The 230,686-nt window shown below is 38.0% G+C and carries 183 protein-coding genes, 1 tRNA gene and 1 pseudogene (1 of these 185 cut by a window edge); 50 read left to right on the forward strand and 135 right to left on the reverse strand.

Annotation, left to right across the window (positions count from 1 at the left end):
* Nucleotides 1–423 precede the first annotated feature (423 nt).
* The 4 genes from thrS (at nucleotide 424) to rplT (ending at nucleotide 3,719) form a co-directional block, all read left to right on the forward strand.
* Nucleotides 424–2,364 carry a threonine--tRNA ligase gene (thrS, locus tag HPE56_RS07925; RefSeq protein ID WP_188243243.1) on the forward strand — a complete coding sequence of 647 codons (1,941 nt, stop codon included), beginning with the start codon at nucleotides 424–426 and terminating at the stop codon, nucleotides 2,362–2,364.
* Nucleotides 2,365–2,394: 30 nt separating this feature from the next.
* Entirely contained in the window at nucleotides 2,395–2,949 is a 555-nt protein-coding gene (gene infC, locus HPE56_RS07930; RefSeq protein WP_188243480.1) for a translation initiation factor IF-3, read from the forward strand.
* A gap of 104 nt (nucleotides 2,950–3,053) precedes the next feature.
* Nucleotides 3,054–3,251 carry a 50S ribosomal protein L35 gene (rpmI, locus tag HPE56_RS07935; protein ID WP_109649079.1) on the forward strand — a complete coding sequence of 66 codons (198 nt, stop codon included), beginning with the start codon at nucleotides 3,054–3,056 and terminating at the stop codon, nucleotides 3,249–3,251.
* 123 nt (nucleotides 3,252–3,374) lie between these two features.
* Nucleotides 3,375–3,719: a 50S ribosomal protein L20 gene (rplT, locus tag HPE56_RS07940; protein ID WP_013304702.1), complete on the forward strand. Its 345-nt coding sequence runs from the start codon at nucleotides 3,375–3,377 to the stop codon at nucleotides 3,717–3,719.
* 1,450 nt (nucleotides 3,720–5,169) lie between these two features.
* On the opposite strand, the gene HPE56_RS07945 is transcribed toward rplT, so the two are convergent.
* A complete protein-coding gene (locus HPE56_RS07945) occupies nucleotides 5,170–5,592 on the reverse strand; it encodes a secondary thiamine-phosphate synthase enzyme YjbQ (protein ID WP_188243244.1) in 423 nt (140 codons plus the stop codon).
* 99 nt (nucleotides 5,593–5,691) lie between these two features.
* On the opposite strand from HPE56_RS07945, the gene HPE56_RS07950 reads away from it, so the two are divergent.
* Nucleotides 5,692–6,489, forward strand: coding sequence for an HAD family hydrolase (locus tag HPE56_RS07950; RefSeq protein ID WP_188243245.1), 798 nt, complete (start codon nucleotides 5,692–5,694; stop codon nucleotides 6,487–6,489).
* Between the two features lie 4 nt (nucleotides 6,490–6,493).
* On the opposite strand, the gene HPE56_RS07955 is transcribed toward HPE56_RS07950, so the two are convergent.
* The 6 genes from HPE56_RS07955 to tgt all read right to left on the reverse strand — a co-directional run bounded on the left by HPE56_RS07955 (nucleotide 6,494) and on the right by tgt (nucleotide 13,721).
* Nucleotides 6,494–7,756, reverse strand: coding sequence for an asparagine synthetase B (locus tag HPE56_RS07955; protein WP_188243246.1), 1,263 nt, complete (start codon nucleotides 7,754–7,756; stop codon nucleotides 6,494–6,496).
* Between the two features lie 145 nt (nucleotides 7,757–7,901).
* Nucleotides 7,902–9,449, reverse strand: a complete 1,548-nt coding sequence (gene dnaB, locus HPE56_RS07960) for a replicative DNA helicase (protein WP_188243247.1) — start codon at nucleotides 9,447–9,449, stop codon at nucleotides 7,902–7,904.
* Between the two features lie 168 nt (nucleotides 9,450–9,617).
* Nucleotides 9,618–10,571, reverse strand: coding sequence for an acetyl-CoA carboxylase carboxyltransferase subunit alpha (locus tag HPE56_RS07965; RefSeq protein ID WP_188243248.1), 954 nt, complete (start codon nucleotides 10,569–10,571; stop codon nucleotides 9,618–9,620).
* A 63-nt stretch (nucleotides 10,572–10,634) separates the two neighbouring features.
* Nucleotides 10,635–11,522, reverse strand: a complete 888-nt coding sequence (locus tag HPE56_RS07970) for a DMT family transporter (protein ID WP_188243249.1) — start codon at nucleotides 11,520–11,522, stop codon at nucleotides 10,635–10,637.
* Nucleotides 11,509–12,588 carry an LptF/LptG family permease gene (locus HPE56_RS07975; RefSeq protein ID WP_188243250.1) on the reverse strand — a complete coding sequence of 360 codons (1,080 nt, stop codon included), beginning with the start codon at nucleotides 12,586–12,588 and terminating at the stop codon, nucleotides 11,509–11,511. Before HPE56_RS07975 ends, HPE56_RS07970 begins: the two co-directional genes overlap by 14 nt.
* 2 nt (nucleotides 12,589–12,590) lie before the next feature.
* Nucleotides 12,591–13,721 (reverse strand): tRNA guanosine(34) transglycosylase Tgt, encoded by a 1,131-nt coding sequence (gene tgt / locus HPE56_RS07980; RefSeq protein ID WP_188243251.1) that lies wholly within the window; start codon nucleotides 13,719–13,721, stop codon nucleotides 12,591–12,593.
* A gap of 291 nt (nucleotides 13,722–14,012) precedes the next feature.
* On the opposite strand from tgt, the gene HPE56_RS07985 reads away from it, so the two are divergent.
* The gene (locus HPE56_RS07985; RefSeq protein WP_188243252.1) at nucleotides 14,013–14,624 is read left to right on the forward strand and encodes a porin family protein; all 612 of its coding nucleotides are present in this window, start codon (nucleotides 14,013–14,015) and stop codon (nucleotides 14,622–14,624) included.
* A gap of 77 nt (nucleotides 14,625–14,701) precedes the next feature.
* Here the strand turns inward: HPE56_RS07985 and HPE56_RS07990 are convergent, their stop codons facing one another.
* The gene (locus tag HPE56_RS07990) at nucleotides 14,702–15,625 is read right to left on the reverse strand and encodes an FKBP-type peptidyl-prolyl cis-trans isomerase (protein WP_188243253.1); all 924 of its coding nucleotides are present in this window, start codon (nucleotides 15,623–15,625) and stop codon (nucleotides 14,702–14,704) included.
* An 83-nt stretch (nucleotides 15,626–15,708) separates the two neighbouring features.
* Here HPE56_RS07990 and HPE56_RS07995 point away from each other — a divergent pair, with 83 nt between their 5' ends.
* From HPE56_RS07995 to HPE56_RS08005, 3 genes are read left to right on the forward strand one after another with little or no spacing between them, the layout of a single operon-like run.
* Nucleotides 15,709–16,083 (forward strand): RNA-binding S4 domain-containing protein, encoded by a 375-nt coding sequence (locus tag HPE56_RS07995; RefSeq protein WP_109649088.1) that lies wholly within the window; start codon nucleotides 15,709–15,711, stop codon nucleotides 16,081–16,083.
* Nucleotides 16,067–16,651 (forward strand): methyltransferase, encoded by a 585-nt coding sequence (locus tag HPE56_RS08000; protein ID WP_317173189.1) that lies wholly within the window; start codon nucleotides 16,067–16,069, stop codon nucleotides 16,649–16,651. The genes HPE56_RS07995 and HPE56_RS08000 overlap by 17 nt, the downstream gene beginning before the upstream one ends.
* Before the next feature lie 10 nt (nucleotides 16,652–16,661).
* Nucleotides 16,662–17,159 (forward strand): phosphoribosyltransferase family protein, encoded by a 498-nt coding sequence (locus HPE56_RS08005; protein WP_188243254.1) that lies wholly within the window; start codon nucleotides 16,662–16,664, stop codon nucleotides 17,157–17,159.
* On the opposite strand, the gene HPE56_RS08010 is transcribed toward HPE56_RS08005, so the two are convergent.
* A complete protein-coding gene (locus HPE56_RS08010; protein WP_317173190.1) occupies nucleotides 17,151–17,666 on the reverse strand; it encodes a shikimate kinase in 516 nt (171 codons plus the stop codon). The genes HPE56_RS08005 and HPE56_RS08010 overlap by 9 nt on opposite strands.
* 146 nt (nucleotides 17,667–17,812) lie before the next feature.
* On the opposite strand from HPE56_RS08010, the gene HPE56_RS08015 reads away from it, so the two are divergent.
* From HPE56_RS08015 to HPE56_RS08055, 9 genes are all read left to right on the forward strand, one after another.
* Nucleotides 17,813–17,885: transfer RNA gene (locus HPE56_RS08015), tRNA-Lys, on the forward strand.
* A gap of 294 nt (nucleotides 17,886–18,179) precedes the next feature.
* A complete protein-coding gene (locus HPE56_RS08020; protein WP_317173191.1) occupies nucleotides 18,180–19,358 on the forward strand; it encodes a site-specific integrase in 1,179 nt (392 codons plus the stop codon).
* 142 nt (nucleotides 19,359–19,500) lie between these two features.
* The gene (locus HPE56_RS08025) at nucleotides 19,501–19,989 is read left to right on the forward strand and encodes an asparaginase domain-containing protein (RefSeq protein ID WP_188243256.1); all 489 of its coding nucleotides are present in this window, start codon (nucleotides 19,501–19,503) and stop codon (nucleotides 19,987–19,989) included.
* A 521-nt stretch (nucleotides 19,990–20,510) separates the two neighbouring features.
* Nucleotides 20,511–20,915 carry a helix-turn-helix domain-containing protein gene (locus tag HPE56_RS20285; protein WP_223170241.1) on the forward strand — a complete coding sequence of 135 codons (405 nt, stop codon included), beginning with the start codon at nucleotides 20,511–20,513 and terminating at the stop codon, nucleotides 20,913–20,915.
* 207 nt (nucleotides 20,916–21,122) lie between these two features.
* Complete coding sequence (locus HPE56_RS08035; protein ID WP_188243258.1) at nucleotides 21,123–21,959, forward strand: RteC domain-containing protein; 837 nt, start codon at nucleotides 21,123–21,125, stop codon at nucleotides 21,957–21,959.
* Between the two features lie 309 nt (nucleotides 21,960–22,268).
* Entirely contained in the window at nucleotides 22,269–22,550 is a 282-nt protein-coding gene (locus HPE56_RS08040; protein WP_188243259.1) for a helix-turn-helix domain-containing protein, read from the forward strand.
* A gap of 6 nt (nucleotides 22,551–22,556) precedes the next feature.
* Complete coding sequence (locus HPE56_RS08045) at nucleotides 22,557–23,204, forward strand: hypothetical protein (RefSeq protein ID WP_188243260.1); 648 nt, start codon at nucleotides 22,557–22,559, stop codon at nucleotides 23,202–23,204.
* Nucleotides 23,188–23,844, forward strand: coding sequence for a P-loop NTPase family protein (locus HPE56_RS08050; protein ID WP_188243261.1), 657 nt, complete (start codon nucleotides 23,188–23,190; stop codon nucleotides 23,842–23,844). Before HPE56_RS08045 ends, HPE56_RS08050 begins: the two co-directional genes overlap by 17 nt.
* Before the next feature lie 28 nt (nucleotides 23,845–23,872).
* The gene (locus HPE56_RS08055; RefSeq protein ID WP_188243262.1) at nucleotides 23,873–24,985 is read left to right on the forward strand and encodes an exonuclease/endonuclease/phosphatase family protein; all 1,113 of its coding nucleotides are present in this window, start codon (nucleotides 23,873–23,875) and stop codon (nucleotides 24,983–24,985) included.
* Between the two features lie 178 nt (nucleotides 24,986–25,163).
* On the opposite strand, the gene HPE56_RS08060 is transcribed toward HPE56_RS08055, so the two are convergent.
* Nucleotides 25,164–25,799, reverse strand: a complete 636-nt coding sequence (locus HPE56_RS08060) for an N-acetylmuramoyl-L-alanine amidase family protein (protein WP_188243263.1) — start codon at nucleotides 25,797–25,799, stop codon at nucleotides 25,164–25,166.
* Nucleotides 25,800–26,020: 221 nt separating this feature from the next.
* On the opposite strand from HPE56_RS08060, the gene HPE56_RS08065 reads away from it, so the two are divergent.
* The 9 genes from HPE56_RS08065 to HPE56_RS08105 are packed head-to-tail and all read left to right on the forward strand — an operon-like array spanning nucleotide 26,021 to nucleotide 33,301.
* Nucleotides 26,021–26,290 carry a hypothetical protein gene (locus tag HPE56_RS08065; RefSeq protein ID WP_394355041.1) on the forward strand — a complete coding sequence of 90 codons (270 nt, stop codon included), beginning with the start codon at nucleotides 26,021–26,023 and terminating at the stop codon, nucleotides 26,288–26,290.
* Nucleotides 26,291–26,324: 34 nt separating this feature from the next.
* Complete coding sequence (locus HPE56_RS08070) at nucleotides 26,325–26,609, forward strand: hypothetical protein (RefSeq protein ID WP_188243264.1); 285 nt, start codon at nucleotides 26,325–26,327, stop codon at nucleotides 26,607–26,609.
* Entirely contained in the window at nucleotides 26,596–28,998 is a 2,403-nt protein-coding gene (locus tag HPE56_RS08075) for a TraG family conjugative transposon ATPase (RefSeq protein ID WP_188243265.1), read from the forward strand. Before HPE56_RS08070 ends, HPE56_RS08075 begins: the two co-directional genes overlap by 14 nt.
* 46 nt (nucleotides 28,999–29,044) lie before the next feature.
* Entirely contained in the window at nucleotides 29,045–29,617 is a 573-nt protein-coding gene (locus HPE56_RS08080) for a conjugal transfer protein (protein WP_449405377.1), read from the forward strand.
* Nucleotides 29,618–29,619: 2 nt separating this feature from the next.
* Nucleotides 29,620–30,462: a hypothetical protein gene (locus tag HPE56_RS08085; RefSeq protein WP_188243267.1), complete on the forward strand. Its 843-nt coding sequence runs from the start codon at nucleotides 29,620–29,622 to the stop codon at nucleotides 30,460–30,462.
* Between the two features lie 10 nt (nucleotides 30,463–30,472).
* Nucleotides 30,473–31,090, forward strand: coding sequence for a conjugal transfer protein TraK (locus HPE56_RS08090; protein WP_188243268.1), 618 nt, complete (start codon nucleotides 30,473–30,475; stop codon nucleotides 31,088–31,090).
* 21 nt (nucleotides 31,091–31,111) lie between these two features.
* Nucleotides 31,112–32,041, forward strand: coding sequence for a conjugative transposon protein TraM (gene traM, locus HPE56_RS08095; protein WP_188243269.1), 930 nt, complete (start codon nucleotides 31,112–31,114; stop codon nucleotides 32,039–32,041).
* 30 nt (nucleotides 32,042–32,071) lie between these two features.
* Nucleotides 32,072–32,929, forward strand: coding sequence for a DUF4138 domain-containing protein (locus HPE56_RS08100; protein ID WP_188243270.1), 858 nt, complete (start codon nucleotides 32,072–32,074; stop codon nucleotides 32,927–32,929).
* Between the two features lie 6 nt (nucleotides 32,930–32,935).
* Nucleotides 32,936–33,301, forward strand: coding sequence for a hypothetical protein (locus HPE56_RS08105; RefSeq protein ID WP_188243271.1), 366 nt, complete (start codon nucleotides 32,936–32,938; stop codon nucleotides 33,299–33,301).
* Nucleotides 33,302–33,352: 51 nt separating this feature from the next.
* Here HPE56_RS08105 and HPE56_RS08110 read toward each other — a convergent pair whose 3' ends face one another.
* The gene (locus HPE56_RS08110; protein ID WP_188243272.1) at nucleotides 33,353–33,772 is read right to left on the reverse strand and encodes a selenium binding protein; all 420 of its coding nucleotides are present in this window, start codon (nucleotides 33,770–33,772) and stop codon (nucleotides 33,353–33,355) included.
* Between the two features lie 197 nt (nucleotides 33,773–33,969).
* Nucleotides 33,970–34,680 carry an endonuclease domain-containing protein gene (locus HPE56_RS08115; protein ID WP_188243273.1) on the reverse strand — a complete coding sequence of 237 codons (711 nt, stop codon included), beginning with the start codon at nucleotides 34,678–34,680 and terminating at the stop codon, nucleotides 33,970–33,972.
* Nucleotides 34,681–35,066: 386 nt separating this feature from the next.
* On the opposite strand from HPE56_RS08115, the gene HPE56_RS08120 reads away from it, so the two are divergent.
* A complete protein-coding gene (locus HPE56_RS08120) occupies nucleotides 35,067–35,243 on the forward strand; it encodes a DUF6747 family protein (RefSeq protein ID WP_188243274.1) in 177 nt (58 codons plus the stop codon).
* 512 nt (nucleotides 35,244–35,755) lie between these two features.
* Here the strand turns inward: HPE56_RS08120 and HPE56_RS08125 are convergent.
* The 16 genes and pseudogenes from HPE56_RS08125 to HPE56_RS20660 all read right to left on the reverse strand — a co-directional run.
* Nucleotides 35,756–36,862 (reverse strand): RelA/SpoT domain-containing protein, encoded by a 1,107-nt coding sequence (locus tag HPE56_RS08125; RefSeq protein ID WP_188243275.1) that lies wholly within the window; start codon nucleotides 36,860–36,862, stop codon nucleotides 35,756–35,758.
* A gap of 366 nt (nucleotides 36,863–37,228) precedes the next feature.
* Nucleotides 37,229–39,046 (reverse strand): ATP-binding protein, encoded by a 1,818-nt coding sequence (locus HPE56_RS08130; RefSeq protein ID WP_188243276.1) that lies wholly within the window; start codon nucleotides 39,044–39,046, stop codon nucleotides 37,229–37,231.
* A gap of 2 nt (nucleotides 39,047–39,048) precedes the next feature.
* On the reverse strand, nucleotides 39,049–40,218 hold the full coding sequence (locus tag HPE56_RS08135) for an SIR2 family protein (protein ID WP_188243277.1): 1,170 nt from the start codon (nucleotides 40,216–40,218) through the stop codon (nucleotides 39,049–39,051).
* Nucleotides 40,219–40,317: 99 nt separating this feature from the next.
* Nucleotides 40,318–40,665 (reverse strand): hypothetical protein, encoded by a 348-nt coding sequence (locus HPE56_RS08140; RefSeq protein ID WP_188243278.1) that lies wholly within the window; start codon nucleotides 40,663–40,665, stop codon nucleotides 40,318–40,320.
* Nucleotides 40,666–40,735: 70 nt separating this feature from the next.
* Complete coding sequence (locus tag HPE56_RS08145) at nucleotides 40,736–41,044, reverse strand: hypothetical protein (RefSeq protein ID WP_188243279.1); 309 nt, start codon at nucleotides 41,042–41,044, stop codon at nucleotides 40,736–40,738.
* A gap of 73 nt (nucleotides 41,045–41,117) precedes the next feature.
* Nucleotides 41,118–42,908, reverse strand: coding sequence for a GmrSD restriction endonuclease domain-containing protein (locus tag HPE56_RS08150; protein ID WP_188243280.1), 1,791 nt, complete (start codon nucleotides 42,906–42,908; stop codon nucleotides 41,118–41,120).
* Between the two features lie 14 nt (nucleotides 42,909–42,922).
* Entirely contained in the window at nucleotides 42,923–44,677 is a 1,755-nt protein-coding gene (locus HPE56_RS08155; RefSeq protein ID WP_188243281.1) for a hypothetical protein, read from the reverse strand.
* Nucleotides 44,670–49,547, reverse strand: a complete 4,878-nt coding sequence (locus HPE56_RS08160) for a DEAD/DEAH box helicase (protein WP_188243282.1) — start codon at nucleotides 49,545–49,547, stop codon at nucleotides 44,670–44,672. Before HPE56_RS08160 ends, HPE56_RS08155 begins: the two co-directional genes overlap by 8 nt.
* A 661-nt stretch (nucleotides 49,548–50,208) precedes the next feature.
* Complete coding sequence (locus HPE56_RS08165; protein ID WP_188243283.1) at nucleotides 50,209–50,820, reverse strand: recombinase family protein; 612 nt, start codon at nucleotides 50,818–50,820, stop codon at nucleotides 50,209–50,211.
* Nucleotides 50,821–51,027: 207 nt separating this feature from the next.
* Nucleotides 51,028–52,608 carry a hypothetical protein gene (locus HPE56_RS08170; RefSeq protein WP_188243284.1) on the reverse strand — a complete coding sequence of 527 codons (1,581 nt, stop codon included), beginning with the start codon at nucleotides 52,606–52,608 and terminating at the stop codon, nucleotides 51,028–51,030.
* 443 nt (nucleotides 52,609–53,051) lie between these two features.
* Complete coding sequence (locus tag HPE56_RS08175; protein ID WP_394355042.1) at nucleotides 53,052–54,506, reverse strand: type IV secretory system conjugative DNA transfer family protein; 1,455 nt, start codon at nucleotides 54,504–54,506, stop codon at nucleotides 53,052–53,054.
* 142 nt (nucleotides 54,507–54,648) lie between these two features.
* Complete coding sequence (gene mobB / locus HPE56_RS08180) at nucleotides 54,649–55,677, reverse strand: MobB family relaxase (protein ID WP_188243286.1); 1,029 nt, start codon at nucleotides 55,675–55,677, stop codon at nucleotides 54,649–54,651.
* A gap of 11 nt (nucleotides 55,678–55,688) precedes the next feature.
* Nucleotides 55,689–56,087, reverse strand: a complete 399-nt coding sequence (locus HPE56_RS08185; protein WP_188243287.1) for a BfmA/BtgA family mobilization protein — start codon at nucleotides 56,085–56,087, stop codon at nucleotides 55,689–55,691.
* 397 nt (nucleotides 56,088–56,484) lie between these two features.
* Nucleotides 56,485–56,934: a JAB domain-containing protein gene (locus tag HPE56_RS08190; RefSeq protein ID WP_188243288.1), complete on the reverse strand. Its 450-nt coding sequence runs from the start codon at nucleotides 56,932–56,934 to the stop codon at nucleotides 56,485–56,487.
* Nucleotides 56,935–57,011: 77 nt separating this feature from the next.
* A complete protein-coding gene (locus HPE56_RS08195; RefSeq protein WP_188243289.1) occupies nucleotides 57,012–57,353 on the reverse strand; it encodes a single-stranded DNA-binding protein in 342 nt (113 codons plus the stop codon).
* Nucleotides 57,354–58,102: 749 nt separating this feature from the next.
* Nucleotides 58,103–58,291 (reverse strand): annotated as a pseudogene (locus HPE56_RS20660) (integrase core domain-containing protein); the annotation flags it as partial.
* A gap of 220 nt (nucleotides 58,292–58,511) precedes the next feature.
* On the opposite strand from HPE56_RS20660, the gene HPE56_RS08205 reads away from it, so the two are divergent.
* Nucleotides 58,512–59,759 (forward strand): DUF6807 domain-containing protein, encoded by a 1,248-nt coding sequence (locus HPE56_RS08205; RefSeq protein WP_188243290.1) that lies wholly within the window; start codon nucleotides 58,512–58,514, stop codon nucleotides 59,757–59,759.
* Nucleotides 59,760–59,775: 16 nt separating this feature from the next.
* Here HPE56_RS08205 and HPE56_RS08210 read toward each other — a convergent pair whose 3' ends face one another.
* The 19 genes from HPE56_RS08210 to HPE56_RS08300 all read right to left on the reverse strand — a co-directional run bounded on the left by HPE56_RS08210 (nucleotide 59,776) and on the right by HPE56_RS08300 (nucleotide 88,519).
* Nucleotides 59,776–60,645, reverse strand: coding sequence for a DUF4861 family protein (locus tag HPE56_RS08210; protein ID WP_188243291.1), 870 nt, complete (start codon nucleotides 60,643–60,645; stop codon nucleotides 59,776–59,778).
* 75 nt (nucleotides 60,646–60,720) lie between these two features.
* A complete protein-coding gene (locus HPE56_RS08215; RefSeq protein WP_188243292.1) occupies nucleotides 60,721–62,214 on the reverse strand; it encodes a glycoside hydrolase family 88 protein in 1,494 nt (497 codons plus the stop codon).
* 75 nt (nucleotides 62,215–62,289) lie between these two features.
* On the reverse strand, nucleotides 62,290–63,090 hold the full coding sequence (locus HPE56_RS08220; RefSeq protein ID WP_188243293.1) for a DUF4886 domain-containing protein: 801 nt from the start codon (nucleotides 63,088–63,090) through the stop codon (nucleotides 62,290–62,292).
* A gap of 103 nt (nucleotides 63,091–63,193) precedes the next feature.
* A complete protein-coding gene (locus HPE56_RS08225) occupies nucleotides 63,194–63,511 on the reverse strand; it encodes a family 78 glycoside hydrolase catalytic domain (RefSeq protein ID WP_188243294.1) in 318 nt (105 codons plus the stop codon).
* Nucleotides 63,512–63,515: 4 nt separating this feature from the next.
* A complete protein-coding gene (locus HPE56_RS08230) occupies nucleotides 63,516–64,709 on the reverse strand; it encodes a Gfo/Idh/MocA family protein (protein ID WP_188243295.1) in 1,194 nt (397 codons plus the stop codon).
* Nucleotides 64,710–64,761: 52 nt separating this feature from the next.
* Nucleotides 64,762–66,111, reverse strand: a complete 1,350-nt coding sequence (locus tag HPE56_RS08235) for a Gfo/Idh/MocA family protein (protein ID WP_188243296.1) — start codon at nucleotides 66,109–66,111, stop codon at nucleotides 64,762–64,764.
* Between the two features lie 18 nt (nucleotides 66,112–66,129).
* Entirely contained in the window at nucleotides 66,130–67,506 is a 1,377-nt protein-coding gene (locus HPE56_RS08240) for a 3-keto-disaccharide hydrolase (RefSeq protein WP_188243297.1), read from the reverse strand.
* A gap of 93 nt (nucleotides 67,507–67,599) precedes the next feature.
* Nucleotides 67,600–68,997, reverse strand: coding sequence for an MGH1-like glycoside hydrolase domain-containing protein (locus tag HPE56_RS08245; RefSeq protein ID WP_188243298.1), 1,398 nt, complete (start codon nucleotides 68,995–68,997; stop codon nucleotides 67,600–67,602).
* An 89-nt stretch (nucleotides 68,998–69,086) separates the two neighbouring features.
* Nucleotides 69,087–69,917 carry an alpha/beta hydrolase gene (locus tag HPE56_RS08250; protein WP_188243299.1) on the reverse strand — a complete coding sequence of 277 codons (831 nt, stop codon included), beginning with the start codon at nucleotides 69,915–69,917 and terminating at the stop codon, nucleotides 69,087–69,089.
* Between the two features lie 31 nt (nucleotides 69,918–69,948).
* Complete coding sequence (locus tag HPE56_RS08255) at nucleotides 69,949–71,076, reverse strand: glycoside hydrolase family 88/105 protein (RefSeq protein ID WP_188243300.1); 1,128 nt, start codon at nucleotides 71,074–71,076, stop codon at nucleotides 69,949–69,951.
* A gap of 25 nt (nucleotides 71,077–71,101) precedes the next feature.
* Complete coding sequence (locus tag HPE56_RS08260; protein WP_188243301.1) at nucleotides 71,102–72,385, reverse strand: alpha/beta hydrolase family protein; 1,284 nt, start codon at nucleotides 72,383–72,385, stop codon at nucleotides 71,102–71,104.
* A gap of 61 nt (nucleotides 72,386–72,446) precedes the next feature.
* Nucleotides 72,447–74,558, reverse strand: coding sequence for a right-handed parallel beta-helix repeat-containing protein (locus HPE56_RS08265; RefSeq protein ID WP_188243302.1), 2,112 nt, complete (start codon nucleotides 74,556–74,558; stop codon nucleotides 72,447–72,449).
* Between the two features lie 197 nt (nucleotides 74,559–74,755).
* Entirely contained in the window at nucleotides 74,756–76,678 is a 1,923-nt protein-coding gene (locus HPE56_RS08270; protein WP_188243303.1) for a sialate O-acetylesterase, read from the reverse strand.
* Nucleotides 76,679–76,701: 23 nt separating this feature from the next.
* Entirely contained in the window at nucleotides 76,702–78,663 is a 1,962-nt protein-coding gene (locus tag HPE56_RS08275; protein ID WP_188243304.1) for a hypothetical protein, read from the reverse strand.
* Between the two features lie 140 nt (nucleotides 78,664–78,803).
* Nucleotides 78,804–79,748 carry a DUF5017 domain-containing protein gene (locus HPE56_RS08280; protein ID WP_188243305.1) on the reverse strand — a complete coding sequence of 315 codons (945 nt, stop codon included), beginning with the start codon at nucleotides 79,746–79,748 and terminating at the stop codon, nucleotides 78,804–78,806.
* A 24-nt stretch (nucleotides 79,749–79,772) separates the two neighbouring features.
* Nucleotides 79,773–81,374: a RagB/SusD family nutrient uptake outer membrane protein gene (locus HPE56_RS08285; RefSeq protein ID WP_188243306.1), complete on the reverse strand. Its 1,602-nt coding sequence runs from the start codon at nucleotides 81,372–81,374 to the stop codon at nucleotides 79,773–79,775.
* Between the two features lie 25 nt (nucleotides 81,375–81,399).
* Nucleotides 81,400–84,867 carry a SusC/RagA family TonB-linked outer membrane protein gene (locus HPE56_RS08290; protein WP_223170242.1) on the reverse strand — a complete coding sequence of 1,156 codons (3,468 nt, stop codon included), beginning with the start codon at nucleotides 84,865–84,867 and terminating at the stop codon, nucleotides 81,400–81,402.
* An 89-nt stretch (nucleotides 84,868–84,956) separates the two neighbouring features.
* The gene (locus HPE56_RS08295) at nucleotides 84,957–86,120 is read right to left on the reverse strand and encodes a FecR family protein (RefSeq protein WP_188243307.1); all 1,164 of its coding nucleotides are present in this window, start codon (nucleotides 86,118–86,120) and stop codon (nucleotides 84,957–84,959) included.
* Between the two features lie 1,016 nt (nucleotides 86,121–87,136).
* Complete coding sequence (locus HPE56_RS08300) at nucleotides 87,137–88,519, reverse strand: alpha-L-fucosidase (RefSeq protein WP_188243308.1); 1,383 nt, start codon at nucleotides 88,517–88,519, stop codon at nucleotides 87,137–87,139.
* Between the two features lie 301 nt (nucleotides 88,520–88,820).
* On the opposite strand from HPE56_RS08300, the gene HPE56_RS08305 reads away from it, so the two are divergent.
* Nucleotides 88,821–89,435 (forward strand): RNA polymerase sigma factor, encoded by a 615-nt coding sequence (locus HPE56_RS08305; protein ID WP_188243309.1) that lies wholly within the window; start codon nucleotides 88,821–88,823, stop codon nucleotides 89,433–89,435.
* A 435-nt stretch (nucleotides 89,436–89,870) separates the two neighbouring features.
* Here the strand turns inward: HPE56_RS08305 and HPE56_RS08310 are convergent, their stop codons facing one another.
* The 21 genes from HPE56_RS08310 to HPE56_RS08410 form a co-directional block, all read right to left on the reverse strand.
* Entirely contained in the window at nucleotides 89,871–90,197 is a 327-nt protein-coding gene (locus tag HPE56_RS08310; RefSeq protein WP_188243310.1) for a hypothetical protein, read from the reverse strand.
* A 767-nt stretch (nucleotides 90,198–90,964) separates the two neighbouring features.
* Nucleotides 90,965–92,314, reverse strand: a complete 1,350-nt coding sequence (locus HPE56_RS08315) for a Gfo/Idh/MocA family protein (protein ID WP_188243311.1) — start codon at nucleotides 92,312–92,314, stop codon at nucleotides 90,965–90,967.
* Between the two features lie 18 nt (nucleotides 92,315–92,332).
* Nucleotides 92,333–93,709: a 3-keto-disaccharide hydrolase gene (locus HPE56_RS08320; RefSeq protein WP_188243312.1), complete on the reverse strand. Its 1,377-nt coding sequence runs from the start codon at nucleotides 93,707–93,709 to the stop codon at nucleotides 92,333–92,335.
* 311 nt (nucleotides 93,710–94,020) lie between these two features.
* Complete coding sequence (locus tag HPE56_RS08325) at nucleotides 94,021–95,523, reverse strand: glycoside hydrolase family 88 protein (protein WP_188243313.1); 1,503 nt, start codon at nucleotides 95,521–95,523, stop codon at nucleotides 94,021–94,023.
* Nucleotides 95,524–95,606: 83 nt separating this feature from the next.
* Nucleotides 95,607–96,404 (reverse strand): DUF4886 domain-containing protein, encoded by a 798-nt coding sequence (locus HPE56_RS08330; RefSeq protein WP_188243314.1) that lies wholly within the window; start codon nucleotides 96,402–96,404, stop codon nucleotides 95,607–95,609.
* 224 nt (nucleotides 96,405–96,628) lie between these two features.
* Nucleotides 96,629–98,113 (reverse strand): glycoside hydrolase family protein, encoded by a 1,485-nt coding sequence (locus HPE56_RS08335; protein WP_188243315.1) that lies wholly within the window; start codon nucleotides 98,111–98,113, stop codon nucleotides 96,629–96,631.
* A gap of 18 nt (nucleotides 98,114–98,131) precedes the next feature.
* The gene (locus HPE56_RS08340) at nucleotides 98,132–101,257 is read right to left on the reverse strand and encodes an alpha-L-fucosidase (RefSeq protein WP_188243316.1); all 3,126 of its coding nucleotides are present in this window, start codon (nucleotides 101,255–101,257) and stop codon (nucleotides 98,132–98,134) included.
* 86 nt (nucleotides 101,258–101,343) lie between these two features.
* Entirely contained in the window at nucleotides 101,344–102,873 is a 1,530-nt protein-coding gene (locus HPE56_RS08345) for a GDSL-type esterase/lipase family protein (RefSeq protein WP_223170243.1), read from the reverse strand.
* A 56-nt stretch (nucleotides 102,874–102,929) separates the two neighbouring features.
* Nucleotides 102,930–103,619, reverse strand: coding sequence for a GDSL-type esterase/lipase family protein (locus HPE56_RS08350; RefSeq protein WP_188243317.1), 690 nt, complete (start codon nucleotides 103,617–103,619; stop codon nucleotides 102,930–102,932).
* Nucleotides 103,620–103,729: 110 nt separating this feature from the next.
* On the reverse strand, nucleotides 103,730–105,103 hold the full coding sequence (locus HPE56_RS08355) for a hypothetical protein (protein WP_188243318.1): 1,374 nt from the start codon (nucleotides 105,101–105,103) through the stop codon (nucleotides 103,730–103,732).
* Nucleotides 105,104–105,168: 65 nt separating this feature from the next.
* Nucleotides 105,169–106,512, reverse strand: coding sequence for an alpha-L-fucosidase (locus HPE56_RS08360; RefSeq protein ID WP_188243319.1), 1,344 nt, complete (start codon nucleotides 106,510–106,512; stop codon nucleotides 105,169–105,171).
* A gap of 257 nt (nucleotides 106,513–106,769) precedes the next feature.
* Nucleotides 106,770–107,654: a family 16 glycosylhydrolase gene (locus HPE56_RS08365; RefSeq protein ID WP_188243320.1), complete on the reverse strand. Its 885-nt coding sequence runs from the start codon at nucleotides 107,652–107,654 to the stop codon at nucleotides 106,770–106,772.
* 32 nt (nucleotides 107,655–107,686) lie between these two features.
* Complete coding sequence (locus HPE56_RS08370) at nucleotides 107,687–109,135, reverse strand: alpha-L-fucosidase (RefSeq protein WP_223170244.1); 1,449 nt, start codon at nucleotides 109,133–109,135, stop codon at nucleotides 107,687–107,689.
* Between the two features lie 10 nt (nucleotides 109,136–109,145).
* Nucleotides 109,146–110,003 carry a glycoside hydrolase family 16 protein gene (locus tag HPE56_RS08375; RefSeq protein WP_188243322.1) on the reverse strand — a complete coding sequence of 286 codons (858 nt, stop codon included), beginning with the start codon at nucleotides 110,001–110,003 and terminating at the stop codon, nucleotides 109,146–109,148.
* Nucleotides 110,004–110,192: 189 nt separating this feature from the next.
* Complete coding sequence (gene dgoD, locus HPE56_RS08380) at nucleotides 110,193–111,362, reverse strand: galactonate dehydratase (RefSeq protein WP_188243323.1); 1,170 nt, start codon at nucleotides 111,360–111,362, stop codon at nucleotides 110,193–110,195.
* Nucleotides 111,363–111,374: 12 nt separating this feature from the next.
* Nucleotides 111,375–112,100: an MBL fold metallo-hydrolase gene (locus HPE56_RS08385; RefSeq protein ID WP_188243324.1), complete on the reverse strand. Its 726-nt coding sequence runs from the start codon at nucleotides 112,098–112,100 to the stop codon at nucleotides 111,375–111,377.
* A gap of 10 nt (nucleotides 112,101–112,110) precedes the next feature.
* A complete protein-coding gene (locus HPE56_RS08390) occupies nucleotides 112,111–112,887 on the reverse strand; it encodes an SDR family NAD(P)-dependent oxidoreductase (protein ID WP_188243325.1) in 777 nt (258 codons plus the stop codon).
* Between the two features lie 78 nt (nucleotides 112,888–112,965).
* Complete coding sequence (locus HPE56_RS08395; protein WP_188243326.1) at nucleotides 112,966–114,207, reverse strand: MFS transporter; 1,242 nt, start codon at nucleotides 114,205–114,207, stop codon at nucleotides 112,966–112,968.
* Nucleotides 114,208–114,542: 335 nt separating this feature from the next.
* The gene (locus HPE56_RS08400; RefSeq protein ID WP_188243327.1) at nucleotides 114,543–115,973 is read right to left on the reverse strand and encodes a GH39 family glycosyl hydrolase; all 1,431 of its coding nucleotides are present in this window, start codon (nucleotides 115,971–115,973) and stop codon (nucleotides 114,543–114,545) included.
* 118 nt (nucleotides 115,974–116,091) lie between these two features.
* A complete protein-coding gene (locus HPE56_RS08405) occupies nucleotides 116,092–117,528 on the reverse strand; it encodes a RagB/SusD family nutrient uptake outer membrane protein (RefSeq protein WP_188243328.1) in 1,437 nt (478 codons plus the stop codon).
* Between the two features lie 20 nt (nucleotides 117,529–117,548).
* Entirely contained in the window at nucleotides 117,549–120,584 is a 3,036-nt protein-coding gene (locus tag HPE56_RS08410) for a SusC/RagA family TonB-linked outer membrane protein (RefSeq protein ID WP_188243329.1), read from the reverse strand.
* Between the two features lie 702 nt (nucleotides 120,585–121,286).
* On the opposite strand from HPE56_RS08410, the gene HPE56_RS08415 reads away from it, so the two are divergent.
* Nucleotides 121,287–122,318 carry a GntR family transcriptional regulator gene (locus tag HPE56_RS08415; RefSeq protein ID WP_188243330.1) on the forward strand — a complete coding sequence of 344 codons (1,032 nt, stop codon included), beginning with the start codon at nucleotides 121,287–121,289 and terminating at the stop codon, nucleotides 122,316–122,318.
* 21 nt (nucleotides 122,319–122,339) lie between these two features.
* Nucleotides 122,340–123,026, forward strand: a complete 687-nt coding sequence (locus tag HPE56_RS08420; protein ID WP_188243331.1) for an HAD family hydrolase — start codon at nucleotides 122,340–122,342, stop codon at nucleotides 123,024–123,026.
* A 629-nt stretch (nucleotides 123,027–123,655) separates the two neighbouring features.
* Here HPE56_RS08420 and HPE56_RS08425 read toward each other — a convergent pair.
* Genes HPE56_RS08425 through HPE56_RS08440 form a run of 4 tightly spaced genes read right to left on the reverse strand, consistent with a single transcriptional unit; the run spans nucleotide 123,656 to nucleotide 131,347 of the window.
* Nucleotides 123,656–125,563 carry a glycoside hydrolase family 97 protein gene (locus HPE56_RS08425; protein ID WP_188243332.1) on the reverse strand — a complete coding sequence of 636 codons (1,908 nt, stop codon included), beginning with the start codon at nucleotides 125,561–125,563 and terminating at the stop codon, nucleotides 123,656–123,658.
* A gap of 9 nt (nucleotides 125,564–125,572) precedes the next feature.
* A complete protein-coding gene (locus HPE56_RS08430; RefSeq protein WP_188243333.1) occupies nucleotides 125,573–128,716 on the reverse strand; it encodes a glycoside hydrolase family 2 protein in 3,144 nt (1,047 codons plus the stop codon).
* Nucleotides 128,717–128,734: 18 nt separating this feature from the next.
* Nucleotides 128,735–130,903: a right-handed parallel beta-helix repeat-containing protein gene (locus tag HPE56_RS08435; RefSeq protein WP_223170245.1), complete on the reverse strand. Its 2,169-nt coding sequence runs from the start codon at nucleotides 130,901–130,903 to the stop codon at nucleotides 128,735–128,737.
* A gap of 42 nt (nucleotides 130,904–130,945) precedes the next feature.
* The gene (locus HPE56_RS08440; RefSeq protein ID WP_188243334.1) at nucleotides 130,946–131,347 is read right to left on the reverse strand and encodes a carboxypeptidase-like regulatory domain-containing protein; all 402 of its coding nucleotides are present in this window, start codon (nucleotides 131,345–131,347) and stop codon (nucleotides 130,946–130,948) included.
* A gap of 603 nt (nucleotides 131,348–131,950) precedes the next feature.
* Between HPE56_RS08440 and HPE56_RS08445 the strand changes: the two genes are divergently transcribed.
* The 4 genes from HPE56_RS08445 to HPE56_RS08460 all read left to right on the forward strand — a co-directional run bounded on the left by HPE56_RS08445 (nucleotide 131,951) and on the right by HPE56_RS08460 (nucleotide 134,734).
* Nucleotides 131,951–132,982 carry a GntR family transcriptional regulator gene (locus HPE56_RS08445; RefSeq protein ID WP_188243335.1) on the forward strand — a complete coding sequence of 344 codons (1,032 nt, stop codon included), beginning with the start codon at nucleotides 131,951–131,953 and terminating at the stop codon, nucleotides 132,980–132,982.
* 25 nt (nucleotides 132,983–133,007) lie between these two features.
* A complete protein-coding gene (locus HPE56_RS08450; RefSeq protein ID WP_188243336.1) occupies nucleotides 133,008–133,694 on the forward strand; it encodes an HAD family hydrolase in 687 nt (228 codons plus the stop codon).
* 166 nt (nucleotides 133,695–133,860) lie between these two features.
* Entirely contained in the window at nucleotides 133,861–134,031 is a 171-nt protein-coding gene (locus HPE56_RS08455) for a hypothetical protein (RefSeq protein WP_188243337.1), read from the forward strand.
* A gap of 295 nt (nucleotides 134,032–134,326) precedes the next feature.
* Nucleotides 134,327–134,734 (forward strand): hypothetical protein, encoded by a 408-nt coding sequence (locus HPE56_RS08460; RefSeq protein ID WP_223170246.1) that lies wholly within the window; start codon nucleotides 134,327–134,329, stop codon nucleotides 134,732–134,734.
* Between the two features lie 521 nt (nucleotides 134,735–135,255).
* Here HPE56_RS08460 and HPE56_RS08465 read toward each other — a convergent pair.
* The 26 genes from HPE56_RS08465 to HPE56_RS08585 form a co-directional block, all read right to left on the reverse strand.
* Nucleotides 135,256–137,193, reverse strand: coding sequence for an FAD-dependent oxidoreductase (locus tag HPE56_RS08465; RefSeq protein ID WP_188243338.1), 1,938 nt, complete (start codon nucleotides 137,191–137,193; stop codon nucleotides 135,256–135,258).
* Between the two features lie 317 nt (nucleotides 137,194–137,510).
* Nucleotides 137,511–138,917 carry a Gfo/Idh/MocA family protein gene (locus HPE56_RS08470; RefSeq protein ID WP_188243339.1) on the reverse strand — a complete coding sequence of 469 codons (1,407 nt, stop codon included), beginning with the start codon at nucleotides 138,915–138,917 and terminating at the stop codon, nucleotides 137,511–137,513.
* Between the two features lie 227 nt (nucleotides 138,918–139,144).
* Nucleotides 139,145–140,086, reverse strand: a complete 942-nt coding sequence (locus HPE56_RS08475; RefSeq protein ID WP_188243340.1) for an alpha/beta hydrolase — start codon at nucleotides 140,084–140,086, stop codon at nucleotides 139,145–139,147.
* A gap of 13 nt (nucleotides 140,087–140,099) precedes the next feature.
* Complete coding sequence (locus HPE56_RS08480; protein WP_188243341.1) at nucleotides 140,100–140,843, reverse strand: rhamnogalacturonan acetylesterase; 744 nt, start codon at nucleotides 140,841–140,843, stop codon at nucleotides 140,100–140,102.
* Nucleotides 140,844–141,049: 206 nt separating this feature from the next.
* Nucleotides 141,050–141,316: a hypothetical protein gene (locus tag HPE56_RS08485; protein ID WP_188243342.1), complete on the reverse strand. Its 267-nt coding sequence runs from the start codon at nucleotides 141,314–141,316 to the stop codon at nucleotides 141,050–141,052.
* Entirely contained in the window at nucleotides 141,316–142,500 is a 1,185-nt protein-coding gene (locus HPE56_RS08490) for a M14 family zinc carboxypeptidase (protein ID WP_188243343.1), read from the reverse strand. Before HPE56_RS08490 ends, HPE56_RS08485 begins: the two co-directional genes overlap by 1 nt.
* Before the next feature lie 28 nt (nucleotides 142,501–142,528).
* The gene (locus HPE56_RS08495) at nucleotides 142,529–145,084 is read right to left on the reverse strand and encodes a hypothetical protein (RefSeq protein WP_223170247.1); all 2,556 of its coding nucleotides are present in this window, start codon (nucleotides 145,082–145,084) and stop codon (nucleotides 142,529–142,531) included.
* Nucleotides 145,065–145,901 (reverse strand): glycoside hydrolase family 16 protein, encoded by an 837-nt coding sequence (locus HPE56_RS08500; RefSeq protein ID WP_188243344.1) that lies wholly within the window; start codon nucleotides 145,899–145,901, stop codon nucleotides 145,065–145,067. The genes HPE56_RS08495 and HPE56_RS08500 overlap by 20 nt, the downstream gene beginning before the upstream one ends.
* A 174-nt stretch (nucleotides 145,902–146,075) precedes the next feature.
* A complete protein-coding gene (locus tag HPE56_RS08505; protein WP_188243345.1) occupies nucleotides 146,076–147,698 on the reverse strand; it encodes a glycoside hydrolase family 28 protein in 1,623 nt (540 codons plus the stop codon).
* Nucleotides 147,699–147,760: 62 nt separating this feature from the next.
* Entirely contained in the window at nucleotides 147,761–149,356 is a 1,596-nt protein-coding gene (locus HPE56_RS08510; RefSeq protein ID WP_188243346.1) for a glycoside hydrolase family 27 protein, read from the reverse strand.
* 151 nt (nucleotides 149,357–149,507) lie between these two features.
* Nucleotides 149,508–151,106, reverse strand: coding sequence for a glycoside hydrolase family 28 protein (locus HPE56_RS08515; protein ID WP_188243347.1), 1,599 nt, complete (start codon nucleotides 151,104–151,106; stop codon nucleotides 149,508–149,510).
* 29 nt (nucleotides 151,107–151,135) lie between these two features.
* Nucleotides 151,136–151,822, reverse strand: coding sequence for an SGNH/GDSL hydrolase family protein (locus tag HPE56_RS08520; RefSeq protein ID WP_188243348.1), 687 nt, complete (start codon nucleotides 151,820–151,822; stop codon nucleotides 151,136–151,138).
* A gap of 5 nt (nucleotides 151,823–151,827) precedes the next feature.
* A complete protein-coding gene (locus HPE56_RS08525) occupies nucleotides 151,828–153,399 on the reverse strand; it encodes a glycoside hydrolase family 28 protein (RefSeq protein ID WP_188243349.1) in 1,572 nt (523 codons plus the stop codon).
* A 129-nt stretch (nucleotides 153,400–153,528) separates the two neighbouring features.
* On the reverse strand, nucleotides 153,529–154,806 hold the full coding sequence (locus HPE56_RS08530; RefSeq protein ID WP_188243350.1) for an acetylxylan esterase: 1,278 nt from the start codon (nucleotides 154,804–154,806) through the stop codon (nucleotides 153,529–153,531).
* Between the two features lie 285 nt (nucleotides 154,807–155,091).
* Nucleotides 155,092–156,654, reverse strand: a complete 1,563-nt coding sequence (locus HPE56_RS08535) for an endo-1,4-beta-xylanase (protein WP_188243351.1) — start codon at nucleotides 156,652–156,654, stop codon at nucleotides 155,092–155,094.
* 37 nt (nucleotides 156,655–156,691) lie between these two features.
* Entirely contained in the window at nucleotides 156,692–158,245 is a 1,554-nt protein-coding gene (locus HPE56_RS08540; RefSeq protein ID WP_188243352.1) for an endo-1,4-beta-xylanase, read from the reverse strand.
* Between the two features lie 82 nt (nucleotides 158,246–158,327).
* Nucleotides 158,328–159,323 (reverse strand): nucleoside hydrolase, encoded by a 996-nt coding sequence (locus tag HPE56_RS08545; RefSeq protein WP_188243353.1) that lies wholly within the window; start codon nucleotides 159,321–159,323, stop codon nucleotides 158,328–158,330.
* A gap of 270 nt (nucleotides 159,324–159,593) precedes the next feature.
* On the reverse strand, nucleotides 159,594–160,493 hold the full coding sequence (locus HPE56_RS08550; RefSeq protein WP_188243354.1) for an alpha/beta hydrolase: 900 nt from the start codon (nucleotides 160,491–160,493) through the stop codon (nucleotides 159,594–159,596).
* A 176-nt stretch (nucleotides 160,494–160,669) separates the two neighbouring features.
* Entirely contained in the window at nucleotides 160,670–162,160 is a 1,491-nt protein-coding gene (locus HPE56_RS08555) for an arylsulfatase (protein ID WP_188243355.1), read from the reverse strand.
* Between the two features lie 14 nt (nucleotides 162,161–162,174).
* Nucleotides 162,175–164,058, reverse strand: coding sequence for a hypothetical protein (locus HPE56_RS08560; RefSeq protein WP_188243356.1), 1,884 nt, complete (start codon nucleotides 164,056–164,058; stop codon nucleotides 162,175–162,177).
* 127 nt (nucleotides 164,059–164,185) lie between these two features.
* Nucleotides 164,186–165,766, reverse strand: a complete 1,581-nt coding sequence (locus tag HPE56_RS08565; RefSeq protein ID WP_188243357.1) for a RagB/SusD family nutrient uptake outer membrane protein — start codon at nucleotides 165,764–165,766, stop codon at nucleotides 164,186–164,188.
* 25 nt (nucleotides 165,767–165,791) lie between these two features.
* The gene (locus tag HPE56_RS08570) at nucleotides 165,792–168,923 is read right to left on the reverse strand and encodes a SusC/RagA family TonB-linked outer membrane protein (protein WP_188243358.1); all 3,132 of its coding nucleotides are present in this window, start codon (nucleotides 168,921–168,923) and stop codon (nucleotides 165,792–165,794) included.
* A 1,101-nt stretch (nucleotides 168,924–170,024) separates the two neighbouring features.
* Nucleotides 170,025–171,848, reverse strand: a complete 1,824-nt coding sequence (locus HPE56_RS08575) for a carbamoyltransferase family protein (protein WP_188243359.1) — start codon at nucleotides 171,846–171,848, stop codon at nucleotides 170,025–170,027.
* A 45-nt stretch (nucleotides 171,849–171,893) separates the two neighbouring features.
* A complete protein-coding gene (locus HPE56_RS20290; protein WP_223170249.1) occupies nucleotides 171,894–172,043 on the reverse strand; it encodes a DUF5989 family protein in 150 nt (49 codons plus the stop codon).
* A gap of 198 nt (nucleotides 172,044–172,241) precedes the next feature.
* Entirely contained in the window at nucleotides 172,242–172,643 is a 402-nt protein-coding gene (locus HPE56_RS08580; RefSeq protein WP_188243360.1) for an SxtJ family membrane protein, read from the reverse strand.
* A 190-nt stretch (nucleotides 172,644–172,833) separates the two neighbouring features.
* Nucleotides 172,834–173,847, reverse strand: a complete 1,014-nt coding sequence (locus tag HPE56_RS08585; RefSeq protein ID WP_188243361.1) for a LacI family DNA-binding transcriptional regulator — start codon at nucleotides 173,845–173,847, stop codon at nucleotides 172,834–172,836.
* A 666-nt stretch (nucleotides 173,848–174,513) separates the two neighbouring features.
* On the opposite strand from HPE56_RS08585, the gene rbsK reads away from it, so the two are divergent.
* The 7 genes from rbsK (at nucleotide 174,514) to HPE56_RS08620 (ending at nucleotide 182,074) form a co-directional block, all read left to right on the forward strand.
* Nucleotides 174,514–175,440, forward strand: coding sequence for a ribokinase (rbsK, locus tag HPE56_RS08590; protein ID WP_188243362.1), 927 nt, complete (start codon nucleotides 174,514–174,516; stop codon nucleotides 175,438–175,440).
* A 100-nt stretch (nucleotides 175,441–175,540) separates the two neighbouring features.
* Nucleotides 175,541–175,804 carry a PfkB family carbohydrate kinase gene (locus HPE56_RS08595; protein ID WP_188243363.1) on the forward strand — a complete coding sequence of 88 codons (264 nt, stop codon included), beginning with the start codon at nucleotides 175,541–175,543 and terminating at the stop codon, nucleotides 175,802–175,804.
* A 35-nt stretch (nucleotides 175,805–175,839) separates the two neighbouring features.
* Nucleotides 175,840–176,844 carry a nucleoside hydrolase gene (locus HPE56_RS08600; protein WP_188243364.1) on the forward strand — a complete coding sequence of 335 codons (1,005 nt, stop codon included), beginning with the start codon at nucleotides 175,840–175,842 and terminating at the stop codon, nucleotides 176,842–176,844.
* 36 nt (nucleotides 176,845–176,880) lie between these two features.
* Entirely contained in the window at nucleotides 176,881–177,876 is a 996-nt protein-coding gene (locus HPE56_RS08605) for a GRP family sugar transporter (RefSeq protein WP_188243365.1), read from the forward strand.
* 292 nt (nucleotides 177,877–178,168) lie between these two features.
* Nucleotides 178,169–179,302: a regulator of G-protein signaling domain-containing protein gene (locus HPE56_RS08610; protein WP_188243366.1), complete on the forward strand. Its 1,134-nt coding sequence runs from the start codon at nucleotides 178,169–178,171 to the stop codon at nucleotides 179,300–179,302.
* A 109-nt stretch (nucleotides 179,303–179,411) separates the two neighbouring features.
* Nucleotides 179,412–180,788: an FAD-dependent oxidoreductase gene (locus tag HPE56_RS08615; RefSeq protein ID WP_188243367.1), complete on the forward strand. Its 1,377-nt coding sequence runs from the start codon at nucleotides 179,412–179,414 to the stop codon at nucleotides 180,786–180,788.
* A gap of 878 nt (nucleotides 180,789–181,666) precedes the next feature.
* The gene (locus HPE56_RS08620; protein WP_223170250.1) at nucleotides 181,667–182,074 is read left to right on the forward strand and encodes a hypothetical protein; all 408 of its coding nucleotides are present in this window, start codon (nucleotides 181,667–181,669) and stop codon (nucleotides 182,072–182,074) included.
* Nucleotides 182,075–182,397: 323 nt separating this feature from the next.
* Here HPE56_RS08620 and HPE56_RS08625 read toward each other — a convergent pair whose 3' ends face one another.
* The 6 genes from HPE56_RS08625 to HPE56_RS08650 all read right to left on the reverse strand — a co-directional run bounded on the left by HPE56_RS08625 (nucleotide 182,398) and on the right by HPE56_RS08650 (nucleotide 186,568).
* On the reverse strand, nucleotides 182,398–183,333 hold the full coding sequence (locus HPE56_RS08625) for a GDSL-type esterase/lipase family protein (protein ID WP_188243368.1): 936 nt from the start codon (nucleotides 183,331–183,333) through the stop codon (nucleotides 182,398–182,400).
* A gap of 97 nt (nucleotides 183,334–183,430) precedes the next feature.
* The gene (locus tag HPE56_RS08630; RefSeq protein ID WP_188243369.1) at nucleotides 183,431–183,733 is read right to left on the reverse strand and encodes a type II toxin-antitoxin system RelE/ParE family toxin; all 303 of its coding nucleotides are present in this window, start codon (nucleotides 183,731–183,733) and stop codon (nucleotides 183,431–183,433) included.
* Entirely contained in the window at nucleotides 183,720–183,971 is a 252-nt protein-coding gene (locus tag HPE56_RS08635) for a type II toxin-antitoxin system ParD family antitoxin (RefSeq protein WP_188243370.1), read from the reverse strand. The genes HPE56_RS08630 and HPE56_RS08635 overlap by 14 nt, the downstream gene beginning before the upstream one ends.
* Before the next feature lie 75 nt (nucleotides 183,972–184,046).
* On the reverse strand, nucleotides 184,047–184,358 hold the full coding sequence (locus tag HPE56_RS08640; protein WP_188243371.1) for a hypothetical protein: 312 nt from the start codon (nucleotides 184,356–184,358) through the stop codon (nucleotides 184,047–184,049).
* 288 nt (nucleotides 184,359–184,646) lie between these two features.
* Nucleotides 184,647–185,555 carry a VOC family protein gene (locus tag HPE56_RS08645; protein WP_188243372.1) on the reverse strand — a complete coding sequence of 303 codons (909 nt, stop codon included), beginning with the start codon at nucleotides 185,553–185,555 and terminating at the stop codon, nucleotides 184,647–184,649.
* A 146-nt stretch (nucleotides 185,556–185,701) separates the two neighbouring features.
* Nucleotides 185,702–186,568, reverse strand: coding sequence for a pepsin/retropepsin-like aspartic protease family protein (locus tag HPE56_RS08650; RefSeq protein ID WP_188243373.1), 867 nt, complete (start codon nucleotides 186,566–186,568; stop codon nucleotides 185,702–185,704).
* Between the two features lie 487 nt (nucleotides 186,569–187,055).
* On the opposite strand from HPE56_RS08650, the gene HPE56_RS08655 reads away from it, so the two are divergent.
* The 6 genes from HPE56_RS08655 to HPE56_RS08680 all read left to right on the forward strand — a co-directional run bounded on the left by HPE56_RS08655 (nucleotide 187,056) and on the right by HPE56_RS08680 (nucleotide 195,169).
* Complete coding sequence (locus tag HPE56_RS08655; RefSeq protein ID WP_188243374.1) at nucleotides 187,056–188,639, forward strand: SGNH/GDSL hydrolase family protein; 1,584 nt, start codon at nucleotides 187,056–187,058, stop codon at nucleotides 188,637–188,639.
* A 418-nt stretch (nucleotides 188,640–189,057) separates the two neighbouring features.
* Complete coding sequence (locus HPE56_RS08660; protein ID WP_188243375.1) at nucleotides 189,058–190,080, forward strand: glycoside hydrolase family 43 protein; 1,023 nt, start codon at nucleotides 189,058–189,060, stop codon at nucleotides 190,078–190,080.
* Nucleotides 190,081–191,066: 986 nt separating this feature from the next.
* Complete coding sequence (locus HPE56_RS08665) at nucleotides 191,067–192,938, forward strand: PAS domain-containing protein (RefSeq protein ID WP_188243376.1); 1,872 nt, start codon at nucleotides 191,067–191,069, stop codon at nucleotides 192,936–192,938.
* A 437-nt stretch (nucleotides 192,939–193,375) separates the two neighbouring features.
* Nucleotides 193,376–193,711, forward strand: a complete 336-nt coding sequence (locus tag HPE56_RS08670) for an ArsR/SmtB family transcription factor (protein ID WP_188243377.1) — start codon at nucleotides 193,376–193,378, stop codon at nucleotides 193,709–193,711.
* Between the two features lie 109 nt (nucleotides 193,712–193,820).
* The gene (locus HPE56_RS08675) at nucleotides 193,821–194,828 is read left to right on the forward strand and encodes a permease (protein WP_188243378.1); all 1,008 of its coding nucleotides are present in this window, start codon (nucleotides 193,821–193,823) and stop codon (nucleotides 194,826–194,828) included.
* Between the two features lie 11 nt (nucleotides 194,829–194,839).
* Complete coding sequence (locus HPE56_RS08680) at nucleotides 194,840–195,169, forward strand: hypothetical protein (protein WP_188243379.1); 330 nt, start codon at nucleotides 194,840–194,842, stop codon at nucleotides 195,167–195,169.
* 29 nt (nucleotides 195,170–195,198) lie between these two features.
* Here HPE56_RS08680 and HPE56_RS08685 read toward each other — a convergent pair whose 3' ends face one another.
* The 11 genes from HPE56_RS08685 to HPE56_RS08735 form a co-directional block, all read right to left on the reverse strand.
* Nucleotides 195,199–196,164, reverse strand: a complete 966-nt coding sequence (locus HPE56_RS08685) for an L-lactate dehydrogenase (RefSeq protein ID WP_188243380.1) — start codon at nucleotides 196,162–196,164, stop codon at nucleotides 195,199–195,201.
* Between the two features lie 277 nt (nucleotides 196,165–196,441).
* Nucleotides 196,442–197,311 (reverse strand): cation diffusion facilitator family transporter, encoded by an 870-nt coding sequence (locus HPE56_RS08690; protein WP_188243381.1) that lies wholly within the window; start codon nucleotides 197,309–197,311, stop codon nucleotides 196,442–196,444.
* Nucleotides 197,312–197,500: 189 nt separating this feature from the next.
* Nucleotides 197,501–198,307: a sterol desaturase family protein gene (locus HPE56_RS08695; protein WP_188243382.1), complete on the reverse strand. Its 807-nt coding sequence runs from the start codon at nucleotides 198,305–198,307 to the stop codon at nucleotides 197,501–197,503.
* A 358-nt stretch (nucleotides 198,308–198,665) separates the two neighbouring features.
* Nucleotides 198,666–198,962 carry a nuclear transport factor 2 family protein gene (locus HPE56_RS08700; RefSeq protein ID WP_188243383.1) on the reverse strand — a complete coding sequence of 99 codons (297 nt, stop codon included), beginning with the start codon at nucleotides 198,960–198,962 and terminating at the stop codon, nucleotides 198,666–198,668.
* Nucleotides 198,963–199,003: 41 nt separating this feature from the next.
* Nucleotides 199,004–200,164, reverse strand: coding sequence for a pyridoxal-phosphate-dependent aminotransferase family protein (locus tag HPE56_RS08705; protein WP_188243384.1), 1,161 nt, complete (start codon nucleotides 200,162–200,164; stop codon nucleotides 199,004–199,006).
* A gap of 285 nt (nucleotides 200,165–200,449) precedes the next feature.
* Nucleotides 200,450–201,892, reverse strand: a complete 1,443-nt coding sequence (locus HPE56_RS08710) for a S41 family peptidase (RefSeq protein ID WP_188243385.1) — start codon at nucleotides 201,890–201,892, stop codon at nucleotides 200,450–200,452.
* A gap of 496 nt (nucleotides 201,893–202,388) precedes the next feature.
* Nucleotides 202,389–203,039: a peroxiredoxin-like family protein gene (locus HPE56_RS08715; protein WP_188243386.1), complete on the reverse strand. Its 651-nt coding sequence runs from the start codon at nucleotides 203,037–203,039 to the stop codon at nucleotides 202,389–202,391.
* A gap of 490 nt (nucleotides 203,040–203,529) precedes the next feature.
* Nucleotides 203,530–204,942 (reverse strand): efflux transporter outer membrane subunit, encoded by a 1,413-nt coding sequence (locus HPE56_RS08720; protein ID WP_188243387.1) that lies wholly within the window; start codon nucleotides 204,940–204,942, stop codon nucleotides 203,530–203,532.
* Between the two features lie 28 nt (nucleotides 204,943–204,970).
* Nucleotides 204,971–208,108 (reverse strand): efflux RND transporter permease subunit, encoded by a 3,138-nt coding sequence (locus HPE56_RS08725; RefSeq protein WP_188243388.1) that lies wholly within the window; start codon nucleotides 208,106–208,108, stop codon nucleotides 204,971–204,973.
* A 2-nt stretch (nucleotides 208,109–208,110) separates the two neighbouring features.
* Nucleotides 208,111–209,289 (reverse strand): efflux RND transporter periplasmic adaptor subunit, encoded by a 1,179-nt coding sequence (locus tag HPE56_RS08730; RefSeq protein WP_188243389.1) that lies wholly within the window; start codon nucleotides 209,287–209,289, stop codon nucleotides 208,111–208,113.
* A gap of 52 nt (nucleotides 209,290–209,341) precedes the next feature.
* The gene (locus HPE56_RS08735) at nucleotides 209,342–210,793 is read right to left on the reverse strand and encodes an MATE family efflux transporter (RefSeq protein WP_188243390.1); all 1,452 of its coding nucleotides are present in this window, start codon (nucleotides 210,791–210,793) and stop codon (nucleotides 209,342–209,344) included.
* A gap of 218 nt (nucleotides 210,794–211,011) precedes the next feature.
* On the opposite strand from HPE56_RS08735, the gene HPE56_RS08740 reads away from it, so the two are divergent.
* Nucleotides 211,012–211,821 (forward strand): AraC family transcriptional regulator, encoded by an 810-nt coding sequence (locus HPE56_RS08740; RefSeq protein WP_188243391.1) that lies wholly within the window; start codon nucleotides 211,012–211,014, stop codon nucleotides 211,819–211,821.
* Between the two features lie 55 nt (nucleotides 211,822–211,876).
* Here HPE56_RS08740 and HPE56_RS08745 read toward each other — a convergent pair whose 3' ends face one another.
* The 20 genes from HPE56_RS08745 to HPE56_RS08840 all read right to left on the reverse strand — a co-directional run.
* Nucleotides 211,877–212,272, reverse strand: a complete 396-nt coding sequence (locus HPE56_RS08745; protein ID WP_188243392.1) for a DoxX family membrane protein — start codon at nucleotides 212,270–212,272, stop codon at nucleotides 211,877–211,879.
* A 124-nt stretch (nucleotides 212,273–212,396) separates the two neighbouring features.
* The gene (locus HPE56_RS08750; RefSeq protein ID WP_188243393.1) at nucleotides 212,397–213,065 is read right to left on the reverse strand and encodes a peroxiredoxin-like family protein; all 669 of its coding nucleotides are present in this window, start codon (nucleotides 213,063–213,065) and stop codon (nucleotides 212,397–212,399) included.
* Between the two features lies 1 nt (nucleotide 213,066).
* Nucleotides 213,067–213,900, reverse strand: a complete 834-nt coding sequence (locus HPE56_RS08755) for a DUF6503 family protein (protein WP_188243394.1) — start codon at nucleotides 213,898–213,900, stop codon at nucleotides 213,067–213,069.
* Between the two features lie 49 nt (nucleotides 213,901–213,949).
* Entirely contained in the window at nucleotides 213,950–214,684 is a 735-nt protein-coding gene (locus HPE56_RS08760) for an SDR family oxidoreductase (RefSeq protein WP_188243395.1), read from the reverse strand.
* 19 nt (nucleotides 214,685–214,703) lie between these two features.
* Nucleotides 214,704–215,078 (reverse strand): hypothetical protein, encoded by a 375-nt coding sequence (locus HPE56_RS08765; RefSeq protein WP_188243396.1) that lies wholly within the window; start codon nucleotides 215,076–215,078, stop codon nucleotides 214,704–214,706.
* A 154-nt stretch (nucleotides 215,079–215,232) separates the two neighbouring features.
* Nucleotides 215,233–215,835, reverse strand: coding sequence for a TetR/AcrR family transcriptional regulator (locus HPE56_RS08770; RefSeq protein WP_188243397.1), 603 nt, complete (start codon nucleotides 215,833–215,835; stop codon nucleotides 215,233–215,235).
* A gap of 193 nt (nucleotides 215,836–216,028) precedes the next feature.
* Nucleotides 216,029–216,748 (reverse strand): LytR/AlgR family response regulator transcription factor, encoded by a 720-nt coding sequence (locus HPE56_RS08775; RefSeq protein ID WP_188243398.1) that lies wholly within the window; start codon nucleotides 216,746–216,748, stop codon nucleotides 216,029–216,031.
* Nucleotides 216,745–217,869, reverse strand: a complete 1,125-nt coding sequence (locus HPE56_RS08780; protein WP_188243399.1) for a sensor histidine kinase — start codon at nucleotides 217,867–217,869, stop codon at nucleotides 216,745–216,747. The genes HPE56_RS08775 and HPE56_RS08780 overlap by 4 nt, the downstream gene beginning before the upstream one ends.
* A gap of 148 nt (nucleotides 217,870–218,017) precedes the next feature.
* Entirely contained in the window at nucleotides 218,018–219,814 is a 1,797-nt protein-coding gene (locus HPE56_RS08785; protein WP_188243400.1) for an FAD-dependent oxidoreductase, read from the reverse strand.
* On the reverse strand, nucleotides 219,807–220,454 hold the full coding sequence (locus HPE56_RS08790) for a ferric reductase-like transmembrane domain-containing protein (protein ID WP_188243401.1): 648 nt from the start codon (nucleotides 220,452–220,454) through the stop codon (nucleotides 219,807–219,809). The genes HPE56_RS08785 and HPE56_RS08790 overlap by 8 nt, the downstream gene beginning before the upstream one ends.
* A gap of 2 nt (nucleotides 220,455–220,456) precedes the next feature.
* Complete coding sequence (locus tag HPE56_RS08795) at nucleotides 220,457–220,672, reverse strand: 4Fe-4S dicluster domain-containing protein (protein WP_109649127.1); 216 nt, start codon at nucleotides 220,670–220,672, stop codon at nucleotides 220,457–220,459.
* A gap of 192 nt (nucleotides 220,673–220,864) precedes the next feature.
* Nucleotides 220,865–221,572 (reverse strand): hypothetical protein, encoded by a 708-nt coding sequence (locus HPE56_RS08800; protein WP_188243402.1) that lies wholly within the window; start codon nucleotides 221,570–221,572, stop codon nucleotides 220,865–220,867.
* A gap of 45 nt (nucleotides 221,573–221,617) precedes the next feature.
* Nucleotides 221,618–222,139, reverse strand: a complete 522-nt coding sequence (locus tag HPE56_RS08805) for a PepSY domain-containing protein (protein WP_317173192.1) — start codon at nucleotides 222,137–222,139, stop codon at nucleotides 221,618–221,620.
* Nucleotides 222,140–222,246: 107 nt separating this feature from the next.
* Nucleotides 222,247–223,710: a CotH kinase family protein gene (locus HPE56_RS08810; RefSeq protein WP_188243403.1), complete on the reverse strand. Its 1,464-nt coding sequence runs from the start codon at nucleotides 223,708–223,710 to the stop codon at nucleotides 222,247–222,249.
* A 437-nt stretch (nucleotides 223,711–224,147) separates the two neighbouring features.
* Nucleotides 224,148–224,915 (reverse strand): hypothetical protein, encoded by a 768-nt coding sequence (locus tag HPE56_RS08815; protein ID WP_188243404.1) that lies wholly within the window; start codon nucleotides 224,913–224,915, stop codon nucleotides 224,148–224,150.
* A gap of 147 nt (nucleotides 224,916–225,062) precedes the next feature.
* Nucleotides 225,063–226,298, reverse strand: coding sequence for an Lcl C-terminal domain-containing protein (locus HPE56_RS08820; RefSeq protein ID WP_223170251.1), 1,236 nt, complete (start codon nucleotides 226,296–226,298; stop codon nucleotides 225,063–225,065).
* Between the two features lie 27 nt (nucleotides 226,299–226,325).
* The gene (locus HPE56_RS08825; protein WP_188243405.1) at nucleotides 226,326–227,969 is read right to left on the reverse strand and encodes a carbohydrate-binding domain-containing protein; all 1,644 of its coding nucleotides are present in this window, start codon (nucleotides 227,967–227,969) and stop codon (nucleotides 226,326–226,328) included.
* 44 nt (nucleotides 227,970–228,013) lie between these two features.
* Nucleotides 228,014–228,400 (reverse strand): hypothetical protein, encoded by a 387-nt coding sequence (locus HPE56_RS08830; protein ID WP_188243406.1) that lies wholly within the window; start codon nucleotides 228,398–228,400, stop codon nucleotides 228,014–228,016.
* Nucleotides 228,401–228,483: 83 nt separating this feature from the next.
* Nucleotides 228,484–228,735 (reverse strand): hypothetical protein, encoded by a 252-nt coding sequence (locus HPE56_RS08835; protein WP_188243407.1) that lies wholly within the window; start codon nucleotides 228,733–228,735, stop codon nucleotides 228,484–228,486.
* 681 nt (nucleotides 228,736–229,416) lie between these two features.
* Nucleotides 229,417–230,686, reverse strand: the 3' portion of a protein-coding gene (locus tag HPE56_RS08840) for an Lcl C-terminal domain-containing protein (RefSeq protein ID WP_223170252.1). Its footprint extends 50 nt past the window's final position; 1,270 of the gene's 1,320 nt are visible here — the last part of the coding sequence; its start codon lies off the right edge, out of view — the gene reads right to left on this strand; its stop codon occupies nucleotides 229,417–229,419.

A 230,686-nucleotide genomic window follows, 5' to 3' on the forward strand; every position in this document is an offset into this window, starting at 1 on the left:
CCCTTAAAAGTATCTCAATGAACGTGGCCCGAAGACCTTTCTTTCCCAACGACCTTAATCGTTTCGGGCTGCAAACCTACAACCATTTTCCCTTTCAACAATACTTTTTTTGAAGGTTTTTAAAAATATATTTTAGCAGGCTCCATAACCCCCTACTTCCTAAGAACTTAGAAACCAAACAAATTTTAAAAAAGGGTATTAAATCTAATACATTCCAACAATATAAACAAGAAACCTCCACTTTTTATTTGCGTTAGGCACAGTACCGAAGGGTCGGGAGCACCCCCAACGCAGTAAGGGATATGGTGTATGGCCCGACCCTGTATCCTATATACAGGGTGACGCCCCAAAAACATATCCATATATATTGTATGCATGATTACAAGATACTATCTTTGTACCCTTATAGTCATATAAAGAAACATGATCAAAATTACCTTACCCGACGGAACCGTCAAGGAGTACAGCAAAGGCAGCACTCCTATGGATATCGCAAAAAGCATAAGTGAAGGCTTGGCGCGAAATGTTATTTCAGCCAAATTCAACGATACCATTGTAGAAACAGTGACGCCTTTGAATGAAGATGGTACACTAACCTTATATACATGGAACGATGATGCGGGCAAAAAAGCCTTTTGGCATTCCTCGTCCCATATCGTGGCCCAAGCCTTGGAGGAATTGTTTCCAGGTGCCAAACTGACTATTGGACCAGCCATTGAAAACGGATTCTATTACGATGTTGATTTCGGGGAACATTCGGTTTCGGAAAAGGATTTTCCGGCTATTGAAAAAAGGGCCTTGGAAATTGCCCGTGGCAAGCACGATTTCAAAATGCGGCCGGTATCCAAAGCTGAAGCCTTGGAAAAATACAAATCACAAGGAAACGAGTTCAAGGTTGAGCTTATCGAGAATCTTGAGGATGGTACCATTACCTTCTGCGACCATGATACCTTTACCGATCTTTGCCGTGGTGGACATATACCCAATACCGGAATTGTCAAGGCGATAAAAATATTGAGTGTGGCTGGTGCCTATTGGCGTGGTGATGAGAAAAACAAGCAACTGACCCGGGTCTATGGTATTTCCTTCCCCAAACAAAAAGATCTTACAGCATACCTGAACCTCTTGGAGGAAGCAAAAAAACGGGACCACAGAAAGCTCGGCAAGGAATTGGAACTCTTTACCTTTTCACAAAAAGTGGGGCAAGGACTTCCCTTATGGTTGCCGAAAGGTGCCGCCCTTCGGGAACGTTTGGAAGCTTTTCTTAAGAAGGCCCAGAAAAAAGCGGGATACGAAATGGTCATCACGCCCCATATCGGCCAAAAAGAACTTTATGTAACTTCTGGCCATTATGCCAAATATGGCGAGGATAGTTTTCAACCCATACATACCCCCAAGGAAGACGAAGAGTTTTTGCTAAAACCGATGAACTGTCCGCATCATTGTGAAATATACAATGCCCGCCCTTTTAGTTACCGTGAATTACCCAAGCGTTATGCTGAATTCGGTACCGTATATAGATATGAACAAAGTGGGGAACTTCATGGGCTGACCAGGGTTCGTGGTTTTACACAGGACGATGCCCATATTTTCTGTACCCCGGAACAATTGGATGAGGAATTCAAAAAAGTAATCGATCTTTCGCTCTATGTATTGAATACGTTAGGATTTGATAACTACAAGGCCCAAGTCTCCGTAAGGGATTTGGATAACCCCGAAAAATATATTGGATCGGTCGAAAATTGGGAAAAAGCGGAAAATGCCATCATCAATGCCGCCAAGGAAAAAGGCTTGGACTATGTCATTGAAAGCGGTGAAGCCGCATTTTATGGTCCAAAACTTGATTTTATGGTGAAGGATGCCTTGGGAAGAAATTGGCAGTTGGGTACCATTCAAGTGGATTATAATTTACCGGAACGTTTTGACCTTACCTATAAAGGAAGCGACAATGAACTACATAGACCGGTAATGATCCACCGAGCACCTTTTGGTAGCATGGAACGATTCATCGCCCTGTTACTGGAGCATACCGGAGGAAATTTCCCATTATGGCTGACTCCAGAACAAGCAATTATCCTTCCAGTTAGCGAGAAACACGAAAAATATGCGGAAAAAGTTTTAAAATCCTTGGAAAATAACGAAATTCGCGCCCTCATTGATAATAGAAACGAGACTGTAGGCAAGAAAATACGGGAAGCTGAAATGAGTAAAACACCATTTATGCTAATCGTAGGTGAGAGCGAGGAAGAAAATAATACCATAGCGATCCGTAAACACGGAGGCGATGATTTAGGTTCTATTACGGTACAGGATTTCGTTGACTTGGTCACTAAGGAAATAAACAGTACCTTAAAGTCGTTTTAAAAAAAAAAGTTTAATTAAAATTAGTTAGTCATAGCAATTCGAAAAAGATTTAGGCCCCAACCTAGAAGAGAGAACAAAAACCCTCACAAAATCAATGAGAGAATCATCTCACCAAATGTACGTTTGGTGGGTGATAATATTGAAGTTGGTGTTTACACATTGCCGCAGGCAATGGCAAAAGCAGAGGAATTAGGTTTGGATTTGGTGGAGATTTCACCAAAAGCAGAACCTCCCGTTTGTAAAATCATAGATTACAAAAAGTTTCTCTATGAGCAAAAGAAACGGGAGAAAGCCATGAAAGCGAAAGCTTCCAAGGTTGTGGTAAAGGAAATCAGGTTTGGTCCGAATACGGATGACCATGATTACGACTTTAAAAAGAAACATGCCGAAAAGTTCCTAAAAGACGGGGCTAAATTAAAGGCCTATGTTTTCTTTAAGGGACGTTCTATTGTTTATAAGGACCAAGGGGAAATATTGTTGTTAAAACTAGCCTCTGAACTTGAAGAGTTGGGCAAAGTGGAACAAATGCCAAAATTGGAAGGAAAACGTATGACCATGTTCATAGCGCCTAAGACCAAGAAATAAGATAGACATGCTGGAATATTACCCAGCTTTACAAGATACTGTACCAAGCCCTTAAACGGGGCTTGTTCAGCATAAATAAGTGAGATTAACCTAAATAGGAAAAAATGCCTAAACAAAAAACAAAATCCAGTGCCAAGAAGCGATTTAAGCTAACAGGTACCGGTAAGATCAAAAGAAAGCACGCTTTTAAGAGCCACATTCTTACAAAGAAGTCGAAAAAGCGTAAACTAGCGTTGACACATTCTACTTTAGTACATGACCATGATGTCAATAGTATTAAAGAACAATTACGTTTAAAGTAATTGTCCTTTCGGTAATTAATCATTAACCCTGGAGATGGGCAAAACACAAGAACAAAACTAGCGTTCGAGTAAATTAAAAAGTGGCGATTATCGCCCGCCTACTACAAAAAACAATTAAAAATTATGCCAAGATCAGTAAATGCAGTAGCTTCTAGAGCACGAAGAAAAAAAGTGATGAAGCAGGCCAAAGGTTACTTTGGAAGACGTAAAAACGTCTGGACAGTAGCCAAAAATGCGGTTGAAAAAGCAATGTTATATGCTTATAGAGACCGAAGAAACAAGAAAAGAACATTCCGAGCCCTTTGGATTACCCGTATCAATGCAGGGGCAAGATTACATGGAATGTCCTACTCACAATTCATGGGTAAGGTAAAAGCCAACAACATTGAGTTGAACCGTAAGGTTTTAGCCGATTTGGCCATGAACCACCCAGATGCCTTCAAGGCCATTGTAGACAAAGTAAAATAGATTTAAGAATATATCTCACTTAGGAAAATCCGACTTTAACGAGTCGGATTTTTTTTGTGCCTAAATCTAATTACTGTGTTTGGGGAACAGGATCAGATGTCGCGTTCGCAACAGTAATTTGGGATCAATACCAAGAGTTGTATTTGAAACAGAAAAAGATAGCACAAACTATTCCGCAGTTCGTGTTCTGTTCTTTTTTGCATTGCCAAAAAAAGAAACAGGGCCGAAAAACCAAGGTGCAGTGTACCTTGGTTTGGAGGAGCCAGCCGTAGCCTGGCCACTTTGTTAAGACCCACATTGGGGAAAGCAACTAAAAATCACGGCCACACCGCCCAGGCCGCTTTCACTAAGGTGAAATGCTCTATGAACGGCTTCCCCCGCCCAATGCGGAAACCACTTGATTTAAAACGAAATCAAAAATAGGCCGTTCCCTCTTTAGCACCCTGTTCAAGGGCTTGAAAAATACAGCATTCTTCCTTTACAGATTGACCATGATCCTTGCTTAAACACAATAATTGGTCATGACCCCTATTGAGGTTAACCCAACTATTTGGATAAATATCCTAATACCCAGAAATTATTCTTGACCCTTAATGGATCAATCCCAAAAGTTGGGTGTGAATTAGAAAAAGATAGCATAAACTATCCAGAAGTTTGTGTTCTGTTCTTTTTTGCATTGCCAAAAAAAGAAACAGGGCCGAAAAACCAAGGTGCAGTGTACCTTGGTTTGGAGGAGCCAGCCGCAGCATGGCCACTTTGTTGAGACCCACATTGGGGAAAGTAAATAAAAATCACGGCCACACCGTCCAGGCCGCTTTCACTAAGGTGAAATGCTCTATGGACGGCTTCCCCCGACCAATGCGGAAACCACTTGATTTAAAACGAAATCAAAAATAGGCCGTTCCTTCTTTAGTGCCCCGTTCAGGGGTGTGGGAAATACAGCATTCTTCCTTTACAGATTGACCATGATCCTTGCTTAAACACAATAATTGGTCATGACCCCTATTGAGGTTAACCCAACTATTTGGATAAATATCCTAATACCCAGAAATTATTCTTGACCCTTAATGGATCAATCCCAAAAGTTGGGTGTGAATTAGAAAAAGATAGCATAAACTATCCAGAAGTTTGTGTTCTGTTCTTTTTTGCATTGCCAAAAAAAGAAACAGGGCCGAAAAACCAAGGTATGGTATACCTTGGTTTGGAGGAGCCAGCCGCAGCATGGCCACTTTGTTGAGACCCACATTGAGGAAAGTAAATAAAAATCGCAGCCACACCGCCCAGGCCGCTTTCACTAAAGTGAAATACTCTATGGACGGCTTCCCCCGCCCAATGCGGAAACCACTGGATTTAAAACGAAATTAAAAATAGGCCGTTCCTTCTTTAGTACACCGTTCAAGAGCTTGAAAAATACAGCATTCTTCCTTTACAGATTGACCATGATCCTTGCTTAAACACCATAGGCGGTGAGTACTAGATTCCTTCCGGAAGCATTGTTTCTATGCTCACATAAATAGATGCCTTGCCAAGTACCCAAATTCAATCTTCCGTTGGTAATCGGAACCTGAACCGATGCCCCCATTAGCGATGCCTTAATATGTGCCGGCATATCGTCAGGGCCTTCATAAGTATGTATATAATAGGGAGCATCCTCAGACACCATAACATTCATATGGCTCTCAAAATCTTGCCGTACCGTGGGGTCTACATTCTCATTTATGGTCAAACTCGCCGAAGTATGTTGTATAAACACCTGTAAAATTCCTTTCTCTATATGGCCCAACCCAAGTAATGCATCGGTTATTTCATTCGTAATAAGATGAAACCCCCTTGAAAAGGGTCCAAGCCGTATTTCCTTTTGGTAGAATTCCATAATTTTCCGTTAAATATTGATGTTGTTAATATAAACTTTATCCATAATATTCTTATTATTTAACCTTAACAAATACCTTTGCAGCTTATATTTTCAAAAATGAACCTATCCCAAATTAAAATGGTGGTTTCCGATATGGATGGCACCCTATTGAATTCCAACCATGAGGTCAGCGACCGTTTTTTTGAATTGTTCGATCAATTGCAAAAAAAAGGTATTCTTTTCGTGGCCGCCAGCGGACGTCAATACAACAGTATTGTCGATAAGTTGGATACCATTAAAAACGATATTGTCGTTGTGGCCGAAAATGGCGGTTATGTCAGGCGGAATGAAGAGGAGTTGCTCGCTACCTTGCTTCCTAAGGACAAGCAGAAAATCATCTTGGATATCCTGGATACCGTCGACAACATACACCCGGTGCTTTGTGGCAAACAGAATTCCTATTTAACAGGTAATTCCGATTCTTTTGCAGACTTATTGAAACAGTATTATTCGGCCTATGAAATCGTGGAGGACCTTTCTATGGTCGATGCCGAAATCCTAAAGATCGCCATTTACCATTTTGAGAGTTCGGAACAACATATATATCCGGCCGTACAACATTTGGAGGGTGATTTAAAGGTTAAGGTATCCGGGCCCAATTGGGTCGATATATCAAGTCCCGATGCAAACAAAGGATTTGCCCTGCAAAAGCTTCAGGAACTCTACAACATCAAACCTAGTGAAACCATGGTTTTCGGGGATTATAACAATGACCTCGAAATGCTTGCCTTGGCAGAATACAGTTTTGCCATGGCCAATGCGCACCCCAATGTCAAGAAAGTTGCCCATTACGAAACGGAGAGCAACGACGATTTCGGCGTGGAACGTATCTTGGAGAAACTTATAAAGGCGTAAGATTTCAGGTCTTTTGCTTCTTTTTTCGAGCTGCGGGAAAAAGCACATTATTTAAAATAAGGCGATAGCCCGGGGATGTTGGATGCAACTCCAATTCCGTCTTCGGGTCCCCTACCCTATGTTGATAATCCTCGGGATCATGTCCACCATAAAAAGTAAAGAAGCCTTTACCCTTTATTCCATGGATATAACGAGCCTCACCATTGAGTTTATTCTCCCCTAGGACCAATACGGTTGGTTTTATCTCTTTCCTATTGAATGCGGTAGTCTGTCCCATAAACCCTTTTACCAAAGCCGTATGGTTTTGGCATAACATGGTAGGCACGGGATCCCATTTCGCCGAAAAATCCATCAGGGTAAAATAATCCGATTCCTTGGGCACCCCTCCCCTTTTATTGGTCATATCAATTGATGAAAACTCATAGCGCAAGGGATTTCGTTCCAAAGTAAAATCCGTAAAGGCAAACGTCTTCCCAAAATCCAATTTACTTTGGTAATTGGCATCGGAGGGGTCGTTATCGAACATAGGCTCACAAATATCTACACCATCCGCTGCCAAAGCGATATCAAAACTATCCGTGGCCGAACACATGGCGAACATAAAGCCCCCGCCTATGACATAGTTCCTGATTTTCAAGGCCACATCCCTTTTTTCCTCAGAGACCTTATCATACCCCAATTTGGCCGCCAAGGCCTCAGCCTCTTTTTTTCCATCAATATACCAAGGAGTTGCCCTATAGGCACCGTAAAATTTACCATATTGACCGGTAAAATCCTCATGGTGCAGGTGCAACCAATCGTACAAGACCAGTTTATCATCCAACACCTCTTCATCATAAATCGTTACATAGGGTATCTCTGCATAGGTGAGCACCATGGTCACGGCGTCATCCCAGGGTTGATTTGTTTTTGGGGAATATACCGCAATCTTGGGAGCCTTTTCAAGAATAACCGCTTCCTGATTTTTGGAAGGACTACCAATACCATCCAAAATTTCTTGGGCCTGCCCATCGGATAGTATCTCGAAAGACACTCCACGAATCTGACATTCCCTACGAATGGCCTCCCCATCGGGAAGCAGGAAAGACCCTCCCCTATAATTCAACAGCCATTGGACCTTTTGTTGTTTGGTAAGTACCCAATAGGTTATTCCGTATGCCTTTAGATGATTCTTTTGGGTATCCGCATCCATGGGAATAAGAATTGAGGACGCCGAAATACTCCAAGTAAAAAGTAGGAAGAAAAAAAATAAAACGCTTTTATGCATTGAATATCCTCTTTGAAAGATGTTTACCAAAGATAACGGAAAATAGAGTTGCCCTATTTGTTTTATGATATTTTGTGAAATACTACTGGAATTTTCATCTACCCCATGTTAAGCTTAGTACTCGTCATAAGCACTGCTTCTCTTTTTAAAAAGGCACATCATTATCATTGGGATTAAAATCCTCGTTCATAGAACTACCGAAGGCCTCATTGGCATCGGGAAGATTTTTGGTGATAAAGGGGTTTTCATCTTCCGCATTCATTTTCGATTGAAACTCGAAAGGCGAATCAAAATCATCCAAATTATCGAATTTACCAAGGTTACCGATAAACTTCAATCGAATATTCTCCAAACCACCATTTCTGTGTTTGGCTACAATAAATTCGGCTTGACCCTGGGTGGGTGTCCTTTCTTCATCATCCCATTCATCAATCTTATAATATTCGGGTCGATAAATAAAGGAAACAATATCCGCATCCTGTTCAATCGCCCCAGACTCCCTAAGATCCGATAGGATAGGACGTTTACTGCCCCCTCTTGTCTCTACCGCCCTGGACAGCTGGGATAAGGCAATGACGGGCACACTAAGTTCCTTGGCCAAGGCCTTGAGGTTTCTGGATATCGTAGATATCTCCTGTTCACGGTTCCCTCCTTTTTGACTTCCCCCTGCGGTCATCAATTGCAAATAATCGATAATGATCATTTTTATACCGTGCTGGGAGGACAATCGCCTTGCCTTTGCCCTAAGGTCAAAAATGGATAATGAAGGGGTATCATCGATAAACAAAGGAGCTTTTTCGAGGGTCTTCACCTTGACATTCAATTGCTCCCATTCGTGTTTTTCCAACTTTCCGGTACGCAATTTCTCGGATGACAGTCCGGTTTCCGATGAAATCAATCTCGTTATCAACTGTACGGAGGACATCTCCAGCGAAAAGAACGCCACGGGTACTCCAGAGTTCACCGCGATATTACGGGCCATGGAAAGCGTCAATGCGGTTTTACCCATCCCCGGACGTGCTGCGACAATGATTAAATCACTAGGTTGCCAACCAGAAGTAAGTTTATCTACCTTATCAAAGCCTGAAGCAATACCACTTAACCCTTCCTTATTGGAAATTTCCTCAATTCTTTTCTTGGCCTGGATAACCAAATTCTGGGCTGTTTCTGCTGAGCGTTTTAAATTGCCCTGGGTAACATCGTATAATTTTGATTCCGCCTCATCCAACAGGTCGAATACATCTGTACTCTCATCATAGGCATCCTCAATAATCTCATTCGATATCTTGATCAAACTTCGCTGGATATACTTTTGAAGTATGATACGGGCATGAAACTCGATATGGGCCGAAGAGGCCACTTTTTGGGTCAATTTTATAAGGTAAAAATCCCCTCCCACGGATTCCAGTTTACCATCCTTCTTCAATTGGGAAGAAACGGTTAATAAATCAACCGGTTCCGAGGTTTCAAACAATTTAAAAATGGCCTCATAGATAAAACGATGGGCATCCTTATAGAAAACATCGGGATGCAGGATATCGATTACTTCATCGACACCTTTTTTATCAATCATCATAGCACCAAGCACAACTTCCTCTAAATCAACGGCTTGAGGTGGTATCTTACCCCTTTCCAGGTTGATAATAGTGGACTTGTCTATCTTATGGCCAATAAGTGGCTTGGGTTTTTCCATGAATGCGAAAATATGTAATTAACCTTAAGTTAACGTAGGTTTACGGTATAACTATTTCAACGGTTCATTAACAATTTACCTGTTGATAAGTTACAAAAAGTGTTGATAACAGAAAAATAAACGGAATTGGAAGGTATGTGATCCGACTACCTTAAACAAACACAAGGATTAGCCATTGAAAACACCCATATTTGCATATTTATCCATACGCAATTCGACCAATTTTTTTGGTGATAACTTTTGCAATTCCTCGTAATGGGTGGTTATTTTATTTTTGACGGTATCAAAAGTCTTTTCCCGATTACTATGGGCGCCACCAACCGGTTCACGCACAATCTCATCAATCAATTTCAACTTTTTCATATCCGGTGCCGTAAGCTTTAATGCCTCGGCTGCTTGTTCCTTGTATTCCCAACTTCTCCATAATATGGAAGAGCATGATTCCGGTGAAATTACAGAGTACCATGTATTTTCCAACATCAGTACACGATCGCCAACACCTATGCCCAAAGCGCCGCCGGATGCACCTTCCCCGATAATCGTTACGATGATCGGCACTTTCAATCGGGTCATTTCCATGATATTCCTAGCGATAGCCTCTCCCTGTCCGCGCTCTTCAGCCTCAATACCGGGATAAGCTCCTGGGGTATCAATAAAACAAACCACGGGAATACCGAATTTCTCGGCGGATTTCATTAGGCGTAATGCCTTTCGATACCCTTCAGGGTTCGCCATACCAAAATTTCGATACTGTCGGGTTTTGGTATTATATCCTTTTTGTTGACCAATGAACATAAAACTCTGATCACCGATTTTCCCCAAACCACCGATCATCGCCTTATCATCCCTTACGGTACGATCCCCGTGAAGTTCCAAAAAGGTATCACCACAGATGGCATTTATATAATCCAAGGTATAAGGTCTATTGGGATGTCTGGAAAGTTGTACCCTTTGCCATGCCGTAAGGTTTTTATAGATATCCTTACGCATAGTGATCAACTTTTTCTCGATCTGTTTGCAGGTTTCACTAACGTCTACATCACTCTCCTCCCCGATGACCATACACTTATCCAACTGGTCCTCAAGTTCTTTGATGGGAAGTTCAAAATCCAAATATTCCATGTGCTGATCAGGTTTTGTTAGTTTGAATGGCAAATATAAAATAATCTAAGGGAACCCTATGGCTCAGCCATTTTTTTTAACGTCGATTTGTTTCATTACCCCATTGGCAATGACCGTAAGAATAATGATCAATGCCCCGAAATAGAACTCCGGTTTCATTTTCTCATCATCCCCTAAAATAAAGAAGGCGAGGATGATACCATAAACAGGCTCTAGATTTACGGTCAACACCACCGTATAAGGTGTAATATACCGCATTACCTTAACCGAAGCGATATAGGCATATGCCGTACATATGGAAGCAAGTATCCCAATAAATACCCAATCCGCGGGTGACAATGTAAAGAACCCTATTGTAAAATCCCCCCTAAAAATCATAAAAACGGTCAAAAACAGGACACCGCTACCCAATTCATAAAACGAAATGACCGATGGCTTCTGATATGTGATCAATCGCCCATTGATCAATGTAAAAACAACCGAGAGAAAAGCGGAAATCAATGCAAGGACAATTCCATTCAGATAATCGGTTTCTACCTGAAAAATAATATACAGCCCTATGATCACGATCAAACCGAATACGATTTCATAGACGACCACCTTCCTGCCGTACCAAATAGGTTCCAAAATTGCGGTGAAAAATGCCGCGGTCGACATGGTTGCCAGGGTTACCGAAACATTGGACACTTTGATCGCCATAAAAAAAGTAACCCAATGGAGGGCGATGGTTATACCGCCAACAACCATCCATAGCAAACCTTTCCTCGAAACATCAAGGGAAAGTTTCTTATACTTAATATAGAGAAAGATCAGCGTGGTTGCCAGCACCATTCGATACCAAACCAAGGGAAGTGCATCAATGGTTATCAGCTTGCCAAGAACCGCTGTAAATCCCCAGATAAATACAATTAAATGAAGAAGTAAGTAATTTTTTAGTTTAACGCTTGGCATTTTGCAACAGGTAAAACGCTAATATGCCGAAAACGATATTCGGGATGACCACTGCCATTAAGGGTGAGAAACCAGCTTGTTCGGCCAAGGTACCAAAGACCTTGTCAAAAAAGATATAGATAAAGGCGACACCTATACCGAAAGCCAGGTTAATGCCCATACCCCCACGTCGTTTTACGGAAGATACCGCGACCGCAATGATGGTCAGTATGAATGCCGTCAAAGGCAAGGCCCATCTTCGATACTTTACAAGTACGTAATTATTGATGTTGGAAGCCCCCTTTCTTCTTTGGTCCTTTATAAATTTATTAAGTTCATACAGGTTCTTGGTTTCCGCAATATAGGAAACTGGGGTCAAGTCATCTATCTTAAAGGCGAACAAGGTATCTAACCTATTCTTGGTTTCAATAATGGCCGAATCACCGACCATGGTGCGCTTGGTGTATTTGATCAAGCGATAAATACTGTCTTTTTCAACCCATCGGATACTATTGGCCGAAATTTTGAAATCCAACGTATTATCGTCATTAAAACGCTCAAAGGTGAATTTGTTGGCATTCTGTCTTGCGGGATCGAAACTGCTTACGTAAAGAAAATCATTTTCATTCAGCTGATTGAATATATTACTGGTAATCCGGTCCTTCTTCCCCTTTTTTAAATATTTGTATTTGAACTCATTATACCCCTTACTGGCATTGGGAACAATGAACATGGCCATAACCAACATGGTCACCGCTATGATTGAAGCACCTATCAAATAGGGTCTTAAAAAGCGACCATAGGACACCCCTGAACTCAATATGGCCACGATCTCCGTATTACTGGCCAGTTTGGACGTAAAAAATATAATCGACAAAAACAGGAATATGGGAAAGAGTAGACTACCGATATAAATAGTGAAATTCAAGTAGTAGATGATGATTTCATTGGTAGGGGCATCATTATCGATCATCTTACCGATTTGCTCGGCAAGGTTTGCCATAATACCAATAGGGATAAAAAGCAACAACATCACTGCAAAAGTGAGCAAATACCGCTTAAGTATGTATTTGTCTATAATGCTCAACGCTATAATCTTTTATCCATTTGTTTGACCATGATATTCTTCCATGATGTGAAATCACCGGCTAAAATATGCTTTCTTGCCTCACGGACCAACCAAAGGTAAAATCCGAGATTGTGTATGGTTGCAATTTGTTTGCCTAAATATTCATTGGCGGCGAACAAATGTCGTAAATAGGCCTTTGAATATTCCTTATCCACAAAGGTAGTACCCATTTCGTCTATGGGCGAAAAATCATCCTCCCATTTTTTATTCTTGATATTTATGGTACCGTGGGCCGTAAAGAGCATTCCGTTCCTAGCATTTCGGGTAGGCATCACACAATCGAACATATCGATACCGAGTGCAATATTCTCCAAAATATTGATCGGGGTGCCTACACCCATCAAATACCGGGGTTTATCTATGGGTAATATATCGCATACGACTTCGGTCATGGCATACATTTCCTCTGCCGGTTCACCGACAGAAAGCCCTCCAATGGCATTCCCTTCGGCTCCTGCATTGGCTATATATTCTGCCGACTGTATTCGGAGATCTTTATAAGTGGACCCTTGAACAATTGGAAAAAACGACTGCGAAAAGTCATAGGTAAACGGGGTTTTATCCAAATGTGCCATACACCGATCTAGCCATCGATGCGTCATATGCATCGATCGCTTGGCGTAATTGTAATCACAAGGATAAGGTGTACACTCATCAAAGGCCATAATGATATCGGCCCCTATGACCCGCTGGATTTCCATCACCTTTTCTGGGGTGAACATATGCATAGAACCATCGATATGCGATTTGAACTTTACCCCTTCTTCCTTGATCTTTCTATTTGCCGATAGGGAATATACCTGATAACCACCGCTATCGGTCAAAATATTCCGGTCCCAACCCATAAACTTATGCAATCCTCCGGCTTGTTGAAGAATCTGGGTTTTAGGACGTAGGAACAAATGATAGGTATTCCCTAAAATAATATCAGGGTTTATCTCTTCCTTTAATTCCCGCTGATGTACCCCTTTAACCGAGGCCACCGTACCTACTGGCATAAAAATAGGGGTTTCGATAACCCCATGATCCGTAACCATCTTACCGGCACGTGCCTTGCTTTGAGCGTCTGTATGTTCTAATGTAAATTGCACTTTCTTGTTTAAAGTGGCAAATATAATCATCTACCCATGATAAAGTCCTTAACGAAAAAATAAAGTTTCCCATTTCGGGTAGAGAGGAAAAGTCCAAGGTGCCATAAAATCAACGTCAAGGGTTATGAGTCCCTTGATTTTTGTGACAAATATTTTTAATATGATCGGCTGTATTGTAACAATAAAGAAAAATCTTCATCGTTCTTTGAGTAATAGGTAACATAACGAATGGTATCGCTTTTGATACCAAAAAACGAACCTGAAAAGGCTCAGGTAAAAAACAAACACATTATGAAGAAAACAATTCTATTGGCAGTTTTTGCTTTGGCTAGCATCACTGCATTTGCCCAAAGCGGTTCCGGATTCGGTATAAAGGCCGGACTTAACTACAACAAGAACGGTGATTTGATACGTTCTGCCACCAATGCCGGAGAAAACATCATAGAAGGCTCTGATGGCAAGGTAGGCTACCATGTTGGTGTATTTGGAAAGTTGGATTTCCCAAAAATCTATTTGAGACCCGAATTGATCTACACGAAAACAAAAAGTAGTTATGAACTCGATGGTAATTCCAATGACTATGACATATCTAAATTAGATCTTCCTGTACTTCTAGGATACAAAATCATTGGCCCTTTGCATATCTTTGCCGGTCCTGCCTTTCAATACACTTTGAACAATGACCTTTCGGATCTAAAAGTTGATGACGTAAAAGATGATTTTACCGTAGGCCTCCATCTTGGTGCCGGGGTGAACTTAGGGAAAATCGGATTGGACGTTCGTTACGAAAGGGGTTTCTCTAAAAATGAGGCCAATTTCATCGGTAATAATGTTACCGATATTTCAGGAAGGGTTGACTCACGACCTTCCCAAATCATCTTTGGACTATCGTTAAATCTTTAAAAGAAACCTTTTAAGCAAAAAAAAGCCCTGACGGTTTGTTCCGTCAGGGCTTTTTTTATTGTCTTTATGATTAGGCTCTAATTATCCGGATCCAAATAATCCGGCGTACCATCATTGTCCGTATCAGGATATGGAAATATAATATTCCCTTCATCATCCTCAATTTCGGTTGATGTGGCAATACCATCCCCATCATCATCCGCGTCTATATAATTAGGGAATCCATCCCCATCGGTATCATCGTTGTTTACATCGTTATCCCCATTCAAATCCTCAGCACTCGATGGAATACCGTCTAGATCATAATCGGTATCCTCAACCCTCAATACATTGATTTTAAAAACGATTGGCGCATAGGATTCGCCTCCTACACTACCTGAAAAATAGGCTAATCCGGATGGAATGAACAACATTCCCACTCCAGAATCAAGTACCTCAAAAGTACCGTCCTCATTTTCCACAACATCGCCTCCTGTTTTAAATAACGATAACCCTTTTCTGAAACCGGATACCGTACTTATCAATTCCAACCAAACAGGTGCTCCTATTTTACTGTCAAAAACACTCCCATCGAGCAGTGAGCCCTCATAATTCAGATACAAGGAATCAGACACTGTTGGCGAAACACCTACACCTTCCCTCGCAGTTAAATAATATAAGGTGTGTTCAATATCCTCCTCTTCAGTAGTTGCACTTACATCATCAAAAGACACCTTGAATTTAATGGATTCGACCTGATCGATCAACGGGGTTTTATCCGCATTGTCACCGGCTAGGGTATCTACCACTATGGAATAATCAAACCCTTCAGGTTTTGCCGTAAATTCCTCGTAATTGTAGAAATGGGTCTCCAAATATTCCCGTATTTCGGCATCGTTTTCAGCTTCGACCTCACTTATGGTCCTGGTTTCGACAACCACAGTCCCATCATCACCATCATCATCTTTCTTACATGACCACGCAAGGAATACCACTAAAAGTACTATAATACTATTTTTCATCTTCAACTATTAGCAATTTAAGCTCGCAAGATACAATTTTATGTATTTTTGTGGAGCTCCTTAACAAAGAATTTTGATAGACGATGCGTATTGACAAATACTTATGGCACACCCGATATTTCAAAACAAGGAATATTGCCTCTACCGCCTGCAAAAAGGGACAGGTTAAAGTAAATGGGCAAGTAGTCAAACCTTCTAGGGAGGTTTACCCCACTGATGAAATCATAGTCCGTAAGAACCAGATAAACCTTCAATTCACCATTTTGGATATTCCCGCAAACCGGGTTGGGGCTAAATTGGTGGATATTTACAGAAAAGACACCACTCCGAAGGAAGCCTATGGAAATGAGGAGCTTTTGAAGTATTCGAAAGCCTACTACCGCAAAAAAGGTACAGGCAGACCTACCAAAAAAGACCGTAGGGAAATTGATGACTATCTCGATGATGAATCTGAATAAAGCGTATTGGGACAAGAAGTACACCCACGATAAAACAGTTTGGGATATCGGGTATATTTCGCCCCCGCTTCGGGCCTATATAGATCAATTAACGGATAAAGAAATCAAGATACTCATTCCCGGTGCAGGAAATGGGTATGAGGTAGATTACCTTTACGATAAAGGATTCACGAATATCCATGTCATCGATATCTCGGCCAAGCCCTTACAAAATATAAAAACCAGAATCCCCACATTCCCCGATGGGCAATTGGTACAGATGGATTTTTTCGATCTTGAGTCACCCCGATTCGACTTGATCCTGGAACAAACCTTTTTTTGTTCCCTGGAACCCTCGCATCGAAAAGCCTATGCCATGAAAATGCATGGCCTTCTTAATGAAAAGGGTAAATTGGTCGGACTCTTGTTTGACCGTACTTTTAAAAATGGCAGTCCTCCCTTTGGAGGGAATGAAGGGGAATATCGGAGTCTCTTTACCCCATATCTATCGATCAAGGTCCTTGAGCCGGCATATAATTCAATCAAACCAAGAAAAGGTAACGAACTGTTCTTTATCTTTGAAAAGTAAATCGAATACCATGGAGAACCAAATATTGTCCCACCAAAAGATACAGCACAAAGTGCGTAGGATTGCCTATCAAATACTTGAGGCAAACGTTACGGAAAAGGAAATCATCCTTGCTGGGATTGAAGGTGGTGGATTGAAATTTGCGAAAAAAATACAAAATGTACTTCGCAGCATTACCGATGCTGAAATTATCCTCTGCAAAGTTTCGATGAACAAAAGAAATCCTTTGGAGAGTGAGGTAAAAACCTCAATCCCCCCAGCGGATTATAAAAACAAGTCCGTTGTTTTGGTCGATGATGTACTCAATTCGGGCACAACATTGATCTATGGGGTGCACCATTTCTTGAGAACACCCTTAAAGCAATTGAAAACTGCCGTATTGGTGAATCGCAACCATAAAAAGTACCCTGTAAAAGCAGATTACAAAGGCATTTCCCTATCAACCTCCTTGCAAGAACATGTCCATGTCCAATTCAAAGCCAAGGATGATATGGTTTACTTAGACTAGTAGCGCTTCGATTTCGGCTACAATAGTTTCAACACTCTTCCCATCGGTTTGGATGGCATGTTCTGCCCTGGAATAGAAAAAACTACGTTCAAAAAGGTGTTTCCCGATAAATTCGGGTAATTCTTCTTCGGGAATATTAGCAATCAACGGCCTATGGGCCTTCTCAGGGGCCAATCTTTCAATAAGCCCTGGAATGGTAACCTTCAGGTAAAAAACATTGGGAGTGGCCTCGAGAATAGCTTGCATATTATTCCCATAGCAGGGTGTCCCCCCCCCTGTTGAGAGAATGAAGTGATCTGTGCCATTCAAAATCTGTTTCAGGTGTTCATTCTCTTTTTTCCTAAAATAAATCTCCCCTTTACTTTCAAATAGCTGGGGAATTCCCATCCCTTCCTCGGCTTCAATATAATCATCCAAATCCAAAAACTTAATTTTCAACTGATTGGCAAGTATTTTACCAATAGTCGACTTTCCACTTCCCATATATCCGACCAAAACTATTTTCACGATTTTAATTTATTTAAAATTGAACCAATTGCAATTGATTTCAAAGAAAATCAAAATTTATTTAAAATAGGCTTGCTAAATAAATTAATGATCTTATATTTGCAGCCGCTAAGGAATAAACTTCTAAAGCTTTTAATTGACATTTTGACCTGGTAGCTCAGTTGGTAGAGCATCTCCCTTTTAAGGAGAGGGTCCTGGGTTCGAGCCCCAGCCAGGTCACTGAATCGGATATCATCCGAGACCAAAACCCTGCTAATTTTATGATTGGCAGGGTTTTATGTTTTTTAGGTAGTCATATTAAATGATATGATTTAGTTTTAAATGGTCACAATAAGGTAACATTTTTAAAAAATGGTAACAATTGTGGTAACACCTTTATAATTTGAACTCTTAAAGACATAAATCTTGCATTGTTGATTTGACTTTCGTCTAACTGATTGTTTCATTTTAAAGACGAAAAACATGCGAACTTCTTCAACATTTTCAGTCCTATTTTGGGTTTATTCAGCCAGAGTGAACAAAAACAATTCTGCGACTATTTATGCACGGATAACCATCAACAAGAAACGTTTAAGTATTAGCCTTAAACACAAAGTCAATATTGATTTATGGGATACAAGCCGGCAAAAAGTAAAAGGAAATAGCGAAATCGCTAAAACCTTAAATTACTATTTGGACGAAACAAAAGCCGAACTAATTCAATCTTATCGAGATTTAAAGAACGATGGTAAAGTTGTTAATGCCGAATTGGTAAAGGCCAGATATTTAGGAGAGGATAAAAGAATCTACTCATTAAAAGACATATTTAGATACCATAATGATAAGATGGGAAGCAAACTCGCCACTAAAACATTGTGTCACTATCGGACGAGCCAAAAATATATTTTGGCCTTTGTTTTAGAGGAATATAAGAAGGCTGATATATATCTCCAAGATTTAGATTATGCCTTTGTCTTAAGTTTTGAAAGTTTTCTTAGGTCGTACCAACCTAAGCACTATCAAGGTAAGATTGGAAATAATGCCGTTATGAAGCACATTCAAAGGCTTCGCAAGATGGTGACTTTGGCCTATCATATGGAATGGATAGAACGTGACCCTTTTGTGAAATTCAAACCAAAACTAGAGAAAAGGGAACGGGAGTTTCTAACGGATCTTGAACTTGAAAGAATCCAAAATTTAAATACGAACATTGAAAGACTTTCTGTAGTTAAAGACTTATTTATTTTTAGCTGCTATACCGGGATATCTTATGGCGACATTATAAAACTAAAAAAGGACCATATTATCTTGGGTATAGATGATAATCCTTGGATAATGACCACTAGAAATAAAAACGGCAACCCTTTTAAAATTCCTTTACTCCCTGTAATAGAATCACTGATCCAAAAATATGAAAATCATCATAGAACCCAATTTACCGGAAGTCTAATGCCCAACATTTCCAATCAAAGACTCAATAGCTATCTAAAGGAAATTGCTGATTTATGTGGAATCAAAAAGAATCTTACATTCCACATGGCCAGGCATACTTTTGCAACAACGGTCACACTAAGTAATGGTGTTCCTATTGAAACTGTCTCAAAACTTCTTGGACATACAAAATTGGCGACTACCCAAATCTATGCAAGGGTTATAGAAAGAAAGGTAAGTGATGATATGCAATTGCTTAGAAACAAATTATCTAACAAATAGATTTTCAATACCTTACGTAAAATATAAATATTATCTTACTTTTTATTCTTGTTAATTTTTAGTAGATTAAGGAATTGGCAAAACTTTGTTTTGCAATGATGTAGCTCCTTTTTTCCTTTTACATGATTAAAAAAATCATATCATGATTAAAATCTTTACAACTGGTGGAACCATTGGAGGTTTGGAATATGTAAATAGTACGGACAGATCTTTGGAAAATAGCATTGACATATCCATATTTTTAAAAGCGCCTAATATTTCTGATAGCTATACTATAGATTATCTTTTGGATAAAGATAGTCGCCATATCACCTTAGAAGATAGAGAGCTTATTCGAGATAGGATTAAACTTTCGAAGGAGGAACGTATTGTAATCACTCACGGAACGTATACAATGATAGACACTGCTAAGTATCTTGGAAAACTCAATTTAAAGAAGACCATAGTTATAACTGGATCTTTCATTTTAGGTTCGGAAAAACATTCAGATGCTCCATTTAACTTAGGATTTGCAATAGGTGCTCTTAAATTCTTGGAAAACGGAGTATACATTGCAATGAACGGTGAAGTTTTTTCGCATGGGAATGTGGTGAAAAATGTGCAAGAAAATCGCTTTGAACGGAAATTGTAAAATCAATATCGATGTTTGGTACAGAAATACATTGGACAACCTTTTTTTATCTCTTGATCGATGTATTCATTGTGCTTGTAGCATACTCAAAATCCCGTCGACTTAGGCACGACAATTTAAATCGGTTTTTGATACTAGGCTGCCTATTTGTAACTTATAATCTTACAGGAGGGCTATTACCCATCGAGAATTTTCCGGGGCCATTAATCGTACAGTATATCATAACATACGGGGTAGCCATAACTATGTGCCTTTATGTAGTCCACTATTTTTATAATGAATATGATATTACGTTTTTGAAGTTCCAACTCACAATTACCAACATTACTTTTCTAATTATTGCCTGTTTCCTTTTGTTGTTTCTGGGCCCTTATTTCTGGACTGATTCTATTGATTTATCACGTATCTACTTTACGGTTCCAGTATCTGTAATCTGTCTTTACCTATGTTGGGAATTTTGGAGAAAAATCACCAAATCAAATATCACAAACCCATTCGTTAAACGCCGTAATAAACTATCATTGATAAGTATTACCTGTATAGCCTTACTTCCTATATTAACGGTAATCGGGGACTATCAATGGTTGACATTCACAGTTATCAATATAACCTTCTACACCATTGCTACCATTGAAATCGACAGATATCTATATCTTTTAGAGAATAAGGGAAAAATGAGTGCAATCTTTAGTTATTATAACTCCATGAAAGAAGTTCCCATTTCTCCTGATTTTTATAAAGAAGGACTGACTAGACGTGAAATTGAAATCGCTTTATCAATATTGGATGATAAGAGTTATAAAGAGATTGGTGAGGACTTTTTTATCGCAGAAAGCACCGTTTCAAAACACGCATCAAATATTTTCAAAAAAACAAATGTAAAAAAGAGAACAGAATTTCTGATGCGATTTTCACCCCAACAATAACATGCTACATTAAAACAGGAACCCTTCCCTTATTCTTTTCATGCCAATTGGTAAGCCGTACTAAAATACGGTGCTATCCGTAGGAATATACGGTAATATATAGTTGTTAAATATCAATTCAATGTATATTTAAAGAACTCCTTCTGGTGTGAATTCAGAAATCAACTCCTCTATTTAGTCGATATATGGATAATCTCCTTGTGTACTATGGAACTAAACTCATTATCTGAAAATTTTTTGAAGGAGTTGGCAAAAATAAAGAGCTCAACACCCCACTCTATGGAGCAATCGCGAAAAAGCATTGCACTATGTCGAAAGCTCCTCAATACTTTTAGAAAGAAAGTTATTGCAAATGGTTTTACCTCAATCTCAGAAGAAATCCATTTTTTTAAAAATGTAAAATCGGTACCTCTCTCTCGATTGATATATCATAAAGAAATATATCGACTTGAACTAAGTCAACCTAAAGCCGATAAAAAACAGATCAAACATTTTATACAAAAAAATATACAAAGACTTAATCATTTTTTCTTGTCCCATATAGATTTTGGCCAGTATTTGGAACTAGGGGATACCCATTTGGATACCTATTATTTCACCAGAAAAAAAGTTGAATCCATTCCAATTTCCAGTACGTTCCTTTATGTTGAAGACCCAGAATTCAGTACTCCACGAGATTTAATGCTGGCCCATTTTAAAGCCTATGGACAAGTAGCTGTTTATTTACAGCAGAAATTAGTGCATCTAAAAAATGATGATCTCTATGAAAATATCAGTTCCAACAGTTTTGAGAAACTCCCTTGGCCCTTTACGAATACAGATTGGGTTGAATTGGTCTATGCCCTATCCATTTCGGGAATGGCAAAAAAGAACAATCTAAGTATTATGAAAGTTTCAAATATTATGCAAGAGGTTTTTGAATTCACACCAAAGGATCTTTATAAAACCTTTCAAGATATAAAGGCTAGAAAAATTAGCCGAACACTCTTTCTTGACCAGCTTACTACTTCCCTACTTACGGAAATGGAAAAAAGTGAAAAATAAACCACTCCTGTAATCTGAACAATGAACCAATAAAACATGCCCCCCCTACGGTGAACCTACCGTAATCATAATAATACCTTATTATCATAGGTTTTGATATCGTTTTAGTCGCGACAATGGCCCATTAAGCTTCAAAACGACCTAAAACCCCATAACTTTCAAAAAGTTAAATTTTCACAGTACTACGGTCGTACTGGGGAATAAAACCCATTGAACATCTCCAATTTTGTCGAACGAAAGTCAAATCAAGACAGGGGCTATCAATTAAAAATTTATTCGATAGTCCCTTTCTATAAAAATCGTTCTACTATGGCGACAAGTATTATTACAACAGATGACCTCCGAGATTTCAAACTAGAACTGCTCGATGACATTAAAAAGTTACTTACCAAACAAAGTCAAGGTAAACTAAAGAAGTATTTAAAATCGGCTGAGATCAGAGAGCTGCTTCAAATTAGTCCAGGTACATTACAGAATCTACGTATCAATGGTACACTACCCTATACAAAGATGGGGGGTATCATTTTCTACGATGCTGATGAGATACAAAATGTGATGCTCGCCAATCGCATACATCATAAAATAGATTAGGGATGTATGAACTACATAATACAACTCACAGCTGTATTTCAACTCATCATGAAGGATTCTAGGTTAAACCCAACGCATGTGAGTCTTTATATGGCTTTGTTCCAATTGTGGAACATCACTCGCTTTGCTCAGGTGTTTTACGTAAACCGACAAGAAGTAATGCAGCTCTCAAAAATAGGATCAAAAAGCACCTACCATAGATGTCTGAAAGATTTGAATAACTGGAAGTATATAGAATATTTACCCTCCCACAATATCTATAAAGGCAGTGAAGTAAGGATGCCCATTTTTGGGACAACCTCTGTACAACAACAGGCCAACAATGAAACAACAACTGAACTTGTATTAGTATCCAATACAAACAGTATTAAACAAAAAGAAAACAATAATAAACCTAAGCTACCAAAAAGTAAAATTGAAGTGATTGATTTTTTTAAAAGCAAAAAATGGCCTGCTTTGGAAGCAATGAAATTTTTTAACCACTACCAGGCCATTGGTTGGAAACACGGCGGTAAAATAAAAATTGTGGATTGGATGGCAAGTGCAAGTAATTGGATGATAAAGGCAAAAGAAATTGAAACATTAAAAGAGCAGTCCCATTTTAAGGACAACCTCCGAACCACTAAAACAAAAGACTATGATGAACCCCTCTAAAATAAACGAAGGTGGTGTTCAATACTCCATCGGAAAATTTGACGGAAAAAACGTAGTCTATGATTTTCCCAAGATTCTTGAGTACCTGGATGCCAAAGGGAGAATACTCTTCGGGAAAGATTTCAAAATCATTGACAAGGACCACGAAATTATCTTTAAACTCTGCAACTACTTTATAAGAGATAAAGAAAAATGCGTTCAAAATGACATTGACCCAGACAAGGGAATATTACTTACCGGACCTGTTGGTTGTGGTAAAACAAGCTTGATGCGATTATTGAAACATCTAGTTCCACTGCAAAGACCCTATAGAGTAATCCCTGCACGGAATATTGTTTTCGGTTTCAACCACATTGGTTATAAAACCATTGAAGATTATGGGGATGGACAATTCTTTTGCTTTGATGATCTAGGGGTAGAACCTATTGGCCGGCACTATGGAAAAGATTGTAACGTAATGGGCGAAGTGCTTTTATCCCGCTATGAACTTTTCCTGAAAACCAAAATCAAAACCCACGCCACTACAAATTTAAAAGCCAAAGAACTGGAAGATATGTACGGCAATAGAGTTCGAAGTCGAATGCGGCAATTGTTCAACCTGGTCGCCTTTGACAAAAATGCAAATGACAAACGCAAATAAACCCATAATGGGAACTAAAAACAACACCATGAAAATAGCAACCTTTAATATCCAGAATTTATTCCATAGGGACAAAAGCCTTATCGAAAAACCATTCGGAAAATGTCTTACCGCCTGGATACAGGAACTTGATATGTTAATACGAAAACCGGACAATACAATGTCTGAACAAGATCGCATTCGAGACCTCTCTTTCTTGGTTGGATTTGAGAAGACCAATCCCCGGCCCTATGCCGTTCTTAGACGCAAATCAGGTTTTTTATATATGAAGGGCATCCACCATTCTATGGAGACCAGAGCTGGACATTTGACCAATTGGAACGGATGGATAGAAGTACAGACCAAGCCCATACCACCAACTGCCACGGACAATAAAGCTCGGATCATCGCTGATGTAAATGCGGATATTCTACTATTGCAGGAAGTTGAGGATAGAGGCTCGTTAGAGGAATTCAATCAAAAAGTGCTTCCTAATTTCGATTGTAAGCCCTACGAGCAAACTTTTGTAATCCAAAGCAATGCTATGAAGGGATTGGAAATGGCAATTCTGTTGCGTGAAGGTTATTCACTACAAACCATTAAAACACATCTAATTGGTGGGTATAGCGACCTTTTTCAGAACCTTCTTGAGTATGAAATCAGTACTCCAACATCGAAGAAAATATATGTCTTGGCCACCTATCTCGCTAGGCAAAACGATGACATTAAAATAGCGGATACCATTCGGAAAAGCCAAGTTAAAAACATAGCGAAAATCTATAAAACCTTACTGGCCCAAGGAAAGTCCAACGTTATAATTGCCGGAACTTTTAACACGCCGTCTTATTGTGATTCATTATCCCCCTTATTTCAAAACACAGGTATAAAAGATATTACCAAACACTTTTCTTTTGAAGTGGCAACCGACGAAGGAGATGACGCCACCTATTTTCGATTAGGAGCCTACAGAATGGGCGTAAATATAAAGCAGAAAGATTATTTGTTATTCTCCCCGGCACTCTTTGAAATAATGCAAGATAGTGGTCTTAACCGTAAGGCCATGTGGCCAAATAAAAAACCATTATGGTCAATTTACAAGACAGTTACAAGTAAAAATAATGCAGCAAGTGAACATCCTATCTTGTGGGGTAAAATCAATTAAAATGGTAAAATTTAGCCACCTAAACAACTATTTACGAAAGGTGAACTCTGTAAACTTCAATTTTCCCTAAGATTTATTTAATCTTTGATTTTTATAACCCACAAAACAACCCTTCGATAACTTAATTTCATTATCTCCCTCAAACACCTAACAACCTCCATATACAGCGCTCCCATAACTATCTAATTTTATTAATGGATTCCAGTATTGCTAAAGCGATACCATTATATTTTTCTTCTGTCATCAAATGTTGGGCTTCATCAACAGATGACAAAAAACCCAACTCTATCAAAACAGCGGGGCAACTATCGGTGGTTTCTTGCAACACTTGAAAATTTGCGTCTTTCACTCCCCTACTTTTAAAACCAAGTTTATCACTCAACTGTTTTTGAATAGCAAATGCCAATACATTGGATGCCCCAGAATGCAACTTTTGTTTTTTGTCTATATAAACTTCAGAGCCTGTTACCCTTTTGTTTGTGACTTGATTGCAATGCAACGAAATAAATACATCCGCATGTAGCATCTTGGCAAGCTGCGTTCTACCACCTAATGAAATTAAGGTATCCTTATATCGAGTCAAATACATATTAAATCGGTCATCAAATAAATGCGTATTCAAACTATCCATCTTTTTTGCCACACTCAAAACGATATCCTTTTCCAAAACTCCATTTACACCAATTGCTCCGGCATCTGTTCCGCCGTGGCCAGGGTCGATGACGATGACAGGTCTATCAGAGCTTTGACCATAGGACATGGATAAAAAAGTGAGAAAAATACATACCGTTACTACATAGTTTGAAAAATCCATATCGTTACTTCTTGTTTGCGCAAAATGCAGCGATTACTTCCTTTTCGTAAGAATCTTCCAAAATTTAACAGCACACCACGTTAAATTTTAGCGGATTTCTGCCATAACCGTCTTACCGTAATAGATTTCACAAAGTATATCCCAGCAGACGGCACTATATCACCAGCTGTACGGATAGACTTTAATCTAAAATCCATACAACTATGAAAAAATCAACTTTAATGCTAATCACTTTGCTGCTTATCACAGCTCCCACTTTTGCTCAAATCGGAGGTATTGAAGACTCCGTTAACGATGTTTCAGATACCATCAGAACTATTTTTCCCATCATTCTTGGTGTCATCTTCCTTATAGGATTTCTTTTCAACGCAGGTCATTTTTTCGGGGAAAATGCGGATCTCAAAAAAGGAATCACCCGTGTTCTGGTCTTTGTGCTTATCGCTGGCGCAGTAGTGGGCATCTTCACCTACCTAATCTCAATAGTCGTCTAAAAACCCTTACAAAGGGTATCATCACAAATGCCAAATGAAAAAATTCGAGGTCTATAGAAACATACGCCAACGGGCAATGATCTTTGGATTGCCCGTATCCCTATTCGCCCTTATGATGATAGCGATAATTGCATCCCTGTTGGTCATTATCTTCTCCTTTGGCTTTGGGATCATCATTGGTGCACTTTTCTTTAATTCCATCCTCTATATAGGCTTAACCAAGTTTGCCCAAAATTTGAAACCAACTCAGTTTTCAAAGGTATTTCCCAAAATTATCAGTAACAAAAAATCATCTGAACTACATTATGAACAAGATTAACCTGGCATCCTATTATCCCATAGTTGATATCACCGAAAACGTGGTGTTTGCCAATAACGGCAATGTAGTTTTGTGCTATAAAGGTACACTCCCTGAAATATATTCCATATCGGAAAAGGATTTTCAAGATATGCATGGTGCTTGGTTTCAGGCTATCAAATCATTGCCTACAGGATGCGTAATACATAAACAGGATGTGTACCTCAAACAAAAATATAACTCCGAACAGCTTCCCAACACAACCTTTTTGGAAAAGGCGACCCACAAGCATTTTAAAGGACGTGGGTTTATAGAACATCAAAGCTATATATTCTTCATTCTTACAAAGAATAATGCCTTAAACAATAGCAAATTCGTCAACCCATTTCGCATAGTTTCCAAAAGTATTTTACGTGAAGCAGATGACACCTTAAACAGTTTCATAAGGTCTGTAAATGACTCTATTTCTTTTATCAATAATAGCCGTAAAATAGAATTTATTCCGCTTGAAGCGAAAGAAATACATACCCTAACCCACAACTATTTTAATGGATTCAATTCGGGTATTGATACGGATATTCTTTTGGAAAAATCAAACACCACCATTGGAGAAAATCACTTCGATGCGTTGGCTGTAAACAGTGAACTCTGTTTTGGTGAAAGTGTACAGACTAGTAAAACCAATGAACGGTTTACCTCCGATGATTTTGTCTTTCATCAAGGCTTTGTTGACGGTTTGGGATTAACCTTGAACGAGAATCATATTATAAATCAAATCATCTATTTAGACGATAAACAAAAATGGCGAAAGCAGCTTGATAAGAAAGTTGAAGAACTGAACAAAAGTTCCAATTTTGGTTCCCAGAACAAGGTTGTCCTAACCAAGATTCAACATATTCTAGATCAGATCAATGCCGATGACCATGCCCGTGTGATCCGCGGACATCTCAACATCATTTACTGGGCCAAAGAAGCCCAAGAGTTGGAAAAAATAGCCTCTAAAATAAAAACAGAATTTAAAGAATTGGATATCATCCCATACTACCCCAGGGGTGAAGAACGAAAGAACTATATATTGAATAGTTACTGTTGCTTCTCGTCAAATTTTTCCAATGAAGATTTATATGTTACCGATTTAAAACACGCCTTGTGCTTGTTCATCAATAACAGTAACTACAAGTCTGACCCAACAGGAATCATCTTTAATGACAGGGAACATAACACACCTGTCCTAAAGGATGTTTGGGATGAGAAAAAGAAACGCATCAAGGCAAGGAACTTTGCCATTTTCGCCCCTACGGGTGAAGGGAAATCCTTTTTGGCGAATAACATCCTACGTCAGTATTTCGAAAGTGGTGTACGCTTGGTCATTATAGACTTGGGTGGCTCGTATACAAAGTTTGCAAAACTCTATCCCGAGAAATACGCTGTATTACGCTATGAAAGTGGAAAGAACCTTGGCATCAATCCGTTTTATATTAGTGATGTCATGGATTTAACTCCTGAGCGATTGGAAGATTTATCGGTATTCCTTTTTGAACTCTTTGCTTCTGACATAAAAGTGACCAAAACACAATCCGTATCTATCAAAAAGATACTACGATTCTACTACGATAGTACATCCGAAGGTCATTCCCTCGATGGCTTTTACAAGTTCATCGAGATTAATCAGGCATCCCTTTTAAGTCAGCTTAAAATCCATCCTGACTACTTCAATGTTACCAGCTTTTTACATGTAATGTCGGAGTATGTTGGCGATGGTCTATATAGCTTTCTTTTTGAAGTAAGTGAAGACCAGACCTATAAAATCGAGGATAAGCGATTGATTGTTTTTGAACTCGATGAAGTCAAGGATAACAAGGAGATCCTATCCGTAATGCTCAAGTTGATCAAGTCGGCCATTCAAAGAACCATTTGGAAGAATAGAGCCGAAAAAGGCATCATTCTCTTTGATGAGTTTGCCAAACAATTAAAGTTCGACAATGTACTGGAGAGTGTGGAATTTTACTACCAGGCTATCCGGAAACAGAATAGTGCCATTGGTATTATCCTTCAATCCATCAACCAATTACCAGACAATTCCACATCAGCAAGTATTCTTGAAAACACCCAGGTGGTTTATAGCCTTAACAATGAAAAAGGATATGATGGGTTGCAGAAGCGTTTAAACCTCTCTAGCCACGATTTGAATCAGTTAAAGTCCATTAAGAACAACCTTACCGGACCTCGAAAATACACGGAGTTGTTCATGAAAATCGGAAAAGAGAGTAACATCTTCAGACTGGAGGTACCCAAAGAGGTTTATGCAGCCTACTTAACCGATGGCCCTGAAAACGACATGATATTGGCTCTCTATAAGAAACACAAGTGCATGGAAAAAGCAATTATGGAATTCTCCTCTAAAACGTAATACTATGAAATCGAAGATTCACGAATACCAAAACAACTATTTAACAATGAGTAAAACAAAAATATCAGTACTTGTAATCTTGCTACTGTTCAGCATGAATATCAAAGCCCAAGGCATGCCTGTCTATGATAATACCAATTTTATCAGCATGGCCAAATCGCTTTTGGAATCAGCAAAACAAACTTCAGAATTATTGAAAACCGTTGAATTTCTAAAACAACAAAAAGAGAACATTGAAAAAGTCAATAATGTTGTAAAACAATTAAAGGCTGTTAGGGAACTCTCTCGAAACAATCAAATCCTATTCAATGTTGTTCAGAATGATTTAAGGGAAGTCCTCAATTCCCCCTATATCAAACCCAATGAGATTGCCCGCATATCCGACACCTTCAATTCCATTATGGAAAACTCTTTGGAAAGCCTCGATTTTGTTGACCAAATATTATCCAGCGACTTTCTGAAAATGACCGATGCCGAAAGAACGAAAATCTTGAAAGAAAAGGAAACCGAATCAAAGGAAATGGTTTCCCTTATTACCATAAAGACCAAACGCTACAAGGATATCATTTCATTTAGAAAAATGCAGGATATGGTCAATAATCGCGAAATGAACTATTAAAAATGACGGCAACCATACTCTTAGGGATAGGTTTGGAATACATAGATACCGTATTCCAAACTATAAAAAACAGTGATTTCTCGCAATACACGATTGCAGGAATGAAAACACTCGCCGTACTGTTCTTTCTGATCAATATCCTTAAAAAATACAATGAGGGCATTGCAAATAAGGATGGTTATACCTGGGGATTGAGTCCGGGCGAATTGGCCAAAAACTTTGCTATTGTTATCCTGGTCATATTCTCAACACAGTTACTCGGTTTTTTCGATGGAATTTTAGTGGCCATTGAAGGACAATACCGTGGCACGGCCCCTGCCCTACTTCCTTTACAACTACAGGACATACCTCTTGAAGAAGAAGTAAATCTTTTGGATGCGGCAAGTATGGCAATGACCTTACTCTATGAGGCCCTGATAACCCCATTATATGGTTTCAAGATATTTGCCTTTATCATAAGTACATTCCTGTGGATTCTTGATCTCTTCATCTATCCCTTGTTTTTGGCCGAACGTTTCTTCCTACTTGGAATAATGCAAGCTTTCTTTCCGTTGATCCTCAGCCTTGCAGTATTTGAAAAGTTCAGATCCCTGGCCTATACCTTTTTTAAATTGTATGCTGCGGTATATATGCTCGTACCTGCCTTCTTTTTGGTGAACGTATTCGTAAACGCCATTTATACCGAAATCAATACCAACTTCTGGACAAACCTTTTTGGGACTGAATTCGGACAAGGATTTTTTGCTCCGGTCATACAATTGGGTTCTGTGGGATTTATCGTATTCCTGAAATTCAAACTATACCGCCGTGCTACTTCGTTCACACTACAATTATTCACCAACTAAATTTCATCCTATGAAAAGACCTTATAAAGACATCTACGCCGTTCTAAAAATAAATAGGATTATTGTATTGGCGACTGTTGTTTTTGCAACCGCGTCAAGCCTATTTTCCATATGGATGGTGTATAACATCAATTCCAAGGCTATGAATAGTGCTTTTGCCATAAATACGGATGGCACGGTCATTCCGTTAAAGCTAGTGGTACAAAAAGAAAACTTTAATGTGGAAGCCTTAGCCCATTTAGAACTCTTCCACAACTACTTCTACAATATCGATGCGAGCAATTATGAAAAGAATCTTGAGAAGGCGTTATGGCTCGGCAATAGTTCTGTAGATAATCTCTACCGTCAAAAAAAATCAGATGGTGTTTATAATCGACTGTTGCAATATTCCTTGGTCCAAAAAGTGTTGCATATCGATTCCCTAATTGAAGAAAAGAACGGGGCATACAGTTTTAGAACGATTACGGTTTTTGAAATCAATCGTGGCACTATCATCGACACCTATGAACTTGTAACTACCGGAAACCTCATTACCGTAAATCGAAATTTCCCAAACAATCCACACGGGTTGCTTATCACGGCATATTATGAGAACAGCTTAAAAAAGATACCTAATGAAACCCCTTAGTGGGTGTTAACACACAATCTTATGAAAATAGAAAAGAACAAAATAGTCTTCACATCGGTATTGGCCATTATATTGATTTTCCTGATATCCTATTCGTTTTTGATTATGGGGGACGACGAAGGTGACAACGAAAATCTAAAACAAACCCTTGTGCCAGAGTTGGAAGAGGAACAAAAAGATTATGATTCTAAACTGGATGCCATCAACGACCTGAAAAAAGTCCGTGAAACCAACGCTCCCAGCATCTATGATGAAAAACTGATAGACTCCCTTGGTTTTTATGACCCGGATTTAGGCGAAAAGGAAAAGGCACGCATTGTAGATAGTATCTACAAAGTCAGTCGCATAAATTATTCCGATAGGACTTACGAAAATATAGGTCGTGGCAAATCAATCCCAAATGTGATTCAGGAGGTAGATTCAGCAGAAATCAAGAGAGGCATCCAAATTAAAGCAAATGAACTTAGTTTGGAACATGAGCACTTCTTTGCATCGGCACCGATTAACAATGAAGCGTCCATATTGGGTAGTACCGATTCAGAAATTTATGCCATTGTCGATGGCAACCAAGTGGTCAAAATCCATAGCCGTCTGCGGATGCGATTGACAAAAGGGGCCACTATCAACAATAAACGGATTCAAAAAAACACCCTTATTTATGGTTTTATCAGTTTTCAACCCAATCGCGCCTTAATTGCGATTGAAAATATAAACCATCATCCCACAAACTTAAAGGCATATGACCTTGCGGACGGTAGTGAGGGTATTTATGTTGAGAACAGCTTTAGGGAAGAAGCTACCAATGAAGTCCTAGATGATATGGTACAGGATATCAATATCCCTAGTGTACCGCAAATTCAAGGTGTGGCAAAAGTTTTCCGTCGCAATAATCGAAGTGTAAAGGTAACCGTACTCCATAATTACAAACTCATTCTAAAACCAAAGTTATAAGCCCAAAGTGGGCATTTTAAATTCACTATTATGAAGAGATATATCCTTACCCTACTATTCGTTTTTGGTTTTACTTTCGCACCGCAACTGTGCCTTGCGCAAGCTCTAACGCAGAACCCGATAGTACTCGATACGATTTATGCCAACGACCAAAAGAACGTTGCCCTTTTCTTTCCACAGCCGATTCGGCAAGGAATAACCGGGTCGGACAATTTTATATTTACCTACAACCGTGAGAAGGAACAATATTTTGGATTGCTACAAGCAAAACCCGGAAAAGAGAGTAATCTTCTGGTTATCAATAAGAATGGTTCGGTTTTTTCGTATATTGTTAGGTATAAACAACACCTCTCAAGGCTCAATTACTTCATTCCAAAAACCAAGAGTATCGGGAATGAAAAACCTGTTAGCCCTGATTCTGTCGCTATTGACAAGTCTGAGAACTTGATTAAAAACAGAGCTTCCTATTACCAGAACTTCTGTTCCTTTTTATTGGATAGAAAACAGCTAATTAGCAAGCTTAGAAAAAGAAACGAGGGTATTGTTTTGAGTATTGAGAATATAGTTTTTGATAAAGAAGAACTCTATTTCGTAATCCAAATTAAGAACACATCTACTTTGGATTACGATTTGAATTTCCTAGACCTTTCGGTTTGTACGAGACAAAAAGGGAGAAAGAAATCACAACAGCGTATTTATCAAGAACCACTGTTTGTTTATGGCCGACCAACCAGAATAGTAGCAAGCGAAACCGTGAGCATGGTTTATGTATTGCCGAAATTTTCATTGGACAGCGACCGCAAGATTGTCGTGGAACTCAATGAAAAAAATGGGGAGCGTACTATTGAGCTAAAAGTCCCCTATAACTACATTAATAACCCAAATTAAAGTATCATGAAAAAAATAACCCTATTTACAATTGCGCTATTATTTATCGCTTGCGCGGAAACTCAGGATGCATCCCCTGCCGCTATAGCGAAAATCGTTGCAGAAAGTTTCTATCAGGGCGACGAAGCATCGTTGAAAAAACATACCACCCCTGAGGGATTCGTAACATTCTCAAACCTTCAGAAAATGTTTGCCAAGCCTAAAAATTCGGAATCTAACTTCAAAGTTATCGATGAAAGAATCGAAGGTGAAATAGCTTGGGTAAAATACTCGACCTCTTATGATAAGACTCTGGGTATTTTCAAACTTGTGAAAGTGAATGGGGAATGGAAGGCCACGGCTAGGAAACCTAGTGAGAAGGCGCCTTTTTGATTGTTTTCTTTAAACTTAAAATTCTATCGTTTATTTATACTTTGACACATATCAAAAACCCCTAAAATCATGCAGTATACTAGACAAGGTTTCATTCTCCTTGATAAACGATAGCAGATATTCCTTATCTATGATAAATTGTTTGTGTCCCTTGTCTTTACTTGCCAGAACCTGTTCATTATTTTTAGTAATTTGAAAACTGTGAACAATTCTGTTTCTTTTTGCAACTAGGCGAGAAAATTGACTAGCAATTTTTCTGTTAGAATTCTTCGTTATAGTCTTTTTAATTATAGGCTGTAAATCTCCAGAGGCTTTATCAATTAATTCATACCATGAATAAGTTTCATCGTTTACTCTTAAAATGTTTTCGATAACAAAGGAGTTATTAGAATTAAAGACGCAAAGGGCAGTACCTAGTAACTCTCTATACTGCCTTGTTGGCAATGCTTGACGACTATAGTCTTCATACATTTTATCATCCTTTTTTTTGAACTCTTATAAAGATAATGATTTTCATTTTTGGATTGTACAAAAAAAAGGGAAGGTTACACTAATACTTTTGTCCTTTTTACGAACCTTTGGTTATTTTTTTTGAATCTTTTATAAAGATAAAGATTTTGAGTTTTGAACTGTGCGAGAAAAGGGTAAGGCTACATCAGTTCTTTGTTTTAAACAGGCTTTTCTATCCACTTTTTAATTTCTTTCACAATTAATTCTGTGTTTTCATTCACATCTTTTCCAGTATATCTCAAAACCTTAAATCCCAATTCTTGTAATTTTCTATCAATTCGCTTATCTCTTTGAGCTTGTTCTTCAGTCCTTTCGTGATAAGTGTGTCCGTCTGTATAAATACATAATTTAACTCCTTCTTTCTCAATATAAAAATCCGCAACAGTTAGGACTTCTTTGAAATTATTTTTTGGATTATCATAGGTTTTACCTGCGATGGAAATATTTTCTCCTTTCCAATTTAGAGGATATTGAGCCTCAAATCGAATGTACTTTTTGTTCAACGCAAGAAATAATTTTCTTTCGAGTGGACTTTGTAAATCGAAAATACAAGTTAAACAGTTATGCGTTAGTTTAAATTTACAGCCTTGACATAAATCATCTTCTGCATAATGTTTGTCAAGTATTTTTGCTCTATCGTTTGTAATATTCAACTTTTCGGCAGTAGTTGTCTTGTCTATTATATCAGAAATTTCGTCGCGCAACCATGTCAATTCTTTTAGTCCGCAACGAATAGTTTTATTCCAATCCTGTCCTTTTTCGGTTATTGAAACTAAATATTCCGTCCTTTCATTTTCTGTATTATCATTTGTGCTAAAATTCCGATATACGGTTTTTATTTTTTCAATTCCGATTGGGATTCTTGCCATACTTTAATTCAATTAATGAGGTATTTAAGCTTGTTTTCAACAATGGGATATCATCATTAATGAAATCTGCTCATATGGCTAAGTTAAGAATTAGTAGAAAAAGAATGTATTTATAGACTTTAAATAATCCTTTATTTGAACTTTTTTAAAGATAATGATTTTCAATTATGGATTGTACAAAAAAAGGGAAGGTTACATTTACAGGATATCTAAGAAAATAACTTTTGGACCTATTAGATCAGATTACCTCTCCTTGTTTTTTGTAAGGTTTGACAGACATTCCTTAATCCAAATGTTGTTCAGTCCTAATTTCACCCCTTTTGACGAAAAAATTATTCGATATTTCAATAACCACAGAACCTTTGTATCAAACAAACCCCTGATATATGAAAACAATTTTACTTGTTAAGGTAATCTATTTAGAGACATTCAAGAACATTCAAAATTATGTCGTAAGACACTATCTCAAAGCTTTTACCTGGTTCACCTTGGCCATGTTCGCAATGGTGCTCTATGTCTTTTTATACAGACTGTTTACGGACTTCCATTTTTCTAATCTCTAAACATGTATAGAAAAGGACGAGATGGAAAAGTCTTGATTATTTCGGGTGCCCTATTTGTTAGCGCTATACTCATATTGGTCATTATCATGACCTTTGGAATATAAAGGAATTTCTATGATTCTCAGTCAGTACTACGCTTTATGATAAAAATGCCATAATAGATTCTATCGTCGCCAATGGTTTCCCTTTATCCCTTTAACTAAAGATTGAATCTTATTAAAGTTATTTATTTGTCAACCCAGTTTTATGTAATAAATTTGATCACTTATCCAGGGTGAAGATTACTTTGGAACTATTTTAAATATAGAATAATACTGATTTGATTTTAAACCCTAGCTGAACTTTAATAGTTTCAACAAAAGGTATGGCCTGATTCACTTAATGGAGTAGTAATTCCTTTATTATAACAATAAATTTATGGTAGCTTTTTTTAGTTAATGGTTAGTGTTTAAATGCTCCATAATTTAAGGGCTCCATTTTGTGGAGCCCTTTTTTATGTTTTATGATATCCTTTATTTAAACTTTGTTCTTTTATCTAATTTGCTATTTTCGTTCATTTCTCGAAATATCCGACGGTCTTTCAATTTATTAAGGCGTATACTTATTTTGGACATATTTTCTAAGAATGCTGCTACGTCAAGAAAGTAATTAGGAAATGCTTTACGTAGTTCTTGAATTGATTCAGTGGAAACCAAAACTACCTGTACACTTGGTGTATTTCTGTACTTTCGCTCAGAATCTGTATAATTTTGGTTTGCAAGTTTAAATTCATTTTTCTGAAAGCTTTTAATATTAACTCTTCGAATAGAAGTGTTTAAGGTGATTAAATGGTAAAATTTATTTGGATATTTTTGTTTAGTAATATGATTGGCCGCTGTAGTAAATGCACTTAATTTCTCTTCAATTTCATTATATCTAAACTCATACAAAGCCATTTCATAAGTTTCTTCTTCACTCATATGCTCATATCCTGGCACTTGTGGGGTGTTTTCTAAATAAGAAAAAGAGCTGCTTGTCAATGCAAAATACTTCAGCCATTTCGGTTGTCCTTCCCCGAATTTCAAATGAGTACCTAAAAACGTACTCATTGTCTCTACCGCAGTTGCCCATGAATGCTGAAGTTCAGTTCGGATTTGAATCTCTATCATTAAACCGTTGAGTGGAACAGATAAAGGTGACACGTATTTATATACTAGGTGAATACTTCTATAACCACTTTCTTTTGGGTTAGTAATGTAATTATCGTAGGTCTTAAACTTGTGTTCTTCTCCAATACCCTTTAATCGTTCTCTAAGTGATTGAGCGGTATTCAAATCAGGCATAATTGCTCGAATCCCAGCTATATCCTGCATGGTGGTTAGTTGGTTGACTGGTTGTCGTCGTAATTTTGCTATAATTGACTCACTTCTTTTTACTCGCTGGGCAACGGTGGCAAAAGTATCAATGCCCTTGGCTTCTTTAAGAACTATGCTATAAAATTCTGTCATAATCTGCTCGTGCAAAATTCTCCAGTATTGTAAAATTGATTCAGAGTTAAGAATTTCTTTTTTTGAGTGAGCATCCTTGTCTGCAAGAATTTTACCGGCTTTCTTTATCTTATTTTTAGAAATAACTTCCATAATTTTGTAGAACTTTAATAATCGGTCACACTTCTGCAAAGCGTTCAAGTCAATCTTTTTTGTTGTTTGGTTTTCCGGATTACACCACCTTTTGGCAATCCTTTATTTAAACTTTTAATTCCATTCTGGTTTGCCGAGAAGGTGTCCTAACTTATCTTTTGTCAATTGCTTGATTAGACTTAAAGTTAATCAATTCTACTTTTAATCAGTTCGGTTTCAAGGGGAGCTTACAGGGCTTACAAGCTTACATTTACACAAGGTGCAATTTGTAAAGAGTATTTTTTTTGAACTTTGTCAACGGTTTGTTTATTGTGAACGCATTAGAAGGTACAGCCGTGCTTAAAAAAATATTGAAGTTTTTCATTCTTATTGCCCAATCCATCTACTTCCTATTTTCTTGAGACTCTCTAGGTTTGTCGGAGGATTTATCCAACCCTTTACGAAACTTATATCGTTTGAATCCGGCAGTTGACTTTCGTCTAATTCATTAATCTTTATACGACTCGGAAGTGCAGCTGCCTCTCCTACAAAAATTGCTTCCCTTCTAACAAGTGAAGGAAGCATTTTGGTCAACCCTGAAAGACTGTCTGGCAAAAATTTAGATACATGATCTTGGTCGCTAGAATTAGTTAATCTCAGAATAATCCATGAATTACATTGAGAAAGAACTGTTGCCTCTACATCAGAGGGTCTTTGCGAAACAAGCATAAGACCGATTCCGTATTTTCTTCCTTCTTTTGCTATTCGCCTTACAGCCTCTTGAGCTTCTTTATACTGTGCTTCACCATGATTCGGGACATAACGATGCGCTTCCTCACATATAAATAGTACTGGGTCTTTTTCTCTCTCCTCTCTTGTTTGCCATAATTTATATTGAAATAACAAGCGCGCTATTAGAGCAGTTAGCGGTCCCGCAACCTCATTTGGCAGACCTGAAATATCAATGATTCTTAAGTTTTTATCATCTTGTGCACCAACAAATTGATTAAGGATTTCATCTAAGGTCGGGGATGACACACCAAACTCCTCCATGAGAAATGACAGTTGCGGATTGCTACGTAGTACTTTTAGTTTTTTAAGAATAGCTTCTATTTTCTGTCTGTTAGAATCGCTCGGTGTTAAGTTATCTATTTTTCCTGCTTTGCGTCCTTGAACTTTGTCTGTGTGCTTTACAAACTCGGAAAGTAGAAATGGAATCGGTTTATCTCTATCGAAGTTGAGAATGTCATTCTCATTCTTACCTGCTTTGGGAATCTCGCAGTCTGCTTGGCCCATAGGGTCTTCTCCAACGTTTTCTACAAGTCCCGCATTTAGTAATCTAGCATAGTATACAGCTTGATAAATCATGTTTGTTTGAGAGGTGGCTTCAAATTCAGTTTTACCAATTACCAACGATTTAAATTCATCACTAGACATTAACCAGTAGGGCAGTTTCAACTGCACAGAATCATTCGACTCCGACGAAGCCTCATTATATGCTCTATAAACTACTGCTTTGCCTTTAAAGGCTTTGGCGTACTCACCATGAGGGTCAATTATTACGATTCTAGGAGTAATAGAACTTCCATTAGAATCATGTGATAAAACGGAATGAAGGATCGAGGCTACCGTACCAGATTTTCCTGAACCTGTAGACCCCAAAATAGCACAATGATGTCCAAAAAGTTTATCGATGTTAGCCCTGCAAATAGCAGAACTACCTCCAACGTAATGGCCGATTGGAATCATTGGGTTATCACTCTTTTCATTTATATTTTCCGCAGCTCTATATATACACTCAAGTTCTGCGTTTAGGCACAAAAAGGCGTCCTGAAGGGGTAAAGGGTAAGTTTCAATACCCCTCGAAAACGTCAATCTTTGTGCCTTTGTATCCCAAACGCCCTGACCAAATAAATCCGCTTCTAGAAGTCTTTTGTCATCTCCTGGTAATATTGGCGTTTTCCCTTCTTCTGCAAGAATATCAGAATGCATTCGTAACATTCGTACATATGCGAATAAAATCTTTCGTCCGAAATGAACTTTTATTATGCTTCCAATTTGGCCTATCGAGTAAACTTGGCCGGACACTGCGCGTGTCAATTCAGTAATCTTTCCGTCTAATTCGATTCGAATTGTACTTCCATTCACTTCAGTAATTCTCCCTATCTTAAGAGCGGAAGATGTGCTAAATAGTTGATTGGCCATAATTAATTGGATATATAGTTTGTTAACCCATCAAACTTCCACCAGTCAAGTTCGCCTTCTTCGTTTGGCTCAAGTGGTGTGATAGAATTATAGTAAATTCCCTTTTTCCCGGCAGCATAAACGCGCTCGCCAAAATTTGGATTGGTTAGCCAAGAATCCAAGGTCTTATTTACTTTTTGTCCATTATTGTTATCCTCAGCAATAAAGGCGATGAGGGTTGTTCGATTCAATTGACTTGATAAAGCAGATTCTATTTCAGCATTGATATGTTCATCACCAAAACTATAGCCACATGTAATTAGTACGTTGTCATTCGATGAACTAAGCGCATTTCTAAAGCCGGTAAATAAATATGAAAACGGATCTTTCTGGGTCTCAACATACTTGGTGGCCTGAGGGTAGATGAGAATATCCGATATATTTTTAAGGTATTTGGTTCCATATCTTGTTCTAACAAGACCTTTTTGCTTGTCACGCTGCCAGTCGATTGAACCATGCAGTTTATATAAATAGCATTTACTCGGATGAATTACATCTTTAGAAAATTCATTTGCTGGATTCCAATATCCGATGGAACCACCTGAAAAACCATCAATAACGGTAATCTTTTCAAGTCCAAGTGCGTCTTCAAGTAATGTATCATAGTTAGTTGTAAAAAACGTTAATTTAGAACGAGATGTTAGATTGGCTCTATTAGAATAAACGGATTGGATAAATTTGATGTGTTGATCAATTTCAACTATAGGTTCTTCAGCCGTTCCAATTAATGGTTCTCCTCCATTTTTTGAATAGCCGTAGCGGACGGTAATTCCTATTGCTTTTATTATTGACTTATATAAATCTAAAAGTTCAGCTTCAGAATAATTACTCTTGCCAATAGAAGCGCTCTTAGTTCTTGATCTTTTCGAAAGTGTTATTAAATCACCTAAATGACTAAGATAATGCTCTATGTGTGCTGACTCCTCAAGCTCTTTGCCCAAAATCTCATAGATCTCAATGTTCCTTTCATGAGCTGATGCTTCTATAATTTCTTTTACCCTATCAGTTAAAGGATACATTAATGGAATGTTCGACTCATAACTTATCCCTGCACCAAATAGCCAATTTTGTCTTGGAGAATCAAGATGTTCCCTAAGTTTTTCGTTGATGCTATTGAAATCTTGCTCTTCCATTTGTTATGATTATTGTTTGTTCCACTTCTTTTTAATATGATATTTTTTATTTAAGCCCAAAAAGAATCCTTTTTTAAACTTTTAAGAAACGGAGATTTACTATAATAAATTACCGATTTGATTTTGAATTTCTGCATCCCAATAATTACCAATCAAAATATCGTCAAAAATAAAACCTTCACCAAAATAAATTGGTTCATGATTTTCATCCTGCCATTCCAAAGAGAAAATCCTATTATTTGAATTTTGTTTTGATTGTATAACAAGTCTTAATGAAGTTGCGACCTCTTCGAACCATGTTGAATTAAATATCCCAAGAAATGGCCCTTGAATTGGTGAAATAATATCTGCACTTTCCGATATATTTAGCCTCATGGTATTATTGGAAAATTCTCCAATAAGATTGCCATTGTTGGTTTGCCGAAAACAAAATCTTCCTAAAATCATATTCTTTTATTTTAGAATTGACATAATTACCAATCCTTAGTCTTATTTGAATTCATCCTTCATTTGATTTTTACATTTTATAATCTTCTTGAGATAGTAAATGCAACATAGACCAAATTGGGCTTGTAATGAATTCGATATTATAATCCCTCAAGGCTGATGGTCCTTCATTGTAAAGCCCTGATTTAGATTTATAGGCCTCAATCCCTTTAATAATTTCTTCAAAAGGGACTCGTGTATCCTTACCATTTTCACGACTTACATAAACAGCACCCTTGGTTTCCCGTAAATATCCAAAACTATTAAACCCAGGAACCTTGGATATTCCTTTATCGGAAAAACGTTGCAAAATCTTACCAAGTAATATTTTTGAATCCATACAATATTTAATGATATATCATGCTCAACACCTTAACGTTAAATTATAAGTTTAGACAGAATTAAAACATTCTTTATAATTTGTAGTAATACTCTTTTATCGTCATGGCCATTTTGTTCCTTCTGGTCTTTAAGAATTCCTCATAATCAAGATGAGTAGCTTGAAATAATGAATTGGAAATTTGATTAATTTCTAAATTTTCATTCAAAACATTAAGACTATCAATAGAGGAAATATTATTGATATTGGATTCTATTTCTTCTCGCACTTTAGACATATACTCATTAGGGGGTAACATTCCTATCTTTATGTTTGTAGCTTGTTCGGTATAAGCATAGTTCGCAACTTGGTTATATTGCTTAGGTGCATAGCCATGTTTTTTAAGATATTTTGCAGGGAATAGATGGTGAATATCACCTCTTTGCTCAATAAGGCTGCTTATTTTCATGCTTTTGGAAAGAAATGCTGTGGTGTTGTTATAGCATTCAGAGGCTATATATACATTGTATGAATTATTATTCACACTTGAACTTTCTAGATTATTAACCAATCCAAAATCCCAGAACCCTTCTCCTAAATATGAAAGTTCCATTTGTTCCATATAATTGGCTATACCTTTTTCATTGATTTGTTTTATATCTTCATCAATCGTGGATTCCGAAGATCCGGAATACCTACCTATAAGCAAAGACATTACCAGCCATCTTTTTACATAATGTTGAATTTCAGCTTCGGGCATACCCAAAGATCTAAGTTTTAAATAAAGGGCATAGGCAAAATTTAAACTATTTTTCGAAGAAATCAATTTCTGTGAAATGAAACCAGCTGATTTTATGATCATTAAAAAACGCTGATAGTTGGTTTGATTAACAAAGTCCATAAGGCCTTCTGAAAGTAAGTCATAACTCTTAACCGCTATTTCATTTTCATAGGTGCGGGTATCAAAATTTCTGCCGGACAACAAGGCTACAAGGTCGCTAAATTTACCTCTATTGAACTTATATGTAAAAGCTACCCTAAGTACATCTATATAATTGGGTATATAGAGGTCATCATTGCCTCGCCCCATCCATTTTAGTGCTTTAAAATAATCATGGGAAGCGAAGGCTTTGTCATTATCAGTAATATGTTTGTAAAAATCCTTGTCAACAAGTAATCGACAAAAATAATCCACCAGCTTTCTCATTTTATTACCACCATGGATTTCGTCAGCTGCTATTTTGGACATTACAAAATCAGCATTGCTTAAAACGACACCTTTTTGGTTAATTCGTATAAATATTTCAGTAACTGTATCTATATCCAAGGAATGGTCAAGTTCGATAATACCAACCTGTTTGTTCTTTATTTTTTTTAAGTTCTCTATACGATCTTCAATAAGGTCCTCATCAACTTCAGTATTCATTGACAAATAATTTCGTATAGCCTTGGTTATCGATATTTCGTCGTTTATGATTGGGTTGATATTGTTAATCCATTCAGGACTTTTTTCGTATGCCTTGTTCAGTACCTCAAACTTTTCAGTAATCGGATTAAAAGCAATGATAATTTTAACTTCTTTATAGTTTTTGTTCAATATACGTTGACCCACAATGGCAGCTGTTAGAGCGGTAATACGCTGTTGACCATCGATTAATACTTTTTTTCCTGCCGATAATGTACCGTCCTTGAGTTTAACGTCAGGATTTCGCCACGTAATAATATAACCCACTGGGTAACCCTTGTACAGTGAATCTATTAAATCCCTGACTTTGGAAGCCTTCCAAACGAAAGGCCGTTGTATTTCAGGGATGGCCACATCACCAGACTTGATCCAGCTTAATAATGTTTCTACAGGTTGTTGGTGTACTGAGTATTTTGTCATGAATGATATGGTTTTTATTGCTTTGATAAATTACCAAATTCTAATAGTTGTTTATAAATTCCTTCATTTTGATTTAATATATATTCTGGAATTGCGGAAGTCTTTATTTTTTTCCTTATATAATTATCTAAAGTTTGAAATGGCGAATAATTATTTTTGGTTAATTCTACATTTGTACTATCTGCATAACCTTGAAGAAATTGGTCAAAACGTATTTCTTTTTTATTTAGTGATTCTTGTAATCGTTCTAATTCACTAATATGTAACACGACCAATCTATTTATACGCCACTTACTATTTTCTTTTTCAATATTGAATTTAGCTAGCAATTCATTGAATTTTTTGTTGAAAATATAAGTGGTTACAGCAAAGGAAATAATAGGTTCATTGATTAATAATACTGGATAAATAAACAATTTGTTCTTGGGCAAATTAGTATCGACTGTTGAAACATATTCATCAAATTTATCGAGTGACATTTCAACAATTTGATAAAGACCAAATCTTTTATAAAACGCATCTTTATCTAAGTCATTAAAATCTTGAAGTGTATGTACTTCCTTATAATCAATTTGAGGCACATAAGACCGCTTTGCTTGTATTAATATTAAATTACGTTTTCTTCTTATATAGTAGTCAACATATTCATTACCTTTTACAATTAACTCGTCAGTAGATTTAAAAACTATATCTCTGTGTCCTTTAAAACAATAATCTAAGATATTCTTAGCATAATCCTCAAAGAAAAGCCCAACTTCTCCTCCCCATTCTTCAATTCGTTTCCCACTTTTTCTTAAAACATCAAAGTAGAAATCCCAAAAGAAAAGTTCATAACATTTTTCAATCAAAAAAGTGTTATCCATTAGCATGTAAATATTCTCTACTTTACCTTCTAAACAATAAATAGGCGATTTTTTTATTTCTAGAAATTCAAATTTTTTAATACCTGAATTGGGCTTGCCTAAACCTCTTTTACTTAAAGCATTCATGCTTTTAATTACATCGGTATCAGTTTTCTTAACACGATATGCCTGGATATGTGCCATACCAGCCGAATTAAAAAAGAAATGATTAGCTATAATGCTAATAAAGTGTTCAGGCGAGTTTACATTATAGTCCTTTGTAAATAAATCTAATTCTGCTGCGTACTTTACCTTTAAATATTCAAATAATTGCCTTCCACGTTCTAAAAGATTCATGGGATTTTGAATATATCCGTATTGGTTATTGGGAATTTCCTTAAACATAAAAGCTTCAAAAAACCTATCTCGTAGCTTATCAGAGGTAATTTCCTCATCATATACTTCATTATAAGTGAGCATTTCAGCATTGCACAATAAGAGAAACTTAAATAGGGCTAGATAATCATCAGGATAGAATTCAATTCCTTTTTTTTCCTCGAATTCTATTTCTTCTGAAAAGAGTATTTCGTTTAAACAGAATAAACAACTTGTTCTGGTACAAATTACCACACCACCTCTGCTTTTTTCAAAGAGGTCTCGAAATTTATTCAAATATTTTTTGCAGTATTCAATGCCTCTTGGCTCTTGATGTATTTGATAAAGAGTTGTAATTAGCTTTGTTTGATTTTTAAAGGAATAATCAAAATCTAAGTCCAGGGGCTGTTTAAGGATGTGGTTCAATGAGGAGTAATTGGCAACAAGTTCGCAGCGCGGAATGTGCTTAATCAAATCGAATTTGTTCTTAGGTGGAGAATCACTAAAGAAATCTTCATATTTCAAAATTGTGCCAATCATAATATTACTCAAACTCCAATTTTGGCAACCCATCAACAACATCAACAGTTTGCACAGAAACATTAATAATACTCAACAACAAGTCTAAAATATACCTGTCATTACCAACTTCTTTTGCCCAATCGTTTGGGTTATTGGTAATACCAGATTTTTTATCTGTTTTTACTTGGTAGCGTTCCATAATCCAATGGATAGCAGATTTACCGTTTACAACATACTCATAAGCTTTCTCTGGGATATTGGTTATTTTAATTTTACCATTGTATAAAATGGTATGCTTCTCATCTTTTTTAGGAAACTTCATTTTTGTGACTTGGTAATGCTCACTTTCTGCTCCAATAACCACTACTTCTGGGTAAGGTGCAACCGATTCATAATTAATATGCAAGTTTGCTAAAGCTCTACCTGCTTTACTAAATTTCCAGAAGTCTTTTGGACTATCTACCAATGGTAAACGTGGCAGCATTTTCTTTAAATCGTTTTTAAAAGTTTCTCTGTAGTCTGGGCTGTGTAAAATACCATAGACATAATAAAAAACATCTTCTTTAGTAACTGATTTACCATATTGTGCCACAGCACGTTTTAATATAAAATCACTTACACCATCATGCTTTATATACTCACTTTCCCCTGTCTCGTCAAACAAACCTGGCGTTTGTTTGGTTCGTTCTTCATAATAATATAAGGGGAAGCATTGTGCTTTTTCAAGATTATCCAAATTAAAAATGGAATTTGAAATAATTGTACTAAAATTTTGTCTAGCACCTATCCCTGTTACACAAATAATTAAATTATGAGTTTTTGAATTGGGGAAAAACTGTTTGCTTAAACCAGGTCTTTCAATTAATGATTTATTATAATAAAACTTAAGCTTATTGAACGGTCTATAGTTCCCAACAACGATGTCTTCAGAATAAAAATTGTGTATCCTATTTTTTTCTAAATCCTTTTTTAAATTAACAGTCCATTTAATTTTAGATAAATCATCACTAATAAAACTATTGACATCAGTTTCATTTTTCGTACCAGTCGAATTATGATAATTTATTACTTGATTATTGTAAAAATCAATCATCTGAGTTACATTATCTGCTAATTTAAACTTAGAAAAATTATAAACCCAAGCGTCTCTATTTGTAGCAACACCAACTGCATATGTAATGAAAAAGCTTAAAGACTTATTATTGAATTTTTTTTCAGGTTCAATAGAAATAAAATTCCCAAAAGATTCCGTCCTCATATTTAACCAATCTGCTTCTGTATTTGGTTTAATAATCTGCCAATCGATGTTGTTAATTGATTTAGATTCTTTTAATATCTTGAGTTTTTCAGTTTTCTTCAAATAGTCACCAATATCACAATAATGAATGCAAGCTTTATTAGTTTTTTTTGAAGGGTTTTTAACAAAAAGTGTAATAGCAACACCTGTTAAAATATCAAATACATTCTGACCTTCCTTTTTTGCTAAATCACCTGAACGACCTCTTATTGCACCTCTTAAATCAAAACTGTAAATTGAGCTGAATTCGTTTTCAACTACTTTTCTAAAACCATCAAAACTTGGTTTGTATAACCAGTTACCGTTAGTAATAAACGCTATTATCCCACCTTCGTCATCTGCTAATCTATCAGTACTCCAACGAAAGGCTTTCATATACGCATCATAAATCGATTTGTTTAACCCAGAATTAGAGTTTTTTACATAAGTTTCTTCAATTCTTTTCTCCAACTTTTCATAGCTCTGGTTTTGAGCATTATCATTTGCCGATTTTTGTCCTACTGAATATGGTGGATTTCCAACAATGACACGAATAGGTCCTTTTTTCTGTAGTTCCAAACGTTCTGAGTTTTGCGGGAACATTTCAGAAAAAATAACAGAGTCTTTGGTTTCACCTAATTGAAAGGTATCAGTTAATACAATGCCATCAAAAGGCACGTAATTACCTGTGTTGCCCATAACATCGTGGTAGGCATTTTCTATGTTTACATCTGCAATATAATATGCTAATAGTACAATTTCGTTGCAATGTAGTTCGCGTTCGTATTTTCGTGGTAAGTCTTTTTTCTTTATTAATCCAGATTGAATTAAACGGGTAATAAAAGTTCCTGTTCCAGTAAAAGGGTCTAGTACATGCACGTTTTCATCAGAAATAGATTGTCCAAATTCTTGTTGCAAGACATCGTTTACCGAATGCAAAATAAAATCGACCACTTCAATTGGTGTATATACAATACCCAACTGTTCTACCATTTTAGGAAATGCCGTTTTAAAGAACTTGTCGTACAATTCTATAATAACACGTTGTTTGGCTTCGGCATTATCAATATCTGCTGCACGCATTCGCACAGACTCGTAGAATTTATTTAAGGTTTTGGTGTCTTTTTCTAATTGACCTTCTTCTAATAAAGACACCATTTTTTGCATGGATTGCGAAATAGGATTGTTATCTACAAATGAGTAGCCTTCAAACAAGGCTTCAAACACGGGTTTGGTAATCATGTGTTGTGATAACATTTCAATAGCTTCCTTATCTGAAATACTAGAATTGATATTGGATTGTAAGCCTTTTAAAAATAAATCGAATGCTTGGCGATGTTCGGTTTTTTCAGCAATTAAATAGGTAATGCGTTCTATTTGTCGTGTGGCAATTTCTGCCACATTGGTTGCCCATTGTTCCCAATAGCGCCTGTCTCCTACTTTTTTAACCAAACGTGCATACAATACATTTTGAAGTGCTTCAAACTGTAAAGCAAATTGTTGACTTTGTTTTTCTGACTTTTTATAGTTTTCGTCATTTTCGTTTACCCAATCGCCATTTTCATCAAAGGAATATTCTGCTCTTCCAATTAAAATTTGGTCTGGTCGTTTTTTATTGAGATCTATTTTATTAATAATGGCCTCAAAACGGTCATCATGTGCACGTAAGGCATTTAAAACGGTCCAAACAACCGCATACCGTTTATTATCGTCTAAGGCTTTATCCGCTTCTACATCTGAAGGTATTACAACAGGAATAATGATATAACCATATTTTTTTCCTTCAGAACGACGCATGACACGACCCACAGATTGCACCACATCTATTTCAGAATTACGAGCCGATAAAAACATAACAGCATCTAAGGATGGTACATCAACACCTTCACTCAAACAACGTACGTTGGTTAATATTCTGGTATCATCACTATCTTCTTTTAACCAAGACAACAACTCTTCACGCTCTGTAGCAGACATGGTGCCATCAATATGTTTGGCATCTGTACTAATACGTACTTTTTGCTCTTCTTCTGGTAATGCTTCAATATATTCGTTTGAAACCGTATTAAAATAATTAGCTATAGTTGTGGATGCTGTTGCAGATGAATAAGCAGTTGGATTGATACGTGAGCAGAATGCTACTGCACGTTTCATAGGTTCTGGGTCAACTTCTTTAAGCGACTCATGGTCTCCCATCATTTGTTTGGCTAGAGCATTGATGCAACCAATAAGTTTGGAAGCATCGTCACTATTGATTTCTTGCTCCTCATCAGAAATCATTTTCTGTACAGAAAGTGGTACATCTTTGTCGCTTAAAGTAAGAATGAGGACTTTATAATCGGTTAGTAAATTCTTTTCAACAGCTTCACCAAAACCAATACGATACATTTCTTGTCCGTAAATGGTTTCGTCATCCATAGAGCATAAATAAATATCTTCTTGGTCTGCCTTGTCTTTCGCTTTAGGGTCGTAAAGACGAGGCGTTGCCGTCATATAGATGCGTTTCTTCCCTTGAATGAAATCATTATTATGAACTTTTACAAAGGCAGATTCGTCCTCGTCACTTAACGTTATCCCTGTTGTTCTGTGTGCTTCGTCACAAATAATTAAATCGAAAATAGAAGCGTCTCCAATATTGTTTTGAAGTGATTTTTGAGCTCTTGCAATAACATCAATAGATTGATAGGTGGAAAATACGACTGTCATTCCGCCATTATGATGCTCTTGATAATATGCAAATTGTCTTGTAATATTTTCAATATCTGTAGATGCTGGTAAAGCCAAATCTACAACACTAGCAAAACTAGCATCTTCACCTTGTTTTTTCTTTTTAGTAATGTCTGGTTGTGAACAAATACAAATTGCATTTATTGGATTAATGGCTTGCGCCGTCCATTCATTTAAGGTTTGTCCTATTAAAGCAATAGAGGGCACTAGAAATAGAATTAAACCTTTTCCATTCGTTTCATTTTCTGCAATACGTAAAGCCGTAAATGTTTTACCTGTACCACAAGCCATGATGAGTTTACCCCTGTCGTTTTCTTTAAAATGGTCATGCGTGTTTTCTAATGCGATTTGCTGATGTTCTCGGGTCTTATATTTTACAGATTGCGCAGATTTACCAGAAATACCATCATCTAATTTCTCCCATTGCACTGGTGCTTCTTCTAAAGCAAATAAACCTAAACGAGAAACTGGTATATTTTGAGTTAGAATCACATTTTCTGCATTCTGACTCCAACGCTTTCCTGTAGTATCAATCCACAAACGATGTGAAAATCTCGTTGTTTTTAAATCTACGCCTTTAAACTGCGTACTTGAAGCCGATAAGAAACTATCTACAGCCTTTTTATCTATAGTTGCACCTTCTGCATAACATTTACATTGTATTGCCCAATAGTCTCCTTCATGGGTTAGTGTGACAATATCAATACCTGTATCGTTACCTCCTAAATCTTGACGTCCAGGAAATTCATTCCATAACCAAACATTTTGAAATAAGTTGGCGTATTTTGGGTCTGTTTGTAGGTAAGCGGCCATAAGTCTTTCAAACTTATCTCCTTTATCTCGTTCTGAAAATGCGTATTTGCGGTATTTGTCAAGTATAGTCTTGAATGTTGACATAAAAGTTGGTTGGCGTTATTATTTATTTTTTTCCTTGGCCTTGGAAAAAACTTTTGGCTTTGGGTCTTTTGTTATTTTTAACTTGTAATTAAATCCCTGAAATAGAAAATATTTAAAAAATGTTGTTTTTAGAAATTACCACGCGTTGTCATGTTTCATTTACAACAAGCTTTACTTTCTTTAAAGAATCGTGTACAAATTATGACTTATTACTGATTATTAATTACGGATTTCTGTAAGGTGTCTAAAAATAATCTTCTTATCTATCAGATAATCTTACCTCTTAAACACTATTTAGAAGGTATACTGCTAGGATTAGTTTAGAGGAGGGCCTCTAAACCGTGCTAAGTAAGATAAGTGTTCAATTAAGCCACCTTTTATAATCCTTCGAATAGGCTTGTTGAAAACAGTACCCAAAAGAATTGGGTCTTTTTGCTTTTTAGGGAAAACGAAAACTATGTTGCTATAAATGTTTTTCACATTTATGTTTTTTTATAGAAGCGCAATATTGCAACGCTGTAATCAGTTCTTGGGGCCTTTCTAGTACATAGTCTAACAACCTAAGGTTATTCCAGTTTTAAAGGTAATCCAAATCAAAAAAACAGAGAAATGAATTTATCTTATTAAGTTAGATTAAAATATCTAATTAAGATAATTCGACCTATTTGCTCTTATAAGGTCTCAACTCACCGTTCAGCCCACGATACCTTAAATATTTATAGTAGGTGGCCCTTGAGATTCCAAGCTGTTCGCATATCTCTGTAACCGTGAGTACACCATCATTGAAATACTGTTCACAAAGTACGGCTTTTTGTTGATTTATCTTACTGATTCCTTTAGGTGCCCCTAATATTTTTCCACGTCGTTTTGCCGATTCAAGGCCAGCTTTTGTACGTTCGATAATAATGTCCCTTTCCAATTGGGCCAGGGCCGCGAACATGTTCACGATGAACTTCGAATGGGAAGATGTATCGGTAGTGTCCAGAAAGGGCTCCGTAATACTTTTGAACTTTACACCCTTCCCATTAAGTTGATTGATAAAATTGGTGAAATGGATCAAGCTCCGGGCCAAACGGTCCAGTTTCCAGACAACAATGGTATCACCCTCACGAACGAAGTCCATAAGTTGTCCTAGGTTCTTACGTTCTTCTTTGGTACTGGAAACCTTATCAGTGTAGATGTTCTTTTCTTTGATCCCTTCCTTTAAAAAAGCATCGATTTGCAGATCGAGGTTCTGATCCGTAGTACTTACCCTTGCATATCCGAAAACCATAGTTTAAAGTTTAATTAAAAGTAAGAAACTAAACTAATAAATTACTACGGTACATTAAACTTTATTAATTAGAGATTTTAAGAATTTACAAAAGTTCAAATAAACGGTGGTTTAAGTAAAAAAGAAAATGTTAATTAATTGTTTTTCAACCTACATTTTTACAGCAACATACTTTACTTGGTAGAGAATATTGCTCCGCTAAGCCTTTCATTTGATAAGAATTGGATCTGGTAATTTATTTTTCAATTCGGGATCCTTTATTTTCTCCCATCGAATTCGGGTTATCTTGGTCGATAAGTTCCATTCATCACCCATACAAGAAACACAACCAGGAGACTTAACCGGTTCCCCCCACGACAAATACAATGAACCGTCTTTATCTCCGCCTTTCATACCTCTAAAGTAATCTCCAATACCGTAAGACGACATAAACACACCGGGAAATGGCCCACTAATAATTCCGGTAGGCTCCATTTTTCCTCCTAAATTTTCCGAAGTCATTCCTTCAACTATCAAATTACACGGGCCTCTGATATCGGTAAGCCAAAACCAGGCAATTTTTGGTTTTTTAGTATTTGGACCATTATCAGAAACTACAGCATAGGACATGTACTGATTCCAAGTAAATTTATCACTAGTGGATTGGTTATGAGAAATAATGGAAGGTGATTCCTCTGATGTAACATCAACTACATCTAATCGCGATTTGGACCATAGATTTCCATCTTCTCCTTCAACCATAACATCGTAGGCCACAACCGCTCCACAAATTGGACTGCCATTGAATATTTGCTGATAGGTATCTATTGAGGGTCTCCCGTTATCCCTCAAACATGTTGTCGGAGCATTATCTCTACAATCATCCGTATCTGGATTACAACAATCAGAACCTCCCAACCCACAACGCCGAATGGTGCCTTTAACGCAGCCAACATTCGTTTGTGCAGGCTCAGCTTCAAAAGGTTGATTTTTTCGAACAACATACTCGTTGATAGTGTTCAGGTTTTCATCATAAAACCGAAGTCTGACTTCCTTATCTTTTTTGTATGTCAAAATTAAGTTGCCCGTACATGGATTTTCAGCTAAAGAGAATCGAAGTCCCTCAGCAAGTCCAAGAGAAGAAATAGTTTTTCTCGAAGTTTCAGGGCAACCATAAAGAGGTCCGGGTGCCCCTGGACAATTATCAAAAGCCTGAATTACAATACTGCGACCTAATTTACTAGCTGCATAAAACGTATTTGTTGCATCGATATGTAAAATCGCACCTTGATCAGCACTTTGCTCCGATATACACGCTGCAGGAAAATCCCACTCTCCCAACTCTAACTTTTCAGGGGTAGTAGCGGCTACGGAAACACAAGAGGATCGTTTTCCAGCACTATCTGTGTATCGGCCAATAAAATAAAAGAAAGCAAGGTTCTTAGACTCTGAATATGCCGTCCAGGAATCCCCCGTTAACATGTTAAGACTAAGTGGCCCCTGAGGATTTTCTTCAACAGCAAATCCTGAACCGGAAAGATCGGAACTACCGGCAGCCCAATTTGACCAACTCCCTTTTGCGTATGTCATTCTATTAGTTCCATAAGAAGCAAACCAAGCAATATCTCCAGAAGGATTCGTGACAGCCGAAGGAACTGCTTCAAATTCCTTGTGACAATTGTTATCTGCCCTACCATTATTGCCTCCTGCAATGAATACTGGTTGGTCAATTATTCGTTTTAAATTTCCACATCCTACCATAAGCATAACCAAAAAGATACTTATTATAAAAGAAGTTTTATTTCCCATAATATTTCATTTTGGATTAAAAGTAGTTATGGCAAATTGCATAACTTATTAGTTTAATCATTGATCATAAATCGATTAAAAAACAAAAAACCCCCTAAAATTATTAGGGGGTCTTGTATAAATGTAAGAAAAAACAATCATATTCACAAAAATGGCAAGAGTTATTATACCCGCCGCCGATGGTAAATACATTCTATTTTTGTAGTTTAAAGTACTTATTGGTCTTCATACCCCAAGTTCAATTAAAGGTATTTTCACTTAAATGAACTTTGTCTGTTTAAGCCCACTTTTATTTATACTTCCGGAGCGCATTTCCTAAAAGTACATTTTCCCATACCCATCCCTAAACTTTAAGAAGCTTCATATAAAGGTCCATTTTGAAGTGTCTAAATGGTCGTTTAAATAATCTTTTTAATCCTAAAAATCAAAATCCAAAATACCAATTACTTAATCTTAAATATAGACTTAACCTCACTATAAATCCGTTCAAAATTCTCTTCCAAATCATCCTTGGTAAACGCTTTTTTCTTTTCCGGTAATCCCTTCTCTATCTTAGTCCGTTTAAAATGTACTTTTTGATCCTTTCCATCGGCAAAAGTGATAAACTCCCCTTGCTTTAACCTGAAGAACACATCAGCCCTAATCTTTGCAACTTCCCGTTCCCCTTTAGTAATTCGCGTATCAAAATTGAGATTGTACCCCCTGTTCACACTTGTAGTTTCACTCTTGATGATTTCAAAAAAGCGCTCATAGTATTTGGCAGTGTCCGGGTCATTTACCTTACCAAAGAACTGATACGATAAATTGCTTAAAATCGCCTTGCTCGCTTTATCACCATACATCATATCGTTCTGAATTTTATCCTGCATCACGTAAACCGTTGCAATATCGTAACTACGTAAGGTTGCCGGAATTCTGTGCATATTCAGTAATCGAATGGTCGGTGCTTCTTCCATCAACAAAAAGGAGTGATTGGAATTCCGTACACTCATTTGTTTCGTAATCGTATGGATTATCGTAGCGATGATCGGGGAATAAGCTGTTTCATATTTTGGATTGTTTACCACTGAAATTATGGAAGGCTTCCCCTGGCAATTTATATCAAGAGGAATATCATCTGCAGAGAGCACCATAAAAATCCGTTGGGTACTGATTTTTTTAAGTGCATTGGCCAAGGTGCTTTTTACCCCTGCCGTTTGCCTATCCGAATCCTTCCCACTTATAAAAGCATCCGCCATCGCTCTAGAGGTCGTATTAGAACTTAAAAAAGCAATAAGACTGTCCGTGTCCAGATATTGATAAATAGCGATAAGATGCGGTAATGTGCAGTATTTCGGATAGGAAGTCCGCAGTTTCCAAATGAGTCCACCTATTAAACCTTCCGCAGCATCATTAAAGAACTTACTTGCCCCAAAGCTCCCGGATTCCTTTTGTTCCAATAGGTTTTCAATCAATACCCTGGCCACCTCATTAACGCTCTCCTCATTTTGCATATACCTTGGGGCAATCGGGTTAACCCGGTCATAGATTTCATCAAAGGAAATAATCCGAAAATCGATGTTATTTTGTTTGAATAAAGGATATGCCATTTCTGTAATTTCGAAATGCTTATAGTCATGGATTATCCCGCAAAAAGAATGTTGACTAAAGTGCGTTAGAAAATTATAGACCACACTTTCGGTTTTACCACTTCCCGCGGACCCAATGACCGAAGCTCCCCTTTTGATGTTATCGATTTTAAAACGGCCCCGTTGAACTTTGAAATGTACCTGATACTTGTTGTCTTTGTCCACATCGTTGTCTTTAAACAGAAAAACATAGAAAACCACATTCATCAATAGTAACGGACAACCGATATATAAAACATCTTCTACCCAAAGTAACCAATGGGATTCCATTTTAAAAAGTAATCCTAGACAAATCGAGGTTAAAAAAAAGTTAATCGGAAAAGCATATCGGATTATCTTGGACAAACCCCAAAATATCAAGGTCATCCCCAACAATAAAACAATCGTAAATGTGAGACCCTCTATTTCCATATTAGATACCTATTGAACCTGATTTAATGGCTATATCAACGCCACGTTTGAGATACCTGATTGTTTTTAATGCCAGCTGCACCTTGTTTGTTGGAATACTATGTAAAGGCACACCGGCTTTTCCTAAAATTTTGAAGGCGACAGCTCTTTCACTTGTTGGTAATCCCAGTAAGGTTGTGAAATAGATCTTGGGGTTTCTGATGAAATCCTTTTTGGACGTATAGGATTCAGCGTAATTACGCTTATAACCAAAAGTGGCATCAAAAGTCTTTTCGGCTTTCCCAAAAAAGGCATCCCTATTAAATCCACGCTTTACTTTTTTACCATTCATCATTACATCGGAGGCTTTGTATTTACTTCCTGGGGAAAGACTGACCGAGTTGGTCATATCCTTCCGGCTTACGATAATATGAATATGGCTTTGGTTACCCGCCTTCTGCATTCCCTGCACTATCCGTTTTCCATTTTGCTGATGTGGGGCTTGGGCTTCCAACTTCGCTATTTTTGATTTCAACTTCTTACTATTGCCATCCATTTGTCCCTGTTCAATCTTTCTTACTTCACTTTTTAGTTGTAAAATCTTAGTGGCAAAAGGTTGATTTTCCCGCACTTGTTTGTCTGTTCCCTTGAAGGTTCTTTGATGTTCTATTTTTGCAAAATATTTGATGTCGTCCACGGTTATAGTCCTACCATTTATCTCGCGGTTAAAAGATGCGGCATAGTCCTTCATTAGCTCCCGGGTATATTGTTTTAAATCTTTAGTGTTATTCTGTAATTGTCGTAATTCATATTTACTTGGATTAACGGTTATGGAATAAAATTTAGGTTCTTTCTTTTTTAGTTTTGTTGTGTTCGCATCAATTTCCTTGACTACTTCATGGGCAGGGATTTCTTCTTCATACTGATTGAAAAAGTGTTCCATATGTTCCTGTTCCAATCCTTGGTTTTCTTTCTCCAGATATTCCACAAAATCAGCTGAGCTCCGTGAATAATCACCTCCTAATTTTTGTGCCGTTACAGTTATATACATTGCTGCTGTTTTTATGATTCATCATCATTTTCCAATCGTTCAACAAATTTGGTTTTGGGTTTTTCCTTTGGAATTTCCTTTTCCAAAATCAAAGTTTTCTTAGAAGGCTCCGCTTGTTCAAAAAGGGATTGCATCATTGCGACCGTAGGCTTGGTCTGGTTTTTTTCAATGTCCTTCATAATAGCGATCACTCCATTGATACGCTTTTTGATCAATGATTCCAAAGTCTGCATTTTCGGGCCTATTGATTCATGGGGAGAAATACCATTATCCTCAAAAAAGTCAATCATCAATAGCAAGGTCATCGACTTGGATCTCGACATTCCCTTACACAATCTCTTGAACTTTTGGGCCACGGAAGTTTTGATACTTATGCTTTCAAACCGTTCATTTTCATATCCTTTATCCATCTTTTTCCTTGAAATAGTTACTGATTTTATTGGGCTGCGATGGTTTTTCCGTGAAAAACAAGCGTCTAAATCGAGTTTCACCAAATAATAAACCATTTTAACCAATTGATATTTAATGATTTACACAGAAAATAAATACCGAAACCTCGCGCCAGCGGGTTACCCTCTTGCTATTCCTTTTCGTTCGCCAAAAGCGAACAAAAACGAAATACCATTACATTGAAAAAATGTACTTGCTTTTTGAATGTCTGAAAAGTGAAATCATTTTTTTAGGACAAGGAAAAGGCGCCTTTAGAAGTATCTATAACAAATACCCGAATTCTTTACGAATTATTGAATACCATAAAAAAGACCCTTGAAAATCAAAGGTCCAAATCGTCTTAAAAAAAGTTTGTAATCACAATATACCATCATCGGTAAAGCTAAAATAGTTTCCGTTTGGTGCTAGGATTATATGGTCCAAAAGTTTAATGTCAAAATAGTCCGCTGCCTTTTTGATTTTCTTGGTAAGTGATATGTCTTGTTCACTCGGTTTCATTTTTCCGCTCGGGTGATTGTGGGATAAAATAATGCCTACGGATAAGGATTTCAGTACTACGGCGAACAGAATTCTAAGATCCACCAAAGTTCCCGTTAGTCCGCCTTGGGAGATTTGATAGATTCCTTTTACCTTGTTGCTATTATTAAGCAAGAGCACCTTAAAACACTCTTGGAGCTCGATCGTATTTTTGTCCCAATCATCAAAGATCAAACCTGCCGCAGCTTTTGAAGAATTGATGGTATGGGATTTCTTGGTTCCGATATTATCTTGATAACTAACTTTTATTTCTCTAACTTGTGTTCTCATTGTAAACGTCTTTTATAGGATTTTTAATAATGAAAAAGAGGGCGCTACTTCTCACGGGAACGCCCTCTTTAATTTTGTTACTCACTTTTGGCTCCAATCAACAGAATTTCTTCCGCCACTACCTCGGTTACATATCTTTGATTGCCATCTTCGGTTTCATAGCTTCGAGTTTTTAGTTTTCCCCTGATTCCGATTTCCCTGCCTTTTGCAACAAACTTTTCTATGATCTCAGCGGTCTTGCCCCATGCGACAACAGTATGCCAGTTTGTTTCCGTCTGTTTTTCCCCCTTGGCATTTTTATAATTTTCATTTGTGGCCAATGAAAGGCGCGCTACCTTTTTACCACTTTCAAGGTTTGTAATTGTTGGTTCCTGTCCAACATTCCCAATTAACTGTACATGATTTTTTAGAGTACTCATACTAAAAGATTTAAAGATTAATATTTATTTGAAAATTGATTTACTTATTATATCCAGAGCGTTTTCCTTTTGTTGTTTTTTTAACTTTTGTTCCACTTCCTTTTTGATGATTTTGTAAGATTTCATAAGATTCATTTTAGATTTACTTCCCATAGTGCCTTCGCTGTTACCTTTTTTTGTTGCTTAGGGCCTTTCAATATTCAACCTGGGTAAAGCGTATAAAAAGCACAGCGGCTTTATGCCGCTGTCCAAGATTGAATGTTGTTATTTTGCCGTCAAAAAAAGGTGATGGTGGAGGTTCGGGAGTCAGTCTAAACCCTTTGGGAAATATGCAATCATAGGAAGTGGGACAAAATGGAATACAATTTTTTCTTTGAAGCGGACTTGATTCACACTTTTTACTTTGGAATGAAGTGATTCTTCCCAGAGTATCGGGAAGGGCTAACGGAATGAAAAGTCAAAAGTGGGGGATTGTGTCCAAGACCTTTGAAGTGAAGCTCTTTACCCGGAATGGAGCTTTTTACGAAATGAAGGGCAATGTGCTGAGTGGATTACTAATGCTATTCCTATTTGAATTGAAAATTAACTTTAAAGGACTATTATTCCCCAGTATTTATGCTCCTCCCATAATTAAGTAACGGTCATAACTAGAGAATTCGGTCCAATTTCATTCTTTTTGGTGTATTGAAAAATGTCCCCAACGAGGTGTGCTTCCTTAAGCATTATAATCCACTATCCAAAAATCAAACTTCCCATGCATCCACTAGAGAAAAGAACCAGATGACACTGAGACATTCACTCCTGAACGAACCGTTGAAGCTTTCGACAAAAGGATCATCGGCAGGTTTTCAAGGTCTTGATAAATTCATTTCGACATTGTTCTCATAGGTTCATTTGTTCGATGTTTTGCTAATAAACTCGCTCCCATTATCCACCTTTGTACATTAAGACAACATTAGACTTTCAACAAAAAAGTGGACCATAAGATCAGCCAACATGTTCTTTTCTAAATATCAAATTAAATGTAGTAAGTCCATATCATTACATAAATAATGTACTTAAAATTAAACATTTATTCACCCTGAATTCTCTATCTTTAATCTGTCCATAATAACCAGAAGACGTCAATAATTCTATACTCAACAAATTAGACTTTTAATGAAATTTTTTTATGTAACATTATTGATACTGTCAAACTTTTTTTTATCCGCTCAAGAGCTTATCAAATTTCAAGTTGAAACGGGCAAATATGACCGTATGGATTGCCCTATAACAGTACGTATTTCACAAGAGTCAATTCTTAAAGGCAACTACAATCTACAGGTAATTGAACATGGAAGTGATGATAAAACCCCCTTGGCTGCTCAACTTGATAAAAAAGAAGGTAAGTTATATTTTGTTTTAAAGGGTTTTACTCCGAAAAATACCACTAGAAAATTTTCATTAGTCCATAGCAAAATAGAATTTAATTTTCCTAAAGTTGATATGTTAAGTAGTGAAGGATCATTACAATTATCCTATAAAAACCATCCCATTTTGAACTATCAATATGATCTTGTTTATCCTCCAAAGGGCATAGATTCAGTATATAAAAAATCAGGATATATACACCCATTATGGACACCAGGTGGAGAAGTTTTGACTAGAATACAACCATCCGATCACTTACACCACTACGGAGTATGGGGGCCATGGACAAAAACGAAAATCGATAATCGTAATGTAGATTTTTGGAATTTAGGAAAGGGAGAAGGGACCGTGTTATTTAAAAAATTCATCTCTAAAAAAGTAGGTAGTGTTTTTTCCGAATTCACCACCCTACAAGAACATATAGATTTTGGTGCCAAAAAAGAAAACAGAGTAGCGATTAACGAACACCTTGAAATAAGAGCTTGGAATTTAGGTGACAACAAACCTTGGTTAATTGATTATTCCTCCGAAATCAATAGCCCCCTTAAAGAGGGTATTCTTTTTGATACATATCATTATGGTGGAGGAATAGCGTTTAGAGCAACAGAATTATGGCAAAAAAACAATATTTCAATACTAACTTCAGAAAATAAAAACCGAGCCAATGCAGATGGAAGCTCTGCAAAATGGGTCATTATTGAGGGAACAACCCATACAAAATCTGGTAAAGGCGGTATATTGTTTATGAGTCATAAAGAAAATAAACATTTTCCGGAACCCATGCGTCTTTGGCCTTCTGATGTTAATGGAGGTAAAGGTGATTTACTTTTCGAATTTTGTCCCATCCGTAATCAATCATGGAAACTTGATAGCCATAAAAACTACGAATTAAAGTACAGAATGCTTGTTTATGAAGGCATTATAAATGCAGAGCAAGCAGAAATAGCATGGCAAGGTTTTGCCAATCCTCCAACAGTTTTTATAGAAACCAAGTGATATACTCAAGCTTGATTCAATTGAATTTTGATTCTTTCTCAACATACTTTACAAACCTTTCAAAATTATTGACATCGCCTTCTTTTCCATTGGCTGAAGTTATCCAGCTTTCAATTCGTTTAGTAGGTTTGGAAATAAGTAAGTATTCATCTTCTTTCTCGATTTTTTTAATGAAATTATTAGGATTGAACATTATTGCCGCTCCTATCTCTATTTTTTCCAAGGCCACATCCTCGGGATGTAAACCCCACGTAATGAAATAATTAAATTCTTTTTTTACTTTTTGATTTGGATGATGATTAATTCCGGTTACGAATTGCACCGGTTCCGATGTAAGGGCAAAAGCCTCTACCTTGGCTTTTCTAACCCCCGAAAAAACGGTAACCCTGACCAACACATCTACCTTGGTGTTTTTATAGGGCACCCCTTCCGAAAACATTTCCATATAAGAGGTAGTTCCTTCCTTTACCACTCGTGCAGACCTTTTACTTACGGGGTTTAATGGTACTACTTTTTCTCCATCCCATAAACGTACACCCCCAAGTCCAACCGTATTTCCTGCTTTATAATAATCCGCTCCCCATCCATTTTTTTGTTGTTCCGCGTTTGGGTACCATTTCGCTTTACCCAACTCTAATCCCTTATTCGTTTTAGAGTAAATATCAATAGCGGCCAACTTATTGAAATAAATTCTAAAACCCAACCACTCATTTTCAATGGCAGGTCCATGATGCCCTAACTCATTAAATAAATCACCTTCATTGGAGTTTACTTCATTAAGAAGTTTGGTACTATCCTTTTTAAAAAACAGACTTACATCGGTATTGTTTTGTGCACAAATATTGAAATTGATACATATGGCGATTATTACTATTATTAGACGCATATTTATTGAATTGTTTTTATATTCTTTTTATTATACAAGGAACTATCTGAATACATAGGCCCCTCTAATTCACCGTTATTGTCTAAAGGCGTATAATTGAGCCATCATGCCCATTCCCATTTGGGCAATTACCCGATAGTCACTTTGCTGTAATCCGATTCCGCCCCTGTTATCCTGGGCCGCTCCCTTGAGGAAGCCATCTGGCGTAATGTAGTTCTGCAAGCCTTTCCAGCATTTTTCGACAGCTTTATTATATGATGGGTTCAAAATACCGTTTTCCACTCCTGTAGCGATTGCTGCCGAAATGCCCGCAGAACCTGAGGTATCGGGAGCCACATCTTGATCCATGAAGCAATTCCATAGACCATCCTTTTGTTGCATCGATATTGTTATATCAACCCCTTCCCTAAATTTCCCTATAATTTCTTCATCCATGAACTCTTCCTTCAATTCAGAAATCGTCCTAACAAAGCCCAGTAAGAACCAAGCAGCACCTCGTGCCCAATTCCGAAACGTTTTTTCCCGCTCATTATAGCGCAAATAAAAATTACCGCCGTCAATCAAAACCAACCTATGACGGAGTTGGTCCATTGCTTTGTGCATTAAATCTTTTCGTTTCCATAACCTCCCAACAACTGCCATCGGGTAGGCCACTGTATAACAACCCTCTGCAGTCCGAGTCATACCATCGGTAACCATCCCGTTTTCCTTGGTATATGTGTCCCAAGCCTTGACTACCGTCTTTAAAATCGGATGGTTCGAATCTATCCGCGCTAACGTTGCAAAAGGAATAGTTGATTCAATTCCGTCCATCTGATTCAATTTGGGAATACTCCGCGCATTTTCATAAATCAGGTTTTTATTTTCATCGAAAAACAATTTCAAATGCTTTTTGATGACTTCCAATGCATTTTTCTCCCCCTTTTGCGAATATAGCTGCCACAGACCATCAAGGACGGTTCCTTCACGCCAGCCAAACGCCTGAATGGAGTTGACCGACATGAAACGGTCCAAGAAATCCTGAACGGAACCATGCGCCTCTGTAGTAGCAAGAAGGTGTGGACAAAAAGAGCCATTATCCATATCCCTTGATTGCTGATTAAAAATCCAGAATGGTTCGGAGGCCTCCAATAAAAGCTCCAGACCATGTTCATTGATGGATCTTACATGTTTTTTATCAATTTCCAGTTCGTAGGGAACCAGTACGGAAGAACCCCTTATATCAATTATTCCCAAGGCAGTATTCTTACCAACTATTTTAACATGTACCAATTTTTTATCCCAAGTTTCTTGTGCTGTTGAAATTCGTAAAAAGAGGTTTGCTTCGGGAAGATCTTTTTCTGGCTTTAAAACGATTGAATCATTAGGCCTTATGCCAGTTGCCGACCATCCAAAGGCTACTCTTTTTCCTTGAGGAATATTGATAGGATTTGAAGAAATAATTCTTAAGTTAATATGTTGGGTTCCTTTATAGTTGCCATTCGAAAACAAATTGCATGCAGTTGAGGTCCAAAGGCCAAGCCCAACACCTACTGTAGGTAGTGTTTCTAAAAATGTTCTTCGCTTCATATTTGAATAGTTTTGTTTAATCGGTTTTCTTTAAAAAACAATGTGATGGTTTTAATAAATATCACAGTGGAGGACCTAACTTTTTTTTGCTATTCTTCTTAAAAAGCGAGCAGTTTTTTTGGACATTTCATCTGGTTTATATCTTATTTTCTTTGGTGATTTTCCAAACAACTCTTTAAACCAAACACTTCCAGCAAGGTAGCAGCCGTTTATATTGGCATGATACCGATCATTCAAACTCCAAAGATCAAGACCTTTCCTTTTCTTGAAAGAACGATTAAAGGCATCACCTGAATGCAAAATGACTGAATTATATCTTAGGGAAAGGGTTATATAATTCTTTTTCAACCTTTCGTACATTTGATTCGATGTAATCCCAAACCCATCCAAACGGGGACAATCCGGTGCGTATGCCCAGGTTTCATGAATATAAATTTTGGCCTGCGGTGCATATTTACTTACATAATCCCTGATTTTATCAGCATAAGGCTGAAATGATTCGGTTTTAAAGCTAAGAGTACTTACCTGTTGAATGGTAACTATATCCCAATCATCAGTTAACAGCCATTCTTTTAATGACTTACCACTGTACGGTTTAATTGTGGAATCCAGTTCACTTTGCTCTATAAGTTCTGCATGTTTTTCCAAATTGCATCCTCCAATATTGGCTTTGCCAATAATAATTTCGCACCCCTTCACCGATTCGGAAATTTGTTTCAAATATTTGCTGGCATTATCCGCAAAGCTATTACCTATGGTTAAAATGCGAATTGTATCCGATGCCTTATTATGTATACTGTTGGTAAACGCTTTCGCCGGAAGCGTAAAAAGTAGAATTAATAGTAAACCATAAAAATTGATTGTTAGTTTTTTCATAAAATAGTTCATTTAAATTTTTATTCAATTAATATTACAACTCCGATACTATCAGGTAACAAGATGGATGCCCCCGTGGTGTTCCTTTTATATAGGTCGAAGACTACATTAACAGGGGGGGGGTGGCATCTAAGTTTTTAAGTTTCGGTTTTCGGTAACGTATCGTAGCCCCTGGATTCCGGCCTATCTTATTGGGGGAGGCTAATTCCTCCCAAAAATGGATTATGAGGGAATCTCTTTGGCTTTGTTTGGCCCTAATTTGTACGGTACCAAAAAAAGCATTTCCAAAATCAATAAAGTAATTACCTTCATTTATTTCAACAATGTTTTTAGGCTGAAAAAAAGAGTTTTTTAAATCTGGCTTTTCTGCCTTGTCCTGCCCTTTACTATTTGCAACATTAAATAGAAGGGTGTTTTTCATTATATTAGGAATACTTGAAAAAAGAAGGGGCTTTGATGATTTCATTATTATACATAGCATCCAGTCCCATTTGAATACATTTAGCAGTGTTGGCACCAGTGGCGATTCCTGAAATGGGTGTTTTGTTTGCAATTACGTTGTCCCTAAAATCAACTAGAGCCTGTAGGCTTGGCTCTTTGTGTTCAATTTCTATTGGGAACCCCAAATTTTTGTTCCACTTAGTGGTTGCTCCGGAAACACCATCAACAACACCTAATTCTTTTTTCCCTCCTTCTGGATAAAACCAAACTTTTGCGTAATTTAAAACGATTGTGCCTTTGTCTCCCATAACTTTTATTTGATAGCCATCTTTTGCGTTGGAAGTTAGACACGTGAATTTAGCTTTCACTCCACTGGCATAATTATATATTAAGTGGATATTGTCGTAAGTTTCACGTCCGTCTTTCCAATAGTCTACTCCTCCTGTTCCCATAACCTGTGTTGGGGTTTCACCGAGCACCCAATTGACAAAATCAATTTGGTGCGAGCAAAGTTCGGCAGCAAGACCTCCCGAAAATTCACGATACATGCGCCAATTAATCAATTTTTCGAATTCCGGACTTTGCACAGATCTTCTCCAATTACCATGACGGTTCCATTGGCATTCAAAAGCTGCAATTTTTCCTATTTTACCTTCTTTGATGAGATTTACTACATGGGTATACAATCTAGAACTATGGTATTGATGTCCGGTTTGAAAGGTGAGACTACTGTATTGTTTCGCCATTTCCACTAAATTATCTATGGCGGCGTAACCTTTTGCCATGGTTTTCTCGCAATAGACATGTTTCCCAGCATCAAGGGCATCCATGGCCACTTTAGAGTGCATATTAAAAGGAGTTGTGACCAGTATAGCATCAATGTCTTTATTGTCCAATAGACTTCTATAGTCTTTATATCCTTTTGCTTTACCTTCCACGGTTTTCAAACCATTTTCCAATCGAAATGGCAAAACATCACAGCATGCGATAACATTAAAATCATCAATTGTATTTATATTATGGGTAAGACCGGTACCTCTATCTCCAGTACCGATAACACCGATGTTCAAAGTTTCATTTGCATTTTTAAAATCAAAAGCCTTGCCCATGGCAAATGCCGATGTTGAAATTGCAGCAGTCGTCATAGAGCCTTTGATTATAAACTCTCTTCGTTTCATGTTTTATTCTTTGGGTTTCAGGCAAAAAATTACGGTTCATTTAAAAAAAAGACTAAACAGGTTTTATCTCCCAGCCAGGTTCATAGGTTCTTGACCATAATTTCATGGCTTCCCTATTAAAAATACGGCCTGTATTCTCATCAACTTCAAATGACTGATCTATTCTGGAAGCAATATTTGCATAATGTGTCAGCATTTGGCTTATCGCACCTTGTTCAATTGGGGAGGTTAGTTCGGCCCTTCCTCTTATATTGTCAAAAAAGTTGAGGGTGTGTGCTACCGTAAGACCACCACCACCGCCTAAGGTATTTCCATTTTCAAGTCCGGAAATTACATTTTCTTTTATCAATTCCCCCTTTAGGTTATATAATTTATAACCATCCCTATCTATGAAAACCGAACCTTCTGAACCAAAAATTAACGTACCTCTACCGAAGCCATATTTATCGTAACCGTTCCTACTTCGGCCGTCCCATTGAATGGTCCTATTGTTGGCAAAACGAAAGGTAGCCTCCATAGTGTCATACATTTCCCAACCATCATCTTTATAATGGAATTTTCCGGATTTCACTTCAACGTGTTCAGGGTATTTTACATCTAAGGCCCAACGGGCAATATCCAATTCATGAGTAGCGTTGTTCCCCATTTCTGCAGTACCATAATCCCATCCGTACCAGTGCCAGTTATAGTCCCAAGTGTTGTCCGTATATGGTCTTCTGGGGGCGGGACCTTGAAACAAATCCCAATCCAGACCCTCAGGTGGGTTTGTTTGTACTTGATTTGGTACACGGCCCCTTTTATTAGTGTAGAAAGCTATCGCGTTGTAAACGTCCCCAATAATACCGTTGTGGATTTCCTTGATGATTTCTTGGGACTGTAATGAAGAACGCTGTTGGTTCCCCATTTGTACTACTTTATCATATTTCTTTTGATAAGCGACCAACAGTTCACCTTCTTTAAGATTGTGACTACAAGGTTTTTCCAGATACACATGTTTTCCAGCTTGCATTGCCATACATGCACCTGGTGCATGCCAATGGTCCGGTGTGGCCATGAAAATGGCATCAACTTTTTTGTCATCAAGGATTTTTCTAATATCGTTTTCCAATTTTGGCTTATGATGGCTGTTTTGTGAAACGTATGTAGCAGCCTTATCGCGTTGGCTTTTCATGACATCACATAAATAGCTTAATTCTATATTGTTTTTTTTATCTATTATGGGATTCATGTAGGAGCCATAACGTCTTCCCAAGCCCTGTATGGCAACATTTATCTTATCATTGGCCCCTATTATTCTATTGTAACTTTTAGCGGACATGGCATTAGCGCTATTAGATACAAATGTGACTCCAACTACACCCATTGCGGTTTTTTTTATAAAATCTCTTCTGTTTGAACTCATTGCGTATGGTTTTTGTGATTATTTAAGGGGTCGGACTTTTATGTTCTTAAAAGAAACCAGATTTCCGTGGTCTTGTAATAATATTTGTCCTTTTTCCAATTCACCGAAATTTGGCCATTTTACATATTTACTTTCGGAAACCAGTTTTTTGTAAGCATCACTTTTCCGTTCATATTCCAAAACCTTCATACCGTTCAACCAGTGTTCCACATGGTTGTCTTTTGAAATAATATGTGCCGTGTTCCATTCACCGATAGGGTTAACGGGTTTGTTTGTATCGGCTTTTATCAAATCATACAGGGAACTAACTGTTCGGCTCCCTTCATGATTTCCTAATTTTGCATCCGGATGCAGATCATCATCCAATATTTGATATTCCAAACCAATGGAAGACCCGGCTCCTTTGTTCAACTCTGTATCCACATAGTACTTAATACCGCTATTTGCACCGGGAGTTAATTTAAAATCGACCATGAATTCGAAATCACTGAACAATTCATTGGTTACAATATCGCCACCCGCTCTGGATTCTCCACCTCCGGATGCTAACACACTAAGCACACCATCTTCGATAACCCATCCTTTTTCAGGGAAACCTTCCAATTTGGCACCACGCCAACCGTTCGTTGTCTTGCCATCCCATAGTAATTTCCAGCCATTTTTCTTTTCATCAATGGTCAACTGGTTTTTCGTGATGATTGGTTTAATGGGGGTCTTTTTGGAATATTGTGATAGACTATCCGTTAGTATATTCACGTTTTTCCAGATAATTTTCGTTCCGGCCTCCTTATCATCATGGATGCTATGGACTTGTAAACAAATAAAACCGCTGTCGGTTTTATCGTCGATCAAATGGGCAGCTGGTACATCGTTCACCCATGTTTTAATGGTATCCCCAATGGCCTCAATTCGATAATGGTTCCATTCGTTCTGTTTAAATGCTTTTTGGGCTTCCGGATTACCATCCATGGTATTCAACCAGCCACGTCTGGCCTCATCATAAATACCGCCGCTCCAAGCTCTTTCGGAAGGGTCGATTTCAATTTGATAACCATGAACGCGTCCGTTCTTATAATAAGGAAAACTATTACTTCGAATCTGTATGCCCGAATTCATGCTCGAATCCACTTTAAAATCCACCTCAAGGATAAAGTCGGAATACATGTCATTTGTCGTTAAAAAAGAATTTGGAGTGTCGTGTACGGTACTGCCTATTATCATACCGTCTTTAACGGTATAATTGGCCTCACCACCTTTTTGGCTCCATCCGTTTAGATTTTCACCATTGAACAGGGGTTTCCATGGTGTGTTGTCTTTTTCTGCTTGGTTGCAACTGAGGAACAAGCCTACGATTGCCACTAGCAACATTTTACTGTAAAGTTCAGGTTTTTTCATGATTAGTTTGATTTTATATACTTTCCATTTTAAATAAACTTATGCTTCCGACCCCTTTCCAATTCATTCAGGTAAAAAAGTCGTGAATATTGACTACTCCAATTCAATGATTAATGTGTTTTCACCTTTAATATTTGAATCAATTTTATAATCATCAATCTGTCGACCATTCAACATAAATGATTTGATTTTATTTCCATTACCTAATAAAGTTATATTAAGCGTTGAATTACGATAAACAACATCATTCAACTGCAAATAATGAATATTCTCGGGTAAATAAGGAGCGAAAACAATCCCATTGTTTTCCAGCCTTATTCCGGCCAAACCAAAATATATCATATCAATATAGGCCGTAGCTGACCAACTTTGTATACTTACAGAGTCCCACTGATGGTCACATTGCCATCCGCCATCGGGTGCTCCTGTATAAGGATTAAATATTTCCCTGAAGTTATAATTGCCTTTATCTTCATCCAATACTAAATGTGTTAAGGCATTCAACTCAAAATCAAAATTTGTATTACTTCCGGCGATTATTGATGCTTTTGCAAAAAAACCATTTACCATCGGCCAAATAATATTATTATGCCTACCTGGTTTTTCTGCTGAATATCTTGGGAAATCAGGATAAATTGAAGTTATACCATATTTAGAAACGTGTGCATTTCGAATTACATCTGATGCTTGACTTTTATTTAGAATTCCAAATATTGTTGCAAATGATATTCCTAAACCCTCTTGGTATTTGTGAACCTTACCCAATTGATCAATTAAATAATACAACGCATGTTCTTTTTCAGAATAAAAATACTTTAGAATATTGGTTTTCAATTTTTTCGATTTCTCACTATAATCCTTAATCACTGAACTATTTACGTTCAAGATTTGGCCCATTTCAATTAAGGATTGGTATGAGCCATAATAAACACTATTCGTACTTAAACATTTTATTTTAGAAGAGTTTTTAAACTTCAGAATATTAGAAGCTTTGTTCGATGGTTCAAAAATAGGTTCGGGGTATCCGGCTATACCATCATTAAATACGGAGGGACCGGTAAATAACCCATAATCTGAATCAAAAGCTATATCTTCTAATTGGTTCATTGTATTAGCGGAATATTTATAGGCCTTCCTTAAAAATTCAAGATCACCGGTTACCTTATAATGGTTTAAAACTGCAATTGACCAAAGCATTTTGTCCCAATATTGGTGTCCAATCGTTTTATCCTTGAGGGTTACGCTCCACAATGATTTCTCCGCAACTTCTGGCCTTAAAAGGCTTACACCATTCCATGAATTTATCGCAATATCGCGTGTCCATTCACCTCCATAACCCCCGCCTGCCGCAAGAATTCCACTACGCGTGTTTATATCTACAGTAGATATGGCAAGCTTATATGCTTCAACAATCGACTGATTATCACAACTAATTTCTTGTGCTAATAAACCATTAGCTACTAATAAGAAATAAACAAATATTATTTTCATACACTTTATACTTTTTAACGATTGGGATAAAATTGAATGTCTCGCCCTTTGATTTTAAAGGACTATCTTGCTCTTTACCCTCTTCAGTCTTATTTCGATTTTAAAATTTTCAAGATATGTTTTTGTAAGATATGACTGGCCGGCCATGCCATCGTTCCGTGGTCGAAACCGGGCATCTCATAGAGGCTTGTCTCTTTATGTCCCATAACTTTCATCATCCTGTACATATAGGCATTTTCTTCATAGCGGCCCAACATCTCAATCTCTCGGCCGCCGGTTATTAGAACCAATGGCGGGGCATCGGCACGCACATGAAACAAAGGTGCATATTTATCGACCACGGGTTGCTTGTTGCCTACACCATTTTCCTTCCGTACGGTCATATGGGTAATGGTATGCCCACTAAAAGGAATCAGTCCTGCAATTGAATTCGCGTCGATACCGAACTTGGCCAAATAACTCTTGTCAAGGCCTACCATACTGGCCAAATAACCTCCAGCCGAATGCCCTGAAACAAAAATCTTATTGAGGTTGCCACCGTATTTTTCAATATTTTTAAAAACCCAGGCAACGGAAGCTGCAGCATCCTCTATATAGACTGGGCATTTCACTTTGGGGTGCAACCGATAATTAACAGCAACTACTGCATTGCCTTTATTTTTTAAATCATTGGGAATGGATTTCTCCCCTCCTGTCAAACCGCCACCATGGAACCAAACTACCGTTGCATAATCTTTTTGGTTTTCGGGATAATAGATATCCAGTTTGCAACGCTCTTTCATATAATCGTCCTTTTCTCCCTCGTAGACGTCGGCATAGGACAGATTTTCAATCAATTTATAGGTGATGGTCTTTTTCTGTGAGAAACCAGAAGAAACCATAACTAAATGCAAAACAACAAGAAGAATCTTTTTTTTCATACTATCCTTTTTAAATAATTTTCAATTAAACTCACCTTAATAGCGCTGTAGCACACCAGAGTAAAGGGGCTTGACCGTGCAGGTCACCCACAATACGCGGACGGTTCATATAATGGTCTCGGCTGTTCATAATGTTGGTCCCGGCACAGACCTCAGTCAATTCGTCATTAGTATTAATGTATTCTATTAAGGCCAACCAGCCCTTTCGTGCCGCGGAGCCGTAGGTTTTTTTGTTAAGCCAGCCTTCTTTTACACCGGTAATCATCGCATACGTAAACATGGCTGTTGCCGAAGTCTCTTTCCAAGCTTCTTCATCATCTATAATCTGCCGCCACATACCATCATTCTCCTGATATTTGAGTAAGGCCGACATCATTTTTTGGTAGCCCGCCATGATTCGTGTCCGATCGGAATTATCTTTTGGTAGTATTCGAAGAATTTCGGCCATACCTACTGCCATCCATCCATTTCCCCTGCCCCAACTGTAATGTGCATCGGGTGAATGATAAAAAAGTCCGTTACCCAACTGTATCTCATCGAGGTACAACACCATTTCCTTTGCCGCTCGGTCCACGTATTCACGATTCTTGGTGGCCCTATAGGCCTGTGCCTGTATAGCGGTAATCATGAACATATCATCAATCCAAATACGGGTTTGCCAAGAATATCCTTTATCTGCCCATTCTTTTTGTTCGTCCTTAGCATTCTCAGGTGAAACCCATTGGCTGTCAGCATATTTTAACCCCATATCCAGGTATTTTTTCTGCCCTGTTTTCAGATACAATTCCAGAGGTACTGCCCCGAAAACATTGTTGTCCACATGGTTAGGTTTTGGAAGAAGCTTCATGTCTTCATTAAGCAATGGATGAAAACGACTCTCAAAACGATTAAAAAGAATATCATTTTTTGTTGCTTCCGCAAACCACATCCCTCCTAGCCATGTACATACATCTGGATAGGTGATTTGTGTTGGTGGTTTAGGTGGATTCGTATTTCCATACTGGGAATGGGAAGTGTTCAAAAACTTTTCCGCAATACGAAAGCCAATTTCCTGTGGTGTTTTTCCTTCCGGAAATCGTTTTAAATTATAACTACGCTGACTCGATACTGAAAGTGTAATCAAAAGAGAAAAGAAAATGGTCAATGTTTTTTTATTCATATTGAAGATTTTTATAATATATAAATCAATTAATTCTTAGAATTTTACTGGATACCGTAACAGGTCTGGAATCTGAAATTGAGGCAAAGCAAAAAAATGCACCTCTCGCCTCCTCTCTGGGTATTATCACTTCAAACCAACCATTGTTCAGATTATCGGCATCGACCGAATCCCAAACCTTTTTAGGCCAAACATTACTATCTTGACTAACACTAACAGTTGGCTTTTCAACTGGTAATATGCTATTTACCTTGAACCGGACTTTAATCTTGCCATTTTTTAATTTTGTAGTCTTAATCTTTGTAATCTTTGGAAGCGGTTTCCCTATGCCTTTCAAATAATAATCAAAATATACCCTCTCCATGGATAACCAACCGGGCTCTCCAGATTTTTTACCCTGCGTACCCCCTGGAAGTTCTATTTTGTGTGAATTGTTAGGGGCAAATAAATGATTTGTATTCCCTTTCATTGAGGTAAGGGTTTGGGAAACCGCTGGGGGATAGAACCAATTATCATTGGCTGCTGCCGCAATAAAAAATGGAGTTTTAATATTCTTGGTTACCCTACCTGCATCCAAGTACTGCAGCCATAATGAACGATCTTCAGAACTCATCGAATCAAGATTTTTTAAGAAAGTAGATCCCTCATCGTAAAAACCACTTCCAAAAACCGAAAAAGAAGCTGTTATGGTTGAATTTGCCAATCCGGAAATAAAAGTAGTCAGATACCCCCCCCAAGAAACACCCGTTATCCCAATTTTATTTTTAATAACATCTGATTGGGAATTCAATAAATACAGCCCCTGAACTGAAGCGAGAACAGCAGAAAACAGGGTACTGGATTTTAGGTCTGGCCTAACTACAAATCGATTTTCACCGTATTTATAATTTTCCCATGGACCACGGGACAATGGTATTTTATCAGGATCGGCAACCCCTGGTTCGTCCAAAACGACAACAATATAACCTAAAGCCGCCCATTTTTTGGCCCTACTAATTTCTGCATACCCAGCACCACCGTGCAAAGCAAGTAGACCAGGGTATTTACCTTCTTTCGCTGGACGGGCAATAGCCGCGAAAATCTCGGCATTTTTTTTCTTCCCTTTGTCATTATAGAAGTACGAATGAAAAATCACTTTTCTAAGTTTCACTCCATTTTCATTTTCTTCTCCCAAATCCTTTATAATCTCAGGAGGCTCCATGGTAAGATATTGCCCAAAAAGGTCAGAAGGTTGACCTAACCCATTTGTTTGTGAATAACCGATCAATACCTGAATTAAAAGTATCCATAAACTAAATTTAATCTTCATATTTAAGTACTGTATTTATTGGTTTAAGTTATCTGTTCTAAAAAGGCTGGCTGGTAAATTTTCATTTTTGTACATTGGCACGCTGTTCTATTATTTTCACCATCCCATCAAATTTATTAGCCAATTCTGGGTCAAATTTTGCCAATTCCTTCCACTCATGGGAACCATAGACACCAGCTTTTGTATAATCGAAAGGCATAAAACCAATCTTTCGCATCAATGCTTTATTTTGTATTCTGAAATCAAAATGTTGTGGATCCACAAAATCCGGATCGGCAATGATCGAGTTGCGATCTTTCCCGCTTTCCTGCCATTCTTTAAACGCTAGTTTACCAAAGCGTATGTCTTTGGTTCTAGTATCCCAATAGCAATTTTTATCGGTGTGTATATTGAATTTGCCCCACCGGCTACTCAACAAGGTTCCGCTATTATACCATACAATATTGTTGATAAAACTAAATGAAAGGTGTTCCTCAACACGGGTCGCCTGTAACTGGGCTCTTATATTAGCCGCGAAAATATTATTCTTGATGGTGTTATTTTTGCCGAAGTGCTGATGGAACGCCGAGCTTTTACACGCATAAACCAGGTTGTTCTCCATCATGATCCCGGTAGACCCTTCATCGGTGTATAAACCCCAACCGCCATAATCATATGAATACACGTGATGTATAACATTATTGTTGACCGATGTTCCCTCGGATTTCCCCAGACAATAGACACCTCCCATATCGCTCAAATCGCCCCATCCCAAATGATGAATATGATTGTATTCAATGGTATTTCGTTTGCTAGGACTTTCGGAATAACCATAAACCCATCCGACGGAAATTCCTGAATACCGAAAATTGGCGATCTCATTATGAGAGATTTTAGAATCGCTGGCATGAAAAATTGTGACGCCCACGGCACATGGAAAAACATACCCTCCGGATCGGATGATATTATTGTCGATCGTGATATTCCGGGTTAAATCGTCTGGATTGTCAGGAATTTGACGATCTCCTATTTTTATGCCCCCGGCCCCCAGATCGTTTAGGTAACAGTGAGTAACGGAACTATTGGCACAGGCCTTCCTAAACCAAAAAGCATTGGTTCCCGTATGGCTGATCCTGCAATTGCTAAAATCGATTTCCTGTGCATAATCCAACATAATTGCCGCTTCTATAGGGGCGGCCGCTTGAGCGGCTTCGTTTCCCCATAACGGCGTGCGATACCCGGCCACCTCAAAACGTAGGTTTTCAAACCGAAGATTCCGTACCACTTTTTCCTCAGATCCTTTTATTACCAAAAATTGTTCGGTTAAAGGTGCGTATACTTTAACATCAGCCATATTTTCCCCAGGCCTAGGCATATAAAACAAATCTCCATTTCGCTGTAGAAACCATTCCCCGTAGGTATCCAACGCAGCTTCATAGTTTTCAATCGTAAACCGTGTGGTACTATCCAATTTATTCCAAGGCTTCATTCCTGTGCCCACGATACAAACGGCTGAACTGTCGGCACTAAAGGAAGTTACCCGTTTGCGCGTATTGTCCCATTTATGATAAAAAGTGACCAGGGCATCGTGGTAATCATTTTTGGAGAATGTAGAAAAATCTGAAGCTGCCGGTGGAAAAAGCTTTAAATTTTGCACGGCCATGGCAGGAATACGGTCCCTCCCTTGATCTATTACCGTTTCTTCAACTTCCTTCACATAATAAAATCCTTTATTGGGTGATTTTGCCCGAACCGCACGGTTCCCGTTCACATACAACTGCTCAAAATACAATCCATACTGGCTTACTTGTGGCACCTTGGCCTTCCACAATCCATCCGTTACCTTCTCCCAATTCTTAATTTGTATGCCTCCCACAAAAACCGGTACTTCGCCTTTAGCAGCCATAAAAATAACGGGCGAATCGGTGCGCCCCGAATCGACCCCTGTCAACTCTAGAGGCTCGGTCATGAAATATGTTCCACCAGAAATAATGACTCGAATTTCTTCCTTCAGGTTGTTGGTTTCCCTTATTTGTCTTATAAGGTCTCGGGCACCATATAAACTTGCTAATGGCTGGTCCTTAGTGCCTGGTGCGGCATTGTTTCCATCTACAGAAACATAGATGTCCTTCCCTGAAAGATTCACACCCAGTAGAATTGTCACTAGCAGCACGAAAAATCGTTCCGTATTCATTTAATTTTATTTATTTAGATTCGGCCAGTATCACCTCACCTAATTACTCGTTTTAAATAGATGGTCATCTCTCCGAGTGTTGCAAGAACAAAAATTATTCAAAGGTTCACCTAACCCTTTTTCTTGTGAATTACCGACCAAAACCTGAATTAAAATCATCCATAAACTAAATTTAAACTTCATGATTAAATCCTGTTTTATTGGCTTAAGTTATCTGTTCTAAACGGGCAGGCTGGTAAATTTTCATTGTTATACAAATTTGTCTCAGGATTATTTCCCCAAGCATATCTAATAAATAAAGGTTTTACAATCTGGTCACTTTCAACGATTACCTTATCCTTTACAATTTTAGCCTTTGCCCAGACAAACTTCTTATCTGCACCAGCAATGGCAAAACCTTTTACTAGTGATGAACTATCAATTGTCTTTAAGCCAGACTTTGTATGATCAAATGAGACTATTACTTTGCTACCCCTGAATTTTACAGATTTTAAAGTTGGTCCGGAGTAAACTAGATGTTTCCTCCCATAATCTTTGTTCAAGGCAATCAATGCCAAGCGTAAACCTACATCCTGTTTGTTCTTTGGATGGATATCATCTGCTTCTCCCACATCGATAATTACGGCTTCCCCAGTTTTCGGGAGTGCCAACGCTGCGGTTTGAGCCTCTCTAAGTTCAGCCCATGCACTTCTTTTAGGCTTTTCATCGGTTTTCATATAGTTGGGGAGCTGAACCCAATAGAAAGGAAGGTCTTCTCTCCATTTTTTGCGCCAGTCCTTAATCATATTGGAGAACAGCGTGCGATACTGCCGTGATCTGCCAACATTGTGTTCTCCTTGGTACCAGAGTATCCCTTTTATCTTAAATCGCAGTAATGGATTTATCATGGCGTTATAAAGGAGTCCGGGATATAAATTCCGGGCATTGGGCTCATAGTTGAACATATCACTCGTAATCCCTTTTCTATAAGTCCAATCGCCCGCCAAAGAATACTTTTTATTATCAAGTTGCAGGAATAGGTCTTCTTCCTTGCCCACAAAGCCTCCGTTTCCGCCGTTGTCGTCGAGCCTTACTGCTATGGTGTTGTTGCCTTCCTGCAGAATACCTTTAGGAATTTTATAGCTGCGTTCCTCCATGTAGGTCTCCGAACCCCCTACGCTTTTTCCATTGATCCAAACCATGTCCTTTTGGTCTATGGGCCCTAAGTTGAGGATGCCAATGTTTGGAACGGCCGTAGCAGGCAGATCGATCGAGGTATAAAACCACACGACCCCATCAATATTCTTTAGCTCAGACCGGTCCCATCGCAGTGGCATTTTACACGTTTTAAATTCGGAAGTTTTGCGTGGGAAAAAATACCGCTCATCCTTGCTGTCCTCCATAATTCGCTTCGCTTCGTAAAATGATTTTTGTGCTTTTTCCTGAGAGGCGATAAACCTAACTGAATCCTTACCAAAAACACCATCTTGATAGTGTTCCCAATATTCTGCGGGTAATTTTTTGTAAGCTTTCGTATCGGTCCAAGTTTCAATTTGAGTACCTCCCCATGAGGTATTGATAAGCGCAATGGGGATTCCTGTCTCTTCATGGACCTTTCGCGCAAAGAAATACCCCACTGCTGAATACTGCCCCACGGTCTCGGGATTGCATTCCGTCCAATCGCCCTCCAAGCCTTCCAATGGATAATAGGCCATATTCCGCTTTACCGTAAATGATCGTATTTCAGGATAATTTGCCTTTGCCATCTCGCTTTTAGCATCTTTAACGTATTTAACAGGAAATTCCATGTTAGACTGCCCACTGCATATCCATACGTCCCCAATCAATATATTTTGGAGAACAATTGTATTCTCACCTTTAACGATTAGCGAATATGGGCCGCCATAAGTCATGGGTTTTAAGGTTACCTCCCATTTCCCACTTGGATTAGCCTGAGTTTTAAGTAGCTGCCCATTAAAAGCAACCTCAATTTTTTCTGCAGCATCCGCCTTGCCCCAAATTTTTACCGGTTTATCCCTTTGAAACATCATATTATCATTGAATATATTGGGAAGAGCTACTTCTGCCCTTACAAAAAAGGTAAATCCAAAGGCAATCAGAATAAGTACAATATTTTTCATTTTACTTTTTTTTAGAGATACGTTTAATTTTTATTGATAACTGGGATGTTACCCTGCCAATTGACCGTGATATTAGTGTCCCCGTCAATTATTTTAAGGGTACAGTTTCCCATATTTATAGAGGGACTTTCAATCATGGGCCACTTCCGATACCCTATGTCCTTCTTGTTTTTTATCTTTACCACAGGGATTGATTCGGCCAGCCCATTAATACCTTTTCTCATCAAGTGCTCGGGCATCTCATTTTCGGGGGCAATGGGCAGACCTTCCTGATATTGAATTTGTAGTTTCTCCTTTTGAGAGTCGACATAGGTAACGCTCTTGGTTTCCCAATTGATGGAAAGTCGATTCCTTTTTAATATACCTCTGAAATGCTCGAAGCTGCCCGATTCCTTTTTACTACCAAGCTCAAATACAAACCCAGTTTGGGCATGATCACTCTTGACAATATTAAAACCATCCAACCCTTTACCTTTTAAATCGGTCTGTTCATAATAACTTTTAAGGGGTCTTATGCCAATAAATGTATCCCCTTCCCGAAGAAAGATCCAGCCGTTTTCCTCCACTTTTTCATCTATTGATTTTGGATAGCGAAACATTCCCCTTTTTATCAGATTGTCTGCATGACCATCGCGCCAGGCCCATTTGGACGCACTAGGCGTATTAACCCACGGATCCTTTTCCGGAATATTGAATAGGGTGATTACCGTATTCTTGGAATGGGCGGTCTGTTGAAAGGGGGAGTTGGTCCCTTTGTACCAAGTATCCGCGGTTCGGTCCTTTTCGTCACCGTCGCTATACCAATAGGGGTGAAAGCAATTGATATAATTGAAGCGGTCAGGGCTCTGATACACAATGTTGAACCCATTGGCATCGTGATCGGCATAATCCCCTCCAGGCACCCAGCGAAAATTTCCGGTGCCGATGGCATAAGTCTTGTTGCGAAATACCTTGCGCATCATCTGATGTGGAATCCCTGAACCATGGTGTCCAAAAGTAGCGGCTGAGGATTTTAATTCAAATGGACCAGAATCATTACCGGCTATGCGAAAAAAAACATTAGGTGGCACCACTCCCGACAGTGCCGCAAAAATGGTATAGCTCGCTTCCTGAAAATCTTCAAACTGGTTTATCTTTACATTCACTGTTGCAGGACCCCAGCCCCACATCAACCAATTGTAATAGGAAGTGGCCGAAATATAACTCTCATCGGAAAGATGGTCCTGCTGTGTATTCATACGTGCATAGGGGGCCATGATGGTCCCATCGAAATTGTTCAAGGACAATAAAGACCATTTGTAGAGCATAAAGGCTTCGGCTATGGCCTTGACTTCAGGATCCTCTGCATACTCCAATAAGATTTCCACCGGGAAGTTCATTACCACTTCATAAGTGGTTGACAAGTATTCTGTATACCCGTGATCATAAACGTTTTTAAAGGTCTTTCGCAAACGCTCCTTCATATCGGCCATCAGTTCCTCACTGCTCATGCCATTGGCCCAATGAGCATCCGGAAACAACTGCCCAAAAAGGTAGGCACTGGTCCACATCATCGTGGCATGGTTCTCGGTCCCATGTCCCAAGAATCCTTCACCATTCTCTTTATCGGATTTGGCCAATCGCTCCAAATTATTTTTTATTTTTTTCAACTGCTTTTCATTGAAGCTGTCCCAGTATCGGCAAAGGGCAAGCGCCATCCCTGGAAAATCAAACATGCTTTGATGCCTATTGTCAAGATTGTTGGTTATATAGGTCAATGCCCCTTCGTCCTGCGGATTGGACTCGAGACGTGCAATGGCTTTGGGAAGACCATGTTTTCCCCTTTCAACAAGTGTAACATCTTTTAGTGAACCAATAACCTGACCTTTACGTTCTTTATAAGATGTTTGATCTTGGGCAAAAAGTGTAGTCGAAAAAAGGACAAGAAATAAAGTAAGATTTTTCATGATAGCATCGCGATATGCCATAATAGTCTTAGGCCTCATAGAATACGGGCTTTATAGGTTTTATCTAGGAGTTCCGATTGTTTATAAATCAAAATCCCCCAGACAAAAAATTGTGTGTCTAGGTAAATTATAAGAAAGAAAAGAATCGGTACACATATGTACCGATTCTTATGAAAATACTATTCATCCAAGGGTTGGACAACTATGTTTATTTCTTTGACCACAGCTTCCTCTCCATAAACATTGCTCGCCGTCCCGACAAACGTTACCTTATATTCTCCGGCCGTATTGAACTGATATTCGTAATCGGGCATTGATGCCGCCATATTCTTAACCAATATTCCTACATCTGAGGTAACATGGGTCAAATCAATGGGTCCGGATATACACCAAGCCTCTGCGTCAGATGCCGTACCTTCATCAGTGGAGCCCGTAATCACAAAATTAGTGGAACTCACGGCCCAATTATAGGAATTGACAATATTTCGGCTAATCCATCCTGGACTTGTCGTGGAGGAAATCCCATAATTATTAATCGTTGAGGTACCATGATTCGCAATGATATACGAGGTACTATCCGGTAGATTATTTCGTACGGCTAATGATGAAATGGTCCATTTGTTTTGAACAGATCCCGGATAACCCCTATACTTAAAAGCCAAATAAACGGGTTTATCAGAAAAATCGGTCAAATCAATGTCTCCCGATGCTTTACTTTCTCCACTATTGGCCCACGCTGCCCGATCGGTAATATCTGACCAATTGGCTGTAGTAATTCCCTGGGCCACAGCAGCACTATCCCTTATGCCCTCAATGGAGAAATCCTGGGACACCAATAATTGAAGGGAGGATTCTTGGGTCCCATTTGCCAACTCCGATTTGAAACTCAAGATTGAGGTCCCTTTTTCGGAAGTACGCTCGAAGTATTCATATCGGTTTCCCACTTCCCCTGAAAAAAAAGTAACAAAGTCCGCATTACCCGTCAATTGAAATTGGGCAAGCTCACCTTCCAAATACTCCGTTTTATCCACAGAAACATTTAGAGTAGGAATGTCTACACTATCATCTTGGCAGGCGGTAAAAAAAACACTTGCCAGTACTATAATCGAATATATATTTTTCATTTCTATTTAATCTTTAAATTAAAATTACCAGCCTGGGTTTTGTGTCAATAATGGATCAAGCGAAATTTCCCGTACTGGAATAGGTAGGTAATAATCCCTTTCCGAAATATTTACCCCTGCCCGATTGAAAGTAATATGAGTCAATCCGTTGGCCCTATTAAAATCAACCATTTCACTCATTTCCTCCACCAAAATGCCCCATCGAATTAGATCCATTCTACGAAAACCTTCAAAACACAATTCGGTATACCGCTCATCTTGAATAATTTCTAGAAACTCATCCTTCGATGTAATATTTTCTATTTCAGAAATTTGAGCCCTGTTCCGTACTCGATTAAGATATTGATGCGCTTTGGGCGTTGGGCCATTCAACTCATTTTCGGCTTCGGCGGCCATTAATAATACATCTGAAAAACGTAATACCGGGTTGTTGGTTGAGTTATAATTTTTGATTTTATCCTCTTCCAGTTCATATTCCCTTCTAAATTTACCGATTCGCCTATATACTAATTTGTTCGGGTCTTCATAAGCCTCGCCTTCTTCATCGATCCAATATTCCTTTTCAGGTGGATTGGAATTACGGACAAACAGGTAATCGGCTATGCACCAATCCCTGCGCGTATCCTGATATTCCTCATTGTACTCAAATGTCTTGAACAATTTAGGGTGTAATCTATATCGTGCCCCAGAATATCCATATTGCGTAAGTTGTTGGGGAATACCATTATGATTCCCCAAATCCCCAATTTCTGATGACCCAAAGACTCCTGATGCACCGTCGGTAAAATGACCGATTTCGAAGATACTTTCTTTTGTATCATACTTGTCCTGTATTAGATTGATAAACACTTGGGCATAATCGGGGTTGAGGTCATGCAACCCTGAATTAATTACTTTCTCTGCCCAAAACAGTGCATTGGTATAGTATTCCCTTATTTGATCTTCTGATTTATCTTTTCTATTCAGGAATCCGGCCCTATATAAACTTACCCTTGCCAAAATTCCCTGAACTGCCGATTTTGTAACACGCTCTGCATAGGAATAATCGGTAATCGGGTTCACTAAAGATTCCGCTTCTACCATTTCGGCATAGATGAAATCATAAACTTCAGAGGCATTGGTTCGTGCAAAACTCACGTCATTAGCCGACTCCGTAGGCTCTGTTTTCAACGGCACGGCACCATAATTTTGGACCAACATAAAGTAATAAAACGCCCTAAGGAATTTTGCTTCACCAATAGTTACCATTTTTTGATCTTCATCCATTTCGGCATCATTAATATTTTTAAGCAAAATATTGGCCCTTTCAATACCTGTATACAAATCCCTCCATATGATACTTACACGAACATCGGATGCTGTATAATCATATACTGCAATTGAAGGGCTTGTACTTCCCCAAAACTGATCGGTAGCGTCAAATATAGTTGAGAGACAATCACCTCCACCAAATATATAATTGGAACCAATTTTATCATATACAGCATTAAGTGCATATTCAATTTCTGTGTCATTGCTAAAATAGGTAAGTGAGGATGCCATGTCCGTTGGCTCTGTATCTAGTTTGACACATGAGGTCATGAACCCCACAAGAAGTATATAAATGGAGTATATATATTTTTTCATAATATTAAACTTAGTTTGATTTAACTTAAAATTTTATGTTAATTCCAGTGATTAGGGTCCTTTGTCTTGGATAAGGAGAGTAATCAAAGCCAGGAGTCAAGGCTGAATTCCGAGTAGATACCTCGGGATCAACACCAGAATAGTCGGTCCATGTAATTAAATTTTGCGCAGAAACGTAAGTCCTAAAAGTTCGAATTCCCAATTCTTTCAAAAATTGTGATGGGATTGTATACCCTAATGAAACAGTCTTCAACCTAAGAAAAGATCCATCTTCAATTATTCTACTTGAAAAGAGTTGAGGTTCTCCTTTTGCCCTAGGAATATTTGATGTTTGATTTTCTTCGGTCCAACGATCCGTATAACTCTGATATTGGTTTCTACCTGTTAAGAAGGTACCTTCAAAAACCGACCGATTGGCATTCATTACCTCATTACCGTAAGAGAATTGGAAAAAGATACTCAAGTCAAGGTTTTTATAGTTGAAGGAATTGTTAAAGCCACCTACAAAATCTGGATTTGGATTACCCATAACGGTATAGTCATTCAAACTAATATTTCCATCCCCATCAATATCCTTGTACTTTGCATATCCTGGCAATATATTACTTCGTGTACTTCCGTTGGCAGGAATTTCCTCCTTTAAAACATAATTCCCGTTAGTTAACTGGTCGAAGTCCTCATATTGATATACTCCTTCATACAAAACCCCATAGAACATGGCAACCGGCCCACCGATTTTGGCTATATAACTTGGATTACTGTTATAAACCGCACGTGTAGTAGAAGTCAATGAGGACTGATTATCGGTCAATGCCAATACTTTGCTACGATTAAATGAAATATTAAAATCTGACTTCCACGTAAAATTATCATTGTCTATGTTTACCGTGTTTAAGGCTAATTCAACTCCTTCGTTTGACACAGAACCTATGTTTTTATAGGCCGTTGAAAAACCTGTTGCATAAGGCAATTGGGCATTTAGTAATAGATCCTTAGTTTCCTTATAGTAGTAATCACCTGTGAACGAAATCCTGTTCTCAAAAAAACCAAGATCAAGTCCAAAATTCAATTGAGAAGTGGATTCCCATTTAAGAGCGGCATTATCCAATCCAGACACATAGGTACCACGACCTGGATTTTCATCCCCAAAAGAATACCCTGAATAGTTTGTTGTTCCTATTCCCGATAAATAGGCGAAATCGCTAACTCTATTATTACCAGTAACCCCATATCCAATTCTGACTTTAGCATTAGAAACAAATTCGATAGGTTTCATGAAACTCTCTTGACTCAGGCGATATGCCAATGCAGCCGAGGGAAAATACCCCCATCTGTTTTTTGGTGAAAATTTAGATGAGCCATCCGCCCGAATCGTAGCGGTAAAAATGTACTTGGATTTATAATCATAATTTAAGCGAGCAAAATAAGATTGTAATGCCCAATTGGAGGAAGAAGCCCAAATATAGGTCGGCGTACCTACATCCAGCCCGCTCAAACCTAATTCTTCATCGGTAATCTGAACCGATTCACCACCAAACATAGAACTATTATTCTTCTGTTGTGAATACCCTGCCATAACAGTCAATGAATGAACCTTATTAAAGGTATTTCTATAGGTTAGGAGATTTTCATTTGAAAAGGTCGTACTACGATAAAACTTTTGATAACCGTTTGGCCCGCGAGACTGAGGATGATAGGGCCCACCATATCGTGTCTCTGAATTATAAAATGCATTGATTTCGCGCAAATTATCACTAGCTCCACCTGTAATCCGAAATTTCAATCCTTTTATAATAGCCCATTCCAATGAAGCATTACCCAATAAACTTCGAGAGATATTTTCACGTAATACATTTTCAGCTTCGATAACGGGATTTACCCGGTAATCTGTTGCAGGATTAACTTCTGGATCCACCAATTGATCTTCTAGATTCACATCATCCGCTGTGGTAACCGGACGATAACTCCAGATACTGTACATTAAACTGGCACTGGTTGACCCCCCATTGTCAGTAGCAACGATTCCATAATTTTCGCTCTTACTATAGTTCACATTGACCTTTGCTTTCAATTTTCTAGTAAGTTCTTGATCAAGGGAAATTCTACCCTGATATCGTTCAAACCCAGTGTTTATAAATATTCCCTCTTGTTCTAAATAAGAACCGGACATATAATACTTTGTTTTTTCGTTTCCTCCTGAAATTGACAAATTATTACTCTGCATAGTACCGGTTCGCAACACCTTATCATACCAATCAATCTTTTCGTACGTTTTATAATCCTCCAATGTTCTGCCTGGTTTTTCCAAGTAAACATAAGGTGAGTTCACTGGATCAATCTCCATCTGTAAAACAGCGAAGTCATAAGGATCCATTGTTTCTATCCTTTTCAAATCATTCTGCAATCCGAAATACCTGTCAAAGCTTATTGTCGGCATACCTTCTTTACCACTTTTAGTAGTAATCATTATTACGCCATTGGCACCACGTGCCCCATAAATTGCCGTAGCAGAAGCATCTTTTAATATGTCTATTGATTCTATGTCTGACGTATTGATAGAATTGTTGTCATTATCTTCAAGCGCAAAACCATCAACAACATACAAAGGAGAATTGTTTTGTGTAAGAGAGTTTCCTCCTCTTATCACTATTTCAGGAAGACTTCCAGGCTGGCCATCTCCTGAAACAACAGAAACTCCAGATATACGACCCGCTAAGGCTTCGTCAAATGACGCAACCGGGGTTTTTTCCAATTCCCCAATTTTCACACTTCCTACACTCCCTGTTAAATCACTCTTTTTTACTGTTCCATAACCAATAACCACCACCTCATCAAGGTCCGATACACTTTCCTTTAATTTAACTGTAATTTTGGTCTGCCCTTTAACGGGTACCTCCTTTTTCGCAAAACCAACATAGGAAATCTCTAAAATGGCGTTCCCGTTAGCCGTGGAAATATAAAAATTGCCATCAAAATCGGCCGTAACCCCATTGGTTGTGCCCTTTTCTACAATACTGGCCCCAGGTAAAGGAACACCTCCCATATCCGTCACGGTACCACTTACCCGATATTGCATATTTTGATCTACTACTATCGTCAACTCGCTAATAGTGGAATCTACCTGCTTTTTTTTAACGACTATGGTTCCTCCATCCGTAAAGTTATACGTAAAGCTTATGGGTGACAAGCATTTTTCCAAAAGCTCCCCAGCCTTAATGACACCCTTTTTTAAATCGATATTTGGGGCCTTTTTTATAAGGTCATGCCTATAAATAAACTTGTAATCGGTTTGTTTATTGATCAGCCGAAATGCTTGCCTTATTGTCAAGGACATATCCGTGTCAATAATAATCTCAGCATCTTGGGCCTTACCATTTAGGGGACTTAGTGCAAATGAAATCGAACAGAACATTAAAATAATGGATTTCATAAAAAGGTGTAAAAGAACTTTGCCCAATGGGCAAGGTGGTCGTTTGGTTAATTTAATTTTCATAAATTTGTACTGGTTTAGTTAAACATAGTTTTAATTGATCTACTTGGAAAAAGGCTATTGCTGTGGAAGGTGCTGGCCTTTTCCTTTTTTTATTTAATAATAATTGTATTATCGTTGATTTCAAATTGCAGTTGACCCTCGCTTGTGGCTTCTATAAGCTTAAGAATGTCATCTACCGCCTCTGTTCTTTCCAATATTCCCGTAAAAACAAATTGCTTTTGTTTGGCATTGGCAAATATCACCTCGGTATCATACCATCTAGAGAGGACAGTCATTATTTCCTCCAAAGGTTTCTCATTGAACGAAAACAAACCGTTTACCCATGAGATTTCCTGGGACACGTCTATTTCCTGTACAACTATTTTATCACTTTCTTGATTAATTCTCGCTTGTTGACTGGGCTTTAGGATTTCATTTACTTCTCCTTTTTTAATTCTAATTTTTCCTTCTACCAAGGTAGTGGCCATTATCTGGTCACTATTATAGGCCTTGATATTAAATTCAGTACCCAACACATCTATTTCCTGAGATTTTGTAAGCACATGAAATGCTGATCCCTTGTGAGCTGTACTTGGCGAAACTTTAAAATAAGCCTCTCCGTAGAGTAGTTCCACATTGCGGGTAAGACCCTCTACAAAGGTCACTGGATATTTTAATTTGGTTTCAGAATTTAACCAAACTTCCGTACCATCAGATAGCTGGACATAAAACTGGCCTCCCCTTGGAATGGTCAAGTAATTATAAGACTGCTCTTTTTCAATCGCATCACTTTGCCCCTTATCGGCATATACCAATTCCTCCCCATTGCTTTTGACTTTTCCAGTTTCAAACTTTTTCCCTTTTTCCAAAGCCACCTCATCCCCGTTTTCCAGGGTAAGAATAGCCTTATCTGTACCTGCCTCAATCACAATGGATTGTTTTTCAAATTCAGGTTTACCAACCTTATCAATATAGTAGAACTGATAAAAGGTAGCACCAAGTATCAGCACTAGCGAAGCAGCAACGGCCATTCGCTTAAATAGATTCGTCTTATTTTTCCATCGAACGACCTTAAGCTTATTCCTTATTTCCTTTTTTGCTTTATCAACATCGTATTTTGCCATGGAAAGTGTACTTAGATAATGTATTTTAACAAAATTATTGAAGACAATTGTCCCTTTCTCTTTTTTAATCCATTCTTCCAGAATTTCCAGCTCGGAACTATCTGCCTCTCGGTTCAAGTACTTAATGATTATTTTTTCTATTTCGGTCATTCCTTGTTCAACTTCTATACAACTAATACGTTTAATAATTACAAACCCCTTTATTTTTTATTCTTTTTTTTGAAAAATTACAAATATAAATCCACCCCATTAAGAATAACCTATTTATCACAGTGAATCAAAGAAAATATTTTGGATCTAGATATTAATTTAAAATGATTTTAAAACCTATAACGTTTTTCAGTCCCTATTATCAAAAATTACAACAATGTACTATGGTTAAGTCATGACAATAGGTTAATAAAAATCGGATAACCAGTTTGTTTTAAACATTTAACTCTTTATACAAAACCAATCTCTATTACAAACCATCATTGGAGGGGTACCGATAAAGCATCAGTTATTACCAATCATGGGGGGGGCTAAACTTCGAATGTGATTCCATTTTGGTATTTAAATCAAAGATCTAACTAGCCAAAGGGGTATAAATCTGAATCATGCTACAACTAAATAATAAAAAAACATAATCTTATCTATACCAAATAAATTAGAGCTCCATTTTAATTTCAGTGCCCACAATTTTCCATTGTTAAATAGTCACAAAAAGTCAGTATCTTAAATTTAAGAACAATTACAACAAAGACGGCAGTGGTCTTTTAAGATGAATTTGAAAACTTAATTTAAAAGTAAAGCACGGTTTCCCATGCTTTACTAAACTAAACTAACTCAAAACTAACACATTACCATTATACTTATGGTTGTTGCTCTAGAATATTTTAAATAAAAAAATCATATTAAATATTCATTAAAACGTTCAACAAATTTCTAATTGTTCTGGGATTACTTTATATACCTTAAAATATTGTCCTTTCGGGTTTAAATGAACTTTTCAGAAATGATAATTCCAAAAGAATAAATACTTTACGGTAAATCGAGAATATGCATGAAAATCCATCACAGCAATTAAAGGCAAACTGCCTAAACAATCCGAATACTCCTATTTCCTTTTTTACTCGTACCTATTGTATTATATAGTAACACACTATTTAGGAGTATATTTCAAACTATTAAGGTTGGAATTTTAAGACCCATGCATGTTTACTTCTAGGTTTCCTCTGCAATTCTGTAGGGATTTCAACGATAAAACCTTCTCCATTATCATTCCAATTTAATGGCTTTTTATAGCCAAGCAAAAACACTTGACTTCCTTTTTTAGGTTGCATGGAAGAAATAGCTATTTTTGCGGGCATTTTAGTTTCACTTTCTTTTGGGAGATAAAACGCATAAACGGCATCCTTTTTTTTAGTAAATACCAGTTTGGTCTCATGGTAGGGTGATATTGGCTTTGTTCCATATATTGCTTCGCTATTTATTTGCATCCAGTCACCAATCCCCTTTAACCGTTCATATGCCGTTGGATCAAAATCACCATTGGGCCCGGGTCCAACATTCAACAAAAAGTTTCCCCCTCTCGAAACGATTTTAACCAATAACTGAACCAATTCATAAACCGATTTGTACTCATCCCCTGGTTTATACGACCATGATTTCCCCATAGTCATACAGGTTTCCCATGGATAGTCCAACGCTTGATCCGGCACCTGTTGTTCTGGAGTTCTATAGTTCTCGTATTTAGTGTAGGTATGGCGGGCCACCATCAGTGCTTGGGGCTGATTCGCCTTGATCACTTTTTCAAAACGGGCCCAATCTACCTTTTTATCCTTTGATACATCGCACAGGTCGAACCATAACATCCCCAATTTTCCATAGTTACTCGTCAATTCATCCAGTTGATTGTAAATAAAGTCATTAAATCCCTGCCATTTTTCTGGGTATTTTTCTGGAGAATAGTTGATATGGCGGTCAAATGGCGGAAAATAATCCCACCAAAAATCGTTATGATGCCAATCAGAAATAGAATAATATGCACCGGCCATAAAATCCTTAGAACGAAAAGCATCAAATATTTCCTTTGTTACATCTGCTCTTGGGTGTGAACTGAAAGGGGTCTTAGGGCTAGTGATTTTATAGTCAGATTCTTGAGTGTCATACATATTGAAACCATCATGATGTTTGGTTGTGAATACCATATATTTCATCCCCGCATATTTAGCTGCTTCCGCCCATTTTTCCGGACTAAAATTTACTGGGTTAAATGTGGTCTGAAGTTTTTCATATTCCTTGACGTAGTCGTAATAATTTTGTCCTTCTGGACGTACTGATGTAAAACTTCTATCTTCTGGGCATAAGGACCAAGATTCAACAATACCCCACTGACTATAGGTCCCCCAATGCAGGAAAAGCCCAAATTTCAAGTCTTGCCATTCTTCAAGGGTTTCCATTTTCTTTTGCTCCTTCGGATATTGATACGGAGGGTGTTTGTCCTGGGCGTTTGCCAAACCCGTAAAAAGCAAAAAGGTCAAAAGCACATTTCTTAATTTAAAATTCATAATTGGTATTAAATAATTTATGTTTATTTCTTTGATTCCAAGATGGATATCACTAACAAAAGAATTGATATCCTGAAGTTTGTCATCTTGCCACTATTAATGGTTTTTCCTATTCTCTGTGAATTGTACTGTATTAAAAGATGCCATGTGACATGTTCAAGATCTTAATAATCATATTTTCTATTTTTAGGTACATTTTTAAAACTAATACGTTTAAAATTTGAATACCCCTTTATTTTTAATGATTTTTTTAGATATTTGTAAACATCAACCCTGCATATTAAGAATAACATACTTATATATGAAGAATAATAGAAATCAATTTTTGACCCAAAGATTAGTATCTGGTGATTCCAAAGCCTATGATATTTTAATGGATTCCTACTACCAAAGATTATGTTGTTATGCCCAATCATTATGCCACGACCCCAATCTGGCAGAAGATATCGTACAAAATGTATTTGTCGCCATTTGGACCAATAGAAAGAATATAAAACCCAATTTCCCTATCAAGAGTTATTTATACAAATCGGTGTATAATGAATTCATCAATCAATACAGAAAAAACAAACCTGTAATATATTTGGAGAAAAAATATATTGAAGCCATTGATTTAGTTGCCGAAATACAACAGGAAGAAATTGACGGACTCATAAAGTTGATGAACACCGAAATCGAAAATTTGCCCTCAAAATGTAAAGAAATTTTCTTATTGAACAAAAAAGAAGGTCTTACCCATACAGAAATCTCCGAATATCTTAATATTTCCATAAAAACAGTAGAAGGCCATATTACTCGTGCATTTAAAATTCTGACCGAAAAACTTGGGGCTAAAGCAGAAGCTGTATTCTTCTTACTTTTTGGTATCAACAAACAATTGAAAAATGACCTTTCCCTTTTAAACCAGGAGGTTTGAAAATAGATAATATTAACTTTGTATATGCCTGAGATAGCAAGATATTTCGGTGGGACAAAACTAATTAAATTTCAAAAAGTGGCTTTTTAAATTATGCTATCTAAGTCTGATAAATTCAACTACTTATTTAAGTCATATTTAACCCACCTACAGCAAAGTCTTTGTAAACCTTTAGTCAGAAATGGCACCTATAGAAATTCTTGAAAATTCGTCCGATCAATTTGTAGGCTTGTTCCATAAATAAAGTCTATTTCTCTACAACTTCATTATAATTATTGTTTTTAATTCTTTTGGTACTAGCCCCAAAAAATAATTTAAGTCCTCTATATAAGAGTGTATTTTAACTCCTTTTACATACTATTGAATAATACAGTCAAATTTAAAACACCTAAATTGCAAATCGAAAGTTACTTTGACATTTCATATCATAAAAGTTCACAAATCGTCAACACGGGATGTGAAAATTAGCAGAGCATCGATTCTCACTGGGCTAAGAGCCATAGGTTCAAATCCCAGCCAGGTCACTGAATCGGATATCATCCGAGACCAAAACCCTGCTAATCTTATGATTGGCAGGGTTTTAATGCTTTCTTCTATCAAATCAAGTGTAACTGTTTCTTTTAAGATTCTAACAGTTCTAATTTTATCACGATCACCTCGAAATATTTCAACAACCATTTCACCATTTTCATAAACTTCAATGCCTATTCCATCACGTTCAACATCACTTGCAATTATCACTTTGTTCTTGTCGAATCTCATATGAGTAAATTTAACAATCCTTTATTTGAACTTTTTAATTATAATCTGACTCGCCGAAAAAGTGTCCTATCTCATCTTTTGTCCTTCTAGACTTAAAGGCAATGATTTCGGATTTTAGATTGCACGAAAGAAGGGGAAGGCTACAGTAGAGCATTTCACCTTAGTCAAAGCGGCCTGGACGGGTGGCATTACACTTTAGATTTTCTGGGTTTTAAGTGTTGGTCGGCAAGCCAAGGCTATTGCTGGCCCCTCCTAACCAAGGTACATCGCACCTTGGTTGTTCGGTCCTGCTTCTTTTTTATTCATCGGCATGGCTATTGTTTTTTAACGGTATTCATGAATGCTATGCATTTGAGGCAATGCAAAAAAGAACAGAACACGAACCTCGGGATAGTTTATGCCTTCTTTTTCTAATTCACACCCAACTTTTGGGATTTATCCATTTGTTCCTAATTATTGAATCTATTAGTGCTTCCCAGGTTGGAACTTAGCTCGATGAACATGAAACCGGTTATTTTAATGAATACTACAAAATCCTATTCAGTCATGCTATTCTGATTTGGGATCTTTTCAAGAAATACAGAAAAAGATTAGTGCCAGTTTTCAGACTACTATGCGACCATTTAAGGATAAGGAGGAATAACACCAAATCTTTTGATAGGGTTAAAACCAGTGAGCTTCCAAAAATATCAGCTCTAACATAATCCAAAACATCTATATAAAAATATTCAACATAAAAATCAGCATTATTCAAAATGCACGACAGGTTAAACTAATTTTATTTCCCATCCTGGCTCGTAAGTTCTGGACCATAACTTCATGGCTTCCCGATTAAAAATACAACCTGTATTCTCATCTACCTCAAAAGACTGATTTATTCTAGATGCTATATTGGCATAATGTGTCAACATTTGGCTTATTGCGCCTTGCTCAATAGGAGAGGTTAATTCGGCCCTTCCTCTTATAGTGTCAAAAAAGTTAAGGGTATGAGCTTCCGTAAGACCACCACCACCGCCTAAGGTATTTCCATTTTCAAGTCCGGAAATTACATTTTCTTTTATCAATTCCCCCTTTAGGTTATATAATTTATAACCATCCCTATCTATGAAAACCGAACCTTCTGAACCAAAAATTAACGTACCTCTACCGAAGCCATATTTATCGTAACCGTTCCTACTTCGGCCGTCCCATTGAATGGTCCTATTGTTGGCAAAACGAAAGGTAGCCTCCATAGTGTCATACATTTCCCAACCATCATCTTTATAATGGAATTTTCCGGATTTCACTTCAACGTGTTCAGGGTATTTTACATCTAAGGCCCAACGGGCAATATCCAATTCATGAGTAGCGTTGTTCCCCATTTCTGCAGTACCATAATCCCATCCGTACCAGTGCCAGTTATAGTCCCAAGTGTTGTCCGTATATGGTCTTCTGGGGGCGGGACCTTGAAACAAATCCCAATCCAGACCCTCAGGTGGGTTTGTTTGTACTTGATTTGGTACACGGCCCCTTTTATTAGTGTAGAAAGCTATCGCGTTGTAAACGTCCCCAATAATACCGTTGTGGATTTCCTTGATGATTTCTTGGGACTGTAATGAAGAACGCTGTTGGTTCCCCATTTGTACTACTTTATCATATTTCTTTTGATAAGCGACCAACAGTTCACCTTCTTTAAGATTGTGACTACAAGGTTTTTCCAGATACACATGTTTTCCGGCCTGCATGGCCATACAGGCCCCTGGTGCATGCCAATGGTCCGGTGTGGCCATAAAAACGGCATCAACTTTTTTGTCATCAAGGATTTTTCTGATATCGTTTTCCAATTTTGGCTTATGATGACTGTTTTGGGTGACGAATGTCGCAGCTTTTTCACGCTGACTTTTCATGACATCACATAAATAGCTTAATTCTATATTGTTTTTTTTGTCAATAATGGGATTCATGTAGGAGCCATAACGTCTTCCTAAACCTTGTATGGCAACGTTTATCTTATCATTGGCACCGATTATTCTATTATAACTTTTGGCCGACATAGCATTGACACTATTGGATACAAATGTGGCACCTACTGCACCCATGGCGGTTTTTTTTATAAAATCTCTTCTGTTTGAACTCATTGCGTATGTTTTTTGTGATTATTTAAGGGGTCGGACTTTTATGTTCTTAAAAGAAACCAGATTTCCGTGATCTTGTAATAATATTTGTCCTTTTTCCAATTCACCGAAATTTGGCCATTTTACATATTTACTTTCGTAAACCAGTTTTTTGTAAGCATCGCTTTTTCGTTCATATTCCAAAACCTTCATACCGTTCAACCAGTGTTCTACATGGTTGTCTTTTGAAATAATATGTGCCGTGTTCCATTCACCGATAGGGTTAACGGGTTTGTTTGTATCGGCTTTTATCAAATCATACAGGGAACTAACTGTTCGGCTGCCTTCATGATTACCCAATTTAGCATCCGGGTGCAGATCATCATCCAATATTTGATATTCCAAACCAATGGAAGAACCGGCTCCCTTGTTCAACTCTGTATCCACATAGTATTTAATTCCGCTATTGGCACCGGGAGTTAATTTAAAATCGACCATGAATTCGAAATCACTGAACAATTCATTGGTTACAATATCGCCACCCGCTCTGGATTCCCCACCTCCGGATGATAACACACTAAGCACACCATCTTCGATAACCCATCCTTTTTCAGGGAAACCTTCCAATTTGGCACCACGCCAACCGTTCGTTGTCTTGCCATCCCATAGTAATTTCCAGCCATTTTTCTTTTCATCAATGGTCAACTGGTTTTTCGTGATGATTGGTTTAATGGGGGTCTTTTTGGAATATTGTGATAGACTATCCGTTAGTATATTCACGTTTTTCCAGATAATTTCCGTTCCCGCTGGTTTATCATCCTGAATACTATGCACTTGTAAACAAATAAAACCGCTGTCGGTTTTATCGTCGATCAAATGTGCTGCAGGCACATCGTTTATCCATGTTTTAATAGTGTCTCCGATAGCTTCAATTCGGTAATGGTTCCATTCGTTCTGTTTAAATGCTTTTTGGGCTTCCGGATTACCATCCATGGTATTCAACCAGCCACGTCGAGACTCGTCATAAATTCCGGCACTCCAAGCTCTTTCAGAAGGGTCGATTTCAATTTGATAACCATGAACGCGTCCATTCTTATAATAAGGGAAACTATTACTTCGAATCTGTATGCCCGAATTCATGCTCGAATCCACTTTAAAATCCACCTCAAGGATAAAGTCGGAATACATGTCGTTTGTCGTTAAAAAAGAATTTGGAGTGTCGTGTACGGTACTGCCTATTATCATACCATCTTTAACGGAATAATTAGCCTCACCACCTTTTTGGCTCCAACCGTTTAGATTTTCACCATTGAACAGGGGTTTCCATGGCGTGTTGTCTTTTTCTGCTTGGTTGCAACTGAGGAATAAGCCTACGATTGCCACTAGCAACATTTTACTGTAAAGTTCAGGTTTTTTCATGATTAGTTTTATTTTATAATTGATTAGCAAAATATGTTTTGGGTTTGATTTTTAAATGTAATCATCGTTCATAATATGGACTCATGGGTCAGTGTAAAAGGTTTTGACTTCTGCTTCTGTTCTAAAACATAACTATTTCAATCCATAGTTTATTTTATTATTAAAACCCCACAACTTTTTGTATTAAGTCACCAATTATATAGCGGTTTAATAGGTAAATAAAGTTTATATATTTATTCACTCGGAATTCTCAATTTCTAAATTATCCGATTTATGGCTAGAAGATCATTTAAATTGAAACATCACCGATTTTATTCCCTTTCTGCATATAATTGGGCCATCAAGCCCATTCCCATTTGTGCAATCACCCTATAATTCCCTTGTTGTAATTGTAGTCCACCTCTATTGTCCTGTGAAACTTCTTTTAATAAACCATCAGGCGTTAAATAGTTTTGTAATGCCGTCCAACATTTTTCCGCATGTTGCCTGTAAGTCGTGGGTAAAAAACCTTCTTTTACACCTATCAATATAGCTGCGGAAATACCAGCTGACCCAGATGTATCGGGCGCATTATCCGTATGCATAAACCCATTCCATAATCCATTCGCCTTCTGCATAGAAATAACATTATCTACTCCTTCCTTAAACTTATTGATGATTTCCTGATCTTGAATTTCTGCCTTTAGTTCAGATAGCGTCCTGGCAAATCCAAGCAATGTCCACGCAGCCCCTCTTGCCCAATTTTTATAGCTATATGATCCTTTATTATTATGATACCTAAGATTTAAATTACCATTTTCAATTAATACAAACCGATGCCGTAGTTGTTCGAATGCTTTATTTTTTAAAGCAGAATCATTCCAAACTTTACCAATTACAGCCATTGGGTAGGCCACTGTATAGCATCCTTCAGCGGTTATGGTAGGACCGCCCGTGACCATACCATTCTCTTGGGCATAACTATCCCAGGCCTCTATAACAGTTTTTAATATGGGGTGGTCTGGACTCATCCGGGCCAGGGTTGCATAGGGAATGGTGGACTCTATCCCATCAATTCTGTTATCCCTTGGATTATTTCTGGAATTCTCATACAGCAGATTCTTATTCCCATCAAAGAACAAATCAAAATGTTCCTTAATTGCTGCCAATGCCTTTTCTTCACCCTTCAAGGAATACAACTGCCATAGGCCATCCAGTACGGTACCTTCCCGCCAACCAAATGCCTGCACTGAATTAATCGACATAAAGCAGTTTAGAAAATCAGAAACTGTACCCTTGTCACTAGAGGATAATAGCAAATGTGGGGTGAATACACTACTACTTATTTCTTTTGAGGATTGCTCAAAAAAAGCAAAAGGTTTGGATGTAAGAAGCTTTACTTTTATACCGTACTTATTAATTAGAGGAATATGTTTACTATCAATCTTCAATTCATAAGGAACCAGAACCGATGAATACCTAATATCAAGAATCCCTAAATGGGTTTCCCCTTCATCTGGCACAGATACATGTAATATAGCCTGATACCACATTTCCAACGCTACGGTTATGCGTAAAAAAACATGTGCATCTTGAGATAACGGATTGGCATTCAGTAGAACTACATCATCAGGATTAAGTATGTACGGAGACCAGCCAAATGCAATCCTTTTATCACTTGAAATTTTAGCTGAACTGCCTATTACACTCAAGGGAACCCTAGTTGTACCTTTTATTCCTCTTTGGTTGGAAGAAGAACAAAGCGTTAAATTCGGAACAACAAAAAGTCCCAATCCTACCGGTGGTATTGTTTCTAAAAATTTTCGTCGTTTCATTTTTTTGGATAATTCGTTTAACCTGGTTTTCTTTTACATAAACCCTATGGCGGCATTAATAACTTCCAACTTGAAAGAACAATCTATTTTGAAGCGACCCTTCTTAAGAATCGAGCCGTTTTTTTTGATATTTCCTCCGGTCTATACCTTATTTTTTTGGGTGATTTTTCAAACAATCCCTTAAACCAAACACAAGCGGCCAGGTAGCAACCATTTTCGTTGGCGTGAGACCGATCATTCGAGCTCCAAAGATCGATACCTTCCTTTTTCTTCAAAGATCTATTAAAGGCATCACCGGATTGTAAAATGGGTGAGCTATAACGTTCGGATAGGACTTGATAATTTTTTTTAAGCCCATCGTACATTTGATCCGATGTAATCCCAAAGCCTTCCAAACGAGGACAATCAGGTGCATAGGCCCAGGTTTCATGAATGTAAATTTTGGCCTGGGGCGCATATTTATTTATGTAATCCCGAATTTCATCGGCATAAGGTTGATAGGTTTCTGACTTGAAACTAAGATGGCTCACCTGTTGAATGGTCACAATATCCCAGTCATCCGTCAACAACCAATCTTTTAACGACTTACCACTATATGGTTTGAGCGTTAAATCCAGTTCACTTTGCCTTATAAGGTCTGCATGTTTTTCCAGATAGCATCCGCCAATATTTGCCTTGCCAATTATAATATTGCAACCTTCTACGGTTTCTGTAATTTGTTTCAAATATTTACATGCATTATTCGCAAAACTATTGCCAATGGTCAAAATCCGGATGGTATCGACTACCTTATCCGGAAGGTCGTTCGTAAAGGCTTGACCAGGCTGGGTGAAAAATGTAAATAATAGAATTGCATAAAAATTGAAAGCTTGTTTTTTCATAGAATGATTCATATAGATTTAGATTTTTTAAATAAACAATTTATCAGCAGTGTCTTTCGTCAACCACCAATTGGTTCACAAACGTACCAATTAACTGGCACCATCAAATTTGATTATTCGATCTATCAATTCAATTCCTCCTCACTTCAAAGTTGGCTTAATTGAATTATTTTCCAATCCCCGAACAGTGCATATATTTTCTTGTTACGATGTTGCTGTAAAATCTATTTATTATTTAAGCCGGTCAGATCCGATTCAACAACAATTTTCCCACCGCCTGGAATAACTGTTGCCGAAAAACTGTCATTTACTTCTATATTGGAAGATGTTTTCAGAAAAATCTCTTTACCTTCAACGCTATTGGTCACAAGCTGTAACTGCCCATCATTATTGAATGTGCAACCATAAATATTGATCTGGGTCTTTAAATAATCGGACATGGATTTGTTACCGTGAAAACTGATTTTATTGTCCCTGATGCTTGAATTGCTAATAGTAAAAACATCAACAGGGGTATTTACTGAAATTAGGGGTATTGGTTGATCGTGCAATACCCGGATGTTATCAAATGTTAGCTGCTCTTGTATAGGAATTTCTGCTCCAGGATAATAAGAACGGCTATACCGGTCATTATCAAAATGAATAGAAAAGCTAGTCCGTGGCTTTTCTAGGAAGATATCGCGAAAAGAAACATTTCTCACCCCAGCAGAATGGACCGGATCATCCTGAACCATAACCCATGTAATGCCATCCAGTACTTGGCTGCCATTTTTATGTACCGGTCGAGTTACCGATTGATAAATCGTATTGTCTGGTCTACCTTTTACCCTGTAGATCGTTCCATTAGAAACCACAGCATCGGAATTCTGGACTTTCATTCCCGGCTTCCAGTCGATCCACCCGCCAGCCAGGATACGACAAAAATAGCCCACCTTGTCTCTGTCATCATCAAGATCGTAGCATTTTTCAACTATACAGTCCTCAATCCACCCCAGTTCAGGATTTGAGGAAGCATAGTCATGGGCATTGAGTGCTACGGCATCATCTAAGGTTTGGAATACCCCGTTACTAATTATAAAACGCTTGCCCTTACCTAGGTGAATCCCATCTTTCTCTCCTTTTACAATAACATCGTTAATACTAATATCTTCGAATGAACAGACATGGATGGCAAACTGACTCCCTGTTACATCCAAACACCGGAATCGTTCGATCCGTAAATCTTTGATATAGAAAAAAGCAATTTGTCCGCGTAATCCGAAAACTTCAGTTGAGGCTTTTACTATTCCATTGACTTCAAGGTTCAGCCCTTCAATTAAAACATTCTGATCATATGTTTTTGTTAACGCCCCTTTGTTTAGGAGCACATGCGTAAAACCTCCTTCATCATTTACCTTTTTTAAAAAAACATTATTCCCAAACTTTAGCGAAGTATTACTGCCAATGTAAACTGTACTTGATATTTCATAAGTTCCAGGGGTACTTACAACAATCGTCCCACCATTGTCCACCGCCCTTTGCAAGGCAAGTACATTTTCCTGACCACTTGCTTCAGGGGAAAACCCATAGTCTGCTGCATTGACAAAACCGTTTTGCACCTGTACATGGGGTATGGTTTTCGAGCTATTTTCCCCGTTACAAACTGATCCAAAAGAATAAAACAGTAGTAGTAGGGTTAATGTAATTGATTTAATATGAAGTAACTCCATTCTTCATTTTTACACTGATTAATTAAATTCAATTTTCTTTAGCTCGATAGTCCCCATAGAGCGGCCGGGCCTTGTCTTTATTTTGATTTTAAAGTCAATCGTACCATTATCGTTCTTGGTTAAATGTTGTGAATGATTAATTACAAACCTGTTATTTTTCTTTTTAGAAACAGCGTCCGGCACTACTTCCCCATTAACCGCAAAAGAGCTGTCTTTCAATTCAAGACCATACCCTCCCGTTCCAGCTTTCTCGAACGCCCGGTCATGATCAAGAACATTGAATTTCAATTCAAACTGACCGACATATTCAACCAGGTATGGCGCTAGGTCTACCGTATAATCCTGCCATTCCGAACTGAAACTGCTGCTGGTCCAGTCCCCAATTGTAACCGGGACATCAGATTGAGCGGATTGATGTACATCAGGATCTGACTTTTTGCTATGGTATATACTGAATACACTGATAACCGGAGTCGCAACAGCTTCCATAATCCTTAGTCTTACTTTGGAAGCTTTAATTGTTGAGAACTCCTCAATCCTCTTATTCCCGATTGAGGAACCAGTCTTAATTTTTACCCATTTGCCATCACTATAACCGTCCAATTCATACTTTCGGACACGTTGCCCTTTCGCAATATCTTCCTTAATGACAGCATAGTTAATTGGTTGTGTTTTACCCAAATCGAGCTCGATCACATAGCTGCTCCCATATGTTGAAGCAATAGGATGATTAAACCTTTTATCTAATTCTTTACCAAAAGCTTTATACCTTTCAACATGTGATTTAGGAATTAACCCTGTAGTATCAGGGGTAGAATTCAAAAGCAAAACACTTCCTCTACCTACCGATTTATGATGGATATCCATCAATGCAGGGACACTTAGCAACAAGCTGTCAGTATTCGGTGCCCAAAACCAACGGTACGCTTTATCAGTCATTAAAAAAGGAACATCGACCTCAACTGGCGCATAAACCTCGCCATCTGGATCGGAAGACAAGGCATGGGACCTCCCTGTGTTTAGCTCCGATCTCTTTAACGTGTACCAATTGGGGTATGGAGCAATGCCCCTTTCGTTTCCAACCCAACGGATGGTAGCCTGCGGTCCCGCGAAAATGACGGCATCGCTGGCATATTTTTCAAGAATATCTGAAACATCAATGACACAACTCCCGTCGAACCACACCTCCTTCATCGGTTTGTATTGCGACAACACCTCGGTTAATTGCTGACGAAAGACTTTATTATAAGCTTCCTGTTTTGAAGGGTCTTTAGTCTTCCCGCCGCTGCCGAGTCCTGCCCCCCAGGCTTTGTCGCCGGGATATATATAAACACCAAGATCCAATCCGTATTTTTCACATGACTTGGATATATCAGCAAGTAAATCGCCTTTGCCGTTCCTCCAGGGGATGTTTCTCGCGCTATAATCGGTAGTATTGGTCTGCCACCAACAAAACCCTCCGGAATGTTTCGCCACAAAAACAATCATTTTTGCTCCAAATGATTTAGCAGTCTTGCACCATTGGTCGGTATTGAGTTTTTCGGGATTGATTCTGTCCAACGGGAGGGAATTATCATCTTGCCCCAACCCAGTCCAGGTATTCGGGGCAAAGTGGACAAACATCAAACGCTCCTGTTTTTGCCACCTCAATTGAGGGGCTGAAGGTGTTGGTATCATATCCTGTATAGCCAGGTAATCAGTAACCATCAAGACAAAATCAACAATGGGTTTTGGATTTTGAAGACTGTGAGGGTGATGCCCGATTCCTGGTTTATGAATAACATTGATCAATCCTCCTGCTTCTTTTATTTTCTGCTCGAACGGGCCCGTATTTTCCGACACCGGGACTACATCATCGGCATCGCCCACCACATGCAACATTGGAAAACCAGCTTTGGCTATCTTATCCGCAAAATCCAAGGGGTTCCCCTTGAAGGCCAGTGCCTCCTTTTCGGTGGTAAAGTCAAAATCCTTCTTGAAGGTATCCCAGGTTTCGGGGCTGCCCTTGGACCTTCCATTGCCTCCCGGCCAGCTCTTTAGGTCCAACACTGGTGCATCTGCATAAACGCCAGAAACCCTTTCCGGATATTTTGCCGCCCATCGGTAGATATATACCCCTCCCCTGCTCATACCTTCCATAACCGATTTATTCGACAGACCGGCCTTTGTAAGAAGTTGATAAAAACCATCCCAAATGGCCAATGCCTTATCGTTACCGAACATTTCACCAACATCGCAATACACTATATGGAAACCCCTTTCCAGCAAGGCGATGTCCACCTGGGGCTCATGTCCCCAAAAGCGGGCGCGCCATACCCAAGGCCTACCGACCGCTACATTTTTGGGCATGACAATTTTGGAATTCCGGTCCCTAAAAGTAAAATCATGTCCCTTAAAACCATGGAAATTGAAAGTTTCCGCATCCTCAGGTAAATAGCTGGAGAAATCCACCGGTCCAACTGATTTCATTCTGACCACCTCTCCGACCCTTCTAGCCATGATAGTTGCACCCGCAGCAGAGGGATGGACCTTGTCCGGAAACAGTTCGGGAGATTCGATCAATAAATTGTAAAGGTTTACTATTTCACTGCCCGTATCATAGGCAACTTCCCTCACCATTGGCAGCAATTTTTCACGCACTATCTGCGCCGTTATACCGGTACTGTCGTTGGAAAAGACGGGAACGGGCAAAAGTAGGACCACCCGGGGGTTGCTGGGTAACTTTTTAAAGGATGCGACCAGATCCTTGTAATCCTGCACATATTCGTCCAAAAAGACCCTGTTGACAGGCTTGGTATCGTTGGTGCCCAACTTGATGAATACCCAATCCGGCCGGAAATCCATCGCCTTTTGATAGGCATCCGTCTTCCAATAGGGAAAATCGCCCTTACGCAACAAAGTGGTACCGCTGACCCCGAAATTTTGCACATCGTAACCATCGCCCAGCATGGACCCCAGTTGTGCCGGGTAACTGTTCACCTCCCTGTTCTCTATACGGGCACCATAGGTAATACTGTTGCCTACACAGGCGATGCGGACTTTATCTTTTGAGTAACCACTAATTGTAAAAAAAATCAGGAATAAGGTAACATTTATATAATTGAAATATTTTCCCGACACCTTATTTCTATCTGTATTTCCCATTCTGTATATATATTTATCCGTTTAAATTTAATCATACTTGCAAGTCAAATATTGCAGATTATAATTCATGCCCGTTTTATTTGTTATTATTTAGTTGCCTGTAAAATAAAATCTACAATAGGCTGTGGGTTGGCCAGGCTGTGGGGATGATGGTTTACCCCTGGCTTATGTATAACCTGAATGGAGCCGCCAGCTGCCTTGATTTTTTGTTCAAACAATGCAGTATGTTCCGAAACAGGGACCACTTCATCGGCATCGCCTACCACATGTAACATGGGGAAACCGGCCTTGGCTATAGTTTCCGTTAAATCCATTGGATTGCCTTTGAAAGCCAATGCTTCCTCATCAGATTTAAACCCGAAGTTTTTCTTGAAAAGTTCCCATTTTTGTGGAAAACTTGAATTACTGCCTTTGAAGTACAACTTGAAATCAAGTAAAGGCGCATCTGCGTAAACGGCAGAAACCCGGCCAGGATGAAAGGCCGCCCAGCGGTAAATATAACCGCCTCCCCTGCTCATACCCTCCATCACCGATTTATTCGACAGACCGGCCTTTGTAAGAAGTTGATAAAAACCATCCCAAATTAATAGGCCTTCTTTGTTTAAAAACGACTCAAACACATCACAATAAACCACATGAAAACCCCTTTCCAATAGCGCTATTTCAACCTGGGGCTCATGTCCCCAGTAACGGCTACGCCAAACCCAGGGTTTTCCGACCGCTACATTTTTGGGCTCGACAATTTTGGCATTATGATCCTTAAAAGTAAAATCATGCCCCTGAAAACCATAAAAATTGAAAGTACTCGCATCCTCAGGTAAATAGCTGGAGAAATCCACCGGTCCAACTGATTTCATTCTGACCACCTCTCCGACCCTTCTAGCCATGATAGTTGCACCCGCAGCAGAGGGATGGACCTTGTCCGGAAACAGTTCGGGAGATTCGATCAATAAATTGTAAAGGTTTACTATTTCACTGCCCGTATCATAGGCAACTTCCCTCACCATTGGCAGCAATTTTTCACGCACTATCTGCGCCGTTATACCGGTACTGTCGTTGGAAAAGACGGGAACGGGCAAAAGTAGGACCACCCGGGGGTTGCTGGGTAACTTTTTAAAGGATGCGACCAGATCCTTGTAATCCTGCACATATTCGTCCAAAAAGACCCTGTTGACAGGCTTGGTATCGTTGGTGCCCAACTTGATGAATACCCAATCCGGCCGGAAATCCATCGCCTTTTGATAGGCATCCGTCTTCCAATAGGGAAAATCGCCCTTACGCAACAAAGTGGTACCGCTGACCCCGAAATTTTGCACATCGTAACCATCGCCCAGCATGGACCCCAGTTGTGCCGGGTAACTGTTCACCTCCCTGTTCTCTATACGGGCACCATAGGTAATACTGTTGCCTACACAGGCGATGCGGACCTGGGCCTGACAAAAATCATTATTTGACAGAAAGAATATCGCAATAACGGTAAATACAAAATGATTTAGGCCATTCCTCCGAATACTTACGACATTTTGCACCATAGAGTTTCCCCTTCCCAAGCAGCCGGCCCTCTCCTTAAGAAACCCATAAATTTTGACAACTGAAATTTTCTCATTAAAACTCATCTATTTCTTTTTAGAATTCGCAATAGTCCTCATATTTTATCTTTATAAAACTTTGTTCAATCGTTAAGCAACGCTCCTATTATCCCACTTATGTATCCGGCCAATTTTTCATAGCCTTCTTCTTTGTAGTGCACATCCCCTTTGGAGGCGCTGTACTTCTCCAATTCGGGTTCCATCAGCCCATAAAGGTCAATGACTTGGATGCCGTTCCCTGCCATTATTCTGCGGGCAATACTATTCCTTTCCAGTATAATACCGTTCTTTTCCGGGTCTAATTTCTGATCCGGCTCCTTTGAGGGTACGGGGGTGGTCAGTGAGTAGAGTATCTTACAATCCTTGGATTTGTGCTTTTTAAGAAATTTCACAAACTTCTTTAAGCCTTCTTCGTACTGCTTCCCATTAAGGTGCCAGCCATGTAGCCCATTGTTGAAATGTATGACCGAATGGTCGTACCTGCCCATGGCAATCTTGGTTTCTTTTATCAGTGCAGGGTCCGCTATGCTCCTTGAAGTGGCATACCGGTCGCAGTTGGCCTTTTCGGATAATTTTGACGAAACCTTTTTAAAATACCCCCTTGTAATCGAATTGCCGATGAACAGTACCCGAGGTTTTGAAGTATCAGGCTCGTTCTCCCACCAGAAATCGCTCCATTCTATATTTTCCCGGATAACGTCCTTTGAAGTACCGCATCCATTGAGTATTACTATTAAGAATATTAGGCCGTATTGTATTTTGATTTTTTTCATTGAGATATTTTGATCAGAGTGTACCCTGTATATTTTTTACTTGTCATTTTTTGCAATAAATGGAATATCCAAACCCGTATTTCCAAACTACTATTTGAAACATTCTTCGATTATTGTTTTCGATAATTTTGAATGAACGCAGCTAAGGATACCCCCATGGTCGGATAGTTTTGGAACGGGTGTGGATTTCCAAATTGGACCGCTATTCGCCCATCCCCTTTATAACCGGAATAGGGCAATGTAAAAGTTGGATCTGTTCGAAACCATGTGCCATATAAATTATCAATGGCTATCCCACCATCCACAATGTGGATATTTTTATCTGTTCTATGATCAAACTTGTCAATAATATTTTTTCGAAGCTCCCACATGCACGCATTTTGCTTTGTAGTAAAAGCACCTGCCATATTATCCAATATTCCGCAGCTTGTAGATGGGATCATTAAAGCGAACCTCCCCGCTGGAACGGCTTTCAGATATGAGGCTATTACTTTCTCCATCAGTACGTTCCATTCAGAAAAATCAATAGAGGTAGGGTCCAATGCATTTCTAAAATCGTTCAGCCCCAAAAATTCGGCTAAAATTACGGGACTTTCCAAATCCCACATGGAAAGGTATTTACCGTAGTCAAAATCCCAAACAAAATCTTCGTATGCCGTTTTCTTCCATTTAGAGCCATTGTAGAGCATATAGCTCTCCAAAGCATTGTCATAAATAAGGTCGTTTTTGGCAGGGTTTAACTTATAGCCGGTAGCAGCATCGAAAAGCTCTGCATTGGAATGGTATCTACTGGCATTGTATTTCTCTTCAAAACTCCATTTCCTCTCAGGGTCGGAAGAAAATTCTTTGACCAAGTTCCAAAAAGCTGTTGCTCCCCAGTACCTATATTTTCCCTCAGGTTGCCAAAACCCATTGTAGGCCTGTGTCCGTTGGTTTGTCACACTAAAGTAACCTTTCAAGGTCCAACCACCACGGCCCTCGTCAAATTGTCCCGGACAACCCACAACCTCACGAAGACCGATCATCTTGGTTTTAGGGGCATAACCCTTTTCAAGCAAGGCATCCTTAAAGAATGCTCCATTGGTAAAACTGTCCCCGATAATTGATACTATGACCGTATCCTTGCCAACTCCAGCCTGGCCTACTACGATTGTTGAAGTAAGGGTCTTCACCGTTTTGAATTCGTCCTGGTTCACCAATTCCAAGGTAACCGTTGATCCTGCTACGGGATCGGTAATACTGGCAACACGTTGTAGTCGTCGCGAATATTCGGTTGAACCCGAAAACCTGACAACATCATTATAAGGTCTCCAGCGTTTGATCAACGGCTCAACAAATATGTCATTCTGCATACCTGAAAGCATGTAAAGCATACTGGGAAGGCAAATGTCATTAGTAAATAACATACCTTGATTTTGCGCCAAAGCAAAAAAGGGGCAAAGTAAGGCCAGTATAAAATACTTCCAAAGACGTATGGTCTTCATATAAAATTGTTCTTTGTGTATATATTGCTTTAATCTTGTATTCTTCTTAAGAAGGGTTGAGCAAATCAAAAACAGTTTAAACTCAATATAGGAATACCTTCGGAAGCGGTCACTTTGAGCCTTATGCCTAAAAGTGTTTGAGGGGTCAGTACTTCGATCCTCTTATGACCAATACTCTGGCCATTGCTCAATAATTCCCAACCTTTGTTGGTTTTTCCATAAATTTCGTATTCCCTAACCCGCTCTCCTTTAGCTATATCTTCCTCTATCACAATATGATTTACTTCCTGTGGGTTATTGAAGGTAATTGTCAACTCGTTTCCTTCTCCTGATATAGACCCTAAAGACTTTGAAAACGTCTGACCTAGCGTTTCACCAAATTCCTTAAGTCTTTCCACATCTTCATCAGGGACCAAACCTCGATTATCGATTACAACACCTAGTAACATATTTGTGTTGCGCCCTACTGTTTGAACGTACCTTTCCATAAGATCATCCACGCTTCGGATGGTCCCCTCTTCTCCCTCATGCCAGAACCAGCCTCCCTGAAAAGCATGTTTACGTAAAGCGAAATCTGCTTCCCCAGGGCTCCAAAATTGTCCGTCAGGATTTCCATTCAATCCCTTGATTAAGATCAGCCCTGACGCTGTTTTGGTTGAATCTGCCCTGGACCAGGTGGGATAAGCGGCCACACCATCTTCATTCCCAACCCAACGAATGTTATTGACATATCCGTAGGGACCATTAAATGCAACTGCATTTGGTTGATATTTTTCGATCAGATCAAGCATATCGATCCCCCCCTTTTCTGGTGGTAGAACACCTCCATCGAACCAAATCTCGAACAAATCCCCGTACTGGCTCCATAATTCCGTGAGCTGGGTTTTTACTACTTCATTATATTTTTCCTGTTCTTCAGGATCGCCTGACAAAACCAATCCTGGATTGTCAACGTGAAAATAAGCATTGGCAGAGGCACTGGCGTACAAGCCAGGCTTTACCCCATACTTTTTACAAGAGGCTATAAAATCCTTTACAATGTCGCCTTGTCCGTTTTTCCATGGGGAATTCTTTACACTGTATTCATGTGCAGCTGTTGGCCACAGGCTGAATCCACTACAATGCTTGGCGACCAATACGGCATAGGTTGCCCCAGCAGATTTAGCGGAACGAATCCATTGGTCGGTGTCCAGTTCTTGCGGATTAAAAACCGAGGGGTCCGGTTGATAATCCCTGGTCTTACGCCATTCATAATCCGGCTCGAACACCTGTACATCAAAATGGAACATGGCTCCGACTTCGGCATCTGCCCATTTGAGTTGAGCCTCTGTTGGAACTACCTGCTCAGTTTGTACACAAGATATTATTAGAGTCCCTATAAATGTGATTAGCAATAATTTTGTTTTCATAAAATCAGAATGAGTTATTTATTTTTTTTGAACTACAGTAAATATTACTTAGGCTATATGCTAAAATTTGTTTTTTTACCCATGTTTTTCTTTATTATTGTGTTAAACTAAAAGTAGACAAACCGGGTGTTTCATTAAAATGTTCTGCTAGGTTATTTGTTACTGGACAATAGTAAAAATCTATATCTCAATACTCCAAATCCATTCAACAAGTGCGGAAATTATCACAACTTTATTTTATTTATTTTTATTCTGAATTAGTGATTATCCCTCAATTTCCATACACGTATATAATCAATCTGGAAGGTATTGGGCAGGTCTTTCGAATCAGGCACACCCCACAATGTTTCACAGTCAAAAACTATATGAAGCGCAGTTTTAAAATAATCATTACTACGCGAAAAAACTTCCACCCCATCAACAAACCACTTCATTTCATCTGGGGTCCAGAGGAAACCATAAATATGGAAATCAGTTGAAAAATCGAAGGGCATTCGTTTTTTAGCCCCCTGATTAGGCAATGAGGGCCGATTCAAGTTGACAACTCCTTCAAGATATGGCGTAACAAAACGATGGACTGTTGTACTATATACACGCTCTCTATCCTTACGCAAGTCAGGAGTCGGGTTTCCTACTATTTCAAATATATCAATCTCTTCAGAAAAACTACCTTCTTTATATTTAGAAGGTGGATCAAGTGGGTCGTACAAAAAAAAAGCATTGCTTACATTTGCACTCATTGATTTACACCGTGCCTCGAAATATCCATATTTTACCCGTTCTTTACTTTTAATAATAGCTATTGTAAACTTGTCTAAGCTACGAAGCTTGTTCTCGTATGTCACCTCTTCAGGCTTTTGGATATCGCATGTAAGCTGAAGTGTACTATCTTGCACTTTTACATTTTTCGGGGAAAAAAGCGCACGAGTATGCTGGCGTCCATACCAAACGGGAACAAGATCCATCCATTTTTCTTTGTCAAGGCCAAACTCGTTAAATTCGTCGCTGAATTCCGGTGAGAATTTCCAATCACCGCCCATCGGACAAGTTGGTGCTGATGATTGTTGGGCGTTTATTTTAATGGAAAATAAAACCAAAATAAGAAGTAAATTTCTTCGCATATAAAAACATGTATTTTTCATGATGAGTATTATATTTCAGTTATTTGTGTTTTTTAATAAATCTCAATATTTGAGAGAGCAGGGCAAGCCCTTGAATCGGTAATATTAATCCTTACCTGTTCTGTTCTTACTTGCTCAATTTCAAGAATACGTTTAAATCCAATGGTTGTTCCCTGGGCAACTTGCTCCCATTTACCATTTTGAAGCACTTCTACATTAAACGACTTTACCCGCTGCCCTAATTCCAGATACTCCTGAATCAAAATATAATTCAATAGCGTTGGCTCTTTCAATTTTAACGAAATCGTTCCTGTTTTCACCTCGTCATCCGTTGCCCAGTATGTCTCTTTATTTTCATCAATTAATTTTGATGCATCAAACTTTTCGGAACTTCCCCGATACGAATCAACCTCAACTTTTGCGTTAATCGCCCTATTTGTCGCAAATGTTTCGTCTATTTTCTTCTTCCATCCTTGTAACGAAGCTATATCCTGTTCCGGAATCAGACCGTATCTATTTGGCGTTACATTTAACAACAAGGGTGCCCCCCGTCCAACAGAACTAAGATAAAGGTCAAATAACTGGTCAGGCGTTTTTACCAAAGTATCTTCCGTTTCATGGTAAAACCACCCCGGACGAATAGAAACATCTACCTCGGCAGGCATCCAAATATCTCCATTTATATCTCCGGTATTTAAACCGTTAGTACGTTTACTTCCCATTGCCAGTAAAGTGTCCGGATTAATCATATTCCAGTTTGTTTCTCCCATATATCCTTTCTCATTTCCGCACCACCGGCTCTCGCTCAAAGGATTTCTGGCATCGCCACGAACAAGGGTATTGGAGTTATGATCCTTTATTATTTTAAAGGCTTCATCCCATTTATAATAAACCTGGTCATCAATTTTTCGTGTTTCTCGTGCACCGCCATAATAACCATCTCCTCCATTTGCACCATCAAACCAAATTTCAAATATTGGCCCGTAATTATCTAACAATTCATTTAACTGATTTTGGTAATATTCCACATACTCAGGCCTGCCATATTCTGCATGATTTCTGTCCCATGGTGAAAGGTAAATGCCAAACTCCAGACCATTCTCGTCGCAAGCCTTTTTTAACTCGCCAACAACGTCACCTTTACCATTTTGCCAATTGCTGTTTTTTACGGAGTGATCGGTAAACTCACTTGGCCACAAACAAAATCCATCATGATGTTTTGCCGTAAGGATGGCCCCTTTAAATCCGGCTTCCTTCAACACTTTTGCCCACTGATTTGGATCAAAATCAACCGGATTGAAAATATCCGGATTTTCGTCACCATATCCCCACTCTTTGTCTGTAAATGTATTTACTGTAAAATGAATAAATGCGTACATCTCTTTTCCCTGCCAATCTAATTGCACTTGACTTGGCAAAGGAAGAATGGCTGCGGGTGGTAAAACTTCTTTTTGGGTACACGCAAAAACTAAAAACAAAAATATCCACATTGAATTTTTCATAACTAAAAACTTATTTAATTTCATCGAATACACGAACATAATCTACTGCAAAATAATCAGGCAATTTAACTTCCTTCAAAATCGGAGAAGCGGCTCCATTTCTATATCCGTTACATTCAGCCGAAACCAGAATAAACTGCTCGCGGTGAGAAACGGGCCCGGCAACTCGCCAAGTTTCTTTTCCATCCACATAAAAGATATAACCTGTAGGACTCCAGTCTAGACCATAGGTGTGAAATTCTCCATCGTTGAGGTTCAAATTCATTTTGCCAGAACCGGCATGTTTATGATCTTTCCCATATCCGTCCCAATGAATGGCATGGCTTACGGTTCCATTTCGTGTGAAATTTTCCATGATATCGATTTCAACACCGGAATCGAGGGGATCCAGAGTTGAACCAATAGTTGGAGACTGAAGCCAGAAAGCCACCCACCAACCTTCCTGGGCTGGCATTTTGCACCGTATTTCATAATAGCCGTATTTATGCAGATACTTTGCAGTTTGAAGGTTGGCGATGGGCCAGGTTAATTTTGATCCTGCGTACTGATTTCCCGGACGATCCATAAAATTACTTCCTGTCTGAAGTTGAGAGGTAAAGTATTCACCATCTTTTTCATAAACTTTTAATAATAGATTACCTTTTCCGTCAAATTCATATGCATCATCTGTCCATGTTGTATGCCGGGTTTGCATAATATGTTCTCTAAATCCCCATTTGGTAGTATCCAGTACTTTGCCATTAAACTCATCATTCCAAACCAACTTCCAGTTTTTGTCGGTTGGCAAGTCACTGTCAACTTTTTGTGCATTTAAAAATGAAGCTGATATACACAAAGCAAACAACAATACTGTTCTTTTTTTAGTCATGATTTAAATTATTAATTTGGTTATATATTATCTATATTCCTATCGTTTAGCGTGACTTAAAAACGTTCCATAATCATCATTACGCTGTCCTAAACCGGAAGATTTTTAAACACTACATTTTTCCCTTTATTTTCCCTGCCTGATTTATCGATTTCATACGTTTTTCTTGAAATTATAACTCCCACCAAACTATCTATTAAAAAATGATTCAGCGTCTTCTGGTCTTATATCCGTTAAGTTACCTTTGAAATGTCTAAGCTCTTTTGCAACATAAGGATGTTTTTCTATTTCTTTTTCATTAATATCAATACCCAAACCCGGATTATCTGGAATAATCATTTGACCATTTTTGAAAGTAATATCTTCATCACATATTTCGGAACGCCAAGAAACATCACTACTCATAGTTTCCAATAAAAAAAAATTTGATACACATCCAGCAAGTTGCAATGTCGCCGCGTTGGCTACAGGACCACTGGGATTGTGGGGACAGAACGGAATATGATAGGCCTCTGCCATTGCAGCTATCTTTTTAAGTTCCATGATTCCTCCAGCATGGCTAACGTCGGGCTGAATAAAATCCGCAGCCCTTAGTTCGAATAGACTTCTATATTCCCATCTATTATACAATCTTTCACCAGCAGATACTGGAACCTTAATCCTGTTTTTAACTTGTGCTAAACCTTCAAGGTTTTGGGGGGGGATTGGTTCTTCATACCAGAGAATATCAAAATCCGACAATGCATTTCCAATTCTTACTGCGGTAGGGATATCAAAACGGCCATGGGCCTCAATTATAATATCAGCCTTATCTTTAACAGCATCGTATACGGCTCCGATACAAGACATTGCCTCATTAAGTCCTTTTCTATCAATTTGCAAATAAGAAGATCCAAAAGGGTCCCATTTAAGTGCAGAAAATCCTTGACCTACTGCCTGCAGGGCTTTTTCTGCAAATTCATCCGGTGTTTTTGCTGGAGAGAACCAACCGTTGGCATAACATGGAATAGCTTCTCTCACCTTCCCTCCTAGCAATTGGTAAACTGGAACACCTAAATCCTTCCCCTTAATATCCCATAAGGCCATTTCGATGGCCGAAATTGCACTCATTAGAACTGCTCCACCCCTCCAGTACCCATCCCTGTATGCCTGATGCCAAAACTCCTCAATTCGATGTGGATCCTTGCCTATCAGTAAGCTTTTTAGTTCATTACAGGCCTGGGCTACAGTATGTTCCTTGTATTCTAGAGTGGCCTCCCCAACCCCGTAAAGTCCATCAACATTTGTATACAATTTAATAAACACCCAATTTGTCCGGTAAGCATGACAGATAAATGTTTTTAAGCTCGTAATTTTCATGCCTTCTAAGTTTTATATGGTTCTTTTTATCCCAGGAATTAATTCAAAGGAAGTTATATCTAACTTTTCACAAGCATGTATAAAAAGATTGGGGTCTTCAGTATTCTCGGCAAACATCCCATAATGCATGGGTATCGCTATTTCAGATTGCAGTTGATCAACCAAAGTAACAGCCTCAGACCAATTCATATTACCCAATTTACCATTTATACAAACCAGTATTATATCTATTTTTCCAAGTGCAAGGCCTTTTATTTCCTTAACAAGAATATCTGAAAAGGTAGTATCAGCACTTAAATAAATTTGTTTGTCATTTACCTTTAAAAGACATCCAACAGAATAAGGATCTGAGTGATATGCCGGAGTAATTACCATTTCAAATTTCCCGCACTGATAGGTCATATTTTTGGAAACCATATGTAAAACCGATTCGGAGAAATCCAGATCTTTAGCTTTTTTAATTACACTTTCTGGACCAATAATGGGTGCCTCAGAGTATTTCTCATGTATGATTGGGAGGGAAATAGGATCAAAATGGTCCAAATGATCATGAGTGATAAAAACATAATTGGGATTCAACTCACTTATTTCAAGGGGAGGGTCTATTAAGCGCTTCAGACCTTCACGTTGCTCAACAATATCACTAAAGAAAGGATCTACCAATAATCGTGTCCCATTTGCTTCAAATAAAAAACCACCTTGACCAAGCCAAGTTATACTTATAGAATTATTATTCATTATTATTGCTTTATAGGTCTATATCCATAGGTAAATGTTGCGCAGAACATCCTCCATCAACAACTAAACGTTCTCCACTAATATTTTTTGCTGCATCGGAAGCCAGGAAGGCAACAGCCTCTGAAATATCCCCTGACGTTGCTTCAATACCCAAGGGGATATTTTCCCTTCTTCGCTTTATAACTTCAGGCGAAAGTTCTTCCCAGCGATCAGTTAAAATATATCCTGGAGCGACCATATTAACGCGAATCCCCCTTGGGGCTAAATCTATCGCCATTGATCGAGTAAGAGCATCTATGCCACCTTTACTGGTAACATAGGCAGTTCGATCATGTATTGCCCTTGTCGAGACATTAGAACCCAAATTAACTATAACTCCTTTGGATTTCTGAGGTAGCATGATTTTAACCGCCTGTTGGGAAACTTGAAAGGTACCTAATAAATTTACCTTCAGTACCTTCAAGAAATCTTCGGAAGGCATAGTATCGAATTTCATCCCCAGTCCCTGATTGGCAGCATTGTTTATTAGTATATCGAGTCTCCCAAACTTTTGCTTAATTTGCTCAAACATACTTACTACTTGATCTATATCTGAAATGTCAGCCTCAAATAAATGAAAATTTATTAAGTCCATGGCATTTAAATGCGCTGCACCTGCCTCCAAATTTTCCTTAGAGCTACCATTGACACAAACTGTGGCACCTTCTCTTATAAACTGGGCAGCAATACCAATACCTGTATTTCTTGTGGCTCCCGTAACAAGAACTATTTTATCCTTAAATCTCAAAATCTTATATTTAAATAGTTAAAATCAGTTTTATAGTATCTTATATTTATATGAACTAAATCACCTCCAATCGTCAAATTAGTCGGGGTGGATTTTTTTATAATCCTTCATAAAATAAAATTTGTACCCTACCAGAAATAGGATTCCACAAAGCACCCAAACAATCGCCAAAAATGAGAATCCTAGTGATAGCCCTATAATTGGTTTAAAATAACCTAAAACAATAGACGATAAGGATCCTACCGAAAAACCGATCATCAACATAATTCCGGAGGCAGAAGAGTGATACTTTTCTGGAATAACATCATAAAGGACAGCATAAGTATTAGCGTCAAAAAAGGCACGGCCAAAACCAAAACCTGCAAAACCTATGTAAACGAGAAGCAAGTTATTGGAGATTGCCATTAAAACAATAAATGGTGATGCGACTAGAAGACCGATTCCTTGTATTAGCAAACGATTTGCAGGGTTTTTTTTCGCATATACATCAGAGTATTTACCTGCGATTATTATTCCAATGAAAGCGAATAAATGTGTGTAAAACATAGAGTGAAAACCCGCACTAGAGAGGCTCATACCAAAATTTTCATATAAATAGGTTGGTGTCCAGGTAAGATAGCCAACTAAGACAAAAATCAAACCACTAAAGCCAATCGTAAGAATGAATGCCGTTGGAGTCTGAAAAAGAATCTTTACACCTTCAGAAAATTTTATTTTTTCCTTTTTTTTATTGCTGTCATTATCTTCCTTTTTGTCTTTAAGTCGAAAAGCAAGAACAATACCGTGTAAAATCCCTATTGCTCCAAATACATAAAACGCATTTCGCCATCCATAGTTATCTCCTATGTATCCAGCGATAAACCCAGATAAGATAATACCAATATAATATGATGTTTGATGTAATGACATTGCTAAGGAACGAGTTTTCTTGTGATATTGAGCCAATAAGGTATAATTGGCAGGCCCAAAAAAGGCTTCTCCTCCTCCTGTGGCTATACTACGAAGAACAATGAACATTAAAATGGTACTGCTCAATCCGGTAAACATAGTAGCAAAACTCCAAAAAATAACACTTAAGGTAATAATCCACTTCCTACTAAAAATGTCTCCCGCATACCCGGCAATCGGCACACAAACTGCATAAACTAAATTGAAAATCGTACCAATTGCGCCAACTTCCACATCCGTTAAGTTAAGGTCCGTTTTAATAAGAGGGAGTACTACATTAAAAACCTGTCGATCTCCTTGATTGATAAGAAAAGCAAACCAAAGCAATCCTAAAACTTCCCATTTATAATCCTTAAATAATACTATTTTCATTAGTCTATCATCATTAATATATTTGTCAATATTATCATTTTCAATTTGACCATACCCTCTGCTTTTAATATTCTAAGAAACTCTTTGCCATACCCTCCATTTAAATAATCTACACCTTACTACTCTCAATACAGAACCTGTTAAAGAATCATTTGGTAATACAGAAACTTATTCAGTCAAAGCCTTGAAATATTGACTGTAAAATACTTTTTGCATTGATAATTCTTACCGCAACTCAATGGAAATGAATTCCGTTTTACAAGGCTGCCGTAAGACAGCCGCTATATTTTTAGAATAATTAAGCCACATCCTTAATTATCCCTTTTTGTTTGAATTTAATCTAGGCATGTTCTTAAATCAACCTCTTGGCGTTCAGCTATCATAACAGGACTATCCCACATGGGAAGGTTTTTAAATTTGGTATCCTCGCCATTAACTTCCCAATCTGATTTGGCAATTTCATAAACCTTTCCCGAGATAACTTCTACATAAACAGGATCTTTGAATCTCGTATCCTTAATGTCGAGATGTATAATATCCCATTTTAGTTCATCATCTGGAATTCGGTCACTATACCAAGCCAAAACGGCAGATGTATTCTCCTTTTTAAAACCAGCCACTGTTAATTTCCGATAACTGTTAGAATCATATTCCAATTCGCCGACAGCTATGACAGAATCATCAAAAAAAGATGCCATGTGCTGAACACCATGGTAAGAAGGCCTTTTATATATAATATCGTTTAAAAGATTGGCACGTAACAACCCGAAAGACTGAAGCATATTAGGATAATGTAAATCAACAATGGTAAAGATCGAACAAGGGATATTCCGAACCCTATCACCGGCCATACGTCGCATGAACCATTTTGCCTGACTGATCTCAGTCCATGGATAAAACGCAAGAGCATGGGTATATTCAAGTTGTGAAGGAGATCCGTTCTCCCCTTGGAAAAGTTTAATTTTTGGATTATAAGAATGGACAAGGGTTTCCAATTTTTCAACGGATTCATAACTATCATCCGGGTTTTTATTGTATGGATGATACGTTAAGTAATCTACAAGTTCTAACTTGTTATTCCGCTTTAATATTTCAAATACTTCTTCGGTCCATTTTAATGGTATCCGTGATAAAGAAAATCCTAGAATTTTCGCATCTGGCTGTACCTTTTTAATAACTTCAGAAGTTTTAATCAAAAGTTCCGCATAAGCTTCACTACTACCGTTTCTGCCATTTGGCTCATTCCAGACTTCCCATTCTTTGACAACATTTTTATAACGCTTTACCGTAGCTTCCACATATTTGAGCCATGCATCCATTGTTTTAGGGTCGGTAAATATTTTTGACCCCAAAGTTATCTCAGAACCATATATTGGATTTCCATAGGATAAACTTATCCATGGCTCAATATCCTGCTCCACTAAACCATAAACAGGCACATCTAACCATTCAAAATTATAAACTCCCTTTTTTGTCTCACATTTTGCCCACCCACTCTGTAACCTTGCTCTTTTTACACCTAGCTCACCTACATACTCCTTGTATTTATTGAAATCTGCATAATTTCTGTCGAGAGTTTCACAGCCTATGGACCATAGAGAAGATTTTTTTACCTCTTTAGATGTTTTAGTATTCAACCATCCTGTCTGCTGTAATCCTGGCCCTGAATATTTATACAACTCCCATGAACTGTATGCGTTCTGAGAATATGTAAATCCAATTGACATAATTCCGATTATGACAAATGATGCTAGTTTTTTCATCATTGTAAATAATTTTTATATTTATTACAATTTCGTTGTATTTATTTATTAAAGCAAAAACCATTTAACCCTAATAATCAGTCAGATAGAAAGATAATTATCTTTCTATCTGACCAAAAAATTAATACCCCGGGTTTTGATTAGTTGTAACATCTATTGCTCCATTGTAGTCGTATTCATTATTAGGTATAGGCCAAAGGTAACGGGCAGGATTTACTGTTAATCCCATATTTTCTTCTATAGCCTGAGCTAACTTGCCTGTGCGTTTCAATTCTAAAGTGCGCTTGCCTTCATCCATTTGCTCATACATACCTTCTTTTAAAACAAGGTCGATAAAAGTATCTGCATTGTAATCACTTAAAACAAAGTCAACTGAAGAGGCAACTTTAGTTTCCTGCCCATAAGCCCGTCTATGGATCATGTTTAATTTTTCCATTCCATCGGCAGTTGGACCATTATTCAATCTACAGTCTGCTTCAGCGTAGAATAATAAAATATCTGAGAATTTATAAGCGGGATAATCATAACTTCCATTGTTGTTTACAACACCCGGGGTGATAAATTTTTTGAATAACATGGTTGTCAACCCAAAACCTATATCTGCATTATATAAATTAAAATTTTTCCGTAAATCGTTGTAATCCCATTCACTGATCACCTTCGTATTCACACTATCAGCATACAAAGCATATACTCCATTTGTCGCATTCCAATATGGACTAGGTGAGGAATGTCGATAAGCAGCCATAGAATTTCCAGATTCTACACTATACTTGAAATAAAAAATCTCTTCTGGTGTAGTGATGACATCCGGTCCATAAATATTATAATAATCATCTGATGTGTTTATTTCAAGCAAAGAATATTTACCCGAGTTGATTAGGTCAAGTGCCTTATCTCGGGCATCAGACCAACGTTCTAATTGTAGGTAAACATGGGCCAGCACGGCCTTTGCCGCATCCTGGTTTGCTCTTCCTCCAATATCCTGATTAAGAGGTAAATTAGACTCAGCATATTCCAGATCACTTATAATAAATGCATAAACATCCTCCTCAGAACTCCTGGCAACATTCTCATCCAACATATTTTCAAAAGTCCTTAAGGGAATTGCTCCCCAAAGCCGAACCAAATAGAAATAATCTAAAGCTCTTATAAATTTGGCTTCAGCAACAAATTGGGTTATTTCATCATCTGTAGCCTCCAATGAATTTGGTGCATTCTCAATAACCAAATTGGCATTACGAATTGACTGATACAAATTTACCCAACCAGCGCTTGTTCTGGACTGATTTGATCCGCTAAGCGGATCCTGCCAATCAGTGAAATTCGTTAAGGAAGCCCTTCCTACGGCATAATCAACCTCCGTTCCAAGGCTTAACCAAAAAACATTTTTGAAAGCATTCCAAACAGGAGCATATGCAGCAAATACAGTAGATTCTATTTCATCAGCAGTTCTATAAAAAGTCTCAGTCGCAACGGCCTTTGGTTCTTCCTCCAAAACATCGCTACATGCTGTTACTAATAACAAAGTTGATATTAAAAATATGATATTTTTCATTGTATTATTATTTTTATTTTTTAAAAGCCTAACTTCATTCCAACGGTTATACTCTTTGTAATAGGATGGGTAAAGTGGTCTACCCCCTGTGTAATTGAAGACCCACCACCTGCCGAGTTAACATCCGGGTCCCACCATGGATATTTAGTGATTGTTAGTAGATTTTGTCCACTGACATATACCTGACCACGCTTTAACCATTTAATACTAAGATTGTCAACAGGTATGTTAAAGGCTATTTCAATATTTTTCAACCGCGTGTACGAACCATCATTAACAAAACGGTCTGAAATCTTAAGTCCGTTCGTAGATGCTTCTGATATTTTAGGATATTTTGCATTGGGGGTATCTTCTGTCCAATGGTCATAGAGCACCTCACTCAACATATTGAACCCAATCCCATAATCATAGTCGTGAGATATTGTACTGATATTAAAAATATCATTCCCTTGTGATCCTTGAATAAACCAACTGAGCTCAAAATTTTTATACTTCATTGTAGAATTAAAGCCATAAATAAAATCAGGATTGGGATTCCCTACAATAGCTTTATCTTCCGAAGTTATATTCCCGCTATTATCATTATCTTTGTATTTTATAAGTCCCTGTTCATCATAACCATCTTCCTGATAGGCATAAAACACGCCCAATGGTTCACCTTCCCTAAGAAGATTTACATAGTCGTTTACGATTGACAACCCGAAACTACCTCCTGTAATATCCTGCCCGTCATAAAGTTCTACTACTTTATTACGGTTAAAGGAAATATTGGCTGAAACATCCCATTTAAAGTCACTGTCAGCTATATTGGCGTCTAAAAGCAACTCTAATCCTTTATTTTGTATCTTTCCAACATTTCTTAAAGAACTACTATAACCGGTTGAACTAGGTAATCGCACCGGATTTAACAGGTCACGAGTGTTTTTAACATAATAGTCAGCTGTAAAATTAAGCCTGTTTTCAAATAAGCCTATATCCAATCCAATATCAGACTGGGCAGTTGTTTCCCACCTCAAATCTCCGGGAAAGGATGATGATGGGGCAAAATATGTGTAACGGTTATCACCAAATACTAACTTTCCTGATGACAACATACTAAGAGTACTATAGGGACTGATAGCGGTGCTACCTGTTTCTCCATAACCCAGTTTTAATTTCAAATTGGAAATTAAGTCAATATTTTTCATAAAACCCTCTTCGGAAACACGCCATGCTAAAGCCCCAGAAGGGAAATATCCCCATTTATTACCTTCACTATACCGGGAAGAACCATCAGCACGGAAACTGACGGTTGCCAAATATTTACTCTTATAGGAATAATTTAAGCGCCCCAAATAGGATAATAAATTCCATTTTGTATAAGAAGATGTTGGCGTATTGATTGTGTTTGCTGCTGCAATATCGTATGTTTCATAATCATTACTAAGAAACCCGTTTCCTGAAGCCCCAAGTGATGTTATGGTATTTTCCTGATAGGTAACCCCACCCATAGCAGTAAAATTATGGATAGAGTTGAATATTTTATTATAGGTAACAATATTGTCACTATTTAAACTTAAATTTTGGACCGTGTTTATTGTTGCCTCGCCTGGATTTGAATTTAGACCATCGTAGCCAACAGTTGAGATATAATAATCCTTACGGCTATCGCTATTCATAACATTCCCCGATATTTTAATTGAAAGGTCATCTATTGGTTTGAAAGTGGCGGCCAAATTTGCAATTATATTATTTGATCGATATTTATCAGTGCGTTCATTAACAAACAGTAAAGGATTACTAATAGAAAAAGTAAACGGATATGCAGTCCCTAGATTTCTATAACCATTATCATTATAAGGAGAAAGTGTTGGTGGTGCTGCAATTATTGAACTAAAAAGAGCAGTACCTTTTTGTCCTCCATTAAGGTCTTCACTCAGGTCGTCCTTATCTATTCGTGTTAATATTGCATTAAATAACAGATTTATTCTTTTGCTTATATTATGGTTCACATTGGCTCTTAAAGAAATCCTCTTAAATCCATCTATATTTTTCACAATTGATTTTTGATCGAAATAGCTTCCGCCAATTGAAAACTGTGTTTTTTCTGTTCCTCCACTTACAGTTATAGAACGATTTTGGAGCGGAGCTGATCGAAACATTAAATCCTGGTAATCAACTCCCGCCCCTGTATTGATTTCAGCTTGTGAAAAGTATTCTGCCCCATAATCGTTGAGTTGTTGGATATTCATCAATTGCATATATTCCGTTGGGTTTAATAAATCCAGTTTTTTTCTAACGGACTGCATAGTGTAACTTTCTTCATAATCGACCTTAGTAGTTCCTTCTTTTCCTCGTTTGGTCGTTACAATAATTACTCCATTGGCCCCTCTGGAACCATAAATAGCAGTTGCGGAAGCGTCTTTTAATACATCAAGGCTTTCTATGTCAGAAACATTCAATAAAGTTTGGTCACCAGGGAAACCATCTATAATCCAAAGCGGATTATTATCACCTCTGATTGAATTGGTGCCCCGTATTCGTATTTGCATGGCAGCTCCAGGGTCCCCGCTATTTTGGATTATATGTACACCAGATACACGTCCCTGCAAAGCCTGAGTAGCTGATGCATTTGAAAAAGAATTAATAACATCGCCTTTCACAGAAGCGATTGACCCTGTCAGATCGCTTTTTTTAGCTGTACCATAGCCAATTAGCACAACCTCATCCAAGCTTGCTGCACTTTCCGACAGGGTTAGATTTAAATTGGTTTGACCATTAACCATTACTTCCTTAGTAGCGAACCCTATATAGGAAACAATTAGGGAAGCTTGTTTATTGATCACGTTGATTGAGAAATTACCATCAAAATCGGCCGTCACCCCGTTTGTGGTTCCCTTTTCCACAATATTGGCCCCGGATAATGGAGTCCCGTCTTCATCGGTCACAGAACCAGAAATCGCAGTATTCTGAGCTGTGGCATTTGCACTGAGAAATGCAAAAATTAGAATAGGAAGTGCCCTTCGTAGCAAACCTAAAACGCATTTCTTAACATTAAATTGATTTGTGTTCTTCATAGTTGTTAAATTAGGTGTGGTGTGGTGTTGTTTTATACAAACATATATAAATAATTTTACTTTTAATATATTTTGTTGCTTTTTTTTTGTTATATCAACTATTTATCTGGGTACAATTGCAGTATTCACAATAGATTATATAAGCTTAGGTTGCCATCCCCCATACTATTAAGGAAATAATTATGTATTCATAGGGCTTGGGAAATAGGGTAAGTTACGGTATTGATACTACTCAACTCATTATACAATATATCATAGTTTCTCTTCCATTTATCCTGATTTTTAATCAACCTTCCCAAAAATGGGATAAAAATATATACGACTTAGATGAACTCTTTTTTTACAGCAACATTTATCGTTTTTTAGTTCCCAGCAGAATTAGGCTTCCATAGTCCATATTGACCGTTTTGTTAGGATTCCCAGCATACTAATAATGGGGAACATTGTATATAGGACCTGAGGATTTATTAAAAAGGCGATAATTATATACGGCATGAAACTTTAAACCAAATTTCAATTGAAAAACTTTTAATACCTTCTTTCCTTTCCATTTTAAAAATTTTACAAGAACTTTGCCCTAATAAATTTAATGTGACACGAACATATTCAGTGGTGTAGTGGGGTGTTGTTACATCGTTTTAGGGTAATAAATGAACCTTAATTGATTTAAAAATAACACCATGTTAATTTGCCTATATTTATATGAAAACTAAAATAGAAATTGATTTAAATTCCAAAAAACCTATTTATAAGCAATTGGTAAAGAATATCCAATACTTAATAGAGGTTGGAATTTTACAAAAAGGTGATTATGTTCCGTCCTTAAATGATTTATCTTCAGAGTTAAATATTTCTAAAGAAACAGTAAAAAAAGCATATTCAATTTTAAGACAGAAAAATTTCCTGGAATCAACTCAAGGAAAAGGTTATTATATATCTTTTGATGATAATCATAAAATAAAAATATTATTGATATTGGATAGATTAGGTACCTATAAACAGACTATGTTCAACTCATTTTCTGACAAATTAGGTACTAACGTCCAAATAACCATACGACTACACAATCAGGATATTACTTTTTTTGAAAATTTTCTTGAGGATAGTTTAGACCTCTATGACTATTACGTAATCACCTCTCATTTTCCTCTAATCCCAGATATTCAACAACGAGCACTCAATGCCTTAAAAAAAGTTCCCAATAGAAAATTGATACTGCTTGACCACAACTTGTCTAAACTACAGGGAAATTTCGGCTCTATTTATCAAGATTACGAACAGGATATTTATGACGGTCTCGAACAGGGGCTTGATTCCTTGAGGAAATTTCAGAAATTGAATATAATCTCAATGCCGGGAAGTCTATATGCTCCCTATCTCCACAACGGCATAAAAGCATTTTGTTCGGATTATGATATAAAGTACGAGTTCCACCGTGAGGTCGATCCAGAAAAGATCAATAAAAATGAAGTTTTTCTAATTCTAAACGGTCAATTGGACAACGAACTTATTGAACTTGTTGAGGCTGCAAGGTCCAAAGGGTTTGGTATAGGCAATGAAATCGGTATTGTCTCCTACAACGAGTCGCCACTCAACAAAATCATCCTGAACGGACTAACAGTACTTTCTACAGATTTTGAACAGATGGGTGAACTTGCTGCTCAAATGATACTAAATAAATCGTTCGCAAAAATAAAATGTGATTTTCGGCTAATCAAAAGAAATAGCTTCTAATTTATAGTAAATACCCTCTTAATGTATATCATATTTGATTTAGATGACACTCTGGTAGATAGTGAACAAGGCCATATAAAAGCAATCAACCTTATTTATCAGGATTTCTTCCCAAACGTGCAACCGACATTTGATATTAGTAGTATTTGGCTCAATATTACCAATCATTTTTTGGAATTATATTTTAAAGACGAACTATCACTAGAACAACAAAGAGTCGCAAGAATACAAAAATTTTGGGAAATTTGTGGATCCGAATTAAATAGGCGATCTGCTAAGGAAGTTTATGAAAAGTATGACAATTATTTTTTGAATTCGTGCCATAATTTTAACGACACCATTAAAACTTTACAACAATTATCAAAATTTGAATTATTGATTATTTCAAACGGGAGTTATGCCGATCAAATCTATAAATTAAAGAACAATAACCTTTTAAAATACTTTAAACAAATCTTTATTTCCGATAAGGTAGGATTTTCAAAACCGGACAAAAGAATATTCCAATATGCAGCTAATGAATTAAACACAAGTATGTCAAATTGCCTCTATATTGGTAATTCATACAAATTAGATTATATCGGTGCCCGAGATGCCGGAATGAAGGCTATTTGGTTGGATAGAAACAGTACCGGTTATGATATTGTAAATAACAAAATCAGCTCATTGGAACAATTGACCGAACATCCAATATTACAATCCAGTTGAACTTCACTCTATTAAAACCTTGTACTCTTAACTGAATATTGCTCTATATAATGCAATAATTAAGTCAAGTGTGAAGTGTTTAAGCAATAAAATACGATGAGTTATCAATCCGAATGTGATCGCCCCTCTTTCGTTTGAACAGTGAATCATAAACGGTTATTTCACTTGTTGGTGAAGTTAGTAATCTTAACTATACGTAAACCTTGGGACAAGTACAATTTCTGGGTATTTGGATATTCATGCAAATAATTGGGTCAATCTTGATCGGAAGAATCCTGTAATTCTAACGTCTCTGAATTGTGCTCTGAAAGCCTTAACCTTGGCATTAGATATTCCGGACGAAGCGTTGGTGTCTTAAAGCTCTTTTTCTACATAGACTTCCAGTTCTCCTAGTATTCCATATATTGAATGAATTCCGATTTTATCCTCAATTTGTCTACGTTTCGTATGCCACGGTTTTGTCGAAACTTTGGCTAGAATGGGCAATATACAATTCACCTCCAATTCCACAACTGGATAATTGACATCCGTTTTAGAAAGATGGAACAGAACAGTATATCCCCATTTCCTACTAGCAACTATCTTAAAGAATTTGCAGAAGTATAATTTCGAGTAACAATATAATCTGTTTATTTTTTCCTGATTATCATGGCAAGGCCAGAGTCTTTTTTTAATTTTTTATTAAATATAAATTTCTTGTCTATCTCTAATTTTTCAATAGAAACCGTATTGCTATTCAACTCCTTAGTACCTTGTGAATAAATGGTTGCCACGTATTTACTGTTATTATCCAAAAAATCAAAATTCAAATTCAAACTACGCTCCTGATTAGCTGCAAGACTTCCCAAAAACCATGTTTCTCCTTTTTTTCTAACCACGGTAGCATAGTTTTCCATATGACTTTCCAACACTTTGGTTTCATCCCAGACTACTGGCAAATGATCAAAAAATTCGAAACCGTTTTCCTCTTTTAATATTATGTCATTATCCCCGGCGCCACCCACCTTATGAGGTGAATTTGGGGGTCTATCATACCAATAAAGAAATTGCCATGGACTATATAACATTATGGATTTGGCCATTTGGGCTGTTTTTCCTCCCATTTTTTCGGATACCCTTGAGGCCAGATAGCAATTAGTGTTGTCCCCAGCTCCAGCGAGCATTCGTGTGAAAAGTGTAGTGATACTCTGAGAAACACTTGGACTTTCCTCATCTCCCCTAATTCCCTCCTGTGTTATTAAATTAGGATACGTTCTCGAAAATCCAGTAGGCCTGTATTCATCGTGAATATCCACCATTAGATGATGTTTTGCTGCTTTGCGGACAGCTTCGTGTAACCAAATAGTCGATTCTTGAGAGCCTACATTTACAAAACCATATTTTACACCCGCTATTCCCCAAGATTCATAAAGGGAAAGTGCCTCATCCAACTGCTTTGACATGGCCCTTTGATTAATGTAAAGTAGAATGCCTATACCTCTTTCTTTTCCATAAGCAATAACTTTATGCAAATCCAATGGTCCAGGAGATCGTTTTGGATCTACAGTAATGGTTGTGGCATCTTCAGAGTCTTCATATTCATGTCCGTACCATCCTGCATCAAATTCTACATATTGCAAATTGTGTTTTACAGCAAAATCTACGCAAGCTAGGCCACCTTTTGTGGTTAGTGTTACCTCCCGAATAACCTTACCTGGCCGAATCCATGAAATATCTTCCAGTTTGTTGGGTTTGTTCAAATTTTCAAGCAAGTAATTGTTTTCCAATAATTGCCCCGGGCTATTACCAACGATTACATAACGCCAAGGAGAAACATAGCCCGCTTTTTTCAGATTTACTTCCCCTTCCAAATCTATGAGCAAGGTATTTGTCCTTTGTGGGTCTTTCTTTAATTTTGCCCTTGCATACTCAACCAATCCAGCTTCACCTATGGCTAAATAACTTGAATCGCTCTTTTTTATGACCAATGGTCTTTCAACTGTATTGCTTATATTGTTGATGTTGGTTTTGGTATATAGTCCTTGCACATTACTAGTAACCCAAGCGCTGTAATCATTATCAAAACTAAATGATGTGGTTTCTTTGCTTAAATTTATATTTTCAAAATTTTTGGCATTAAAAAGATATCTAAAGGCGATACCTTCGTCATAAACCCTACAAATTACCTTAATCTCTTTTCCTGTACCCTGCTCGCTGATTATTGGAATTATTATTTGATTGTAAGAATCTTTAATTTCTTTTCTTTCACCATAAACGGGTTTCCAATCATTATTTTCTGATGAAAATTCTATCTTCCCTATGTTGTAGTCTTTGCCAAAGACAGTTGTATCCTTAATTATGGTATCCAGTTCTATTTTAACCATAATTTCTTCTTTTTTGGATATTAATAAGCTCAAATCGGGGCCTTCCTTTTCAACTTTAAGGGATAAATTTCCCGATGGACCTTCAACGAAAACCACATCCCCTTTATTCGTGTTACAGGAGAACATATTCATTATAATGACCAGTTGCAAGACATAGAATATACTTTTTCTCATTAGATTTAATTATTTAGTCAACAAACGCCTTACAAATATTGAGGCTGTTGGATTGGATTTAATACGATTATTTAATTTTAACTGACATATTCTATATTTGCCCAAACCACTTTTCATTTCCATGGCTGCGGCATATTCTCCTGAAATATCTACCCATGTAGTTTTTCCAGTTTTTAAAATTGGCTCCCATGAACCATCTACTTTTAACAATGTGGACAAAATTGGACTTACCAACCCTTTGGAATCATTGTACCAAAATTTGAAATCAAAAGGTTGGACATCTTTTACAATGGAATGGTCTGTTTGTGGAGAAACAAAATAGTACTGACCCATGACCGTTTTTTCAACGACTACTTGATCACGACCAATAGTAAATTCGCCTACAGGAAGTTCTAAAAAAACCACAGTCTTGCCTTGTTTGACCAGATTATCGATTTCTTGCTTATTCTCCTCATAGAAACTTATTTCATCTATTAATATTACCTTTGAACTCGCAATGTCCAAATTATTTTCCTCCCTTAATTCCTTTAATAAGTTTCCCACTTTACCTTTTGGGTTTGCAGTGAATACCTTTAGGTTTTCGTCTGTTTTTATTTCTGGAAATATTTCTAATTCAATAAGTGATTCCGAAATAGCTTCGCTGTTTTCATTAAATAGTGCCATACGTAAATTATAACTACTACGCTTAGTGACTTCGGGAGCTTTAAATTTTATAAAACCTTGAAATTTAGAACTGTTTAAGGGGAAATCAGGAATCGATTCTGATGAAGCGACTACTTTGCCTTTTTGTTCCAATTGCCATTTTATTTTATGATTTTCCGGAATGATATTTAAGTCATTCATTAACCATGCTTCAATGTTTATTTCTTCACCTTCATAAAATTTGTATCGATCTGTTCTTAGGTTCACCATTATAGGGGCTAACGCATCACGGTAGGTGAACCAAGCTTTTTTGGGTATCCGATCAACATCCATTAGGGCTTTCATCCAACCCGCCGGCCAAGCATCTATAAATAAGTGAATGGCGAACGACATCATATTAGGGTCTCTACGAAATGCTTCGGTTACCAGGCGTGTACCCCATACTTGATGGTTTTGGCTTACATTAATCCAATCTTTCAAAGTTACCGGGGTTGGATACCACATATAATGAAATCGATTTGTTTGTGCTTTAACAACTTTATCAGGAAACCACTGTTCGTTTTCATTCTTGGGCAACCATGTTTTTGGCCAATATTTCTTTATTACCTGATAACTGTCAAGAGCTTCCGAACCGAATTCCCCACAGGCGTAAAACCAATCTGGTTTAACCTTTTGCCAATATCCTTTATGTAGTTCTCCCAATCCTAAGGCGTGTCCGTTATACCAAATGTTATACATGTGGCTATCCGGTAGTCCTGGTGAAGGAGGGTCGTAATCCCCATCTGCAGGCTTGATTACACGATCAGGGTTTAGTTGAAGTACAATTTGATCACATGCCTTGTAAAATCGCAAATATTCCTCAACTTCGGACATATTTCTCTGTGGATGTCCTTCCCCATTAGGAAATCGTTCGTTCATATAGGTAACCATAATGTTGCTCGGATGGTTCCGTACCAACCTTTCCATTTCACCTGCTTGTTTAATCCCCTCTGCAAAAAGGTTGGGTCTTAGACTACCGAAAAGAGGTAAATCTGTTTGAAGCATAATCCCCAATTTATCCGCATATTCATAAATTTCTGGCTGTACAGGTCTTTGTGTCAAACGAATAAAATTCAAATTGCAGATTTTTGCCAATAGAATATCTTCTTTCAACTGTTTCCAATCTTTTTTAAAAACATCTTGTTGCATGTACCCCATGGTATTGGCACCACGAAGTTTTATTTTTTCGCCATTAAGATAGAACTGTCCCTTGGGTACGCTTATGGTATCTATGGCAAAAGTTCTCATACCAAATTGGGTAGCTTTGTTATCTGTTAATTTATCAGCCTTGTCAAACAAGTTTATTTGCAATTGATACAACCATGGATGTTCATTGTTCCAAATTTTAGGAGATTTCACAGGAACTTTCACCTTCAAAAAATTCACACCATAGCCCATTTCCAGTTGACTTGTTTGCCAATCCGAAGGTTTGGCCAAATCACCAACACCAGGGATATAGGTTGTAGAAGGTATGTATTCCAAATTTTGAAATATGGTATCCTTGAAATTTTGGCCATAAAGACTTAGGTTGAATTTTACCTTTTTGTACTCTTTGTGAAAATTATTGACCTCTATCCAGACTTCAGCAGCTTCTTCTTTCGGCAGTGGACGAACAAATACGTCATTAATATGAATAGGGTTTCTAGATTCAATATAACATTCCTGATAGATTCCCATTCCAGGGGGACAATGATGCCAGCCACTATCAGGGTCGTCCCAGCCTAAACCGGTTGCTGCATATATTTTATTGCCAATTTGTTTGGCCCCAACTGCATCAGGCGAGCCCAGCGTGGAAAAATCGTTTTCAACCTTGATCAAAACAGTATTGACACCGGATTTGATGTGTTTACTGATATTAAATTCAAAGGGAGCAAAAAATCCTTCGTGTACACCTACCAAGGCCCCATTTATAAAAACTTTTGTACGATAATCAACTCCCTTAAAACAAATAAACTGACTTTCAAAATTTAGCATTTCAGAATCAAGTTCAAATGTCTTGAAATAATAAGTGGTTGCTCTTCCCTCAGGAGGGCCATAATGTGGAATCTTTACATTGGTCCAATCCCCTTTCCCTTGTAAGGTTTCTGTAAAATTTTGCTGATCTTGAACGGTTTCAATGCGCCATTGCAGTTCATTAAATTGAAGTTGCTTTCTCGTGGCCTTTAGTTTTGGGGCGAAATTCGCCATAAAAGGGGTGAATTTAGCATCCATCAAACTTAGTTCCCTTTTAAGTTCTTCAGGGGTGTCCATTTTATCCATAGGTTGGAAAGCACTTTTTTTACCACTCATTTTAGGTAAATAAAGATTGGCCAATACGGGAGGTAGCTTTTCCTCTAGTAAATGAATTCTTGTGGAAGTCTTACGGGTTCCTATTTTGGAAAAATGATCTTCAGTCTTCTTTTTTTCCTGGCAATACCCTGAAAAAAACATAAAACTTAAGAGCAATGCTGTATAAATGTTTCTTATTTGCATTTTAATGGTCTAGAGTAATTACTTTAAATTTTTATTTACACCTATTTTATCAAAAGGAATCGATTTAAATCCTGGAATCTTTTTAAACGCCTTGGCGGTTTTTAGTAACATAAAGTTTCCCTTTTCTGCGTCAACAAATCCAGGATCTTCTTGGGTAACCCAATTGTCATTCAAAAAAGGCAACCATTCCTTATCACCATCAATAGTTTTTTTAACATTAACAAAAATGTTTTTTGAGACTGGGTTCCTCTTTGGGAGGGCCGGATTATCATCCCAATATTTACTTAAGTGGGGATATCTTGTACTGTATGGCGGTTTTTGAAAATTTATGGCGTTTAATCGTTTATCATAAATCCCATTTTCGTCCAAGACAGATTTGGACCAATTCTGATTGCGATTATCTATATGTATACCTAATTCTGCATCAATAAAAATATTATTAGTATAGGAATTGTCCATACCACCACCAATGAGTACAGGTATTTTTCCGGGTTTATAAAAAATGTTTCCATATACTTCCATGCCACAGGCACCATCATCATGATATACTGCAGAAGTGGCATGCGGACTGTTTAGATGATGAAAATAATTATACCTTACTTTATGTCCTCTTTCTGAAGGGTCTCGACCGTAATATAAAGCACCTTGATCATGGACTTTCCGACAGACATGGTGAATTTCATTATATTCGAATAAATGATCATTTCCATGCATTAAAATTGCCATACTGGGAGCGTTATAGATTTCACAGTTCATTATTTTATTCCCTACACCACTTATATTTATTCCTGCCCGATACGACTTTTCAATACGGTTGTAATCGTGAATCGTGCAATTCTCCACATAATTGTTCCCGGGTTCCAACGTTAAACGGTTACCTCCGCCCAAATGAATACCTCCGGCTCCAGTATTATATATATTACAATTCACGACCCCATTGTTATGCCCAGCTTCTCTATTAAATAATGGATCGGAATATATATGCTGTAGATAACTGCCTATTTTTTCTGAAGCAGGTTCTCCTTTGCCTTCATGAGCCAAATCCTTGAATGGTTCAATGCCTTTTCCAATACACACACCTACAATACCCAAATTTCTGAAAGTACAATCTTGAATCTTATTGTTTTCCGTGCGTTCCATATAAACCCCCATTCCTCTAGAACACTCAAATTGAATTCCAATAATTTGAACATTTGAAGCACCTTTTATGCTAATTAAAGGTTTTTTTAATACAGAAATTTCCAATGTCTTAATTTCTTCGGGTGGGTAGAAATACAATTTGCCATGGGTACGGTCTAAATAATATTCTCCTGGAACATCAACTTCTTCCAAGATATTATAAGCATACCAGCGCTGAAATTTTAGTCCGGATCCAAAACCATACAAAGATGGCTGCTTAGTTTTGAATATACTTTTAATGGTGTCGATTTCTGCCAACTCAACTGCATCCTCGGCCCAACCTCTAAAGAAATAGCCCGAAATCCAGATGTCACTATGGCTTTTCCAATTTTTGGGACGCTCCGTGCCAAATTTAAATGCGGCACCCCTATTACTAAAATCACCATTGCGCGGTATAGATCCCTTGTCCAATACTTCCCCCATAGCAATAGTGGAATCATTGGGCCAGCGAGCCAACGATAAAGGTTGTCCATTTACAAAAATTTCGGCCCATGAAGGACCAAATGGTCGTGCAAAACCTACAGGACGCATTTGTCCATAATCTTCTATTCCCAATTCCTTTATGTCTAGGCTCATTATTTTATCCCTAACACCTTTTTCAAATCTATTAAAGACCAATGAATCTTTAATATTTTCGATTTTTTCAACAGGTAATCCAAAGCCTCCATGAACAATAACTTTTTCCTTTTTATAAGCTGTATATACAATTGGATAATTCTCCTTCCCTGAATCCGACTCTAACAATTCGAAAGAGTTATCCCTGAAATAAGTTCCTTCTCGCAAATAGACATGAACTTTTTTTATTTTTTTATTTTCTTTTTTAAGTTGTCTTATTTCATCCCTAGCTTTCTCTAGGGTCCTGAATGGACTACTAAAAGAGCCGTCTCCAGAGAGGTCATTGCCATTGATAGCAATGTAAATATCAACATCGGGACTAGTACATGAAACCAGTAAAAATGTAGTTATCCCTAGAAATATTTTTAAAAACGATTTTATTTTATTGATCATATTAAACACAATTTTTGATTATAATACTACTTTGGAATTTAATTACCCCACTGCCTTGCGTTTTTGTGTACCATAGCCAATTATCACCACCTCATCCAAGCTTGTGGCACTTTCCGACAGGGTTAGAATTAACTTGGATCGGCCGTTAACCATTTCTTCTTTAGAAGTGAACCCTAAATAGGAAACAATTAGGGTAGCTTGTTCATTGATTAAGTTGATCGAGAAATTACCGTCAAAATCGGCTGTCACCCCATTTATGGTTCCTTTTTCAACAATATTGGCCCCCGGTAACGGAGTCCCCCTTTCATCCGTAACAGAACCGGAGACCACTGTGTTTTGGGCAGCAGCATTTGTACAGAGAAATGCAAAAATAATAATATGAAGTGCTCTTCGCAGCAAACCGAAAACGCATTTCTTGGCGTTTAATTCATTTGTGTTGTTCATACTTACTTTAAATTTACGTTAACATTGATTTAATAGTTTAGTTGTTCTAATTAGGTGTGGTGTAGTGTAGTATTTGAGCAAATATATATATAATTTTCTTTTCAAAAGAATTAGTTGTTTTTTTTTCATAAAACCAAAAACAACAAAGCATAATTACGTTATTCATAAAAGACCGAATAAGTTTTCAGTGTCATCCTTCCATTATTATTAATGAAATACTTAAGTACTCATAGGGCTTTTATTATCGGGTAAGAAACAGTATAGACAAGGCTCAACCCTGCTTATTGATCAATATCCATAATCCATTGCGCTTACTAATGATGGGTAACATTGTATGTGGGAACCGTGTTTTTTTTTAAAAGGCAACGGTCCTACACGGTGGGAAACCTTGGGTCCGGATTTCAATTGAAAAACTTTTAATCCCTACTTTTCTTTCAACTTTAAAAATTTTATAAGAGCTTTGCCTGATAAGTCCCTTACATAAAGACTGTATTCTGTGGTGTAGTGGAGTGTTATCATATCGTTTTAGGGTGATTGTTCGGCCATAATCGATTTGAAAATCCCAACCTTAAAATAACACCAAGTTAATTCGTCGATATTTTTATGAAAAGCAAAATAGAAATTGATTTAGATTCTAAGGAACCGATTTATAAGCAATTGGTAAAGAATATCCAACATTTAATAGAGGTTGGGGTTTTCCAGAAAGGCGATTATGTCCCGTCGTTGAATGATTTGTCCTCAGAGTTGAATATTTCCAAGGAAACAGTAAAAAAGGCCTATTCAATCTTAAGACAGAAAAATTTCTTGGAATCAACACAGGGCAAAGGTTATCATATATCCTTCGATGATAATCATAAGACCAAAATATTGTTGATATTGGACAGATTGGGCACCTATAAGCAGACAATGTTCAACGCGTTTTCCGACACTTTAGGTACCAATGCCCAAATAACCATCCGGCTGCACAATCAGGACATTACCTCTTTTGAAAGTTTTCTAGAGGATAGTCTGGATCACTTTGATTATTACGTAATCACTTCTCATTTTCCTCTGACCCAGGATATTCAACAACGAGCCCTCAATATCTTGAAAAAAGTACCCAATAGAAAATTGATACTGCTCGACCACAACTTGGCCCAACTACCGGGAAATTACGGCTCCATATACCAAGATTACCGACAGGATATTTATGACGGTCTCGAACAGGGGCTTGATTCCTTGAGGAAATTTCAGAAATTGAATATAATCTCAATGCCGGGAAGTCTATATGCTCCCTATCTCCACAACGGCATAAAAGCATTTTGTTCGGATTATGATATAAAGTACGAGTTCCACCGTGAGGTCGATCCAGAAAAGATCAATAAAAATGAAGTTTTTCTAATTCTAAACGGTCAATTGGACAACGAACTTATTGAACTTGTTGAGGCTGCAAGGTCCAAAGGGTTTGGTATAGGCAATGAAATCGGTATTGTCTCCTACAACGAGTCGCCACTCAACAAAATCATCCTGAACGGACTAACAGTACTTTCTACAGATTTTGAACAGATGGGTGAACTTGCTGCTCAAATGATACTAAATAAATCGTTCGCAAAAATAAAATGTGATTTTCGACTAATCAAGAGAAATAGCTTCTAATTTAATTTGCAATAAACATCCCTTAATGTATATCATATTTGATTTAGATGACACTCTGGTAGATAGTGAACAAGGCCATATAAAAGCAATCAACCTTATTTACCAGGACTACTTCCCCAACTTGCAACCAAAATTTAATATTAGTCATATTTGGCTCAATATTACCAATCAATTTTTGGAATTATATTTTAAAGGCGAACTATCACTAGAACAACAAAGAGTCGCAAGAATTCAAAAATTTTGGGAAATTTGTGGAGCCGAATTAAATAGGGGATCTGCTAAGAAAATTTACGAAAAGTATGACAAGTATTTTTTGAATTCGTGCCTTAATTTTGACGACACCAATAAAACTCTACAACAATTATCTAAATTTGAATTAATGATTATTTCAAACGGGAGTTATGCCGATCAAATCTACAAATTGAAGAACAATAACCTCATGAAATACTTTAAACAAATCTTTATTTCCGATAAGGTAGGATTTTCAAAACCGGACAAAAGAATATTCCAATATGCAGCTAATGAATTAAACACAAATATGTCAAATTGTCTTTATATAGGCAATTCCTACCCATTGGATTACATTAGTGCCCGTGATGCAGGAATGAAGGCTATTTGGTTGGATAGAAACAGTACCGGTTATGATATTGTAAATAACAAAATCAGCTCATTGATACAATTGACTGAACATCCAATATTACATGCCAAATAACTCTTATGATATCATAACCATCATTATTTTCCTTTAAAATATCTAATTATAAATAGTAGGAAGTTTAATTATTATTCAGTCTGACACTATTTTAATGATTTTATAATCCTATAGATTGTACGCTCCAAGCTCATAATGGTTAAGGATAATCTTTTCATGATTACAAGTGCAATATGATATACCCATTTCATCAGGACGTCGTCCCTTGGAAGAAGTGTTCGAATTGGCAGCACAATTGGTGCTATCGAGAATTCAGAAAAATGGTGAAACCATTCTTGAAGAAGATTTGAAATTACATTTTATTACACACCATGAAAAAGTAGGGATACTGAAGTAAACTTTCAACTATTTACAAAATTCACCTTTAGAAAAGAGTTTGTTGAGTTTGATAATTTTTGACAAGAAACTGGTAGCGGATTATTTGATGATAAGCAATACATGTCAATTTCTTCTATAATATGTTCATAGGTATATTTATCTATAGAGGTCAGTAGTTAAACCGTCTACATTTTTTTATCTTGACCTAGATTAAGGATAATTCCTTGCTTAGTTGATTTGACTTTCGTCTCAATTATTGTTTAACAATTTAAGACGTCAACTATGCGCTCTACCACAACATTTTCAATACTATTTTGGGTTTATTGCACTACGACCGCAGAGCTCTCTTGGAACTTAATGAAAAAATAACCCTATTCACAATTGGGCTATTATTTAAGTATTGTTCGGAAACTCAAGAAGCAGCTCCTACCACCTTCGCGAAAATCGTAGCAGAAAGTTTCTACCAGGGCGACGAAGCATCGTTAAAAAATCATACCACTCCCGAGGGATTCCAAACATTCTCAAGCCTTCAGAAAATGTTTGCCAAGCCTAAAAATTCGGGACCAAACTTCAAAATTATCGATAAAAGAATCAAAGGTGAAATAGCATGGGTAAAATACTCTACCTCTTATGATAAGACTCCGGGTATTTTCAAACTTGTGAAAGTGAATGGGGAATGGAAGGCTACGGCTAGGAAGCCTAGTGAAAAGGCGCCTTTTTGATTGTTTTCTTTAATCTTAAAATTCTATCGTTTATTTAAACTTTTAATTCTGATTTGGTTTGCCCAGCAAGTATCCTAACTAATTCTTTATCATTTATTTACATAAAATTATAGTTAATCAATTCTACTTTTAAACAGTTCGGTTTTAAGGGGAGCTTACAACATATACAGGGCAACCGACAAAGTACGGTAGCCCCTTCTACACCTTGACCCAGTTCATCGGTATGCACAAGATAAACATTATCGTACTGGAACAGGCCATCAAGGTGATACACCCCCCAGCAATCGCCTTTAACCTGAAGAAATACCTGTAGTTTATTAAAACACTCCATTAGCGGGGCGGAACAGCTTGCTTTTAAGGTTTTTGTCAAAAGTGTCGTTTGGGACCTGTTTACAGCTTCGCCAAGGAACCGAAAATTCACCTTCCAATTCAGTCCGTCTTTTTCTGAGAAAGGGCTTGCTCAACAGTTTCCTTTGTTATTACACGTCAATGATTAAATCTCAAATCCCCTTCACCTAAATCTATATTCGTTCACTTCCAGGCTTAGACATGAGGACTTTTAATTCATCTAGTTGTTTTTCATAAACTCCACGGGGAGAAACGTTTCGTTTAACACAAATTGAAGCGGCTTTGCCCACTATTTCCCCCATCATTCCGCAAGTACGCATTACACGGATTGGACCTATGCCATCTCTAGTAACGCTAATATCCCTACCGGCCATAAATAGGTTCTTGATGTTTCTACTGTATAGCGTTCTGTAAGGAGCCCAATAGATTCCTTCATAGGAATATCCCTCGCCTTCAGTTGCTTTTGAAATGAACTCTTGGCCTTTTAACCCTTCATCAAATTTATCATGAGGGGTATGTATGTCTATATGCCAGGAACAAGGGAATGCTGGGTCTGGGAATTGCTTTCGTAATTTGAAATTATCAGCACTTAGCAAAACGTCCCCTAATAGCCTCCTGGATTCACGTTTTCCAGCAATGAATGCGCACCAACCTAAACGATGGTTTGGATAGAGATGGTCAACATTTTTTAATGCATCCCAAGCTCCATACATGGCTCTAAAGTTTAGATCCCTAATTTTTTCAATATCAGTTATAGGGTCTTTATCAAAACCACTTTCCCAAAACCAACCACCTAAATTTCCCAATGGATCTTTAGAGCCCCATTGTCCTTTATAGCCTTTACGTCCAGGAAAGGGTTTATTGCTCAAGTCGATAGCCCAGGGACATCTTGGAAAAGGCTGTTCGACTTTTCCTATTTCACAAGACATTGTTAATGCTGTTTTGTCTTTACACTCACATTTGAGAACTTCTTCTTCATTTGCAGCATCAAGTACATTCCACAGATTAGACATTCCCATTATACCAGAACTGGATATTTCATAATCAGCACCGGCGAGGAAACCTACCGATGCATCACCAGTACAATCCGCAAAATATTTGGCATTGATACGTTTCCTTCTTGCTGTTTTCGTGTTTTGAATAACTATAGCGTTTATTTTATTGTTGCTATTTTCAACTGCAATAGCCCTTTCTTCAATCATGAGCGTAATTCGCGGTTCATTCTTCACAACCTCTAGTTTACGTTCATCATTATAGGCGATTCCACCGACAGCATTTCTTGAACCATACTTAGGTTGGGCTAAATCAGGGGCAATTTCATTTACGATATCCCCAATATGTGGAAAAGGTTCTTGTTGGGTTCTTCCTTCAGGCCATACACGTACTTCAGAACTTCCATTACCACCCAAAATCGGTCGATCTTGTATAAGTGCCACTTTCAGCCCATTCCTTGCAGCTGAAATTGCGGCACAAGTTCCTGCAAATCCCCCCCCTACTACAACGAAATCATAATATCCTCCTTCTTCTGGTTGTTCAGGGAGACCCAATAAATTTCTTCTGAAAGCAGTAAGGGTTTCCAATTCATTTGATGGTTCAAAATCTAAATCCTTACAAAAAAGAATAGAATCACAACGTCCTTCAAAACCTGTTAAATCGTGTAAAGCAATACTCGCTTTTTTATTTACATTTACAATCCCACCATCGTGCCAATGCCAGTCAACACCCTTAGTTCCAAATGTTTCTTCAAGTGGGGTTCCATCAACAAGTAATTGAAACTTTCCCGGTGCGCCTGGGACATTCCATGGAGCGACCCAATCACGAGTACGAACCCAAACACGGTATTTTCCAATTGATGGAAATTTCACTTCTGTCGAAGCATCTTTCACTGGAATCCCCAATCCATGGGCAAGTAAATAAGGCGAACCCATTTGATCCATAACTTGTTGATCCAAATCCCATCCACCTAGGTCTTTAAATTGTTCTGCTTCAAGAAAGACAAACTCACCATTCCCCTTCTTCTCTTTGAAGCTAGCATAAGCCACAGTTCCTCTTGTTAAAAGTAGTAGCAGGGAAGCACTTCCTGCTGTTCCTATAAATTGTCTTCTATTCATTTAATTAATTAATGCGCTCTATTTGTGGTACAACAATCACAAAGGATCATTGACGATATTCCACTTATATGACTACGTTAATAATCGTTTATTTATTCTTTTATAAAGTATTGCCCAAATTACTTTTTATGTCTTTCCCTGGTCCTTTCCTGAATTTAGTACAAGCAAGGGATTCCATCGAATTCGTAATATTTAAAATCACTTTCTACATCCCATGTCCGGAAATAGGTCAATCTGTTCTGTTCATTTAGTTCCACTATTCACCTATTTGTGTTTAATCCTTCAACAATTCAACTTAAAGCTAAATACGATCCATATTAGTTGGTGCTCTTTATTCTCTTAGCCAGAGGGACCAAATCGGTTAAGTCCGCTATTTTGACGGGATTCCCGGTTTCAATACTATTTCGTGCACCAATTCCGATAAGTATGGACATGATACCATCTCGAATACCTGCAGATCTAGCATAAGGATCTTCTATTTCCGGTGTTTTGAATATTTTATCATGCAAACGTTTATCCCCACCTCCATGGCCACCTTTCTCAGTAGGAACCGTTACGGTGTCAAAATCATTCCAAAGCTTATGTACGATTATGTTTTCCGTCATCGCCTCTTCCAAGGCATTTTGCTCCATTTCCTTGGCATGCATTTCTGCTTGGTCAACGTTGGTGTTTATGTTATAGGGTATATCCAAGGATGCTTCAATCCTACCTTTTGTTCCGTTAAAGGCAATCCTCCAACCTTCAAAAGGAGAATAGGTGGTCAATGAATAGTTTACGGTAACATCATTGGCGTATTTGATCTGTGCCGACATTTTATCATAAATATCTATTTCATCCCTGAACAAACAATTATCCCTTATATAACCATCGTGGTTTTCGTTGGCCACATATAGATCCATCATTCTTTGATTCTGGGTGATATCAAAATAATACTCACAATTTCCCTTATGTTCACAGGTCCTACAATTCGCACCTTTAAAGGGTCCATTTGAACCATAATGTTCCAAATTACCATATGCAAATACCTCACTGGGGTCTGCATCCAACCACCAGTTCAGAAGATCAAAGTGGTGTGTGGCCTTATGTACCCATAAGGAACCTCCCTTATCCTTTAGACCATGCCATCTCCGAAAATAAGAAGCCCCATGATAGGTATTCAGGTACCAATGAAAATCAACCGACGTAATATCGCCAATCGTATTGTTCATTAATAGCTCCTTGATTTTTGTGTTATAGGGACTCCATCGGTAATTGAAACCTACGATCAGGTTTTTTCCTGATTTTCTTTCTGCATCCAGGATTCTTTGGGCCTTAGTCTCATCAGTCGTAAGTGGTTTTTCCGTTAGCACATCACACCCGAATTCCAATCCTTTGATAATGAACTCATGGTGGGTTGCATCAACCGTGGTCACAATAACCAAATCCGGTTTGGTCTTCTTTAGCATTTCATCAAAGTTGGTGAACAAGGGGCATGTAACACCAATATATTCTTTGGCATAGTTCAATCTACCTGAATTCACGTCACTTAAACCTACGAACTCCAAGATATCGGAATATTCATCCACCAATCTTTTGCCCCAAAAACTCGTACCACGGACACCTGTCCCAACAAGTACGATCTTAAGTTTCTTCGATTTGTCAAAACCAAAAGATTGAATGGGAAAAGCACTGGCTGCTGCCAACATGCAAATTGAGGTTAAAAATTTTCTTCTTGAATTCTTCATATTTTATATATTATTTATTGCGTTCCTATTCAGTGAAAACAAATGGGCCGGTACCATTGGAGCGTTCTAGTGATTAATTCCACTAATATAATAGTCAAAGCTACCGTCCCCGTACATTCCACCTCCTAAACCATCCACACCAAAATATTTCTTAAGGATAATATCCAAAATGGAAATAAACTGATTTATAACTAAGCTGAAATACTCCATATTAAAAATTAATAAAATTAATCCGATATATACTTATTGAAAATCAACCAGTTTTCACAAGGAACTGTCCAAAAATTATTGTTTTCCATTGTCCCCATTCCAAAACCGTGTCCACCATTTTCATATATATGCATTTCAGCTGAAACATTATTTCTAATAAGGGCACTGTAATATGCCAAGGAATTCCCAACAGGTACGGACCTATCATCGGAAGCATGAACTATAAAAGCTTTAGGTGAATTTCCATCTACTTGAATTTCATTGGAGTATTTATCCAACACTTCTTGTTTGACTTCTGTTCCCAACAAATTTTTTCTTGAATTTTTATGGGTAATTTCTTCTTTCATGGAAATAACCGGATAAATTAAAATTGAAAAATCAGGTTTGGCGCTAATATTATCCTTAGGGGACACCAATTGATCAGCATATCGTGTTGACAAGGAAGCCGCTAAATGCCCCCCTGCAGAAAATCCCATAATACCGATTTTATCAGCATCTAGATTCCACTCTTTGGAATTTTGTCTGACTACCCTTATTGCCTGTTGGGCATCTTGTAGTGGTCCTATTGATTTATTAATCATAATTGCATCTGAAGGGAGTCTGTATTTTAAAACAAAAGCAGATATTCCTAATGAATTTAACCATTTAGCTACCAAAAACCCTTCTTTATTTAAGGCCAAATGGGAGTATGCCCCACCTGGACATATTACAACTCCAGTACCATTTGAATTTTTCGGATCTGCCAAAAAAACAGTTATAGTCGGCTGTGACACCTTACTTACCCCATTTATTTTTCCATCTTCAAGATAAGTAAACTGTTCTTTATAATCTAGGTTTTCTATAGCATTAGGTACTTTATCCCATAGATTTATTTCAAAATCCTGTGATAAACACAAGGTGGAGGAAAATAAAACAGTAAAAGAAGAAATAATATTAAAAATGGAAAGTCTATTCATCATGTATCTTATTGAATTATTTTATAAACCCAACCAAATCGGGTACCTTGATTCTTAATTCCTCAACCGCTAGCTCAGCTATTTCCGTAGCACCTAAAAGCGATAAATGGGTGTTATCGATTCTACCGTCCGGATAATATGAAACTTCACCCGGTTCAAAGTGTAAATGAAGCTTTTTTGAGCCTTCCATACCATAGGATTCTTCCAGTTGTTCTGAAAGATATTGCAGATCAATAAAAGGCACATTATATTCCAATGCTACCAATCGTGTTTCTAAAGGATAATCCCCATGAGTGTCAATTAAAGTACCCTGTTCATTGAAATTTCGTCTCACAATAGATGAAATCAATATAGGTATTGCACCTTTTGCCCTAGTTTCCAAAACATACTTGATTAAGTTGTGACGATACCCAACATGAGGATTAGTATATCTATTCGGCGATATTTTTTTTTGATCATTATGTCCAAATTGGATAAAAACATAATCACCCTCCTTTAAAATTTCAAGTATGGCATCCCAGCGCCCCTCAGTAATAAAACTTCTACTGCTCCTACCATTTACCGCTCTATTATCCAGAATTATATTCCCTGTCAAAAACTGAGGCAATACCTGTACCCAACCACGTTCTGGATTTTCTGCCGGATTCTCTTTATTAGCCATTGTGGAATCCCCAATGGTATAAATTGTAGTCTGTTGTGCCATACAATTCGTGACTGTTACCAATAGTATGACCAAATTAATTTTAATTCTTCTATTCATTTTGTATTAATTATATTTCAACCATTCCGTGGCTTTACAATCCATTCCTGCCATAAAGCGAATCCAGCGCGCCTGGAATGAAATCGGGAATTCCTATTCAAAACTTTGTCCTCCGGCAAGAGACACTTCCTAATTAGTCATCCACGGTCCATAGCCAATGGGTTCAACCTGAATTTTGAATTTCACCTCCACAGCTGATTCATTGGTCAGCACCAAACTACGCTTATCATAAAAGTTCCTGAACAGTTAAACAAGTCGCATTCGGTAGCTACTTCGCGGCAAAGGCGTAACATCCTATTATCTGCCAATGTTGTAAATTTCCCGTCACCTTTAGGCAAACGCCAGCAGCTGCCATTGTCCCCCACATCCAATACAGAAGCCTCATCTATAGTCACCACATTTTTCAGATGATTTCCTGTGGGAATAATAAAAACTTTTATTTTATCATTCAGTACTTGATCAGCAACTCTCATTAATCGAGCGATTCTAAATAATCCATTATCGAATAAGCTACGGCTTGCCCAAAAATCCTTGCGTTGTCTTTGGAAACCATAAGACCCGAAATATTGGCATATGGAAACTCTATAGTCGTTGCAAGACTTATACCCTCAAGACTACCTGCCCATTGAGTAAACCCCATTCCCTTTGAATAATTAGCATCCGTATTCCATGATTTTCCAAAAGGCAAAAAATCTTTGTGATACGATTTCAATTCTCCAACAGCGTTTTCTTCAAGCAATTGTGAAAAAACTTTTTGTTCTCGTTCCAATTTTGGATTAGACATCCCTACAATATAAATTGATTCATTACCTTCTCCGGAAATCCATGGGCAATGGATGTCCAGGGCCATTCTTAATTTATTATTGCTCCATGCTGGTACTACTGTGCGCAATGTGGCAGTCGAGTGGTGTTTGGAATCCCCGCTGTAGTCCCTGTTGTGGTCTCTCGGAATACGGTTCTTTCCTTGTTCCCCATTTTCGACCCCATCCTTATCCATAAAGGGGACTATCATAAATTCAACATCTTCTCGCAATTGTTGAAGATCCTTGTCATTTAATATACTTTTGATAATCCCTTCCAATACATAACTTGCCATCATTTCACAGGCATGATGACGGGAAGTTATCAACACTTTGTATTTTGGATCTTTATTCAAAGAAGGGATTATTATCTTTTCAATTGTCCGATTTTCGGGGGAAAAACATAAAGTGTCAATAATTAATGATTCCTTATTGGGCAAATCTTCAAGAAAATCATCTAAATTCTTCTCGGTATAAGGGAAAGCTATACTGAAAAAGCCAACCGTATCCTTCTCTGAAAAAGTAAAAGAAAAACTATTGTTTTTTATTCTGTTCTCCCCATACCATTTCCAATTTTCATCGTTGTTGATGCTGTATGCCGGACCATATTTCCCGAATACATTTTTTTGGTCAAATTTGAAGGTTACTGTTTTATTCGAGACTCCAGAAACTTTGAAGTACCAATAAAACCATTTCCCGCTGGTAAACGACAAATCAGGTTTCACCCATACCGTATCGCCGGAAACCTTGTTCACCACAATATTCCCTCCGGGAAAATCGGAGGACACCTTAATCTTGTTTTGTCCATATAGCAGACTGTTAAAAAGCAAAAAAATAATTATCAATATGTTTTTCATGAAATTTTAATATTAGAAATAAACCTATTTATTCATATTTTAGCCAAGCGGTTGCCCTACAATTTTTTTCAGCCACAAAACGTATCCAGCGCGCCTGGAATGAAATCGGAAATTCATATTCAAAACTTTGTCCTCCGGCAAGAGACACTTCCTTGTAAGTCATCCACGGTCCATGGCCAATGGGTTCAACCTGAATTTTGAATTTCACCTCCACAGCCGATTCATTGGTCAGCACCAAACTACGCTTATCATAAAAACCAATCAGATAGGGGTCTGAAGGTTCACCTTCTTTTACATCCGAATTTTTCCAGGGACCACCTTCCCCTACCGGTTTCCCCAGCTTCCAAAGATCGTCGATAACACCTGCCCACAAGGCTACTTTGCCATCTTTGGAACGAATGATATGTTCACTGGATGCAGGAAGTTCTGACTGGATTCCTGTCATGATAAGCAAGCCCCGATACGAGGCGTAATCATGTATCCGGAAATTATGCGACGCAATCGGCCGGATTTTGGCATATCCATCGGCATTTTCAGCTGGTAATTCATAAAAAGTTCCGGCACTGTTAAACAAGTCCCGCTCGGTAGCTACCTCGCGGCAAAGGCGTAACATCCCATTTTCGACCAATGTTGTATATTTCTCGTCACCTTTGGGCAAACGCCAGCGGCGGCCATTGTCATCAACAACCAATACCGAAGCCTCATCGATGGTCACCACATTTTTCGGAATAGCAAATTTCCCACGAATGAACGATGCTGTTTGCCGATCTTCCTTTTTCACAAGATTCAGATTACCATCCAATTCATAATAATCGGTTTCCTCAAAACCCGTATCAGTAGCGGTTCCGGCTAAAAAACCTAGGGTACGACGATTATCACCCAACCCCCAAAGCAAACCAGCATTGGACGAATCTTCATTCACTTCGGCTAATCCAGAAAAAATAGGATCAACACTTGTTTTTCGTATGTCTTTTTGTAGATAATCAAAATGAACGGTAGCCTTTGTCTCTTTATTCACCGAAACGCGCACCCATTCCCCTGTTTCTTTTTCAGAAAAAACGATATCGGTAGCTTCGCCAGGCTTTAACTTAACGGTTTTTAAAGACGTCCAAACATTGTTTCCTTCTTTGTCTACTTCAAAAGAAAAGCTGACCGTTGATTTGCCTTCGTTTTGTACCCATGCAGATCGTATGTCCCATCCTGCAAAAAGGAAAGGCTCAGAATATTCACCAGCTTTAATTGGTTCGGAAATCCAAACCGCTCCTTCGGCTGTGGTCGGCCCCAATTCATCAGGTTTATCTACTGAAGTGAACCATAGGTTCGAATTGGATTGACCAGGGCCTTCGATATTTCCCTTGACGTTGCGTTTGTTTAAAAATTCCTTTTGGGCCGAATCATCGCAACCAAATACCAGTTGGTCATTCCAGCGGGCAAAGTCACCGATTACCTTGAGGTAAGCCGAACGTGGACGAATACCTGCTGACGTATTTGCTGTAAAAGTTCCGGGAAAACGCCAGAACATTCCGTGCATGGTCATCAGATAGTCAGGCTTTTCCTCGATTCCTATATTCCGGATTCGTGGCCATTCGGTATTCCAGCCATGTGCCCCATCATAACTGTGGCTGGCTTTTGGAAGACGGTAAAAGTCCCACCCGGTCAATGGGTCACGAACACCGAGAAGCAGCGATTTATGATCCCAACCCGTAGCCCAAATCGGATCGGTTTCCGGGTTGGCATTCCCATAAATTCCACCCGGACCAGTCACTTCCACAAATTGATTGCGACGAACAACGTTCCAGTCTTTACCATTCCATTCAGCCAATACTCCTGCCTCAATATTGAAATTCGTCAACGCTTCGGGACCAGCTTCGCCGTTGTTTGAATACACCAAAACCTCCTGTCCTGAATACAACCCTTTCCCATGGGCACCAGGCAAAGCCGCCTTTTGGGGATTTACATCGGTATCGTTGACAATGTTCCCTTGTGTACTATTCCCATCTTTATAAAGTTCGATTGGCTGAAGCGTTGATACATCCACTTCATAGAAACCTTCTTCCATGGTGCCGTAATATATTTCTCCTGATGGATCAGTTAGATGGCGGGCATTCCCCGTGAGCCGACCAGGCATCCCAGAGGAAGGAATCACACGTACCTCACCGGAAGACCCGATTGCATACGGACCAATAAAAAGCTGATTACTTTCTTTGTGGATCATCCTATTTGCTGGAGTTCCGCCAATACTTTCAGCCCTTATGATTTGCTGTAAATCTGGTGTAATTTCGTATAATTTATCCGACGACCCATGCGGAAGATGTGGTCCATAAGTAATCACCCACAGTCGTCCGGCCCAAGGGACTACGGCTCCGGTTCCACATTCCCCTTCATTGTTATAAAATGCAAGATGGGGATATACACCACTAACTTGACTATGTATTGTACCTCCCCCCTGCATATCACAGCTACTCAATGCAGAGCCTAAAAAAATTACAACCAAATATCTAAATAATAGACCCATCTGTCTTCTATTTTCTTTAAACGAAGCTCCTACTCCATCGATTTTATCATTATGGCCTAACTCTTTCATATACTTTTACGTAATCAATTTCCATGTAGGTTCCATCAATCTTGTCTGTAACTTCGCCGGACCAGCTTATGATCGCCAGACTTAATAATATTGGTACTGGAGATTGGCAAAAATCATTTCTCTCACGACGGATTTCTTTTCCATCAACATAAAAGATCAGTTCCAGTTCTGTCCATTCAAGTCCAAATACGTGAAAGTCTTTTGAAAAATCCATCTGATCAAATTGTAAAGATTTATGAGAGTCAGGATGTTTCTTTTTGCCTTCCGGAGTATCGGTTATGTCAGACCAATTATGGATATTCGTATTTACTTCGCTGGGATAGTGTCCTTCGTTAATGTCAATTTCAAATCTTTTCCCTGTTGCTGGATTAGGGGCCGAAGATCTTGTCATCAGCCAAAAAGAATTATTGGTACCAGGTTGGGAGGCATATCGATATCGACATTCAAAATACCCGTATTTAAAATCATTTCTGGTCCACATACTCCCAGAGGTCCATTCCTGTCCACCACGCAATTCCTTTTTGTTCACTAATCGAACCATTCCATTGCCAACTTCTATATTTTCCTGCCAGCGACTACTTAAGATATGCGTATTAGAACCATTCTGGGATTCCCAAACTTTTAATAATTCATTCCTGCTTTCATAATTAAAATCGTCAATCCATACCAATTTCCAATCTTTTATATCTACAGTATTAAAACTGTTCTGAGTATATAAGGAAGGAACGATTCCCATGTAAAATAAACCTAATAAAAAAAATGTCCTCATATTAATTGCTTTTATCTCAAGTTCATACTTAATATCCAAATTATCCATTCCATTCCCTGACTGTCAAGTAAAGTTGCTCATTCAATTTCACCCCCTTGAATATTGAAAATCGTTCCTATACAGTCAAGGTTAAAAGGACGTCCTTAATTTAATTTTTATTCACAGAACATTTTACCAAAGAGACCAAAGATGAAACACTCTTGTAAACCTCTAACACTACAATTATTCCCTCAGAAAAATATTCCCTTGCTCTACTATACTTTTACTAATCGGGTGACTTTCTGGGAATATTGATTTGGCTTGGAACAACACATTATTGAGGATTGAAATCCATTTTAATTTGCCTCCTACCTGTTTCACAAACGAATCAGATTGACTGTTGTACAGGCTGTTTTTTACCAAAATACCTTCACAATCCTTCATTGCAAAACCTGCAACGGACTTGTCTTTGTTCAATAGCTGAATGTCTGAAAACCCGCCCCCGGAAACATTATCCAAAAAAAATGCAGGTCGTACATCTTCGGCAAGCGTTCTGATCTGTATCGATTTTAAAGTAATATTTTCAACATGTCTGATAAAAAACCCATACGCTGGCAAAGAATGTCCAAACATGCGGTTCTCAGGGTAATCTTTTTCGTTTTCTGGCACAACACGGTGGTACTGTTTTTCTGTACCCCCGCCTTTATATATTATATCGACATTGGAAATTTTTACATTTTGTATATTATTGCCAGGGTATCCCGTTATACTGCTTGAAATTAAGCTAGCGTTCCTAGCAATTATATTATTGATCTGTATGTTTTTTAATTGCCCAGGAATACCATTTTGTCTTTTCCTGTCACCTAATTTTATAAAAATAGGTGTTTGAACCCCGTCCATTACAATATCTGAAATTAGAATCTGATCCATAATCCCCCCATCAACGACTTCCAGTGCAAGCCCCGATATTACCGTTTTATCAGAATCTACACCTTCAATATTCTTATTCCAATGTCTAAAATTATCTTCTGCCGGGCGCTTTATAATACAATTGGTAACTGAAATATTTTTGAAACCCTTACGAGAAGTTGTGCCAAATTTTATACCATTACAATTGGAAGCCAAAATACAATTGGTAACGGTAACATTCTCACAAGGCAAATCTTGCCTGTTACTTTTAAAACAAAGCGCATCGTCTTCACTTTCAATAATGCAATTTGAAACTACTACATTCCTGCTATCGATATCTATCCCATCGTTGTTATGATTACCATAACTGTATATTTTCACTCCATTTATCCTTACATAATTGCATGACTGAAAATCTGAAACAGCACAGGCAGCATTGGTTAGGGTTATCCCATCGACCAAAACATTCCTACACTCAAAAAAATATATGATATTTGGTCGTCCTCCGGCATTGTCACCTCTTTTCCATACTTCCGAATCCCCAAGGCCATTAATGGTCCCGTTCCCAGTAATCGAAATATTCTTTTGACCCCTAGCGTTAACCAAGGCCCAGGCCCTCCATTTCCCCCTTTTATCATAAACTTCCGGGTTAGTACTACCGTAAAGGATCGCGCCAGTCTCTAAATGCAACCCAACATTATCCTTTAAATGTATGGGTCCAGTGGAAAATTTTCCAGCAGGAACAACAACCGTTCCCCCACCCTCTAAATAAAGCTGATCTATGGCAGATTGGATAATAGGTGTATTCAATGTGAGAGAATCAGATATTGCTCCCATGGTTAAAATATTGATATCCCTAGCATAACAATTTATACTACCCAAAAGACCAAATAACCCAAGGAATATCGATATCGTTAAAAACCTAATCCTATTATTCAATAAAGAGGTATACTTCATGATGAAAAATTTTAATTCCTATTTACAATTAACATAACACACAACCAACTAGCTTGATTTTATTATTGTTTTAGAATGAATAGACCTACCCCATTGGGACTTAATCGTATGGACATTCTTTCTGCCACAGTACCCAAATCATCTTGTCTCCAAACATCATAAACTTGGATGCTACTATTTAAACCCATCGTTTTTAGATCAAAATCAATCACCTTTTCATCAACAGCACTAGTATTAAATACTGCCAAAGCTTTTGACCCATCTGCCAATCGTTTTAACATGATAACTTCATCATTTTTATTTTTTATAGTTTCAGCCACATGTCCCAACGCATCCTGGTTAATATTCATTACCCCTGCATTCGCAAGTAATCTTATGGTAAACTCATCAATCTCATTGATATCGCAGGAAAAAAAGAATGGTGCACAAATTACCGACCATAACGTAACATATTGGTACCGTTGGTTTGTGTTCAATGCGATTTCCTGACTTGGATCTACCATTTTCCTAAAGTCACGAAGTTTATGGATGTACATAAAATCCGGGTCGTTCCATTGTCCTGGTTTACTATAGGCTCTCAATTCAGTGGATATTCTCAAAGCTTCTTTAAAATAATTTTCAACATGGTGGTTCAAATCACCACCCGTTCGCCAAGTTGAAATACCTAAATCAGGCGCCCATGTCCAAGGATCTTCGAATCCGTATTGACATAAATTAAATAGTATATCCCTATCCTGTAAGCTGAGATATGTGGCCATTGGCTGCCATAGTGCAGATTGCGGATATGACTCATTTATATTCCTGATGCACTTCAAACAACTATTCCCAGAACATAGATCATATTTTAACAAGTCAAATCCCCAATTTGCATATTGGTCCGCATCTCGCTTCTCATACCCCAAAGAGCCTTCAAAGTTTTGGCATGTATAAGGACCCGGGGAACTGTAAATACCCGCTTTTAAACCAAAACTATGAATGTAATCGGTCATTGCTTTCATATCGGGGAAGTTGCTATTAGGAATAACATTACCTTCGGTATTCCTTACTTCGCCAACCAAACCATCAAAACTAAACCCTTCGTGCTGTTTCTTTTTGTAGTCTTTTCGAGCTTCAAAACTTTCCTTACTTGTTTTCATCCAGCAATCATCAATCGAAATGTATTGAAAACCGACATCCGCAAATCCTTTTTCAACAAAAACATCAGCAGTTTTACGCATTATCCCATCGGTTACCATTAACATATGACCACCCCACGAATTCCAACCTGTTGGAGGGGTTAACGCTAATTTATCACCTACCACCAGTTTAAATTCCCGAGAAACCTTTCCATATTTGTTACTGGCAGTTATCCTCATAGGATATTCGCCTTTCCCTTCAGGAACATTTCCCGTTATAATTCCCTTGTCCGTATCCAGAATTAATTGGTTGGTTAATCCTACGATTTCAAATTTCATCGGACGCTCTCCCTGACACGGTATTCGGAATACAAACTCTTTACCTGGCCTAGCCCCATATACCTTCGGTCCATTGATTCTAGGCTCTTTGTTAGGTAAAGGTGTTAGTATTTCTTTTCCCCCAATACGTGCATCATATACCCTCTGCGCATGGCCATTGCTTAATGTTAATACTAAAATAAATAGACAAAGTAATTTTTTCATAATTGATTATTCAATTGAACTATACTGGTTTATAGTTCCTAAGTAACTTGCTGCCTATTAAGAAAGTCGACTTTTATTTGACTTTTACACCCCGAGGGTTTTACCAAATAGACTAAGATTGGAAGGCTTATGTATACTCCAATCAGAAAAATTATTGCTTTAAAAAAATGTTTCCTTGTTCAATTACACTCTTATTTACACGCTTTTCTGAAAATATTGATCTAGATTGGAACAACACATTATTGAGAATCGAAATCCCGTATAATTTTCCTCCCATCATTTTCACGAACGAATTGGAATCACCCTTATAGAAGCTGTTTTTTACCAAAATATGTTCGCTATCTTTCAATGCAAAACCTGCAACTGACTTACCTTCATTCAATAGTTGAATATCTGAAAACTGGCCTCCAGACACATCTTCCAATAAAAAAGCGGGACGTAAATCCTCGGCAAGTGTTTCTATTTGTATCGATTTTAATGTAATATTTTTAGCATGACGGATAAAAAATCCGTGCGCAGGAAGAATTCCAAACATAGTCCCTTCTGGGTAATCTTTCTCTTTTTCAGGAATCTCGTTATTGAAATCAGCCAAAACCCCACCCCCTTCATGTTTAAAAACTATATTATCTAAAACAATATTTTCAACGGGGTTGTCTGGAAGTCCGGTTATTGAACAAGCTATATTCTTTGCGTTTGAAATATGGATATCGCTGATTAAAACATCCCCTAATTTACCGACATTGGTGATTTCCATTCCTTCTTGATATGGTCGGGCACGATTCCCCAATCGAATAAAAAGAGGTGTATGAGTACCTTCAATTTTGATTCCTGAAACAACAATGCCTTCCATGGTTCCGCCATCAACTATTTCGAGGGATACACCTGAAATACCGATTTTCTGTCCGTAAAAAGTAGAGTTGTTTATAACAGATGGCTTTACAACACAATTACTTATGGAAATATTCCGGAAACCTCCATTCGATTCGGTTCCCATTTTTATGGCATTACAATGGCTACTTACAACACAGTTAGTAATGCTAATATTCTCACAGGGCCTTCCCGAAGCGCTTTTTAAAGTGATTCCGTCATCATCCGTATCAGAAATGATATCAGAAATGGTAACATTCTTACAGCCATCCACATCCAATCCATCGTTGTTGTAATTGTTGTGATTAAAAATCTTTATTCCCCTTATCTGAACCTGTTCACAAGCAAGATAATGCTGCATCCATGCACCTGAATTCTTAAGTGAAACATCGTAAACACCTACATTGTAACACGAAATAAACTGAATCATATGAGGTCGGTTAACCCCCTCATCGTTTCCTACCCTTATAAAATCTTTCCCTTGTCCGTTTATTTCACCAAAACCTGAAATTTTGATGTTTTTTACATTCTCGGCATAAATCAATTGTTTTACATAACCACTTGTTCTTAAAGATACATACTCAGGTTTTATATCAGGGTAATCATCAATATTCTTACTTCCTAAAAGTACAGCCCCCCCAGACACATGCAACTCTACATTATCCTTCATGATCAGAGTTCCTGTCAGATAGTTTCCGGCAGGGATAACCACTCTTCCTCCACCACTGGATGAGCATGAATCAATAGCAGCCTGAATTGCTGGCGCATTGTTCATACTCTCTTGTTTCGCACCAAAATCGAGGATGTTAAAATCCTGTGCCTGAATGTTAGTTACTGCCAATAGCAGAATCAATACAATTAAATAGTTTTTCCTTTTCCTCATTCTTACTCTTTTAATAATTTATAATCTGTTTATTTAATATAGTTTTCTAAAAAACCTGTGATATACGCAGCTTGTAAAGCACGGGCATTCTCCTTATAATGGACATGATCGGCAAACTGCCCAACACCCAATTTTCGAGTAAAATCATAAAGATCGATTACTGGAATATTTTCTTTTGCACATACCTCGTCAGCGATTTGGTTGTATATCGCTACGTCGGCGGCATAACGCCTAAACCAATTTTGATTCGCATTGTGGATACTATCCACAACAGGAGTAGTCTTCATCCATACTGCTTGGATCTTCTTGTGCTTCAATAGCTGAAAAATAGCTTTAAGATTCGTTCTATATTCATCTTCAGATATTTGAATTTTATTTGATTCCGGATTTCTTTTAATATCATGTAGTCCACAATTTAAAAGCAGATAATCAGGAGTAAACTGCCGATCCTGGACTTTAGTACGAAGGTATTCCAATACCATGCTTGAATCCCCTCCATTTGCCCCGGTAGGAATATCCAGGTTCTTCTCAGCACTTCCATCATCAACTTTGCGTTCGAACTGTACTTTCCCCTGTAGGTATTTTTCCAAAAATGGCCCATATTGAATGGATATGCTATCACCAATTAAAAATAGCTTGGGCAATGGTTTTACATAAAAAGCCGTTATCGCAAAAAAAGTAACAAGAAGCATGAGATTTAATACTGCTCTTTTCATAATGATTAGTTTAATGTATTTATCTCTTCAATATTGAATTTTTCATTTCCACTGTTTATTTCAATATTTTTTATAGTGTTTTTTAATCGATTATTCAGAAGTATGATATCATTGGAACCATTGCCATAAACGGATAGAAATACGGGCATTGGTTGTAAAGGGTAACACCCGGATATTAGAACCTGCCTCACATCATTCAGTCGGATAAGCTCTGGTGAGTTTGCGGTTCCCTGAGCCTGGAAATTGCGAATTTCAAGATCGGTAATATCCTCTCCGATAAAGGCAGGTCTTTCATCGGGTAACGATGATTTAAGTTGCATATCATCGAAAATGATATTATTAGCGTGGCGGACATAAAATCCATACGCTGGCAACACACCAAAAATACGACCATTGGGATATTTGTCTTCTTTCTCGGGGATATCCCTAAAAGATTCCTCAGCCTTTCCACCGCCCTCAAATTGTAGGTTAATGTTCTTAATCAATACATTTTCAATCGGGAAGTCTTTTGTGCCGGCAACAATACAAGCATACCCTTTTGAAATTCTGGTGCCTGTTACATTCTCGATGATAATGTCCTTTAGGTATGGAGTGTTAAGCTTTGTTCCTTTTCTATAAGACCTGAGTCGCTCGCCGGCCCTTATATAAATTGCCGATCCCTTTATATTTCGCAAACTGATTTTGGAAAATTGAATACGTTCCAGTTGGGCACCATCTACGGTCATCAGGCTGATGGCTTCGTTACGGGTATCGTAAACCGTACAATTACTTACCAATACATCCGTGATTTTCCCAGCTGTTTCTGTCCCTATCTTTATTCCTGAAGCATTTGTACTGACAATGCAATTGCTAATGGTTATGTCCCGACAAACTTTATCGGGTGACAGACTTTTTATACAGATACCATCATCACCACTGGAAATGAAACAATTGGAAATACGGACTTTCTCGCAATCGATGAGATCCAACCCATCCGTATTCCTTCCTTTTACTTTGGCAAAACGCTCTTTCTCAATATCCTTATTTGGATTGCTGTCAACCGTTACCCCATCGACTACCAGATTATAACACGATTGGTACGATTGCACCCAACTGGCAGAATTATACAGTGTTACATTTTGAACTAAAACGTTCTTACATCCTCGGAGGTGTATTATGCGCGGACGCAAACCCATTGATGGAAATCCGTATGGTCCTTCCACCCAATGATCGCCATTCCCGTCGATTGTACCCCTGCCACTTATGGATATATTATTCGCATCCTCAGCGTAGATCAACATTTTGTTCGTTACAAAACTTCCGTCATATGACGGATAATTGGAGGGCATTATTGGAAAATCATCCAGATTATCACTCGCTTTTAAAATTGTCCCCGATGCGATATGTAAAGTAATATTACCCTTCAGTAATATGGTGCCGGAAATAAAGGTGCCACTATGTAAATAAACTTTTCCCCCTCCTTTGGAATAACAATCATCAATTGCGGCCTGAATAAACTTGGTATCCAAGTTTGTACCATCACCCTTGGCTCCATAATCGTACGGATCATAAACGGACGACCGACTAGTTGAATCCACTATCAACGATTGGGAAAAGGGATTTACAACGTTTGATTTGTCGGCTCCCTTACATGGAACACTAAAAACAATCATTAAACAGAAAAGGTTAATTAAATTCCAAATCATTGACTCCTTATACCGCATGTATTACTCCTGTTTTAATTGTTTATACAGCCACCCATATTTAAGTTCCTGCTGCTCCGGGAAAGTCCAGTGCTGGGTTTCCTGGAAGATATGCAGTTCCTTTGGGGCGCTAATTACATTGTAAGCCGAATAGGCTGTAGTTGGGGGGCAGACATCGTCGTTGTAACCCCAACTGTACCACCCCGGAACGGTCACAAATCGGGCAAAATTTACCACATCATAATATTTTGAGGTTTCAATTTTTTCCGTTTTGTTGGTATATTCATTACGGAACATATGGGGCCAACCTCCAGTCCTTCCATGTAAATAGCCGGTTAAATCGCTCAAGGCCGGATGAACAGAAGCCAGATAGTCTATCCTCTTATCAAGGCCTGCAGTTATAATCGAAAGGGCTCCCCCCTGGCTCTGCCCAGTGATACCAATATTTTCACCGTCAAAACAGTCTAGGGATTCAATAAAATCAAGGGCACGAATACACCCCAGGTAAACCCGTTTATAGTAATACTGGTCTTTGTCATCCATATTGGTCGTCCAGTAGTTTTTTAGTGGCCCGGCCATTAAATCTTTGTAAACTACCGGATCCAGGTTTACAGGTATCCCGTGTATCCCCATCTGAAAAGTCACAAAGCCCTGCTCTGCTCCCTTAACATCACCGTAATATGGGCGGATGCCTGCACCCGGGACATGCAAAATAGCCGGATATTTCCCTTCTGCCTTGGGTTTACAAAGGATACCATATATTTTCCCTTTGATGTTATCAATGCTTACATGATAGACGTCAGCTTTATCGGTGCACCGCTCTGGCATTAAGGTTAATACCGGGCGAACTGGGATTTTTGAAAGTTCTTCCTTCCCTTTATCCCAAAACGCTTTAAAATCATCGGGTAAGTTGGTTGTTGGTTTTATCTTTTCAGGGGAAAACCCGGCAGTGGAATAGGAACTATATTTTTTTCCCTCAATTTCAACAAAAGCCCAGCAACGTAGAAACCCGGGGTCTTTAAATTTTGGTGCTTTTAGAACCGCTTTACCATCTTTCAATTTTACGGTACCCTCTTCCCAAACATCCATTTTTTCCGGTAGGATCCTGTATTTTACTTCAATACCATCCAACGGAACGCTGTTTCGCAACACTGAAATAGTGAATTTGGCACGTTCACCCGTCTGGTAGGTCCAGTCTGGCTGGTCAGGCGAAACAATTACTTGGACTAATTTTTTTGAAGGCTGTGCATTTATCTGCATTGCCGCAAAAACAATAAGCAATAGAAACACAACTTTTTTCATGTTCTTCATTTTTTGGTATTTTATAGTAGTTAAAATGTTTTTATTTTTCCTCAATATTCGGTTTAAGCGTCGTGCCATCGTATATGGTCAAACGGTACACCAATACGAAAACAGTAATTCCCAGTTTGGATAATCGCCTGGTAGCCCAACCATATTAATTGCAATATTGGCATTTTTGCATTCGATAAACTGAATAAACGGAGGACGCACTCTATCCATTTCTGTGTTACTAATCTCCCTATTCACATAAATAATAGATGATCTCCTGTTATTTAGATTCCTGACTCAATGCACGGCAAGTCCGTCTCCATCCTCCTTTAAATAAAATTCGCTACGCTGCTCTTCTCCCGCACTGTTCTTCCAGCTTATGATATAACGACCCTTGAATCCACGAAACTTGGCTATTCCATCTTTCCCAACCACAACTGTTGTATTGGTCTTCCATTCGTGGTTGATCAAATTATCCAAAGCATAAAAAGACGGTTTCGGTTTCATATCCCGGGAAAATAAACCGGACACGGAAGGCTCTCCCGCGGCGCCACAGCCGTCCACGACATTCCACCAGGTAATTCCCATCATAGGCTTGATACTGAACCATAAACGGTATAGGTTCCGTGCAATAATGGCCTGGATTTCCTGCCCTCGTTTGTCCCCACCCGGAGAGGTTATGGTTATTTCACTCAGATGAATCGGCAATCCGGCCTTGGAAATAGCATCCATTTTATCCCACTGCCACTGTGGCGTCTCTAGTGGTTTACCCTCAACAATATCAGAAATCTGCTGATCTTTAAATAAATGCATCTGTGTCCCTACTACATCAATCCGACTACCATGAGCGCGTAGATCCTTAACTTGGTCGGCGTAATTTTCAGCAGTACGCTCTGGGGTATCCTCCCTATTATAATCATTGATAAAAAGCTGGACATTGTCCGGGAATACCTCCCCGGCAGTTTTAAATCCCTTATAGGCATAATCACCGTGCACCCAACCAAACACACTTTTACCCACTACATCCCCGGTTACACTCTGACCAAGAAAATCCCCTGAGCTTTCATTTACCACGTCCCAGCTTTTGATCTGGTCACCATAATAATTTGCCAGTTCAACAATGCGCTTTTTCGCAAGCCTATTCATCGATTGAAAAAATACTGGCGCCAGTTTGGCTATCTCTTCAGACGGCATTTCCTTTATTTCCTCCTTGGTTAACTTATCTAGGTTTGCCTTTTCTTCTGCAGGCCAATATTGATCAAAAAACCATTTTGGCCAACTATGTCCGTTTCCCCATACGATGGTATGACCGTGCGTATGAATGTCTTTGCTTTTGCAAAATTCAACAATCGGGTCGGTCGCCGGACGCCTCCAATGTGGTTCCTTCTCAGGTTCTTTTACTTGGTTCCAGTATTCTTCAGTATCCCAATATTCTTCTCGGAATCGAGGACGATTAGGTTGCATTTCAAAACCTTTCCAGTAAAAAGGAATTGTGGCCGAGTTGAACAATGTTCCGTATAGCTCTTTGTACTTTGCATTCAATTCATTGGAGCCCAATTGGTTAAAATTGAATATATGGGCCCCGAAGCGAAAATCATGGGAAACCTGTTTTACGGTTATCGCTGTTCCGGCAGGAAGTCCCTTGAGATTCAATACCGCATCGGCTTTTCTATTTTTCTCAATATCACGATCAATTTTTGCCTGGACTTTGGAATTCCAAAGTTTCCAGTAGGCAGCACTCATTACAGTGTCCTTTTGTGAACTTGTTGCTTGTGTCTCCTCCTTTCCTATCCCATTTGCATATTGCGGGGTTTGAAACAAACACAGTAGTAGTACAATGTAGATAATCCTTTGATTCATGGTAATTCTGGTTTTAAGATTATTTATGTTGCATATTCTAGAGACCGTCTCCATCCTCCTTTAAATAAAATTCTATATTCTGTTGTTCTCCGGCACTGTTCTTCCAGCTAATGATATAACGGCCCTTGAATCCACGGAATTTGGCAATCCCATCTTTCCCGACTTTAACAGTTGTATTGGTCTTCCATTCGTGGTTGATCAAATTATCCAAAGCATAAAAAGACGGTTTCGGTTTCATATCCCGGGAAAATAGACCGGACACGGAAGGCTCTCCCGCGGCGCCACAGCCGTCCACGACATTCCACCAGGTAATTCCCATCATAGGCTTGATACTGAACCATAAACGGTATAGGTTCCGTGCAATAATGGCCTGGATTTCCTGCCCTCGTTTATCCCCACCCGGAGAGGTTATGGTTATTTCACTCAAATGAATGGGCAATCCGGCCTTGGAAATAGTATCCATTTTACTCCACTGCCACTCTGGCGATTCCAAGGGTTTACCTGCCACAATATCAAAGATCTGCTGGTCTTTGAACAAATGCATTTGCGTCCCTATTACATCAATCCGACAGTCATGAGCCCGAAGGTCCTTAACCTGGTTGGCATAATTTCCAGCTGTACGCCTTGTATCTACCCTATTATAATCATTGATAAAGAACTGGACATTGTCCGGAAATACCTCCCCGGCAGTTTTAAATCCCTTATAGGCATAATCCCCGTGTACCCAGCCAAACACACTTTTACCTACCACATCCCCGGTCACACTCTGACCATGAAAATCCCCTGAGCTTTCATTTACCACGTCCCAGCTTTTGATCTGGTCACCATAATAATTTCCAAGTTCAACAATGCGTTTTTTTGCAAGCCTATCCATCGCAGGGAAAAATACCGGTGCCAGTTTCGCTATCTCTTCAGACGGCATTTCCTTTATTTCCTCCTTGGTTAACTTACCAAGGTTTTCCCTTTCTTCTGCAGGCCAATATTTATCAAAAAGCCATGCGGGAATATGATTTCTTCCATTACCCCATATAATTGTATGACCGTGCGTATGAACGCCTTTGCTATTGCAAAATTCAACGATCGGGTCGGTCGCCGGACGTCTCCAATGTGGTTCTTTCTGGGGCTCTTTTACTTGGTTCCAGTATTCTTCGGTATCCCAGTATTCTTCGCGAAATCGAGGACGATTAGGCTCCATTTCAAAACCTTTCCAGTAAAAAGGAATGGTGGCCGAATTGAACAATGTTCCGTAGAGTTCCTTGTACTTTGCATTCAATTCATTGGAGCCCAACTGGTTAAAATTGAATATATGGGCCCCGAAGCGAAAATCATGGGAAACCTGTTTTACGGTTATCGCTGTTCCCGCAGGTAGTCCCTTGAGGTTCAATACCGCATCGGCTTTTCTATTTTTCTCAATATCACGATCAATTTTTGCCTGGACTTTGGAATTCCAAAGTTTCCAGTAGGCAGCACTCATTACAGTGTCCTTTTGTGAACTTGTTGCTTGTGTCTCCTCCTTTCCTATCCCATTTGCATATTGCGGGGTTTGAAACAAACACAGTAGTAGTACAATGTAGATAATCCTTTGATTCATGGTAATTCTGGTTTTAAGTTTTAATGGGCCACTCCGAAAAGTAGGATGGCAAAATTTAGTTTTTTTTAGTGTTAAATTGACCTTACATGGGTTCATGCATCATTAATTCCTCTATAGCATCGGTAACTATTTTATAAGGATATTTATGTACGAGAAAATAATGGTTGGCATTGATATTTGGATTCCACTGATTATGCCCATCCTCGTCAACCAAAAATTCACCAGGTCCACAAACATAAAAATACTTCTCTGGATCCCTTACGGCACAAAGGACTGCGGTTTGATCCCATGACCTTCTGTTTTCAGCGGGTTGATCACTATAAGTAGCTAAATTATAGGCATAGGCCCATGCAGCTGGATTGGTGGCTGACCCCGTTGCTGCAAGTTTATTTCCAGTTTTAATTGAATTTCCAATCTCAGCCCCGCTAATTAGGATGGGTGTTGGCCAATGTTTGAACGTGTAAAAGGAAGCTTCGGAATGCTTGTAAACATTATATTCACGCCCCTCTGGGAGATACCCGCCCATTGCTACCCATTTCTTTACCTTCTTGTTAACTAGCTCAATACCCGAGAGCGAAGAAAACTCATCGGGACCTGATTTTAGTAAATTTTCAAGATTTGTAGTAAACCCAACAGTAACGATTGTAACACTTTTGTCTGACTGGGATGATAAAACCTCTCGGTATACCTTAGTCGCCGAAGGATAATTTGGCGGATTTTTGAGTTCAGGGGCGAATCTTGCGATAGTAGAATCGTTCCAATTATTTTTATGGATCGAATTCACACCGTTTTTTTCAGGCACTCCTATAGGAATGTTCGGTTTCTTAAAGTAACGATTAAAGAGTTCGATAGTAGGGGCTACACTTGGATGACTATTGCACGAAATGGTTGCTAAAATTTCGCATTCACCACTATCGGCTAAGGCATGCAAAACAGCAATGGCTCCCACATCGTCGTAATCGGGTCCCATATCCGTATCAAAAATAACCTTAACTGGTTCAGGAGCCTTGTTTTTTTCTGGTGTCGTAGTACATCCCATGACCAAAATCATCAGCATAAATAGTATTGGTTTCATCATACCTTAAATTTTAGATTATCCTTTTCAATAACTGTTAATTTGTTGTTTATATATAACTTTCATTTTTATCAATATTGATATATATCGAACAATATCAATTGATTACCAATTAAGAATGTCGAAAGTTTAGCAATTTATGGCTGAATCCTTCAACCCAATATGAAACAAGCAACACCGACCAGTTCGCTTCATTTTAAATCGAACCCTGGCTATCAACTTTTTAGGGACAGCCTATAGGGCGTATAGCCATATTCCCATTGATTTTTCAAATTATAGGTCATTTATTGCCCTATCCGTTTGTCTTATGGTTTTTACGTTTATGACATCATGATATAAAAAGTCGATAATTTCATCAAAACCCTTAGACATTGATGATTCCGCCCAATTGTGGCCACCGTCATTAATGGTCGTAAAATAATATGACCCGCCTAAACTTTTTAAACGTTCAGCAATAGGTTTTGATCCATAAAGTATAATAAAACCTTTATCATTACCCTTACAATAACGATGTGGAGCAATGTTATAAGGCACGAGTTTATCTCCCGTCCCGTGAAAAAGTTGTGTTGGAATGGCCCTGTTTTCGTCAATTTCCTGTAGTGTTTTGATGGCACCCGCCATGCCAATGACACCGGCATATTTAAAATCGGATGGCAATATTTCATTTTCTTGAACAAATGCCATATTCAAAACCGTTTCAGCGCCTGCACTCGACCCGGCCAAAATTATTTTACCTTGGTCAATACCCAATTCTTGACTATTTTCTAGGATATACTTTATGGCTAAACTCACGTCATACGAAGCCGAATCAAAAGCTGCTATTTTCATACTGGACTCAACATCGCAACCAAAACCGATATCCTTCATAATTAGTCTATAGGATACAGAAGCAACAGCATACCCTCGTTGAGCAAGTTCCGTAGCAAAACCAACAACCTTTTCAGCATCCCTACTGCCACCTGAAAAACCACCTCCATGAACATAAACCACTAAGGGCATCTTTTCCCGAACAGCTCCAGCTACATAGAAATCGAATTGAAATGTTTCATTTTTTTTAGGACCGTAATTATATGTGGTCTTAGTGACTTCTGAAAAAACACTATCCAAATAAATAGTTTGGGCAACTGTGACATTTGTTGCAATTATAAATATGATTGTCGTTAAATATTTCATCGTTAGTTTTAATTATTAGCGTTTATTCGGGTATGCTACATGATGATATGGCTAAGGAAAGTAGCGCATGTAACGCTATCTTTTTCTTGCCGACATCATTATTACCCGGTTATGGTTTTATTTTTTCCTTCTGTAGCCCCCATTATACAACCCCAATTGTTTCTTTATTATCGGCCCTACTTGTTTTTTTCATACCCAAAACTAAATTCCTTTGAATATGAATGTTCCCTCTCCATGATATTGCTGATTTTTTCTACGATTTCAGGGTTTTTATCCGCAATATTATTCTGTTCCCCTATATCAGAGGCCAAGTTATAGAGTTCAATAGGTGCCTTGGCATTATTACCCATTTTCAAGCGTACCCCTTTCCAATCTCCAAATCTTACCGCTTGTTTTCCTCCTTGCTCATGAAATTCCCAATATAAATAATCATGGCTAACTTGCTTTTCCCCCAATAATTCCGGCAAGAATGAGATACCATCTATATTTTTAGGTGTTTCTATTTGAGCCATTTCACAAACAGTAGGTAAAAAGTCCCAAAATGCCGAAATGTGATTGGAAGTAGCATCTGCCTTGATTTTCCCTGGCCAGTATGCAATCATAGGCACTCGAATCCCTCCTTCATACAAATCACGTTTGTATCCTCTTAAATCTGCATTACTATTAAAATAATTTGGATCGGCCCCACCTTCCTTGTGAGGGCCATTATCCGAGGTGAAAATTATTATGGTATTTTCTGCAATGCCAAGTTCCTCTACTTTTTTTCTGATCTCACCTACTTGCTTATCCAATAGGTAGACCATGGCGGCAAAAGCAGTATGGGGTTCTTTTTGCGAACCATACCCACCATTCTTATACCGCTCACCCTCATCTATACCTTGGTAGTTTTTTTCAGGCAATAGTTTCCCCCGAAACTTTACCATATATTCTTCTGGCGCAACAAGTTCTGCATGGGGAATAATCGTAGGGTAGTACATGAAAAAAGTAGAATCTTTATTCTTTTCAATAAACGACATTGCCTTTTCATGAATAATATTAGGCGCATACGTTTCCGTTTTCTTCCCTTTATTTCCTTCTAATATGACTTTGGTTTGATTGTGCCAGAGGTGATAAGGGTAATAATTATGTCCTATGGTTTGGGAATTATACCCATAGAATTCATCAAAACCCTGGTTATTGGGATCTCCTTCAGAAGAAGGATATCCTAAACCCCATTTCCCAAAAGCACCTGTTATATAACCCTCAGATTTTAAAAGTTTGGAAACTGTAATTACAGTGGAATCCAGCGGGTATTGCCCTTCAGGTTTAACGCCTCTATTACCCCGAATAAAAGTGTGGCCCGTATGTTGTCCTGTCATCAACGAGGAACGGGATGGTGCGCAAACCGTTGAACCTGCATAATGTTGCGTAAAAAATAGTCCATCTTCCGATAATTTATCAATATTCGGTGTCGAAAAATTTTCTTGCCCCGTTAAGCTTAAATCACCATAGCCTAAATCATCCGCAAGGATATAGATGATATTTGGTTTTAGTTTCTGAATAGTTTCATTTGCCTTTTTTTGATTGTTACAACTACTTAAAACAACCAGGGAAAAAACTGCATACAAATTGCCTAAGAGCCGTATCAAACCTTTTTGGTAAAAATTATGTTTATTTATGTTTATCATTGATTGGTGCAATATCATTTATTCGTTCTTTGCAAAATCTCAAGAGCTAAATTATTTCCCGGTTCCAGTTGTTCTAACTTTTCGGCGTAATCTTTGGCAAAATGATAAACCCCAAAATCATAATATAATTTCGCCAACATTTGCAACACATTTATATTCCCAGGTTGCTGTTTTATTATAGCTTCGGATGTCTTTAATCCAACAATATCGGATTTCATCTCAGCGACTAATCGATTATCCAATTGCTGTACTGACTTTGAATTAAGAATTGGCAGTAATTCATCAAATGCCTTAGCATTGACACCTGCTTTTACACATTGCGCCAAAATTTTAATGTTGGGGTTCCGTTCAAATGCTTTTTTGTAATACATAAGGGCTTTTTTATGCTCCCCCACGTTGGTGGCAAATTGCCCTGCCTGTATCCCGTAGTCTAAATTCATTGGATATGCCAATACCAGGGACTCAGTTACCTTAAAAACATTATTGTATTGTTTCTTGTCCAGGTAATACTTTTGAAGTTTGTGCATAGCCTCCTCCCAGTCGATCTCTTTCACAGCCAAACCTCCGGCAAGAACTTCAGGCATACTTTTCCCTGTTAGATCGATATCAGGCATGGGTTCATTAAACGGCCACTGCGAACGTAAAATCAAATTGGTATATTGACCGAACAACGAATCCATTTCGGTTAGTGGCTGTTCTTCAAATGGCAGTGGCAAAACCACTTCTTCATCAGTCGTAAAATCAAAGTGTTCTATTAATGATCTGTAAAAACTTGTTGACATCAAATAATATCCCTTCAAATTTGGGTGGAGATGCTCCAACACCAGTTCATTACCAACAATTCCATGGGGAGAATTCGATTTAAAATCTTCTTCGACAGGAACCAGAATGGTACCAAATTCCTTAGCCAAGGCTTTTATGTTTTCATTGATAGCCTCAGGTGCACGAAACCGAAGTAAGTCTTCATCTTTGGCCCGGGTATAAAATTGGAGGGATTGTGTAAAATCATGTTTTTTTTCTGATTCTTTTGCCAACGTATAAAAGTATTCCGCATTCTCCTTGCTGTCCAAATCACTAATAAAGGGAGCTTGGTCTTTCAAATTAGAGAACAAGGTTCCCATAAATACGGGTATATTGTTTTTTTGATATTTGGCCAATAACGTAGCCATATTTTGCTTGAATTGATCAATCCCTTTTTCATAAAGCTCCGAACCTTTTGTTATTGATTGTTCTGCCGCCATACGTTTCATAAGGGTCTCACTTAAATCGGAAGATTCCTTTCTCGACATTCGGGTAATCAAACGAAAAAACAATTGCCCCAATCGTAATTTTCTAAATTGAATTCCCAATCTAACAATCGTCGGATTTAGACCTAATTTGCCCGAAGAACCGACTCCAAGCGCACCATAAAATTCGTTATGTCCGGCATAAATTAAAATAGCATCGGGTTGTTGCAGTAAAATCTCATCAGTAAAATCGAGCAAGGTATATGAATTTACCGCAGTCAATGATAGATTGATGATTTCAATATTTTTATTAAGGAAATTCTGGTTGAATTGGTACTGTAGCATTCGGTGAAATGAACCGTTGTTTTCATACGGAAAGCCATACGCTGTGGAACTTCCCTGCACAAATATTCGAACCGTACCTGGTTCTTTCTTCTTTTTGAAAGGTTCTATGTAACCCCGTGTGGAATTTTCATCCTTTACAAAATAACGTCTAGAGATATTTGGGTTCAGTATCAGATACTCCGAATTATCCGGATGTTCTATAAACAAACTTAAATCCTCTCCAACATTAAAAACACGAAGGGAAACTTCAGCTAAAAACAAAAACAAAAGTGGTAGGAGCACTGCAATCAGCTTGAACCAAATTGTATAATTTGTTTTTAATTTCATTTTTTTAATCAGTCAATATAAATAATAAAAAATCCAATGGTGTTGTAAAAAAAATATCGGCCGATTCAACCGAACCGGCCGATATTACAGTAGGCTTAAACATAGCATTTAAATGCCATCCTATTGATTAATAATCAGTACTTGGTGTAAGCGTAGGATTTGCTTCAAGTTCTACCAATGGGATTGGCAGATAATTGTCTTTAGGATCATCAAAAACTATATTACCAGAACGAATTCTTTCATATTTATCAGACTCTTCTTTTGCAATACCCCAACGGACAATATCGAACCAACGCTGACCTTCCGCAAATAACTCACGAAAACGTTCTTCCCTGATCGAATCGCGTAATACAGTACCCGTCAGTCCGGTATAATCAACCGCAGCATCAGGTGTATCCGTATCCACAGCATAAGCACGACGACGAACTTTATTCATATATTCCGAGGCCGTAACGTCTTCTCCCAAAACATTCAATGTTTCAGCATACAATAAATATACATCCGCCAAACGCATGATAAAAACATTTGCACCGTAATTCTGGTTGGTCGTATAAACAGAATAATCCAGTGGAACATACTTTTTATAGCTCCATCCCAAACCGTCTTCTTCATCTGTAGTGTATTTTTCCAAAAGAGTAGGAATACCACTAGCAGGAACCACATAATCAACACCTGGCTCTAAAGCATTAACATGCAAACGGGGATCACTACCAAAACGTCTGACATTTACATCATGGGGCCAGACATTACTCCATCCGGTACCTTTTGGTGCCATCATTAAAGCGATTTGACTTCCTGTTCCGCCATTCCATACATGTGTTTCCATATCAGTTGCAAAGTTGATCTCCCAAATGGACTCACTACTAAACTCTTCTTCTCCATGAAAAAGACCATTATATTTATCAGAGCTCACTAAAGAAAAAGGGCCATTTACCACTTCTTCCAAATATGGTTTTGCGGTAGGATAGTCTTCCTTATACATATAAACCTTACCAAGAAAACCTTTGGCAGCATAACTAGTAACCCTTGCTGCATTGTCTGAATCCCAGCTGTCTGGAAGCAATTCCTCTGCCAATAAAAAATCACTGATTATTTGATCATAAAATTCACCTACCGTAGCCCTGGTTGATTGCATATCCTCATTTGAAGCCGCTACTTCAGTAAAAAGCGGGGCCACCAATGCAGAAGTTTCAGTAGCTTTCCCTTCTCCCCAAAGCCTAACAATGGAAAAATTAGCATAAGCACGTAAGAAATAAGCCTGTCCAAGCATTTCATCCACTTCTGCTTCTTCCCCGGGTTTGATAAAATTACTCTCTTTATAGATTTTAGCATTGGCAATAAAATCATTTGATCTAGAAATAAGACGATACCACCCTGACCAACATCCAGCAACAACTGTACTATTACTTAATACTTCATTCTGACCTGTTTCGTTCCATCCGATTGTTCCCGTCCAATCCTGATTACTGGTGTGCGGAAGCATTTGCAGAACGTGTGGCAGATAATCACTACCGAATAACTCCCATGATTTAACCGCTGAATAAACAGAAGTTAAATTAAGGTTAACCTTCTCAATAGTGGTGAAATAAGTAGATGCATCCAGCGAATTCTCGTCAGCGATATCCAATACATCTTCAGAGCACCCTCCTGCAAAAAGAAGGGTAAAGAGAAAACCTATAATCAAACTATTTTTAAATATATTTTTCATTGTTTCCAAATTTTAAATTTTCCAATTATAAACTAAGTTCAACACCGACGCTAATTGTTCTAGCTTGAGGGTATGCATCGTAATCAACTCCCCGGCTAGTACTTCCACCTGCAACTTCAGGATCTATACCAGAATACTTTGTGAATGTCATAATATTTTCACCACTGATATAAACTCTTGCATTTGTCATATTAAATCTGCTTAAAATCGATTGTGGTAAAGTATAACCTAACTGAATATTCCTCACTTTTAGAAAAGAACCATCTTCAACAAAATAAGAAGATGAATTTGCAAAGTTCGAATTAGGATCGCCTTGGACTAAACGCGGCTGATTTGTTTGATTATCAGGCGTCCATGCATTCAAGACTTCTGTCGATGAATTGTAATCGGCATAAATTTGCTGGGTAAGCGTTTTATTCGCATTAAATACATCAACTCCTTGTACTCCTTGGAGGAATAAACTAAAATCAAGATTTCTCCATTCTAGGTTTGTAGTTAATCCATAAATCATTTTAGGCCATGGATTACCAAGATAAGTTTTATCATCATCAGTAATTTGGTTATCACCATTAATATCTTCGTACAACATATCCCCAGGAGCCGTGTTGCTTTGTTGATACAGACCATTAGGTGCTGCCGCATTTAAAGCATCTATTTCCGATTGTGAATCAATTATTTTCACATATTTATAACCATAAAAACTTGATAATGGATGACCCACTTCTGAACGTGTTGTACTTCCCAAAACCTGGCCACCATCACCACCATTAATATAAGCATTTTCAGTAAGTTTGGTCAACTCATTTTTCTGAAAACTGGTATTTGCACTAATATTTAATTTAAATTCATTGAAAGTTTCCTGATAATTAACTGCAAATTCAAAGCCCGTATTTTTCATTTCCCCAATATTCATACTGACAGCTTCCGGAGAGCCATGGGATTTAGAAATTCCAACGCTTAATGGTACAGTAACAGCATATAACATGTCTGAGGTTTTCTTAATGTAATAATCCATTACGATAGACACCTTATTATTGAATAACCCAAGATCAATACCAATATCAGTAGTCTTGATTTCTTCCCACTTTACGTCTGCATTTGGAAAACCACTCAAGAAAAACCCAGAAACCTTATTGGTACCATTCGAGTCGAATAGGTAATAAGAATTCGTTGAATGATACGATTTGGAATATAAAAAGTTGTTAATATTATCCGATCCCAACGTACCTGAACTCACACGTAGTTTCAAATTTGAAATCAGTGAATTATCTTTCAGAAAATCTTCTTGTGAAACACGCCATGCACCAGAGAATGATGGGAATACCCCCCAAAGATTATTCGACCCGAATTTTGGTGATGATGCATCCCTACGAATAGTACCCTCTAAAAGATATTTATCTTTATAACCATAATTTAAACGTCCGAATTGAGACAATATATAGCTTTTATCGATTGTGTTCACATCTGTAATACTTGCTTCTCCAGTTGCCGTAGCGAAACTATATGACACATCTTCCGTAAATCCGGTCTTAGTGGCATTAAAACCAACCCCGTCACCTTTGACTGCCTCATAACCGGCCATAGCCTTAAAACTGTGATCACCAATTGTTTTATCGTAAGTTAAAACATAGTTGGCTGTTAACGTATTTGCGTTATTGCTTGCATAAGTAAGTGAATTCACACTATTGCTATTCGTACCGTAGTTATAAGCCTCATCAAAATATCTTCCTAGCCAGGAAGTATAGTTGACACCGAATGTTGAACGGAATTTCAATCCTTTTAAAACATCAACTTCCAAATAAACATTTCCGTTAATCCTATTGTTTGTGTATTTTCTATGATGTTGATATTCATTGGCAACCATATTCCGTCCCGCATACCAGGATGGTCCTGTTCCCCATCCCCCATAAGTATTTGTCTCATCATAAACCGGCATCAACGGGGTTGATCTCCATGGTATACCATTAGCAGCATATGTAGGATTTTCGATTGTTCGTGAAAGCAGTACGGACTCCCCTATTTTAACTTTCCCATCAAACAATTTAAAATCTGAATTTGCCCTTAGGCTATAACGTTCAAATTCATTGTCAATCATCATCCCTTCTTCATTGTCATAATTTCCCGAAAGGTAAAAATTGGCTTTATCGGTTCCACTGGAAATAGACAGGTTATAGTTTTGTTTTATCCCACTTCCGCTATATAATTCATCGGACCAATTGGTATCAGCCATACCTGATACATTAGACCAAGAATCTTCGGGTAATTGACCTGAAGCTGCTCTTGATGCCGTGGCTGCCGCAATATATTGATCCCTATTAAGCATCGTAGGAAGATTGATTGGAGAACTTATTCCAGTGTTTGCTTTAAAATTAATGTTAGTTTTATTATTGCTTGCCCCACGCTTTGTAGTTACTAAAACTACCCCATGCGCAGCTTGCGCACCATAAATAGCAGAAGCCGATGCATCTTTCAAAATTTCAATGGACTCAACATCATTGGCATTAAAAAAATTAGATGTCTCCATCCGGATTCCATCTACGATCCAAAGTGGGCTTGTTCCCCCAATGGAACCAACACCACGAACGTTTACAGTAGGAGCAGCACCTGGTTTCCCAGAGGCCTGACTTACCATAACACCGGCTGCCTTACCCTGTAGGGCCTGATCAACACGGGTAACAGAAACCTTGTTCAGATCTTCGCTTTTTATGGAAGAAATAGCCCCTGTTAGGTTTGACCGCTTTTGCGTACCATATCCAATAACAACAACTTCATCCAACCCTTGGACATCATCCTTCATTGTCACATTAATGACTTGCCTGTTTCCTACGGTAACCTCCTCGGTAACAAGACCGATAAAGCTAAAAACCAGAACCGACTCCGGACCGGGAACCGTTATGGTGTAGTTACCGTCAAAGTCGGCCGCCACTCCATTGGTAGTACCTTTAACTACTACTGAAACCCCTGGTATGGGCATTCCTGACTCATCTATTACCGTACCGCTTACCGATTGTTGTATATCCTCCTTGATGTCGGAATACGAAGCGTTTGCTTGGAGATTGAAAAGTGCAAACGCAAACAATAGGATCGAAATCTTCATTGTTCTATTCTTGCTGGTTATGTTCTCCAATAAATTGGAAAACCAATATTTTTTTTGCATAATTTTTGATTAGTTTGATTAGTTAATTATAATTCTACTGTTAAACTAGATTAGTAACGAAAAACGTGATAACGTTCACCGTCTTTTTTATTTGTTGTCCCCCATACGCCTAAGTTTTAGTTTTAGTTTTATACTTCTATTGCTATTCATGATTGGTCGTCGAACCCTGTACTCTCTTTAAATGTCCCCAACAGAAATCCAGAATGGATTTTCTACCTTGAACTTTCCTAGGTGCCTGACAGTTTCTAAACGAGTTTAGTTTTTTTTTGATATTGATATTTTTAAGAAACACCCAAAAAGCAATTAAATCCTTATGGGTGTTTTCAACAAAAACTAACTCAACTACTTATTCCTAACATTAACCTATACTAATTATCTACTATACGGATAATAAATAATTCACACTACTTCTAATTATCAATCACTGATTGTATATGGGCCATACTCTGAATACACTAAAAATTCCCTGTTTTAATTCAAAAAAAAGTGAACCGATTACCGAAGATTCTAAACACCAATTTCTTTTCAGTTAAAATCAAAAAACAAATTCGTTTTTTTGCGCATACGTTTGTGCATATATGAAAAAAACACCCAATATTCTTCTCAAATATAAATAATATATTGAATGGAACAAACGTTTGAGCTATATTTTTTTGAGATATATTAAATATTCGCTTGTAAAATAGTATTACTTGCTAATTATATATGATGCAATTTAAAAATCACACAATACCTATTATACGGTGGTTATATTTTATGGGCTGCCACTACCCCAACTTCGGAAGGCTTAACCGGTTAAAGCGTTTTGGGGTGTTGATTAATTACCGGAGTCAAATTCACCAACCCCTCTAAAAGTCTGTAAATAATTTCATGTGCATCAAAAAACTAGCATAATCTGGAAACACAAAAAATATCCCCTAACGGTTTTCCCTTTGAAAAAACCCTGTCTCTTCTTTGCATATAATACCCCCACCCCAACATAGATGCGATGTAGTGTTGTCCTATATAATTTAAGCTAAATGAAGGCATCCTTGATCTTGCCTGAAGTTTCCAAGAAAGCAAAATTGAAGACCAAGTACTTGTTGAATGGTAAAGACCCATTTAGTGCCTCATATTGTCCTTTTTCTTTAAAACATAGTCCCCTAATACCAAATAATCCATTTCGGTATGCAAAAATCCTTTGAACGCTTCTTCAGGATTACAAACAATAGGTTGCCCCCTTACATTAAAGCTGGTATTAACAAGCACCCCATAGCCCGATTTCTTTTTGAAAGCTTGTAATAATTTCCAAAAAAGAGGATTACTTTCCTTGCTCACACTCTGAACACGGGAGGTGAAATCAACATGGGTAACAGCCGGTAATTGACAATGTGTTTTATTCAAAATATGAAGGGAAGGAATAAGATTGTTCCCTTTAACTTTAGGAACCCTTCCCCGAGTATCTTTAACATCTGAAACGAAAAGCATATATGGAGAGGGTTGGTCAAGCATAAAGAAATCCTGCATATCCTCTACAAGCACGCTCGGTGCGAATGGACGAAAGCCCTCCCTAAATTTTATCTTAAGATTTAATGTTTTTTGCATTTCGGGATTTCCGGGATCGGCCAAGATACTGCGATTACCCAGTGCCCTGGGACCAAATTCCATCCTTCCCTGAAACCATCCAACGACTTTCCCCTCAAATATTTTCCCTGCCATTATTTCGCACAGCTTATCCGTATCTTCAAAGAATTCATAAGTAGCTTGATGGGCTTTTAAAATTTTAAGAATCTGTTTATTTGAAAATTCAGGACCAAGATATGCACCTTTCATCGCGTCTACACCTCCTTGAATTATCCTTTCCTTTCCTTTCCATATATGCCAAGCGGCATAAGCAGCACCCAATGACCCACCTGCATCTCCCGCTGCCGGCTGTACCCAAATATTTTCAAATATTTTTTTCGACAAAAGCTTTCCATTTGCCACGCAGTTCAGAGCCACTCCCCCAGCCATAACAAGATTCTTACTATTGGTAAGGGCTTTTGCTGTTTCGGCAAGTTTCACAACCACCAATTCCGTAATATTCTGAATAGCTCTTGCCAAATTCTTATGCCCTTGATCAATTCCCGATTCCGGAGTGCGCGGAGGAATACCAAATAATTTTTCCCATTTGGCATCATTCGTCATTTTAAGGCCAATAGCAAAATTAAAATATTCCATATTCAATAGCATGGAACCATCATCGCGTATATCGACCAATTCATTCAGAATCTTTTCTTCAAATTCCTTTGTTTGCCCAGATTCCGCATTGCCATATGGGGCAAGACCCATTAATTTGTATTCACCACTATTCACTTTAAAACCAAGATAATAGGTAAAGGAGGAATATAGAAGCCCTAATGAATGTGGAAAATGCAGTTCTTTTATAATCTCTATCCCATTGCCCTTTCCCATAGATATCGTAGTTGTCGCCCATTCACCAACACCATCAATGGTCAAAATAGCGGCCTCGTCAAAAGGAGATGGGTAAAACGCACTGGCAGCATGCGATAAATGATGCTCTGGAAAAAGAAATGGAATTTTGGAAATACCGAGTTTTTTGAGCTCTTCTTTGAGTGTTCTTTTTAAGAATAGTTTTTCCTTAAGCCAAATAGGCATTGCCGAAGAGAAACTAGCGATTCCTTTGGGGGCAAAACCATGATAGGTTTCCAATAGTCTTTCGAACTTCAAGAATGGTTTATCGTAAAAAGCAACAGCCGTGACATCCTTAAAAGAAATCCCGGCTTCTTCCAGTACAAAATGTATTGATTTTTCAGGAAATGACGAGTCATTTTTTAAACGCGAAAACCTTTCTTCCTGTGCAGCCGCCACTAGTTCCCCATTTAATAATAAAGTTGCTGCACTATCGTGATAATAGGCGGATATTCCCAATATAGCTTCTCGCATATTGTATTATGTTTGGTTTAGGGGTGAAGTTAAAGAACAGTAAATCTAGAATACACTATAAATAAATGGGGCTAAAGCGGATTCACTCATAATTACTATAAGGAATCCCATAAGCAGTAGCACGATGATTAGAGGTAGTAGCCAAAATTTTTTTCTGTTCTTAAGGAATAGCCAGAGTTCGGTGAAAAATTCCATAGTATATATATTGATGTTTTATTTGTTGAGCATTTATTCAACCTTGTTCCTATCAAAATGGATTATCTAATTTACCTCCCAAATTAAATATATGTTGGCAAATTAATCATAATACAAATTACAAGACATTAAAAAATATAATTTATGTTGACTAAATCCCAATGTGAAATTTGGAAATACAATAGGGATTCAACCAAATTAAAATAAATGTTCCAGGTCCGAAGGGGTATAGGCGTGGTTTCTTTGTTTCATAACCGAGTCCGTACCTTTTTTAAAATCCTTAAGCCTAAGCGTATCTTTTCCTAAAATTCTTCGAAAGACACCCACTGGGGTAATTACTAGAAAAAAAATAATTGCCAAGATAATCTGTGAGTTTATCTTACCTAAAATTTTGGAAAACTTAAACCAAACCAATGTAAAAGGATAAAAAACAGAAGGAAAAAGAATGGTAAAAAGGGCAATTGCCAAGGCAAGAATAAAAAACATACTTGTATCAAAGCGAATTCCCGAAATTATAAATACCATAGTAACAATAATCCCGAAATCCTTAAGCTGTTCTTTTTTTATTTCCACAATATAATGTTTCTTTATTTCTGCCATTTTTTTTAAACTTTATTTTTTTTAACGTAACCTCCCTGATTTATTTACCTAGCCCCTCCTAGTTACTAACTTTTTTTACGACAAGTACAGTTGAATGGGGAACAGCTTCCATAATGCGTGCCCCATCAAGTTTTTTTCATGTATTGTACCACTAGCCCCTCAAAACAATCATTTTTCACTTTTGGGAAATTCAATCGATCGCTTTAACAGAACTCCTTATTTTCATTTTAGGTTTTAGAAGCACTTGATCTGACCTCAGTTTTTTATCGGTCAATATTGAAAAAATGAATTTTACGGCCTTTTTACTAATGTCTTTAATTGGGTGTGCGATACAAGTTAAGGGTGTGGCTAAGTAATCGAGGTAGGGATGGTCATCAAAAGTGATCAAAGAAATGTCATCAGGAACACTGATATCCGCCTCCTTAAAGGCTTTCATGCAGCCCATTGCGATTGTGTTACTTAATGCTAAAATTGCGGTTGGCCTTTGTTCTTGTTGAAGCAAATGCTTTGTTTCCTTATATCCGTTTTTTACGGTAAAGTCGTTGCCAACAATATTAGAGCTCTCTATATCAGACTCATTTAAAGCAGCCTTAAAGCCTTCCACCCGTAATATATTCGTATTGGATTCCTTGACACCTTGTATACAGGCGATGTTTTTATGCCCATTGTCCACAAAATACTTTGTTGCCAAAAAGGAGCTTTCATAATTATTGATTGAAACAAAGGGGATTTTCAAATCCTCAAAGTATCGGTCAATGCAAACAATTGGGAAATCTTGGGTATATAAATTATTAATATGTTCCCACTGGTTTCCACAAGGAACAATAATCAGTCCTTCGATGTTCCTGGACATTAATTGCTGTAACTCCTTTTTCTCTATTTCCTGATCCTCTCCTGTTTCGCCAATAATTGTTATATAGCCATATTTTCTGATCTCAGTATTAATTCTGCTGGCAATTTCAGCGAAGAATGGGTTGTTCAATGATGGAACTATTAAAGCAATCGTTTTACTTTTACCACTTTTTAGGTTAGCAGCGAATTGATTAGGAACATAGTTTAGTTCCTTAGCAATTTTAATAACTTTTTCCTGGGATTTTTTTCCAATTCTATACTCCTTAGCTTTCCCGTTAAGCACTCTTGAAACTGTTGAAATTGAGAGACCAGCTTTATCGGCTATGTCCCTAATATTTATTTGTGCCGCCATTAATTCTTTATTAGCTGATTACATATCTGATTTTCCCATCCGAAGTTACACGTTATCGTCAATACAAATCATCACATTGACTGTTTATGATAATATCATAATTTAAGGAAGAAAATCTATCGATTTATCTCGAATAACACCTCTAATCTACAATTTTAATAAAAAATATTAGAACAAACGTTTGTTTTAAATAAATAATTGTACTTATTTTAACCTCGAAATTAAAATAGGACAAAAATTAAAATCATTTTGCACAAACGTTTATTCACGTATTAGACCAATCACTAAACGACTTGATTTAACACATAGATATGTTTTGTAATAATCTGATACGAAAAAATTATTAAATTATACTTTTTGTAAAATGACAAATAGAAAGATATTTTTTTAGAAACAATTAGTTTTTTAGAAACAATTAGTTTTTTATTGGGCATACAATTCCTTATCGCCCAATCTACAAAAATAATTTTCTACAATAATAAAGATTCTAAAGTTGATGATGTTGAGGCATTGACGCTATTAAACGGTCTAGTGGCAATGGGGAACGGTGATACCAGTTACCCTTTACCTTTGGTCTGCACCAACCGTGGATGAAGTAAATACTTACTTTGACAAGCGTCAAATTGCGATGTGTCATCAAGACTTTTATTAACTAATAGCGAAAGTATGATTTTAGTGATTGGGAGTTCGAATACAGATTTTATTGCAACTATGAAAAAACTTCCTGTTTCAGGTGAAACGGTCATAGGAACATCATTTTTACAGGTCATGGGGGGCAAAGGCGGAAATCAGGCGATGGCGGCCCATAGATTGGGAGGAGACGTGCAATTCATCACCTGCTTAGGTAAGGATGTAAATGGTAAAAACACCATAGAATATTATAAAAAGCAAAAATTGGACGTTTCCTTAAGCTTGACTGTCGATAAAGTTCCATCTGGGACTGCCATGATATGGGTTGATGAAAAGGGGGAGAATCGCATTGTGGTAAATTCGGGAGCCAATGGAAAGCTATCCCCTGAATATATTGACCAATTGGAAGAAGTGATCGCGAAGGCATCCATAGTAGTTATACAAATGGAAATCCCTTATGGGACGGTCAAAAAAATATGTGAGATTGCTCATCGTAACAACACCAAAATTCTCCTAAATGTAGCCCCAGCCTGCAAAATAGATTCAGAAATCATTAAAATGATCAATGTCCTTGTGGTCAACGAAACCGAAGCGGAAATCATTTCAGGAGAAAGCATAGCATCATTGGGCGTAGCGGCTGTTGTGGACAAATTAAGGCTTATGGGAGCCCGAACTGTGGTATTGACCTTGGGTAAAAACGGATGTTTCCTTAAAAATGATGAAACTTTCTTTCGAGTACCCGCTTATGAAGTGGAAACTATAGATACCACTGCTGCAGGAGATGTTTTTTGTGGGGCTTTAGCGGTAGGATTATGGAAAAAGCAGAAATGGGAAGAAATCCTTGAGTTTGCTACCGCAGCATCCGCCTTGTGCGTGATGCGTTTGGGTGCCCAACCATCTATCCCCACTAAAAGTGAAGTAGACGAGTATTTGAATAAAAACGAAATGGTTTATAGAGAATAAACTGTGATAATTCCATATACTATAAAACTGAATTATTGACCGGAAGAATACGTTTTATTGTTTTGGATCCGACAGAAAAAGCAGTCAAGAAGATTTTGAAATGGGTGTCCTGAATGTTGTTATTACCTTGGAATCGAAAGGGGCACTCATTTTTATCGGACAACGCTCGGCACCTTTACCTTACCCCTTGGTTACGGTAAAGGATACTACAGCAGCAGGTGATTGCTTTAAGGGCTACTTGGCTGTTGCACTTTCTAAAAACAAATCAATGAAAGAAGCGGTCTCCCTTGCCTATAAGAGACGGCATCAAATTCGGTTACAAGAATGGGAGCGCAGTCATCACTTCCCTTTCGATAGGAAGTAGATGAACTAAAATTTTAAAACATTAATCTGTTCTAAATGAAATTAATATACTTTGCGCTGTTTCTTATAGTTTTTGGCTGCACTTCAAAATCGCCTAAACCCGATTCGTCAAAATCGGACGGGCCCGTTAAAATTATTTTTGATACAGACATGGGACCGGATTATGATGATGTCGGGGCTATTGCAATGCTATATGCGTTGGCAAATAAGGGAGAGTGTGAAATATTGGCCACAATCTCATGCGATCGCTACCCTACTATCGCACCTACTATAGCATTATTCAATACGTATTTTAAAAATGCAACTGTTCCTATTGGCGTGCCCAGTGAAAATGCACCAGATCAGTATGTAAAAAACCATTGGAACGATTCGGTTTTAAGCCGGTTTGGGTCAAAGGAAATAAAAGACATCACGTATCCTTCTGCTGTAGATGTCTATAGAAAGATCCTGACCAATGAGGAGGATCAAAGTGTTACTATCGTAACCATCGGTTTTATGAGCAATATTTCCGATTTGCTCAAATCCAAGCCCGATCACTATTCGCCATTATCGGGATACGATTTAGTGAAAAAGAAGGTGAAAAATTGGGTTACGATGGCAGGTAAGTTTCCGGAAGGAAAGGAATCCAATGTTGAGAAAGATTGGAAATCAGCTCAATACGCCTTTGATAATTGGCCTACCCCCATTTTGTTTAGCGGAGTCGAAATAGGGAACAGAATTTTGACAGGGAATAAACTCGCCTATGAAGGATCAACGGACAATCCCTTATCATGGGCATATCGCTACAATCTAAAAACGTACAGGCACAAAGTAGATGAAAACAAACAATCTTGGGATCAAACTGCTATTCTATGCGCCGTTCGTCAGCCTGAAAAATATTTCTATGTAAACGGCCCAGGAAAATTTGTTACGCTGGAAAACGGATACAATGAATGGGATCCCAATACCAATGCGAATCATTATTTCCTTACACACAAATATCCATATCAACATATTGCCGATGTAATTGATGATCTAATGATGTTTGAACCACGGAAGTAATGTAGCTTTATAAAAAAAACTTCAAAACCACCGATTATGTATATTATTTCGTCCTATTTTCTAGCTGTTGTCCTCTGTGTAATCACCATGCTTTGCTGGGGTTCTTGGGCCAATACCCAAAAATTGGCTCAGCGTTCTTGGAGGTTTGAATTGTTCTATTGGGATTACGTCATCGGTATTGTATTGACGTCTTTGATTTTTGGATTTACCCTAGGGTCTCACGGGGAATTGGGAAGATCCTTTCTAGAAGATCTAAATCAAGCGGATTTAAAAAACGTATGGAGCGCCTTTCTGGGTGGAATTATTTTTAATGCCGCAAATATACTCTTAGTGGCCGCCATTTCCATTGCTGGAATGTCAGTGGCATTTCCAATAGGCATTGGTTTGGCTTTGGTTCTTGGGGTGATAATCAACTATTTGGCCGAACCTACTGGTAATCCTGTATGGCTATTTGGTGGGGTTGCCTTGATAACTACCGCCATTATTTTGGACGCCTTGGCCTACCGTAAAAAGGTTGGTGATGGCGAAAAATCAATTAAGAAGGGGTTATTATTTTCGGTTTTAGGTGGAATTCTTATGGCCTTGTTCTATCGGTTTGTTGCCAATTCCATGGCAATGGATTTTGAGTCACCCGAGGCCGGGTATTTAACGCCATATACTGCTGTTTTTATTTTTGCCATTGGAGTCCTCGGAAGTAATCTGATTTTAAACACCATCTTAATGAAAAGACCAATTGAAGGCCTACCACTTTCCTATTCCGAATATTTTTCTGGAAATTTACGAACACATTTAACGGGAATTCTTGGTGGGGTAATATGGTGTATTGGAATGTCGTTTAGCATTATAGCAGCGGGGAAAGCAGGTTTTGCCATTTCCTATGGTTTAGGTCAGGGCGCCACCTTGGTAGCGGCCCTTTGGGGAGTATTTATTTGGAAAGAGTTTAAAAATGTCCGAGGGACCCAGGGTTTACTCGCGATTATGTTTCTATCGTTCTTAGGAGGCATAGCCATGCTAATATTCGCTGGATTATAGTGAAATATGCTATATCAAGATATAGCTTCGATAGTAATTATGGGAATAAACCTGGGGTTAGCTTGATATTTTAACCTTCCAGAAATTCCTTTACAAATGGTAACAAACACAGTTAAAGAGCATCCCTATAGCTTTTGGGCAACTTTTTTAACCGGCATCTTAATCGCAACATATTCCAGAATCAGGGATTAAGTGGTGAACAAAGGTCTGGACGTAAATATTATCGGATAGCGTTAATTTTACCCGAGAAGATTATAGTTTTAAACAAGTACCATCTCTTAAATACCTGTAAGTGAATTTTAATTTTTTAATGGGACAAAAACATAAAAGATTAAAAGGTTTGCTTTGGAAAATCGTCATTCTATTGATTTTTCCAGTAGCAACTGCCCAAATTGTTCCAAATTCAAAAAATGGATTTAAACCTCGAAACTCGAAAGATGGTAAATATATAACACATCCCTATATCGATAATGAAGATCCCCTATCGGATTCGAATATCGTTGAGTTCAGGGATGCCAATAACATCTCGCGATATTTTACGCGAAGAATACGTAAACCAGTTTGTCTATCACAGGTTTGCCAACCCATTTCATTGTATATCGTGTGGGACGGCTCCGGTAATTTTCAAAAATTAAAACTTATTAAGAACAAACCATTGTCCAAGACCGATCACACCGAATTTACGCAGAAAGAATATTTGAAATTGAACAGTATTTTGTCCGATGAACATTCGATTCTGAAAAATTTGCAAAAAGAAGATTTAATTTTGGAAGACAACAGGAATCTTTTGGAAAAGGGCATTGATGCTTATTCAGGGGCCACCAAACCATCCCTTTATGAGTATGTTGTAAGGGATGCCGTTTACACATGTTATACACTTTGGCATACGGTATACGGCCCAACACGCCAAAGAATCCTTCAAATCCTTGATGAAAAGGCCGATAGTGAATATTTGAGGACTATTTTTAATGAACAAGATATTGACTATACTTTTTGGGGCATCGATTTCTTGGAGAGACACCCCAAATATCAAAACGGATTTTATAAGGAAGTCGCTCAATACATAAACTCAAAAAATGATGAACTTTCGCAAAAGGCCTTGGACTACTTTTCGCCCAATCGATTGACTGAACTTGAAGTTCAAAAATATTTGGTGACTAAATGTAAAAAAGAAAAACAACTGGATATCATTTGGAAGCTTGCTTCCATAGAAAATTTAGACAGTTCAGTCATACTGATATTACTGGAAAAATACAACGTTGGTGGTATAGACGTAACGGATTTGGGCTATGTCTATAAAATGATGACAAAAGAACATTTGGCAAATGATAAAATCAATTTGATCATGAGAAATATTTTAAATGATGATAATAGGTATGTTAGAAATATCACCATGGAATGTTTGGATAAAATTCCGGAAAAATGATATTAGTCAGTTGCGTTTGCTAGTGGGTCAAGCATTCTTAACCGCACCTCCTTCCTAACTTCAATGCTAAAAATAAGTGTATTTAAAATAAGTTAAAAGCACAAAATTTATGAAAAATCACAAAAACCGTAGAAAGTTTCTGAAAAATAGCGCATTATTTGCTGTGGCTACTCCATTCTTTGGGTTACCAATAGATACTTTTGGAAACACGCCATCATACTCCAATAAGAATTTCAAAGAACCATCCAGAAACATTCCTCTTATTAAGGAAACGGATGTCATTGTTTGTGGCGGAGGGCCCGCGGGATTTGCGGCCGCAATTGAATCGGCCAGAAAAGGGGCTAAAACAACCTTGATAGAAATGAATGGATGTCTAGGTGGGGTATGGACTACCGGGTTATTAAGTAATATATTGGACTATACCAATAAACCGGGAATAATGAAGGAATTGGCGCATAGGTTGGAACAACGGGATGCACAGTATTCAGCAAAAGTCTACGATGCCGAATTGATGAAATATATTTTGGATCAAATGTGCCAAGAAGCTGGGGTAGAGGTCCGTTTGCATACAAGGGTAACCGCGGCTTATACGAATTCAAAAAATAAACTGGAATATATATTGACGGAAAGTTTTTCGGGACGTGAGGCATGGAAGTCCAAAGTCTTTATTGACGCTACAGGGAATGGTGATTTAGCAGCCCAGGCTGGTTGTGGTTTCGATATTGGCAATCCCGAAACTGGAAAAACCCAACCGGCATCTTTAATGGCCATATTGGTAGGTTTGGAAGAAGATCAATTGGTAAATGAAGGATTTATGGCCCCTAAAGGAAAGTCATCGGAACCTTCAAAGAAAAAATTATATCAGGAAATTAAAAGGGCAGGAATCAATGCCAGCTATACCATGCCCACCATGTTTGCGATAAGACCTGGAATGATGGCCCTAATGGCCAATCATCAGTATGGCGTATCAGCTTTGAATGCAGATGAAGTAACCTTAGCAACCATCGAAGCAAGAAGAGAACTCAACCTAATCGTAGATGGACTAAGATCACTGAATGGTATATGGTCGAATTTACGGATTGCCACCACAGGAGCTCAGATAGGTATCCGTGAAGGTAGGCGTATTCATGGCCTTTACACCCTGACAGCTGAGGACCTCATAAAAGGGACCCAATTTGATGATGCGGTTTGTACGGTAACTTTCAATGTTGATGTCCATTCTTTGGAGAAAGATTCCGGTGGTGGATATTCCTGCCATTCAGTTAAAGCAAAACCTTATCATATACCAATGCGCTCTTTAATCGCAAAGGATGTTGACGGACTGTTAATGGCGGGAAGGTGTATTAGCGGTGATTTTTTTGCGCATTCCAGTTATAGAGTAACAGGAAATGCCGTTCCAATGGGAGAGGCGGCTGGAAAAGTAGCGGCCACAGCCTCATTGCAAAATATATTGCCCCATGAAGTTAAATACAAAATCGAAAATTGAAAAAATTTTAAAAAGTAATTTTTTATTACAAGAACATGCTATTACTTCCCACCAATCATTTGCAGAAAGAACGTTACGATTCAAGTATGAAACCAAAATCAAAAAAAATAAAAGCAACAGAGAGAACTATACCCCGAAAGTCCAATGATCAAGTTGGTTAGATTATTGTTTCGATACAAAAAATAGGCGGGAAAGAAATGAACAATGGAATTTGAAAAGTATTTTAAGAAATCATATTTAAAAGTTCTATTAAGATAACCGACCCAATGCGAAATAATTATTACACAAACATAGCCTTCATTTCATCAAGTTATAAGCTAGTATAAATTTTGGAATCAGAGCAATTAAAACCAAACCCGATTTTAATAAATATCTAAATCCGCACCTTATATTTAAAAGAGATCAACTTCCTCCTTTCCACTATCTTTTCACTAAACTAATTTGCTCCTATTTACTACCTGGATTTTTAGAATTATATTTACAAATCGAAAGTCATTTTGTCAAATAAGAAATCGTAACGAGTTCACAAATCGTCAACACGAGTAGTGAAAATTAGCAGAGCATCGACTATCACTGGGCTAAGAGCCATAGGTTCAAACACCAGCCAGGTCACTGAATCGGATATCATCCGAGACCAAAACCCTGCTAATTTTATGATTGGCAGGGTTTTATGTTTTTTAGGTAGTCATATGAATTGGTTTAATATGTCTACAAATCGTCTACATTTTTTTAAACCGTCTACAAACCGTCTACATTTTTTTATCTTGACCTAGATTAAGGATAATTCCTTGCTTAGTTGATTTGACTTTCGTCTCAATTATTGTTTAACAATTTAAGACGTCAACTATGCGCTCTACCACAACATTTTCAATACTATTTTGGGTTTATTGCACAACGACCGCAGAGCTCTCTTGGAACTTAATGAAAAAATAACCCTATTTACAATTGCGCTATTATTTATGTCTTGTGCGGGAACACAGGATGCACCCCCTGCCGTCATCGCCAAAATCGTTGCAGAAAGCTTCTATCAGGGCGACGAAGCATCTTTGAAAAAACATACCACCCCTGAGGGATTCGCAACATTCTCAAACCTTCAGAAAATGTTTGCCAAGCCTAAAAATTCGGAATCTAACTTCAAAGTTATCGATGAAAGAATCGAAGGTGAAATAGCTTGGGTAAAATACTCGACCTCTTATGATAAGACTCCGGGTATTTTCAAACTTGTGAAAGCGAATGGGGAATGGAAGTCCACCGCAAGGAAACCTAGTGAGAAGGTGCCTTTTTGATTGTTTTCTTTAAGCTTAAAATTCTATCTGATTTGCCGAGAAAGTGTCCTGACTTATCGTTCTCTTAAAGTTTATTTATGGTCTCGTTTTAAGGCGCAAGATTCTTAGGGCATACACATTTCCCCCTTTGACTCAACGAAGTTTAAAACTTCGCATTTTATCGCTTGACTCTCCCTCTTACTCTTACTCATCACTCACTGCATTGCTACGAAGTCACAGACTTCGTATAGCGGGGTATTAATCGCAATAATCAGATAGCTACAAACCTTGAAATTTAGCTCTTTCCCTGCCATTACTTATACAAAATGTTATGTGCATGTGCTTTATTCTTTTTGTTTAGTTAGTGCGGCTATTTCTTCCCTGACTACAGGATTCCAAAGTGTGTATCCTAATGGATTCAGGTGCATTCCATCAGAAAGAAAAATATCTGAACGCAAACTATCATCTGACTTTAACATTGGATTTGTAATGTCAATATAGTGTAGATTTTTTTCATCATTACAATATTCACTAAGTTTTGTATTGGTGATTATCTTATTTCTATGTACATCTTTTCCCAGAAAGTCATCAATTAAAGTTGGTTTCATAGAAAGAAGTATAATCTGAGTTTTTGGAAAGTCTTTTTTAACTTTACTTACCAACTCTTTAAATGAATTTACAGCCTCTCTAGGTGATTTACCACGTTCAATATCAATATCACAATAAACAACCATTATAGATGGTGAGTGCTTTTTAATAATATCATCATAGTAATGAATGATTTCAGGAAGACTTGCTCCTCCGAAACCACGATTGATAATCGGAAACTCTGGAAATGCTAAAGATGTTTCCCAATGAACAATACTTGAACTTCCAATGAATAGGATAGGATTCTTTGCAAGTGTATTCCGATTGTCAAAACGACAAAAATTATCGATTACATCTTTATATCTATCAATTTTTATTGAATTATTCTGTTTGTATTTTTGCTGATTTTGATAAAATAGGGATAGTGCAATGTCATATTTTTCAGGATGTAGATTATAATCATATATGTGTTCTTTCCAATAAGCCATGGAGCGCTGGTGAAAATTCTTTGCGGTTTCGTCATTCACAGTATCACTCTCTAACGAATTTTCAAGGAAATCCAAAAATTGTTGATCGTTATCAACCATTTTTCCCTCTTGTGCATATATGGAAATACTTATACATAAAAATGTCACTAAAATTGATGTCTTCATATTTAAAATTGAATAATTATTAATATTGATAGTGCTCATTTTTGGTATTTTTTATTGGCATTGCAAATAACAATTGGACAGCATCATTGATGATATCCTACTTATATGACCAAGTTAATAATCGTTTATTTGAACTTTACTTTAGGTGCTTTGGAAAGTTCATCTTACCTCCAAGGACCCTAACTATGAAAATCCCTTTGCTGTGGATATAATAAAAAACTACATGTGATTTGTATCGATACCTCAGTAGCATTTGATTCTTAACAGCCACATATCTTCTACCCAACTCCGGATTTTTGGCCAATTCCCCCAAAACCTCTTTTAGGCTATGGGCATATTTTAAAGATTGCCGTTCCCCGAATTCTTTAATGGTGTATTTGGCAATGGTCTTAATATCGCTCCTTGCCTTGACACTTATTACACATCTATTCTTCGGCATTATGTTCATTTATGGCTTCCTCCCATATACTATCTATAGTCGCATCGGATGGCCCGCTCTCCATACCCTCGAAAAGTGCCTCGTTTAAATCCACTATGCGCTTTCTACGCTCTTGGTCCTTACGTATAATATCCCGTATGTATTCGCTGTCATTCGTATAAAAGCCCTGTTCAATCAAGCTTTTTACATAAGCCTCCTGTTGTTCTGTAAATGTGATAGATTTTCTAATTACCGCCATAATGAACCAATATTATTAATAATGGTTCAATTTATAAATAAAATTTAGACAAAGCAACTATCATTTTTTTGAACTTTACTCTTTGTTTAGCCGCCTTATTTTGTTCGCAATTTTCTCAATGCCCCTTCGCTCACCAGTTTCAATATATCTGGCGGCAATAGTATTACAAGAATTACACAAACCTTTTAGAATAACATCATTAAGGTCGTTTAAATAGCTTTTGTATTCAACCAACTTTTTAGTTTGGGCGCCACAATCACAGAAAATCGAATTTACTGCTATTTCTATATCCTCTTTCCATGAAGGACCGAACATTAATTGAAGTTGAAATGGTCCTATTTCAATTTCATCCTCATGAATGATATGTTCACTTCTCTTTCGTGCCATCCTTTATTTGAACTTTTATAAAGATAATGATTTTGGGTTTTGAACTGTACGAGAAAAGGTGAAGGCTACATTTTCAGGGAAGGCTACGCCTGTACAATACTTATGTACGTCATCCAAAATTCACTTTCAACTTCTAGGTCGGCATAAAAAAAGCCCCTTCAAGAGGCTTATATTGATGATTTTATGTCTGATTAAAAGCTTGTGCAACCGTTACCGGTGTTAGCACCTGTTTTTTAATCATTTATTATCTGTTGTTCGTTTAATGAAATGTCTGGCCTATTCGTGTAATCAACGCCAGATGCCTTCAGGAATTAACTTTTCCTCTACTATTTCTACGAGCAGGCTGTCAGGACCTCTAACAAAAAAACTATTCATACCATGAATAGGGTCAATTTTTATATCATGAACAATATCTAGCCCATTAGATCTCATTTTTTTTATTAGAAACTCAATATTTTCAGTTGAAAAACAAATATGATCGATTGAGCTACCATCTGTTGGTTTAATTTCTTCGTTAGACCACCATGATTCTTCTTCAGTTGGTTTGCCAAACACAATGATATTAATATTATTGACGGTTAGTAAATTCCATTTCCACCTAAGCTCGTTATTCTGCCATTGTTTTGCCTCTTCATAAACCGGAATCAAGCCGAGGTTAGATTCAAACCAGTCCATAGTTTTATCAACATCAGTTGATAGTAAGTGTATGTGTTCAAATCTGTGGTTTTTATTTCCCGTATATACCTCTATAACTTCTTTTTCTGGGCCAAGAAAGTACATCCAAAAATTATCGCCTAGAGGTGTGATTTCGGTATGTACCGCTATTCCCTCATTGACTCTCCAGTCAAACTCAGATTGACCATCTACACCTGACCAACCAATATGCCATAAACTGGAACCCAAATGTGTTGATGGTGCAGTATCGACATGGTTCATTAATAAAAACGATTTTTCCGTAAAAAGAGCATCCGTTCGATCTCGGTATTTTACTTGAGTTGCACCAAAGTATTTTTGATAATATGCAATAGTTGAATCTTTGTCTGTAACATTTAGATGGACATGATGGAAATTCACTTTACTTAACTTCTCTGTCTCTTCGGATTTTTCAGGTAACTGTTTACATCCAACAATTTGAAGTAATAGAACAGTGAAGACGATTAAGGTAGTTCTATATTTTATGTTATACAATGTATTCATTTTCAAATTGGTGCTAACAATGGGATATAATCATTGATGCTATCCCACTTATATTTATAATCCTTTATTTAAACTTTAGTCACGATAGATATCGCGATGTACTAGGGCTTTTCATAGGAGGTATCGTTGTGAGCAGTATTTCCGTTCTACTTTTTAATTTTATAACTATTCTCCAGATTATCAATATAAATTATATAGTCTTTAAAAAAACTAATTCCAATTCTTGGCTGACTTTGGACACCGATTTTTGTGCTAACATTTTTAAATTCCAAATCTCCTAATTTAACCAAAGGAACAATTCCAACTTTTTCCTTAATCGTTTGAAGTCCACCAATACTATACCTTTCTCGTTCGTTATCCTCGAATACATATTGCTGTATAAGTTGTTTTGCGAGTTCAGATTCTTTCGGTAAACTGAATTCAGATGACGATCCAAAATCAATAACTACTTTATATTCAGTTCCATTAATTGTAATAAAAGTATATGGAGAACCTCCTTTTCTTTTAATTTCGATTGTTTTAAACGTTTCATCAACCAAGTTTTTACTTGAAATTCGAAGTTTTTTATTTGGATAATCAATTAGCCAATTCGCTTTGTTTATTATTGGTGTACCAATTATACCTCCGAAATTTGGGATTTGTTCTTTTAGTCCAACCATATCCGTGTTAGATGCTACTGTGCCAACAAATTCAACGTTTCCAATCTTAAAGGATTTTACCACCTCACTTCCTGTTTCTACAGTACGATTAGATGCTCCATCAAGTGTCATTGATGAACCTATAATTGAATCTCTTTGAATAATCGAGTATTGTGCACCTGTATCAAAATAGAAATTTTTGGAAACTCCATTTATTTTGGATGGAATTATCATTACTGTCTTTACAGTAGTAAATTCCGTTTCAGAATCAAATGATTCAGGTTGTACAGTTCCTTTTTTTTGATAATGAGTTACAGAACAACTAAATGAAAGAAGCAGTATTAGGTTAAATAACAATAGTTTCAAATTCTTCATATTTAAATTCGGCCAAGGATTTAATCCTTTATTTGAACTTTCAAATCTATTCTAGTTTGCCGAGATAGTGTCCTAACTTATCTTTTGTCCATCTAGACTTAAAGTTAATCAATTCTACTTTTAATCAGTTCGGTTCCAAGGGGAGTTTACACAACACCTTTTTAAATCATCAACATAAGTGTCAACACTTTTATAAATTGGCTTAGATTAAGGACCATTCTTGCTACGTTGATTTGACTTTCATCTCAATTATTGTTTCATTTTAAAGACGAAAAACATGCGAACATCTTCAACATTCTCCATTCTTTTACGAAATCCTATTGTAAAGTTTCTTTAATGAAAAGAATATATAGGGATAAAAAAATATAAATAAGGTTAAATCAGGATATGGTGCAAAGCATGTTATTATAACTTTGTAAACCATGTACCTCAACGAACATCGTTATCTCATTGTGAGGTAAGTTCTATAATAATCAAAATCGACTCAATGAAATTATCAGTAATATCCATTTTCATTCTATTTATAACAAATGCTTTTGCCCAATCAGAACCTAAATGGGATAATTCCAAGAAAGAAGAATGGCCAAATGAGTGCCAGAAAGTTAGTATTCCATCTTCGCTGGACGGCGAGAAACAGTCCGCGATCTTCTATCCATCAACAAAGGACAATAGTCCATTAATAGTTAGTTTACATACATGGAGTGGTAATTATACGCAGAAAGACACATTAGTAATAGCTAGTATTAAAAAAAATTACAATTACATACATCCTGATTTTCGAGGTCCCAACAAAACTTATAAAGCCACTGGCAGTAAATATGTGATTCAAGATATTGAAGACGCTATTGCGTATGCCATTAAAAACGGCAAGGTTGATATTAACAATATTCATGTAATTGGAACAAGTGGAGGTGGGCATGCCGCGCTTCTTGCTTATATGAACACAAATTATCCCGTTAAGACATTCTCTGCATGGGTTCCTATACCTGACCTTAAAAAATGGTATTATGAATCAGAAGGTAGAGGAACTAAATATGCATTGGATATCGCCATGTCAACTGTAAATGATTCAAAATTCGACAGTAAAAACTATTATTTAAATGAAGAAGAGGCAATAAAACGATCACCCTTTTATATGCGAACTCCAGTAGAAAAACGCAAGAAAAGTAAGCTTTATATCTATGCAGGAATCCATGATGGATATACCGGTTCAGTACCAATATCCCAATCTTTGAACTTTTACAATAAAATAGTATCGGAGTTTAATAGCTTGGATACTGACGCTTTAATCCCCCAAAAGGACATTATGGAAATGGTTACTTCCAGAAATTTCGTCAGTGATTCCAAAGATACTATTGCCGACAGACCAATTCACTACAAAAAAACATATAAGGATTTAGTGAGAATCACAATTTTTGAAGGCACACATGAATGCCTGACGGATGTGGCCCTAAATCAAGTAATATCAAGCAATATTTTAGCCATAGGCGACTCTAACGGGGCAAAGCAAAATGGCTGGGTAAACCAACTGAAAAAGACAAACTTTCAAGATTTTATTTATAACACAAGCATTTCCGGAAATACCATAGGGTTTGACAATCTCAACCAAACCAAACTCAATACATTACGCAATATTGACAACTATATGGATGAGGCCAACAAGAAATTAGGAGGTCTTGACAAGATTGTTATCATGCTTGGAACAAACGATTGCAAAGCAGTATTTGAGAAAAGGAAACGAGAGATTCCCCACAATATGAATAAGCTGTTAAAGAAGATAAAAGCGCATCCTGCTTATATCAAAAATAAACCACAAATCTATGTGATTTCGCCTCCACCTTGTGGCGAAGATCATATAATGAAGGAGAAATATTATGGATCTTCCAAAAGAGTACATTGGTTGTTTCCCAAATTCCAAAAAGTTGCAGAGTCAAATGACTGTAAATACATTGATATTTACACAAAATTGTCTCCCCAGTGGCCTACATTAGCTAAAGACGGTATACACCCTGAAGAGGAGGGCCAGATTCTTATGTCGAAGCTGATAGATGAACAGATGAAACTACCCTGATCAATAACAATCGTTTTAATCATTTAACTCCACGAGTCAAATACTTTTGCTTCTTACGGGGTAGGAAGCAACTTTCCTATGAACGAAAATAACAGTTTAACCGTTGATATATCCTTTTGATCTGGACCATCTGAAAAGCGACCTTGTCTGGGGAACAAAAATAAAGGAACCAATGTTTTGGTAAGTGGTTTTATTGAACGGACAGTTATAGGGAATAGGGACATCAACCTTCTTCTCCGGTTCGTTCTTTTAACCGACCGTTTAGAAGGGCACATTTCCCCTTATCCAACTCTTTGAAAACCAAGTTGAACAAATGGTGAGGAATTAAAGAGATACACTTAATTCGCTATATTTGATATGTAATGGGAATAACAACCATATTATCTTTTTTTTATAACCCATGATAAAATTTTATCAAATGATTCAAAGATCCGTTCTTGGACTTATATGCTGCTTTATGTTTGGCATCACTTTTGGACAGGAGGCCAATACGAACAATAATCCAATTTTCGAAGGTTGGTACGCAGATCCCGAAGGTGCTGTTTTTGACGATACCTATTGGGTATATCCAACTTTTTCTGACGACTACGACAAGCAGCTGCATTTTGATGCCTTTTCTTCCAAGGACTTGGTCCATTGGGAAAAGCATAAACGTATTTTGGATACCACCAAAATCAAATGGTTACGTCAGGCCTTATGGGCACCTTCTATTGTCAAGAAGGGAAAGAAATACTTTCTGTTCTTCGGGGCCAATGATATTCAGAGACCTGGCAGGAAATCTTACGACCCCGATAATGATATCAATCATTTTGGAGGTATAGGGGTGGCCGTTGCCGATACTCCCGGCGGACCGTTTGAGGACTATTTAGGGAAGCCCCTAATTTCTGATTTTTATAATAATGCCCAACCCATAGATCAATTTGTTTTTAAGGATACGGATGGCACTTATTATTTTTTCTATGGAGGTTGGAGCCATTGTAATCTAGGGAAGCTCAATGCGGAATTTACCGGATTCATTCCTTGGGAAGATGGCAATCCGTTTAAGGAAATAACACCAGAAGGCTATGTTGAAGGTCCATTTATGTTCTTGCGCAACGGAATCTATTATTTTATGTGGTCGGAAGGTAGATGGACCAACGGAAGTTATAAAGTAGCATACGCCATGGCGGATAAGGCCACTGGACCTTACAAACGGATAGGTGCGATTTTAGAATCAAAGGAAGGAGATATAGCAACAGGGGCGGGACACCATTCCGTAATCAATAAACCTGGTACTGATGAATGGATATTAGTGTATCATCGAAGACCCATACCGAACGAAGACCGTGATCACCGGGTTACCTGTATGGATATCATGGAGTTTAACGAAGATGGCACCATAAAACCCGTAAAGATGACCTTTGAAGGGGTAAGGGCAAATCCCTTAAAAGAAAGAAAATAGGTTTCGTTCTCAATGGCCGACCCAGGTAGCGGTTTTAATGTACCTCATATTTTTTTGGAAACGTCAACTAGAAAAATTACTTTCTCAAAAGCGGAATACATGAAAAATATGTTCCCTTTTTTCATTCTGTCGTTCTCCCTTTTTTCAAGCAAACAGGAAGAAAATGAGAGGTAGGGCCAAAATCGAATAGCCAGTTCCAATTACATTCAGAACAGGACACCCCTACCCCCCCGCCTGATCTAGAAGTTTCCGTTTATGCCTTAATTCTATTGGGTTTAATAATGGTTTCCTAAAACAAACGTTTTTTGGGATTTCAGCCTACCCATTCATCAGGAATATTTTTTTTATTTGTAGGACTTAATCCCTAAATTATTTTCAATAAAACAGAATAAATAAGTAAATTAGAAGTTAAATATTATACCAAATCCAAACAGTAATTTAAGCCTGATGAATGCAATGAATGTCCAATGGTCGGAAAATGATGTGCTTGATACCGTGTTAATCTATGAATCCAACAAAACAAGGGATTCAATAATGCTAATTTGTTGTAAGTGGACAACAAAACTTTTTTACTTATCCAAAGTATACTACAGGATAATAATAAACTTCCGGATTTGATTCATGTAAAATAGGATTCCAAACAATAAGCGGAATATCTTTCCTGTTCCGGACATGACATCGTCTTCATTGGAATCCAAAACACGAACCCTTTTTTTTGAGAGACATACTTGGTGCTGTAGTAACAAACCTTCTGAAGTCATGGATTTTAGAGGTATAGCGCAAAATCATATAGTATTGGTTCTGCCTCGTTAACTAGCTCCCTACCAGAACAATTGTTTTTTCCTTATTGAATATCAATTGAGTAGGATGATATTTCTATTGATTGGCTTTTATTGTAGTTGGAAACACAAACGTATGATTGATAGCCCCAACCGCCCACACCAATGGATACTTCATCCTTCCCTTTTATATAAATCGCAATAGTAATGTTTAGAAATAGCGTTAAATTCCTCCCCTCCTTTCAGTTATTTGAAATTCCCCGAAAGGACTTCAAGTATATTTATCATTTAGCTACGTTTATATTCGATTCCCCTTCCGCCAAAGTTGAAATATTAAAATTACCCTATGGTTTAGGATCTTCCTTAAATCTTGAATTCAGCGGTTCCAACACTGAGGAACGGATTTTGGACCATTTGTGGAATTCACCAAATACGTTACTTGAATTAAATTCCCTCCCCAAAGGTTTGGATTTGGACAAACAAGAAAAAACCCAATCCTCAAAGGTTCCTGAATATATGATCGTCGCACCTTTACAAGATCCTAAAGGGGAAATCCTTGGGATTTTATGCGTGTACGACAATAACCCCATATTGCCTGATGATCGGAAAAAACAGGCCTTAAAGGTCCTGGCCGATCAAACGGTTTCCCTGATTACCCTTTATAGTGTAAATAAACGGGCCCTAACTACCGAAACTTTGGTTGATAATAAAAATATCGCCTTGGGAAATTACCTGGAATCCAATGGCTCCGCAAGTTGGCACTTTGATATTGCCTCGGATACCCTGTGGTTCAGCAGGATGTTTTTTGAAATCCTCGGCTATACCCCTGAAGAACTTCAGATGGAATCAATTGACAGTTGGATTGATTTGGTGTATATTTTTGATCAAGATAATTTTAAGAATACGTGGCAGAAATGGATCAACAATGATCCATCGAAAAAGGGATTGGAATTCAGGATGGTCCACCGGTCCGGGGAAATCATCTTTGTTACTATTGAAATCAATAATTCAAGAATCAACGATGCTGGCAAACCCATTTTTTTAGAAGGGGATATACAGGATATCACGACCCAGAAAAAAGTTTGGGAACAAATAGAACTCATAAACCCTAAGTATACCTCCGTGATCCAGGCCGGATACAATTGGATGGCCATCGTTGACTTGGAAGGAAACTATAATTATGTAAACACCGCCTTAAAATCGGCCTTGGGGTATTCCTCTGAGGAATTGATCGACAAATGTATTTTTGATCTTATACATGAGACGGAAAGAAAGAGGGTTATCAATTATTTTCACAAATTCCTTAATCATGAGCCCTTTGTCTCCAAGCCCTTTCGATACCAACACAAAAATGGGACGTGGAAATGGATTGAAATCCTATGTGTCAACCTAAAGGAAGACCCCATGATTGAAGGTGTTGTCATCAATGCCCGGGATATTACCAAAAGGGTATTGGAAAACAAGGAAATAAAAGCTTCGGAGGAAAAGCACCGTTTACTTTTCAATTCCTCCCCCTACCCCAAATATTTTCTTGAGTTGGATAGTTTACGTATCCTGGATGTCAATAATGCCATGATACAGTTTTACGGATATTCCAGGGAGGAGTTCCTAAACATGAATGCCGCCGATCTAAGGCCCAAGGAAGAAATCAACAAACTCCTGATCAGTCTGGAAAATTACCGAATCCCAAAGGAAACCTATGATTCCGGGGTATTTGTCCATAAAAAGAAAAACGGGGAATTGGTTAGAATGGATATTGTGGGACAGCATATCTATATTGATGGAAAACAATGTATCCTCGTTACATGCAACGATGTGACCGAAAAGCAAAAAAACCAAATCGCCCTGGAAAAGCAAAATAAAAAACTGAGGGAAATCGCTTGGATGCAATCCCATATTGTTCGGGCACCTTTAGCCCGAATGATGGGGGTAATCGAATTATTCCATGAGGATTTGGTGGATGATCATGAAAAACAGGAATGGCTTGGCCATGTTTATAACTCTGCATTGGAATTGGATACCGTAATCAAGGATATCGTCCAAAAATCACAATCCATCATCTCGAAAGAAAACCCTTGAGGTTATTCTTTTAGAGCTATGTTAAGGTCCATATTTTTTAATATTCATCGTTCTTAGATCTTTGGGGAACTGGACTAAGGCTTTTTATAGATTAGTACTTTTCCTCGAACGTCACCTTTTTGAAAATTATAGCCCTTTTTAAACTCCCTATTGAGCCACACTTTCTTCTTTTCATATCCATTCGCGTATTTTTAGTCACTTATTGCTCATCAAATATGCTTGTTTTGAATTTTCCGTATCCATTTTTTTATGGTGATGTGTCTACGTGCCATTGAACTTTTATAAAGCTGATGATTTGAAATTTTCAACTGTTCAAAAAAAAGGAAGTCCACATCTAAAATAAAAAAAACAAAGAGGTGCTTGTGTTTCCAATATTTTATATATTTGCCTTCGAATTTTACATGTGTAAAAACACATATGTTAAAATAATAAGACTGATGGATGAACCTATTAATATATTCAAAGCCCTTTCGGATGCAACTAGATTAAAAATAATTTGGCTGCTAACCAACATCGATGAAAAGATATGCGTTTCAGAAATTGTAGAGGTTTTGGACGAGTATCAATATAATGTCTCGCGCCATTTAAAGATATTAAAACACGCTAAGTTGGTAGAAGAGGTAAAAGAAGGAAAGTGGGTATTTTATTATTTAACACCGATTAAAAACGAATTTCGACAATTGATTCAGGAAGCCATAAAAACGATTCCCGAATCACAGATGAATAATGAAATACAGAAGTGTAATAGATTATTGGCAGAACGTCATAAGTAAAAATCAAATTTCACAGGGCTCTAAATAAAAGGAAAAATCAAGCATTCGCTTTTTTTTATAATAACATATGCGCTTTTACGCATATAACATAACTATTTAAATAAACAACATGAACGAAAAATTGAATTTAGCATTAAACGAATTTATACACGTAGGCGTAGTATTGGTATTCATAATTGCCCTTGTCTCCATAATCACGGGTTTAATAAGGGCCTTTATACCCCAGGAGAAACTTCAAAAACGGTTATCGAAAACGGGGAAATACAGTGGTTTAATGGGGGCCTTACTGGGAATCCCCACTCCATTCTGTAGTGCATCCATGGTTCCTGTATCCATGGGGATGATAGAAATGGGAGCGCCTTTCGCTATGGTGTTTTCCTTTTTGCTTTCCGCCCCATTGGCCAATTTTGTCGTCGTTGGATTTATATTCGGTGTTTTCGGATGGAAAGTGGCATTGGTCTATTTCCTGATTGTTTTTATGGGCTCCGTTTTTTTTGGTAGCATTGCCGGAAAGACATCCCTTAAACACAGTGTAAAACGAATTGATCTAAAGTCTAAAACGGCTACAAGTGCTTGTGCATCCCAACCGGCTGTTAGCTGTGGCACTGTTTCAAATAATGCAGTAGCATCTTGTACAACAGCCCAAAACCCGTGTGCAGATACACAATCGCCTTCTACCGGCTTATGTGGACAAACGCGTGCATCCCACCCAAAACTTACAGAAGCTTTTAATTTTGGCTGGGGCCTGTTTAAACGCATATTCCCCTATGTTTTACTGGGTGCGGTAATCAGTGCCATCTCTGCCGTATTTGTACCTGATGCTTGGGTCGAAAAATATCTTGGAAATGATAGTCCCCTTGCCATACCTATTGCGGCAGCCATTGGTGTTCCCCTATATTTACGAATCGAAATGGCTATCCCTATACTACAAGCACTCATTGTTAAGGGAATGAGTATGGGTGCGGCCATGGCTTTGATTATCGGCGGAACGGGAGCGAGTTTACCAGAGATAGCCATTATTTCCTCCATGTTAAAACCCAAAGCCATAATCGCATTTGTGTGTTCTGTCATGACTATGGCAATCGTCGGTGGTTTTATCTTTTACTTTTTCTTTTAAAAACAAATTGTATGCAATCCCTCTCTAATTTTTTTAAATCCCTTATCAAAGCTTGTCCGTATTCCCTTGTTGGAAAGAAATGTGTGGATGTTGTCAAGGGCAAACCAAGTACCCATAAGAAATCAAAAAACAAAGCATTATTGTTTAAAGCAGGCATAAAAACAGGGCGTAATATTTCACTGGTTGGCGTGTTTTGCCCTTTTCTTTGGTATGCCATATTATCGGGAGCCAGTAAGGATTTTATAATACTGAATTTAATACATTCGGGAATTATTGTAGTTATAGGGCTTATAGTGCTAGGTATTAATTACCTGGCATTATACTCCTATACAAAATCATAAGCGCACATCTATATCAAAAACAAAAGATATCAATACTCCATTTGGTTTAAAACCCCTTTTAAAAGGTTTGCCGAATGCTTCAGTTGTTCTTGCTCTTTATCATTAAGTTTTAATTTCAACACATGATTAACGCCTTCAGCATTTAAAACAGCAGGTAATCCAATGTAAACATCCTTCTCGATATCATAAACACCATCATTATAGACAGAAATCGGAACAATTCTATTTTCATCATTTAAAATTGAAGCGGTAATGCTTACCAATGTCATGCCAATGCCGTAGTACGTGGCTTTTTTACGTTTAATTATCTCATAGGCAGCATTCTTGACCGAATCATGTATTTCTTCCAAATCCTTGAAGTCGATACCCTCCAAGGATTCGATCATATCTACAAGCGGTTTTGCCCCGACATAGGCTTGGGACCAACAGACAAATTCAGAATCACCATGCTCACCCATGATGTAGGCATGAATGTTCTTCACTGAAATATTGACTTTTTTCGCAATCTCAAATCGCAGCCGTGCGGTGTCTAGGGAGGTACCACTACCGATTACCCTTGAGGAAGGAAGTCCAGAAGTCTTCCAGGCTACATAGGTCAGGATATCTACAGGGTTTGATGCCACCAGTAGAATTCCCCCAAAATCATTCTTCATAATTTGACCGACAACAATTTTCATGATTGCCGCATTTCTATTCAAAAGATCTATTCTTGTTTCCCCTTCTTTTTGTGAAACGCCAGCGGTAATAACCACAATATCAGCATCTGTACAATCGCTGTATTCACCAGCATAAATCTTCATTTTTCTTGGGGCATAGGATAAACCATGGTTTAAATCCATGGCTTCTCCTTCCGCACGTTCTTTATCGATGTCGATCAACACCAATTCTTTTACGGTTCCTTGGTTGAACAATGAATAGGCGTAACTCATACCCACCATTCCGGTTCCGACGATTACAACCTTACTTTTTGTTTTGGAATTATCATTCGTATCCATTTTCTTTGGTTTAAATCAGAAATACAATTGAAATTTAAGATGCTACAAAGTTAGGTTACATCGTACGGATGACGCTTTTCTATTCATTAATGTTTCCTTAAAAATAAAGACCACCGAATTTTTGAATGGGGTGGTCTTTTAGGATACTTACGAACCTTTTTGACGGTTCATCCAGTTTCGATGAAAAACGTGGGAAGATTGTTTTTTGGATTCTATATTTGAACTTTACAGTACTGGACTAAGGCTTTTTATTGGAGGTGTTGTGTACTGCCTTTTTTTATTCACCCGGTTCAACATGAATTAGTACGTGTCCTAAATTTGGTATTTCTTTTCGTAAATAGTCTTTTAATCTGTGTGCAATATCGTGACCTGATTTTACTGTAATTTCACTTTCGACAATTGCATGTAAATCAACGTGAAATTTCATGCCCGATTTTCGGATAAAACATTTCTCCGTATCTAATATACCTTCTACTTCTTTTGATTTTTCTCTAATTTCAAGTATTAGGTCGTCATAAAGTTGTTCATCCATAACTTCCCCTAATGCTGGTCGTAATATTAAATAACTATTATATAAGATAAATGCAGAAGCAAATAATGCTGCCCAATCATCAGCAGTTTCATATCCTTTACCAAATAGCAATGCTATTGAAATTCCGATAAACGCCATTATCGAAGTTATTGCATCACTTCTATGATGCCAAGCATCCGCTTTTAGTGAAGAACTATTCGTTTGTCTACTTTTTCCAATTACGATTTGAAATGATATTTCTTTCCATATTATTATTAGTCCCAAAACAATCAAAGTCCATGATTTCGGAGTTTTATGGGGTGTTTGAATGTTTTGGATACTTTCATATGCAATTATCGTAGCAGAAACAACAAGAAAAGCAACCACTCCGAATGTAATTAAGGGTTCAATTTTTCCGTGTCCATAGGGATGGTTTTCGTCTGCTGGCCGTTTTGCATATTTAAAACCCAATAAAACTAAAAATGAAGCAAAAATATCCGTTGTCGATTCAATCGCATCTGCAATTAAGGCATAAGAATTCCCGAAAAATCCAGCAAGTCCTTTTATCAAGGCTAAAGAAGCGTTTCCAATTATGCTGAAATAGGTTGTTCGTATTGCAGTTTGGTCGTTATCCATTCGTTTTTTTAGGTTGCACACAACGGTTTTGTGTTTGATTTCATTGTGTGTTTCAGCAACTAAATTAGCAAAAACAAACCAATTGGAATTCCGAAGTCCCGGAACGCGATCCCCAACGCTTTGGGGATTGTACGTAGTCAAGAACCAAACAATTATTCTTACACCGTATTATGTGTTCGTACTTTAGTATTATTTATCAAGTCGCTTAATATTTATAAATGGACTTATCAATAAATACCAAAAACCTTGTTTTTTGGCACCTTCAAATTCCATCAATCTATATTTTATTTTATCAACGGGTATTACTTTAAAGGTTCCAAAAATTTTGTCCCAAACAATAAACATATTCCCATAATTGGAATCTGTGTATTGTTGGTCTTGATGATGGTGTACTTTGTGAAAATTGGGTGTAACAAAAATAATCCCGAAAAATGAATCCACCCAAGTAGGAAATCTAAAACTACTATGGTGGGCAACGAACAAGGGCATATAAAGAATCCAGCGAAGAATAATGATATTTATATCCAAACCAAATAAAATTCCCGCTGCAATAACCGAAGCATTATCCAAGAAGACATCAAACGGATGCGCCCTAAAGGAGGTCGAACTGTCCATTTTTGTATCACTGTGATGTACCCTATGCAAACGCCAAAACAAATGCCATTTATGATTAAGGCGATGCGCCCAATAACCTACAAAATCAATAGCTATAATTCCAATAAGGATTTTCAATATATATGGCAATTCAATTTGGTTGAGTAAACCGATTTTATTCCCACTCACCCAGTCAAATACAATCACGAAAAGGGATGCGATCAGAATGTTCAAAAGGATGTAACCTGCCTGTAAAATAACACTATGGAAAAGGTGCACGCTATTTTTCTTAATAGCCGATCCGTTTTCCAATAATTGCTCGATAGTAAAGAATATTGCAAGTAATATCACGAACATTTTATCAGTGTCGATACTTATCAGGCTTTCAATTACATTGTTCATTTCGATTGGTTATATGTTTTGGTCGTATGACACACAACAATCGGATAGCTCCATTGATGCTATCCTACTAAGGTATCCAGGTCAATAATCGTTTATTTGAACCTTTCTAAAGATAATGATTTCAAATTTTGATGATTTGGGAAAAAGGGCAGCCTACACTACCCTGAAACTTACGTTCCAATTTTAGCTGGATAATCAGGAAATAAAAACTATGCAGAAACTTTAGGAATCCCATTTCGAACGTATGGACCTAGAATGACAATGTACCGGATAAAGGTAGAATTTATTTGTTTTTTAATTCTGTTCTTTGTTGGTAATAATTTTATTTCGTTTCGGTAAATAATTTTGTTCAATCTATTTACTCTAAATCATTCAATGGAATATTAGTTGCTTGTCGTGCAATCATCTGCCATTGATGATTTTTATACATCCAAATATCTACAAATCTTCTTTTCTCTGTATTTCCCATATTTCCAGTTAAACCAGTTGGTATCACTGTTTCTAAACCCATTCCTATGTCTTCAATAATTTTAAATTGGTCAATTTTTTGTTCATAAGATGAATAATTAATATAACCTTGTTTGAAAGCATCCATAACCACATTTAAGTCAAACACGGTATTTGTTGGAGCATTGACAATTAAATCACTTGCCAATATTTTTAGTATCCATCAAAAACATGGTTTCACTATTCCAATCAGAAGTGCTTCAATATTTGAACTGTTCCTAACCCTAACTCATCGGAATACCCATTGTTTTTCAACGCTGATTCAATGGCTCCTACCGTTGCGAGTAAATCACTTTTGTTTACCGACCCCATGTGTCCAATTCTAAAGTAATTATTTTTTAATTTAGGTAAAAGACCTCCAGCCAAAATAACTCCTTCTTGATTTACGCCCTTTAAAAAAGAGGAAGCGTCCATTTGACTTGGATATAAAGGGGCTGATAAGGTGTTTGCTGAAACCTGTTCGTTTTTTGATAATAATTCCAATCCTAACGCTTTGATTGCAGCCCGCATGGCTTTTCCTGCTCTTTTGTGTCGGTCGAAACGATTGTCTAGTCCCTCCTTTACAATGAGTTGTAAACTTTTTTCCAAAGCGATTACAAGATTAACCGCAGGTGTCCCAAAATAAGAGGCTTGTCTATTTTCATACGCTTTCATTATTGGTAACCAATTGGTCCAATCACCATAGTAATTACCGACAGGACTTGTTCGTTGTTCAAAGGCTTGAATTGCATTTGGGGAAGCAACTAAAAGAGCGAGTCCAGGAGGAACACCCACTGCCTTTTGGGAGGCAGTAAGTACTATATCGAGCCCCCAATCTTCTTGCTTGATTTCTTCGCCCGCAACAGAACAAACCCCGTCAAGAACTGTCAGTACCTTGTATTTTTTACCCAAGGCACCGATACTTTTAGCATCATTTAAAACCGCTGTCGATGTATCAACGTGTGTAAAAGTCAAAAGTTTATAGCTTTTGGATTTTAGTTGCTGATCTATAAGCTCCAAGGATACAATGTCACCCACTGGGGCCTCAAGTATATCCACTTCAGCTCCATATCTTTTTAAGATTTCGGCAAAACGCAAACCAAAGTAGCCTGTGGATATTACAAGTGCCTTATCTCCGGTTTCTATCAGGTTTGCCGCTGCCATGTCCATCGCAAGTGTACCCGTTCCCGCTACTATGAATGCCTGACCCGATGGGCATTGCCAAACCTCTTTCATTAGTTTTAAACTATTTGCAAAGGTGTCAATAAAATCAGGGGAAACATGGCTAGGAGTTGGTACTGCCATACATTGCATGACTTCACTTTCAAATTCTATTGGACCCGGTATCATTAATAATTTTCTCGATTTCATCTATTGCGTATTAAATTATTACCGACAATTACATAGCATACATTGATGCCATCCTCCTTATGGATCTAGGTCAATAATCGTTTTTTAAACTTTTATAAAGATAATGATTTTGAGTTTTGAACTATTTGAAAAAGGAATGTTGTAAACGCTGTAATTTACGTTCCAATTTATCCCGGTTAATCAGGAAGTAAACACAATGCAGAAAGCTTTAGGAATCCCATTTAGAACGTATGGACCTAGAATGATCATGTCCCGGATCAAGGAAGAATTTGTTTGTTTTTCACCTCAGTTCTTTATTGGCAATGGTTGTTTTACTGATTGTTCTTTTTCAAGTTGTATCGCTAATTCAATTGCGCTGTCTTTTTTGCCTTTCAAATCATTTGACAATTGGTCTAAAAATTCATCTTTGTCTTTTGAATATTCAATTTGATAATCTGCCGAAATTCCAATATTCTCGTAATTCCTACCTTTTAAATCTTGATAAACTTCATTAGATAATTCGTATTCCCAACCATTTGGAAGTTCTTTATCCAAAGTCGAAGAAAAAATCCCTTCTGTTGTCGAGCCAATTCTTTTAAAATTGGTGTTAGCCAAAGATGCCAAAACAAGAATTTCTGACGCACTCGCTGTTAAATGGCTGGTAAGTAAATATACCTTTCCACTGAAATGATTTTTTGACGGAATAATTTTAAAGTTTTGGGGATTTGCAAAACCTTTTTCTATTCTTGCTTTTTTCGTGTAAGCTAATTTTTCCTGATCTGAAAAATGGTTCAAAATATCAAGTGCAACCGCATCTTTTCCGCCACCATTAAAGCGTAAATCCAAAATATAGCTTTTCGCTTTTGGTAAGTCTTTAATTATTGAATTCAATATTTTGTTGATACCGTCAACTTCGTCCTGCCTTTGTAATTCGTCTTTCCTGTTTTCTGCTTTTTCCCAATATTGACCATAGAAATTTCTCAAATCCAAATCTTTCTGTAAGTCATAGTCAGCCAACATCAGCATAGCATTGATTTGTACATAGCCTACATTATCATTGATAAGTCCGTAACGAACCATTCCTGCATTATAATTTCGCAAGCTGTCAACATAGAATTCTGCGATTTCTTTATTGAGATTAAATTCGTCCAATTTGGAATACTTATCTTCTTGTTCCTCTATTTGATTTATATACTCGTTTTCAATTTGTTCGGGCACTTCCATTTTTACGTGTCCATCATTTAGAAGTGCAATCATTTCCCTAAAGATTGTATAAAGCTCTAAATCAGTAGTGTTGTCGTTTACCTTAGGTTCGTATATTTTATAGACTTCGTTCCAATCAATACCTTTAATATCAAAAGATGCATAATGTTCATTGAAAGTGTCCCAAAACACTTGAAAATTATGTTTTGGGTTGTTATTCAATTCGTTTGAAGTTTTACAGAGATTAGGCAACTTCCCTAATCTCGTAAATAGCCAATCATCATTTCCGTGCTGAATGATTAACGTGTCTTTTGAATAATTCTTGACTCTACCAAAATCTAAAATGTGTTCCTTAAATGACAAATTACAATCTTGCTTTGAAATATTATAAACACTTATAATTGTGTCGTTCAATGCTATAATGTTTCCATATCCAATTTGTTTCCAAATTCCGTCCGGTTTTGGTTTTTCGTTCGATACTTTTTCATTGCACGAAATAAAAATTAAAAATAATGTTAGAATTGATGAAATTTTAATGTTTTTCAATCTGTTTCTTGGTTTGGTTAATTACTGCCAAAGTCTCGGCTATGTTTGCGTTACTGACGCCGTCTGCAAAGCAGTGGGCGGGTTAATGCCCTGACGTCTGGATTTTTCAGCCCAAGACCAAGCCTTTGGTTAAAGTTAAGGATTTCCACAAAAGGAAATCCGCCCGCAATGGATTACGGCCAATTTTATGTGCCATGTTTTTTAACCACTATTGTATATTCTACCTTTTTGTTTCCGTTTATTAAAACCTCCAACACGATTGCTGTCCTGTCGATTAATTATCACGTACGCAATACGAGGCACTAACAGAAAGAGTCCAACGATATAAATTACATAGTATTCCGACTACCCTTAAAGGTTGGACTTATGAAAATGGGCATTATACCATGATGTAGGTAGTTTTATTCCAGAAAACAGAAACGAGCTATGTAATCAATGAAGTTGACTTATTTTTGGGGTAAACAAATATTCCTACTTGTAACCTAATGGTACGTTCTTAGGCTAATTTTTTCAATGCTTCAATAATTTCATCAGGCTCTGAACGGGTTCTATAGTCAACGTTAACATAGCGCCATGTAACCACTGCGTCCCGTCCTACAACAAACGTTGCAGGAATTGGTAATACATTACCGTTGCCATTGTTTATTTTATCCAAATCAAGTTTACGATCTACTCGCATGTGTTCCGCCAAAAACTCCGGTACTTCCCATGCAACACCATATTGCAAGGCAACCTTTGCGTCTTGGTCAGACAAGACAATAAAGTCCATCTTACTAATTTCATCATCTGTTAATGATCCATCCGGTACTTGTGGACTAATGGCCACCAATGTAGCACCCAATGCATGGATTTCATCCAGTCTAGCTTGTAAGGCCCTAAGTTGTAAATTACAGTAAGGGCACCAATTACCCCTATAAAAAGTAATAACAACCGGACCCTTCTCTAATAAAGCATTTAATCGGATTGATTCACCTTCAGGATTAGGCAGCTCAAAACCAGGGGCTTTCTGTCCAATCTTAATGGCACTTTTTCCTCGTTCAAAAGCTTTTTCTTGTTTAATAATGTCATCAACCCCACGCATGAACCCAGGATTGGATTGTCGTCCTGATTCTATTTTAGCATCAGTTAGTTCTTTTAATTTTTTCATTTAATTATTTTAGTCATATCCCCGTTTAGTTTGGAATCCTTTATGGTATGCGCTACCAAATTTCAACGTCTTATTATGGGGTTTGTGTACGATTTCGTCGCGTGGTTAAACACGTAATTTAGTAAATAAAAACCTAATAGCATTCCGAAGTCTCGTAACACGAGTCCCGATATTTCGGGGTTTATAAGGAGGCTAGAACCAGCAATAAATAAATCATATACGCTTACGTTTGATTCCCTTTAAATTGATAGTATAATCAGAAAGAAGAATTTATATGCTTTTTACTAAAGGTATTCCCGAAAAATCCTAGCCTTTACAATGATAAGTCCACCTGGGTTACTTTTATGTAACCCACCCTGCAGTTCGCGTTGTACGTAGTGCCCAAGCAAACCCGTAACATATTGATGGGCTATCTTCTAGCTTGCTGTTCTAAAGTATCCCTTGGAAAATGCCTTAACCATCTTGGTCAAGGTATGTATTCTCCGAAAGCCTAGTTTAGCCACCCTCCCCCAAGGGCGCGGTAAAGCTGAACCACGGCCTGCAATTCCTGTTGTTTGTCATTAACACCATCCAATTGTGCAGCCAATAGATTGTTCTTCGTGCTAAGCACATCGGTATAATTCGTAGAGGAAGAATATTCCAAAAGTGCCTGTGTAAATGCAACCGACTTTTCCAAAGCCGAAATTTGATGTGCTCTTGATTCCTGTTTTTCCTTAGCCTTCTTGTAAAGGAAAAGTGCGTTCGAAATTTCTCCTCCGGCACCTAACCATGTTGCCTTATAATCATAAAAAGCCTGTTGTTGTTTTGATTTGTCGATCTTTAATCGGGCCTTGTTTTCTCCATTTGCAAAAATGGGTTGGGTAAGACCACCCACTACATTGTAAAATAGGGAACCATCAAAAAAGTCAGATAAACTCAATGAAGAAAGTCCGCCATTTGCCGTAATAGTCAAAGAAGGATAAAAATAGGCTTTGGCCATATTTACATCCTCAAAAGCCGCTCTAAAGGCCATTTCCGCTTCTTGAATATCGGGTCGGTTTCGTAAAAGTGACGCAGGAAGCCCTATTTTCAAATCGGAATAGGCGGTTTGATCTTCCAGGGAGGATCTTTCTATGGTCCCTGGAACCCTTCCCAATACAATGGAAAGGGCGTTTTCTTCCTGTAAGATGCTTACCTCGATATCCTTTATCGTCGTCTCTATGGCATATCTACTGGCTTCACTTTGCACCACGGCCGCACCATCTACCACTCCCGATTCTTTAAGGAATTTCATGGTTTCTTGATCTTTGATCCTATTTTCCAATGTTCCCTGGGTAATAGCCAATTGGGCATCTAAGGCCAACAAATTGTAATAACCTTCTACTATATCCGATATCAATTGGGTTTGCACGGCCCTGGCCGCTGCTTCCGTTTTTAGGAAGGAAGCTAAAACCGACCGTTTGTTACTGCGCAATTTCCCCCATACATCGAGCTCCCAGCTACTACTTAATTGCCCTGTATAGGTAGTCGTATTTAAATTAACCCCACTTACACTACCGAAATTCAAGGCCGCTTCCGATGTTTTGGATCGCGCTACCTGGGCACTACCTTCCAAACTGGGTAAAAAGGAAAGTCTTGCCTGGGTCAAGCTAGCTTGTGCCTGATTTATATTTTCCAAGGCGGTCTTTAAATCAAGATTGTTTTGCAGTCCTTCTTCTATCAAATTTTGTAAAGTACTATCCGATATTATTTCTTTCCAAGGTAGCGTAGCAATAGAAGTACTATCTGTTACCAAAGTGTCCCTATAACTCTCAGAAAATTCTGCATCCGGCGTTACATATTTTTTATTCATCACACCACAAGAATTCAACATTAAAAGAATTAAAGTAAGCGGAATTATATATATTAAAGATTTAAATTTCATAACTGTTTTTTTATTTATTCAATGGAAACTATTCGTCCTCATCATCGCCCCAATCATGCTTTGGAACGCCTACTACGTTTTCTTGAAGATGTTGGAAAATCACATATAGAACAGGGATGATCAAAACCCCTAACAAGGTTCCTATTAGCATACCGCCAATGGCTCCGGTACCAATAGCCCTATTTCCCGTAGCTCCCGCACCAGTTGTGATCATTAGGGGAAGCAACCCGAAAATAAAGGCGAAGGATGTCATTAGAATAGGTCTAAACCTGGCAATGGCTCCATCTATTGCTGATTGTACAATAGTTTCTCCATCTCGCCTTCTTTGTATGGCAAATTCCACAATTAAAATGGCATTTTTAGCAAGTAGCCCAATTAGCATTACCAATGTAATTTGTATATAAATGTTATTACTAATTCCAAATAGGTTTGCAAAAATCAAAACTCCAGAAAGACCAGCGGGAACGGCCAATAAAACGGCTATGGGAAGTATATAGCTTTCATATTGCGCACTTAATAGGAAGTACACAAAAATGAAACAGAGCATAAATATATAAACGGTTTGACTACCTGCCGAAATTTCCTCTCGGGTCATCCCAGAGTATTCATAGCCATACCCTGTGGGTAATACTTCTTTAGCCACTTCTTCAATAGCAACAATAGCATCACCAGAACTATAACCAGCATTAGGAGAACCAGTTATTTTAGCTGCAGTAAATAAATTAAAACGCGTAAGACTTTGCGGACCATACACTCTTTTAAGCGTTACAAATTCGGTAATAGGCGCCATAACACCATTCTTGTTTTTTACTTTGATGGCATTTAAACTTTCTAGGTTGTCTCTAAAATCAGCTTCCGCTTGATAAATAACACGATATTGTTTTCCGAATTTATTGAAATTAGAAGCATACACCCCACTGAAATACCCTTGCATCACACTTAATACACCTTCTACATCTAAACCTGCCAACTTAGTTTTAGCAACATCCACTACAACTTCATATTGTGGAAACGTAGGGTCAAATGTGGAATTTGCATATTGTACTTCTGGTCGTTCACTTAAAGCGGTAATAAAATCTTGACTCACCTTATACAATTCATCCACAGTACCTCCACTTTGATCTTGTAATTGAATTTCAAATCCATTACTCATTCCAAAACCTGTGATGGTTGGTGGTGCAAAAAAGATGATTCTAGCATCTTTAATATGCCCTGTTTTAGCAAATAACCGTTTAATGATAGATTGCACATCTTGATCGTCACCTGTTCTTTCATCCCACGGTTTTAGTTTTAGTATGACCATACCATAGTTAGAACCCTCACCACTAATCATTCCACGACCTGTGGTCCGTAAAACGGCTCTTACTTCAGGAATATCTTGGACCAATTCTTGTACTTGCTGCACCACTTCTGCTGTTCTTTCCAAAGAAGATGCCGCCGGTAAACTAATGTCCGCCATAATGGTTCCTTGATCCTCATCGGGAACAAAACCGGTAGCAGTGGTATTCATTAAATACACGAACAGCCCTATAAAAACACAGAGTACACCAATGGCAATAGCTTTTTTGTGAATAAGGAAGGATATGGCTTTTCTGTATTTTGAGGTCGTTCTCTCAAAACCTACATTGAATGCCATATAAAAACGTTGGAAAAAACTCTTTTCTTTATGTTCATCGTGTGGTTTCAACAATAAGGCACATAAGGCAGGACTTAAAGTCAATGCGTTGATGGCCGATAAGATAATGGCAATGGCAAGCGTTAAACCGAATTGCTGATAGAACACGCCCGAAGACCCACTGATAAAGGTTACGGGTATAAATACCGCAGACATCACCAAGGTAATGGAAATGATAGCCCCTGAAATTTCATTCATGGCATCCAAACTGGCTTTTCGTGCCGATTTATAACCGGAATCGAGCTTGGCATGTACCGCCTCAACCACTACAATGGCATCATCCACCACAATACCAATGGCTAGCATCAATGCAAAAAGCGTTAATAGGTTAATAGTGAACCCAAATAAGTTAAGAAAAAAGAAGGTTCCTACGATTGCTACAGGAACCGAAATTGCAGGAATCAAGGTTGAACGCCAATCTTGTAAGAAAATAAAAACCACCAAAAACACCAATAAAAAAGCTTCGATAAGCGTATGAAGTACTTTCGTAATAGAGGCCTCTAAGAAGTCATTGGCATTCAACATCTCTACATATTTAATGCCTTCAGGAAAATTAACAGATGCTGCTTCCAAGGTTGCTATGGAATTCTCTACTACTTCTTGCGCATTAGATCCCGAAGATTGTGCTATGGCGATACCAACTCCCGCATGTCCATTAATTAATGTAGAGTTACTGTACGATTGCGAACCTAATTCTACTCTAGCCACATCTTTTAATCGTAGTATACGTCCATCCCCTGTTGTTTTTACAATAATATCTTCAAACTCAGATGCATTTTGAAGTTTTCCTTTATATTTTAAAGTGTACTGGTAGGCTTGGTCTCCTTGCAACCCTAATTCTCCTGGTGCTGCTTCCAAGTTTTGGTCGGCAAGTGCTGTGCTAATATCCGAAGGTTCCAAACCATAGTTAGCCATCATATTGGCTTTTAACCAAATACGCATACTGTAATCTCTAGATCCAAAGGTAGTCGCACTACCTACGCCATTAATTCTCTTTAGCGTTGGAACGATGTTTATGTTTGCATAATTCTGAACAAATTCTTCATCATAATCGCTATTTTCACTATAAAGACCAATAATAAGTACATTACTACTTTGCTGTTTTTTAGTGGTTACCCCAGATTGTGTTACTTCAGAAGGCAATAAACTGGTTGCCGTAGACACACTATTCTGAACATTTACTGCGGCAATATCGGGATCGGTACCTAGTGCAAAATAAACAGAGATACTTGCAGAACCACTACTTGCTGTAGAGGTCATATAGGTCATACCTTCTACTCCATTTATGGCTTCTTCCAAAGGAACAATAACACTGTTGAGTACCGCTTCCGCATTTGCTCCATCGTAAGAAGCGGAAACTTGTACCGTTGGCGGTGCAATATCGGGATATTGGGATACCGGTAAGGTCTTAATTCCAATAAGCCCCAAAACCAAGATGATGATGGAAATTACCGAAGAAAGTACCGGTTTTTTTATAAACTTTTTAAACATAACTATTTTGTTTCAGATGAATTTGTACTAACTGGACTATCTGTTTTTAAAGAAGCGACATCGGAAGCATCAACTGCAACCACTTTAATTTTCTTTCCGCTAGAAAGCGTATTAATACCTTCTATAATCACTTGGTCTCCTGTTTTTAATCCGCTAGTTACGATATACGCTTTACGAGAAACAGTGGGTGTTACTTCTATTTTTGTGGATTTTGCTTCCGATTGGGCATCTACTATGTAAGCATAAACCTTTCCTTGTATCTCGTAAGTCGCAGCTTGTGGAATAAGCAAGGCATCCTTTACGGTCTTGGGCAGTTGTATGGTGGCACTATTCCCTGTTCTTAATAAATTATCTGGATTATCAAAAATAGCACGGACATTAAAAGAACCTGTCTCTTCATCTACTTGTCCACTAACCGTTTGTATTTTCCCTTTTTGATCAAATAAACTGTAATCTGGCAATAAAAGGGAAACGTCATTATTATTGTTGAGTAAGCCTTCTTTGGAAAATTCCAAATACGTCTTTTCGTTAATGGAAAAATAGGCGTATACCTGTTTGATATTGGATACCGTCGTCAATGGTTCTGTATTGCCACTATTTACCAAACTCCCCAATTTATAGGGCAAGGAACCGATATAGCCAGAAACCGGTGCGGTAATACGGGTATAATTCAAATTGGTCTTGGCATTTGCCAAGTTGGTTTTGGCCTGTTCCAAGGCCGCTTTTTTGGCAATCAGTGTATTTTGGGCCGAAGCGAGTTCAAAACTGCTTATGATTTCCCTTTCTACCAAAGGTTTTGCCTTTTCCACACTTAATTGGGCCGAACTTACTTCCGCCTTGGCACTGTTTATAGCCGCCTGTGCACTTAAAACTTCTTGTTCGTATTCTGGGGCGTTAAGCAAAAAGAGACGTTGTCCTTTTTCTACATATTCACCTTCGTCTACCCATACCTTTTCTATAAAACCTTCAATCTTTGGTCTAATCTCAATATTCTCGATACCTTCAATAGTTCCTGGGAATTCTCTGTACAGTTCTATGGTTTCAGGTGAAACTTTTAATACTTGGTATTCGGCAACAGTTTCATTCTTATCAGCATCTTTATTGCTGTTACACGAGGTTGACAATAGCCCTATAAATAGGACAAGGTACCAAATTTTAAAGTTGTTTTTTTTAGTTTTCATTTATCAATTTTTGTACTTATTAATCTTGCTTGTTGTTGTTCTGTTTAAAAGTTTATTCTGTAATGAATTGCTCATTCGAATTAGCTATTTTTAATTTTTTTATTGAATATTTTTTGACAAGCAATAAGGATATAATAGCCGCTAAACTATCACTAACCACAAAGGCAATCCATACACCAACTAAGCCATAGCTATTATTTAATAAATATGCAATCGGAATAAATAATAATACAGGACGGAATATTGCTAAAAACGTTGCGACTGTATTCTTTTGAATGGCTTGAAAGTAACGAGTTACCACCACTTGTATCATAAAAAAAGGGATAGAGATCACAAATATTTCTAAAGCGGATTTTGTAAGCGATACAATTTCTACATTATCATCTATAAACACCCCTATTATTGATTCTGGGAAAATAGCTATAGCAGTAATCCCTAAAAAAGCTGCCAAAAGCACAAAAACCAATACATATTTTAATGTAGTTAAAGCACGAGCATACTGTTTTGCACCATAATTGTAACTGATAATCGGTTGCATACCATCTCCTGTTCCAAGGGCAGTCATCATAAAAAATACATTAATTCCAAAAATAATTCCCATAACCGCTACAGCATCCGATCCTCCAGATTCTAATAACAAATGATTGGCAAATGCATTTTGAAAGCTTACGGCTATATCCATGACAAATGGTGCTAAACCTACAGCAAGAATCGGTAGAATGATTTCTTTTTTAAGTTTAATCTGTTTCCAAACTAGTTTTACCAGACTTTTTCCGTTGAAGTAATAATTAAGAAGAAGCACGGCATTAGTTCCTTGGGCTATTACCGTAGCTAACGCCGCTCCTTGTACTCCCAAACCAAATATTTTCATAAAAACATAATCTAAACTAACATTGATCAGGGAAGAAATTAGAACGAGTTTTGCTGGTAAATGGGGATTTCCTTCTGCACGACTGGTAAATTCCAAAGCAATGAAAAAACTAAGTGGAAAGCCCATGACAATAATGAAAAGATAATCTGATGATAAACTAAGGAGTGATCCTTGAGCTCCAAAAACAACTAATAAATCTTTGTAAAAAAATAATCCTGCAGTTGTAAAAAGCACCATTACAATCAATAACCCTGCTAACATAGTACCAAATACTTCTTCGGCTTTATCTAAGCGATTTTCTCCTAAATATTTGGCGATTAAAACCCCTGCTCCACTACCAAAAAGTAAAACAAATCCAAACTGAAAAAAGTTGATTGGAAATACTAAGGTTACTGCGGATATACCTTCTGCACCAACAAATTGACCAACAAATATGCGATCTACTACATTATAAAGTATATTAACTAGCATCCCTAAAACAGCAGGACCAACAAAAACTATCAATAGTTTTAAAATAGAATCCTCTTTAAGAGAATACGCTTTATCATTTTTACGAAAGAGACTCACAAACACCTGTTTCTTGTCTTTTAAGAAAAGAAATAGTTTATGAAATATAGTCTTCAGATTACGCATGAGGCTTTTGTTGTTTTATGGGGACAAAGGTACAGAGACAAAGGACTGTATTATACATTGCTATTTCCGTATAATAGATTACTATTTAGGTTTTACATATCTTTAACGTTTTAAACGGAATAGGTACTGTAATGGAAGTCTTTAATGATATAAACAATTACTTTTTAAACCACTTGGAAGTTGCAAATGATTATTCCAATAGTTTTTACATTAGAAGAATGGAAAAACTTAAACATTTTGTAAAACCAGATGCTAAATTCAATGAACCTCACAAACGTGATTTCTTTGAGATAGCTGTTTTAGAACGCAATACGAAAAGTATTCAAATAGGAAATCAGACGCTTCAGGATTTGACAAATAGTTTGGCTATTGTTTCTCCATTTCAAGTCATTAATTATAATAAATTACCACCCAATGATGAGGACAAAGGGTATATCATTTACTTTAACCCTTTGATTTTTACGAGATTAAACCAATCTTATGGACTTCAAAACGAGTTTCCTTTTTTTAAAATCCATACCATGCCCTTATACCAATTATCCGATAGCGACTTTAAGGATGTTTTAAATGTGGCAGAAGAATTACACCATGAGTCCAGAAGCACAAAAGCACATAATCTTGAAATAGTAAGGTCTTTACTTCTTGTCTTATTGTACAAGGTAAAACGCTATACACAAGATAATAAAGGCATTGTTACCATGAATAGGTTTGAAGCGATCACGTCTAAATTTGAACAAGTCCTTCTTTCTAATAACCATCCATTCTTAAGCGTTAAGGAATATGCCTCCAAAATGCATATCAGTGCGACATACTTAACGGAATGCACTAAAAAAGCAACTGGCAAAAGTGCCCAAAAAATAATCATTGATTACAAAATATTGTACGCAAAAACACTCTTACACCAAAAGGATAAATCTGTAACCGAAGTAGCCGATACCTTGGATTTTAATGAAGTGGCCAATTTCAATCAGTTCTTTAAGCGCAATACCGGTATGACCGCTACCCAATTTCGGAATGGAAGGAATTAAGAAAACTTAAAAAAAATCACGATACACATTCAGTCCAAGTCACCAGAAAAATCACTTAGGCCTTCAACTTGGTATCCAAGGCAAAACTGTTCCTGTCTATATGTTGTATGAGATACGCAAAGAAAGCCACATGTATGAATTGAGGCACCAACGCCCCCCAATTCTCGATCAACGTGGTGCCGAATATGAGTAAAATCATCACTAGGGCCGCCACTATGGAGGATATACGCGTAAACAAGCCCAAAATAAGAAGTATTCCCAATACAAACTCTGCTATGGGCAAAGCATAACTGAAGGGCAATACCAGGATATCAGGAAGTATGGCGTTTTCAAATTCCTTGAGCATCCACGCACTGAATCCCTGCAATTTGGGAAGACGCACCAGTCCATGCCCCAACATACTTACCCCTACGGCCACTCTTAAAATCAGGTATGCGGTCTGTGTATTCATTGCTTTAATATTTAAATAGTATGGTTCAAAAAAACTTTTGGAGTGTACATAAAACGAACTACGTTTTCGATTGTGATCCCTAGCCATTATTTTTACACATCGTATTGCCCCCTGTGTGGGACTGTTATTTATTGCTTTCCAAAAAGCGGGTCAACTCAGCAGGTTCCGCCCTGTTTCTATAATCAGCATCCAAAAACGCGTAACGTATTGTTCCGTCTTCATTGATGATATAGGTTGCTGCCAGGGGCAGTTCGTGTGAATCATCGCCATTATAGGCACGCATTCCAAACGATGTGTCATACATGTCTGCTACCCCATCGGTAAGTTTAAAAACGATGCCGTACGTTTTGGCGATTTCATTTCCCACATCACTTAAAACCTCAAACTGCAGGTTATGTTTTTCCACAGTGTCCAACGATTTATCGGGCAACTCTGGCGTCAGGGCTATCAAATTCGCTCCGTTGGCCTTAAAACCGGACACTTCGCGTTGCAGTCGCTGTAAGGTCATATTGCAATAGGGGCACCAACCTCCACGATACCATGTTAAAACCACTTTCCCTTTTTTTAGGTAATCCTGTAATGACACGGGTTTCCCCAAGGCATTGTTCAGTACAAAATCGGGAGCCCTCTCCCCTACTTGTTTAGCTTTGTCCAGTATTCCGCTTTTCCTTACGGCATCTATACCTGCCTTATAGACCGTTTTCTTGTGGTCATCGGCATTCAATTCAAAGTTCGCCTTCTTCTCCTCCAAAAGTGATTTAAGACTTGCTGGACTATCTTGGTTATCTCCCATACTATTTAAAATCTTCTTTTGTCAAACCGTTGTTGAACTTAATATTCGACCAAGTAACCTTGATCCAAGGAGCATCGCTGACATCGGCATTCCAATTGGATTTTTTATATAAACGCTTTGTTGGCAATAACATGCCATCCACTTCCTCATATTGAAGCTTCATTAAATTGGGGGTTTCCAAAACCCCAAAATCGGCCACGGTAAACAAGAATTGATCCACCAATCCTGTTTTTTTATTGATATAAAGTTGATACGTATCGGTTGGTTTATTGCCTTTTGAATTGAAAGTGATCTTTACGACATCGTAGCGTATTCCTTCTATCGTTTCTTCCTTAAGGTATTCATAGTTGATTCCTGGATCCAATAATTTTTGCATCATGGTGAACCAATAAAAATTGGTAGGTCTGTTGAAGGCAACCCTTTTTAAGTGATTTTCATCATTTAAGGCAACACCATTGTGTTTTAACCAATACGTACTTCCATCAAAACCTTGCTCAATCAATCCTTCAAGATTGGGTAACGTTCTTTCATGGCGTTCATAGGCCCCATAGGACAACTCTCCCTTAAACAGATACTTTTCCGTCGTTACATCGGTTTTGCCGTCCGGTGTTTGGTAAGTATAGGTGTATACCACATCCCTTTTACTGCGAAGACTTTTGTAATCCCCAACTTTTTGCACCATTTCGTAAACGAGTTGTTGCCCCTTATTTTCGAATCCCGATGATGTGACACTTTCTTTCGCTGCTGTTGCGGTAACCGTTTTTGTTTTTTTACCATCATTGCAGGACACGATCATACATCCGAGAAGGATTACCGCTAAGAATTTAATTTTCATAGACTTTGTTTTTGACTGTTTGGTTGTTGTTTTTATTATCAATAGTAAATTAAACCAGAGCGCCATTAGCACCGATTACCTGGCCAGAAATCCATTTTGAATCATCGCTGGCCATGAACAGTACTACTTTGGCGATATCCAAGGGTTTTGCCAATCGGTTAAAAGCATTCATGCTACTGAGCATATCAATAAATTCCTGTGATTTTCCTTTTAAGAACAATTCCGTCTCTGTGGCACCTGGGGCAATCGCATTCACAGAAATCCCCCTCCCGATTTCCTTGGAGAATACACGGGTCATTTGCTCAACGGCCGCCTTGGATGCCGAATAGAGCGCGTATGTCGGAAACATCAACTTTACCGTACTTGATGATACGTTTATAATGTTGCCATTGTCCGCCAATTTACCATGTGCCTCCTGTAAGGTATTGAAAACACCACGTACATTGATCTCAAACTGCCGGGTAAAATCATCCTGGGTATTGTCCTTGATCGCTTTGGATATCATTATACCCGCATTGTTGACAAGCACATCGACTTTTCCATAGCGTGCTATGGTTTCATCAAACAGTTGGGTTACCTCTTGTCGGTCGCTTACATCGGCTTTGACACAAAAAGCCGTACCCCCACCTTCCATAATTTCCGCTACGGTTGCCTTAGCCTCGGCCTCACTATGGGAATGATTCACCACTACCTTGGCACCATTTTTCGCCAAGAGCAAGGCGATTTCCTTCCCTATCCCCCTGGAAGAACCTGTCACTATGATTACTTTCTCATTTATTTCCATCCTATGAATATTAACTGAATTATTTGATTGTCTTTAATCGATATATAGATATTGCTGCCAGGATAATGGCTATGACCACAAGTACCATCTTAGGTTCCGGCCTTGCAAAAAATTCCAACCCTAAGGCCGTCAACATCATCGCCAATAAAAAGAGAAACGCAAATTTCCCCAGCATGGCCCTTTTAGTGAAAATGAACACAAGCAACACAATGGCCAAGCCCAGTTCCGAAAGCCCTGTAAAAACCCTAAAAATATCGGCATCAATTTTCAAGGCTTTCCCAAAATGCTCGAATCCCGCCTTACTTTGAGGTTGTCCCAATAATTTTGGTATCGCAAAAAATAACATCATAGCACTAGCCACAATATTGATCCATTGATTTTTAAGTATTTTCATTTATTTCAGTGTTATTGATTTCATTGTAATGACCCTATAATCGATACCTTGATTTCCACTCCCATGCCCTAGGGCGTACACGGCCATTCAACTTATTGTTCTCCCCGTTCAACATGTCCAATAAACATACCTTATAGTATGTTTAATACCCATGCTAGGCGCTAATCTGTTTGATATACAATGAAAGTCCTGAGACATACTCATCCAAGATCAGATCATTGTCGTATAATTTACGAAGTCCACGCACCCCTTCGAAGGCACTTATCAAATAAACGGCAACCGATTTACTACAGATATCCTTCCTGACACTGCCCTCGGTTTTCCCTCTATCCAACACATACACCAAGGCGGATTTCCACTCTTCAATGATCCGTTTCAAAGCGTTTTGATAGGCAACTTCATGATCCCCAATTTCATTTATAAAATTATTGGTAGGACAACCATGCTGTTTTTCATATACCGTAAAGGACTTTAACCGCACGGAGAAAATGGTCTTCAATATTTCCAAAGCATCCCCGGAACCATATAATGGCGCCACCATAGCCTCATAGACCCTTTTCTGCAATTTCAAACCAATGACCGCAAGTGCCAATGCTTTCTTATTTTCAAAATGATGGTAAAAAGCACCCTTGGTCAAGTTGGTCGCCTTCATTATTTTATCTACGCTCGTGGTTTTAAAACCATTTTCATAAAATAGCTTAAACGATTCGTTTAGAATTAATTGCCTGGTAAGTTCTGACTTTAACTTTTGATCCATGGGCCAAAAGTATCCATTATATACTAGGTAGTATGTTTTTTTAAGAAAGGATTATGATTTTCCCTTGAATTCAGGAAAGCTTATGCCCTAAGCAGTTTAAAAGAGGAATCAAAAAAGTACCCGGAATATGACTTTGTCAGACAGGTATAAAGAATGCAACCTTATGCGTATCGAACGGAAGCATACTGAACAATCAAACGAGGAAATTGTCGTCCAGGTATTTCTGGAACTTTGGTTTGTATTGCTCACTGATGGGAATATAAATATTCTTATCAAAAACAATACGGTTACGCTCGACTACTGAAATTTTATCGAGATTTACGATATAGGATCGATGCACCCTCATAAAATGGTCTGAGGACAGAAAGCCTTCCATTTTTTTCATACTCATTAAGGCCATAATGGGCTTTTCGGTTTGTAGATGGATGCGTAAATACTCCCGCATGCCCTCGATATATTTAATATCGGCTAGGTTGATGCGTAATATTTTATATTCCGACTTAATAAAGAGGAACTTATCGTTACTATGAACCTCGGTAGTTTGTTCCCCTGCTTGCACTTGTATCCTGTCCTTGGCCTTGACCGCTGCCTTTAAAAAATCGCTATAGCCAATGGGTTTCAACAGGTAGTCGATGGCATCGACACGAAAACCTTCAATAGCATACTCACTATAGGCCGTGGTGAAAATCACCTTCGGTGGATTGGTCAAGGATTTAACAAAATCCATTCCGTTCAAATCGGGCATATTGATATCGACAAACATCAAATCCACCTCGTTATCCTCCAGGAATGAAATGGCCTGTAGCGCACTCTCAAATTGATTTTCCAAAACAAGAAATGGGGTCTTTTCAATATAACTGGCAATTTGTTTTAATGCCAAGGGTTCATCATCTATAGCAATACAGCGAATCATAAGGGAATGTTTAGGGTTACCGAATATTTACCCCCAACATCAACGATATCAAGGCTATATGTCTTATTATAGATTAGATCCAAACGTTTTTTAATATTTTCAATACCAATACCTGAGGGTTCTTCCGCCTTTTTGGAATGGTTACTATTTTCAATCCTGAAATTCAATTGATCATCAGTAAAGGACATCGTTATATGTATAAACGAATCTTTGTTATAACTTATTCCATGCTTAAAGGCATTTTCCAACAAAGAAGTGAACAATAATGGCGGAATCGATTTATCCGGTATTACATTGGGAATGTCTACCTCAATAACCACCTTATCGCTAAACCGTAACCGCATCAATTCAATATAACTTCGGATAAAACCGACCTCCTTGATTATCGGGGTGGATTTTTCCTCGCAATCGTACAAAAGATGCCGCATTAGATTAGAGAGTTTTATAATGGATTCTTTCGCCTCCTCTGAATCAATATCGACCAAGGCATGGATGTTATTGAGCGTATTCATAAAAAAATGTGGACTGATCTGGTTTCGCAAAAAAGCCAATTGGTTTTCCACATTCTCCTTTTGCAGCCTAAATTTCTCCTGCTCCAAATTCGCCCAGCGCATCGATATCTGCAGTCCTGCATCAAAACCCAACAAAAGAATCGAAAGCATCAGGAAATTGGCATATGCCGGAATGGGTCCTTGATTATTCCGTACCGGATGATTTGGGGGAGGTAACTCCCTTCCAAAATTGGCTTCGGGCAGATTCTCCATCGGTCTATCAATCCTTTCATGTGGGGGAGGAAGTCGTTGGGGAATAACCGTATTATTAAAAAGGTAGGTAAGCATTGTTCCCGCCAATATCAGCACAAAAATGAGGCTAAAATAGAGGACTTTCTTCCCCTTGAAAAAGAACAAAGGCATTAACACAAAACGATGAACCAAAAAAAGTGCAAGTAGCGCTACATGATTTTTCCAAATATCAAATACATGAATCCAATTGATTTCATCCTCAAATTGACCAAACAATAAAGGGGAAGCGAACAAAACGATCCAAAAGGTAAAAATTACAAAAGGTTCAAAAAGACCGATCCGCTTAACAAAAGCCTTGTTCGTATTACTATCACTCATGTATTCTGTACTGTTTTTCGAAGATAATGATTTCTAAAAGGCCTCGCATATTGAAATCAATAATTCTTTCTTGGTTGGTATTATAGGTTCCCCAAAAACTTTAATTCGGTTTTTGGATGTGCTTCAAATCACAAGAAACACCTTACCCTTAAATTATATCGACACCTTCGTTCGGCCATTGACCGAAAGGTTGTTTTTCAAACTGCATACTGCCGTCTTCCCCTTTAAAGATATTGATCCAGGCCTGCCAGTTTTCATTGTCCATTTCAGGATAATCCAGTCTATAATGGCTACACCTACTCTCTTTCCGCATCAAAGATGCCTTCAGTTTCATTTCGGCACTTACAATCATATTAGCTGTTTCGTGGGCCAATCGTAATTCATGAAAATTGGCTGCCCGTAACATCCCCATATGATGATCCCGTAATTCCTCTATATAGGCTAAAGCACCTTTCATTAAACTTTCCTTTTTGATATACAGTATAAAATTCGGAATCATGATACCTTGTAAGGTTTGGGTAACATAAGCCGGACTATACCCTGCCTCCCTTTTTAAAGGCGCCAAAATTTCCTCCTGAATTTCATTGATTTTAGGGTCTGATATTTTTATGTTTCCCACCTGCTTGCAATACTTGGCGGCAGCTTTACCTGCAACCCCACCTTGGACCGCCGAGCCTGCCAATGACGAACCGATCTGCGTATAAATACCACCCGACATATAAGACCCCAAGGCATCACCTGCAGCATAAAGTCCGGGTATATTGGATTCACATTGGTCATTGATAGGCACCAACCCTTCCGATTTATGGATGGCCATTCCGGCAGAGGAGCCCCCTACCCTATCACCGTCCATTCCTGGAGGTCCTCCACCCTCTTTAGGAGGTTTTCCACCTCCAGGTGGCTTACTACCTCCCCTAGGAGGTCTACCTTCTTCCGATTGGGGACCCTGATTTTGCTGGGCATTTTTCCTATCAAATTCAGCTGGCGTATAGGGTCCTCCCGATACGGTCGTTTTGTTTTCAGACCCCGGACCACCCATTTTCACAGGATTACCGGACGTATAGGCCATATAGTTCAAATCGACCCCAAGATCATGATGCACCTCAATACTAACCGTACTGGGTTTTTGTTCAAACATATTTCCCCAACCATCATAACTGGCCGCGGCATTTTCGGATTTCCCAGGATGGCCATCATTCCATTCCTTGCCGGTTACCTTGGCACCAATGTTATAAGCCATTATGGTACCGTCATGGGTTAAATCCCCTATGGGGAATCCATTAGGTTTAAAACCACCTGCTCCAGTACATAGAATGACACTTTTTGCCTCATAGATGATTACTTTCTGTTCATTGGTACTAAATCCGGCAGCCCCGACAATCTTTTCATCCTCTTTGATCAGATGGGTTACCACGATACGTTCCTGAACCGGTATGTTGCGTTCCTCAATAGGTTTACTAAAACTCTTATGATATACCGCTGAATCAAAGAATCCCCATGATTTCAGTTCATTTACCCGTGCCATTGAATGCTCCGCCATTTGTCTGGTATACACCTCATTATTACTTCCCATGGCCGAACGGGAAACTTTAGCAACAAATTCATCGATGCTCAATTTTTCATTACTGTGATCATATGCAAATATTCCTTTGGCAAAAGGTGTTTGGCCCGAAGAGCCAAGACGGCCTTTCGAGACCATCATAACCTTTGCCCCTGCGTCATGGGCTTTTACAGCTGCGAACAAACCGGCCATTCCACTACCAATGACCAATACATCCGTACTGAATTTATCCAGTCCCAATGCCTCAACATCGACCTCTGGACTATTCTCGGCCCATCCCATAGGCAATCCCATGGAAGCCAAGGCAACAGCACCCGCCGCACCACCGGCCAAGGCAATGAAGTTGCGTCGTGAAATACTCTTATTCTCTTTTGAACTAGACATTTTTGATTGTTTTTTGTGTAGGTTGTTTGACTAAATAGGTTCGTAACAGATAGAAGATTCCACTTGCCACGGCGATCACATAGAACATCGTGAAAGCACTATTGATATGGCGACCCAAGGTAATGACATGCCAAGTGGCGGCAACGATAAAAACCACAGTCAAATAAGCGTGAAAGGTTCTCCAAGTCTTATATTTCAAATGCAGCTTAAACCTAAAAAACGAAGTGACCATAATCACCAACATTACCGTATAGGCCAGCATACCAAGAACAAGTCCAATAGTATCGAAAGTGGTTATCAATCGTATAAAGGCATCCATGGGAGACACCGCATCGTCGAAGAATTTAGGAAGTATGATAAAAAACGGATGCAGCATGATAACACTAATAAATACATACCCTATGAGCTTGTGTATTTTCAATACATAGGACATCTTTACCTTCTTCACCAATCCCCTATTCGTTCTCGCCAAAAAGAATTGCGCCAATAGCAAACTAAAGGCTAAAATGGTCAACAGGGAAAGTGAATCCATAAGTAAAGTCCGTTTGGGAAAATCCCCCAAAAACCACAACAACAACGGTAGACCGATAAACGCTACACCCAGTGACAACAACTTGAATATTTTTCTTTCTTTTTGCATGACTAACCCCATGATACGATTACAGGAATGGTTTTTTCCGGAGTAAGCGTAATCGCATCAACCGGACAATACAACCGACACAAATGACATATTTGGCAATCCTCCGGAAAGGTAATTACCGCCTTTTTGGTTTTTGGATCTAACCGAATAACATCGGTAGGGCAACTTTTAATGCACTCTTCACACCCTATACATCCGTTTATACTTTCAATGGCCATTATTAAGTGCTTTTACAATTTCTATATCAAAGTAACAGCACTTCCTTTCCAATTGAAAAAGGAATCGACAGACCAAGGGACTTTCTCAACCAAACGGGGAATCACAACAACAAAGGAATCTTGGTCGATGCATTGGAATACTGATAGGAATATAAAAGGAGGATTCAACTTAAGGGTATTCCCCAATCGTCATTATTGACGCTTGTAGACCAGAACAGGGCCTTTATACGGGTTTAACCTCTTGTTGGTATAATAACGAAGTACAAAAAACAACACTAGTGTAAATACCAATAACACACTTACATACAGGAGATGCCCCCTATTCCAGGGGAAACCATCGGAAAGAATATATTTTCCATCCCTATTGACAATACACATGGAAAATTCATTGTCTGCGTTCAATATACTGCTCACATTTCCTTTTTCACTAAAAAAGCCAGTTACATTTTGTTGGGACCCGTTTTCCTCAAAAACGTTCAGTTTCACGGATAATTCATCAAAATCCTTGGGAATGCCCTTAAGAACAAAACGGACCTCTGCCTGTTGGCTTCCCAAACGGGCGTCTACAGGTAAAAGTGCTACCGAGACATCATCCGCTACCAAGTGGATATGTGTATTTAAATATTGGATATACTTTTCTTTATAAGCCGCTATGGACAGCATCGATATATCCTCGGTACCGTAATATTTTTTCAACACCTCATAGGTACCAACCTGTGAAGCGGATATATCCATGAACCAATCATTCCCGATCTTTTCGAAAATAATCGATGATGTATAAGGATTAAAGGCTTTGGCACTGGACATACCAAGGACCAAAGCCATGATCAAAACAAATCTATTTACATTTCCCATATCATTCCCCTTCACGATTCCATCCTTGTAATCAACTTGTTTCATATAATCGTAATCCTACTTTTTACTTAGACCTAGCCTAGGTTTTATTTAAGACAAAAACACTAATAATACAGTTAATGCAACCCCTACAATCGACACATAAACCCCTTCTTTCAGGGTCTTGGTTTTCGGTTTGAACATAAAAAATGAGGACACGACAAAGAAGAACAATGACACCCCAAAAAATATATTCAACCAAAACAAGGGTTGATTCGTACTTGCCTTATGCAATTGATTCAATTTCCTCAATACCGCCGGCAATTCATTTGAAGTATATTTTACATCCCCTGTTAGGCTGTTATATGTACCATTATCAAAATACTGGGTATTATCCTCAACGTTGGAAACTTTTAAGTTTTTCAAATGCAATGCTTTACCCAATGCTTGCGAAGACAAACCAACCGCTACTTTTTTCTCGATCGTTTGTTCACTTTTCAAAAAATCGGTCTCCCGGAATATGAGAATAATTCCACTAAAGGCATAAACTGCCATAATACCTGCCAAGAAAAAACCTAAATAGCGATGGACAATACGCATATAAAAGTTCATTGATTTTTTACCCTTCATCATTTTTTGTTTAAAACTCCCTTTTTAGACTGCTTTAATCCCTAATAGTTTAAAGTCGTCTGTTGGAATTTTACACTTTTTTTTCCTGATATCATATTCTAATAGAACCTTTAATTGGACAAATAACTATTTACTGCAGATGCCCGACTTGAAGCATGTGATTTAAGCGTGGAAATAGCCGAATAGAATGAACTACTACTATTTAAAAATGTGTATCCGTCTACTTCAGAGGTCGCATAGGGTTCTACTAAACTTGAGTACGTATCATAAACACCTTGTATATAACTTGTCTCAAAAGGGCCGTCTACAACAGCCTGTACATAGGCGTCGTACTTTGCCTTATAAACCTCGTCTTGATATAAGTACCCAATCAATGGCCAGGTAGTACTGGAGAGGTCAGAGAAATCGAGGCTTAAGGAGCCTCCCAATTTCCCCCCTTGTAAAGCCTCATTATTATCCCAAGGTATCCAAGTCAACAAATTATTGTCAGGATTGTTATATAAGTAATAATTATGTTCCATTCGTCCGTAGGTATCCCAATTTTGGATCACCGTATTTACGGCTAGGTAATTCAAGAACGTGTCCACATCGAAGACAGCCTCCAAATTGGTTCTCCACGCTTCTGGATCGGTAGTCCTATTGTCCGCATGCAGTGCGGAAAACAGGCTTTCAATATCACTCCAATCCGCTTCATCCTCGTTGGTTTTCTTTTCGAAACCCTCCTCATTGAAAGTTCCTTCGGCAAAACTAGCCCCATAATCCTCTGGTTTATAAAGATTGCCATCATCACTGGAGAATTGGGTATCGATAACCGTATTGTCAACCTCTTCTACCAAGGTGTACAGTCCAAAATACTCGGGACCATCACCATGATCGACATAAAGGGTATAGAAAGATGTATTTGAAACAGCCAGACCGGAACTTTTGAATATATCGGAAGCGACCTTTTCCCTTAAAAAAGAGCTGTCATCATAATTATTCTTTAAACTGAACTTTTTAAAACCATAAAAACGTTGGTTTTTGATCTGTGGATAGTCATCCTCATACTCATCAAAATCCATTTTAAAGGCCAATTTCAAAATACCGGACTGCCAAGCACTTTGCAAACTTGAATTTCCTTTAAAACGCAAACCTACTTTATACCATTCCGTACCATTGTAAAAAACCGAACCTGGCACGAAAATTGGATCTTCATCGGAAGAACTTGTTCCGCCACCGGCCATACCTCCCCCAGGACCACTATTAGTACCTCCTAAGGTTCCGTACAGATTCGTCATATCGGCTAACATGGCTTCCCAGTTTTCTTCAGAGATAACAAAGTCAAATCTTTTTACCTCCGAATTATCGAATACCTCATCAAAATCGGGATCGGCATCCTTGCTATGTGTATCGGTAGTCCAATCAACCGGTTCAAAATCAGGATCATCCAAGGATACCGTGGTATCTGTCCCTGATGATGTTGTCTCTTCAGATTCCCCAATAGTATCGGTATCATCCGAACAATTAATAAATAAAAAGGATACCAATACCGCCAGACTGGTAAATATTGATGTTTTTAAGATTGATTTTTTCATGGTTTTTATTTATGGTTTTGTCTTCATTGTACGGGCAAATCAACATATTCTTTACTGTCGAAGGAAAAAGATTCAACGAATCGGGGGATTTTATCTACCAAATTGAACTGCACTTATATCTATTGGTCAGAAGAACTAAAAAAGGCACGCCAATTCTTTCGAAACCAGCGTGCCTTTTTCTAAACTAACTCAACCAAACAATTATTCAACCATAGGCACTCAATTTTAAGTCTATCCTAAGGAGTTTGTTATAACGATTATCCATCTCCCTGGATTCCTAAACTAATTCGAAACAAATTTAAGGATGACCCCATTACCCCAGAAAAGGAATCGACAAACCAAACCAGTATATCAACCAAAGACTTGATTTCATCTATGAAGGAAACGGTAAAGATCAATAAGACACATTCAAAAAAACACATCATTCCGGGTTTGTGTCAACTATCCTTATCATACCCCAATTCGCGATTAAGTTTTAACACAATATCTTGGGTTCTACTCCTTAATTTTTTTGCCAATGCCAGAAGATTTTCCGTATGCAATAACCTAGCAACAATGCTATTTTGATATTTTTTATCTTGTAGCAATAAATGATATTCAGACTTTGCCCCAAGCCTTTTAATAGCATTGTATTTGATGTCTTCATTTGGAAGCATATCGGCCAAGGACAGGTGTTTTTCCAAAACCGGTTGAATATCATCGATGACAATCTTTTTTACTTTTGCATCCTCTATAGCCAAAACCCCTATTTCGGTTGGGTAGTTGGTAATGACCCTTTTTAATGAATTGCTTTCTATCATTTCAAATTTTGTAGTACTAATTACGGAATTCAGGGCCCCATCCAGTAGATTCAAATCCCTATACGTATTATGAACGATCGTATCCTTGGCCCCCGGTGTAATTTGTTCTGGGGGTAGCCCCACATAATTAACGATAGCCTCCAATTTTACGATATCATTGGCATATTGATCGATGGCGCTATTGAGGGATTTCATATTTAGGTCTAGCTCTTCATAAAGGCTATCATAAATCTTTAGCTCAATAATTTTATTTTTTCGAATCTCATTGAGGTCATTGATTTTCCATGCCAATAAAATACTGATTACTATAAGCACTATTTCCCCAAAGGCATATAGAAAATACTTTTTTAGATTCCCCTCTTCCAAATATTTTAACCTGAACTGTTTTCTGAAAAATTTCAACATTGTTCCTTTTCGTTGTATCTGAATTATCCTTAATAATGAAGTCGTATAAACTTTTTCCATTGGCTAAAAAAGGCACGCTAGTTCTAACCAAACCAGCGTGCCCTTAACTAAACTAACTCAACCAAACAATTAATCCATCATAGGCACTCAATTTATATTTCTTACCAATCTCACATAATTATAATAGCGCTCGGCATCCTCACCTGCGGGACCATCTTCATCCTTGGTATCGAAACGTACGGCACCTGCACCATGAAAATCCTCCCCTTCACCGTTTACCGCCCTACCAAAGGCAACATACCAGGCATAGTAATAAGGTTCCCCACTTGTAAACGGTGCTGATGTGCCTGTCCAATAATAGCCATAGTCATCATCATAACCTGCTTCTTGAACATCACTTGATAATTGCGTACATGAAAACAAGGGGTCAATGGCCGGACCAACATTCTCACTATCGGTTGCCGTAGGTGAATAGGAATAATCGACAATTCCTTGAAGCTCTTTTACATTTGGCAAGCGCCAGTCTGTATACCCTGCCAAATCCGAACCTTCGGCATAATCCAAAGCATCCTCCCAGTCCAAGGTAACTCCCTCATCATCCTGTGCCCACATTAGACCGGTATTAGTATCGGAAATAGTACCATCCCCATTGTTTACATAGTCATTGGTTCCGTAATCACCACCACGTACAGCTCTTACGTATTTTCCACCAACAGGTCCGCTTGCATTTGCAGAATATGCCTTAATATGTCCGGTTACGTGGTTTACTCCAAATGCTGCATTAGAACCACCTTCAACCGTTACACCGACATAATAGTTGTTAGCCCAAAATTGTTCGTCCTTGGTTACCTCCCCACTTGCCAAATTAAAATATCCCGTATCCAAATAGGGCCATCCCGAGCTAAAATCACTTATTGAAAAAAGCTCTTTTAAAGTAGGCATCCGCCAATCATCATAACCGGAAAGCTCAAGACCATCACAATATGTTACCGCATCGTCCCAGGAATAATCTTCTGAAGAAGGTACCTGCTGCCACATTAAACCAGTGTTATTATCAGTTACGGTACCATCCCCATTATCAGTATAGGACATGGTCTCCCCTTTTAAGTAGGTTGCATCTTGACCATAGAAATCCTCTCCCTCACTTATACTACTTACAACCGCACCATCATTATCATATAAGGTGATCTGCCCAGTTGCTATTTGCAAAAAATCGCTTATAATTAATTCATCACCCGATGTAGCATCATCATCGGTGCTATCATCATCGGTAACTTCATCCGTAATGTCATCGTCATCGTCGCTACAACTTGTAACAAATGTCATTGCCGTAAATAGCAGGAAATAGAAGCTCAGTAAACCTAATGTCTTTTTTGTTGCCATATTTTTCATGTTTTTGTTTTTAAAGTATTAATTACCTCCAGGGCCGCCAAGGCCGCCAGCACCACCCTCACCTGTTGGTCCCATTTCCCCTCCGATTTGTGTAACTGTGCTGTTTATGGTAAACGAATCACCTGAATCTGTTCCACCGCTATATGTTCCAGAAGTATATAATCCGTTGATTTGGGTACCATTGCTTACACTTCCTCCTGTATAGATAGTATACGTTTCCCCTGTTTCCAATTTTGCATTGGAATAAATAATGGTTACTACGCTATTCGGTACTTCATACGTAAGGGCTTCCGTACCATCCTCTGATTGAATATTCAATAACTGATTTGCATTTACCCCATCAAAAATCACTGAGTTTTGCGTGCTTTCGCTTTCTGTTGGAAATGAAGTATTCAATCCCAATCCTAAAATTGTTCCTCCCGTAATTTTAAATGTATTATCATCACAATCAAAACTGCCGTCCGGCTCATCGACCCTTGTTGCTATAGCAATGGTTGTACCACCTGTAATGGTCATTCCACCGTTACTATCAATGGCATCATTAAGTGTGGTATAAACATAAATATTTCCTCCGTTAATGTATATATCGTCACCAGCATTTAGGCCGTCATCGTATGAATTGATGTTTATGGTACCGTCATTAATGGTTAATGTTCCTTTCGCTTCCATTCCTTCACCTTCTGAAGTAGTTATTCCAATAGTACCACCATTAATAGTGACATAGGGCGTAATGGAATCATCTGGTTCTTCTTCGTCATCAATGTCATACGAAGCTGCAATTCCATCATCAACAGCATTTATACTAAATGTTCCGTCGTTGATAATAATATAGCCTTCGTCGCAATCCATTCCGTCGCTATCTGCCGTTAAATTAAGTGTGCCTCCATCTACAATGATGTAATCGTTGGTGTGTATGGCGTCCGATGCTGCTTCGGTAACTGTGATTGTTCCACTAATTACCCTAACATAATCATCACTTGCGATACCGTGCTTATAGTTTCCAGCAACATTAAGAGCTCCTGAACCGCTAAAAACCAATTGCCCTTCGCTAAAAAATGCTGCTTTTGCATCTTCTTCATCGGGGATATTGCTATAACTTGATGCATCGGTCAAGTTGTTCGTACCTTCCAATATCACAAAAATGGTTTTCGAAGATTGGACATTTATCGCAGGACCATCGGTATTCGTGATACTTAAATCACTTAACGATAATTTGAATTTTTTATCGCTATAAATCTTCAACATCCCGTCTGTCGTTGTGCCCGAGACCTCGTAAGCCACTTTGGAAATAGCTGAATTAATGGTAACATCGGCACCGTCTTGCGTAATTACCACATCATTGGGAACCGGATTGGTAATGGTAGCCGACGTTTCGGAAAATACAATCTGTACGGTATTTTCGAAAGTAGCGTTTTCCACTAAATCATCTTCATCGGCACCTGTATTATCAGTGTCTCCTTCAGCCGTGCCAGCTGGGTTAGTGTCCTTTATTACAATATCTCCTGAATTTGTGGTATCATCATCGACTGCGGATGAATCATCCTCAATGACAACATCATCCCCATCATCGCTACTACAACCTATCGGAACAGTTAATAAAGCCAGGAGTATTACAAAAACCCCCGAAAATCTAATTATCTTGTACAATGCGCTATGGTTCATGATTGTTATTCTTTATGTATTAATTTCCAAGAATTACCTGTGTGTTATCTTTTACCTTTTTTCTGGTTTTTCTTCTGATAAGCCTTGAACAGTTTCTGTTGCTCATCGGTCAATAGAGCATTTACTTCATCTTCAAAATCATTTTTTAAAGCCTCCATTTCATCCCTATCCGGCCTTCCTGAGGACGTTTTTTTCTTGACCTCCTTAAAATGCGCTGTATACAGGGCTAATATTTCCGTTTCCTGATCTTCGCTCAGGGATATCTCTTCAGCCAAATCACTGACCATTGCCTTGATTTCTTTTGAGGAGGGTACTGGTGGTGGCCCTTGTTGTCCTCCTCCTTGTCCTCCTCTTTGGGCAAAGATTGTTCCTGATATCAGCATTGCACACAATACCAATGTGATGTTTGTAATTCTCTTCATTGTTTTCATAATTCTTATATTTATTGTTTTATACTTCCTTTTCTATATTACCTCTTAACACTTGTTCGTAATGGGTTTCTTTACACAAGTCCTTAATGATTCCGTCTTCTTCTTTCCGGCTTTCGCGATATGCTTTTATTCCCCTTCTCGACAAAAAGTGTTACATACAATCCTAAAAGCTTTCCTTCCTGTTCTTGATGTGATGCGGTTTCCATCGTTGAATCATTTAGCCTTTTTTGCTTTGCTGATGTAATGGATGGCCCATCTTCTTGTCCACAAACCGAAGTCGTTATCACCAATGCGATAACGGCACCTTTCCACACTATTTTCATCATTGACTTCATAAGTCCTGTTTTATTTATGGTTCAAAGAAACTGAAGTATACCCTCCTTTAAAACCAAAATCAACGAACAGAGGTATTTCCTCTACCAATTTGGGATAATAGCGATTGAACTGATATGATATAGGGTCAATCCCAAAAGTTGGGTGCGAATTAGAAAAAGAAAGTATAAACTATCCCGAAGTTCGTGTTCTGTTCTTTTTTGCATTGCCTCAAATGCATAGCATTCATGAATACCGCTAAAAAACAATAGACATGCCGATGAATAAAAAAGAAACAGGGCCGAAAAACCAAGGTATCGCATACCTTGGTTTAGAGGAGCCAGCTGCAGCCTGGCCATTTTGCTGAGACCCATATTGAGGAAAGCAAGTGAAACCCGCGGCCACACCGTCCAGGCCGCTTTCACTAAGGTGAAATGCTCTATGGACGGCTTCCTCCGCCCAATGCGGAAACCACTTGATTTAAAACGAAATCGAAAATAGGCCGTTCCTTCTTTAGGATTCCGTTCAGAGCCGTTAGAAATGCTGAATATTTCCTATTTAGGTTAACTCGATTATTTGCATAAATATCCAAATACCCAGAAATTGTTCTTGATCCATGATATATGGCATAAAAAAAACGCTAGTTATCATTAAACCAGCGTCCTTGTAATCCAACCGAAAAATTCTTGTTCAACCCTACTTAATTAATTTACATTCCTAACCAAGCGTACATAATTGAATACACGTACAGCATCACCCTGTGGGCCATGACCATCTGCAAAATCACTCGGATTTCCTGATTTAGGATCACTACGTTGACTGCCTGCCCCATGAACATCAATCCAACTTGGAGTTTCATTTGTCGAACTTTCCTCTAGTCTTCTTGGCGGCGGACCACTTGGTCTTTTACTTGCCCCCCTTTTCATTCCAGGCATTCCTTCTGAAGGCCTACTAGGCATGTTTCCCATTGATTTACCGAAAGCTACATATATAGCGGCCGAACCACTGATCTTACCTTCTCGTGCATGTGTGGTACTACTCCAATACCAGGGATAATCAACTTCACCGGCTTCATTAGTGATTTGTGTACAGTTGAAAAGTGGGTCTATGGCTGCAGAATTTGTTGTCGCCGGTGATCGTTCATAATCCACAATACTTTGTAATTCTTTGGCATCTGGCAGGCGCCAATCGCTATAGCCTGCAAACTCCTTACCCTCTGCATAAATTAAAGTGTGCTCCCAATCCAAACCCTTACCGTTATCATCTTGCATCCACATTAGTCCGGTTGCCTCATCGGTAATCGTACCATCCGTATTATCCACAAAATCATTACTACCATACGATGTATTGCCCCGTACCAGTAAATAGTTAAATGTTTTATCCCCCCTACCAGGCATACCCAATCCATAACCTTTTATTCGACCATCTGCAAAATTGACCCCAAAAACCATCGAAGACACTTCTTTACTAACATACACCGTAGTCGTGGCACATTGCATATCTATCAATCTTTCCCCTGCATTCAAATCGCCATACGCAAATTCAAAAATAGCGTTATCGATAAAGGGCGTATGCCCTTCAGTAGATTTGTTTTCTGGTGAGGTATCCCTTCCACTAAAAACAATCAAGGAATACATTTCTTTTATGGTTGGCAAACGCCAATCGTCGTAACTACCGAAAGTAACTCCCCCATCACCAAATTTTTCGAGGATTGCATTATACGTAAGTTTATCATCAACATTAATCTTCCCATCACCGTTATGGTCGAATGATTGTTGCCACATAAGCCCAGTCACCTTATCTGTCACCGTACCATCCCCATTATCGGTGTAGGATGGCACATTCCCAGGATAGTTCGCATTTTGTCCGTAAAAAGGCTCTCCTTCGGAAGGCGCCTTAATTTCATGTTGATTGTCATAAAACGTACTTTGGTTAGTGCCTACGATAGGGTAATTTTGGGCAAAAGCCATTATT

Origin of the sequence: Maribacter aquimaris (assembly GCF_014596745.1) — a bacterium.
GTDB classification, from domain to species: Bacteria; Bacteroidota; Bacteroidia; order Flavobacteriales; family Flavobacteriaceae; genus Maribacter_A; species Maribacter_A aquimaris.

Coding starts and splice junctions, on each gene's coding strand:
- thrS (WP_188243243.1), top strand. CDS start 424: ATGATCAAAATTACCTTACCCGACGGAACCGTCAAGGAGTACAGCAAA.
- rpmI (WP_109649079.1), top strand. CDS start 3,054: ATGCCTAAACAAAAAACAAAATCCAGTGCCAAGAAGCGATTTAAGCTA.
- rplT (WP_013304702.1), top strand. CDS start 3,375: ATGCCAAGATCAGTAAATGCAGTAGCTTCTAGAGCACGAAGAAAAAAA.
- HPE56_RS07945 (WP_188243244.1), bottom strand. CDS start 5,592: ATGGAATTCTACCAAAAGGAAATACGGCTTGGACCCTTTTCAAGGGGG.
- HPE56_RS07950 (WP_188243245.1), top strand. CDS start 5,692: ATGAACCTATCCCAAATTAAAATGGTGGTTTCCGATATGGATGGCACC.
- HPE56_RS07955 (WP_188243246.1), bottom strand. CDS start 7,756: ATGCATAAAAGCGTTTTATTTTTTTTCTTCCTACTTTTTACTTGGAGT.
- dnaB (WP_188243247.1), bottom strand. CDS start 9,449: ATGGAAAAACCCAAGCCACTTATTGGCCATAAGATAGACAAGTCCACT.
- HPE56_RS07965 (WP_188243248.1), bottom strand. CDS start 10,571: ATGGAATATTTGGATTTTGAACTTCCCATCAAAGAACTTGAGGACCAG.
- HPE56_RS07970 (WP_188243249.1), bottom strand. CDS start 11,522: ATGCCAAGCGTTAAACTAAAAAATTACTTACTTCTTCATTTAATTGTA.
- HPE56_RS07985 (WP_188243252.1), top strand. CDS start 14,013: ATGAAGAAAACAATTCTATTGGCAGTTTTTGCTTTGGCTAGCATCACT.
- HPE56_RS07990 (WP_188243253.1), bottom strand. CDS start 15,625: ATGAAAAATAGTATTATAGTACTTTTAGTGGTATTCCTTGCGTGGTCA.
- HPE56_RS07995 (WP_109649088.1), top strand. CDS start 15,709: ATGCGTATTGACAAATACTTATGGCACACCCGATATTTCAAAACAAGG.
- HPE56_RS08000 (WP_317173189.1), top strand. CDS start 16,067: ATGATGAATCTGAATAAAGCGTATTGGGACAAGAAGTACACCCACGAT.
- HPE56_RS08005 (WP_188243254.1), top strand. CDS start 16,662: ATGGAGAACCAAATATTGTCCCACCAAAAGATACAGCACAAAGTGCGT.
- HPE56_RS08025 (WP_188243256.1), top strand. CDS start 19,501: ATGATTAAAATCTTTACAACTGGTGGAACCATTGGAGGTTTGGAATAT.
- HPE56_RS08035 (WP_188243258.1), top strand. CDS start 21,123: ATGGAACTAAACTCATTATCTGAAAATTTTTTGAAGGAGTTGGCAAAA.
- HPE56_RS08040 (WP_188243259.1), top strand. CDS start 22,269: ATGGCGACAAGTATTATTACAACAGATGACCTCCGAGATTTCAAACTA.
- HPE56_RS08045 (WP_188243260.1), top strand. CDS start 22,557: ATGAACTACATAATACAACTCACAGCTGTATTTCAACTCATCATGAAG.
- HPE56_RS08050 (WP_188243261.1), top strand. CDS start 23,188: ATGATGAACCCCTCTAAAATAAACGAAGGTGGTGTTCAATACTCCATC.
- HPE56_RS08055 (WP_188243262.1), top strand. CDS start 23,873: ATGAAAATAGCAACCTTTAATATCCAGAATTTATTCCATAGGGACAAA.
- HPE56_RS08060 (WP_188243263.1), bottom strand. CDS start 25,799: ATGGATTTTTCAAACTATGTAGTAACGGTATGTATTTTTCTCACTTTT.
- HPE56_RS08065 (WP_394355041.1), top strand. CDS start 26,021: ATGCTAATCACTTTGCTGCTTATCACAGCTCCCACTTTTGCTCAAATC.
- HPE56_RS08070 (WP_188243264.1), top strand. CDS start 26,325: ATGAAAAAATTCGAGGTCTATAGAAACATACGCCAACGGGCAATGATC.
- HPE56_RS08075 (WP_188243265.1), top strand. CDS start 26,596: ATGAACAAGATTAACCTGGCATCCTATTATCCCATAGTTGATATCACC.
- HPE56_RS08080 (WP_449405377.1), top strand. CDS start 29,045: ATGAGTAAAACAAAAATATCAGTACTTGTAATCTTGCTACTGTTCAGC.
- HPE56_RS08085 (WP_188243267.1), top strand. CDS start 29,620: ATGACGGCAACCATACTCTTAGGGATAGGTTTGGAATACATAGATACC.
- HPE56_RS08090 (WP_188243268.1), top strand. CDS start 30,473: ATGAAAAGACCTTATAAAGACATCTACGCCGTTCTAAAAATAAATAGG.
- traM (WP_188243269.1), top strand. CDS start 31,112: ATGAAAATAGAAAAGAACAAAATAGTCTTCACATCGGTATTGGCCATT.
- HPE56_RS08100 (WP_188243270.1), top strand. CDS start 32,072: ATGAAGAGATATATCCTTACCCTACTATTCGTTTTTGGTTTTACTTTC.
- HPE56_RS08105 (WP_188243271.1), top strand. CDS start 32,936: ATGAAAAAAATAACCCTATTTACAATTGCGCTATTATTTATCGCTTGC.
- HPE56_RS08110 (WP_188243272.1), bottom strand. CDS start 33,772: ATGTATGAAGACTATAGTCGTCAAGCATTGCCAACAAGGCAGTATAGA.
- HPE56_RS08115 (WP_188243273.1), bottom strand. CDS start 34,680: ATGGCAAGAATCCCAATCGGAATTGAAAAAATAAAAACCGTATATCGG.
- HPE56_RS08120 (WP_188243274.1), top strand. CDS start 35,067: ATGAAAACAATTTTACTTGTTAAGGTAATCTATTTAGAGACATTCAAG.
- HPE56_RS08125 (WP_188243275.1), bottom strand. CDS start 36,862: ATGGAAGTTATTTCTAAAAATAAGATAAAGAAAGCCGGTAAAATTCTT.
- HPE56_RS08130 (WP_188243276.1), bottom strand. CDS start 39,046: ATGGCCAATCAACTATTTAGCACATCTTCCGCTCTTAAGATAGGGAGA.
- HPE56_RS08135 (WP_188243277.1), bottom strand. CDS start 40,218: ATGGAAGAGCAAGATTTCAATAGCATCAACGAAAAACTTAGGGAACAT.
- HPE56_RS08140 (WP_188243278.1), bottom strand. CDS start 40,665: ATGATTTTAGGAAGATTTTGTTTTCGGCAAACCAACAATGGCAATCTT.
- HPE56_RS08145 (WP_188243279.1), bottom strand. CDS start 41,044: ATGGATTCAAAAATATTACTTGGTAAGATTTTGCAACGTTTTTCCGAT.
- HPE56_RS08150 (WP_188243280.1), bottom strand. CDS start 42,908: ATGACAAAATACTCAGTACACCAACAACCTGTAGAAACATTATTAAGC.
- HPE56_RS08160 (WP_188243282.1), bottom strand. CDS start 49,547: ATGTCAACATTCAAGACTATACTTGACAAATACCGCAAATACGCATTT.
- HPE56_RS08165 (WP_188243283.1), bottom strand. CDS start 50,820: ATGGTTTTCGGATATGCAAGGGTAAGTACTACGGATCAGAACCTCGAT.
- HPE56_RS08170 (WP_188243284.1), bottom strand. CDS start 52,608: ATGGGAAATAAAACTTCTTTTATAATAAGTATCTTTTTGGTTATGCTT.
- HPE56_RS08175 (WP_394355042.1), bottom strand. CDS start 54,506: ATGGAATCCCATTGGTTACTTTGGGTAGAAGATGTTTTATATATCGGT.
- mobB (WP_188243286.1), bottom strand. CDS start 55,677: ATGTATATAACTGTAACGGCACAAAAATTAGGAGGTGATTATTCACGG.
- HPE56_RS08185 (WP_188243287.1), bottom strand. CDS start 56,087: ATGGATAAAGGATATGAAAATGAACGGTTTGAAAGCATAAGTATCAAA.
- HPE56_RS08190 (WP_188243288.1), bottom strand. CDS start 56,934: ATGAGAACACAAGTTAGAGAAATAAAAGTTAGTTATCAAGATAATATC.
- HPE56_RS08195 (WP_188243289.1), bottom strand. CDS start 57,353: ATGAGTACTCTAAAAAATCATGTACAGTTAATTGGGAATGTTGGACAG.
- HPE56_RS08205 (WP_188243290.1), top strand. CDS start 58,512: ATGAAATTTTTTTATGTAACATTATTGATACTGTCAAACTTTTTTTTA.
- HPE56_RS08210 (WP_188243291.1), bottom strand. CDS start 60,645: ATGCGTCTAATAATAGTAATAATCGCCATATGTATCAATTTCAATATT.
- HPE56_RS08215 (WP_188243292.1), bottom strand. CDS start 62,214: ATGAAGCGAAGAACATTTTTAGAAACACTACCTACAGTAGGTGTTGGG.
- HPE56_RS08220 (WP_188243293.1), bottom strand. CDS start 63,090: ATGAAAAAACTAACAATCAATTTTTATGGTTTACTATTAATTCTACTT.
- HPE56_RS08225 (WP_188243294.1), bottom strand. CDS start 63,511: ATGAAAAACACCCTTCTATTTAATGTTGCAAATAGTAAAGGGCAGGAC.
- HPE56_RS08230 (WP_188243295.1), bottom strand. CDS start 64,709: ATGAAACGAAGAGAGTTTATAATCAAAGGCTCTATGACGACTGCTGCA.
- HPE56_RS08235 (WP_188243296.1), bottom strand. CDS start 66,111: ATGAGTTCAAACAGAAGAGATTTTATAAAAAAAACCGCAATGGGTGTA.
- HPE56_RS08240 (WP_188243297.1), bottom strand. CDS start 67,506: ATGAAAAAACCTGAACTTTACAGTAAAATGTTGCTAGTGGCAATCGTA.
- HPE56_RS08245 (WP_188243298.1), bottom strand. CDS start 68,997: ATGAAAATAATATTTGTTTATTTCTTATTAGTAGCTAATGGTTTATTA.
- HPE56_RS08250 (WP_188243299.1), bottom strand. CDS start 69,917: ATGAAAAAAAAGATTCTTCTTGTTGTTTTGCATTTAGTTATGGTTTCT.
- HPE56_RS08255 (WP_188243300.1), bottom strand. CDS start 71,076: ATGAATAAAAAAACATTGACCATTTTCTTTTCTCTTTTGATTACACTT.
- HPE56_RS08260 (WP_188243301.1), bottom strand. CDS start 72,385: ATGAAGATTAAATTTAGTTTATGGATACTTTTAATTCAGGTATTGATC.
- HPE56_RS08265 (WP_188243302.1), bottom strand. CDS start 74,558: ATGAATACGGAACGATTTTTCGTGCTGCTAGTGACAATTCTACTGGGT.
- HPE56_RS08270 (WP_188243303.1), bottom strand. CDS start 76,678: ATGAAAAATATTGTACTTATTCTGATTGCCTTTGGATTTACCTTTTTT.
- HPE56_RS08275 (WP_188243304.1), bottom strand. CDS start 78,663: ATGAGGCCTAAGACTATTATGGCATATCGCGATGCTATCATGAAAAAT.
- HPE56_RS08280 (WP_188243305.1), bottom strand. CDS start 79,748: ATGAAAAATATATATTCGATTATAGTACTGGCAAGTGTTTTTTTTACC.
- HPE56_RS08285 (WP_188243306.1), bottom strand. CDS start 81,374: ATGAAAAAATATATATACTCCATTTATATACTTCTTGTGGGGTTCATG.
- HPE56_RS08290 (WP_223170242.1), bottom strand. CDS start 84,867: ATGAAAATTAAATTAACCAAACGACCACCTTGCCCATTGGGCAAAGTT.
- HPE56_RS08295 (WP_188243307.1), bottom strand. CDS start 86,120: ATGACCGAAATAGAAAAAATAATCATTAAGTACTTGAACCGAGAGGCA.
- HPE56_RS08300 (WP_188243308.1), bottom strand. CDS start 88,519: ATGAATTTTAAATTAAGAAATGTGCTTTTGACCTTTTTGCTTTTTACG.
- HPE56_RS08305 (WP_188243309.1), top strand. CDS start 88,821: ATGAAGAATAATAGAAATCAATTTTTGACCCAAAGATTAGTATCTGGT.
- HPE56_RS08310 (WP_188243310.1), bottom strand. CDS start 90,197: ATGAGATTCGACAAGAACAAAGTGATAATTGCAAGTGATGTTGAACGT.
- HPE56_RS08315 (WP_188243311.1), bottom strand. CDS start 92,314: ATGAGTTCAAACAGAAGAGATTTTATAAAAAAAACCGCCATGGGTGCA.
- HPE56_RS08320 (WP_188243312.1), bottom strand. CDS start 93,709: ATGAAAAAACCTGAACTTTACAGTAAAATGTTGCTAGTGGCAATCGTA.
- HPE56_RS08325 (WP_188243313.1), bottom strand. CDS start 95,523: ATGAAACGACGAAAATTTTTAGAAACAATACCACCGGTAGGATTGGGA.
- HPE56_RS08330 (WP_188243314.1), bottom strand. CDS start 96,404: ATGAAAAAACAAGCTTTCAATTTTTATGCAATTCTATTATTTACATTT.
- HPE56_RS08335 (WP_188243315.1), bottom strand. CDS start 98,113: ATGGAGTTACTTCATATTAAATCAATTACATTAACCCTACTACTACTG.
- HPE56_RS08340 (WP_188243316.1), bottom strand. CDS start 101,257: ATGGGAAATACAGATAGAAATAAGGTGTCGGGAAAATATTTCAATTAT.
- HPE56_RS08345 (WP_223170243.1), bottom strand. CDS start 102,873: ATGAGTTTTAATGAGAAAATTTCAGTTGTCAAAATTTATGGGTTTCTT.
- HPE56_RS08350 (WP_188243317.1), bottom strand. CDS start 103,619: ATGAAAAAAATCAAAATACAATACGGCCTAATATTCTTAATAGTAATA.
- HPE56_RS08355 (WP_188243318.1), bottom strand. CDS start 105,103: ATGAAGACCATACGTCTTTGGAAGTATTTTATACTGGCCTTACTTTGC.
- HPE56_RS08360 (WP_188243319.1), bottom strand. CDS start 106,512: ATGAAAACAAAATTATTGCTAATCACATTTATAGGGACTCTAATAATA.
- HPE56_RS08365 (WP_188243320.1), bottom strand. CDS start 107,654: ATGAAAAATACATGTTTTTATATGCGAAGAAATTTACTTCTTATTTTG.
- HPE56_RS08370 (WP_223170244.1), bottom strand. CDS start 109,135: ATGAAAAATTCAATGTGGATATTTTTGTTTTTAGTTTTTGCGTGTACC.
- HPE56_RS08375 (WP_188243322.1), bottom strand. CDS start 110,003: ATGACTAAAAAAAGAACAGTATTGTTGTTTGCTTTGTGTATATCAGCT.
- dgoD (WP_188243323.1), bottom strand. CDS start 111,362: ATGAAAATTACGAGCTTAAAAACATTTATCTGTCATGCTTACCGGACA.
- HPE56_RS08385 (WP_188243324.1), bottom strand. CDS start 112,100: ATGAATAATAATTCTATAAGTATAACTTGGCTTGGTCAAGGTGGTTTT.
- HPE56_RS08395 (WP_188243326.1), bottom strand. CDS start 114,207: ATGAAAATAGTATTATTTAAGGATTATAAATGGGAAGTTTTAGGATTG.
- HPE56_RS08400 (WP_188243327.1), bottom strand. CDS start 115,973: ATGATGAAAAAACTAGCATCATTTGTCATAATCGGAATTATGTCAATT.
- HPE56_RS08405 (WP_188243328.1), bottom strand. CDS start 117,528: ATGAAAAATATCATATTTTTAATATCAACTTTGTTATTAGTAACAGCA.
- HPE56_RS08410 (WP_188243329.1), bottom strand. CDS start 120,584: ATGAAGAACACAAATCAATTTAATGTTAAGAAATGCGTTTTAGGTTTG.
- HPE56_RS08415 (WP_188243330.1), top strand. CDS start 121,287: ATGAAAACTAAAATAGAAATTGATTTAAATTCCAAAAAACCTATTTAT.
- HPE56_RS08420 (WP_188243331.1), top strand. CDS start 122,340: ATGTATATCATATTTGATTTAGATGACACTCTGGTAGATAGTGAACAA.
- HPE56_RS08425 (WP_188243332.1), bottom strand. CDS start 125,563: ATGAGAAAAAGTATATTCTATGTCTTGCAACTGGTCATTATAATGAAT.
- HPE56_RS08430 (WP_188243333.1), bottom strand. CDS start 128,716: ATGCAAATAAGAAACATTTATACAGCATTGCTCTTAAGTTTTATGTTT.
- HPE56_RS08435 (WP_223170245.1), bottom strand. CDS start 130,903: ATGATCAATAAAATAAAATCGTTTTTAAAAATATTTCTAGGGATAACT.
- HPE56_RS08440 (WP_188243334.1), bottom strand. CDS start 131,347: ATGAACAACACAAATGAATTAAACGCCAAGAAATGCGTTTTCGGTTTG.
- HPE56_RS08445 (WP_188243335.1), top strand. CDS start 131,951: ATGAAAAGCAAAATAGAAATTGATTTAGATTCTAAGGAACCGATTTAT.
- HPE56_RS08450 (WP_188243336.1), top strand. CDS start 133,008: ATGTATATCATATTTGATTTAGATGACACTCTGGTAGATAGTGAACAA.
- HPE56_RS08465 (WP_188243338.1), bottom strand. CDS start 137,193: ATGAATAGAAGACAATTTATAGGAACAGCAGGAAGTGCTTCCCTGCTA.
- HPE56_RS08470 (WP_188243339.1), bottom strand. CDS start 138,917: ATGAAGAATTCAAGAAGAAAATTTTTAACCTCAATTTGCATGTTGGCA.
- HPE56_RS08475 (WP_188243340.1), bottom strand. CDS start 140,086: ATGATGAATAGACTTTCCATTTTTAATATTATTTCTTCTTTTACTGTT.
- HPE56_RS08480 (WP_188243341.1), bottom strand. CDS start 140,843: ATGAATAGAAGAATTAAAATTAATTTGGTCATACTATTGGTAACAGTC.
- HPE56_RS08485 (WP_188243342.1), bottom strand. CDS start 141,316: ATGAGAGTTGCTGATCAAGTACTGAATGATAAAATAAAAGTTTTTATT.
- HPE56_RS08490 (WP_188243343.1), bottom strand. CDS start 142,500: ATGAAAAACATATTGATAATTATTTTTTTGCTTTTTAACAGTCTGCTA.
- HPE56_RS08495 (WP_223170247.1), bottom strand. CDS start 145,084: ATGAAAGAGTTAGGCCATAATGATAAAATCGATGGAGTAGGAGCTTCG.
- HPE56_RS08500 (WP_188243344.1), bottom strand. CDS start 145,901: ATGGATAATTTGGATATTAAGTATGAACTTGAGATAAAAGCAATTAAT.
- HPE56_RS08505 (WP_188243345.1), bottom strand. CDS start 147,698: ATGAAGTATACCTCTTTATTGAATAATAGGATTAGGTTTTTAACGATA.
- HPE56_RS08510 (WP_188243346.1), bottom strand. CDS start 149,356: ATGAAAAAATTACTTTGTCTATTTATTTTAGTATTAACATTAAGCAAT.
- HPE56_RS08515 (WP_188243347.1), bottom strand. CDS start 151,106: ATGAGGAAAAGGAAAAACTATTTAATTGTATTGATTCTGCTATTGGCA.
- HPE56_RS08520 (WP_188243348.1), bottom strand. CDS start 151,822: ATGAAAAGAGCAGTATTAAATCTCATGCTTCTTGTTACTTTTTTTGCG.
- HPE56_RS08530 (WP_188243350.1), bottom strand. CDS start 154,806: ATGAAAAAAGTTGTGTTTCTATTGCTTATTGTTTTTGCGGCAATGCAG.
- HPE56_RS08535 (WP_188243351.1), bottom strand. CDS start 156,654: ATGAATCAAAGGATTATCTACATTGTACTACTACTGTGTTTGTTTCAA.
- HPE56_RS08540 (WP_188243352.1), bottom strand. CDS start 158,245: ATGAATCAAAGGATTATCTACATTGTACTACTACTGTGTTTGTTTCAA.
- HPE56_RS08545 (WP_188243353.1), bottom strand. CDS start 159,323: ATGATGAAACCAATACTATTTATGCTGATGATTTTGGTCATGGGATGT.
- HPE56_RS08550 (WP_188243354.1), bottom strand. CDS start 160,493: ATGAAATATTTAACGACAATCATATTTATAATTGCAACAAATGTCACA.
- HPE56_RS08555 (WP_188243355.1), bottom strand. CDS start 162,160: ATGATAAACATAAATAAACATAATTTTTACCAAAAAGGTTTGATACGG.
- HPE56_RS08560 (WP_188243356.1), bottom strand. CDS start 164,058: ATGAAATTAAAAACAAATTATACAATTTGGTTCAAGCTGATTGCAGTG.
- HPE56_RS08565 (WP_188243357.1), bottom strand. CDS start 165,766: ATGAAAAATATATTTAAAAATAGTTTGATTATAGGTTTTCTCTTTACC.
- HPE56_RS08570 (WP_188243358.1), bottom strand. CDS start 168,923: ATGCAAAAAAAATATTGGTTTTCCAATTTATTGGAGAACATAACCAGC.
- HPE56_RS08575 (WP_188243359.1), bottom strand. CDS start 171,848: ATGCGAGAAGCTATATTGGGAATATCCGCCTATTATCACGATAGTGCA.
- HPE56_RS20290 (WP_223170249.1), bottom strand. CDS start 172,043: ATGGAATTTTTCACCGAACTCTGGCTATTCCTTAAGAACAGAAAAAAA.
- HPE56_RS08580 (WP_188243360.1), bottom strand. CDS start 172,643: ATGGCAGAAATAAAGAAACATTATATTGTGGAAATAAAAAAAGAACAG.
- HPE56_RS08585 (WP_188243361.1), bottom strand. CDS start 173,847: ATGGCGGCACAAATAAATATTAGGGACATAGCCGATAAAGCTGGTCTC.
- rbsK (WP_188243362.1), top strand. CDS start 174,514: ATGATTTTAGTGATTGGGAGTTCGAATACAGATTTTATTGCAACTATG.
- HPE56_RS08595 (WP_188243363.1), top strand. CDS start 175,541: ATGGGTGTCCTGAATGTTGTTATTACCTTGGAATCGAAAGGGGCACTC.
- HPE56_RS08600 (WP_188243364.1), top strand. CDS start 175,840: ATGAAATTAATATACTTTGCGCTGTTTCTTATAGTTTTTGGCTGCACT.
- HPE56_RS08605 (WP_188243365.1), top strand. CDS start 176,881: ATGTATATTATTTCGTCCTATTTTCTAGCTGTTGTCCTCTGTGTAATC.
- HPE56_RS08615 (WP_188243367.1), top strand. CDS start 179,412: ATGAAAAATCACAAAAACCGTAGAAAGTTTCTGAAAAATAGCGCATTA.
- HPE56_RS08625 (WP_188243368.1), bottom strand. CDS start 183,333: ATGAGCACTATCAATATTAATAATTATTCAATTTTAAATATGAAGACA.
- HPE56_RS08630 (WP_188243369.1), bottom strand. CDS start 183,733: ATGCCGAAGAATAGATGTGTAATAAGTGTCAAGGCAAGGAGCGATATT.
- HPE56_RS08635 (WP_188243370.1), bottom strand. CDS start 183,971: ATGGCGGTAATTAGAAAATCTATCACATTTACAGAACAACAGGAGGCT.
- HPE56_RS08640 (WP_188243371.1), bottom strand. CDS start 184,358: ATGGCACGAAAGAGAAGTGAACATATCATTCATGAGGATGAAATTGAA.
- HPE56_RS08645 (WP_188243372.1), bottom strand. CDS start 185,555: ATGAATACATTGTATAACATAAAATATAGAACTACCTTAATCGTCTTC.
- HPE56_RS08650 (WP_188243373.1), bottom strand. CDS start 186,568: ATGAAGAATTTGAAACTATTGTTATTTAACCTAATACTGCTTCTTTCA.
- HPE56_RS08655 (WP_188243374.1), top strand. CDS start 187,056: ATGAAATTATCAGTAATATCCATTTTCATTCTATTTATAACAAATGCT.
- HPE56_RS08660 (WP_188243375.1), top strand. CDS start 189,058: ATGATTCAAAGATCCGTTCTTGGACTTATATGCTGCTTTATGTTTGGC.
- HPE56_RS08665 (WP_188243376.1), top strand. CDS start 191,067: ATGTTTAGAAATAGCGTTAAATTCCTCCCCTCCTTTCAGTTATTTGAA.
- HPE56_RS08670 (WP_188243377.1), top strand. CDS start 193,376: ATGGATGAACCTATTAATATATTCAAAGCCCTTTCGGATGCAACTAGA.
- HPE56_RS08675 (WP_188243378.1), top strand. CDS start 193,821: ATGAACGAAAAATTGAATTTAGCATTAAACGAATTTATACACGTAGGC.
- HPE56_RS08680 (WP_188243379.1), top strand. CDS start 194,840: ATGCAATCCCTCTCTAATTTTTTTAAATCCCTTATCAAAGCTTGTCCG.
- HPE56_RS08685 (WP_188243380.1), bottom strand. CDS start 196,164: ATGGATACGAATGATAATTCCAAAACAAAAAGTAAGGTTGTAATCGTC.
- HPE56_RS08690 (WP_188243381.1), bottom strand. CDS start 197,311: ATGGATAACGACCAAACTGCAATACGAACAACCTATTTCAGCATAATT.
- HPE56_RS08695 (WP_188243382.1), bottom strand. CDS start 198,307: ATGAACAATGTAATTGAAAGCCTGATAAGTATCGACACTGATAAAATG.
- HPE56_RS08705 (WP_188243384.1), bottom strand. CDS start 200,164: ATGAAATCGAGAAAATTATTAATGATACCGGGTCCAATAGAATTTGAA.
- HPE56_RS08715 (WP_188243386.1), bottom strand. CDS start 203,039: ATGAAAAAATTAAAAGAACTAACTGATGCTAAAATAGAATCAGGACGA.
- HPE56_RS08720 (WP_188243387.1), bottom strand. CDS start 204,942: ATGAAATTTAAATCTTTAATATATATAATTCCGCTTACTTTAATTCTT.
- HPE56_RS08725 (WP_188243388.1), bottom strand. CDS start 208,108: ATGTTTAAAAAGTTTATAAAAAAACCGGTACTTTCTTCGGTAATTTCC.
- HPE56_RS08730 (WP_188243389.1), bottom strand. CDS start 209,289: ATGAAAACTAAAAAAAACAACTTTAAAATTTGGTACCTTGTCCTATTT.
- HPE56_RS08735 (WP_188243390.1), bottom strand. CDS start 210,793: ATGCGTAATCTGAAGACTATATTTCATAAACTATTTCTTTTCTTAAAA.
- HPE56_RS08740 (WP_188243391.1), top strand. CDS start 211,012: ATGGAAAAACTTAAACATTTTGTAAAACCAGATGCTAAATTCAATGAA.
- HPE56_RS08745 (WP_188243392.1), bottom strand. CDS start 212,272: ATGAATACACAGACCGCATACCTGATTTTAAGAGTGGCCGTAGGGGTA.
- HPE56_RS08750 (WP_188243393.1), bottom strand. CDS start 213,065: ATGGGAGATAACCAAGATAGTCCAGCAAGTCTTAAATCACTTTTGGAG.
- HPE56_RS08755 (WP_188243394.1), bottom strand. CDS start 213,900: ATGAAAATTAAATTCTTAGCGGTAATCCTTCTCGGATGTATGATCGTG.
- HPE56_RS08760 (WP_188243395.1), bottom strand. CDS start 214,684: ATGGAAATAAATGAGAAAGTAATCATAGTGACAGGTTCTTCCAGGGGG.
- HPE56_RS08765 (WP_188243396.1), bottom strand. CDS start 215,078: ATGAAAATACTTAAAAATCAATGGATCAATATTGTGGCTAGTGCTATG.
- HPE56_RS08770 (WP_188243397.1), bottom strand. CDS start 215,835: ATGGATCAAAAGTTAAAGTCAGAACTTACCAGGCAATTAATTCTAAAC.
- HPE56_RS08775 (WP_188243398.1), bottom strand. CDS start 216,748: ATGATTCGCTGTATTGCTATAGATGATGAACCCTTGGCATTAAAACAA.
- HPE56_RS08780 (WP_188243399.1), bottom strand. CDS start 217,869: ATGAGTGATAGTAATACGAACAAGGCTTTTGTTAAGCGGATCGGTCTT.
- HPE56_RS08785 (WP_188243400.1), bottom strand. CDS start 219,814: ATGTCTAGTTCAAAAGAGAATAAGAGTATTTCACGACGCAACTTCATT.
- HPE56_RS08790 (WP_188243401.1), bottom strand. CDS start 220,454: ATGCAAAAAGAAAGAAAAATATTCAAGTTGTTGTCACTGGGTGTAGCG.
- HPE56_RS08795 (WP_109649127.1), bottom strand. CDS start 220,672: ATGGCCATTGAAAGTATAAACGGATGTATAGGGTGTGAAGAGTGCATT.
- HPE56_RS08800 (WP_188243402.1), bottom strand. CDS start 221,572: ATGAAACAAGTTGATTACAAGGATGGAATCGTGAAGGGGAATGATATG.
- HPE56_RS08805 (WP_317173192.1), bottom strand. CDS start 222,139: ATGATGAAGGGTAAAAAATCAATGAACTTTTATATGCGTATTGTCCAT.
- HPE56_RS08810 (WP_188243403.1), bottom strand. CDS start 223,710: ATGAAAAAATCAATCTTAAAAACATCAATATTTACCAGTCTGGCGGTA.
- HPE56_RS08815 (WP_188243404.1), bottom strand. CDS start 224,915: ATGTTGAAATTTTTCAGAAAACAGTTCAGGTTAAAATATTTGGAAGAG.
- HPE56_RS08820 (WP_223170251.1), bottom strand. CDS start 226,298: ATGGCAACAAAAAAGACATTAGGTTTACTGAGCTTCTATTTCCTGCTA.
- HPE56_RS08825 (WP_188243405.1), bottom strand. CDS start 227,969: ATGAACCATAGCGCATTGTACAAGATAATTAGATTTTCGGGGGTTTTT.
- HPE56_RS08830 (WP_188243406.1), bottom strand. CDS start 228,400: ATGAAAACAATGAAGAGAATTACAAACATCACATTGGTATTGTGTGCA.
- HPE56_RS08835 (WP_188243407.1), bottom strand. CDS start 228,735: ATGAAGTCAATGATGAAAATAGTGTGGAAAGGTGCCGTTATCGCATTG.